Annotated in this window: 185 protein-coding genes, 14 tRNA genes, 4 rRNA genes and 2 pseudogenes (2 of these 205 only partly in view); 79 read left to right on the top strand and 126 right to left on the bottom strand. The window is 43.3% G+C overall.

Annotation, left to right across the window (positions count from 1 at the left end; all coding sequences use genetic code 11):
- Nucleotides 1-70: the 3' portion of a phosphoheptose isomerase gene (locus tag FIV01_RS11720; RefSeq protein ID WP_152431162.1), read on the top strand. 521 nt of this gene lie to the left of the window's left edge; 70 of the gene's 591 nt are visible here — the last part of the coding sequence; the start codon falls outside the window, past its left edge; it ends in the stop codon at nt 68-70.
- Nucleotides 71-73: 3 nt separating this feature from the next.
- Entirely contained in the window at nt 74-643 is a 570-nt protein-coding gene (locus FIV01_RS11725; RefSeq protein WP_152431163.1) for a BON domain-containing protein, read from the top strand.
- Nucleotides 644-670: 27 nt separating this feature from the next.
- Here FIV01_RS11725 and sspB read toward each other — a convergent pair whose 3' ends face one another.
- The 8 genes from sspB to zapE all read right to left on the bottom strand — a co-directional run bounded on the left by sspB (nt 671) and on the right by zapE (nt 6,997).
- The gene (gene sspB, locus FIV01_RS11730; protein ID WP_152431164.1) at nt 671-1,165 is read right to left on the bottom strand and encodes a ClpXP protease specificity-enhancing factor; all 495 of its coding nucleotides are present in this window, start codon (nt 1,163-1,165) and stop codon (nt 671-673) included.
- Nucleotides 1,166-1,178: 13 nt separating this feature from the next.
- Nucleotides 1,179-1,814: a stringent starvation protein SspA gene (sspA, locus tag FIV01_RS11735; protein WP_152431165.1), complete on the bottom strand. Its 636-nt coding sequence runs from the start codon at nt 1,812-1,814 to the stop codon at nt 1,179-1,181.
- A 96-nt stretch (nt 1,815-1,910) separates the two neighbouring features.
- A complete protein-coding gene (locus tag FIV01_RS11740; protein WP_152431166.1) occupies nt 1,911-2,648 on the bottom strand; it encodes a cytochrome c1 in 738 nt (245 codons plus the stop codon).
- Nucleotides 2,645-3,910, bottom strand: a complete 1,266-nt coding sequence (locus FIV01_RS11745) for a cytochrome b (RefSeq protein WP_152431726.1) — start codon at nt 3,908-3,910, stop codon at nt 2,645-2,647. Before FIV01_RS11745 ends, FIV01_RS11740 begins: the two co-directional genes overlap by 4 nt.
- Nucleotides 3,910-4,503 (bottom strand): ubiquinol-cytochrome c reductase iron-sulfur subunit, encoded by a 594-nt coding sequence (petA, locus tag FIV01_RS11750; RefSeq protein ID WP_152431167.1) that lies wholly within the window; start codon nt 4,501-4,503, stop codon nt 3,910-3,912. Before petA ends, FIV01_RS11745 begins: the two co-directional genes overlap by 1 nt.
- A gap of 321 nt (nt 4,504-4,824) precedes the next feature.
- Entirely contained in the window at nt 4,825-5,217 is a 393-nt protein-coding gene (gene rpsI, locus FIV01_RS11755) for a 30S ribosomal protein S9 (protein ID WP_114785086.1), read from the bottom strand.
- Nucleotides 5,218-5,232: 15 nt separating this feature from the next.
- Complete coding sequence (gene rplM, locus FIV01_RS11760) at nt 5,233-5,661, bottom strand: 50S ribosomal protein L13 (RefSeq protein WP_114785084.1); 429 nt, start codon at nt 5,659-5,661, stop codon at nt 5,233-5,235.
- Between the two features lie 232 nt (nt 5,662-5,893).
- Nucleotides 5,894-6,997 carry a cell division protein ZapE gene (zapE, locus tag FIV01_RS11765; RefSeq protein WP_152431168.1) on the bottom strand — a complete coding sequence of 368 codons (1,104 nt, stop codon included), beginning with the start codon at nt 6,995-6,997 and terminating at the stop codon, nt 5,894-5,896.
- Between the two features lie 151 nt (nt 6,998-7,148).
- On the opposite strand from zapE, the gene zapG reads away from it, so the two are divergent.
- The 3 genes from zapG to degS all read left to right on the top strand — a co-directional run bounded on the left by zapG (nt 7,149) and on the right by degS (nt 10,284).
- The gene (zapG, locus tag FIV01_RS11770) at nt 7,149-7,607 is read left to right on the top strand and encodes a Z-ring associated protein ZapG (RefSeq protein WP_152431169.1); all 459 of its coding nucleotides are present in this window, start codon (nt 7,149-7,151) and stop codon (nt 7,605-7,607) included.
- A 126-nt stretch (nt 7,608-7,733) separates the two neighbouring features.
- A complete protein-coding gene (locus FIV01_RS11775) occupies nt 7,734-9,101 on the top strand; it encodes a DegQ family serine endoprotease (protein WP_152431170.1) in 1,368 nt (455 codons plus the stop codon).
- Between the two features lie 115 nt (nt 9,102-9,216).
- Nucleotides 9,217-10,284, top strand: coding sequence for an outer membrane-stress sensor serine endopeptidase DegS (degS, locus tag FIV01_RS11780; protein WP_152431171.1), 1,068 nt, complete (start codon nt 9,217-9,219; stop codon nt 10,282-10,284).
- 38 nt (nt 10,285-10,322) lie between these two features.
- Here degS and parC read toward each other — a convergent pair whose 3' ends face one another.
- The 6 genes from parC to nudF form a co-directional block, all read right to left on the bottom strand.
- Complete coding sequence (parC, locus tag FIV01_RS11785; RefSeq protein WP_152431172.1) at nt 10,323-12,590, bottom strand: DNA topoisomerase IV subunit A; 2,268 nt, start codon at nt 12,588-12,590, stop codon at nt 10,323-10,325.
- 3 nt (nt 12,591-12,593) lie between these two features.
- Entirely contained in the window at nt 12,594-14,474 is a 1,881-nt protein-coding gene (gene parE, locus FIV01_RS11790) for a DNA topoisomerase IV subunit B (RefSeq protein ID WP_152431173.1), read from the bottom strand.
- 211 nt (nt 14,475-14,685) lie between these two features.
- Nucleotides 14,686-15,270, bottom strand: a complete 585-nt coding sequence (yqiA, locus tag FIV01_RS11795; RefSeq protein WP_152431174.1) for an esterase YqiA — start codon at nt 15,268-15,270, stop codon at nt 14,686-14,688.
- Nucleotides 15,271-15,301: 31 nt separating this feature from the next.
- Nucleotides 15,302-16,120 (bottom strand): 3',5'-cyclic-AMP phosphodiesterase, encoded by an 819-nt coding sequence (gene cpdA / locus FIV01_RS11800; protein WP_152431175.1) that lies wholly within the window; start codon nt 16,118-16,120, stop codon nt 15,302-15,304.
- Between the two features lie 9 nt (nt 16,121-16,129).
- Entirely contained in the window at nt 16,130-16,570 is a 441-nt protein-coding gene (locus tag FIV01_RS11805; RefSeq protein WP_152431176.1) for a DUF1249 family protein, read from the bottom strand.
- Nucleotides 16,558-17,187 (bottom strand): ADP-ribose diphosphatase, encoded by a 630-nt coding sequence (nudF, locus tag FIV01_RS11810; RefSeq protein WP_152431177.1) that lies wholly within the window; start codon nt 17,185-17,187, stop codon nt 16,558-16,560. Before nudF ends, FIV01_RS11805 begins: the two co-directional genes overlap by 13 nt.
- A 243-nt stretch (nt 17,188-17,430) precedes the next feature.
- On the opposite strand from nudF, the gene tolC reads away from it, so the two are divergent.
- Nucleotides 17,431-18,783, top strand: coding sequence for an outer membrane channel protein TolC (gene tolC / locus FIV01_RS11815; RefSeq protein ID WP_152431178.1), 1,353 nt, complete (start codon nt 17,431-17,433; stop codon nt 18,781-18,783).
- Nucleotides 18,784-18,834: 51 nt separating this feature from the next.
- Here the strand turns inward: tolC and arcB are convergent, their stop codons facing one another.
- Together arcB and FIV01_RS11825 are read right to left on the bottom strand one after the other, a co-directional pair.
- Entirely contained in the window at nt 18,835-21,180 is a 2,346-nt protein-coding gene (gene arcB, locus FIV01_RS11820) for an aerobic respiration two-component sensor histidine kinase ArcB (RefSeq protein ID WP_152431179.1), read from the bottom strand.
- Nucleotides 21,181-21,260: 80 nt separating this feature from the next.
- Entirely contained in the window at nt 21,261-23,009 is a 1,749-nt protein-coding gene (locus FIV01_RS11825) for a sensor domain-containing diguanylate cyclase (RefSeq protein ID WP_152431180.1), read from the bottom strand.
- Between the two features lie 527 nt (nt 23,010-23,536).
- Between FIV01_RS11825 and gltB the strand changes: the two genes are divergently transcribed.
- The 3 genes from gltB (at nt 23,537) to FIV01_RS11840 (ending at nt 29,953) form a co-directional block, all read left to right on the top strand.
- On the top strand, nt 23,537-28,000 hold the full coding sequence (gltB, locus tag FIV01_RS11830; RefSeq protein WP_152431181.1) for a glutamate synthase large subunit: 4,464 nt from the start codon (nt 23,537-23,539) through the stop codon (nt 27,998-28,000).
- Between the two features lie 20 nt (nt 28,001-28,020).
- Nucleotides 28,021-29,433 (top strand): FAD-dependent oxidoreductase, encoded by a 1,413-nt coding sequence (locus FIV01_RS11835; RefSeq protein ID WP_152431182.1) that lies wholly within the window; start codon nt 28,021-28,023, stop codon nt 29,431-29,433.
- Nucleotides 29,434-29,524: 91 nt separating this feature from the next.
- On the top strand, nt 29,525-29,953 hold the full coding sequence (locus tag FIV01_RS11840) for a DUF1499 domain-containing protein (RefSeq protein WP_152431183.1): 429 nt from the start codon (nt 29,525-29,527) through the stop codon (nt 29,951-29,953).
- Nucleotides 29,954-30,008: 55 nt separating this feature from the next.
- On the opposite strand, the gene truB is transcribed toward FIV01_RS11840, so the two are convergent.
- The 9 genes from truB to FIV01_RS11890 all read right to left on the bottom strand — a co-directional run bounded on the left by truB (nt 30,009) and on the right by FIV01_RS11890 (nt 37,645).
- Nucleotides 30,009-30,956, bottom strand: coding sequence for a tRNA pseudouridine(55) synthase TruB (truB, locus tag FIV01_RS11845; protein WP_152431184.1), 948 nt, complete (start codon nt 30,954-30,956; stop codon nt 30,009-30,011).
- Nucleotides 30,956-31,369: a 30S ribosome-binding factor RbfA gene (gene rbfA, locus FIV01_RS11850; RefSeq protein WP_152431185.1), complete on the bottom strand. Its 414-nt coding sequence runs from the start codon at nt 31,367-31,369 to the stop codon at nt 30,956-30,958. The genes truB and rbfA overlap by 1 nt, the downstream gene beginning before the upstream one ends.
- Nucleotides 31,370-31,471: 102 nt before the next feature.
- Complete coding sequence (gene infB, locus FIV01_RS11855) at nt 31,472-34,165, bottom strand: translation initiation factor IF-2 (protein WP_152431186.1); 2,694 nt, start codon at nt 34,163-34,165, stop codon at nt 31,472-31,474.
- A 20-nt stretch (nt 34,166-34,185) separates the two neighbouring features.
- Complete coding sequence (gene nusA / locus FIV01_RS11860) at nt 34,186-35,673, bottom strand: transcription termination factor NusA (RefSeq protein ID WP_152431187.1); 1,488 nt, start codon at nt 35,671-35,673, stop codon at nt 34,186-34,188.
- Nucleotides 35,674-35,697: 24 nt separating this feature from the next.
- Nucleotides 35,698-36,153, bottom strand: a complete 456-nt coding sequence (gene rimP, locus FIV01_RS11865) for a ribosome maturation factor RimP (RefSeq protein WP_152431188.1) — start codon at nt 36,151-36,153, stop codon at nt 35,698-35,700.
- A 211-nt stretch (nt 36,154-36,364) separates the two neighbouring features.
- A tRNA-Met gene (locus FIV01_RS11870) sits at nt 36,365-36,441 on the bottom strand.
- Nucleotides 36,442-36,495: 54 nt separating this feature from the next.
- Nucleotides 36,496-36,579 (bottom strand) — tRNA-Leu (locus FIV01_RS11875).
- 15 nt (nt 36,580-36,594) lie between these two features.
- Nucleotides 36,595-36,930, bottom strand: a complete 336-nt coding sequence (gene secG / locus FIV01_RS11880) for a preprotein translocase subunit SecG (protein ID WP_152431189.1) — start codon at nt 36,928-36,930, stop codon at nt 36,595-36,597.
- A 211-nt stretch (nt 36,931-37,141) separates the two neighbouring features.
- Nucleotides 37,142-37,645 carry a GNAT family N-acetyltransferase gene (locus FIV01_RS11890; RefSeq protein ID WP_152431190.1) on the bottom strand — a complete coding sequence of 168 codons (504 nt, stop codon included), beginning with the start codon at nt 37,643-37,645 and terminating at the stop codon, nt 37,142-37,144.
- A 458-nt stretch (nt 37,646-38,103) separates the two neighbouring features.
- Between FIV01_RS11890 and FIV01_RS11895 the strand changes: the two are divergent.
- Nucleotides 38,104-39,399, top strand: a pseudogene (locus tag FIV01_RS11895) (putative bifunctional diguanylate cyclase/phosphodiesterase); the annotation flags it as partial.
- Nucleotides 39,400-39,490: 91 nt separating this feature from the next.
- On the opposite strand, the gene lysS reads toward FIV01_RS11895, so the two are convergent.
- From lysS to brnQ, 3 genes are all read right to left on the bottom strand, one after another.
- A complete protein-coding gene (gene lysS, locus FIV01_RS11900) occupies nt 39,491-41,008 on the bottom strand; it encodes a lysine--tRNA ligase (RefSeq protein ID WP_152431192.1) in 1,518 nt (505 codons plus the stop codon).
- 50 nt (nt 41,009-41,058) lie between these two features.
- A protein-coding gene (gene prfB / locus FIV01_RS11905) for a peptide chain release factor 2 (RefSeq protein WP_114785032.1) occupies nt 41,059-42,157 on the bottom strand; the annotation gives its coding sequence in 2 pieces (ribosomal slippage) (nt 41,059-42,081 and nt 42,083-42,157; 1,098 coding nt in all).
- A 161-nt stretch (nt 42,158-42,318) separates the two neighbouring features.
- Nucleotides 42,319-43,635, bottom strand: a complete 1,317-nt coding sequence (gene brnQ, locus FIV01_RS11910; RefSeq protein ID WP_152431193.1) for a branched-chain amino acid transport system II carrier protein — start codon at nt 43,633-43,635, stop codon at nt 42,319-42,321.
- Between the two features lie 292 nt (nt 43,636-43,927).
- Between brnQ and FIV01_RS11915 the strand changes: the two genes are divergently transcribed.
- Nucleotides 43,928-44,647, top strand: a complete 720-nt coding sequence (locus tag FIV01_RS11915; RefSeq protein ID WP_152431194.1) for a tRNA1(Val) (adenine(37)-N6)-methyltransferase — start codon at nt 43,928-43,930, stop codon at nt 44,645-44,647.
- A gap of 89 nt (nt 44,648-44,736) precedes the next feature.
- Entirely contained in the window at nt 44,737-45,969 is a 1,233-nt protein-coding gene (srmB, locus tag FIV01_RS11920; RefSeq protein WP_152431195.1) for an ATP-dependent RNA helicase SrmB, read from the top strand.
- Nucleotides 45,970-46,045: 76 nt separating this feature from the next.
- Here the strand turns inward: srmB and prfC are convergent, their stop codons facing one another.
- On the bottom strand, nt 46,046-47,635 hold the full coding sequence (prfC, locus tag FIV01_RS11925) for a peptide chain release factor 3 (RefSeq protein ID WP_152431196.1): 1,590 nt from the start codon (nt 47,633-47,635) through the stop codon (nt 46,046-46,048).
- Nucleotides 47,636-47,845: 210 nt separating this feature from the next.
- On the opposite strand from prfC, the gene FIV01_RS11930 reads away from it, so the two are divergent.
- Nucleotides 47,846-49,897 (top strand): putative bifunctional diguanylate cyclase/phosphodiesterase, encoded by a 2,052-nt coding sequence (locus FIV01_RS11930; RefSeq protein WP_152431197.1) that lies wholly within the window; start codon nt 47,846-47,848, stop codon nt 49,895-49,897.
- A gap of 3 nt (nt 49,898-49,900) precedes the next feature.
- On the opposite strand, the gene rimI is transcribed toward FIV01_RS11930, so the two are convergent.
- The 6 genes from rimI to rlmE form a co-directional block, all read right to left on the bottom strand.
- Complete coding sequence (gene rimI / locus FIV01_RS11935) at nt 49,901-50,350, bottom strand: ribosomal protein S18-alanine N-acetyltransferase (protein WP_152431198.1); 450 nt, start codon at nt 50,348-50,350, stop codon at nt 49,901-49,903.
- A gap of 5 nt (nt 50,351-50,355) precedes the next feature.
- Nucleotides 50,356-50,754: a DNA polymerase III subunit psi gene (locus tag FIV01_RS11940; protein ID WP_152431199.1), complete on the bottom strand. Its 399-nt coding sequence runs from the start codon at nt 50,752-50,754 to the stop codon at nt 50,356-50,358.
- Between the two features lie 95 nt (nt 50,755-50,849).
- Nucleotides 50,850-52,190 carry a phosphoglucosamine mutase gene (glmM, locus tag FIV01_RS11945; RefSeq protein WP_152431200.1) on the bottom strand — a complete coding sequence of 447 codons (1,341 nt, stop codon included), beginning with the start codon at nt 52,188-52,190 and terminating at the stop codon, nt 50,850-50,852.
- Nucleotides 52,191-52,192: 2 nt separating this feature from the next.
- Nucleotides 52,193-53,044, bottom strand: coding sequence for a dihydropteroate synthase (gene folP, locus FIV01_RS11950; protein WP_152431201.1), 852 nt, complete (start codon nt 53,042-53,044; stop codon nt 52,193-52,195).
- Between the two features lie 50 nt (nt 53,045-53,094).
- Entirely contained in the window at nt 53,095-55,047 is a 1,953-nt protein-coding gene (gene ftsH / locus FIV01_RS11955; protein ID WP_152431202.1) for an ATP-dependent zinc metalloprotease FtsH, read from the bottom strand.
- 107 nt (nt 55,048-55,154) lie between these two features.
- Complete coding sequence (rlmE, locus tag FIV01_RS11960; protein WP_152431203.1) at nt 55,155-55,784, bottom strand: 23S rRNA (uridine(2552)-2'-O)-methyltransferase RlmE; 630 nt, start codon at nt 55,782-55,784, stop codon at nt 55,155-55,157.
- A 113-nt stretch (nt 55,785-55,897) separates the two neighbouring features.
- Between rlmE and yhbY the strand changes: the two genes are divergently transcribed.
- Nucleotides 55,898-56,194, top strand: coding sequence for a ribosome assembly RNA-binding protein YhbY (gene yhbY / locus FIV01_RS11965; protein WP_114785256.1), 297 nt, complete (start codon nt 55,898-55,900; stop codon nt 56,192-56,194).
- 102 nt (nt 56,195-56,296) lie between these two features.
- Here yhbY and greA read toward each other — a convergent pair whose 3' ends face one another.
- A complete protein-coding gene (greA, locus tag FIV01_RS11970; protein WP_152431204.1) occupies nt 56,297-56,770 on the bottom strand; it encodes a transcription elongation factor GreA in 474 nt (157 codons plus the stop codon).
- A 519-nt stretch (nt 56,771-57,289) separates the two neighbouring features.
- Here greA and FIV01_RS11975 point away from each other — a divergent pair.
- Both FIV01_RS11975 and dacB read left to right on the top strand, forming a co-directional pair.
- Nucleotides 57,290-58,348 (top strand): porin, encoded by a 1,059-nt coding sequence (locus FIV01_RS11975; RefSeq protein WP_152431205.1) that lies wholly within the window; start codon nt 57,290-57,292, stop codon nt 58,346-58,348.
- A 102-nt stretch (nt 58,349-58,450) separates the two neighbouring features.
- On the top strand, nt 58,451-59,884 hold the full coding sequence (gene dacB / locus FIV01_RS11980; protein WP_152431206.1) for a serine-type D-Ala-D-Ala carboxypeptidase: 1,434 nt from the start codon (nt 58,451-58,453) through the stop codon (nt 59,882-59,884).
- On the opposite strand, the gene FIV01_RS11985 is transcribed toward dacB, so the two are convergent.
- Nucleotides 59,863-60,708 (bottom strand): magnesium transporter, encoded by an 846-nt coding sequence (locus tag FIV01_RS11985; protein WP_152431207.1) that lies wholly within the window; start codon nt 60,706-60,708, stop codon nt 59,863-59,865. The two genes, dacB and FIV01_RS11985, sit on opposite strands and share 22 nt — an antisense overlap.
- 372 nt (nt 60,709-61,080) lie before the next feature.
- A complete protein-coding gene (gene tyrS, locus FIV01_RS11990) occupies nt 61,081-62,268 on the bottom strand; it encodes a tyrosine--tRNA ligase (RefSeq protein ID WP_152431208.1) in 1,188 nt (395 codons plus the stop codon).
- Nucleotides 62,269-62,397: 129 nt separating this feature from the next.
- On the opposite strand from tyrS, the gene shyC reads away from it, so the two are divergent.
- The gene (gene shyC / locus FIV01_RS11995) at nt 62,398-63,684 is read left to right on the top strand and encodes a peptidoglycan DD-endopeptidase ShyC (RefSeq protein WP_152431209.1); all 1,287 of its coding nucleotides are present in this window, start codon (nt 62,398-62,400) and stop codon (nt 63,682-63,684) included.
- A gap of 21 nt (nt 63,685-63,705) precedes the next feature.
- On the opposite strand, the gene FIV01_RS12000 is transcribed toward shyC, so the two are convergent.
- The 3 genes from FIV01_RS12000 to erpA form a co-directional block, all read right to left on the bottom strand.
- Nucleotides 63,706-66,837 carry an efflux RND transporter permease subunit gene (locus FIV01_RS12000; protein ID WP_152431210.1) on the bottom strand — a complete coding sequence of 1,044 codons (3,132 nt, stop codon included), beginning with the start codon at nt 66,835-66,837 and terminating at the stop codon, nt 63,706-63,708.
- A 9-nt stretch (nt 66,838-66,846) separates the two neighbouring features.
- Nucleotides 66,847-67,929 carry an efflux RND transporter periplasmic adaptor subunit gene (locus tag FIV01_RS12005; RefSeq protein WP_152431211.1) on the bottom strand — a complete coding sequence of 361 codons (1,083 nt, stop codon included), beginning with the start codon at nt 67,927-67,929 and terminating at the stop codon, nt 66,847-66,849.
- A 245-nt stretch (nt 67,930-68,174) separates the two neighbouring features.
- The gene (gene erpA, locus FIV01_RS12010; protein WP_114785255.1) at nt 68,175-68,516 is read right to left on the bottom strand and encodes an iron-sulfur cluster insertion protein ErpA; all 342 of its coding nucleotides are present in this window, start codon (nt 68,514-68,516) and stop codon (nt 68,175-68,177) included.
- A 253-nt stretch (nt 68,517-68,769) separates the two neighbouring features.
- On the opposite strand from erpA, the gene hemL reads away from it, so the two are divergent.
- From hemL to FIV01_RS12070, 12 genes and pseudogenes are all read left to right on the top strand, one after another.
- Complete coding sequence (gene hemL / locus FIV01_RS12015; RefSeq protein WP_152431212.1) at nt 68,770-70,062, top strand: glutamate-1-semialdehyde 2,1-aminomutase; 1,293 nt, start codon at nt 68,770-68,772, stop codon at nt 70,060-70,062.
- A 271-nt stretch (nt 70,063-70,333) separates the two neighbouring features.
- Nucleotides 70,334-71,419, top strand: coding sequence for an AI-2E family transporter (locus FIV01_RS12020; protein WP_152431213.1), 1,086 nt, complete (start codon nt 70,334-70,336; stop codon nt 71,417-71,419).
- Between the two features lie 77 nt (nt 71,420-71,496).
- Nucleotides 71,497-72,519: a 16S rRNA (guanine(1207)-N(2))-methyltransferase RsmC gene (gene rsmC, locus FIV01_RS12025; RefSeq protein WP_152431214.1), complete on the top strand. Its 1,023-nt coding sequence runs from the start codon at nt 71,497-71,499 to the stop codon at nt 72,517-72,519.
- Nucleotides 72,520-72,713: 194 nt separating this feature from the next.
- Nucleotides 72,714-76,100 carry a hybrid sensor histidine kinase/response regulator gene (locus FIV01_RS12030; RefSeq protein WP_152431215.1) on the top strand — a complete coding sequence of 1,129 codons (3,387 nt, stop codon included), beginning with the start codon at nt 72,714-72,716 and terminating at the stop codon, nt 76,098-76,100.
- Nucleotides 76,101-76,685: 585 nt separating this feature from the next.
- Nucleotides 76,686-78,359 carry an ABC transporter substrate-binding protein gene (locus FIV01_RS12035; protein WP_152431216.1) on the top strand — a complete coding sequence of 558 codons (1,674 nt, stop codon included), beginning with the start codon at nt 76,686-76,688 and terminating at the stop codon, nt 78,357-78,359.
- 158 nt (nt 78,360-78,517) lie between these two features.
- Nucleotides 78,518-79,507, top strand: coding sequence for an ABC transporter permease (locus FIV01_RS12040; protein WP_152431217.1), 990 nt, complete (start codon nt 78,518-78,520; stop codon nt 79,505-79,507).
- A complete protein-coding gene (locus tag FIV01_RS12045; protein ID WP_415846706.1) occupies nt 79,504-80,535 on the top strand; it encodes an ABC transporter permease in 1,032 nt (343 codons plus the stop codon). Before FIV01_RS12040 ends, FIV01_RS12045 begins: the two co-directional genes overlap by 4 nt.
- Nucleotides 80,532-81,515: an ABC transporter ATP-binding protein gene (locus FIV01_RS12050; RefSeq protein WP_152431218.1), complete on the top strand. Its 984-nt coding sequence runs from the start codon at nt 80,532-80,534 to the stop codon at nt 81,513-81,515. Before FIV01_RS12045 ends, FIV01_RS12050 begins: the two co-directional genes overlap by 4 nt.
- Before the next feature lie 36 nt (nt 81,516-81,551).
- On the top strand, nt 81,552-82,544 hold the full coding sequence (locus tag FIV01_RS12055) for an ABC transporter ATP-binding protein (protein WP_152431219.1): 993 nt from the start codon (nt 81,552-81,554) through the stop codon (nt 82,542-82,544).
- Nucleotides 82,545-82,593: 49 nt separating this feature from the next.
- Nucleotides 82,594-84,312, top strand: coding sequence for a glycoside hydrolase family 9 protein (locus FIV01_RS12060; RefSeq protein ID WP_152431220.1), 1,719 nt, complete (start codon nt 82,594-82,596; stop codon nt 84,310-84,312).
- Nucleotide 84,313: 1 nt separating this feature from the next.
- A pseudogene (locus FIV01_RS12065) lies at nt 84,314-84,550 on the top strand (BadF/BadG/BcrA/BcrD ATPase family protein); the annotation flags it as partial.
- A gap of 26 nt (nt 84,551-84,576) precedes the next feature.
- A complete protein-coding gene (locus FIV01_RS12070; protein WP_152431222.1) occupies nt 84,577-86,490 on the top strand; it encodes a beta-N-acetylhexosaminidase in 1,914 nt (637 codons plus the stop codon).
- A gap of 21 nt (nt 86,491-86,511) precedes the next feature.
- Here FIV01_RS12070 and FIV01_RS12075 read toward each other — a convergent pair whose 3' ends face one another.
- From FIV01_RS12075 to hrpB, 10 genes are all read right to left on the bottom strand, one after another.
- A complete protein-coding gene (locus FIV01_RS12075; RefSeq protein WP_152431223.1) occupies nt 86,512-87,543 on the bottom strand; it encodes an ABC transporter ATP-binding protein in 1,032 nt (343 codons plus the stop codon).
- Complete coding sequence (locus tag FIV01_RS12080) at nt 87,543-89,168, bottom strand: ABC transporter permease (protein ID WP_152431224.1); 1,626 nt, start codon at nt 89,166-89,168, stop codon at nt 87,543-87,545. The genes FIV01_RS12075 and FIV01_RS12080 overlap by 1 nt, the downstream gene beginning before the upstream one ends.
- A gap of 137 nt (nt 89,169-89,305) precedes the next feature.
- A complete protein-coding gene (locus FIV01_RS12085) occupies nt 89,306-90,319 on the bottom strand; it encodes a Fe(3+) ABC transporter substrate-binding protein (RefSeq protein ID WP_152431225.1) in 1,014 nt (337 codons plus the stop codon).
- Nucleotides 90,320-90,462: 143 nt separating this feature from the next.
- Nucleotides 90,463-91,692 carry an ammonium transporter gene (locus FIV01_RS12090; protein WP_152431226.1) on the bottom strand — a complete coding sequence of 410 codons (1,230 nt, stop codon included), beginning with the start codon at nt 91,690-91,692 and terminating at the stop codon, nt 90,463-90,465.
- 25 nt (nt 91,693-91,717) lie between these two features.
- A complete protein-coding gene (locus FIV01_RS12095) occupies nt 91,718-92,056 on the bottom strand; it encodes a P-II family nitrogen regulator (protein ID WP_114784959.1) in 339 nt (112 codons plus the stop codon).
- 174 nt (nt 92,057-92,230) lie between these two features.
- Nucleotides 92,231-92,602: a YacL family protein gene (locus tag FIV01_RS12100; protein ID WP_152431729.1), complete on the bottom strand. Its 372-nt coding sequence runs from the start codon at nt 92,600-92,602 to the stop codon at nt 92,231-92,233.
- Nucleotides 92,603-92,710: 108 nt separating this feature from the next.
- On the bottom strand, nt 92,711-95,308 hold the full coding sequence (gene acnB, locus FIV01_RS12105) for a bifunctional aconitate hydratase 2/2-methylisocitrate dehydratase (protein WP_152431227.1): 2,598 nt from the start codon (nt 95,306-95,308) through the stop codon (nt 92,711-92,713).
- Nucleotides 95,309-95,595: 287 nt separating this feature from the next.
- Nucleotides 95,596-97,857 (bottom strand): patatin-like phospholipase family protein, encoded by a 2,262-nt coding sequence (locus tag FIV01_RS12110; RefSeq protein ID WP_152431730.1) that lies wholly within the window; start codon nt 97,855-97,857, stop codon nt 95,596-95,598.
- 79 nt (nt 97,858-97,936) lie between these two features.
- Entirely contained in the window at nt 97,937-100,279 is a 2,343-nt protein-coding gene (mrcB, locus tag FIV01_RS12115; protein WP_152431228.1) for a penicillin-binding protein 1B, read from the bottom strand.
- The gene (gene hrpB / locus FIV01_RS12120; RefSeq protein ID WP_246210402.1) at nt 100,276-102,708 is read right to left on the bottom strand and encodes an ATP-dependent helicase HrpB; all 2,433 of its coding nucleotides are present in this window, start codon (nt 102,706-102,708) and stop codon (nt 100,276-100,278) included. The genes mrcB and hrpB overlap by 4 nt, the downstream gene beginning before the upstream one ends.
- Before the next feature lie 81 nt (nt 102,709-102,789).
- Here hrpB and sfsA point away from each other — a divergent pair, with 81 nt between their 5' ends.
- The 7 genes from sfsA to panC all read left to right on the top strand — a co-directional run bounded on the left by sfsA (nt 102,790) and on the right by panC (nt 108,745).
- The gene (gene sfsA, locus FIV01_RS12125) at nt 102,790-103,503 is read left to right on the top strand and encodes a DNA/RNA nuclease SfsA (RefSeq protein WP_152431230.1); all 714 of its coding nucleotides are present in this window, start codon (nt 102,790-102,792) and stop codon (nt 103,501-103,503) included.
- Nucleotides 103,504-103,642: 139 nt separating this feature from the next.
- Nucleotides 103,643-104,089, top strand: coding sequence for an RNA polymerase-binding protein DksA (dksA, locus tag FIV01_RS12130; RefSeq protein ID WP_152431231.1), 447 nt, complete (start codon nt 103,643-103,645; stop codon nt 104,087-104,089).
- Between the two features lie 69 nt (nt 104,090-104,158).
- A complete protein-coding gene (gene gluQRS, locus FIV01_RS12135) occupies nt 104,159-105,049 on the top strand; it encodes a tRNA glutamyl-Q(34) synthetase GluQRS (RefSeq protein ID WP_152431232.1) in 891 nt (296 codons plus the stop codon).
- Between the two features lie 112 nt (nt 105,050-105,161).
- Entirely contained in the window at nt 105,162-106,532 is a 1,371-nt protein-coding gene (gene pcnB / locus FIV01_RS12140; RefSeq protein WP_152431233.1) for a polynucleotide adenylyltransferase PcnB, read from the top strand.
- Complete coding sequence (gene folK / locus FIV01_RS12145) at nt 106,529-107,011, top strand: 2-amino-4-hydroxy-6-hydroxymethyldihydropteridine diphosphokinase (protein WP_152431234.1); 483 nt, start codon at nt 106,529-106,531, stop codon at nt 107,009-107,011. Before pcnB ends, folK (FIV01_RS12145) begins: the two co-directional genes overlap by 4 nt.
- Nucleotides 107,012-107,036: 25 nt before the next feature.
- Nucleotides 107,037-107,831: a 3-methyl-2-oxobutanoate hydroxymethyltransferase gene (gene panB / locus FIV01_RS12150; protein WP_152431235.1), complete on the top strand. Its 795-nt coding sequence runs from the start codon at nt 107,037-107,039 to the stop codon at nt 107,829-107,831.
- Between the two features lie 11 nt (nt 107,832-107,842).
- Nucleotides 107,843-108,745 (top strand): pantoate--beta-alanine ligase, encoded by a 903-nt coding sequence (gene panC, locus FIV01_RS12155; protein WP_152431236.1) that lies wholly within the window; start codon nt 107,843-107,845, stop codon nt 108,743-108,745.
- A 71-nt stretch (nt 108,746-108,816) separates the two neighbouring features.
- Here panC and FIV01_RS12160 read toward each other — a convergent pair whose 3' ends face one another.
- Nucleotides 108,817-109,587, bottom strand: coding sequence for an ABC transporter permease (locus FIV01_RS12160; protein ID WP_152431237.1), 771 nt, complete (start codon nt 109,585-109,587; stop codon nt 108,817-108,819).
- A 1-nt stretch (nt 109,588) separates the two neighbouring features.
- A complete protein-coding gene (locus FIV01_RS12165) occupies nt 109,589-110,503 on the bottom strand; it encodes an ABC transporter ATP-binding protein (RefSeq protein WP_152431238.1) in 915 nt (304 codons plus the stop codon).
- Between the two features lie 330 nt (nt 110,504-110,833).
- Between FIV01_RS12165 and can the strand changes: the two genes are divergently transcribed.
- Nucleotides 110,834-111,493, top strand: coding sequence for a carbonate dehydratase (can, locus tag FIV01_RS12170; RefSeq protein WP_152431239.1), 660 nt, complete (start codon nt 110,834-110,836; stop codon nt 111,491-111,493).
- A gap of 70 nt (nt 111,494-111,563) precedes the next feature.
- Here the strand turns inward: can and hpt are convergent, their stop codons facing one another.
- The gene (hpt, locus tag FIV01_RS12175) at nt 111,564-112,094 is read right to left on the bottom strand and encodes a hypoxanthine phosphoribosyltransferase (protein WP_114785251.1); all 531 of its coding nucleotides are present in this window, start codon (nt 112,092-112,094) and stop codon (nt 111,564-111,566) included.
- Between the two features lie 303 nt (nt 112,095-112,397).
- On the opposite strand from hpt, the gene FIV01_RS12180 reads away from it, so the two are divergent.
- On the top strand, nt 112,398-113,003 hold the full coding sequence (locus tag FIV01_RS12180) for a LuxR/HapR/OpaR family quorum-sensing transcriptional regulator (RefSeq protein WP_114784933.1): 606 nt from the start codon (nt 112,398-112,400) through the stop codon (nt 113,001-113,003).
- A 120-nt stretch (nt 113,004-113,123) separates the two neighbouring features.
- On the opposite strand, the gene lpdA is transcribed toward FIV01_RS12180, so the two are convergent.
- From lpdA to xerD, 7 genes are all read right to left on the bottom strand, one after another.
- A complete protein-coding gene (gene lpdA, locus FIV01_RS12185) occupies nt 113,124-114,554 on the bottom strand; it encodes a dihydrolipoyl dehydrogenase (RefSeq protein WP_152431240.1) in 1,431 nt (476 codons plus the stop codon).
- 253 nt (nt 114,555-114,807) lie between these two features.
- Nucleotides 114,808-116,679 carry a pyruvate dehydrogenase complex dihydrolipoyllysine-residue acetyltransferase gene (gene aceF, locus FIV01_RS12190; RefSeq protein ID WP_152431241.1) on the bottom strand — a complete coding sequence of 624 codons (1,872 nt, stop codon included), beginning with the start codon at nt 116,677-116,679 and terminating at the stop codon, nt 114,808-114,810.
- 19 nt (nt 116,680-116,698) lie between these two features.
- Nucleotides 116,699-119,368, bottom strand: coding sequence for a pyruvate dehydrogenase (acetyl-transferring), homodimeric type (aceE, locus tag FIV01_RS12195; protein WP_152431242.1), 2,670 nt, complete (start codon nt 119,366-119,368; stop codon nt 116,699-116,701).
- A 49-nt stretch (nt 119,369-119,417) separates the two neighbouring features.
- Nucleotides 119,418-120,185: a pyruvate dehydrogenase complex transcriptional repressor PdhR gene (gene pdhR, locus FIV01_RS12200; protein ID WP_114784925.1), complete on the bottom strand. Its 768-nt coding sequence runs from the start codon at nt 120,183-120,185 to the stop codon at nt 119,418-119,420.
- A 403-nt stretch (nt 120,186-120,588) separates the two neighbouring features.
- Entirely contained in the window at nt 120,589-122,325 is a 1,737-nt protein-coding gene (recJ, locus tag FIV01_RS12205) for a single-stranded-DNA-specific exonuclease RecJ (protein WP_152431243.1), read from the bottom strand.
- A gap of 118 nt (nt 122,326-122,443) precedes the next feature.
- Complete coding sequence (locus FIV01_RS12210) at nt 122,444-123,196, bottom strand: thioredoxin fold domain-containing protein (RefSeq protein WP_152431244.1); 753 nt, start codon at nt 123,194-123,196, stop codon at nt 122,444-122,446.
- Nucleotides 123,197-123,234: 38 nt separating this feature from the next.
- Nucleotides 123,235-124,131 (bottom strand): site-specific tyrosine recombinase XerD, encoded by an 897-nt coding sequence (xerD, locus tag FIV01_RS12215; RefSeq protein ID WP_415846709.1) that lies wholly within the window; start codon nt 124,129-124,131, stop codon nt 123,235-123,237.
- Nucleotides 124,132-124,294: 163 nt separating this feature from the next.
- Here xerD and fldB point away from each other — a divergent pair, with 163 nt between their 5' ends.
- On the top strand, nt 124,295-124,816 hold the full coding sequence (gene fldB / locus FIV01_RS12220; RefSeq protein WP_152431246.1) for a flavodoxin FldB: 522 nt from the start codon (nt 124,295-124,297) through the stop codon (nt 124,814-124,816).
- A gap of 84 nt (nt 124,817-124,900) precedes the next feature.
- Here fldB and ampD read toward each other — a convergent pair whose 3' ends face one another.
- Nucleotides 124,901-125,446 (bottom strand): 1,6-anhydro-N-acetylmuramyl-L-alanine amidase AmpD, encoded by a 546-nt coding sequence (gene ampD, locus FIV01_RS12225; RefSeq protein WP_152431247.1) that lies wholly within the window; start codon nt 125,444-125,446, stop codon nt 124,901-124,903.
- A gap of 133 nt (nt 125,447-125,579) precedes the next feature.
- Here ampD and nadC point away from each other — a divergent pair, with 133 nt between their 5' ends.
- The 8 genes from nadC (at nt 125,580) to yacG (ending at nt 132,191) form a co-directional block, all read left to right on the top strand.
- Nucleotides 125,580-126,467 carry a carboxylating nicotinate-nucleotide diphosphorylase gene (nadC, locus tag FIV01_RS12230; protein ID WP_152431248.1) on the top strand — a complete coding sequence of 296 codons (888 nt, stop codon included), beginning with the start codon at nt 125,580-125,582 and terminating at the stop codon, nt 126,465-126,467.
- 208 nt (nt 126,468-126,675) lie between these two features.
- Entirely contained in the window at nt 126,676-127,113 is a 438-nt protein-coding gene (locus FIV01_RS20875) for a pilin (RefSeq protein WP_152431249.1), read from the top strand.
- Nucleotides 127,113-128,435: a GspE/PulE family protein gene (locus FIV01_RS12240; RefSeq protein WP_152431250.1), complete on the top strand. Its 1,323-nt coding sequence runs from the start codon at nt 127,113-127,115 to the stop codon at nt 128,433-128,435. Before FIV01_RS20875 ends, FIV01_RS12240 begins: the two co-directional genes overlap by 1 nt.
- A 14-nt stretch (nt 128,436-128,449) precedes the next feature.
- Entirely contained in the window at nt 128,450-129,667 is a 1,218-nt protein-coding gene (locus FIV01_RS12245; RefSeq protein ID WP_246210403.1) for a type II secretion system F family protein, read from the top strand.
- A 48-nt stretch (nt 129,668-129,715) separates the two neighbouring features.
- Complete coding sequence (locus FIV01_RS12250) at nt 129,716-130,585, top strand: prepilin peptidase (protein ID WP_152431251.1); 870 nt, start codon at nt 129,716-129,718, stop codon at nt 130,583-130,585.
- A 1-nt stretch (nt 130,586) separates the two neighbouring features.
- Nucleotides 130,587-131,201 carry a dephospho-CoA kinase gene (gene coaE / locus FIV01_RS12255; RefSeq protein ID WP_152431252.1) on the top strand — a complete coding sequence of 205 codons (615 nt, stop codon included), beginning with the start codon at nt 130,587-130,589 and terminating at the stop codon, nt 131,199-131,201.
- 27 nt (nt 131,202-131,228) lie between these two features.
- The gene (gene zapD, locus FIV01_RS12260) at nt 131,229-131,969 is read left to right on the top strand and encodes a cell division protein ZapD (protein WP_152431253.1); all 741 of its coding nucleotides are present in this window, start codon (nt 131,229-131,231) and stop codon (nt 131,967-131,969) included.
- A 27-nt stretch (nt 131,970-131,996) separates the two neighbouring features.
- A complete protein-coding gene (yacG, locus tag FIV01_RS12265; RefSeq protein ID WP_152431254.1) occupies nt 131,997-132,191 on the top strand; it encodes a DNA gyrase inhibitor YacG in 195 nt (64 codons plus the stop codon).
- Nucleotides 132,192-132,275: 84 nt separating this feature from the next.
- On the opposite strand, the gene rplS is transcribed toward yacG, so the two are convergent.
- From rplS to ffh, 5 genes are all read right to left on the bottom strand, one after another.
- Nucleotides 132,276-132,629, bottom strand: a complete 354-nt coding sequence (gene rplS / locus FIV01_RS12270; protein ID WP_009602110.1) for a 50S ribosomal protein L19 — start codon at nt 132,627-132,629, stop codon at nt 132,276-132,278.
- Nucleotides 132,630-132,670: 41 nt separating this feature from the next.
- Nucleotides 132,671-133,414: a tRNA (guanosine(37)-N1)-methyltransferase TrmD gene (gene trmD, locus FIV01_RS12275; RefSeq protein WP_152431255.1), complete on the bottom strand. Its 744-nt coding sequence runs from the start codon at nt 133,412-133,414 to the stop codon at nt 132,671-132,673.
- 44 nt (nt 133,415-133,458) lie between these two features.
- Complete coding sequence (rimM, locus tag FIV01_RS12280; RefSeq protein WP_114784894.1) at nt 133,459-134,007, bottom strand: ribosome maturation factor RimM; 549 nt, start codon at nt 134,005-134,007, stop codon at nt 133,459-133,461.
- 29 nt (nt 134,008-134,036) lie between these two features.
- Nucleotides 134,037-134,285 carry a 30S ribosomal protein S16 gene (rpsP, locus tag FIV01_RS12285; RefSeq protein WP_005438039.1) on the bottom strand — a complete coding sequence of 83 codons (249 nt, stop codon included), beginning with the start codon at nt 134,283-134,285 and terminating at the stop codon, nt 134,037-134,039.
- Between the two features lie 225 nt (nt 134,286-134,510).
- Nucleotides 134,511-135,881 (bottom strand): signal recognition particle protein, encoded by a 1,371-nt coding sequence (ffh, locus tag FIV01_RS12290; protein WP_152431256.1) that lies wholly within the window; start codon nt 135,879-135,881, stop codon nt 134,511-134,513.
- Nucleotides 135,882-136,088: 207 nt separating this feature from the next.
- Between ffh and FIV01_RS12295 the strand changes: the two genes are divergently transcribed.
- Nucleotides 136,089-136,883 (top strand): cytochrome C assembly family protein, encoded by a 795-nt coding sequence (locus FIV01_RS12295; RefSeq protein ID WP_152431257.1) that lies wholly within the window; start codon nt 136,089-136,091, stop codon nt 136,881-136,883.
- Between the two features lie 122 nt (nt 136,884-137,005).
- Nucleotides 137,006-138,280: an HlyC/CorC family transporter gene (locus tag FIV01_RS12300; protein WP_152431258.1), complete on the top strand. Its 1,275-nt coding sequence runs from the start codon at nt 137,006-137,008 to the stop codon at nt 138,278-138,280.
- A gap of 55 nt (nt 138,281-138,335) precedes the next feature.
- On the opposite strand, the gene rpoS is transcribed toward FIV01_RS12300, so the two are convergent.
- The 11 genes from rpoS to folB form a co-directional block, all read right to left on the bottom strand.
- The gene (rpoS, locus tag FIV01_RS12305) at nt 138,336-139,319 is read right to left on the bottom strand and encodes an RNA polymerase sigma factor RpoS (protein ID WP_152431259.1); all 984 of its coding nucleotides are present in this window, start codon (nt 139,317-139,319) and stop codon (nt 138,336-138,338) included.
- A 63-nt stretch (nt 139,320-139,382) separates the two neighbouring features.
- Nucleotides 139,383-140,300, bottom strand: coding sequence for a peptidoglycan DD-metalloendopeptidase family protein (locus FIV01_RS12310; RefSeq protein ID WP_152431260.1), 918 nt, complete (start codon nt 140,298-140,300; stop codon nt 139,383-139,385).
- A gap of 2 nt (nt 140,301-140,302) precedes the next feature.
- Nucleotides 140,303-140,929, bottom strand: coding sequence for a protein-L-isoaspartate(D-aspartate) O-methyltransferase (locus FIV01_RS12315; RefSeq protein ID WP_152431261.1), 627 nt, complete (start codon nt 140,927-140,929; stop codon nt 140,303-140,305).
- Nucleotides 140,926-141,690, bottom strand: coding sequence for a 5'/3'-nucleotidase SurE (gene surE / locus FIV01_RS12320; protein ID WP_172971834.1), 765 nt, complete (start codon nt 141,688-141,690; stop codon nt 140,926-140,928). The genes FIV01_RS12315 and surE overlap by 4 nt, the downstream gene beginning before the upstream one ends.
- Complete coding sequence (gene truD / locus FIV01_RS12325) at nt 141,687-142,733, bottom strand: tRNA pseudouridine(13) synthase TruD (RefSeq protein ID WP_152431262.1); 1,047 nt, start codon at nt 142,731-142,733, stop codon at nt 141,687-141,689. The genes surE and truD overlap by 4 nt, the downstream gene beginning before the upstream one ends.
- 51 nt (nt 142,734-142,784) lie before the next feature.
- Nucleotides 142,785-143,261, bottom strand: a complete 477-nt coding sequence (gene ispF, locus FIV01_RS12330; RefSeq protein WP_152431263.1) for a 2-C-methyl-D-erythritol 2,4-cyclodiphosphate synthase — start codon at nt 143,259-143,261, stop codon at nt 142,785-142,787.
- 3 nt (nt 143,262-143,264) lie between these two features.
- On the bottom strand, nt 143,265-143,966 hold the full coding sequence (ispD, locus tag FIV01_RS12335; protein WP_152431264.1) for a 2-C-methyl-D-erythritol 4-phosphate cytidylyltransferase: 702 nt from the start codon (nt 143,964-143,966) through the stop codon (nt 143,265-143,267).
- A 2-nt stretch (nt 143,967-143,968) separates the two neighbouring features.
- Nucleotides 143,969-144,247, bottom strand: coding sequence for a cell division protein FtsB (gene ftsB / locus FIV01_RS12340; RefSeq protein ID WP_152431265.1), 279 nt, complete (start codon nt 144,245-144,247; stop codon nt 143,969-143,971).
- 91 nt (nt 144,248-144,338) lie between these two features.
- Complete coding sequence (locus tag FIV01_RS12345) at nt 144,339-145,142, bottom strand: undecaprenyl-diphosphate phosphatase (protein ID WP_152431266.1); 804 nt, start codon at nt 145,140-145,142, stop codon at nt 144,339-144,341.
- A gap of 7 nt (nt 145,143-145,149) precedes the next feature.
- A complete protein-coding gene (gene folK / locus FIV01_RS12350) occupies nt 145,150-145,647 on the bottom strand; it encodes a 2-amino-4-hydroxy-6-hydroxymethyldihydropteridine diphosphokinase (protein ID WP_152431267.1) in 498 nt (165 codons plus the stop codon).
- Nucleotides 145,644-145,997 carry a bifunctional dihydroneopterin aldolase/7,8-dihydroneopterin epimerase gene (folB, locus tag FIV01_RS12355; RefSeq protein ID WP_152431268.1) on the bottom strand — a complete coding sequence of 118 codons (354 nt, stop codon included), beginning with the start codon at nt 145,995-145,997 and terminating at the stop codon, nt 145,644-145,646. The genes folK (FIV01_RS12350) and folB overlap by 4 nt, the downstream gene beginning before the upstream one ends.
- 160 nt (nt 145,998-146,157) lie before the next feature.
- Here folB and plsY point away from each other — a divergent pair, with 160 nt between their 5' ends.
- Complete coding sequence (gene plsY / locus FIV01_RS12360) at nt 146,158-146,748, top strand: glycerol-3-phosphate 1-O-acyltransferase PlsY (RefSeq protein ID WP_152431269.1); 591 nt, start codon at nt 146,158-146,160, stop codon at nt 146,746-146,748.
- A 29-nt stretch (nt 146,749-146,777) separates the two neighbouring features.
- Here plsY and FIV01_RS12365 read toward each other — a convergent pair whose 3' ends face one another.
- Complete coding sequence (locus FIV01_RS12365; RefSeq protein ID WP_152431270.1) at nt 146,778-147,599, bottom strand: alpha/beta fold hydrolase; 822 nt, start codon at nt 147,597-147,599, stop codon at nt 146,778-146,780.
- A gap of 108 nt (nt 147,600-147,707) precedes the next feature.
- The gene (tsaD, locus tag FIV01_RS12370) at nt 147,708-148,724 is read right to left on the bottom strand and encodes a tRNA (adenosine(37)-N6)-threonylcarbamoyltransferase complex transferase subunit TsaD (RefSeq protein WP_152431271.1); all 1,017 of its coding nucleotides are present in this window, start codon (nt 148,722-148,724) and stop codon (nt 147,708-147,710) included.
- Between the two features lie 233 nt (nt 148,725-148,957).
- Between tsaD and rpsU the strand changes: the two genes are divergently transcribed.
- From rpsU to FIV01_RS12395, 5 genes are all read left to right on the top strand, one after another.
- A complete protein-coding gene (gene rpsU / locus FIV01_RS12375; RefSeq protein ID WP_001145625.1) occupies nt 148,958-149,173 on the top strand; it encodes a 30S ribosomal protein S21 in 216 nt (71 codons plus the stop codon).
- 28 nt (nt 149,174-149,201) lie between these two features.
- On the top strand, nt 149,202-149,645 hold the full coding sequence (locus FIV01_RS12380) for a GatB/YqeY domain-containing protein (protein WP_152431272.1): 444 nt from the start codon (nt 149,202-149,204) through the stop codon (nt 149,643-149,645).
- A gap of 95 nt (nt 149,646-149,740) precedes the next feature.
- On the top strand, nt 149,741-151,510 hold the full coding sequence (gene dnaG / locus FIV01_RS12385) for a DNA primase (protein WP_152431273.1): 1,770 nt from the start codon (nt 149,741-149,743) through the stop codon (nt 151,508-151,510).
- A gap of 97 nt (nt 151,511-151,607) precedes the next feature.
- Nucleotides 151,608-153,461, top strand: a complete 1,854-nt coding sequence (gene rpoD, locus FIV01_RS12390) for an RNA polymerase sigma factor RpoD (RefSeq protein ID WP_152431274.1) — start codon at nt 151,608-151,610, stop codon at nt 153,459-153,461.
- A gap of 141 nt (nt 153,462-153,602) precedes the next feature.
- Nucleotides 153,603-153,678: transfer RNA gene (locus FIV01_RS12395), tRNA-Ile, on the top strand.
- A gap of 61 nt (nt 153,679-153,739) precedes the next feature.
- On the opposite strand, the gene djlA is transcribed toward FIV01_RS12395, so the two are convergent.
- Nucleotides 153,740-154,597: a co-chaperone DjlA gene (gene djlA / locus FIV01_RS12400; protein WP_152431275.1), complete on the bottom strand. Its 858-nt coding sequence runs from the start codon at nt 154,595-154,597 to the stop codon at nt 153,740-153,742.
- A 148-nt stretch (nt 154,598-154,745) separates the two neighbouring features.
- Here djlA and lptD point away from each other — a divergent pair, with 148 nt between their 5' ends.
- From lptD to apaH, 6 genes are all read left to right on the top strand, one after another.
- Nucleotides 154,746-157,124, top strand: coding sequence for an LPS assembly protein LptD (gene lptD, locus FIV01_RS12405; protein WP_152431276.1), 2,379 nt, complete (start codon nt 154,746-154,748; stop codon nt 157,122-157,124).
- A gap of 50 nt (nt 157,125-157,174) precedes the next feature.
- Nucleotides 157,175-158,470 (top strand): peptidylprolyl isomerase SurA, encoded by a 1,296-nt coding sequence (gene surA / locus FIV01_RS12410; protein ID WP_152431277.1) that lies wholly within the window; start codon nt 157,175-157,177, stop codon nt 158,468-158,470.
- Nucleotides 158,460-159,452 carry a 4-hydroxythreonine-4-phosphate dehydrogenase PdxA gene (pdxA, locus tag FIV01_RS12415; protein ID WP_152431278.1) on the top strand — a complete coding sequence of 331 codons (993 nt, stop codon included), beginning with the start codon at nt 158,460-158,462 and terminating at the stop codon, nt 159,450-159,452. The genes surA and pdxA overlap by 11 nt, the downstream gene beginning before the upstream one ends.
- Nucleotides 159,453-159,464: 12 nt before the next feature.
- Nucleotides 159,465-160,271: a 16S rRNA (adenine(1518)-N(6)/adenine(1519)-N(6))-dimethyltransferase RsmA gene (gene rsmA, locus FIV01_RS12420; protein ID WP_152431279.1), complete on the top strand. Its 807-nt coding sequence runs from the start codon at nt 159,465-159,467 to the stop codon at nt 160,269-160,271.
- Nucleotides 160,272-160,334: 63 nt separating this feature from the next.
- Entirely contained in the window at nt 160,335-160,712 is a 378-nt protein-coding gene (gene apaG, locus FIV01_RS12425) for a Co2+/Mg2+ efflux protein ApaG (protein WP_152431280.1), read from the top strand.
- A 19-nt stretch (nt 160,713-160,731) separates the two neighbouring features.
- Complete coding sequence (apaH, locus tag FIV01_RS12430) at nt 160,732-161,538, top strand: bis(5'-nucleosyl)-tetraphosphatase (symmetrical) ApaH (RefSeq protein WP_152431281.1); 807 nt, start codon at nt 160,732-160,734, stop codon at nt 161,536-161,538.
- Nucleotides 161,539-161,617: 79 nt separating this feature from the next.
- Here apaH and FIV01_RS12435 read toward each other — a convergent pair.
- The 7 genes from FIV01_RS12435 to FIV01_RS12465 all read right to left on the bottom strand — a co-directional run bounded on the left by FIV01_RS12435 (nt 161,618) and on the right by FIV01_RS12465 (nt 167,729).
- A tRNA-Asp gene (locus tag FIV01_RS12435) sits at nt 161,618-161,692 on the bottom strand.
- 31 nt (nt 161,693-161,723) lie between these two features.
- A 5S ribosomal RNA gene (gene rrf / locus FIV01_RS12440) occupies nt 161,724-161,839 on the bottom strand.
- 13 nt (nt 161,840-161,852) lie between these two features.
- Nucleotides 161,853-161,928 (bottom strand) — tRNA-Thr (locus FIV01_RS12445).
- A gap of 42 nt (nt 161,929-161,970) precedes the next feature.
- Nucleotides 161,971-162,086, bottom strand: a 5S ribosomal RNA gene (gene rrf, locus FIV01_RS12450).
- A 154-nt stretch (nt 162,087-162,240) separates the two neighbouring features.
- Nucleotides 162,241-165,130 (bottom strand): 23S ribosomal RNA (locus FIV01_RS12455).
- Nucleotides 165,131-165,432: 302 nt separating this feature from the next.
- Nucleotides 165,433-166,984 (bottom strand): 16S ribosomal RNA (locus tag FIV01_RS12460).
- Together the 16S, 23S and 5S rRNA genes with 2 tRNA genes alongside form the textbook arrangement of a ribosomal RNA operon.
- 660 nt (nt 166,985-167,644) lie before the next feature.
- Nucleotides 167,645-167,729: transfer RNA gene (locus FIV01_RS12465), tRNA-Leu, on the bottom strand.
- Nucleotides 167,730-167,958: 229 nt separating this feature from the next.
- Here FIV01_RS12465 and FIV01_RS12470 point away from each other — a divergent pair.
- Nucleotides 167,959-168,399 carry an RDD family protein gene (locus tag FIV01_RS12470; RefSeq protein ID WP_152431733.1) on the top strand — a complete coding sequence of 147 codons (441 nt, stop codon included), beginning with the start codon at nt 167,959-167,961 and terminating at the stop codon, nt 168,397-168,399.
- 35 nt (nt 168,400-168,434) lie between these two features.
- On the opposite strand, the gene luxS is transcribed toward FIV01_RS12470, so the two are convergent.
- From luxS to pncC, 19 genes are all read right to left on the bottom strand, one after another.
- Nucleotides 168,435-168,953: an S-ribosylhomocysteine lyase gene (luxS, locus tag FIV01_RS12475; protein WP_152431282.1), complete on the bottom strand. Its 519-nt coding sequence runs from the start codon at nt 168,951-168,953 to the stop codon at nt 168,435-168,437.
- A gap of 372 nt (nt 168,954-169,325) precedes the next feature.
- Nucleotides 169,326-170,894, bottom strand: a complete 1,569-nt coding sequence (gene gshA / locus FIV01_RS12480; protein ID WP_152431734.1) for a glutamate--cysteine ligase — start codon at nt 170,892-170,894, stop codon at nt 169,326-169,328.
- A 101-nt stretch (nt 170,895-170,995) separates the two neighbouring features.
- Entirely contained in the window at nt 170,996-173,845 is a 2,850-nt protein-coding gene (locus FIV01_RS12485) for a M16 family metallopeptidase (RefSeq protein WP_152431283.1), read from the bottom strand.
- Between the two features lie 9 nt (nt 173,846-173,854).
- Nucleotides 173,855-174,316: a YqaA family protein gene (locus FIV01_RS12490; protein ID WP_152431284.1), complete on the bottom strand. Its 462-nt coding sequence runs from the start codon at nt 174,314-174,316 to the stop codon at nt 173,855-173,857.
- The gene (locus tag FIV01_RS12495) at nt 174,310-175,260 is read right to left on the bottom strand and encodes an NADP-dependent oxidoreductase (RefSeq protein WP_152431285.1); all 951 of its coding nucleotides are present in this window, start codon (nt 175,258-175,260) and stop codon (nt 174,310-174,312) included. The genes FIV01_RS12490 and FIV01_RS12495 overlap by 7 nt, the downstream gene beginning before the upstream one ends.
- Before the next feature lie 465 nt (nt 175,261-175,725).
- A tRNA-Arg gene (locus FIV01_RS12500) sits at nt 175,726-175,804 on the bottom strand.
- Nucleotides 175,805-175,856: 52 nt separating this feature from the next.
- Nucleotides 175,857-175,933, bottom strand: a tRNA-Arg gene (locus FIV01_RS12505).
- Between the two features lie 39 nt (nt 175,934-175,972).
- Nucleotides 175,973-176,049 (bottom strand) — tRNA-Arg (locus tag FIV01_RS12510).
- A 55-nt stretch (nt 176,050-176,104) separates the two neighbouring features.
- Nucleotides 176,105-176,181, bottom strand: a tRNA-Arg gene (locus FIV01_RS12515).
- Nucleotides 176,182-176,220: 39 nt separating this feature from the next.
- Nucleotides 176,221-176,297, bottom strand: a tRNA-Arg gene (locus FIV01_RS12520).
- Between the two features lie 82 nt (nt 176,298-176,379).
- A tRNA-Ser gene (locus FIV01_RS12525) sits at nt 176,380-176,472 on the bottom strand.
- A 21-nt stretch (nt 176,473-176,493) separates the two neighbouring features.
- Nucleotides 176,494-176,570 (bottom strand) — tRNA-Arg (locus tag FIV01_RS12530).
- 47 nt (nt 176,571-176,617) lie between these two features.
- Nucleotides 176,618-176,710: transfer RNA gene (locus FIV01_RS12535), tRNA-Ser, on the bottom strand.
- A gap of 184 nt (nt 176,711-176,894) precedes the next feature.
- Nucleotides 176,895-177,092 (bottom strand): carbon storage regulator CsrA, encoded by a 198-nt coding sequence (gene csrA / locus FIV01_RS12540; protein ID WP_114787819.1) that lies wholly within the window; start codon nt 177,090-177,092, stop codon nt 176,895-176,897.
- Between the two features lie 92 nt (nt 177,093-177,184).
- Entirely contained in the window at nt 177,185-178,372 is a 1,188-nt protein-coding gene (locus FIV01_RS12545; protein ID WP_152431286.1) for an aspartate kinase, read from the bottom strand.
- A gap of 176 nt (nt 178,373-178,548) precedes the next feature.
- Complete coding sequence (alaS, locus tag FIV01_RS12550) at nt 178,549-181,131, bottom strand: alanine--tRNA ligase (protein WP_152431287.1); 2,583 nt, start codon at nt 181,129-181,131, stop codon at nt 178,549-178,551.
- Between the two features lie 228 nt (nt 181,132-181,359).
- Complete coding sequence (recX, locus tag FIV01_RS12555) at nt 181,360-181,824, bottom strand: recombination regulator RecX (protein ID WP_152431288.1); 465 nt, start codon at nt 181,822-181,824, stop codon at nt 181,360-181,362.
- 75 nt (nt 181,825-181,899) lie between these two features.
- A complete protein-coding gene (gene recA, locus FIV01_RS12560) occupies nt 181,900-182,946 on the bottom strand; it encodes a recombinase RecA (RefSeq protein ID WP_152431735.1) in 1,047 nt (348 codons plus the stop codon).
- Nucleotides 182,947-183,123: 177 nt separating this feature from the next.
- Entirely contained in the window at nt 183,124-183,609 is a 486-nt protein-coding gene (gene pncC / locus FIV01_RS12565; protein WP_152431289.1) for a nicotinamide-nucleotide amidase, read from the bottom strand.
- 84 nt (nt 183,610-183,693) lie between these two features.
- Between pncC and mutS the strand changes: the two genes are divergently transcribed.
- A complete protein-coding gene (mutS, locus tag FIV01_RS12570; protein WP_152431290.1) occupies nt 183,694-186,258 on the top strand; it encodes a DNA mismatch repair protein MutS in 2,565 nt (854 codons plus the stop codon).
- A 37-nt stretch (nt 186,259-186,295) separates the two neighbouring features.
- On the opposite strand, the gene lptG is transcribed toward mutS, so the two are convergent.
- Together lptG and lptF are read right to left on the bottom strand one after the other, a co-directional pair.
- Nucleotides 186,296-187,366, bottom strand: a complete 1,071-nt coding sequence (gene lptG, locus FIV01_RS12575) for an LPS export ABC transporter permease LptG (RefSeq protein WP_152431291.1) — start codon at nt 187,364-187,366, stop codon at nt 186,296-186,298.
- A gap of 3 nt (nt 187,367-187,369) precedes the next feature.
- Nucleotides 187,370-188,473, bottom strand: coding sequence for an LPS export ABC transporter permease LptF (lptF, locus tag FIV01_RS12580; RefSeq protein WP_152431292.1), 1,104 nt, complete (start codon nt 188,471-188,473; stop codon nt 187,370-187,372).
- Between the two features lie 192 nt (nt 188,474-188,665).
- On the opposite strand from lptF, the gene pepA reads away from it, so the two are divergent.
- From pepA to FIV01_RS12595, 3 genes are all read left to right on the top strand, one after another.
- Nucleotides 188,666-190,174 carry a leucyl aminopeptidase gene (pepA, locus tag FIV01_RS12585; protein ID WP_152431293.1) on the top strand — a complete coding sequence of 503 codons (1,509 nt, stop codon included), beginning with the start codon at nt 188,666-188,668 and terminating at the stop codon, nt 190,172-190,174.
- Between the two features lie 51 nt (nt 190,175-190,225).
- Nucleotides 190,226-190,678: a DNA polymerase III subunit chi gene (locus tag FIV01_RS12590; RefSeq protein WP_152431294.1), complete on the top strand. Its 453-nt coding sequence runs from the start codon at nt 190,226-190,228 to the stop codon at nt 190,676-190,678.
- A gap of 212 nt (nt 190,679-190,890) precedes the next feature.
- Nucleotides 190,891-193,764 (top strand): valine--tRNA ligase, encoded by a 2,874-nt coding sequence (locus FIV01_RS12595; protein WP_152431295.1) that lies wholly within the window; start codon nt 190,891-190,893, stop codon nt 193,762-193,764.
- 46 nt (nt 193,765-193,810) lie between these two features.
- On the opposite strand, the gene FIV01_RS12600 is transcribed toward FIV01_RS12595, so the two are convergent.
- On the bottom strand, nt 193,811-194,803 hold the full coding sequence (locus FIV01_RS12600; RefSeq protein ID WP_152431296.1) for a M48 family metallopeptidase: 993 nt from the start codon (nt 194,801-194,803) through the stop codon (nt 193,811-193,813).
- On the bottom strand, nt 194,803-195,975 hold the full coding sequence (locus tag FIV01_RS12605) for a YjgN family protein (RefSeq protein ID WP_152431297.1): 1,173 nt from the start codon (nt 195,973-195,975) through the stop codon (nt 194,803-194,805). The genes FIV01_RS12600 and FIV01_RS12605 overlap by 1 nt, the downstream gene beginning before the upstream one ends.
- Nucleotides 195,976-196,221: 246 nt before the next feature.
- On the opposite strand from FIV01_RS12605, the gene FIV01_RS12610 reads away from it, so the two are divergent.
- Nucleotides 196,222-196,437, top strand: a complete 216-nt coding sequence (locus FIV01_RS12610) for a hypothetical protein (protein WP_246210404.1) — start codon at nt 196,222-196,224, stop codon at nt 196,435-196,437.
- A 104-nt stretch (nt 196,438-196,541) separates the two neighbouring features.
- Here the strand turns inward: FIV01_RS12610 and FIV01_RS12615 are convergent, their stop codons facing one another.
- On the bottom strand, nt 196,542-197,519 hold the full coding sequence (locus FIV01_RS12615) for a D-2-hydroxyacid dehydrogenase (RefSeq protein ID WP_152431298.1): 978 nt from the start codon (nt 197,517-197,519) through the stop codon (nt 196,542-196,544).
- 37 nt (nt 197,520-197,556) lie between these two features.
- A complete protein-coding gene (locus tag FIV01_RS12620) occupies nt 197,557-198,294 on the bottom strand; it encodes a pseudouridine synthase (protein ID WP_152431299.1) in 738 nt (245 codons plus the stop codon).
- 176 nt (nt 198,295-198,470) lie between these two features.
- Here FIV01_RS12620 and FIV01_RS12625 point away from each other — a divergent pair, with 176 nt between their 5' ends.
- On the top strand, nt 198,471-199,742 hold the full coding sequence (locus FIV01_RS12625; RefSeq protein ID WP_152431300.1) for an NRAMP family divalent metal transporter: 1,272 nt from the start codon (nt 198,471-198,473) through the stop codon (nt 199,740-199,742).
- A 311-nt stretch (nt 199,743-200,053) separates the two neighbouring features.
- On the top strand, nt 200,054-201,325 hold the full coding sequence (locus tag FIV01_RS12630; RefSeq protein ID WP_152431301.1) for an NRAMP family divalent metal transporter: 1,272 nt from the start codon (nt 200,054-200,056) through the stop codon (nt 201,323-201,325).
- An 88-nt stretch (nt 201,326-201,413) separates the two neighbouring features.
- Here the strand turns inward: FIV01_RS12630 and rapA are convergent, their stop codons facing one another.
- A complete protein-coding gene (rapA, locus tag FIV01_RS12635) occupies nt 201,414-204,323 on the bottom strand; it encodes an RNA polymerase-associated protein RapA (protein WP_152431302.1) in 2,910 nt (969 codons plus the stop codon).
- Nucleotides 204,324-204,795: 472 nt separating this feature from the next.
- On the opposite strand from rapA, the gene FIV01_RS12640 reads away from it, so the two are divergent.
- Together FIV01_RS12640 and argF are read left to right on the top strand one after the other, a co-directional pair.
- A complete protein-coding gene (locus FIV01_RS12640) occupies nt 204,796-206,172 on the top strand; it encodes a PhoH family protein (RefSeq protein WP_152431303.1) in 1,377 nt (458 codons plus the stop codon).
- 102 nt (nt 206,173-206,274) lie between these two features.
- Entirely contained in the window at nt 206,275-207,279 is a 1,005-nt protein-coding gene (argF, locus tag FIV01_RS12645; protein WP_152431304.1) for an ornithine carbamoyltransferase, read from the top strand.
- A gap of 49 nt (nt 207,280-207,328) precedes the next feature.
- Here argF and FIV01_RS20880 read toward each other — a convergent pair whose 3' ends face one another.
- The gene (locus FIV01_RS20880; protein WP_281361306.1) at nt 207,329-207,460 is read right to left on the bottom strand and encodes a hypothetical protein; all 132 of its coding nucleotides are present in this window, start codon (nt 207,458-207,460) and stop codon (nt 207,329-207,331) included.
- 65 nt (nt 207,461-207,525) lie between these two features.
- On the opposite strand from FIV01_RS20880, the gene pyrB reads away from it, so the two are divergent.
- The 3 genes from pyrB to FIV01_RS12660 all read left to right on the top strand — a co-directional run bounded on the left by pyrB (nt 207,526) and on the right by FIV01_RS12660 (nt 209,449).
- Entirely contained in the window at nt 207,526-208,455 is a 930-nt protein-coding gene (gene pyrB / locus FIV01_RS12650) for an aspartate carbamoyltransferase (protein ID WP_152431305.1), read from the top strand.
- 14 nt (nt 208,456-208,469) lie between these two features.
- On the top strand, nt 208,470-208,931 hold the full coding sequence (pyrI, locus tag FIV01_RS12655; RefSeq protein WP_114787800.1) for an aspartate carbamoyltransferase regulatory subunit: 462 nt from the start codon (nt 208,470-208,472) through the stop codon (nt 208,929-208,931).
- A 128-nt stretch (nt 208,932-209,059) separates the two neighbouring features.
- Nucleotides 209,060-209,449 carry a RidA family protein gene (locus tag FIV01_RS12660; protein ID WP_152431306.1) on the top strand — a complete coding sequence of 130 codons (390 nt, stop codon included), beginning with the start codon at nt 209,060-209,062 and terminating at the stop codon, nt 209,447-209,449.
- Nucleotides 209,450-209,486: 37 nt separating this feature from the next.
- Here the strand turns inward: FIV01_RS12660 and FIV01_RS12665 are convergent, their stop codons facing one another.
- Both FIV01_RS12665 and mdh read right to left on the bottom strand, forming a co-directional pair.
- A complete protein-coding gene (locus FIV01_RS12665) occupies nt 209,487-209,678 on the bottom strand; it encodes a hypothetical protein (protein ID WP_152431307.1) in 192 nt (63 codons plus the stop codon).
- A gap of 99 nt (nt 209,679-209,777) precedes the next feature.
- Nucleotides 209,778-210,710 (bottom strand): malate dehydrogenase, encoded by a 933-nt coding sequence (gene mdh, locus FIV01_RS12670; RefSeq protein ID WP_152431308.1) that lies wholly within the window; start codon nt 210,708-210,710, stop codon nt 209,778-209,780.
- Between the two features lie 329 nt (nt 210,711-211,039).
- On the opposite strand from mdh, the gene argR reads away from it, so the two are divergent.
- The 5 genes from argR (at nt 211,040) to FIV01_RS12695 (ending at nt 216,695) form a co-directional block, all read left to right on the top strand.
- Nucleotides 211,040-211,510, top strand: a complete 471-nt coding sequence (gene argR / locus FIV01_RS12675; protein ID WP_114787796.1) for a transcriptional regulator ArgR — start codon at nt 211,040-211,042, stop codon at nt 211,508-211,510.
- 333 nt (nt 211,511-211,843) lie between these two features.
- Nucleotides 211,844-212,812: a TAXI family TRAP transporter solute-binding subunit gene (locus tag FIV01_RS12680; RefSeq protein ID WP_152431309.1), complete on the top strand. Its 969-nt coding sequence runs from the start codon at nt 211,844-211,846 to the stop codon at nt 212,810-212,812.
- Nucleotides 212,813-213,039: 227 nt separating this feature from the next.
- Nucleotides 213,040-215,628, top strand: a complete 2,589-nt coding sequence (locus FIV01_RS12685; RefSeq protein ID WP_152431310.1) for a TRAP transporter permease — start codon at nt 213,040-213,042, stop codon at nt 215,626-215,628.
- Nucleotides 215,629-215,720: 92 nt separating this feature from the next.
- On the top strand, nt 215,721-216,158 hold the full coding sequence (locus FIV01_RS12690) for a universal stress protein (protein ID WP_152431311.1): 438 nt from the start codon (nt 215,721-215,723) through the stop codon (nt 216,156-216,158).
- A 144-nt stretch (nt 216,159-216,302) separates the two neighbouring features.
- Nucleotides 216,303-216,695 carry a DUF2061 domain-containing protein gene (locus tag FIV01_RS12695; protein ID WP_152431312.1) on the top strand — a complete coding sequence of 131 codons (393 nt, stop codon included), beginning with the start codon at nt 216,303-216,305 and terminating at the stop codon, nt 216,693-216,695.
- A 6-nt stretch (nt 216,696-216,701) separates the two neighbouring features.
- Here FIV01_RS12695 and FIV01_RS12700 read toward each other — a convergent pair whose 3' ends face one another.
- The 9 genes from FIV01_RS12700 to FIV01_RS12740 all read right to left on the bottom strand — a co-directional run.
- Entirely contained in the window at nt 216,702-217,502 is an 801-nt protein-coding gene (locus tag FIV01_RS12700) for a glycosyl hydrolase 2 galactose-binding domain-containing protein (RefSeq protein ID WP_152431313.1), read from the bottom strand.
- A 201-nt stretch (nt 217,503-217,703) separates the two neighbouring features.
- Nucleotides 217,704-218,267, bottom strand: a complete 564-nt coding sequence (locus FIV01_RS12705) for a hypothetical protein (protein WP_152431314.1) — start codon at nt 218,265-218,267, stop codon at nt 217,704-217,706.
- Nucleotides 218,268-218,535: 268 nt separating this feature from the next.
- A complete protein-coding gene (locus tag FIV01_RS12710) occupies nt 218,536-219,261 on the bottom strand; it encodes a class I SAM-dependent methyltransferase (protein WP_152431315.1) in 726 nt (241 codons plus the stop codon).
- A 270-nt stretch (nt 219,262-219,531) separates the two neighbouring features.
- The gene (locus tag FIV01_RS12715; protein ID WP_152431316.1) at nt 219,532-219,948 is read right to left on the bottom strand and encodes an ACT domain-containing protein; all 417 of its coding nucleotides are present in this window, start codon (nt 219,946-219,948) and stop codon (nt 219,532-219,534) included.
- 108 nt (nt 219,949-220,056) lie between these two features.
- Nucleotides 220,057-221,109, bottom strand: a complete 1,053-nt coding sequence (gene rsgA / locus FIV01_RS12720) for a ribosome small subunit-dependent GTPase A (RefSeq protein WP_172971835.1) — start codon at nt 221,107-221,109, stop codon at nt 220,057-220,059.
- 90 nt (nt 221,110-221,199) lie between these two features.
- Nucleotides 221,200-222,477, bottom strand: a complete 1,278-nt coding sequence (locus FIV01_RS12725) for an MFS transporter (RefSeq protein ID WP_152431318.1) — start codon at nt 222,475-222,477, stop codon at nt 221,200-221,202.
- Nucleotides 222,470-224,203 (bottom strand): non-ribosomal peptide synthetase, encoded by a 1,734-nt coding sequence (locus tag FIV01_RS12730; RefSeq protein ID WP_152431319.1) that lies wholly within the window; start codon nt 224,201-224,203, stop codon nt 222,470-222,472. Before FIV01_RS12730 ends, FIV01_RS12725 begins: the two co-directional genes overlap by 8 nt.
- An 18-nt stretch (nt 224,204-224,221) precedes the next feature.
- Entirely contained in the window at nt 224,222-227,287 is a 3,066-nt protein-coding gene (locus FIV01_RS12735; RefSeq protein ID WP_152431320.1) for a non-ribosomal peptide synthetase, read from the bottom strand.
- Between the two features lie 8 nt (nt 227,288-227,295).
- A protein-coding gene (locus FIV01_RS12740; protein ID WP_172971836.1) for an amino acid adenylation domain-containing protein crosses the window boundary here: on the bottom strand, nt 227,296-230,686 show its 3' portion. Its footprint extends 926 nt past the window's final position; the window shows 3,391 of its 4,317 coding nt (coding positions 927-4,317); its start codon lies beyond the right edge, outside the window — the gene reads right to left on this strand; its stop codon occupies nt 227,296-227,298.

Consider the following 230,686-nt stretch of genomic DNA (forward strand, 5'->3'; position numbering starts at 1 on the left):
GCATATGGTGACACTTCACTGCTTGTGCGATCTTATCGATCAAGTTCTATTTCCGGCTCACGATGAGTAACTCATGAAATATTTAAGCACATTACTTATAAGCTGCGCTCTATTCGGCACTACAGGTTGTGCTGGTCTTTTTGTTGCTGGTGCAGCAACTACGGCAAACATAGTCACAGATACGCGTACCACACAAGAAATTTGGGATGACAACAATATCGAATTTGAGGTTGCTGGCATAGCGAATAAGGCACCTTTTGTACATCAGGTGAGAATTTCAGCCAGCTCCTACGAAGGCACTGTTGTTTTAATCGGCCAAGCAAGTAACTCTGAACTTCTTGATAACTTCATTTCTAAAGCTCAAAAGATAAAAGGTGTAGAACAAATCCACAATCAAGTTCGGGTCAAAGCACCTCTATCTATTGGCCAAATTAGTCATGACAGCTGGATAACCACTAAAGTCAAATCCGCCTTGCTCACCAATGAAAAGCTTAATGGCGTAAAAGTAAAAGTGATTACTGAAGATAAAGAAGTCTTTTTACTTGGCTATCTGACACCAGAACAAGCGGATATTGCCGTCGATGTTGCCCGAAATGTCTCGGGCGTAAAGCAAGTAATCAAAGCATTTAAAACCAGCAACTAATAAAAAAGCAGCTCAAGCTGCTTTTTATTACTTTACTACTCGAAGACTTGGACGCCCTTTAGGCCTAGGCGGCTCATCATCAGGCGTCGGATCATCATCAGTGACCTCTGTTGCCAATGAAAGGCCAGAACTTTCAGCATCATGTTCTTCTGCAGATGATAAATCATCATCAAGCCCTATCCGTTCTTCGTCGTAAGCATCTTCTGGTTCGAACATAGTCCCAGCACCGTTTTCACGCGCATATATAGCCTGAACTGCATAAAGAGGTACAATTACGCTATGAGGGCGACCAGAAAAACGAGCGTTAAAGATGATAGCTTCATTACCTAACTCTAGATTGCCTACCGCTCGAGGAGCAATATTCAAAATAATTTGTCCATCTTGAATAAATTCCTCTGGTACACGGACTCCCGGTAAGGTGGCAGCAACCACCAGATGAGGGGTTAAGTCATTATCAACTAGCCAATCATAGAATGCTCTCAGCATATATGGCCGACGTGGCGTCATGTTTGCGATGTCCATTTTGCTCCCTAAATTAGCGACTCAGGCGCATTTCGCGCTCAGCCTCTGTTAGAGATGCTAAGAATGAATCACGTTCAAATACACGATTCATATAAACTTTCAATTCTTTTGAGCCGGGGCCGACAAGATCAATACCTAATTGAGGCAAACGCCACAGTAGAGGAGCAAGATAGCAGTCAATCAAACTAAATTCTTCACTCATAAAGTATTCAAACTCGGCAAAAACTGGACCCAATGTTAGTAAATCGTTACGCAACTTATTGCGTGCGCTCTCGGCTTCATCAGCATTACCATTGGCAATTTTTTCTGCCAAGGTGTACCAATTTTTTTCAATACGGTAAATCATCAAACGACTGTTTCCTCTCGCTACGGGGTAAACAGGCATCAAGGGTGGATGAGGGAATCGCTCATCTAAGTATTCCATAATGATTTTTGAGTCGTATAGCGCCAGCTCACGATCAACTAGAGTGGGTACTGATTTATAAGGGTTAAGTTCAATCAACTCAGAAGGAAGGTTTACTTCATCAACTAATTCAACTTCAACACTTACACCTTTTTCAGCCAGGACGATACGGACCTGATGGCTATACATATCAGATGCACTTGAAAATAGAGTCATCACAGAACGTTTATTGGCAGCTACAGCCATGGAGCCCTCCAGCACACATACAGATATAAAAATAATGGAGGCTATGCCTCCATTATCAACAATAAAATTTGGAATTAGCACCGCATATTAGCACAATTAATGGACATCGCGCCAATATTCTTTCTTAAGCAAGACAACAACTATAGTGAAAATAACTAAGAAAGCCATTACCCACCAACCTAAAGCATGGCGTTCTAATTTAACCGGATCGCCCGAGTATTCGAGGAAGTTAACGAGATCACGAACTGCATCATCGTATTCCTCTTGGTTTAGTTCCCCTTTGCCATTACTTTCGGTGCCTACAACCACTTTATGCTCTTGGCCATCGATAACCTTAGTTTCATAAATGGGGCTAGGAATGCCCTGAAGCTCTTCTAGTACATGAGGCATACCCACACTAGGAAAAACGATGTTATTCACACCAAACGGCCTAGAAGGGTCCTCATAGAACGAACGAAGATATGTATATAACCAATCTACACCGCGCACACGAGCAACTAAAGTGAGATCAGGAGGCGTCGCACCAAACCATTTGGCAGCAGCCTTATCTGGGATGGCGTTTTCCATCAGGTCGCCAACTTTAGCATTAGGATCAAAAATCAAATTTTCTTTGAGTAATTCGACTGGAATACCTATATCTCTTGCGACACGTTCATATCGTTGATACTGAGACGAGTGGCAACCAAAACAGTAGTTCATAAACAACTTGGCGCCATTTTGTAACGAAGCTTGGTCACTCAAATCATTATTCGCTTCATCCAAAGGCACGTTCGCTCCTGCTGCCATTGCCAGAGAGGGCAGCATTGCAAATAAAGTTACAATCCATTTTTTCATTTGAAGTTCACCCTTTCTGGTAGTGGCTTAGTTGCCTCATTCTTACTGTAGAAATACAGCAGAACGAAGAACATAAAGTAAGCTACGCTAAAGATCTGCGCTAGCAACGTGTATGTCGGTGTCGCTGGAAGCGCACCAAGCACACCCAAAGCAATGAAGCTGATCGTGAATTGGATGATATTGAACAAATGGAACTTACTGCGATAACGATATGAACGTACTCGACAACGGTCCAACCAGGGTAGAACAAATAGAACAACTATCGATGCACCCATAGCGATAACCCCTAGCAGTTTATCTGGAACCGCACGTAAGATGGCATAAAAAGGTGTAAAGTACCAAACTGGCGCAATATGCTCTGGTGTTTTCAGAGGGTTAGCAGCTTCAAAGTTAGGTGGCTCTAAGAAATAGCCCCCCATTTCAGGATTGAAGAACAACACATAACAGAACAGGAATAAGAATCCAGCGATTCCAATTAAGTCTTTCACTGTGCCATATGGATGAAAAGGTATGCTATCAATGATGTCATATTTCTTCACATAATCATCATGGAATTTGAACTGGGTTTTATAGTCATCACCCATGGCGCCTTTTGGCAACTTAGTTTCAATACCATCAGGATTATTCGAGCCTACTTCATGTAACGCTAGAACATGCAAAACAATAAGAAGCAACAACACAATCGGCAGAGCAATCACATGCAGTGCGAAGAAACGGTTTAGCGTTGCACCAGAAATAACATAGTCACCACGAATCCAAAGCGTCAGATCGTCGCCAATCACAGGAATCGCGCCAAACAAAGAAATGATTACCTGAGCTCCCCAATACGACATCTGCCCCCAAGGTAATAGATATCCCATAAAGGCTTCTGCCATCAATACAAGGAAGATCAACATACCAAAGATCCACAGCAGTTCACGTGGTTTTTGGTAGGAGCCATAGATCAAACCACGGAACATATGCAGGTAAACAACCACAAAGAACGCAGAGGCACCCGTTGAATGCATGTAGCGTAGTAACCATCCATAATCAACATCACGCATGATGTATTCAATAGAGGCAAATGCACCATCGCCCGATGGCTCATAGTTCATCGTTAACCAGATACCTGTCAAAATTTGGTTGACCAGAACCAACATTGCCAATGAACCAAATAGATACCAGAAGTTAAAGTTTTTTGGCATCGGGTATTCAGAGAGGTGCTTTTTATACGCATTCATCGCTGGTATGCGTTTTTCCACCCAATCAAGTAGAGCTTGCATCATGCTTCTCCTTCTTCATCAACACCGATAATAATTCTGGTATCCGTGAGATACATATGTTTTGGAACAACAAGATTCAAAGGCGCTGGCACCCCTTGGAAAACACGTCCAGCCATATCAAATTTAGAGCCATGACATGGACAAAAGAACCCTGATTTCACACCTTGGACTTGTTCACTAAAAGTGTCAGGTAAATAAGTTGGTGAACAGCCTAAGTGCGTACATATGCCCACTGCGACAAAGTACTCAGGTTTAATGGAGCGATAAGCATTCTGTGCATAACCGGGCTGTTGCTCTTCCCCTGAAGATGGGTCACGAAGTTGGCCATCAATATTTTTTAGCCCATCGACAACAGACTGCGCTCGGCGGACAACCCAAACTGGCTTACCACGCCACTCAACGCGAACCATTTGTCCTTCTTCAAGCTTACCGATTTCAACTTCGACAGGGGCACCCGCAGCTTTTGCTTTCTCACTTGGGTTCCAAGATTTAATAAAAGGAACGGCGACAGCAGCAGCTCCGAGCCCCCCTACAACGGCAGTTGTAGCGGTCAAGAAACGTCTGCGACCGTTATTTAAAGGCGCATTGCTCATCCAAACATTCTCCCAGTTGCTCCTTTTGGATTATTATTATTCCTATTACAGAGCATGGCTAAAAAATACGAATCTAGTTGTATGTATTTGACGGCAAATGATAATTAAAACCCTACTTTTTGACAAGATAAAGGTACCTTTTTGCAACAAGCGTCAAGTAAATAGCCCGTTCGCTCACAAAAGAAAGATTAGCAGAAAATATATTATTAAGACGGATATAAAGAGAGGTATTTACGGATAGAAAACAAAAAGCCTGACAAAAAGCCAGGCTTTGGATACCAAGTTCCGATAAATGTACCGGAAATAACCTTTGAAGAAAGATTAACGCTTGGAGAACTGTGGACGACGACGTGCTTTACGTAGACCAACTTTCTTACGCTCAACACAACGAGCATCACGAGTTACGTAACCCGCTGCACGTAGAGTTGGACGTAGAGACTCATCGTACTCCATTAGAGCGCGAGTGATACCGTGACGGATAGCACCTGCTTGACCAGAAATACCGCCACCTTTAACAGTAACATATAGATCTAGCTTTTCAGTAAGTTCAACGAGCTCTAGAGGTTGCTTAACAACCATACGAGAAGTTGGACGACCGAAGTACTCATCAAGACCACGCTTGTTGATTACGATGTTGCCGCTGCCTGGTTTGATGAAAACACGTGCAGCTGAGCTTTTGCGACGGCCAGTGCCGTAGTATTGATTCTCTGCCATTTTCGAAATCCCCGATTAGATGTCTAGTACTTGTGGTTGTTGAGCAACATGGTTGTGCTCAGCACCAGCGTAAACTTTCAGCTTACGGTACATAGCACGGCCTAGAGGACCACGTGGTAGCATACCTTTAACTGCTAGCTCAAGCGCCATCTCTGGCTTACGATCAATAAGCTTCTCAAAGCTGATTGACTTAAGACCACCAGGGAACTCAGTGTGGCGATGGTAAATCTTACCTTTAGCCTTGTTACCAGTTACGGTAACTTTCTCCGCATTCACAACGATGATGTAATCACCAGTGTCAACGTGTGGAGTGTATTCAGCTTTATGTTTGCCACGTAGGCGAGATGCAATTTCACTTGCTAGACGACCAAGAGTTTTACCTTCAGCGTCTACAACGTACCAGTCGCGTTTTACAGTTTCTGGTTTAGCAACGAAAGTTTTCATGCTAATAATAACCCGTTAATTAAAATTTACACTTAAGGAGCATTGCTCCCACTGACTAAGAGCCCAGTCATCACCCCTTCGAGTGGTTGGCACTCTCGACCCTAAATCCGTTAGGACTTGGTCTGCAGTAACGGTGGGTCGCAGGATTATAGAGAAGTCAGTTGAAAAAATCACCTCTTTTTCAGCAAAAAAGTCGATTTTTTTTCTTGTCAGAGCAAATACCTTCACTCCTTTATGCTAAATGCTCTTTGGCTAGATAATCATGACTTTGCATTTCTATCAAACGTGACTGACAACGCTGAAACTCAAACTCCAATTGTCCTTGAGTATATAAGTCTTCCAAAGCCACTTCTGCGGAAATGATTAATTTGACATTACGCTCATAAAATTCATCCACTAAAGCAATAAAACGGCGCGCGGCATCATCAGTTAACCGCCCCATTTGCTTCACATCTGCAAGTAGGACTGTATTGTAGATTCGCGATAGCTCAATATAATCATTCTGACTTCTCGCTGATTGACAAAGTTGCTCGAAGGTTGCATGAAGTACTCCCTCATAAGAGTTAACGATATTTATCTGCCGATGATTGATTTCTATGCATGTCTCTCCCTGTTTGCTCTCTCCTACCAATTGTTCGAAGTAGCGGCCAAGATTAATACTCGCTTGTTCATCGAGAGGGAAATGATAAATTTCGGCTTGCTCCAAGGTTCTAAGTCGATAGTCAATTCCACTATCGACATTGAGTATCTGACAATTTGCTTGAATGAGTTCGATAGCAGGTAAAAAGCGAGCTCGTTGTAACCCATTTCGATAGAGGTCTTGAGGAGGAATATTCGAGGTTGCAACCAAGACTACACCACGTCGAAATAATGCCTGAAAAAGAGTACCAAGAATCATGGCATCGGTAATATCTGAAACAAAGAACTCATCAAAACAAATAATATCCGCTTCAGATTTAAATTTATCAGCAACAAGCTCTAACGGATCATTCACCTCACCTAGAGAGTTTAACTCGTCATGAACGCGGTACATAAAGCGATGGAAATGTACACGCATCTTTTTTTCGCAAGGTAACGCTTCAAAAAATGTATCCATTAAATACGTTTTCCCGCGCCCTACTCCTCCCCAAAAATACAGCCCTTTCGGTGCAACAGGCTGAGCTTGAGTTTTACTAAACCAGCGCTTCCATCCAGTTTTCTTGACGACTGGATTACTCACATATTCTATAAAATCATGATAAAGCTTATCTAGAGATTGAACCGCTTTGAGCTGTGCGTCATCTTGCTGAAAACCGTGTTGTTTAATGTCTCGGGTATAGGTATCTAATGGTGTCATTACTTTACTCAAATGCTTTAAAAGAAGACAAACTGCTATGCAGTGCACACGCATTTTTCTTTATCGTCTCGGCCTCTCATAGTAACATGTCACTAAGCATGTGTAACCGTTCGGTGAAAAACATGTTAAATAACAATGATAAGGAGCGAATATGCTTTGGATTTACGCCCTCGTAGGTTTGCTTATTGGTACGGTTTTAGGCATCATCATCTCGCGCATTACTACTCCGGGATACAAAAGGCAAAAAACCATCCAAAAAGATTTAGAAAGTGCAAAGTTTGAACTTGAACAGCAAAAACAAGATCTCACAGACCACTTTGCTAAAACGGCCGATATGCTGGACTCTTTAGGTAAAGAATACACCAAACTATATCAACATATGGCTAAGACATCTTCTGAGCTACTACCTAGCCTTCCAGAACAGGATAATCCGTTTAGCAAGAAAGTCGCTGAGCAGTCGGATGCTTCAACCAAAGCACCCACTGAAAAAACATCTTCAGTTATAAGTGAAGCGCCAAAGGATTATGCCTCTGGTTCAACGGGCTTACTCAAGGAAGAAAAAAAACAGCAACTCAGCGCCGATCAGGCTATCGCGGCTGAAGCATCATAAGTTCAAACAGCTCATAGTGAACTTTGTAAAGGTTTTTTAGTCATAATTCCCGTAAGTGTCGTTTGATTTCTTATTTTTTACACAAATATTAAGTCTTAGGCCTTAACTAAAACTAGGAGTTATCAGATGAAAAAACCTTTGCTTGCTTTATCCGTTCTTTCCTTAAGCTTAAGTTCAATCATCACACCAATACAAGCAACAGCAGCTCTTCCCCTTGTCGTTTCTGGTCAACAGCTACCCAGCCTTGCCCCTATGCTGGAGGAAGTAACCCCTGCTGTTGTCAGCATTGCAGTTGAAGGAACTCAGGTCTCTAAACAGCGCATTCCAGAGCAGTTTCGTTTCTTTTTCGGGCCAGAGTTCCCATCAGAACAACTGCAAGAACGCCCATTTAGAGGATTGGGTTCAGGGGTAATCATTGATGCAGATAAAGCTTATGTCGTCACCAATTATCATGTCATCAATGGAGCGGAAAAAATTCGAGTCAAACTTCATGACGGCCGAGAATATGGTGCTGAGCTCGTTGGTGGCGATAAGATGTCCGATGTTGCGCTTCTAAAACTCGAAAAAGCGCAAAATTTAACGGAAATTAAGATTGCAGATTCCGACTCTTTACGGGTGGGTGATTTTGCTGTTGCTATAGGTAACCCTTTCGGTTTGGGACAGACTGTCACCTCAGGTATTATTTCTGCTTTAGGACGCAGTGGACTTAATATCGAAAACTTCGAAAACTTTATTCAAACAGACGCTGCCATTAATAGCGGAAACTCAGGTGGAGCCTTGGTGAACTTGCGAGGTGAACTGATTGGTATCAACACGGCTATTTTGGGTCCTAGTGGTGGTAACGTTGGTATTGGTTTTGCGATCCCCTCTAATATGATGACCAACCTGACTGATCAAATTCTAGAATTTGGCGAAGTTAAACGAGGCATGTTGGGTGTTCAAGGAGGAGAAATTACATCTGAGCTCGCGGATGCTTTAGGCTATGAGTCGAGCAAGGGGGCTTTCGTTAGTCAGGTTGTACCAGACAGCGCTGCCGATAAGGCCGGGCTAAAAGCTGGCGATGTGATTGTGTCTGTAAACGGCAAAAACATTAACTCATTCAGCGAATTACGAGCTAAAGTGGCGACTTTAGGTGCTGGAAAAAAAGTCTCACTTGGTATCATTCGTGACGGAAAGAAAGAAAGCTATGACGTTACATTGGGTGAGCAGCAAAACATGAAAGCATCAGCAGATAAACTCCACGAAGGATTATCTGGCGCAGAGTTAACCAACACAACCTCAAGTGATTCTGTTCAAGGCGTTAAAGTGGCTTCTGTAGAAAAAGGCTCACAAGCTGCAACTTACCAGCTTCAAAAAGGCGACATTATCATCGGCGTTAACCGTAAACGCGTTAAGAACTTAGCCGAGTTTAGAAAATTACTTGATAAAAAGCCAAGTGTACTAGCTCTCAATATTCAGCGAGGAGAACGTACTATTTACCTCGTCGTACGCTAAAGACATCCATTCTTTGTGTCAAAGGGTGGTAGTATCTTCTACCATCCTTTTATTATTTTCTCATCTAATGCTATTCTTTCGCCACTTGTCTCAATTTTAAGGTGGTTGCGAGGCTATGCTGCAATTTTTGTTGCGTTCAATTGGGTTAGGCTTGGCAACGGCATTGTTACTGCTGTTAGCAATACCTTCCCTGAGGACCAATATTCTTTCTGACGATTTTGCGGGTGGGAACAATATTACATCAGCACAAGAGATCTCCTTCAACAGTGCCGTTCGCAAAGCAGCTCCGGCAGTCGTCAATATCTATAGTAGGAAGTATGCTGAGGGTAACCGCTCAAAGCTGCAGACCCAAAGCCTTGGCTCTGGGGTAATCGTCAGCCATAAGGGATACATAATTACTAACTATCATGTAGTGGCACAAGCCGATCAAGTGGTTGTTGCACTGCAAGACGGTCGAGTCGCTTTCGCCCAGCTAGTTGGCACCGACAAACGAACAGACATCGCTATCCTGCGTATAGAAGGTAACAACTTACCGGTTATCCCATTAAACCCAGAATATTCTCCGACTGTAGGGGATGTGGTATTAGCGATCGGTAATCCCTACAATTTAGGTCAAACCACAACCTTTGGTATCATTTCCGCGACTGGACGCTCATCAATTAGCGCTGGGGGACGGCATTCATTTATCCAAACCGATGCGGCAATCAATGACGGCAACTCTGGAGGGGCTTTGGTAAATACTCGTGGAGAGTTAGTCGGTATCAATACTGCTTCTTTCCAACAGGCTACCGAACTTGAAACATATGGTATTTCTTTTGCTATTCCCTATGCATTGGCCAACAAAATCATGCAAAAGATCATTGCTGATGGCCGAGTAATTCGAGGCTACATTGGAATTGATGGACAAGATATTACGTCTGTGACTTCTCGCCTTTTAGGCAACGAGCATATGGGAGGGATTGTGGTACTTGGTGTCGATCCTAACGGCCCAGGGGAAGATGCTGGGTTTGAACCACAAGACATTATTCTTAAAATTGACGGCAACAAAATTAATGGTCGCCAAAGTGTCATGGACATTGTAACTGAGCTCCGCCCTGGGACTGTTGTAGATGTGCTCATCCTAAGAAAAGGTGAGGAACAAACAATAAAAGTAACCATTGCCGAAGACACGAGAGAAATCTAATCTACCAAAACCCCCATGTTTCCATGGGGGCTAGCACTCTATTCGCTTTCCTTGGGCTCAGAGGTTACAACCTCGATTCGCGTGACTCTTTGCAAACCTCTTGGCAATAAGCTACCCCTGCGGCCACGTTCTCCTCGGAAATTATCCAAATCAGACGCTTTCAAGCCGAGTTTACGTTTACCTGCATACAGGGTTATCGAAGCCCCTTGAGGTAAGGCCATCAAATGAGACACCAGCTCCTCTCGCTCTTTGGCTTTTGCAGCGGGTATGTTAATGATCTTATTCCCCTTGCCTTTACCTAACTGTGGCAAATCTTTTATTGGGAATAACAACATCCGCCCTTGATTTGTGATCGCAAGAATTTCATCGTGATCTAAGTTACTTATACTATATGGCACCATAACTTCAGAGTTCTGTGGCAAGGTCACCAAGGCTTTCCCGCTGCGATTTTTAGACAGTAAATCACTTCCCTTACAAACAAAGCCATAACCTGCATCTGAGCCAACCAACCACAGCTGCTCTTCTTCTCCCATAACGACATGACGAATGCTTGTACCTGCATTGATATTTAACCGACCTGTAATGGGCTCTCCTTGGCTACGTGCAGAGGGAAGAGAGTGAGATTCAAGCGAGTAACTCCGGCCATCACTACCAAGAAAAACTGATTGCTGACTACTTTTGCCCCTTGCATGAGCAAGGTATTTATCACCAGATTTATAATTCAACCCTTCAGGGTCAACATCATGCCCTTTAGCATGACGGATCCAGCCCTTGTCCGATAGGACAACAGTAATAGGCTCACTTGGCACCAGATCACGCTCTGTCAATGCTTTCGCTTCGGCGCGCTCAACAAGTGGCGAGCGGCGATCATCACCATACTTTTCCGCATCAGCTTTAATTTCTTTTTTGATCAACGTATTTAGACGACGCTCTGAGCCGAGCAGGAGCTCAAGTTTTTCCCTTTCTTTCTCCAGTTCCTCTTGCTCACCACGAATTTTCATTTCTTCCAATTTGGCAAGGTGACGAAGTTTGGTATCCAAAATCGCATCAGCTTGAATGTCAGTGATGCCAAACCTTGCCATCAATACAGCTTTAGGATCGTCTTCAGTACGAATGATCTCTATCACTTCATCCAAATTAAGGTAAGCAACCAACAAACCTTCTAGGATATGTAGGCGAGCAAGAACTTTATCGAGACGATATTGCAAACGGCGACGAACCGTCGTTCGGCGATACTCAATCCACTCGGTAAGAATCTGTACTAACCCTTTTACTTGAGGACGGTTATCAAGACCAATCATGTTAAGGTTCACACGGAAATTTTTCTCTAGATCCGTTGAAGCAAACAAGTGATCCATTAACTGTTCACAATCAATTCGATTAGAGCGAGGAACTATCACAATACGAGTGGGATTTTCATGATCGGACTCGTCTCGCAAATCATCAACCATGGGCAATTTCTTTGCTCTCATTTGATTGGCGATCTGTTCAAGTAACTTTGCACCTGAGACTTGATGAGGCAAAGAAGTAATGACTATCTCTCCACCATCTTTATGCCAAACTGCGCGCATTTTAATACTGCCGCGCCCTGTACGATAGATCTTCTCTAAATCGGCTCTCGGGGAAATAATTTCAGCTTCAGTCGGATAATCAGGCCCCTGAACGAAATTCATTATATCAGCCAGATCCGCTTTAGGGCTGTCGATCAAATGGATCGCTGCATCCGCTACTTCTCTTACATTGTGGGGAGGAATATCGGTCGCCATACCAACGGCAATACCCGTTACTCCGTTGAGAAGGATATGTGGCAGACGTGCTGGCAACATTTGTGGCTCTTTCATTGTGCCATCAAAGTTTGGTTGCCACTCAACTGTTCCTTGCCCTAACTCACCCAATAAAACTTCAGCAAATTTAGATAGCTTTGCTTCTGTATAACGCATGGCGGCAAACGATTTAGGATCATCAGGAGCACCCCAGTTCCCTTGCCCATCAACCAATGGATAACGATACGAGAATGGCTGAGCCATCAAGACCATGGCTTCATAACATGCGGAATCACCATGGGGGTGATATTTACCTAATACATCACCGACAGTGCGAGCAGATTTTTTATACTTTGCAGCAGCAGAAAGTCCAAGCTCAGACATAGCATAAATAATACGTCTCTGAACAGGTTTCAAACCGTCGCCAATATATGGCAAGGCTCTGTCCATGATGACGTACATAGAATAATTTAGATAAGCGTCTTCAGTGAAGGTGCGCATTGGCAACTGTTCAACGCCATCGTATGTAATTTCTGTCGACATTCGTTAAACCTCTGCCAAATCACCGTTGTTTTGTAACCAAGAACGGCGATCATCTGCCCGTTTCTTACCAAGCAACATATCCATCATTTCTATCGTCGCTTCTGAATCATCAATTGTTAATTGAACAAGACGTCGGGTATTTGGATCCATTGTCGTTTCACGCAATTGCAGTGGATTCATTTCACCAAGTCCCTTAAATCGCTGCACGTTAATCTTGGCTTTCTTTTTCGATAGGCGTTCTAAAACTCCCTCTTTTTCATCATCATCCAAGGCATAGAAAACTTCTTTACCACAGTCGATGCGATAAAGTGGCGGCATAGCCACATAGATATGTCCAGCTTCGACTAAGGATCTAAAGTGGCGGGTAAACAAAGCACAGAGCAATGTAGCGATATGCAAACCATCAGAGTCAGCATCCGCTAAAATACAGATTTTGCCATACCGCAAGCCTTCAAGATTTTCACTATCAGGGTCTATTCCCAGAGCAACGGATATATCATGCACCTCCTGAGACGCGAGCACTTGGTCAGCGGAAACTTCCCAAGTATTGAGGATCTTTCCCCTAAGCGGCATTACGGCTTGGAATTCTCTATCTCGAGCCTGCTTAGCTGACCCACCAGCCGAGTCTCCTTCGACAAAGAAAATTTCAGTACGACTTAAATCTTGCAAAGAACAATCGGTCAATTTACCCGGTAACGCAGGCCCCGATGCAACTTTCTTACGTACGACTTTTTTACTCGCGCGCATACGACGGTGAGCGTTGGCAATACACACTTCTGCCAACTGTTCAGCTAATTGAGGCTTTTCGTTTAGCCATAAACTAAACGCATCTTTTACAACACCCGATACAAAAGCAGCGGTCTGACGGGATGAAAGACGTTCTTTCGTTTGACCGGCAAATTGAGGGTCCTGCATCTTAACTGATAATACATAAGAACATCGGTCAAATACATCATCCCCTGTTAACTTGACGCCTCGTGGTAACAAGTTTCGAAATTCACAAAACTCTCGCATGGCATCAAGTAGACCTTGACGCAAACCATTAACATGAGTTCCTCCCTGCGCAGTTGGGATCAAGTTAACATAGCTTTCGGTGATCATTTCGCCGCCTTCTGGCTGCCAAATAACAGCCCAAGTCGCCGCTTCGGTTTCAGCTGAGAATTCGCCAGTAAAAGGCGCTTCAGGCAATACGGTATAACCTTTGACGCCCTCGGCAAGATAATCCTTTAGACCATCTTCATATAACCATTTGTGCTCATTGCCATTTACTTTGTCTGTGAAAGTAATTTCAAGTCCAGGGCATAATACCGCTTTAGCTCGAAGGTTATTCACCAAACGAGCAACCGAGAAATTGGCGGAGTCGAAATACTTTGCATCAGGCCAAAAGTGGACACTTGTACCCTTGTTGCGTCGACCACATGTCCCTGTTACTGTCAGATCGGAAACTTTATCGCCATGTTCAAATGCAATTTCATACACTTGTCCGTCTCGTCTTACAGTGACTTCGACACGCTTTGATAAAGCATTGACTACTGAAATACCGACCCCGTGTAAGCCTCCGGAGAATTGATAGTTTTTGTTTGAGAACTTACCACCAGCATGAAGCTTACACAGTATCAGCTCGACCCCAGATACTTTCTCTTCTGGATGTATATCAACAGGCATACCGCGTCCATCATCGATCACTTCGAGAGATTGGTCGGCATGCAAAATTACTTGAACCTTGGAAGCGTGTCCGGCTAGCGCTTCATCGACACTGTTATCGATGACTTCTTGCCCTAAGTGATTGGGCCGCGCAGTATCCGTATACATCCCGGGTCGGCGTTTTACCGGCTCCAAGCCATTAAGAACCTCAATGGCTCCAGCATTATATTGTTCAGTCATAATACGGAATATCGTTTGTAGAAAATAATGAATAACTGAGCTAATCTGCTTTTATCGTCAATTAGGTTGCATATAGACTGTAAAAACACTCAAACTCTCATCGTTTTGTATCCAGCTCAGTACAGGAGAAACATAGTCTGGAAGAGAAGGAACTATGTCAAGTGAGATAATTAACTAACCACTAAATTTATGACTTTTCCCTCAATGGAAACTATAGCTGAAGGAAGTCGATGATTGGTTCTAGATGACGTTCAAAACTGACAAAACTGTGATTCCCCCCCTCTTCTACAGTCTGTTTAGCCATTGAAAACCTCTCAACAGCTTGACGAAAGTCAAGTACCTCATCATGAGTTTGCTGCAAAAGCCAAAAGTCTTCTGGATTTTGAATACTCGCAACATCGAGAGATTTTAATTCATCGATATGAGCTTCAGATAGAACATAGCGCAGGCCTGTGTATGGGTTTTCTTGTTCTCCTAGATAATCTTGCAGTAATTCATAGGGCTTTACCGCAGGGTTTACAACCACAGCTTTAAAGCCAAAACGAGCATTCAGCCACACAGAGAGGTATCCACCAAGAGAGCTACCGACAAGTCCAATGCGATAATCACTTTTGTATTGCTCAACTATGTCTAGTAGGCAGTCCGCAGCTTGTTGGGGAAAACATGGAAGCTGAGGAACCACAACTTTAATATCAGGCCTGTGTAATGCACAGTATTCGCTCATCAAGGTCGCTTTTTGCGATAATGGAGAGCTATTAAAACCATGGATATATAAGAGTAAAGAAGGTTTCATCATGTATCCTGTGATAATAATGACGCAGTAAAAATTAATACCCAGAAGAGCTAAAATCAGGAATAAAGCTCCCCATAGGCAAACGCTTAACCTCTGTGGTTAGGTTCCCACTTGGATGTAACACAATTTCACGCCAACCAGGAGACTGGTTATCCACTGCAAAGTCATCACTTAGTGGTTTAAATTGTACACATGTCGATGGCGTTGCCATTACTCTAACATCATGTCGATATCTATCCATGTCCTGATGAACGTGGCCACAAAGCACGGCCTTAGCATTGGAGTGCTTTTCTATAACTTTCCAAAAGCTCTCTGAATCCTTGAGGGTATGCTGATCCAACCAAGCACTACCGATAAGTACAGGGTGATGATGCAATAAAATCAACGCATAGCGTTCAGGATAAAGGTTGAGTTTATCTTCAATCAGTGACAGTTGTTCTTCACTAAGACGCCCATGTGGTACACCAACCACTTGAGAATCTAAGACTATCATTTGCCAGTAATCGCCAAGTAAAAGGTGTTCTAGGTATTGGATCTGTTGAGAACAAAGCACAGAATCCATATTGGGCCTAAAGTCATGATTGCCGGGTAACCAAAAACAAGTCTTATTGAGCTTTGAAATGCCTGACTCAAAACGTTGGTAAGATAACGCACTGTGGTCTTGCGAAATATCTCCAGTGGCGACAATAGCTTCGTAATTTGTGTTTTGTTCAGTGATCGCACTCACCACAGCATCAAAGCTGTCACTCGTGTTGACACCAAGAAGACTGCCATCATTAGCTTCAAACAGATGAGTATCTGTAATTTGAAGCAGCCTGATGCTTCCATCCACAGAACTAGATGTTACTTTCAAAATAAAAACCTAAATATTGAGCGGCGTTCGACTAATACCATGCCTTAAACAGAAAGATAACCAATCCCCCAAAAAGCGGTTGCGCTGTAATTTTTCGTCTTGTTGAACCATTTTATCATTGGGGTAATCGTAACGTGCTCTGACTCGTTTCAGATGTGCACACTCGCACACCTCTGCCACTCGAGCATCATGGTAAAGCCTGACAGACATTTTTGGCAAAGGAAATACCGGAACATCATCGCTTTGACAAATATCAACCAAAGTTGTGTACTTTGTGATTTCTGCCACTTGAATTTGGTATGTCATATGGGCAGCTTGGTAACAGCGCACATCACCAACCTTTGCCTTGTTTGGCAACAAAGCATTTAACTTGGCATAATTGGTTTCATATGTTCGCATCAAATCTGCCAAATCTACATGATACGCTTTTTTTACTGCTAAATTTGCCATTGCTCTCTTACGGACTGGTAATTCAACTGCAACCATTGCAACGCAATGATAGAAGCACCATTTTCAAACTTACCTTCGACTACCCATTGATAGGCAGTCTCTCGGTTTACGACATGAACTTTAATGTCCTCTCCTTCATAGTTTAAACCATGAATGCCACTTGCGTTTGATGCATCAACCTTGCCAACATAGACATCTAACCTCTCAGAGCAACCTCCTGAAGAGGGGTAATACGAAGTAACTTTCAAAAGATCGTCAATAGAAACATTGGCTTCCTCTATTGCCTCACGACGAGCAACACTTTCAGCACTTTCCCCTTTATCAATAATCCCAGCCACAATCTCAAATTGCCAAGGACTCGAATGAGTCAAAGCGCCAACACGTATTTGTTCAATTAAAACAACTTTATCAGTAACAGGATCATATGGAAGTACGGCAGCAGCATTACCTCTTTCAAACATTTCTCGTTCAATAACCTCACTCCAGCCACCATTAAACAATCTGTGTCTGAAACGATATTTCACCATATTAAAAAAACCGGAGAACACGGTTTCTTTTGAGAGTATCTCTACATCTTTAGAAGTAAATTCGTGCTGTTGTTCTTCACTGTGTGACATTGGCTACCCCATAAGTTAATTTTATAGTTTACTCAGACAAAAGCTTAACTTCCAAGGGTCTAGATAAACTTTTTATGCAAATTTTATATTCTGAGTTAAATTTAACTGCTTTGGAATGAGTTTTTTTAGATAACCAAGTGTAAAAATTTACAAAAATTTGCGTAAATTTGCGTAAATTTGCATCAAAGTTGAGGTAAACTCTCGACGAGTTACCTTTTTCATATTTTGGCAGGGATAAAACCGATGAGAAAACTGCTTCCACTGGTGATAAGTGCAGCACTAGGCAGCCTTAGCGCGAACGCTTTCGCAGATACACTAACGGAAATTTATAATCAAGCAATCACAAACGATCCTACTCTATTGAGTGCAAAAGCCTCAAAAGACTCTGCTTTTGAAGCGATCAATTCGAGCCGTGCAACCTTACTTCCTCAAATCAACTTAACCGCATCTTATGACATTGATCGTGGTGAGAAAAATCCACCCTTTCTAGGTCAAAATGATAATGGCAACGATTCAGATGCATGGAACGCGACTCTAGGCTTCTCGCAGGAACTGTATAAACGCTCAAGTTGGATAACCCTAGACACAGCAGAAAAAAATGCTCGTAAGGCCGATGCTGCTTATGCCGCAGCTCAGCAATCACTGATTCTTAGAGTGTCGACTGCCTATTTTGATGTGCTAAGAGCTCAAGACAATTTAGAGTTTGTCCAAGCAGAGAAAGCCGCTGTTGGCCGTCAACTAGAACAAACAAAGCAGCGTTTTGAAGTCGGTTTATCAGCAATTACCGATGTTCATGACGCACAAGCTCAGTATGACTCTGTTCTCGCAGATGAAGTTTTAGCTGAAAATGAACTTATCAATAGCTATGAAGGTCTGCGTGAAATTACAGGCGTTGAACACTCAAACCTCTATGTATTGGATATTGAACGTTTTTCAGCGAGTAAAAGTGAAACACCTGTTGACACCCTGCTAAAAGAAGCAGAGCAGAAAAATTTAACCCTACTGTCATCACGAATCACCAAAGATATTGCTAAAGACAATATTTCCCTGCAAAGCTCCGGTCACCTTCCTTCACTTACGTTAGATGGCGGCTATACACTTGCAGAACAAAAGAACAGTGATGTATCTAGCTATGATTTTGACTCTGACAATTTTAATATCGGCCTCAATCTCTCAGTTCCTATCTATAGTGGCGGCGCAACGTCATCGTTAACCAAACAAGCTGAGTTTGATTTTGTGGCGGCAAGCCAAAACCTTGAAGCCTCTTACCGAAGTGTTGTCAAAGATGTTCGAGCTTTTAATAACAACATTAATGCCTCTATCGGTGCACTACGTGCTTATGAGCAGGCCGTGGTTTCGGCTAAATCAGCCTTAGAAGCAACTGAAGCTGGTTTTGATGTCGGGACTCGAACTATTGTTGACGTTTTAGACTCAACAAGAAACCTGTACGACGCAAATAAAAACCTCTCTGATGCTCGCTACAACTACATACTCAGTGTTCTTCAGCTGCGAGAAGCGGTAGGAACCCTGAGTGAGCAAGATATTCTTGATATCAATGCTGGGCTCAAAGTTGCAAGCCAAAAAAACAAAAGTTAATCACTACTAACTTTGAATAAAACAGAAGGATGAAATACATTTCATCCTTCTTTACTCACCTTTTTGTCCAAGCCATTCCTTTAACGTCGCAATATCATTTTGATATTCATTTTTGATTTCTTCGACCCAATCATCAATATTTTTCCACCAAGCAGGTCGTTCTGGCGACTGTGCTTTTTGAGCCACTAGCTGAATATGTTTTAAGCCTATAGAACCTGCAGCTCCTTTAATCTTATGGGCTTCTTCAACAATACCTTGCTGATCTTTTGCCGTCATATTTGAATCAAGCACTTTTATATAATCAGGCATCATATCCTCAAACATACTAATGCTCTCAAGCACTGGCTGAGTACCAACAATATCAACATAAGACTCAAGCATATCTAGGTCTAAGACTTTATTGTACAACTCACTTTTCTCACCTAGGTTTTGAGACTTGGTAGGCTGCAAAGGCTCTTGTATATCATTAGAAGTAAATTGGGCGATGACTTCTTGCATGGCAGTGACAGACAAAGGTTTACTTATTGCTTCATCCATTCCGTTTTGTAAGTATTCATCTTTGTCTTTGAGTACATTAGCCGTTAAAGCTATCAAAGGGGGTAAGTCTTTATAAGTTTGGCGATAAAAACTGGCTACATCAAAGCCTGTCATATCGGGAAGTTGAATGTCGAGAAATACAAGGTCATAAAGATCAGGGTCAAACATCTCAATCGCATCTTGGCCTGTCATTGCCACCGTCACCTCGTGTCCCATACTCTCAAATAAAGAGCGAGCAACAGTAACATTGAGTTCGATATCCTCTACCATGAAGATACTTAAATCTCTTTGAGCAGCCTGAGAAGATTCTGACATTTCCTTAGTAGCTGATAATGGGGCACTGAGTGTAACAGTAAAGGTACTACCAAACCCTTCTTCACTACTAACGCTGATATCTCCTCCCATCATCTTGATTAGCTGCTTAGAAACAGCTAACCCAATACCTGTGCCGACAGCATGAAGATTATCTTTACCCGACTTTACTTGATAATACATAGCAAAAATTTTATCCACTTCAGATTCAGGAATGCCAACTCCACTATCTTCCACTTCAATAGTTATGTACGCCACATCATCCCTGATTTCAGCTTCTACCGTCATGACAACACCACCTTCTTTGGTGAACTTCATGGCGTTACTGATCAAATTCCAAAGTACTTGACGAAGACGAGTCGCATCAACTTCAATAGCATCAGGTAACTCAGTTAGACGCTCTAAGTCAAAACGTAGATTCTTTTGTGAAGCCATTAAAGCTGAGATGCTTTCGATTTCTGCAACAAATTCTTCAAAGTTTAACCTAGCAGGAAACAGCTCAAGCTTACGTCGATCAAACTTATCCATATCAATGATATCGTTAAATATATTCCCCAAAGTAATTGCACTGACATTGATAGTTTGCATTTGGTTGCGCTGCTCATCGGTGAGTTTCGTTTCAAGCAGCATGCGACTTAACCCAACAATCCCATTGAGTGGTGTACGTAATTCATGACTAATCGTTGAGATAAACGTTGTCTTATCTCGGCTGGCTTTTTCTAATGATTCTTGATGTCGTTTACGTTCCGTAATGTCACGTCCAAACCCAACCAAGCCAAGATGTCGACCATCTTTGCTGTAGAAAGGCACCTTACGTAGTTCAAAAAAGCTCTTACGGCCGTCAGGGTACTCTAACCATTGCTCGTAAGTCAGTGCCTTATTATCAGAAAAGACTTTCTGGTCCGTATCAACAATTTGTTGAGCAACTTCTTTTCGATATACATCCCAAGGAGTTAAACCGACCAACTGGTTCTCTTTCTTACCCGTAAGCTCTTCCATGGCACGGTTGCACCCAGAAAATACGCCATCAGCATTACGGTAATATATAAGATCAGGTGAAGCGTCAATAAAAGAGCGTAAAAGTGCTGTTCTTTCAGCCAGCTCTAGCTGAGTTCGCTCTCTTTGATAGACCTCATTTTCGAGATCTTTCATTGCTTCTTCTCTCGCTTCTTCAGCTTTAATTCTCTCTTCTATTTCCAGATTCAGTTTAGAGATATTTTGATGAAGCTTATGATTTAAATCTTGATCTCGTGAACGCATATCTCGCAGTTTAGAAACCAACTTAGAAAGTCTTTGTCTCGACTCTTCAAGCTGATCAACCACAACAGACAAAAAGTAAACAGCCCAAGGTGTAATTAAGAGCCCAAAAAACACTGAGCGGACAATATCAATATCATCGACACGCCCACTAAGAACTAATGTGATGCCAACTTGAACAACCACGGCCAAAGCAACGATGGCTAATGCGAGAAGAATAGAAAAACGTAAAATACCGAGCTTTACCAAAAGATCGACATAATACTGAGCGAGGTTTTTTATAGGTTTCATTAGGCGCTCCGTACAGCAAGATAGTGAAATTTTACCTTTTTTCACCTCACACGGCTAAGAATTCTAATTGCTAAATGAACCTAGTTGTTGGATGTGTGATGAACACAAGTTTGATTTCGTCCGTTAGCTTTGGCCTGATACAAAGCGCTATCAGCAAGTGCTATTAAGTTTTCGCTTGTGTCAGAAGGTTCAGGGACTATGCTTGCAATACCTATGCTGACAGTCAGGATTGGGCACACTTTTGAAGCATTATGTTCAAGTCTAAGCTGTCTCACTTTTGAGTGAATGGTTTCTGCCACTTGATATGCCCCTTCAGCAGTGGAGTTAGGTAAAATAAATGCGAACTCTTCACCACCATAACGGGCAACACAATCACTACTGCGATGCAAGACTGAACTAAAAGCCTCAGCAACCTTTACTAACGCATCATCGCCGGCCTGGTGCCCATAATGATCATTAAACCCTTTAAAATAATCTATATCACATAACATAACAGCTAAAGGGTTTTTCTCGCGACTGTGCAAAGACCACAAAGTAGTGAGCTGCTCATCAAAAAAGCGGCGATTACCGATTTGCGTTAAGCTATCAACTAAGCTCAAGCGTTCCAGCTCCTGATTAGCTTCTTCAAGTTTTTGTGCCGCTAAATAACGTTCTGAAACATCTCTCGCCATGATTAACACGCCATTTGTGCCAGAAGCCGGATCGCGAAAAGGGGACTTCACAACATCGTACCAAGTAAAGTTTCCTTTACTGTCAACCAATTGGTCGATGTAACGAAGAGATTTTCCCTCATACAACACTTTCTGATCTGTCTCTGACAAGCGACGGTACACGTCATTAGGAATGATATCTTGAAGGCGTTTGCCGATTAGTTCATTAACGTCAGAAATTCCTAGCGCTCTGATGAAAGGCTTGTTGCACGCTTGATATACCATATTCTCATTAAAAATACCGATGGCATCTGGGCTGGACTCAAGGATGTTTTGCAAAATGGTATCACGCTGCGCTAACGCTACTTCAGTATCTCGACGTCTATCCATTTCATCACGCAGACTCTTCTGTATATTGTGCCAATCTGTAACGTCGTGACTAATGCCTATTGTGCCGATTCTTTCGCCAGAAGAGGAAATCAGAATATTTTGATAGGTTTCCAATAAACAGCTTCGACCTTCCTCATCCGTCGTCCATCTGCGTTTGTTAGCTCGGCCTTTAACAACACCTTTAATATCAGCACATCCTTCTTGTTGACGCTCTCCCCAAAAGCGGTCAAAAGCTTTATTCGTGGAGATAAGTTCACCTTCGTTATTTTTAACGAACACAAGTTCAGACAAATTGTCCAAAGCACTGCGTACCACAGACAGTGACTCTATTTCACGCTCCATCTCTGCATGTGAGGCTTGATGAGATGATAAATAGAGTAACCAAGCAATACGACCGCGATATATAGTTCTTCGTCCATTTATCTCTACTTTGATTCGGTTGTTTTTGGATACCTTCCACTCAATCGGAAAACACTTGAAACCATCCCCAGCAAAAAGCCCCACTGTCGACATCAAAAAATCTCGCGACACAGAATCAGGGAATAAAAAAGATTTACCGACACGACGAATAGCCAATAACTGCATCGCATTTTTATTGGAAAGTAACAATTTTCCTGTCTTAGCCTCGACCAGAATAAGCGCTGATGGAGCATCCTGCACCAGAAGCTCGATATGTTTTTGAACCCGGGAATAGAGCGCGGCCGACAATAGAACGAAGAATAGAATCACTACGAGGTCAAGACCATGCCCATGAGATGTATCCCACAACCAGTAAAACACCTGCTCCATTCTTACTTCTCTGCCTTTAAATACCACTTATATAAGACTACAAAAAATATCAGTTGACTGCTGATTTTTCTCTACTTAGTTCCCTTTTTTCCCTAAGTGGAAGCGTATTTAGTTAAATAAAAATGAATAATTCTAGCCTTGAGAAGAATAACTACCCAATCCTTCCGAAATTTATCTTTAAGTCAGTATATTGTTCTAATGTTTTTAAATTTCTTTCGAGTCAAATTGTTGCAAAAATGTAACAGTAAAAATAGTAAGCAATTGAAAAATAATAAGTTTAAAGAAAAACATCTCATAAATAGGCATTTAATGCTCTATTTAATCAAAAGCTTGACCTTTAACATCATAAGATTTACGTTGTTGAGATAGATGAAAATGATTTCATCATAATGAGAAAAATAATAAGAGGTTTAATTTACATTATTATGTTGATTTAAACCCTATGAGTGCATAGAAAATCGCCTGCATTCGTTTTCATTATGTAGGCAACACTGTCTGGAAGACAGAGAAGCAAAGGGAGAATTGCAATGGCTTTATATGATCCAAGTCTTGACAAAGACAACTGTGGATTTGGTTTAATCGCACATATGGATGGACATCCAAGCCACAAACTGGTTCGTACCGCAATTTCAGCGCTCGATCGTATGACTCACCGCGGCGGTATTGCAGCGGATGGTAAAACGGGTGATGGATGCGGTTTACTGCTGCAAAAGCCCGATTCTTATCTGCGACTCATCGCAGAAGAAAACAGTTTTAAGCTTGGCAAACAATACGCCATCGGTATGGTGTTCTTCAGCCAAGATCCAATAAAAGCTCAGTCAGCGAAAGACATTATCAATAAAGAGCTAACTCAAGAAACCTTATCTATCGCAGGCTGGAGGGACGTTCCGACCAACCCTGATGTACTTGGACCAATAGCTCATAACTCCCTACCCAACATTCAACAAATCTTTATATCAGCTCCGGCAGGCTGGCGTGAACGTGATATTGAACGCCGTCTTTTTATCGCCCGTAGACGCATAGAAAAACAGATAGTTAACGATCAAGATTTTTATATATGTAGTCTATCTACTCAGGTATTAGTCTACAAAGGTCTCTGCATGCCAGCTGACTTACCACGCTTTTATCTTGATCTTGCTGATTTACGCATGGAATCTGCTATTTGTTTATTCCATCAGCGTTTTTCAACCAATACCCAACCGAGGTGGCCCCTTGCCCAACCTTTCCGTTACCTTGCACATAATGGTGAAATAAATACTATTGAAGGCAACCGTCAATGGGCCCGTGCTCGTGCATATAAATTCGCTTCGCCGTTGCTGCCTGATTTACAAACCGCAGCGCCGTTTGTTAACGAAACAGGATCAGACTCATCCAGTTTAGATAATATGCTCGACCTATTCTTAGCGGGAGGCATGGATGTGTTTCGTGCAATGAGAATGCTGGTTCCGCCCGCTTGGCAGAATCATCCAGATATGGATCCCGACTTACGTGCATTTTACGACTTTAACTCTAAGCATATGGAACCTTGGGATGGTCCTGCAGGTATCGTTTTATCTGATGGCCGTTATGCAGCTTGTAACCTTGATCGAAATGGCTTGCGCCCCGCACGCTATGTGATAACCAAAGATCAACTTATTACTTTGGCATCTGAAGTTGGAATTTGGGATTATGCACCTGATGAGGTTGCTGAAAAAGGCCGAGTCGGCCCTGGGGAGTTACTTGTTGTCGATACACGTCATGGGAAACTCTGGCAATCTAGTGACATCGATAATGATTTAAAAAGCCGCCATCCATATAAAGAGTGGATGGATAATAACGTCCATAAACTCACTCCGTTTTCTCAGTTACCTGATAACCAAATTGGTCAACGCCAATTCGACAACCTTCTTCTCAAAACTTACCAAAAACAATTTGCCGTAAGCAATGAAGAGATCGATCAAGTACTCAGAATTCTCGCAGATACGGGGCAAGAAGCCGTCGGCTCCATGGGGGATGACACCCCAATGGCCGTGCTATCTTCAAAAGAGCGTTTGATCACTGATTATTTCCGTCAAAAATTTGCTCAGGTCACCAATCCACCAATTGATCCATTGCGTGAAAAGCATGTGATGTCTTTGGCAAGCAGTGTTGGCCAAGAGATGAATGTGTTTTGCGAAACAGACGGACATGCTCACAGAGTCACTTTTGAGTCTCCTGTATTACTGCACTCAGATATGCAGCAACTTCTCGAACTTTCCGATGAATACTATCGAAATACCGTAATCGATATTAATTACGACCCTGATAGCAAAGACCTCAAACAAGCAATTAAAGACTTGTGCGAACAAGCCATTGAGTGTGTAAAAGCTGGCACAGTATTGGTTGTACTATCAGACAAAGCGATAGAAAAAGGCAAGCTTCCTATTCCAGCCGCCATGGCGGTAGGAGCCCTTCAGCGTAGATTGATAGAAGAAAACCTTCGCTGCGACGCTAATATACTTGTTGAAACAGCAACCGCGCGAGACCCGCACCAGTTCGCTGTTCTACTCGGTTTTGGCGCAACCGCAATTTATCCATATCTAGCTTATGAATCCTTGGGTAAGTTAATTGATGATGGCGTCTTAGATAAGAATTATCGAGATGTGATGCAAAGTTACCAATACGGGATCAATAAAGGGCTATATAAAATCATGTCGAAAATGGGTATTTCGACCATTGCTTCTTACCGCTGTTCTCAGCTATTCGAAGCAGTTGGCATCAGCTCCGACATCGTAGACCTCTGTTTTCATGGCGTTACAACCCGTATCCAAGGAGCAGGCTTTGAAGACTTCCAACAAGATTTATTCAACTTATCGAAAAAAGCATGGGCGAAAAGAAAAGAGATTGAACATGGGGGCTTACTTAAATATGTTCACGGTGGTGAATATCACGCTTACAACCCAGATGTAGTGAGTACTCTGCAGCAAGCAGTAAAATCGGGGGACGTAAGTGATTACAAGCATTTCTCCCAACAAGTCAATCAAAGACCCGTGGCAACCCTTAGAGACTTAATGACACTGAAAAAGTCCGATACGCCGCTCCCACTTGAGCACATCGAGCCAAGTGAGGATCTCTTCAAGCGCTTTGATTCGGCTGCCATGTCTATTGGAGCTTTAAGCCCTGAAGCTCATGAAGCTTTAGCGACAGCAATGAATCGCCTAGGCGGATACTCAAATTCAGGTGAAGGCGGAGAAGATCCTCGCCGTTTTGGTACAGAACGTAACTCTCGAATTAAACAAATTGCGTCTGGGCGATTTGGAGTAACACCGCACTACCTAACCAATGCTGATGTACTGCAAATAAAAGTAGCTCAGGGAGCAAAGCCAGGAGAAGGCGGACAGCTCCCGGGACATAAAGTGACAGCAGAGATAGCGCAACTTCGATACTCTGTTCAGGGGGTGACGCTGATATCTCCTCCTCCACATCATGATATTTACTCGATTGAAGACCTTGCTCAATTAATCTTTGATTTAAAACAGGTTAACCCTAAAGCACTGGTTTCTGTCAAATTGGTCAGTGAGCCTGGTGTGGGTACCATAGCGACTGGAGTTGCAAAAGCCTATGCCGACCTTATCACCATCTCAGGATACGATGGAGGGACAGCGGCCAGTCCTTTGACTTCAGTGAAATATGCAGGTTGTCCATGGGAGCTTGGACTGGCAGAAACTCAGCAAGCTCTTGTAGCCAATGGACTAAGACATAAAATTCGCCTCCAGGTCGATGGCGGCTTAAAAACAGGATTGGATGTCGTAAAAGCAGCCATATTAGGTGCCGAAAGCTTTGGTTTTGGTACAGCCCCCATGGTCGCTATGGGTTGTAAATTCCTGCGTATTTGTCACCTAAACAATTGTGCAACGGGCGTTGCTACTCAAGATGAAACTCTACGTAAGCAGTTTTTTAAAGGATTGCCAGAGCAAGTCATGAATTACTTTATCGGTCTTGCTGATGAAGTGCGCACACTACTGGCTGAATTAGGCGTCGAGAAACTCACTGACCTTATTGGCCGAACTGATCTCTTGCAAGCGATGGAAGGTTTATCAGCTAAGCAGTCTAAGCTAGATTTAACTCATATTTTAGAGGCACCAGTTTCGCCTGATAAACATCCATTATTTTGGACAGAGCCCAATACACCGTTTGATAAAGGCGATCTCAATCAGAAAATTCTAGATGATGCCGCCACCTCGATTGAAAAGCGTCAACCCGCAAGTTTTTTCTATAACGTCATTAATACTGACCGCTCAATTGGCGCTCGTATTTCTGGTGAAATCGCACAGCGCTATGGTAACCAGGGTATGGCCGCCTCTCCTATTAAGCTTCACCTAGAGGGTACCGCTGGGCAATCTTTTGGAGTATGGAACGCTGGCGGAGTCGAACAATACCTAACTGGAGATGCCAATGACTACGTAGGAAAAGGGATGGCTGGAGGTAAATTAGTTATCAAACCGCATCTTGGTAGTGCATTTCGCTCTAACGAGGCAACCATTATTGGTAACACCTGCCTGTATGGTGCGACGGGAGGTAAACTGTTCGCCGCTGGAAAAGCTGGAGAGCGATTCGGTGTGCGTAATTCAGGAACAATAACTGTAGTTGAAGGCACAGGCGACAACGCTTGTGAATATATGACGGGCGGTATCGTTGCCATATTAGGAGCCACAGGCGTCAACTTTGGTGCAGGGATGACTGGTGGTTTCGCATACGTTTTAGACCAAAACCAAGATTTTACAGGTCGAGTCAACAATGAGTCGGTTGAAGCATTGTCTCTATCAGATCTCTACATACACCAAGAACATCTACGTGGTCTTATCGCAGAACACTTAGAAGAAACAGCCTCTACACACGCTGAAGATATTCTGGCCAACTTTGATGAATGGATCCCCAAGTTTTACTTAGTTAAACCCAAGTCAGCGGATCTTCGCACTTTGCTCGGTCATCAAAGTCGCAGTGCAGCAGAGCTGCGCGTTCAAGCACAGTAATCAAGGAGGATGTCTGAATCATGAGTCAGAACGTATACCAATTTATTGACGTAAACCGTGTAGATCCTGCAAAAAAATCTCTGAAAGTGAGAAAAATAGAGTTCGTAGAAATCTATGAACCTTTCACAAAACAGCAAGCAACAGCACAAGCAGATCGATGCTTAGATTGCGGTAACCCTTACTGCGAATGGAAGTGTCCAGTACACAATTACATACCGCAGTGGTTAAAACTTGCCAATGAAGGGCGATTTATAGAAGCCGCTGAGCTATCACACCAAACCAATAGTTTACCAGAAGTCTGTGGCCGAGTATGCCCACAAGACCGCCTGTGCGAAGGTTCTTGCACCCTAAATGATGACTTTGGCGCGGTCACAATAGGAAATATTGAAAAGTATATTACCGACAAGGCATTTGAAATGGGCTGGAAGCCTGATATGTCACAAGTCGAATGGACAGATAAAAAAGTGGCTATCATTGGCGCTGGTCCTGCTGGACTTGCCGCTGCCGACATTCTCGTTCGTAATGGCGTAAAACCTGTAGTGTTTGACCGCTACCCAGAGATAGGAGGCCTACTCACTTTTGGTATTCCTTCGTTTAAGCTGGAAAAAGGCGTAATGGAAAATCGCCGCCAAATTTTTTCTGACATGGGGGTTGAGTTTCGCCTTAATGTAGAAGTTGGGCAAGATATAAAGATGGAGCAATTACTGGCGGATTATGATGCTGTTTTCCTCGGTGTTGGTACCTATAAAAGTATGCGAGCCGGTCTTGATAATGAAGAAGCTCAAGGCGTATACGACGCTCTACCTTTCCTAATTTCCAACACTTATAAAGTGATGGAGCTTGACAACTGCCCATCTTTTATCGATATGGCAGGGAAGAAAGTAGTCGTGCTAGGCGGTGGTGATACTGCAATGGATTGCGTCCGCACATCCATCAGACAAGGAGCATCGAGTGTCACTTGTGCCTATCGGCGAGATGAGCAAAACATGCCAGGCTCAAGACGCGAAGTTAAAAATGCCAAAGAAGAAGGCGTTAAATTCCAATTTAATCTTCAGCCTCTTGGTATAGAGGTTGATGCTTCTGGTAAGGTTTCTGGGGTTAAAGTGGTTAAAACGCAGCTCGGCATCGCAGATGATGCGGGCCGACGCAGACCAAAACCTATTGAAGGCTCTGAGCATATAATGCCTGCAGACACTGTTATCATGGCCTTTGGTTTTCAGCCACATAAAATGGAGTGGTTAACACCCTTTGAAGTCGAGCTTGATCAATGGGGGCGTATCAAAGCCTCTAAAGACCAAGAATTTCAATATCAAACCACAAATGAAAAAATTTTTGCAGGCGGTGATGCAGTGCGAGGCTCTGATCTTGTAGTCACTGCTATTGATGAAGGCCGCAAAGCAGCACAAGGCATTCTTGATTATCTCGATGTATAACTTGGCATAAACGTATAAAAAGGGTTGACCTATTTGCGTCAACCCTTTTTTATAGTCATGACTAAAACCTTATCTAGTTAGGACAATTCGAATGATAAGAGCCGCCTTTCTTACTTTATCACTACTGATGATTTCGGCTTGTAGCCAAGGAGTTCAAACAATGACGGACAGAACCTTACTACCTTGTGGTGATAAACCTAATTGTGTATCTACGCAAGACTCCAGAGGCGAGCACAACATAGAGCCCTTCATTTTGACAGAGCAAGCAAATATCAATGCGATTGAGCGAGCTGCTCTAGAATTGCCCGGAGCAAAACTTGCTGAAAAGAGAGACGATTATTTACGTATCGAATGTACGTCAAAGATCATGCGTTTTGTCGATGACTTGGAGTTACGAATAGACGGTAATGTTTTGCTCGTGCGCTCAGAGTCACGAATAGGTTATTCAGACTTTGGCGTTAACAGAAAACGAGCAGAACAGCTAAGAAAACAGCTTCAAGCAGAGAAACTCATTCAATAAATAGACGTAAAAAAGCCGAAGCATTTTAGCTTCGGCTTAGATATTCTATGGTGAATTAGTTCACTTCATCACGAAAGACGACCAATCTTTTGGGCGCAACCTTTCCATCATCATTAAGCTCAGCAACACCGATAAAAGTACGTTCTTCACCCGATGTCATTCGCAGAGCTGGAGCGTCAGTTACACCAAAAACCTGAACAGGCATACCGTGCTGGACTAGGTCGGTCAATTCAGCGTTCAAATTGACCTCGGGTAAATCTTCCACTGCCGTATCCATAGGCAAAAGCAAAGGATCAAGAAGCTCTTTTGGAGCCACTTCATCACGATGCGCTTGATCCAGCAGCTCATTAAGCTGCTCTAACGTTACCATTTTATCGTATGGATAATTCGCAACACCTGTACGACGAAGCATAGTAACGTGCGCGCCACAGCCAAGCATCTCACCAAGATCATCCACTATAGTGCGGATATAAGTGCCCTTCGAACAATGCACTTCCATTTCAACTTCACTGCCTTCAAAGCGATGAAGCAAAATTTCGTATACCTTTATTTTACGAGCCTCACGCGGTACTTCTATACCTTGTCGTGCATATTCGTATAATGGCTTACCTTGGTATTTTAATGCTGAAAACATCGAAGGAATTTGATCGGATTCGCCTCGAAACTTATCAATGCAGGCTTCTAATGTCTCGTGAGAAACATTAACAGGGCGAGTTTCGACAACCTCACCGTCTGAATCTGAAGTATCTGTGCGTTGACCAAGCTTGGCAATCACTCGATAACGTTTATCAGAATCGAGCAAAAACTGAGAAAACTTAGTCGCCTCGCCCAGGCAAATAGGTAACATGCCCGTTGCCAGAGGATCCAAAGCTCCCGTATGACCAGCTTTCTCTGCAAAATAGATACGCTTTACTTTCTGCAGTGCGTCATTAGATGAAATGCCAGTAGGTTTATCCAAAAGAACCACACCATTAATTGGCCGGCCTTTACGACGACGACCCATTAAGCCGTCCCCTCTTCTGGATTACTATCTTCGCGACCTGCATCTTTCTGCTTACGTTTATCTTCACTAATGACTTCGCTGACCAAGTTTGACATACGCATACCCTCGACAAGCGTATTGTCATAGTGGAAACGAATTTCTGGGGTTAAGCGCAAGCGAATGCGTTTGCCCAGCATCATACGGATATGAACCTCATGCTCACGCAATGCCGTCAAACATGATTCAGGTGTTTGTTCACCCACGCACAAGAAGGTTACAAATACTTTTGCGTAGGCAAGATCACGTGATACTTCCACATCAGAAATCGTAACCATACCTAAACGTGAGTCACGGACTTCTCTTTGTAAGATCATCGCTAGTTCTTTCTGCAGCTGCTGTGCGACACGCTGCGTACGACTAAATTCTTTTGACATATGTTTTCTCTTATTAGAAAGAATGGGGGGATGGTTATAACCAGCCCCCCATGGCGTATTCAACAACCAATTACCGCTTATTTTTCAAAGCTTCTTAGTCAATTAATCAAGAGTACGTTTTACTTCAACGATTTCGAATACTTCAATTTGATCACCAACGCGAACATCATTATAGTTCTTAACGCCGATACCACACTCGTAGCCGCTCTTAACTTCTTGAACATCATCTTTAAAGCGACGAAGTGATTCAAGCTCGCCCTCATAGATAACAACATTATCACGTAGAACGCGGATTGGGTTGTTACGTTTGATAAGGCCTTCCGTCACCATACAGCCAGCAATCGCACCAAGCTTAGGCGACTTAAACACATCACGTACTTCAGCAAGACCAATGATTTCTTGCTTAAATTCAGGCGCTAACATACCACCCATAGCCTGTTTCACTTCATCAATCAATTGATAAATGATTGAGTAGTAACGCAAGTCTAGGTTTTCAGTTTCCACTGCGCGACGTGCTGTTGCATCGGCACGCACGTTAAAGCCAAGAATAATTGCGTTAGAAGCGGCCGCTAGTACTGCGTCAGTTTCAGTGATTCCACCGACACCAGAACCAACGATGTTTACTTTCACTTCATCAGTCGAAAGTTTCAGCAGTGAGTCAGCAATAGCTTCGACAGAGCCTTGAACGTCCGCTTTAAGTACCACGTTAAGTTCAGCAACTTCACCTGCGGCCATATTAGAGAACATATTCTCAAGTTTAGCTTTCTGCTGGCGAGCGAGTTTAACATCACGGAACTTACCTTGACGGTAGTTTGCAACTTCACGAGCTTTACGCTCATCACGTACAACCGTTGCTTCATCACCTGATGCAGGAACACCAGACAAGCCGATGATCTCGACCGGAATAGAAGGACCTGCTGTGAAGATCTCTTGACCATTTTCATCGCGCATTGCACGAACACGGCCATATTCTTGACCACAAAGAAGGATATCACCTTTGTTTAAAGTACCAGACTGTACAAGAACCGTTGCAACTGGGCCACGTCCTTTATCTAGGCGGGACTCAACAACAACACCAGAAGCCATGCCTTCTTCCACAGCAGTCAGTTCAAGAACTTCTGACTGAAGTAAGATAGTTTCAAGTAAGCCTTCAATATTAGTGCCCTGTTTAGCTGAGATGTGAACAAACATGTTCTCACCACCCCACTCTTCAGGGATCACGTCATACTGAGAAAGCTCATTCTTAACATTGTCTGGGTTAGCGTCTTCTTTATCAATCTTGTTAACAGCAACAATCAAAGGTACACCAGCAGCTTTAGCGTGCTGAATCGCTTCGATAGTTTGCGGCATCACGCCATCATCCGCTGCTACAACAAGTACAACGATATCAGTCGCTTGAGCACCACGAGCACGCATTGCAGTAAACGCTGCATGTCCAGGAGTATCAAGGAAAGTAATCATACCGTTGTCAGTTTCAACGTGGTACGCACCAATATGCTGTGTAATACCACCAGCTTCACCTGAAGCAACGTGGGCCTTACGGATATAGTCAAGTGTGGACGTTTTACCATGGTCTACGTGACCCATAATAGTGACAACAGGAGCACGAGGCACCACTTCTGCATTGCTATCACGATCAGATAGAACGGCCTCTTCAAGTTCATTCTCTTTGCGAAGAATAACTTTATGGCCCATTTCTTCTGCAACAAGCTGTGCAGTTTCTTGGTCAATCACTTGGTTAATCGTTGCCATGGCACCCATCTTCATCATCACTTTGATGACTTCAGTGCCTTTCACTGACATCTTGCTTGCCAGCTCAGAAACAACAATCGTCTCACCGATAACAACATCTGCTTTCGCAACAGTCGCTGTTTTATCAAAGCCCTGCTGCATTGAAGCAGGTTTAGCCAGTTTGCCTTTATTACGACCTTTGCCGCCACGTGGGCTGCGACTATTACGGCTTTGTTCTTCATTACTAGAACCAGAAGCTTTTTTCTTCTTCTTACGACGGCCACCCTCTTCACGACGGTCAGCTGCATCTTCAGCTTCACGTGCGTAAGACGAGGTTGTCACATGGTAATCAGAATTTTCCAGTTCTTTTTTCTTTTGTTCTTCTTCGCTCCAACGTGCTTCATTTTCTTCAGCCAGTTTACGAGCTTCTTCGACTAATTTTGCCGCTTCTTGCTCTGCTTTACGCTGAGCTTCTTCTTCTTGACGACGTTTTAGATCGTCTGCTTCTTTTTTCGCTTGCGCGGTCAATTCGGCACTTTTTGCATTCATGTCTTTTTTAGCCTTATCAGCTTGTACGCGTTTGGCTTTTTCTTCAGCTTCACGTTTTGCATCCGCTTCTCGTTTCGCTTTTTCTTCAGCCTCGCGCTTTGCTTTCTCTGCAGCTTCACGTTTTGCTGCTTCTTCAGCCTCACGCTTCGCAAGCTCTTCGGCTTCACGCTTTGCTGCTTCCTCAGCTTCGCGATTTGCGTCGTCTTCGATAATGCTGCGCTTCACATAAGTTCGTTTCTTGCGAACTTCGATTTGAACATCTTTACTCTTGCCTCCACCGGCATTCACACTAAGAGTGCTGCGAGTTTTTCTTTGTAGAGTCAAACGAGTCGGTTCGGCTTCGCCAGAAGTGTCACCATGCTCTTTTTTAAGGTGGGTAAGAAGCTTTTGTTTCTCTTCTTCACTCACCCGGTCTGCGCTTGCCTTTGCCATACCAGCATCAGCAAGTTGCTCCAATAAGCGATCAACTGGCGTGCCGATCTCTTCACTCAGAGCTTTAACAGTAATTTGTGTCATGCGCTTCCTCCTTGCTGAAATTATTCTTCTTCACCGAACCAACAAATATTACGTGCTGCCATGATAAGCTCACCAGCACGCTCTTCGGTAAGACCTTCTACACCTTCGAGATCGTCAATACCTTGGTCAGCAAGATCTTCAAGTGTCACCACTCCTTTTGCTGCGAGTTTGAAAGCAAGTTCACGCTCTAAACCTTCTAACGCTAGCAAGTCTTCAGCGGGCTCTAAACCATCAAAAGATTCCTCTTGGGCAAGAGCCAAGGTAGTCAAAGCATCTTTAGCTCGATTACGCAGTTCTTCAACCAAGTCTTCATCCAAGCCATCAACTTCCAACAGCTCATTGACTGGAACATAAGCTACTTCTTCCAGTGAAGAGAAACCCTCTTCAACCAGCAATTGAGCAAAGTCTTCTTCAATATCGAGGTACTTCATGAAGTTCTCAATCGCAGCCTGAGACTCTTCTGTGTGTTTCTTATGCAAGTCTTCTACTGTCATCACATTCAGCTCCCAGCCAGTAAGCTGAGATGCCAAACGTACATTCTGACCGTTACGACCAATCGCTTGTGCCAAGTTATCAGCTTCAACGGCAATGTCCATAGCATGAGCGTCTTCATCAACAATGATCGAAGCAACATCTGCAGGTGCCATCGCATTGATAACAAGTTGTGCTGGGTTGTCATCCCAAAGCACGATATCAATACGCTCTCCACCAAGCTCGCCTGATACGGCTTGAACACGAGCACCACGCATACCTACACAGGCTCCCACTGGGTCGATGCGTTTATCATTGGTCTTAACCGCAATCTTTGCACGAGAGCCAGGATCGCGAGCTGCACCTTTAAGCTCGATAATCTCTTCAGCAATTTCCGGCACTTCAACGCGGAAAAGCTCTGCAAGCATTTCTGGTTTTGAGCGAGTGATAAATAGCTGGAAGCCACGGGCATCAGGCGCAACACGGTACAATAACCCACGAACACGGTCGCCTGGACGATGGTTCTCGCGCGGAAGTTGGTCATCACGCAGGATTACCGCTTCAGCATTATTGCCCAAATCAAGAATAATGGTGTCTCGGTTTACCTTTTTAACTACACCAGTTACCAGTTCACCTTCGTTATCGATGAACTGTTCTACAATTTGTGCACGCTCTGCTTCACGTACTTTCTGTACAATAACTTGCTTTGCGGTTTGAGTAGTGATTCGATCAAAAGTAACTGACTCGATCTCATCTTCTACAAAAGCACCAAGTTCAATTGAGTCGTCTTCATACTGAGCCGCTTCTAGAGAAATTTCCTTAGTTGGATTTTCTACTTCTTCAACCACAAGCCAACGGCGGAATGTATCAAATTCGCCTGTTTTACGGTCAATCTCTACACGTACATCAATCTCAATTTCGTGCTTTTTCTTAGTCGATGTCGCTAAAGCGATCTCTAGCGCTTCAAAAATACGTTCACGAGGTACCCCTTTTTCATTCGATACCGCTTCTGCTACCGCTAAAATTTCTTTGCTCATTTTAAATAGCCTCTAAGACCTTGATTAAAATTTAGGGATCAGGTTAGCTTTTGAAATATTGCTCAAAGCAAACTCTTCTTCATTGCCGTCAATATTAACTGCGACTGTTTCACCATCGACAGAATGGATAGTACCTTTCCATTTACGACGATTACCCACAGCCATCTTCAAAACAATGCTGACCTCGTGACCAATAAATTGTTCGTAATGTGCTGCTTTGAAAAGTGGTCTCTCTAAACCTGGAGAAGACACTTCGAGGTTGTAAGCCACTGTGATTGGATCTTCGACGTCCATAACTGCGCTGACCTGACGACTTACTTCTGCACAATCATCCACTGTAATGCCATTTTCATGGTCAATAAAGATACGTAACGTTGAGTGTTCGCCTGCGCGAATAAACTCTAATCCAACTAACTCATAGCCTAATGCCACAACTGGAGCTTCAAGCATTTCAGTAAGTTGTCTTTCTAAACCAGTCATTTAAACCACTCCAGAAACAAAAAAAGGGCTTATAGCCCAATTTAAATTCCAAGCAACTTCTAACTATCCCCAAAATGCAGATATTTAGATAACAAAAAACCCCGATTAGTCGGGGTTTTTTATGCTGGACCCTTATATGTTAGGCAATAAATTTCGCCTAACCACAGCAACTTAGTCGCTACTGTGCAAACTTGCCCACTCCAAAAAGGATTGGTTGCGGGGGCCGGATTTGAACCGACGACCTTCGGGTTATGAGCCCGACGAGCTACCAAGCTGCTCCACCCCGCGTCCGACTTGTCGAGCATTATACGCTCTCTAAGTTGTTTTACAAGTTTGTAAAAATGGTGCCGAGAGAGGGACTCGAACCCTCACACCTAAGGCACTAGCACCTCATGCTAGCGTGTCTACCAATTTCACCATCTCGGCAGCTAAATCTTTAGCTTATTGAGGAATTTCATCACCTGTTGGTGCTGGAACTTCGCTCGCTGCATCATCAACTTGCTGAATAACTTGACCTTGAGTCGGGTCAACCCACTGAGATTCAGTTTTGTGTGTTGACATGTTACCTAGCGTTAAGCTGAGTGCAAAAAATACTGTTGCAAAAATTGCAGTCATTCGGGTTAGAAAGTTTCCTGAGCCGCTTGCGCCAAACACTGTGTTTGATGCGCCAGCACCGAATGAGGCCCCCATATCTGCGCCTTTACCTTGTTGAATCAGCACTAGTCCGATTACTCCAATCGCTGCCAACAGGTAAATCACAAGTAGAACTGTAAACATTGCTTCCACCTATGTTCCAAATTGTTGAGCCAGCGCCGCTCGAAATCACTTTCTGAACAAGGCTAGCGGCCCCCTTATTGAAGGCCGAGCAATACTAACGAAAGGTTATTACGCTGACAAGCAGAATTTAAAAAAAAATCATGCAATAGACGTCAAGCGTTCAAAAAAAGGCCAAAAAGAGTGTTTCTTATTCTTCCGCCCAAGATCTGAACTAAAGTTCTGAAAACTCAGAGCTGTATTCAATCCTTCCTGAGCGATTAGCAAACTCATTGTCGCTAAGCTCTAGTACTTGAAATGCACCACTAGGGACATCCCACTGACACGAAAAACCATATTTTTCGCTTGCTTCAAACCCAAAACGCGAATAATAGTTTGGATCACCAAGTACAACGCACACGGGATAGCCAAACTCTTTAAGAGAAGCTAAGCCTTCTTTAACAAGCTCAGCAGCCAACCCTTGGCATCGGTATTTTTTTTGAATAGCTAATGGAGCAAGCCCTTGCCAATTCAAATCTTCGCCATTTAATGTCACAGGGCTAAACATCACATAACCTATAATTTCGCCCTCATCGTTACTCACGACAAGCGATAATGTTCTACGACCATTTTCTCTGAGCCTCATAACAAGATTTGCTTCAGACTCGGTGTCAAAAGCTGACTTAATCAATGTATCAACGGTCAAGATATCTGCCGGTGCTTCAGTTCGAATAAGCATTAACCACCTCTCTTTACGTATGATTCATTGTACCCGCGAATCCTCACAATGCGCTACACGAATCAAAAAAGTTTGCAACGAGTTAAACATTTTTCATTCGTTCATCTCACTCCAACTGTTCACGAAAAAAATTTGAAACATTATTTAGTCATAAAATAGCAATAACTGGATTGAATATCTCAAAAACGACACACAAGCATACGTCTATAGATGTAAGCTCTTGTTAACCAAGCTAGTAATCCGTTAGTTTGTAAATAAAGGAATATGGTCATGATCTAATTTAGATAGTTTTCCAGTGGGCCGTAATTTTCAATCCTCTTGGTCGAACATTCACCGGGTTATAGTCTGGCACTATGCCTAATCTATAGCCTACATTACTTTAAGGAGAGTCGGTAAAACCCTTGATGCTGTCGCAACAACTGCAATACTGGTTGAAAAAGATAACCTCTAATCCTTTGTTTCCGAATACCACTTTAGAGCATCTACACTGTAATACCCTGACTCGGTTAGAGCTCATCCAAAGTATAAATAAACTTATCAATGAAGAAACTCCCCTGTTACTCCTCTATCTCGATATTGATAATTTCAAAAGCATTAATAACTCTTTGGGTCACAATGTTGGTGACAAGGTATTAGCTGAAGTATCAGCTCGCCTTATTGAATTTTTACCTCATCATGCTTCGGTAGGGCATTTCGGCGGTGATGAGTTTGGCATCCTAATTCCTAACCAGTGTAATACATGCTCTGCTGATGTTTGGGCCAAACGTATTATTTCACTGATGAGCATGCCTTTTGATCTACATCACATAAGTAAAGGGTTATCTTGCTCTATTGGCAGCGTCACCTATCCCAAAGATGGTAATAATGCACAGCTTTTGGTTCAAAATGCTGACATCGCCATGTACGAAGCCAAAGGACGAGGCAGACGCCGCTCAGTCAAGTTTAATCAATCAATGAACAAAGATGCTCGCATGAGACTTTGGTTAGAAATTGAGTTGGAAAAGGCTTTAAAACAAGATGGTCTAGAGGTTTGGTATCAACCAAAAGTTAATGCCCAAAGCCACGATATTAATGGCGCAGAGGCTTTGTTACGTTGGAAGCATCCCATTGAGGGCTACATCAGTCCAAGCTCCTTTATTCCAATAGCGGAACGTTCAGGGTTAATAGAAAGTCTCGGTCAAGTTGTGATGCAAGAAGTCTTCGATACGGTTAAGCAATGGGACCAACGAGGTATCTTACCTGGCCAAATTGCCGTCAATCTATCTGCCGAACAATTTTGTAATCCAAACCTAGTAACCTACATCAACAAGCTTTTGCAACGTACTGGAATCAACCCACGCTCTATCACTTTTGAGTTAACAGAAAGTACCGTTATGGGCAACAGTGAGCACACACTGGAAACGCTTAATGCAATCAAGCAGTTGGGGTTTACTCTGTCTATCGATGACTTTGGTACGGGTTACTCTTCACTATCCTATCTGGCACGCTTTCCTGTTGATGAACTCAAGATAGACCGAACCTTTATAAAAGACATAAAATCTATACCCAAACAAAAGACGGTGATAGAAAACATCATCAAACTGGGTCAATCTCTCGATCTTAATGTTGTTGCTGAAGGGGTCGAGACAAAGCAACAAGCGGCACTAGTCTCAAACTTAAACTGCAACTCTATCCAAGGCTTTCACTTCTTTCACCCTTCACCGAAATATAAAGTAGAGCAAATTTTTACCCAACACAGAAGGATAGGCCGATAAAAGCACTGGTAAGTCGCCTAATTTAAACATCAAAAAAGGCCGACTTGTGGCGGCCTTATGAATATATTCTTCGATATATGGATTAAGTTTGCTACGATTGAGGGCGCATCGCGGGGAACAAAATGACATCGCGAATTGTGTGTGTATTGGTAAACAGCATAGCGAGGCGATCAATGCCAATACCTTGCCCAGCAGTCGGTGGCAAACCGTGCTCTAAAGCGGTAATGTAATCTGCATCATAGTACATCGCCTCATCATCGCCTGCATCTTTGGCATCAACCTGTGCTTTGAAGCGAGCATCTTGATCTTCAGCATCGTTAAGCTCTGAGAAACCATTCGCTACCTCACGCCCACCGATGAAGAACTCAAAACGGTCGGTGAAGAATGGGTTGTCATCGCTGCGGCGAGCAAGAGGAGAAATATCCGCTGGGTAACCAGTGATAAAGGTTGGTTGAATTAGCTGAGGTTCAGCGGTCTCACCAAAGATCTCTTCTAGAAGCTGACCGCATGTCCAAAACGTTTCTACTTCAACGTGTACCGATTTTGCGATAGCAACCATCTTGTCACGGTCAGTAAGGTCTTGTTCTGTTAGTGCTTGGATCTCTGCGTGCTCTGGGTTGTAGTGTTTGATTGCCTCAAACATGCTCATACGAGCGTACTTACCGCCAAACTCAACGGTTTCATCACCATAGGGCATAGACGTTGAACCTAAAACGTCCATTGCAACTGTACTTAGCATCTCTTCGGTCAGATCCATTAGGTCTTTGTAGTCAGAATATGCTTGGTAGAATTCCATCATTGTGAATTCTGGGTTGTGACGTGGTGATAGACCTTCGTTACGGAAGTTACGGTTGATCTCAAACACGCGGTCAAAACCACCGACGACTAGACGCTTCAGGTAAAGCTCCGGAGCAACACGTAGGTACATATCGATGTCAAGTGCGTTGTGGTGAGTAATAAATGGACGAGCCGTTGCACCACCAGGGATCACATGCATCATAGGCGTTTCAACTTCCAGATAGCCTTTTGAACTCATGAAATTACGGATAGATGAGACTAGCTTTGAACGAACAATAAACGCATTACGAGAATCTTCATTAACGATTAAGTCTACATAGCGCTGACGGTAACGCATCTCTTGGTCGGTCAAGCCGTGGAATTTCTCTGGAAGTGGACGAAGTGCCTTCGTTAGCAACTCGTAAGACTCCATGTTCACATATAGATCGCCTTTACCTGACTTGTGAAGTGCACCTTTCACACCTATGATGTCACCAATATCTAGACCTTGATATTTCTCTTTCAGCTCTTTTTGAACATCTTTTGCAGCATAGGCTTGGATACGGCCTGAGGTTTCTTGAATCGCTAGGAATGGACCACGTTTAGCCATGACACGACCAGCGATCGCCACAACATGGTTTAGCTCTTCTAGCTCTTCTTTTGTCTTTTCACCGAATTCCGCTTGCAGATCGCCAGCTAGGTGCTCACGACGAAAGTCATTTGGGTGACCGTTTGCTTTGCAGCTCTGACGGATGTGATCCAGCTTAGCGCGGCGCTCAGCAATCAGCTTATTCTCTTCTTGTGCATTGTCGTTTTGAACAGCATCAGTCATTTTTGATGTATCCTGTCTTTCTTTATGAAAATAGTTTTTCGGTGAAAAGCTTACAGGCCTGATTTCAGGCTAGCTTCGATAAATTTGTCTAGGTCGCCGTCAAGGACCGCTTGAGTGTTGCGGTTTTCAACGCTAGTACGCAAATCTTTGATGCGTGAGTCATCTAGTACGTATGAACGAATCTGACTACCCCAGCCTATATCTGACTTCGCATCTTCATTGGCTTGCTTCTCGGCATTTTGCTTTTGAATCTCTAATTCAAATAACTTGGCACGAAGCTGTTTCATCGCCTGATCTTTGTTCTTGTGCTGAGAACGATCATTCTGACACTGAACCACTGTGTTGGTTGGAACGTGCGTAATACGTACCGCAGATTCCGTCGTGTTGACGTGCTGACCACCCGCCCCTGATGCACGGTATACATCAATACGCAGATCAGAAGGGTTGATGTCGATATCGATATTGTCATCAATCTCTGGGTAGATAAACGCAGAAGCAAACGATGTATGACGACGACCACTAGAGTCAAATGGCGATTTACGAACCAAGCGATGAACACCTGTTTCAGTACGCAGCCAACCGTAAGCATATTCACCGGAGATTTTGACTGTAGCACCTTTAAGACCAGCAACCTCACCTTCAGAGACTTCGATTACTTCAGTCTTAAAGCCTTTAGCTTCAGCCCAACGCAAGTACATACGTAGCATCATCGATGTCCAATCTTGCGCTTCTGTGCCACCAGATCCCGACTGTAAGTCAATATAACAGTCTGATTCATCATGATCGCCAGAGAACATACGACGAAATTCCAGCTTTTCTAGCTTAGCTTCAAGCTCAGCAAGCTCTGGTTCAATTTCATCGAAGGTCTCTTGATCTTCTTCTTCAACCGCAAGCTCGAGAAGACCATCAACGTCCTCCACACCTTGCTCAAGTTGGTCAATCGTTGCAACAACCGCTTCTAGGGCAGAACGCTCTTTACCCAAGGCTTGCGCACGCTCAGGTTCGTTCCACACATCTGGCTGTTCTAGTTCTGCGTTGACTTCTTCTAAACGCTCCTGTTTAGCGTCATAGTCAAAGATACCCCCTCAGGACACTCGTGCGCTCAGACACGTCCTTAAGGCGATTTTTAATTGGATTGATTTCAAACATGTTTGCTCAACATTTATGAGTAGAATTTAACCGAAAGATTGTACTGAAAAGTGTGATGAAGATACAGATTTTTTTTATAAGTGAATCACGAATCTGGATACAAAAATCCCTCTGATGAACTAGGCCAAGCAGAGGGATGTGAACCTGTATAGGTAACGAGGTTATGCTGCTTCTTTGTTTAAGCTTGGCTGCTCATCAGCCTTACCAATAAAGAACATGCATAGCATGGTAGCAAGAGTTGGCAGTAACCAGCCCATACCAATATCAAACATAGGCAGTATGCTCAAAGCAGAGACATCAACACCAGCCACTTTTGCTGCATCAATCAATGCAAAAATAAGCGATACACTAAGCACTAGTCTATAAGCCAACTTAGGGTTTGGTAAAAACTTGCGAATAAATGTAAGCCCTACAAGAGCAATCGCCACCGGATAAAGAGCAAAAAGCACAGGTACTGACAGTGCGATTAATTGTGATAAACCAACATTTGCGACCACAGCACAAGCCACGCCAATTATGATGACCCAATTTTTGTATGATATTGAAGTCAAAGAACTAAAGTAGTCAGAACAGGCAGAAATAAGGCCTATCGCGGTTGTCAAACAGGCAAGCAATACGATAACTGACAACACAGTTTGGCCGTATGAACCAAATAGAGACTGAACATACAAGCTAAGGATCACACCACCATTGTCGGCACCAGATGCAATCGCAGAACTCGTCGCTCCTAAATAGAAAAGCGAAATATAAACAAAAGCGAGTCCGACGGCTGCTATACAAGCCGCGCTAATCAAATATCGAGCTGTTGCTTTTTGTTCTGTAATACCTTTTTTACGAAGTGCATCAACAATCAAAACACCAAACATCAGCGAACCAAAGGTGTCCATGGTGTTGTAACCATCAAGAAAACCTTTTTGCAATGGATGGCTTAGGTATTCATCTTGAGCAAATAGCATTGAACCCTGAGGATCATAAAACACCGCAAATGCCAGAATAATCAACCCGATAAATAAGGCTGGTGTTAAAACCTTACCTATCACATCAATTAATTTACCCTGATACCACGCAAAAAACATTGCGATGGTAAAAAACAGCACAGAAAAGAGCGCAAGGTGCGCATCAGTAGCCTCTACAAAAAATGGCTTAACCGCCATTTCATAAGCAACAAGCCCAGTTCTAGGCGCCGCAAAAGCTGGGCCAATAATAATAAAGATTAATACGGCCATTAAGGTTGCAGAGCGTTTAGGTAAATCTTTAGTAAGGTGCTCCCATGAGCCACCAGATACCGCAATAGCAATGATTGTAATTAGAGGAAGACCTACTGCAGTTACGAGAAAACCTATCATTGCAGGCATGATATTTTCACCGGCTAACTGACCTGCCAGTGGAGGGAAAATAATATTGCCAGCGCCTAAGAAGAATGCGAAAAGCATAAAGCCTAACGCGATAATATCTGTTAATTTTAAAGTCTGATTCACAAGAGACCCTTTAACTATCTGAGATTGATGTTGTGTATGCTGAGCTGTCCAAATAGGCGACTCAGTCTATAAATTTGGAGGCGAATAATGACGAAACACTCTCTTATCCGCAACCCTAGCTTAAAGAACGCCATATAAATTTATAGAAAAGGTCAATTGATAGTATTATTGACTAGAATTTAAATAAAAATAAGATAATAATTTCACTCACATACAAAAACAAACCTAACACAATAAATACAAACTTTAAACAAACCAGAAACAAAACCTCCTTTATTTATGGCTGTAAACAATGAAAAAAAGTGATACCAGAACCAAAAGTTTTTCCTTTAAACAGTTTAAAGTGAACAGTGGGCACGTAGGTATGCCAGTCAGTACAGATGGCGTCCTGTTGGGTGCTTGGAGTGATATACATAGCTCAAAAAGAGTTCTAGACATAGGAACAGGAACTGGATTGTTAGCTTTAATGTGTGCCCAGAGAAACCATCATTGCTTGATTGACGCAATTGAAATTGACGAACAAGCTTGCCTTATCGCCAAAAATAATTTCTTTGCTTCTCCCTGGCATACTCGTATCTGTTTGCAACAAGGTGACGTTCTAACCTTTCCCTTCAAATACAAATATGACACTGTGATATGCAACCCACCCTATTTTAACAATGGAGAAGCAGCCCTGATAAAGGCGAGAGCAATAGCAAGGCACACTTTGACACTTGAGCATGAAGATCTTCTGAACATCGCTTTACGCTTAATCACTGAAGATGGTAAAGCATGTTTTATTCTCCCGGAAGTAGAAGGAATAAAATTCATTGAACAAGCCAAAACACTTGGTTGGCATCTATCGAAACTATGTGAAGTTAAACCTACGGGCAACAAAGCAACGAACAGACTTTTGATACAATTCACCCCGTATGAAGCCGAAGCCGAGTATCAGCAAATTATTATTCAAGAAAATAATACCTACACCGAAGACTTTATCGCTCTAACCAAAGACTTTTACCTCAAGATGTAAAAATTAAGGTGTGATCCTTATCACCAAAGCCTCTATAATACGTATCCTCAATTTATTGTTCTCACTTACCTGTTTGTGGAGATACCAGAGTGATCAAACATTTTGCTGAACTAGAGCTGGACCCAAACCTGCTCATCGCAATAGAAGAAATGGGCTTTAGCCGCCCAACTCAAATTCAGGCTGAATCTATTCCGCAAGCTTTAGATGGCAAAGACATTCTCGCATCAGCCCCTACAGGTACAGGTAAGACGGCCGCTTTTGTTCTTCCAGCACTTCAGTACCTACAAGATTTCCCTCGCCGAAAGCCCGGCCCTGCACGTATATTGATCCTAACACCAACACGCGAATTGGCCATGCAGGTAGCAGACCAAGCGAGAGCTTTGGCCAAACATACCAACTTGAATATTTTTACCATTACTGGTGGCGTCCAATATCAAGAGCATGCGGATATCCTTTCAACAACACAAGACATTGTGGTGGCGACTCCGGGCAGGCTAATGGAATACATCGAGGCTGAACGTTTTGACTGCCGAGCGATAGAATGGCTCATTTTGGACGAAGCAGACCGTATGCTAGACATGGGCTTTGGCCCAACCGTTGATCGTCTATCGTCAGAATGCCGCTGGCGTAAACAAACTCTGCTGTTTTCTGCAACATTAGAAGGAAAAGGTGTAGAAGGCTTCACTGCTGACTTATTGAAAAATCCTGCTCATATCGATGCTGAGCCTTCACGCAGAGAGAGAAAGAAAATATCTCAGTGGTATCACAGAGCGGATGACTTATCTCATAAGCTCGCCCTACTCAAAAACATACTTACAGAACAAGCTGAACGCACCATTATCTTTGTGAAAACTCGCGATCGTCTAGCAGAGCTGCGTTCAGAGTTAGAAAGAGCACAGATTCCATGTTCTTGGATTCAAGGTGAAATGCCACAGGATAGGCGCAACAATGCGATTGCTCGCTTTCGAGATGGGACAGTCAACATACTTATTGCGACAGATGTAGCGGCTCGCGGCATTGACCTACCAGATATAAGCCATGTCATCAACTATGACATGCCTCGCAGTGCAGATGTATACTTGCATCGGATTGGCCGCACTGCTCGCGCAGGGAAAAAAGGCAATGCTATCTCACTGATTGAAGCCCATGATCAACCTATGATGGAACGTGTTGCTCGTTACGTCAAAGAAGAAATTAAAGAGCGGTTTATAAAAGAGCTTCGCCCAAAGCACAAAAAGCCTGTATTCAAGAAAAAGAAAAAGGACGACAAAAAAGCCGTACAGCCCAAAAATAAGAAAAAAACCACTAAGAAGAAAAAATAACTATCATAGATACAATAAAGGGCTAGCCATTAAGAGCTAGCCCTTTATTCTTAATTAAGCTCAAACATTGATATTATTAATGCTCACGAGTCGCTCTGAAATCGACATCAGGGAAGCGCTCTTTTGCTAGGTTGAGGTTAACCATAGTCGGTGCGATGTAAGTAAGGTTATCGCCGCCATCAAGTGCTAAGTTGACTTGGTTCTTACGCTGGAATTCATCAAGCTTTTTACCATCGGCACACTCTACCCAGCGCGCCGTCGCTACATTAACACTCTCATAAATAGCCTCTACGTTATATTCAGCTTTTAATCGAGCAACGACCACATCAAACTGCAGCACACCAACGGCACCAACAATAAGGTCGTTATTTTGCAGCGGACGAAATACTTGTACCGCACCTTCTTCTGAAAGCTGGACTAAGCCTTTCAATAATTGTTTCTGCTTGAGTGGATCTTTAAGACGAATACGACGGAAAAGCTCTGGAGCAAAATTAGGAATACCGGAAAACTTTAGAGCTTCTCCTTGGGTAAAGGTATCACCAATTTGGATAGTTCCGTGGTTGTGCAAGCCTATAATATCTCCAGCGCAAGCATCTTCGGCCCTTGAACGGTCACCAGCCATAAAGGTTACAGCATCGGATATATTGATTTGCTTACCAAGACGGACATGATTCATTTTCATGCCTTGCTTATAAGTTCCCGACACGATGCGCATGAAGGCAATTCTGTCTCTATGCTTGGGATCCATATTCGCTTGGATTTTAAATACAAAACCAGAGAACTTATCCTCATTAGCTTCCACCTGACGCTCATTCGCCTGACGTGGCATCGGGGCTGGAGCCCATTTAGTCAAGCCATCAAGCATATGGTCAACGCCAAAGTTACCAAGTGCTGTACCAAAATAGACAGGTGTGAGTTCTCCGGCCAAGAAAAGCTCTTGATCAAACTCAGGGCACGCACCAATTACCAACTCCAGTTCTTCACGTAATTGCTGGGCTAATTCACTCCCGACAGCCTCATCAAGTTCTGGGTTATCCAAACCTTTAACAGTGCGCATATCTTGAATGGTATGTCCTTGGCCCGTCGCATAAAGAATCGTTTCATTGCGATGTATGTGATAAACACCTTTAAATTCTTTTCCGCAACCAATTGGCCAAGTAATAGGAGCACAAGCAATACTCAACTCGCTTTCGACTTCATCCAGAAGCTCCATAGGATCACGGATATCCCGGTCAAGTTTGTTCATAAAAGTCACAATCGGCGTATCACGAAGACGTGTCACTTCCATCAACTTGCGTGTACGATCTTCGACACCTTTAGCTGCATCGATCACCATTAAGCATGAGTCAACCGCTGTCAAAGTCCGATAAGTATCTTCTGAGAAGTCTTCGTGTCCTGGAGTATCTAAGAGGTTAACAAGGCACTCATTGTAGGGAAACTGCATAACTGAAGTAGTGACAGAAATTCCACGTTCCTTTTCCATCTCCATCCAATCTGACTTGGCATGTTGAGCAGAGCCTCTTCCTTTAACCGTACCAGCAGTTTGAATTGCACGTCCAAACAGCAGAACTTTCTCTGTTATCGTAGTTTTACCCGCGTCGGGGTGGGAAATAATAGCGAACGTCCTACGTTTGGAAACTTCGCCCAAAAAAGCTGAATTTGACATCAAAGATTCTTCTTAAATTCCTTGCGCTAGTGGCCGACAGAGTAAGTCATGATTTCTTCACTAGCTTAATGATTCTATTTGCGTGGTATTTTCGCTTATATTGGCCTTGGGAGCAACCGAGACAAATAATTCTGCTTGAAATGCACTACAAATTAAAATATCAATAAATTTGGTCTATAACTAAAGGAGTAGAAGGAACCAGTTACGATTATGCCTGCGAGCAAAAGAATAAACTCATTAGCATTCCGACAAGCAAAAACCGTTTTCCTAGTATCTGTGATACTGGGGATCATATTTAGCCTGTACCAAATTCTGGTCGATCTCCATCAGGAGCATAAGCGGATAGAAGAACACTACCAGTTCAAGCTGTTGCAAAACTACAGTAACGCCAGCCAAGCCGCGTATCATTTGAACCAGCTGTTGGCCGAGCAGGTCGCCTCAAGCTTATTGATGGATAGTGCGATCTATCAAGTTGCTATTGTCGATGATTTTGGCGACGTATTGACTGAGCAAGAAAGAAACATCGCGATGGAAAGCTCTTTCACCGAAGCACTGTCGCATTATCTTACACCAAACACGCCGGTGTACCAAACAGAGCTTCACCAACCTAACTCACATGTTGTAGTAGGTATGTTGAGTTTTTCCGTCAATGGGGCAAACATAGCTAAGAACTTTATTGCCAAGACCAGCCGGATACTATTATTCGACCTTTTCAGAAATATCCTACTTACCACTATTCTGCTGCTGTTTTTTTATCAGAAACTGTCCAAACCTTTAGTGACACTCATCGAGTGGGTCAGGTCACTACAAAACAAAGAAACAGAAGTTTCAATGCCCAATCTTCATCGAGATGATGAACTAGGACAATTGGCAACCACTTTCCATACTTTATGGAAAGACAGAGAAGCCGCGGAAGCAAAACTAAACCAATTAGCCTATTACGACTCGTTAACAGGGCTGGCTAACCGAAGCTTGTTGCTTCAAACTCTTGACGACGTCATCAAAAAAGCTCAACAAGACAACACGGCTGGTGTTCTGTTTTACCTTGATTTAGACAGATTCAAAACTATTAACGATTCGTTGGGACACACCATTGGTGATCACTTAATAAAAGCCATCGCAAAACGCATACAAGCTTGGCTCGCAGATGATTATACCGCTGCGCGCATTGGTGGTGATGAATTCGCAATTCTTATGCCCTCGATTCATCCAGACAAAGCCCATGAAACAGCTCAGCAGCTGCTCGCATTAATCTCTAATCCCTACTCAATAGATGACCACTTGCTTTACTGCACCACCAGTGTAGGGATATCTGTCTTCCCATCAGTCAACAGCACCAACATTGATGTGTTGCGTCAAGCTGATACCGCTTTATACCGCGCAAAAGTGGCGGGAAGAAACAAGTACATGTTTTATGAACCAGAGATGCAAGCTCAGGTAGAGTCTTTCTTAGAGATAGAGAAAGGGCTTCATGAAGCAATCAATAAAGGCCAGCTAGAGCTTTATTATCAACCACAAGTGAGTGGCAAACAGCAGATCGTGGGTGTCGAGGCTCTTATTCGCTGGAATCACCCAGAAAAAGGCCTACTTCCTCCTGGAGTATTTATGCCCATTGCGGAAGAGACAGGGCAAATATTGCAAATTGGGAACTGGATTATTGAACAAGCTTTACACCAATATTCCGTCTGGCTCAAACAAGGTGTGTTACCGGACACCTTTAAAAGACTCGCTATCAATATTAGTCCACTTCAATTTGCGCAGCATAGCTTTGTAGAATACATACATGATGCACTCGCTCAAGCAGGCGTAAACGGTGATCACATTGAGCTAGAAATTACGGAGAACCTGCTGCTTGAAAATGTAGAAGATGCAATAGAGAAAATGAGCAAGTTGAAAGAATTCAATCTCAAGATCTCGATTGATGACTTTGGTACTGGCTATTCATCACTGAGATACCTAAAACACTTAGCAGCTGATGTACTTAAAATCGATCGCTCGTTTGTTACTCAAGTTCATTTAGATGAAAGCGATCAAGCTATTGTAGACACCATCATCATGACAGCTCAGAGATTGAACTTGGAAGTTATTGCTGAAGGTGTAGAAGAAGTAGCTGAACTTAACATTTTGCGAGAGTTGGGCTGTGACCAGTTCCAAGGTTATATCTTCGACAAACCTCTCCCAGCATCAGAATTGCCTTCTCGATTCGAAGCCAACTTCTATCCTATTGAGGGTTCTTCGATCGACAAAGTAGTACACAAATAAACTTCACAAGAAAAGATAACTCATGATGATGGCATCCTCCTTGCCATCTTCCGTGGGGTAGTAATCTCTTCTTCTGTCTACTTCATTGAATCCTACTGCATCATACAATCTATAGGCTTTATGGTTACTTGATCTAACCTCCAGCCACGCACTCTCTGCTTTATCGCTTACACACATTTCTAGGAATGATTCTATTAGATATTTACCATAGCCATGTCCATGCAATTTCGGCTCTACTGCGATATTGAGAAGGGTAACCTCACCGAGAATATTCTGCGCATAAAAATACCCGACAACTTTTTCATCTTCATTGATCAAAACTTTATGGCAAGCGCCTCGTCCATTTATATTTTCAAGCAGACTAAAAGACCAGGGATGAGTATGAGCCTGTGTTTCAATGGCAAAAACCTCTTCGAGGTATATTTGCTTTAGGGACATAAGCTTAAGCAACATAATAATTATCGATTCTCACAAATTTGTTGCCATAACTCTCGTCTATATTGAGAGTTACCTTTAACGCAAGATAAGCTTGGTGAGCTTAAGACCTTACCTTGAATGCTTGGGTCTATCTGACATCCTGCAAACCAGGTCCAAACCTGAGTGTGGCTTGATACAAAAGGGAGATATTGTGGGTAGATATGCAGAGCTTCAGCTGTGCTAAGATCCATGCTTTTCAAGACTTTTTCAAGTAACTCTGCAGTATCTCCGATAGGATAAGTATCAGCTACAAACAAGAGCTTACATGTTTCTGCTAAACTAATCGGCTTAGCTTTATACCCTTGTAGCAGATTAATATCTTGCACTTCATAAGCCTGAATGCCCATTTCATGCAAATAAATATGTTGATTGCTCAGCATAGACTCGGTACATAACTCTCTTAAAATGGCCAAAGTTTATAATATCAATTTACGACTAACCTGAAAGGTTTAGGCCCTATTAAAGGGCCATTATTCTAAAAACTGGCTTTAACAACTTCCGCTATTTTAAGTGCGGAGGCTTGAACTAAAGCTGTATCTTCTCCCTCAACCATAACTCTAATCAAAGGTTCGGTACCCGATTTACGTAAGAGAACTCTCCCTTTACTACCAAGTTCAGCTTCTACTTCTTCAACCGATGACTTCACTTCTATCGATTCCATAGGATTAGAATCTCCAGAAAAACGCACATTCTCTAGTACTTGGGGGTACAGGGTCATTCCCTGGGTTAGCTGTTCGAGAGAGGTTTCACTATCAACAACTGAAGCCAGCACTTGCAAGGCAGCAACAATAGCGTCTCCTGTTGTGACTTTATCAAGCAGTATAATGTGACCGGAGTTTTCCGCACCAATCTGCCAGCCTTTCTCCAACAGCTGTTCCATGACATACCGATCGCCGACGGCTGCGCGCACAAAAGGAATACCTAGCTCTGTAAGGCCATTTTCCATGCCTAGATTCGTCATTAAGGTGCCAACAACTCCACCTTTTAACTCGCCACGGCGCATCGCATCTTTAGCGATGATATAAGCGATTTGATCGCCATCGACTTTATTGCCCTGATGATCAACCATAATAAGCCGATCACCATCACCATCAAATGCCAAACCCAAATCGGCTTGCTCCTCGACTACTCTTTTTTGAAGAGCCTTCACATCTGTTGCTCCAACCTGATGGTTAATATTGGTACCATTAGGTTCAATACCCATAGCAACAACTTCAGCACCTAACTCAGTAAAGACAGAAGGTGCAATATGATAAGTGGCTCCATGCGCACAATCGACAACCACTTTTAATCTAGAAAGACTTAAGTCTGAAGGAAAAGTGCTCTTACAAAATTCAATATAACGGCCCGCTGCGTCGTTGAGGCGCGCAGCTTTACCTAGTAAAGCAGAGTCTACACAGTCTATTTCTTTGTCTAATTCTGCTTCAATCGCAAGCTCAATATCATCTGGGAGCTTAGTGCCTTCTGAAGAAAAAAACTTAATCCCGTTATCATAATAAGGATTATGAGATGCTGAAATCACTATTCCGGCTTCAGCGCGAAAGGTCTGTGTCAAGTAAGCAACAGCCGGCGTTGGCATGGGCCCAGTTAACGTCGCGTTTAACCCCGCAGCAGCCAGACCTGCCTCAAGAGCAGACTCAAGCATATAACCAGATATTCTCGTATCTTTGCCAATAATAACTTTCTTTGTACCTTGCTTGGCTAAAACTCGTCCAGCTGCCCAACCTAGTTTCAACACAAAATCAGGGGTAATTGGGTACTGCCCCACATGGCCACGAACACCATCAGTACCAAAATAACGTCTTTTCTCAGACATATTTATTCCTTTCCAAGTTTTAAATCAATATTGGCTTTTACCATTTCAACAATCTTCATTGCATCAAGCGTTTGTTCAAAGTCATGAACACGAATGATTTGTACTCCTTTCATCGCCGCTATGGTTGCACAGCTAATACTAGCAGCAACGCATTCCACTGGAGATTTATCAAGAGGTTTAAACAGCATGGATTTACGCGACATACCTGCAAGAATAGGGAAACCAAGCTGATGAAGATTTTCAAGGTGCGCCAATATATGGTAGTTATGCTCCAGAGTCTTGCCAAATCCAAAACCAGGGTCAAGTACTAATTGGTTGCTATCAATTCCCATCTCCTGACACGCTTGCACACGTTGCTGTAAAAACTTAGTAATGTCCTGGAATAAATTGTGGTATTGAGGGTTAGCCTGCATGGTGCGTGGCTGTCCTTGCATATGCATCAAACATATTGCCACTCCAGACTTAGCTGCAACCTCCAATGCTCCTGGTTCTTGTAAAGCACGAACATCATTAATCATATCCGCTCCAGCCTGCACAGCTTGGCGCATAACTTCTGCTTTACTGGTATCAATGGAAATCCACACATCAGACTGTGAGCGGATAGCCTTAATAACCGGAATCACTCTCGCAAGTTCTTCTTCTAACTCAACATCTGGAGCACCTGGTCTAGTGGATTCACCACCAATATCAATAATACTGACACCCGTTTCTACCATTTTCTTTGCTTGCTGAACTGCAAGCTCGAGAGAGTTATATTTCCCACCATCAGAAAACGAGTCAGGTGTGACATTTAGGATACCCATTACATGGGGTGTGGATAAGTCTAGGAGTTTATTATTTGATTTGATTATCATAAAAAATACAAAAACCCCGATAAAACCGGGGTTTAATTGGTTAATCTATCTTATTCTGCGTCTTTTTTTTCCGACACTTGTTCTTCAACAGGGTCTACTGAAGATGACGCTTGTTCTTGTTCAGATTTTGATTTAGGTTCATCTTGAACTGAATCTTTAGCCGCTGGCTTGTCAGAGTTATCCCCCCAACCAGCTGGCTCTCTAATCTCAGTTTTACGCTCCATTAAATCATCAATCTGACCCGCGTCGATAGTTTCATACTTCATCAACGCATCTTTCATGGCATGCATAATATCCATGTTGTCTTCAAGGATCTGCTTAGCACGAGCATAGTTTCGATCGATAATTTTGCGTATTTCATCATCAATGAGTTTTGCTGTGTCATCTGACATATGCTTGGTCTGAGTAACACTACGTCCAAGGAAGACTTCACCTTCTTCTTCTGCATAAAGAAGAGGGCCAAGTTTATCAGAGAATCCCCATTGAGTGACCATCTTACGCGCGATATCCGTTGCACGTTCGATATCATTCGAAGCACCAGTTGAAACTTTTTCTGCCCCGTAAATAAGCTCTTCAGCTAGCCTACCACCGTATAGACTGGAAACCATAGATTCAAGGTGCTGACGAGACATACTCACTCGATCTTGTTCTGGGAGATACATTGTCACCCCAAGAGCTCGACCACGTGGAATAATAGAAACTTTATATACAGGATCATGCTCAGGAACCAGACGACCAACAATGGCATGCCCAGCTTCGTGATATGCTGTCGATTCTTTAGTCTCTTCCGACATCACCATGGAACGACGCTCCGCTCCCATCATGATTTTGTCTTTAGCCAGTTCAAACTCAACCATAGAAACATTACGCTTATTACCGCGAGCGGCGAACAAAGCGGCTTCGTTAACTAAGTTAGCAAGATCGGCACCAGAGAAACCCGGTGTACCACGTGCGATGAGAGAAGGTTCAACATCTCCTGCCAACGGCACTTTACGCATATGCACTTTAAGAATCTGTTCACGGCCACGTACATCTGGTAAACCAACGACAACTTGCCTGTCGAATCGACCTGGGCGAAGTAAAGCTGGATCTAGAACATCTGGCCTGTTTGTTGCCGCAATGACGATAATTCCTTCATTGCCTTCAAAACCATCCATTTCTACCAGCATTTGGTTCAATGTTTGCTCACGCTCATCATGGCCACCACCAACACCTGCACCACGTTGGCGACCAACTGCATCAATTTCATCGATAAAGATAATACATGGGGCTGCTTTCTTTGCCTGTTCGAACATATCACGCACACGCGAAGCACCGACCCCGACGAACATTTCAACGAAATCAGAACCAGAGATAGTGAAAAAAGGCACCTTGGCTTCGCCCGCAATGGCTTTGGCAAGTAACGTTTTACCCGTACCTGGTGGACCAACCATCAATACACCAGTCGGGATCTTTCCGCCTAACTTTTGGAATCGACTCGGGTCGCGAAGATAATCAACCAACTCTTTGACATCTTCTTTCGCTTCATCACACCCCGCCACATCTCCAAATGTGGTTTTAATTTGCTCTTCGCTCATCATTCGAGCTTTACTCTTACCAAATGACATAGCGCCTTTACCGCCGCCACCTTGCATTTGGCGCATGAAGAATATCCACACACCAATCAACAAGATCATTGGGAACCAAGAAATAAAGATCGTTCCTAACAGGCTCTGCTCTTCTGGTGGTGTTCCTTGTACTTTCACATTCTGGTTAATCATGTCATCCAGAAGTTTTTGATCGTACACAGGCATATAGGTCACATAACGAGAACTACCGCCGCGACGAGTGAAAGTAATTTCTTCACCTTTGAAGGTCGCGTCCTGAATCTGGCCTTGACCAACTTCTTTTACAAATGTGGTGTAATCAACTGCTCTGCCACTGCTATCTCCTGGGCCGAAGCTCTGGAAAACCGACATCAAAACGACAGCGATTACAAGCCATAGAATTAAATTTTTTGCCATATCACTCAAGGTGTAAGCCTCGCGATAAATAATTGTAATTAAAGGTAGGGTACTACAGTTTGTAAACTGTAGCTACAGTGTTAACCTGTGCTTCATAAAGCAAATAGTTAACCTTTGTAACCAGTGGCTACAATAAACACTTCTCGGGAACGCGCCCTAGAAGAATCAGGTTTGCGGATTTTCACGACTTTAAACATCTCGCGAACATCTTTAACGTATTGATCGAAACCTTCGCCCTGAAATACTTTCACAACAAAACTACCATTTGGGGCTAGAACTTGTCGACACATATCTAAAGCCAGTTCAACTAAATACATAGCTCTAGGTTGATCAACAGAGTTGTTGCCTGCAATATTAGGAGCCATATCAGACATAACAACATTCACCATAGATGGTTGAATTTTATCTAACAAAGCTTCCAATACAGAGTTTTCTCGAAAGTCTCCTTGAAGGAAACTAACTCCTGCAATCGGATCCATGGGAAGTAAATCACACGCAATGATTTTCCCCTCGTCACCTACTAGCTTAGCAGCATATTGAGACCACCCACCGGGAGCTGCTCCCAAATCAACGACTACCATTCCAGGTTTGAGAAGCTTATCCTTATTTTGAATTTCTTCGATCTTAAAATAAGCACGAGAACGATAGCCCTTTTTGCGAGCTTCATTGGCGAATTTGTCGTCAAAATGCTCTTTCAGCCAACGTCCTGAACTGGCTGAATGTTTCTGTTTGCTCATCCAAATCCTAATTAAACAAAAGGCCACGATAGCCAATAAATTATAGTCTTCAGGGATAGATGGCGTTAAAATGGTATTTTTCAACCCTTAAAGTAAAGAAAATTGGCCGCGTAATGAACTTAAGCACAAAACAAAAGCAGCACCTCAAAGGCCTAGCACATGGTTTGAAACCCGTCGTGCTTATGGGCGCAAATGGACTTACTGAAGCTGTTCTGGCGGAAATCGAGATCGCTCTTAACCATCACGAACTGATAAAAGTTAAGATAGCCAGCGAAGATCGTGAAACAAAAAACCTTATTGTTGAGGCTATTGTACGTGAGACTGGTGCTGAAAATGTACAAGTAATAGGTAAAACCCTTGTTCTGTACAAGCAAAGCGACGATCGTAAAATTGAATTACCACGCAAGTAATAATCATAGCATTATGCGAAATAGCACAAAGGTCGCCTTGCGCGACCTTTTTCACATTCACTGATAACGAATACAGAACAGTGACAAAAAGTAATCGAAAGTCTATCGATACTCGACACTATCAATTTCGAAGTCTCGGTCACCACCAGGAGTGGATATGACTACTTCGTCTCCTTCCATTTTACCGATCAGACCTCGAGCAATGGGTGAACTTACAGAAATGCGTCCAGCTTTGATGTCTGCCTCGTCATCACCAACAATTTGATACGTTTTTTCATCTTCAGTGTCGCAATCGATGACGGTAACTGTCGAACCAAAGATAACCTTTCCAGTGTTATCTAGTTTCGATACATCAATCACCTGTGCGACAGATAATTTGTATTCGATATCTCTAATTTGAGCTTCACAGATCCCCTGCTCTTCACGAGCTGCATGATATTCTGCGTTCTCTTTAAGATCACCAAGTTCACGTGCTTCTGCAATAGCTTCAGATATTTGAGGGCGAAGCTTGAGTAAGCGGTCTAATTCTTCACGCAGCATTTTTTCACCGCGGACTGTCATTGGGACTTTTTCCATGTTTTACCTCATTGCCAAAGCTATCTTTGGACAAAACGAAACCACCCAATCGGACGGATTGGGTAGAGAATATGACTTAACATTATTTCCTCTAGTGTAAACAAAGTTAGCGACTAAATCACCTGAATTCATCTCTAGGGTTCTCAGACTTATAAATAAAATAGTTTTATCAGCTAAATCCATAGCTTAAAACTCTTTAGATGCACTATTCAAGCATAAAAAAAACTAAACAAACCCATGAGTAAAAATAAGACTAAATGGAGGTTTTTTACTATTAAAAACAATATATTGAGTGTTTTTTACCAAAAATAAAACATCGTACAAAATTCATATTTATATCTTTTTACTAACTTAGATTGGAACTTTGGCGTTAAAACAAAAGCCAGCAAGACTTCTATGGCTCTAGTTGCGTGCTTAAGCTTATTGCCAAGCTATGCAGTCAGAGCCGTGGAACGGAAGAAAATAGAAAGGCTAAGCCCTTTTAAAAATATTTATGGACAGTAAATTAGGACCAATAAGATGAACAAAACTCTGATCGCTCTAGCCGTTTCGGCTGCCGCTGTTACAACTGGTGCAAATGCAGCAGAAATATACAACCAAGATGGTAACTCTATCGAGCTTGGTGGTCGTGCAGAAGCACGTCTAGCGCTAAAAGATGGTAAAGCGGAAGACAACTCTCGTGTACGTTTGAATTTCCTAGGTAAAGCACAAATTACCGATAGCCTATACGGCGTCGGTTTCTACGAAGGTGAATTTACCACTAATGACAATGGTGGCGCTACCGACGGTAACAATAGCTCATCAGACCTAACGAACCGCTATCTATACGCTGGTATTGGCGGTACATTTGGTGAAGTGACCTATGGTAAGAATGAAGGCGCACTTGGCGTAATCACTGACTTTACCGATATCATGGCTTACCATGGTAACTCTGCTGCATATAAAATTGCTATCGCAGATCGCTCAGACAACATGGTTTCTTACAAAGGTCAATTCAACAACCTAAGCCTAAAAGGCAGCTACCGTTTTGCTGATGCTGAAGCTGATGGTAATAATGGCTACAAAGACAATGATGCTGATGGCTACTCACTATCTGCAATTTATGCAATCGGCGAAACAGGTATCAAGCTTGGAGCTGGTTACGCCGATGGCAATGAAGCAGAAATCGATTCTGAGACAGGTGAAGCTACTGATAATTATACTGAACGTACTCAATATATGCTAGCGGCATCTTACACTATCAATGACCTTTATTTTGCGGGTACTTTCGTTGATGGCGAAGATCAAATTGTCGGTGAAAGTGATACTACAGATCTCACTGGTTACGAATTTGCAGCGGCTTATACTTTAGGACAAACTGTATTTACAACCAGCTATAACTACCTTGAAAGCGATAAAGCTGGCACGAAGAAGGATGAAGCTGATAACGTAGCTATCGATGCAACATACTACTTCAAGCCTAACTTCCGTGGTTACATCTCATACAACTTCAACCTACTTGATGAAGATGCAGCACAAAATATCACTAAAGCAGATGCCGAAGACGAAGTAGCACTGGGTCTGCGTTACGACTTCTAATTTACGACTAAATTTGACAGTCTGATCACGCCCGCTTCTAGCGGGCGTATTTTTTACTGGTTATACTGGTTTTTCACCTTTTAAGTCGTGTGACCTAATTCTATGCAGACCTTCAAATTATTTGTGGCTTTTGTTATTTATCTTATCTCTTTTCCTACGCTGGCTGACCTCACTATCGAACAACTTCCCAAAGGGGCACAAACTAGTCTTCTGATTGAATCTTTGAACCAACAACAAGTCATCTATGATACACAAAATTCAGATGTCTATTTTCCACCTGCCAGCACTCTAAAACTCGTCACTGCACTGGCGGCAAAATTAGAGCTTGGTGATGACTTTCGCTACGAAACAAAGCTTGAACAAATGGGTAAAGATCTGATTATTCGCTTTTCTGGAGACCCGACACTAACGACAGAAGACTTGAAGCAACTATTGCTGGTTGCCAAAAGAAATGGACTGAAAAATATTGAGGGTAATATTTGGTTAGATAACAGTGCCTTTACAGGATACGATCGCGCAGTAGGCTGGCCTTGGGATATCCTCGGAGTTTGCTATAGCGCTCCCGCAACAGCCATCACGCTTGATGGAAATTGTGTCCAAGCATCGATATACAGTCAGGATGATGGACAGACCAGGGTCTATGTACCTAAACATTTTCCTGTTTACGTCACAACTCAAGCATCAAGTGTGTCAAAAGATCACCAAGAAAGCACCCAATGTAATCTCGAACTGGTCACATCGCCTAATAATCATTATCAACTGCAAGGCTGCTTAATAAAACGCAACAAACCTTTACCGCTTAAGTTCGCGGTCCAAGACCCGGGGTTATATACCCAACGAATGCTAGGTACTTTATTAAGTCAAATGAAGATCTCTTTTTCTGGATCAATAAAAATAGGAACACCTCAAGAGAACTCTGACATCACGTATCTGCTTGCGACTCACCACTCATTACCTCTTCCGCACCTTTTGGGAACAATGATTATAGAGTCGGACAATTTGATTGCAGATAATCTCACCAAGACATTAGGTTCTAAATTTTATATTCAACCCGGTAGTTTTAATAATGGAACTAAAGCTGTCAAACAGATCATTTTTGCGCACACAGGAATAGATTTACGCGATGTACCTATGGCTGATGGCTCTGGACTCTCACGCAACAACCGTTTTTCAAGCAAGACCATGGCCCAAATTCTACGTCACATATGGCTAAACGATGAAAAGCTCAATATGATTGAATTGATGCCAAGTTCTGGAGAGTCTGGAACGCTAAAATACAGGCGTAGCATGCGCAAAGATCCCATTAGGGGACAAATTATAGCCAAAAGCGGCTCTTTGTATGGTAGCCACAACATGGCTGGTTTTGGTCTAGATAGTTCAGGTAAACCTTCCACAATATTTGTTCAGTTTGTCTCTGACTACTTTCCCGAAAAGAAAAAAAGCGACAGTCCTCCAACCGTCGCTCCAATTACCCAATTTGAACAAGCCTTCTATAAGGATGTCGTCAAGTTTAGTCAGGTAATACCTAAAAAATGATTAACGACATTAAAGAAAATCCACATACCTGAGATATCAACAATCGATGCTAATACTGGGCTGACAAGAACGGCTGGGGCCAGTTTGCACATTCTCGCTAATATGGGTAGCAGCCCCCCCAAAACCGTCGATAAAATCACTTGAATAAACAGAGAGATGGCGATTGCAGTAGCAATGCTACTAAGCGTAAAACCTCCTGTCGAAGCATGACCACTAAATAGCATTACACGAGCAACAATCACCATAGCAATTGCAATCGCCAAGCAAACAGCAACACGACTCTCTTTCCAAAAAACCACAAGCCACTGGCGCTTTCTAAGCTCCCCTGTTGCTAGTGCTCTTATCACTAAGGTCGCAGCCTGAGTTCCAGTATTGCCTCCTGCCGCCGCAATCACAGGCATATACACAGCTAATAAAACAAGCTGACTTAAGGTATCTTCATATTGAGCAATAATCAGCCCTGACACGATACCAAGCAAGGCCAAGGATATGATCCAACCAATACGCTGTTTCACATGTCCCAGCACTGAGGTTCTCAAGTAACTGCCCGTGGTTTCTGCTTCGGAATGAATAAAGCCCAATCGATGAGCATAGTGGCGTGCTAATTTATCTTCACCTTTGTTCTCCAGCAGAGCGATTAACTGCTGTACATAACCAAGAGAGCAATGGCGCAAAATGGCTACAGCTTCTTCAATAGGCATAACAGATAGCAGATCCACTTGCTGCTCTTGTTCGTACTGCAAAAAAGCATTGCGAGCCGCACCAATTTCCTGCTCAGAAAAATAAGCGCTGTTTTTAATATATGTATTGTTCATTACCTTCATGGCGAATCTCCCGATTGGCAATAGGTAACGACCATCAAGTCACCAAGCCATAAGACTAAATATCATTAGCTGGTAGGAACTTAAACTCTAGAAAGGAAGGAGAAAAACTTGAGAAGTACTTGGGAAAAGATGTTCTCTACCACATGGCAGAGACGCAAATAGTCAACACCGATGCAGGTTTACTTTTCTCCCTCCATACTAGGGGGATGGTCGATGTTGTTCATAAAAGTCTCCAAATAAACCATCAAAACTGACGGCGGTTGGATGATAACAAAAATTACGATTTACTACAGTTAATTATGCGTAAATCGTCCCAATACTGACAAAGCTTATGAAAAAAGCGCCATTAAGGCGCTTTTTTCATTACATGGCTTAGTTTATCGTGATTCGAGCAAACTTACGCTTGCCGACCTGAAAAACGTAGGTGCCAGTATGTGGAGCAAACTTAGCGTCTGAGACTTTCTCACTGTCTATTTTCGCTGCGCCTTGTTTAACCATTCGCATGGCTTCAGAAGTAGAGGCACACAAACCTGCTTCTTTTAACAAATTACTTACAGGCAATCCCGCATCAAATGTAAATTCTGGCATTTCATCTGGAATTTGATTTTTAGCAAATCGATTAACAAATTCCTGCTCAGCGGCATCCGCCTCTTCCTCGCTGTGGAAGCGCGCAATGATTTCTTTAGCAAGTAACACTTTTATATTACGAGGGTTCTCTCCTTGAGCAATACTTGCCTTGAACTGAGCAATTTGTTCCAGCGGACGGAAAGAAAGTAAGTCATAATAACTCCACATCAGATCATCTGATATCGACATGATCTTACCGAACATTTCACTTGGCGCTTCACTAATACCAATGTAGTTATTAGCAGACTTAGACATTTTCTTCTCACCGTCAAGGCCAACAAGAAGCGGCATCATCAGCACAACCTGCGGTTTTTGCCCATTTGCTTTTTGCAGTTCACGCCCCATCAGCAAATTAAACTTCTGATCGGTCCCGCCAAGTTCAACATCCGTTTCCATTGCAACCGAGTCCCAACCTTGAAGAAGAGGATACATAAACTCGTGAATAGCAATAGGTTGACCACCAGCATAACGCTTTTTGAAATCATCACGTTCAAGCATACGTGCAACAGTCTGATTGGCAGCTAAGCGAATCATACCTTCTGCGCCAAGTTCAGATAACCATTGGGAATTAAACTGAACCTTAGTTTTTGCCGGATCAAGAATTTTAAATACTTGCTCTTTGTAAGTTTCAGCATTACGAATAACATCTTCTCGGCTCAAAGGTGGTCGTGTGGTGTTCTTACCTGTAGGGTCACCTACCATCGCCGTGAAGTCTCCAATAAGGAAAGTAACATCATGACCTAGCTCTTGGAACAAACGCAGCTTATTGAAAATAACCGTATGACCAAGGTGAATATCAGGAGCCGTAGGATCAGCACCTAATTTAATCCGCAAGGGGCGATTCTCTTTTAACTTTGCTATTAGCTCTTCTTCAGGAATAAGCTCTTCAACGCCGCGCTTAATCTCGGCCAGTGCAGATTCAATACTCGCCATTCTTGTTCACTCCCACAGATTTGGCAAAAATTTAATAATTTACCATATTACTTGAATAGCGAGTATTTTTGAAACCAGTTAGACTAAACAGGTAACTATATTTACGGATTTTTTAGAACGAACACTAAGATGCTGCCTATTTTCAACCAGCTACCAGCTATACACAGAACCTTTATTGCGTTATTCGGTGCATTAATTATCATTGCGCTACTGCTACCTTCACCTCGAGAATTAAGCTCGGAGAAGAAGCTCTATCAGCTCGGAGAGTACTACCCAATAGATATAGATGCCCGCTCATTGACGGTGTCAAACTCAGACAGTAAAAGTTCAACCTTACGCTGGGAAAAGCATACGGTTGGATCCGGCGATACCATGGCTCTCCTTTTTCAAAGAGCAGGATTATCTCCTAGGCTTCTACATGAGCTCACAACGACCAACAAGGAAATAAAAAAACAGCTAACTCGAATACGCCCAGGAGATACTTTTTTATTGGGTTTTGACGTCGATGATCAGTTAGTGCAAATTTCTCGAAAGATCAGTGCCTATGAAACCTTTTTGATCACACGATCTGAAATTGGGTTTACCTCCAGACTTGAGAAGAAAGAAGTCCACTATCAATATAATTATGCTGAAGCTGACATTTCCTCAAATTTCTGGAACGCAGGCGTTGGAGCAGGACTTACTGCCAACCAAATTATGGAACTGGCTGGGATATTTGGCTGGGACATCGACTTCGCTCTCGATATCCGAAAAGGCGACCATTTTGAAATTCTTTACCAAGACAAAATTGTTGAAGGTGAAGTGGTTGGCCAAGGCAAAATCATCGCCGCCATTTTTACCAATCAAGGCGATACCTTCAAAGCGATTTTGAATGATAAGGATGGCAATTATTATGATGAAAATGGCCGAGCAATGAGAAAAGCATTTTTGCGCTCCCCTGTCGATTTTCGTCGTGTGTCCTCAAATTTTAACCCTCGCCGCCTTCACCCTGTAACTGGCAGAGTTAAACCACACAGAGGAACAGATTATGTCGCGCCAGTAGGCACCCCAATATGGGCAGCAGGAGATGGCGTCGTACAAAAATCCAGCTACAACAAGTTCAACGGCAACTACGTTTTCATCAGACACAGTAATACTTACGTTACCAAATACCTCCACTTAACCAAGCGTAAAGTGAAAACTGGACAAAGGGTTAAACAGGGTCAAACTATAGGAACACTTGGAGGTACTGGTCGAGTAACTGGCCCACATCTTCATTATGAATTTTTGGTGCATGGTGTTCACAAAAACCCGAGGACGGTAAAATTACCGCAAGCTAAATCCCTCAGAGGAAAAGATAAAACGACTTTTATCGCCAATGCTAAGCTGAGATTAGATAAACTCAACCGCTATAGCCAATTGCTCGCAACTCAATAGCCTAACTTTTCTTCCTCGACGTTACTCGTCTAACTTCGAGGAAGTGGCAAGGCTCTCTTGAACACAAGTATTTATCTTGCTATCTCGACTCAACATCAAGAGGCAAGGCGTTAGAATCAATGTCAGTAATGTTGCAAATGCTAATCCCCCAGCAACAGCAGTTGCAAGCTGCGACCACCACTGAGTACTAGGAGCACCAAACTCTATTTTTTGGTTAATCAGGTCAATGTTCATTTCTAAAACCATGGGGAGTAGACCAAGAATAGTGGTTACCGTTGTCAGCAGCACGGGCCTCAAACGTTGTACTCCAGTGCGCAGAATAGCATCACGTTTTTCGACACCACGTTTAATTAGCTGATTGTAAGTATCAATCAAAACAATATTGTTATTCACGACAATTCCAGCCAGCGCAATGACACCTATCCCAGACATGATGACACCAAAAGGCTTTTGGAAAATTAACAGACCGACCAGAACACCAACCGTGGAAAACAACACCGCACTAAGAATTAAGAATGATTGATAAAAACTGTTGAACTGAGTCAGTAGAATAAGTGCCATTGCAACCAAAGCAATCATAAAAGCTTTTTGTAAAAATGCTGACGAGTTTTCCTGCTCTTCATTCTGGCCACGAATTTTAAACTCGATCCCGTCAGGTAGTGACAACTGGGCTAATGCTTGCTCAATTTTAGGTAATTCAAGTGTTAGGTTATAACCCTCTTTTATATCTGCAAATACATTGATTACTCTGGTGCCGTCAATACGGCGAATGGTATCTTGTTTAGGGCTAGGAATAATACTGGCGAAATTGGTTATTGGTACCATGCCAGCTGCTGTTTTCACTCTAAGCTGGTCAAAGCGGCCAATATCTCTTTTTTCTTGCGGATATCGGACAAGGATATCAACTTCCTCAGTCGCGTCATCAGGTAAATAGTCACCTAATTTAAGCCCATTCGTAACAAATTGAACGGTATTTCCTACCAAAGTGGCGTCTGCAAGAAAACGAGACGCATCATCTCGGCGTATATCTATCTGCCAATCAATTCCCCCTTTACTCGAAGTATCACTGATATTGGTAAACGCTGAATATCCATCCGCCCACTGACGAACTAATTTGGCGCCAACATCAAGTTGGTCATGTGCTCGAGAGGACAATTCAATAACCAAATCATGTTCTACAGGAGGGCCTGCATCAGGAAATTTATATTCAATCTCAACACCAGCATATTGATCTGTCGAGCGCTTCAACTCTTCGATAATTGTTTTTATTTTGCGCCTATATTGCCAATCAACAGGAGTAATTTGAATCTGCCCTATTTCATCATCTCCCCCTGTTTTGGTATATACACTCTCAAACTCCTGATGGCCAAGCATTACGGACTCAATATCACGCATGATCACATCTTTTTCATCCAGTGATAAGTCGCCATGAGAGCGAACTTTGACGGTAAAAAACGGCGGATCAACTTCAGGAAAAAACTCTGCGCCGAGGCCTGATTTTGCATAGGCCCAACCAACTAAAATAGCGAGTACAATAGCGCTAACGAGAATTCTAAATGGGTAATGAAGGGCTGTATCTAAAATCTGGTAGTAATATTGGGTAATCCCCTTGGCTTTGGAAAAGTCCCCGTTATCGAGCGCAAGCATTATTTCACCTTGTCTCTCTGTTGCTTGTTGCGGTTTACCAAACAAGCTCCCCATTACCGGCACAAACAAAAGTGCCATTGCCAATGATGCCGACAAGGTGGCAATCAAAGTTAGGGGGAGGTACTGCATAAACTCGCCAGTGATATTAGGCCAAAAAAGCAATGGTGCAAAAGCTGCCAAAGTCGTCGACGTTGACGCTATAATAGGCCATGCCATACGCTTAGCTGCCTCACGATATGCTTCTTTCCGACCTACGCCTTCTTGCATTCTCCTGTCAGCAAATTCAGTCACTACAATTGCGCCATCAACCAGCATACCGACGGCCATGATCAAAGAGAACAACACAACAATATTAATTGTTAAACCAAACACAGCCAGCACTAATAGACCCGTTAAAAACGAGCCAGGAATTGATATACCGACAAGAAATGCAGTGCGGACGCCAAGAATTGCAATGATAACAACGACCACAAGAATGATGGCGGATAAAATGTTATTCTGCAGATCATTAAGCATCATTTTGACATCGTTAGACTGATCCCAAGTATATTTGACCTGCAAGTTATTGGGCCATTCTTGATGCTTCTGCGCTTCCATAAGTACTTGCTTGATGAGAGCGACTGTTTCAATGATGTTTTCACCCGCACGCTTCTTGACATCGAGAACGATCGCAGATTGCCCATCTAAGCGTGCATAACTTTCAGGGTCTCGAAAAGCTCGCCGAACATTTGCTACATCGCCAAAAGTAATCACTTGCTTACCGTCAACTTTAACTGGTAACTCTAATACGTCTTTGATGGAATCGAATACAGAAGGGACTTTGACCGAGAACCGACCATAACCTGTATCAACAAAACCTGCCGCAACGACCCTATTATTTAGAGCAATCAAATTATAGATATCAGCTTGATCAAGGCCATAGCTTTCCATCAGCAAGGGATCAACGATGATTTCGATAATATCCTCTCTATCTCCAGCAATATCAACTTCAAGAACTTGACGGAAACTTTCGAGCTTATCCCTTAATTGGCGAGCAATTTTTACCACGGTTCTCTCTGGGACGCCGCCATAAAGCACAACCGTTAAGGCTGGTTCTTGAGACGCAAAAGTGACTTCACTAACTGTTGGTTCATCACTATCTTCAGGTAGTCTCGGCTTAGCTAAATCGACGGCTTCGCGAACATCAGACATGGCTTTGTTCAGATCAATCCCAACACTAAATTCAAGCATCACTGAAGCATGTCCCTCAGATGCTGTAGATGTCATTTCTTTCACCCCTTCAATCGAACGTAACTCCTGTTCGATAGGGCGAACAAGCAGTCTCTCTGAGTCAGCTGGAGAAATACCTTGATGACCAACAGACACATAAATGATAGGGATTGTGATATCTGGGCTCGATTCTTTAGGCACAGTAAAATAAGTCGCCCCCCCTGCAACTAAAACAAAAACCAACAGAACCAACATTGTTCTGACCCGAGAGAGTGCCGCATCAATCAAGGAGTACATAACTTACCCTCACTTTTTTTGCTCGACCGCAATCACTGTATCACCATGGCGGACAAAACCCTGGCCGACAGTAATAATACTTACCTGTTCTCCCAATCCTGTAAGCCAGACACCGTCTTGTTCAGCTTTGACTAACTTAATTGGTACAAAGTTAACCTGTTCATTAGTCAGAGTTTTTACCCCCAAATTGCCGGATTCATCCAGTGCAAGAATGGCTGGCGTGACTTTAACTGCCAACTGCTCATAAAGATTTAGTTTCACTTCAGCGCTCACCCCGGCAGGGATTTTTTGTTGAGGGTTAGGCAAGAGGATTTCTATCGGAAAAGTATTAGTCTCAGGGGATGAAACTCTGGAAATATAGCTGACTTTACCTTCAACTTCATTATCATCGATAAAGGACACCTGAGCGGGTTGCTGGAGCGCCAAGTTTTGAATATGCCGTTCGCTCACATCGGCTTCTATTACTATCTGACGAAGATCAATTAATGTTGCAACAGGATCGCCAACACTGACAAAATCACCAAGCTCTATGTATAAACGCTCAATAGCACCACCAAACGGTGCTTTAACTGCTGTATTGGCAAGGGCAAGTTTTGCATTTCTCAGCCCCGCTCTTGCTTCGATTAGGTCTGCCTGAGCCTTACTAAAAGCGACCTCTCCTTGTAGTCCTTTATTTTTTAGAGATTGAACTGCCTTGTATTCCTTTTCCCTAACTTTAAGTAATGCACTAGCTCGTTCTACCTGGATGTCCAAATCACCTTTATCGATACGCGCAATCACTTGCCCTTTAATGACAGCTTCGCCTTTATCCACCGCCAACTCTACAATCTTACCCGCTATTTCCGCGCCCAATTTAGCTTGCTTATCAGGGGCTGTTCTTCCATATAAACTTATCGACTTTTGAACTTTTTGAGCAGTATATGTTTGGAAACCGACCTTTGCTTTAGGGCTATCATTCAAAGTGTTCGATAGCGTATTTTCTTCAGCAATCAGCGTCCCTAGCCCTAACCAAATCGATAAAACAAAAATAATAGCCAGTGACAAAATATAAGGTTTTGAGGAAAGAAATTGGAAGAATGACAATCTGCTCATAACAATCCTTTGCCGAGTATATGCATCAAATCTCAATAACTCAGGATATAAATGAACCCACTAAAAATAAAACACGCTGAACCAGTAATTTAGCCAATGTCTCAGTTATTACATCTAGCAGATGAGAGTTTGTGACATGCAGGGACTAGATCAGATTGATTTCAAAAACATAAGAAGTGAACAGTTAAGGAAATAATTCTGAGGGGCAAAAGCCGCGGTGGTACACGGCTTGTTTAAATCAGTCTTTACACGCTAAACGACGCGCCGCAACCACAAGTTGTTGTTGCATTTGGGTTACTCACGAAAAAGCGTGAACCTTCAAGTCCTTCGGTATAATCAACTTCCCCCCCCACAAGGTACTGTAAACTCATGGGGTCAACGACTAAAGTAACACCACTATTAATTATCGTTGTATCACCGTCATTCACATTCTCATCAAATGTAAAACCGTATTGAAAGCCACTACAACCGCCGCCTGTGATATAGACACGTAGCTTGAGGTTTGGGTTTTCTTCTTCAGCAATTAACACTCCCACTCTGTTGGCGGCAGCATCTGAAAAGGTTAGTGGAATATTGACTTCACTCACAGTGACCTCTCTCACATTTCGATCCAATAAACATGGTTACTATCGAATACATCATTATTTTAGTTCTTCTTATTATCTAATACCTGAGTGCTCCGTTCAAGTATTCACCATCTAAGCTTATTTTTTTTCGTTAAATCACTACTTTAGTGACGAAAAAAACACATACTGGACTGCAAAATGTTTCATGTATAAAGATGACCATGTACAATGTGCGCCTAAATTGGTCCGAAGTAATCAAAATGAGGGTATATCCATGACCAAATCAGCAGAGCTTTACGAAAAAGCCCAACAAACGATTCCTGGAGGAGTTAATTCTCCTGTGCGTGCTTTTAATGGTGTAGGCGGAGCACCTATTTTTGTAGAGCGTGCGGACGGTCCGTTAATTTTTGATGCTGATGCAAAAGCGTATATTGATTACGTTGGATCTTGGGGCCCCATGATCCTTGGGCATAATCATGCAGTTGTGCGTGAAGCCGTGATTGAGGCCGCGCAAAGAGGCCTAAGCTTTGGCGCTCCAACTGAAATGGAAATTAAAATGGCAGAGCTGGTTTCCGAGTTAGTGCCATCTATGGAACAAGTTCGCATGGTAAGCTCAGGCACTGAAGCAACAATGAGTGCCATTCGCCTGGCCCGTGGTTACACAGGACGAGATAAAATTATTAAGTTTGAAGGCTGTTACCATGGCCATGCTGATAGCTTACTCGTAAAAGCTGGATCGGGCGCACTTACTTTAGGTCAGCCAAGCTCACCAGGCGTCCCAGCGGATTTCGCTAAGCACACCCTAACAGCAATATTCAACGATTTAGATTCAGTACGTGAGCTTTTTGCCGCAAACAAAGGCGACATAGCTTGTATTATTGTTGAGCCAGTTGCAGGGAATATGAACTGTATTCCTCCTGTAGAGGGTTTCCATGAAGGACTGCGCGAAATCTGTGATCAAGAAGGCGCCCTACTTATCTTTGATGAGGTTATGACAGGCTTTCGAGTGGCGTTGGGCGGAGCTCAGGGTTACTACAAAATAACTCCTGATATAACAACCTTAGGAAAAGTCATTGGTGGTGGAATGCCTGTGGGCGCCTTTGGTGGTAAAAAAGCAATAATGCAGCACATAGCTCCAACAGGTCCTGTATATCAGGCTGGCACTCTATCAGGTAATCCAATTGCCATGGCCGCTGGGTATGCGTGCCTGAACCTACTAAAAGAAGAGGGTAATGAGCAAAATTTAGCCACTAAGACACAACAGCTCGCCAAGGGCTTTAAATCACTCGCAGAACAACATGGAATCCCACTCGTAGTCAATCAAGTGGGCGGCATGTTTGGCTTTTTCTTCACCGAGCAAACACAAATAACTCGCTATGAAGATGTGGCTAAATGTGATGTCGAGCGATTTAAGCGCTTCTTCCATTTAATGCTTGAGCACGGTGTTTACCTAGCTCCTTCAGCGTTTGAAGCCAGCTTTACATCACTGGCTCATGGAAGCAAAGAAATTGAAGCAACGCTCGAAGCTGCTGACCGCTGTTTTGCTCTTTTAGCGAAAGAAGCCTGATACGTTTCCAACAACTAGGAATCACCCAAAAATCTGGTGATTCCTAGTTGGTATTAATTCCAATACAAAATAACCAATACACTCAGTAAAATCACCATTAACCAAAACCAAGGTATTTTTCGCTTGGCTCGAGTGCCTGTACAGCAAGGTTTTTCCTCATTACAACATCCCATTAAATTTTCCTCTAGACATAACACTTTGGTTTTACGTTGAAGACTCAGCAGATTATGGCCATTATACCTACATCTAACTGAATAATTGGATCGCAAACGTGTCAGGAAAATTTAAAATTACATCCAGCCATTGGGTGATCGTTGTTGCTCTTCTCGCGGCAGGCTTTGCCTGTTTCTTGTTGGTTGAGCCTTATATAAACTCTATTGTCATGGCCTTCATCATATCGCTTTTGATGTTTCCCATACATGATAAAATCGAAACACGCGTGGGCAGTCAAAAGAATCTAGCCTCATTACTTTCTTGCATGCTACTCTCTGTTATCATTGTCTTACCACTTCTATTTGTTTTTGCAGCCATTGTTCAACAAGGCTCTACTTTTTCACAGAATGTGTATCAGTGGGTTACACAAGGCGGCATTCAGGCCTTATTTGAGCATCCATGGATAGTAAAAGCTTTATCTATAATTAATACTTACCTCCCGTTTGACGAAATTAAACCACAAGAAGTTGGTCAAAAAATTGCTCAGTTTGCGACATCATTTGGTACCAATTTAGTAGGAATTAGCGCCAAGATCCTTGGAGATGCCACCAGTTTTCTGCTCAACTTCTTTTTGATGCTATTTGTGTTATTTTTCTTGCTTCGCGACCACGATACGATTATTGCAGCAATACGTCATATCCTCCCACTATCTCGAAGCCAAGAGGACAAACTGCTTGAAGAAGTAGAAAAAGTATCAAAATCAGCAGTAATGGGATCTTTTCTAACCGCGATCGCACAAGGCTTTGCCGGAGGCATAGGTATGTGGTTAGCAGGCTTCCAAGGTCTTTTCTGGGGAACCATGATGGGATTCGCTTCATTTATCCCTGTGGTAGGTACCGCATTAATTTGGATACCTGCGGCTATCTACCTATTTTTAACCGGCGACACAACATGGGGAATATTCCTTACAATATGGAGCATCGCTGTGGTTGGTTCGATCGATAACTTACTCAGACCATTTTTGATGCAAGGCAGTGCGGGAATGAACACATTAATGATTTTCTTCTCCCTGCTCGGAGGACTCCATTTGTTTGGATTAATAGGGCTCATCTACGGACCACTAATCTTCGCTATCACAATGGTGCTGTTTAATATTTATGAGGAAGAATTCAAACACTTCCTCGATGAGCAAGATCAAAACTAAGCTCTGATAGAAAAGCAGGCTTCAAGAATTCGGGGGATTGTGAGAAAATCCCCCATCTTTTTTTTCCAGAGCCTATTATGTCTGCCTATATTGCCCCGAGCCAAATTGCACAGAGACAACTCGACTATTTCGCAGGTAAAAGCCTTATTGTTGCTGGTGAGCTAGAAGATCTGTTTCCAATAGAGCTTACAAAACACTGTGAGTCTGTGACTGTTTTTACCACTAACTACAGTTATTACCGCCAGCTTGAACCTTGTGAGCAGCTATCTACTGTATTTGGCTCAGAGTTCGATAAAGAAACCAAAGCCGATATGATTTTGCTTTACTGGCCAAAAGCCAAAGCAGAGGCTGAGTTTTTATTGACCATGCTACTTTGCAAACTAGGCGTTGATACTGAAGTTGTCATCGTAGGAGAAAATCGCTCTGGCATAAAAAGTGTAGAAAAGATGTTCAAGCCTTTTGGTTCCATTGGCAAATTTGACTCAGCAAGACGTTGTTCTTTCTATTGGGGAAAGTGTACCCAGCAACCAGCATACTTTTCCATCAATGACTGGTTTAAAGAATATACGGTTAACTACAAAAATCAGCAGCTTGTTATAAGAAGTTTGCCCGGCGTATTTAGTCACGGTCAATTTGATGTAGGAAGTCAGTTACTATTAGACAGCCTGCCTGCCCTTCATGGTAAGGTGCTTGATTTTGGCTGCGGAGCAGGCGTTATTGGCTGTGTCATGAAAAGTATAAATCCTGACATAGAGTTAGAAATGTGTGATATCAATGCACTAGCAGTAGAGTCAAGCATAGCAACGTTAGCAGCCAATGACTTGACTGGAAAAGTGTTTGCTTCTGATGTTTACTCCAATACCAGTAAGGATTATCAATTTATCATCAGTAATCCACCTTTTCACTCTGGATTAGAAACGAGTTATGATGCGACAGAGTTTCTTCTTGCCCATGCGCCAAGATACCAAATAGAAGAAGGTCAGTTGTTTATCGTAGCGAATAGTTTTCTCAAATACCCACCGATTATTAGTGATGCCTTTGGTCATTGTGAGACAATAAACAAGACCAACAAATTTGCAATTTATCACGCAAAAAAATAATTAATAAGCTCAATACCAATCGACTATTGAGCTTAAGCCCTTCTTACGACAAAAAATTCAGGTTGATTCCACGCTTTGCATCTAACTTACTTGTCAAAGTAAAAAAACTCGTTAATTTTGTCATTCTAAGTGGTTTACGTTTTTGCTTGAGCATTCTAATGCCAGCCTACACTAGGGAAAGTTAAGCCAAGCTTATGTTTAAGTTATATAGAAAACAGAGATTTAAGCGACTAAAACACACTCTCATGCTCGCCTTTATGATACTGAGCATTACCCCTCTCACCGCTGTCGCATTGTTTTTCCTGCACTCTCACAGTCAAGATCTTGAAAAGCAAAGTACATCCCATTTAGTTTCGGTACGTGACAATAAAAAGCAGCAGCTTTTAGATTACATGACGGCCAAACAATCTGAAGTAATGGGTTTTGTCCGCTCAGAGTTGGCTTACGCCAGTGGGGGGCGTTTTTATGGCTTAGTGAATGCCTTTCGCAGCTTAGGTTTGGACATAGAGCAAGCCCGGGAATACGCACAACAGCGCTATATCAAGGGCTCAGGAGATCAAGTCAAGACCTCTATTCTTCCTCAATCTAATTTATATAACGGTACCGAGAGATACCGTTTGCTTCATAAGCGTTACCATAGAGCCTATGTTGAGCTTTTAAGACGCTCTGATTTTGATGATATTCTGTTAGTCGATTTGGAAGGTAACGTGACTTACTCTACCCTCAAATACGACAATTTTGGTACAAATCTACTCACAGGGCGCTACAAAAACACCCATCTTGGTAATACATTTCAAAAGCTTATAGATGAAGTAACACAAGAGCGTAAAACCAATGAAGAATATACGCCTATCATCACCTCGGATTTCAGGGTAGATGGCAAAAAGCAAGTCGCTTGGCTTGGCGCTCCTATTATTCAGCAGGGCTACCTCCATAGCTATGCTATGTTCCGCTTGCCTAATAATGAAATAACCAAGCTTATTTCTGATCATAAAGACACCGCTGAGATGAGAACTTTACTTGTTGGTCAAGACCATCTCTCCAGAGCATTGAAGATACAACAAGAAGACATTGATAATAGCTATCAAGTGGTTGGCAAAGCTCTTAGTGGCGATACGGCGGTTGGCACCTATATCAATAAGTTAGGTGACGGTATTATTGCCGCCTATAGTCAGGTTTCCTTTAGTGGTATTAATTGGGCGATTATTGTTGAAGTGCCTGAGAAGGTAGCCTTTGCTCGCGTGCACCAACTCGAAACCATCTTTATTTTTGCCATGCTGATTGCCATTGCACTGGTGATCCTTGCCTCTCATTACCTTTCTCAATTTATTACAGCGCCTTTATTAAGGCTAACTTGGACAGCAGAAAAAGTATCTGCGGGAAACCTCGATACAGACATAGTCAATACCCAGCGTAAAGATGAGATTGGCAGGCTCGCACTTAGTTTCGAGCGTATGCAGCGCTCAATACGTGACAAAATACAATTAATTGAAAAGCAAAATATGGAGCTTGAGAAAAACCTTCAAGTGATCCAAAGACAAAATGAAGATCTGCAACTTACCAATCGGCTCAAAGATGAGTTTCTCGCAACTACATCTCATGAGCTCAGAACCCCACTTCATGGCATGGTAGGGATAGCAGAAGCGCTGATATCTGGAGCCAATGGTCCGATGACGGCCGATCATAGGTATCAACTGGATATTATCGTCAAGAGTGGCCAACGCCTAGCAAATTTGGTTGACGACTTACTTGATTATCACAAAATGCGCTACGGAAAGCTGGATATTGAGGCAAGAGCCGTCAATATATCGGGGGCTGCGCGCCTAGTCATGGAACTTTCTTCCCACCTAATTGGTAACAAACCCATTCGAGTGATTAACCAAGTGCCAGAGGAACCTTTATGGGTATGCGCAGATCCACAACGTCTAGAGCAGGTTCTTTATAACCTAATTGGTAACGCTATCAAGTATACAAATGAAGGTAAGATTGTTATATCAGCATGCCAAATAGACGATGATATTCGTGTTCAGGTTGTCGATACGGGACAAGGAATACCTGCGGGTCAGTTAGAACATATATTTGAGCCTCTAACTCAGGCAAACAGTGATAATGGGCGTTATCAGCAAGGTGCTGGTCTTGGCCTCTCAATTTGCCGTCAATTGATCGATTTAATGAAGGGGCACTTGTACGTCAGCAGCCAACCTATGGTAGGAACCACCTTTAGCTTTACGCTTCCGAAAGCATCTGAAACTCAAATAGAGCAAACTCATAGTACTGACAGTTTACATTTCAAAGCTCCAGATGTTATTGATATAGAGCCTTTTGAAAGCTCATCAACTACTGAAGATGAATCAGCGCCTTTACTTCTGGTCGTTGACGATGAGCCTGTAAACTTAAGAATTCTTGACAGCTTCCTGCGCGTAGAAGGATACCGAATAAGAACAGCTCAAAATGGAGAAGAAGCATTAAAGGCACTTAATAACGAAAAGCCAGCTCTCGTGCTGTTAGATATTATGATGCCAGGTGTCAGTGGTTATCAGGTTTGCCAAACCATACGCACGCAATTCGATCATGCCCAGCTACCCATTATTATGTTAACTGCCTTAAATCAGCCTGAGGACAGGGTTAGAGGATTTGACGCTGGCGCCAATGATTACTTATCAAAGCCATTTAATAAACAAGAGCTTGCCGCTAGAATAAAAGCACATCTGACAGCAAGTAAAGCCGAAATGCGTAGAGTTGAGAATCAACAGCTCAAAAGTGAAATACAACAAAGAGCTAGAGTCGAAGCCAGCTTACTTGAAACACAAGGACGTTTATTAGAACAACTAGAATCTGCACCTGAAGCCATCATATGTGTCAGAGATGACAATAGAATACGTTTCACCAATGAAGCGGCTTCCTTACTCTTTAAGCGCACTTCAGAGCAGCTTAAGCGCTCGAAAGCGGATGAGCTTATCTCTCGTAAATTCCTAGAAATCAAAAAACCTCATTACTGTGGCCCTATCGATGTCTACGTTGATGAAGTCCGCCAATCTCTCTCTGCAGATATAATTAGCCTCCCGATCAACTCTGGACTCAAATCAATGTATATTTTTGACCTTGGAGGTGGAGTTAACACCACGCGCTTAAATCATTTAGAAACGGCGGTAGAAGCCCTTTCTAGTTACGCCTTTGAAGGTGATAAAGCAAAACTTCTCGAGCTCAAAGAGCTTGGAGATGAATTTAGCGATCTTATCGAAAGAGGCGCTCATAGTGAAAAATCAAAACAAGAAATCATGCGTGAAATACTGGTTGATTCGATGACCAGCGGGCTTGCCTACTGGGAACATGTGACCGGTCTAAGTAAGTTTGATTTTGCTGAACAAAGTGGCTTATGGCGAGTCTATTTAGATCGCAGTACATTGCAAACGCGAACTCTAGATAAATATTTGAGGGTAGAAACCTTACCTAAAACTCCACGCTGGAGGACTGTATTGAGTTCATTGGAGTTCATTCTAGAGCACTGCAAAGAAATGACTCCAGAGCGAAGCCACATTGAAAATTTGCATGATAAACTTCAGCACTTACTAACAAACTAGGTATTGATAGATACTCAGTGTTCCCGAACCATAAGATCAGCACCAAAATGCTTTAAGAATTGACGAATGTATGAAGCTATAATCCGGCATAACTTGCAATATTAATTGGATAAATTGGCATAAAATCATCAGTTTGAGAACGTAATCACAACAAGACGGCAGAATTTATTCAGGTCAATACCACTGCCAATAATTACACTAGTGACAATGATCTCATAAAGAAGCTCACATTTACAAACTAAAGATTTTTCTGGGAAGAAACGTAAGTAAACACTCACATAAACTTATTTTAACGTGCAAAATTGAGCTTGCAAAGCCCATTGTAAGGCTAGGGATACAAATCGTAATACTTTGCATTTAACGTCATTAACGATAACCGCAGGGCTTTTAACACTTTTAACGAGAAATAGAATTGCCTAATGAAACAATAGAGTGTTTGCTTAGTTGACCTAGTGTCTACAGGCCACTCTTATTAGTCAAATGACATTTCAAAGTCATTAATATTGAGGTAGCTGCTGGGAAATGCTTATCGTTGAAAACACGTGGCTATCTATGTGACATGAAAGCAAAAAGTAAGGAACAGCTATGCTTGCCAATACAACGAAAACAGTGCTAGCTACAGTTATCACAGCTGCGGGGCTAAGTCCCGCAGCTGTGGCAACTGAGCGCAGCGAGCTAACCATTCATCCCAAAGAATTTTCCACATTCGTACGTAACTTTAACCCCTATTTAGGCGCTACTCATCTACATACTACATGGGATTTCATCTATGAGCCCTTGGTTGTATTCAATGAAATGCAGGGGAATAAGCCTGTTTTTCGCTTAGCGAGCAGCTACTCGCTATCAAAAGATCTTACCAATGTCACATTTGACTTACGCCAAGATGTAAATTGGTCTGATGGCCAGAACTTTAACGCAAACGATGTGGTTTACTCCTTTAATCTAGTGAAAAACAACCCAGAGCTTGACCAAAGTGGTATCAATTCATGGGTTTCCAGTGTAAAAAGAATCAACGACTACCGAGTTAGATTCGAGCTTACAGAAGCGAACTCTAATGCTCCTTATGAGATAGTTAAAGTTCCCATTGTGCCAGAACACATCTGGAAAAATGTTAAAAACCCTTCCACCTTTTTAAACAAAAACCCTGTCGGTTCCGGCCCTTTTACAGAAATCGACACTTTCACATCCCAACTCTATATTCAATGTCGCAACCCTAATTATTGGGATTCTAAAAACCTCGAGGTTGATTGCTTGAGGGTTCCACAGATTGCGAACAATGACCAGTTCTTGGGTAAAGTCGTCAATGGTGAGCTCGACTGGACATCCTCATTTATTCCAGATATCGATCGTACCTACGCAGCTTCCAACCCCAATCACCACTACTGGTATCCACCGTCAGGCACTCAAGCTTTCGTTATTAACTTCAAAAACCCTGATCCTGCCAAACGTGAGGCGCTCACCAATGTCGATTTTAGACGGGCATTTTCTATGGCCCTCGATAGGCAGACCATTATTGATATTGCTTTCTATGGCGGCGGTACAGTGAATGATTTTGCTTCTGGTCTAGGTTATGCCTTTGAGTCTTGGTCAGACGAAAGCATCCATAATAAGTACAAGGCCTATAACACTTATAATGTTAAAGGCTCAAAAAACTTACTGGCTCAAGCCGGATTTAAAGATATCAATCAAGATGGCTTTGTTGAGACGCCTTCAGGCCTAGCATTCGAACTATTGATTCAATCCCCTAACGGTTGGACTGACTTTAATAACACAGTTCAGTTAGCGGTTGAGCAGCTCGCGGAGGTTGGCATAAAAGCTAAAGCACGTACACCAGATTTCTCTGTTTATAACCAAGCTATGCTCGAGGCAAAATACGATGTTGCCTACACCAATTATTTCCATGGTGCTGACCCTTATACCTATTGGAATAGTGCTTATAATTCAGCACTTCAATCTGGTGAAGGTATGCCCCGTTTTGCCATGCACTTTTACCAAAATAACAAACTAGATAAACTGCTCAATAGCTTTTACAAAACGGCGAATAGAAAAGAGCAACTGGATATCGCCCACGGTATACAAAAGATCATTGCCACAGATCAGGTAACGATTCCTGTGTTATCTGGTGCCTACATGTATCAATACAATACTACGCGCTTTACGGGCTGGTGGAACGAAGATAATCCAAAAGGTCGTCCCAATATCTGGGCAGGTATTCCTGAGCGCCTTCTTCATGTATTAGATTTAAAGCCCGTTCAATAAAACAACACCATAGCAGCGCCTCAAAATCAGACGCTGCTTTCATTTCTATATAGCTTAAGTTATTGGTATATGGCGTATCTCGCTAGGACAGGTTGCACCTTGAACTTTATCGATAACTCACAAACAGCGTATAGATAAATCGAGCAAGGAGCTAGGTAATGGGTTATTTCTTAAGGCGGTTATCATTTTACTGCGTGGCACTTTTGGTTGCTGCAACCCTAAATTTTATTATACCAAGAGCCATGCCGGGCGATCCTGTCACTATGATGTTTGCCAATGCTTCAGTGCAGGTGACACCTGAGCGAATTGCTGCAATGAAAGAGCTTCTTGGATTTGTCGATGGCGGGCTATTTGTTCAATATATTGCCTACATGAAAAATATCCTAAGTTGGGAACTAGGCACATCAATCCAGTTTTACCCGCTGCCTGTCAGTGAATTACTTGGCGGCGCTTTTGGCTGGTCTCTCTTTCTTGCTGGCAGTGCAGTGGTTCTCTCTTTCTCTCTAGGCTCTATTTTAGGTATCTACGCGGCTTGGAAGCGTGGTAGTAAATACGATGCCTTCATTACTCCTGGCATGCTTGTCATCCAAGCGGTACCACAGGTTGTCATCGCTATGATTGCTATGTTTGTCTTTGCGATTGGTTTGAAGTGGTTTCCCACAGGTTATGCCTATACGGCAGGAACAACGCCCGATTGGACCAACTGGGGTTTTATAAAAGATGTCACCTATCACGCTGTACTTCCCCTATTTTGCGCCTCAATTGTTCAGATTGGCGGCTTCTTGGTCAATATGCGCAATAACATGATCAACTTGCTTGCTGAAGACTATATTACGATGGCCAAAGGTAAAGGCCTCAGTCAGCAGCGAGTGATATTTAACTATGCTGCTCGTAATGCACTGCTTCCAAGTGTCACCGCTTTATCTATGGCTCTTGGTATGGCTATCGGTGGGCAGTTGATCATAGAGATCATTTTTAACTATCCGGGCTTAGGTTCTGTTCTTTTTAACGCAATAAAAGCCCGTGACTATCAGGTGTTGCAAGGACAGCTTCTTATTATGACCTTGTTTATGCTGTTTTTTAATCTCTTGGCTGACATTTTATATGTCGTCCTTGACCCACGCCTGCGTCAAGGAGGTCATTCATGATAAAAGTGCTACTCAGACTTATCTGGGGAAACCGCTTAGCTCTTATCGGTAGCTTAATTATTGGTATCTTTGTTGTCATTGCATTAGCTGCACCAATACTAACCAAACATGCGCCGAACAAACGGACTGGTAACCCGCATGAATACCCTTCAATTATCGTAAAGTCAGCCCAATCTCACCCTGATGGATGGATAGCCAAAAACCTTGCGACAGATAGGCGCACCATGGTCATGTCAAAAAAAGCCGACCATATATTGGGTACAACACGCATGGGACGAGACGTATGGTCTCAATTTGTTCATGGCGCACGAGTTTCCCTAAGCGTTGGATTTGGAGCAGGTTTAAGTGTGTGCTTGTTTGCCACCGTTATCGGTATCTCGGCTGGATATTTCGGTGGTCGTATTGATGATATATTAACCGCAGCAATGAATATCATGCTAGTGATACCTCAATATCCTCTGTTATTTGTTTTAGCCGCATTTATCGGGGAAGCAGGCCCACTCACCATTGCGCTTATCATAGGTCTTACCGCTTGGGCTTGGGGTGCAAGAGTTATTCGCGCTCAAACTTTAGCATTGCGTGAAAAAGAGTTTGTTAAAGCCGCAGAAGTTTTAGGCGAATCTCGATGGCGAATCATTTTCGTCGAAATTTTGCCTAATTTAATCCCTATTGTTGGAGCAAGCTTCATCGGTTCTGTTATGTACGCCATTATGATGGAAGCAACGATTTCTTTTCTTGGTCTTGGCGATCCCAATACTGTCAGTTGGGGAATCATGCTTTATAACGTACAAACTTCCTCTTCCATGCTAATTGGTGCTTGGTGGGAGTTATTGACTCCTTGCGCCGCACTCATTCTTCTTGTTACTGGACTTGCTTTACTAAATTTTGCCGTAGACGAAATAGCAAACCCTCAGTTGCGATCGCATAAAGGCCTAAAACGTTGGCAGAAGTTATCCCGTCAGCAGCAAACGCCCCTGCAAGAATTCAAACCACAAAACCCACTTTGCAGCGGAGAAAAATCACTATGACTAATCCTCTCGTTTCTATCCGCAACCTATGTGTTGATTATATTACCGATGCAGGAGATGTAAGAGCATGCAGCAATGTCAGCTTTGATATTGCTGCGGGAGAAGTATTTGGTTTGGCAGGTGAATCTGGATGCGGAAAATCCACCGTGGCTTTTTCACTCATGCGGCTACACAAGCCGCCCGCTTACATCAGCGCTGGTGAAATCCTGTTTAACGGTAACGACATACTCAAATATAGCGATGAACGTATGCAGACATTCCGCTGGAAGGAAATGTCTATGGTTTTCCAAAGTGCGATGAACGCCTTAAACCCTGTCTTAACCATGGAAGAGCAATTTTGCGATGTGATTATGTGTCATACCAATATGACTCGACATCAAGCGCGAAAAAGAGCTGAGGGACTGCTTGAGATTGTCGATATTCACCCTAGCCGCTTAAATGATTATCCTCATCAATTTTCTGGTGGTATGCGTCAGCGTCTTGTGATTGCCATTGCTTTAGCACTGAATCCCAAAATGATCATTATGGATGAGCCAACAACGGCTTTAGATGTCGTGGTGCAAAGGGAGATCTTGCAAAAGATTTACGCTTTAAAAGAAGAGTTTGGCTTTGCCGTTTTATTTATCACCCATGATCTTTCACTCATGGTTGAGTTTTCTGACCGCATTGGTGTTATGTATTCAGGCGAGTTAGTTGAAGTTGCTCCATCAAACAAGATTCTCAATGCTCCCTACCATCCTTACACAGAAGGCTTAGCTAGCTCTTTTCCTTCACTAACTGGGCCTAAAACGAAACTGACTGGAATTCCGGGTAGCCCTCTCAATCTATTAGATATCCCGTCAGGCTGCAGATTTCAAGCGCGTTGTCAGCACGTTAAAGATATTTGCCGTCAAAAGAGCATAAAATTAACCCAAATAGAGCCGAGCCATTTTTCTAACTGTCACCTCTACGGTGAGCCTATCACTCAAATCAAGTGTTAGATTGAGACAATAAAGATCACTAAACAGGAGGCGATAATGAGCGATGAATATGGGCAGCTACTCGTTGAAGGGAAAAACCTTATCAAAGACTTTCCGATTAATAGTAACGCATTAAAACAGCCAATGATGCGCGCGATTAATGACGTGTCCTTTAAAATGTATAAGAGTCGTGGTCTTTCCGTGGTTGGAGAGTCTGGCTCTGGCAAATCAACCACTGCCAAGATGATCGCCAAAATGTATGCGCCAAACTCAGGCTCGATTCACTATAAAGGCAAAGATCTCGCCTCTTTTCGCTCTCGCTCTGAACTAAAGAGCTATCGAAAAGGGGTACAAATGGTATGGCAAGACCCTTTTAGTTCTCTCAACCCAACACACAACATTTTTCATCATCTAGCCCGCCCTCTATTGATTCATAAAAAAGTCGCAACAAACAACAAAAAAGAATTGCAGGAGCGCGTGTATGCGCTCTTAGAGCAAGTAGGCTTAATTCCTGCAAAAGAAACAGCCAGTAAGTTCCCTCACCAGCTTTCAGGAGGGCAACGTCAAAGAGTGAATCTTGCGCGCAATATAGCAGTAGAAGCAGAAGTGGTATTAGCCGATGAGCCAACTTCAATGCTTGATGTGTCTATTCGCGCAGGAGTGCTAAATCTCATGGAGGAAATGAAGTTTGAGAAAAAAATGTCACTACTTTATATAACCCATGATATAGCAACAGCGCGTTATATAGCTGAAGACATTGCGGTTATGTATGTCGGTCATATGGTCGAATGGGGAGACACTGAAGAAGTTATCCACCAGCCTCAACACCCCTATACACAGTTACTTATCTCTGCCGTACCTGATCCAAGTAAATCTATTCATACCCAATTAGACGGTAAAAAAGGAGAAATCCCCCTTTGGACACCAAGCTCTTCAGGCTGCCCATTTGCAGCTCGATGTCCTCATTCTACTCAAAAATGCAAACAACAACTGCCGGACATCACACAGCTATCAAGCAACCACTTTGTTCGCTGTTACTTACACCAATAATAAACTTTAGCCAAATCATCATATTGAGAATAACTACCAAGAGGTGCGAATGCAGATACTAACCAACCATATTGGTTATGAAAGACTTGGTCCTAAAAAGGCCATTTTGATGCTCGATGAGGATTCTTTGCTGCCAAGCTCTCAGGTGGAACTCATCAATGTCGATAACAAGCAATGTGTCGGCCACTTTCCATTAGGGCTGATTGCGCGAGTGGAAAAATGGCATCAGGGATATTTCAGTCATATCGACTTTTCCGCCCATCAAGTATCTGGCAGCTATTATTTGCGATTTCAGCATTGCCAATCCAAACCATTTACTATTTCAAATAACCAGCTGTGCCAATCAACACTTTCCGATCTGATTCATTATTTCAAATCACAACGTTGTGATGGGCTATTTGATAGGCAAGATAAACATGTTCGTTTACTCAATAGTCAAACCTATGTTGATGTACACGGTGGCTGGTACGATGCATCTGGAGATGTAAGTAAGTACTTATCTCATCTTTCCTATGCGAACTATTTCAACCCGCAGCAAACGCCCATCGTGGTATGGAATACAGTCAAAGGGATTGAAATAACTCAGCGCAGTCTACCCAATTTTACCTATCAAAGGATGTTAGATGAAGCTTTGTTCGGGGCTGATTTTTTGCTCAGAATGCAGCACAGCAGCGGCTATTTCTATACTACTGTATTTGATAAGTGGTCCAAAAATCCTCATGAAAGAGAAATATGTTCCTACTCAACCCAGCAGGGACAAAGGTCAGACGACTACCAAGCAGGCTTTCGTCAAGGCGGCGGCCTTGCTATCGCGGCATTGGCAGCAGCAGCAAGACTCAACAAGGACAGGGACTATACGGCTGAGGAATACCTCAAAGCGGCAGTTTTAGGCTACGCACATCTTAAAGAGCACAACCACTATTATCTAAACGACAATCAAGAAAATATTATTGATGAGTATTGCGCTCTTATTGCTAGCGTCGAGTTATACAAATCAACCCACCAAACTTGTTACTTAGAAGAAGCTCGCACTTGGGCAAAAAGGCTTACAAACCGTCAGCAGTCGGATGCTAATGTCAGTCACTATTGGTCAGCCAATGACGATGGCTCTCGACCTTATTTTCACGCGGCAGAAGCAGGCCTTCCTGCCATCGCACTATGCGAGTATCTCAGCATAGATAAACAAGATAGTCTCAGTGAAGCCGTGTTGAAGACTCTAGTTCAATCCTGTCAATTTGAACTGTCCATCACTCACAAGGTATTCAATCCATTTGGCTATCCACGTCAATACGTTAAAGATCTGCATCATGACAAACGAGAAGCTTTCTTCATCGCGCAAGATAATGAGACAGGTTATTGGTGGCAAGGTGAGAATGCACGCTTATCATCATTGGCTGTGATGGCGTATTTCGCGCAGCCTTATATCAAGGATATCACCCTAAAAAATAGCTTAATTCAATATGCTCAAGGTGCCATAGACTGGATACTAGGCCTTAACCCCTATGACATGTGTATGCTCGATGGACATGGACACAATAACCCTGATTATTTACCTCAACTTGGTTTTTTTAATGCCAAAGGAGGTATTTGCAATGGTATTACTGCGGGAGTAAATAAGCCACATGGCATAGCATTTAACCCCTCATCTCATAAAGACGATATGGCGCAAAATTGGCGATGGGGAGAACAATGGTTACCCCACAGCGCATGGTTCCTTCTGGCGATCATCGCCCAATCACATCATTTTACTAACAGGGAGGAAAGTTAGAATGATTACATGTTATGTCGGCATTGACGGCGGGGGAACCAGTTGCCGAGCAAGAATAAGAGATCATCAAGGAAGATTACTTGGAGAAGCAAACGGCGGCAGCACTAATATTCTACTCGGAGTCGAACTTGCCCTACAGTCTATAAACGAAACCGTATCCATAGCGGCGAAAAGTGCCAGTCTTGATCATTCCCAATTCGCTTTCATGCATCTTGGATTAGCACTTGCTGACGCTGAACATAATCTATTTAAAAGAGAGGAAGCATGAGCTATCAACTCCAACTCGCCGTTATCTCTGAACAGCCTGAGCAGAGCTTGGTCAGCTTAACACTACATAACGTCTCTGAATTCACACTCTCACGCTGGTGTTTACAGTTTATTTTCGAGCGCAATATTAATCTCGACAGCATCACTCATGGCAAAGTCAAACAAGTAGGAAGTTTTTGTACAATCACGCCAGATACCGACAATTTAGCCATAAATAATCAGTATTACTGCGAATTTATTGTTAATTCACCACCTGTTCGCTTCTATGCTCATGGCATAAAAGAGGCAGTCGTTGTTGACCTAGACACAAACCAGAAACTGCCAGTCGCCATTGAGCCAATGATGCTTGCCAAAGTCCATAAAATAGACGCTTGCTTGACACCTCCAGAAGCATCTTGCACCGGGCTTATCCCTCATCCCAACAAAATCGAATATCGAGAGGGAGAGTTCACTCTGACTGACAAAGTCAATATCTCCATCCAAACTTCCATGGCCGAGAAAGCGGCCACATGGCTAGAACAAGAAATGAATACCATGTTTGGCATTCATTTGGGAATAAGTAACAGCGGTATACTCTTTATGCTCAATTCTTCCCTAGAGGAGGGACACTATAATTTAGAGGTGGAGGCGGTGTGTATTAAATTAGAGGCTAACTCCATAAATGGTTTTTCTCATGCCAGTGCTACCTTATTGCAGCTCATTAAAAACTCAGATGGTAAATTCGTCGTTCCTAAGGTTAAGATCGCCGATCATCCTAGATTTACTTATCGTGGGTTGATGCTCGACTGCGCTCGTCATTTTCACTCTGTAAGTACAATCAAAAGATTGATTAATCAATTAGCATATTACAAGTTCAACTATTTTCACTGGCATTTAACCGATGATGAAGGATGGAGAGTGGAGATCGATGCTTTTCCACAACTCACGCAGATAGGTGCAAAACGTGGCAGTCAGTACGATTTAGAGCCACAATTGAGCCATCTTACCTCAAATCATGAAGGTTACTATAGCAAAGCGCAGATACGAGAAATCATAGCTTACGCCGCTGATCGCTCGATTATTGTAATACCAGAGATTGATATCCCTGGGCATTGTAGAGCAGCGATAAAATCTCTCCCTCATCTACTTGCTGATGGCGAAGACTCATCTTACTATCTAAGTGTCCAAAACTATCACGATAACACTCTTTCCCCAGCCCTTGATGGTACTTATGTTTTCATCGATAAGGTGCTAGAAGAAATTGCGGATCTTTTCCCTTCACCTTGGATACATATGGGCGGTGACGAAGTCCCCTCTGGTGTATGGCAAAACAGTCAAGCTTGTCAGACACTCATGAAAGTCAACCACTACCAAAGCACAGATGAGCTTCAAAGTCATATTCTCCGCTATGCAGAGAACAAACTTAAATCACTTGGAAAACGTATGCTTGGCTGGGAAGAAGTCAAAAATGGGAATAAAGTCAGTCCCAATACTGTCATCGTTGCTTGGACCAATGAGAACGCCGCCATAAACAGCGCTGAGCAGGGTTTCAATGTGATTCTCCAACCAGCCCAATATACCTACTTTGATTTGGTACAAGATTATGATCCCCATGAGTCAGGGTCGGACTGGGCAGGAGTACTTACTTTAGAAAAAGCTTACCGTTACCAACCACTTGAAAAAACATCAGCACAGAGCATTATACATCAGAAGATATCAGGGCTTCAGTGCGCTCTATGGTGCGAAAACACCATAGAGCAGACCAAGATAGATTATATGCTTTTCCCTCGGTTGACTGCTTTTGCGGAAGTTTGCTGGACCAACAACTCTCAGCGTAATTGGCAAGATTATTTATCTCGCCTAAAGCAACATCAGAGTCTTATGGATAAGCAAAATATCCAATACCGATACCCATGGAAGACAAAAACTTAATAACGTCAGATCAAGGCGGGATTAGAATGCCAAAACACCGTGTGTTTCTACTTTGACCGAAACTGGCTGACCAATGTTTAATGGTTCCGATGAACTAGCTAATAATCGGCTACCGTTGGCATCAATAACATAGCGGCAATGATCTCCCATAAATTGCTGCTCAAGTACCATGACGCTGCTTTGTTCGGTCGCACTAATCTGGATGTGCTGTGGGCGTAGTAACAATTCACACTTAGCATCAATATGGATATCTTGCTGCGCCTTTGCTTCGACAAGGCCAAGCTCAGTTTCAAACTCTCGCTCCGATACCCGTTTTGCGTTCAGGTAGCTACCGCCACCTAAAAAATCGGCAACAAATTTACTTGATGGTTGATAATACAATTCACTCGCGGTTCCATATTGCTCTATGATGCCGTGATTCATCACCGCCATCTTATCAGCAAAGGCAAAAGCTTCTTCACGACTATGAGTTACAAAGATTGCCGTCACACCCTGCTGCTTAAAGATTTTACGAATTTCACCGATCAATTCGTGGCGAACCTGAGTGTCTATGTTAGAAAAGGGTTCATCTAACAATAATAAGTCAGGGTTGTAGGCCAAAGAACGCGCGATAGCAACGCGTTGCTGTTGCCCGCCTGATAACTGGTGTGGGTAACGCTTCTCGTATCCTGTGAGATGAACCAAAGCCAGCATTTCCGCGATCTTGAGCGATTTATCATGTTTGCTAAATGCTTTTAAACCAAAAGCCACATTTTCTTCCACCGTCAAATGAGGAAAAAGTGCGTAATCTTGAAATATCATGCCAATATTTCGCTGCTCTGGTGGCTGCCAGCAGCTGCCGTTATCTATTAGCTTGCCATTGAGACGCATGGTCCCTGAGCTTAGCGGCAGTAAGCCTGCGATAGCTTTTAACAAGGTTGTTTTTCCACAACCACTCGCACCAAGCAAACACACGATTTCACCTTGACTTACATCCAAAGACAAGGACTCAAGCACGGTTGTTTGCAGATCATATTTACACGTTAAATTAGTGATAGATAGCGCTTTGCTCATCAGTGAGAGTGCTCCAGTGAACGATTAACTAATACAAGCGGAATCAATCCGACTAATACCAAAAGTACTGCGGGTAACGCTGCTAACTCAAGCTGCTCATCGGAGGCAAAGTTATACACATAAGTTGCCAAGGTTTCAAAATTAAACGGCCGAAGCAGCAGAGCGGCATTGAGCTCTTTCATTGATTCGATAAATACCAGTAGCCCCGCAATTAACGCACCTCGTCGAATCAGAGGAAAATGAACACGCCATAGCATCTGATTGGAATTACACCCCATAGTGCGTGAGGCCATATCAAGTGAAGGAGAGACTTTGTTAAGACTGCTCTCAACGCTACCAATAGCCACTGCAGAAAACCTCACCGTTAAGGCAAAGATCAACGCAAACATAGAGCCTGAAAATATCAAGCCTGGCTGAGCAACATTAATCATTTTTGCCACATCATTGACCAAATGATCCATAAAAAGAACCGGGACCATAACCCCAATAGCCAGTACAGTGCCCGGAACAGCATAGCCTAACGAAGATAAACGCATAAAGACTAAACTTTGATTATTTCCGACCAAACGATGATAAAAATTCACCACGACAGCAACAAAAACGCCAATGAAAGCTGCTGAAAATGATACATACAAACTATTCAAAGCGTATTGACGAAATTCTGGGGTCCAACTTTGAGCAAAGTATTGATATGCATAAACAATCAACTGCATTAAAGGAAATGCAAACGCGATGACGACCAAACCCCAGCACCAAAATAAGGCTAACCATTTTTTCCAGCCCTGTAGCTGGTATCTAAAGTCTTCACTGCTATTAAACTGGTTTTGAAACAACTTTTGTCTACGGCGGCTATAACGCTCGGTGCTGAGCAATAAGACAACAAATATCAGCATAATTGCCGATATTTTTGCGGCAGCAGTTAGGCTCGAATAGCCGAGCCAAGTGTCATACACTGCCGTGGTTAAAGTATTTACAGCAAAGTAACTGACTGTGCCAAAATCACCAATGGTTTCCATCGCAACCAAGGAGAGCCCTATGGCAATAGAGGGCCTGGCAAGTGGCAATGATATCCGGAGAAAGCTTTCCCACGGTGAACATTTAAGCAAGCGAGCCGATTGCAATAAAGAGACATTTTGCTCCATAAAGGAGGCGCGGCAGAGTAAATACACATATGGGTATAAAACCAATGCCAACACAAAAATGGCGCCTGGCAAGGTTCGAATGTCAGGAAACCAATAATCTCCTGCTTGCCAACCCATAACGTCACGAAGAAATATTTGGATTGGGCCTGCAAAATCAAGCCAGTCGGTAAAAATATATCCCACAATATAACTTGGCATAGCCAGAGGAAGGACCAATGCCCACTGTAAAAACCTTTCACTTGGGATTTTGCACATTGCCATTACCCAAGCGGAGGGTATACCAAAAACGGCAGACAGCAGCATAGTCCCAGCAGCCAAAGCGACCGTATTGAGAGTATAAGTTGGCATTACGGTCGATAAAAGGTGAGAAAAGAGTTCATCTGTCTCACCAATTGACGTCATAAATATTGCCAAGATCGGCAAAACCAGTAGCAAGGCGAGCATCCCACTACTGGTTTTCCATAGGTATAGTTTTTCTTTCATTGCCTAACAATCATAGATGCATATGAGTCATGCATCTCTATCACACTAAGGGTATTTTATACCCTTATAAAGCAGCAACCTCAAGTCGCTCCAATAACAACAGCAGCTTGAGGCTAAATAATTGCAATGATGAGCAATTACAGGTCGAATTTTACTTCGTCGAGTAGTTTGATTGCTGATGAGTGGTGATCAGCGATTTCATCTAAAGAGATAGTGTCTGCCTTAAATTCTCCCCAAGATGCAACCAGCGCAGAACGCTTCACTCCATTTTTAACAGGATACTCATAATTGACCTCTGCATACATGCTCTGAGCTTTATCACCAGACAAAAACTCCATCAGCTTAAGCGCATTGTCTTTATTCGGTGAGTATTTGGCCATTGCCATACCAGAGATATTAACATGGGTACCCGTAGTCTTCTGATCAGGGAAATTAATGTAAACCGCATCCGCCCATGCTTTCTGCTCTTTATCATTATACATTTTCCCTAGATAGTAACTGTTACCCAGAGATACGTCGCACAGGCCTTCTTTGATTGCTTTCACTTGAGCACGGTCATTGCCTTGGGGCTTTCGTGCTAGATTAGCTTTAACGCCTTCCAGCCACTTCTTCGTTGCTGCCTCACCTTGGTGAGCGATCATTGAAGAAACCAGCGAAACATTGTAGGGGTGTTTACCGCTACGAGTACAAATCTTGCCTTTAAACTCAGGCTTAGCAAGGTCATCGTAAGTAAAGTCATCACCTAGCTTACCAACGCGCTCTCGAGATGAATAAACGCTGCGTGTTCGCGTGGTTAACGCAAACCACTCATTATTCTCATCTTGATACTGAGCTGGAATATTTTTCTCTAGTACATCACTATCAACAGACTGAACCAAACCTTTGTCTGTCAGCTCAGAAAGGCGACTAATATCGACCGTTAGAATAACATCAGCAGGGCTATATTCGCCTTCTTGAGCTAGCTTTTCTGCTAAACCCTTTTTGGCAAACTTTACATTTACTTTAATGCCAGTCTCTTTGGTGAACTCATTAAACATAGGCTCAACTAAAAAAGGTTGACGGTATGAGTAGACGTTTACTTCTTCAGCAGCCATTGCGCTCGGCGCCAAAGTAGCCCATGCCAAAGCCGAAAGAGTCAGCATTTTTTTCATTGGTTCAGTCCTTTTAATTAATCTAAATGATAATTTTTATCACTTGTATTATATTCAAGACGGCCAAGAACTCAATTAATCATGCGCAAAAACCTGCCATAGCTGACAGGTTTTTGAGTATTTTATTTGTAACAGCTTATGACTTATTTAACGGTCACAAACTCTGGATAGGCACCAACACCGCAATCATGCATATCCATCCCTTCTAGCTCCTCTTCTTCAGAAACGCGAATGCCAAGAGTTGCCTTAAGTACCGACCACACGATTAAACTGCTGATAAATACCCAAGAGAATATAGTGACAGCGCCAAATAGCTGTACGCCAACGCTGGCATCACTGTTACTCAAAGGCACCACCATCAAACCAAAAAAGCCACATACGCCATGAACAGAAATGGCACCAACCGGATCATCTATCTTGAGTTTGTCTAGGGCTATGATGCTAAAGACGACCAAAACGCCAGAAACAGCGCCGATCGCTACCGAATAGATCGGAGACGGAGATAAAGGATCGGCAGTAATTGCAACTAAACCAGCCAAAGCGCCATTAAGCACCATGGTCAAGTCGGCTTTGCCCCAAGTCGTTTTGCATACTAAGAGCGAAGCAAATGCTCCTGCTGCTGCAGCGGCATTGGTGTTAAGAAAGATTTTTCCTACTGCGGTGGCATTTTCGAAATCAGACACCATTAGTTGAGAGCCACCATTAAAACCAAACCAACCAAACCACAAAATAAATGTCCCTAAGGTAGCAAGCGGCATATTTGAACCAGGAATTGGGTAGATTTCGCCATTTTTACCATACTTACCACGGCGTGCACCTAGCAGTAATACGCCAGCAAGCGCTGCCGCCGCGCCCGCCAAATGCACTATCCCAGAGCCCGCAAAGTCACTAAAGCCCGCTTGTGCTAAAAAGCCACCACCCCATGTCCAGTAGCCTTCCATTGGGTAAATAAATGAGGTCAACACCGCCGAAAAAATAAGGAATGACCAGAGTTTCATTCGTTCAGCAACCGCGCCTGAGACAACGGACATGGCAGTAGCAACAAACACTACCTGAAAGAAAAAGTCAGACTCTAAAGAGTGATCAGCACCAGCACTTTGCGATCCGATTAGAGCCCCGATTGATGGCAACCAGCCTCCCTCAGTATTATCGACATACATAATGTTGTAGCCGACAACTAGATACGTGGTGCAGGCAATCGCATAAAGACAAACGTTCTTGGTTAATATCTCAGTAGTATTTTTTGAGCGTACTAAACCTGCTTCTAACATAGCGAATCCAGCCGCCATCCACATGACAAGTGCACCTGAAATCAAAAAGAAAAAAGTGTCTAGAGCGTAACGCAGTTCAACAACTGTTGATGTAAGTTCCATTTGGTATTCTCCAATCCTATCGAGCCTAGAGTGCTTCCGCGTCCATTTCACCAGTGCGTATGCGTACTGCTTGATTTAGGTCGTAAACAAAGATTTTTCCGTCGCCTATTTTTCCGGTATGAGCGGCTTTAGAGATTGCTTCTAAAACAGGTTCAACATTATCCGCATGGGTTGCAATTTCGAGCTTCACTTTAGGTAAAAAATCGACTTGATATTCAGCACCACGATAAAGTTCGGTATGACCCTTTTGCCGCCCAAAGCCTTTGACCTCTGATACCGTCATTCCTTCTATACCGACATCTGCTAAAGCTTCTCGCACATCATCCAATTTAAATGGCTTTATAATCGCATTAATGATTTTCATCTTACCCTCTCGAGGCTGACATAATTACATCCATTAATCCAAGCTACGTGCCAACTTATTAAGCATCTGATATATAATAACTTAATGTTTTTAAAAGAATTAGAAACACAAAGGGCGCACCACATCGGTGCGCCCTTTTCACAATAATGATGCGATAAATTTAAATCGCTTTATCTATCTGGACTGTAGAAACGCTGTCCACTGCTCAAACAAAGATACAAAGTCATCCAGTCCACAAGATGCTTTGCTTTCACAGTTGTAGTAATCAAATTCACTATCTTCCGGCATAGATTCTCCATGACTCAATATATTTTCTTCTACGGTCACTTCATCACCTTGAATAATGAGCGATATTTCACACCCTAGGTACTTATGCTCTAACAGTGGAGATTGAATTACAGCTTCTAAAAGCGCTTCCACTTGCTGTATTTTTTGCTTGTCTTTACCAATTTCTTCTTCAAGCCAGCGGCCGAGAACTTCGTGGCCCATACTTGGCTTCACATAGTATTCGCCCATTAGGGTGTTGCGAATAAATTCAAATTCCATCATTAATGCCGTGTGCAAAAAGGAAGGCAAAGTATATAGATACTGTTCGAAAAGCTCAAAAAAAAGCGCCTGTTGCTAACAGGCGCTCTTATTCTCAATGCTATTGATTCACACTGGTTCTTGGAAAATCACGCTATCGGCTTTCTTGGTGTATTCTTCCATCTTATGGAAGTTAAGATAGCGATACGTATCAGCAGCGGTGGAGTCAATTTGCTTAGCATATTCTAAGTACTCATCCTTAGTTGGGATTTTACCGAGAATAGCGCCAACAGCGGCCAATTCAGCAGAGGATAAAAATACATTCGCTCCATTACCAAGACGATTAGGGAAGTTACGCGTAGACGTCGACATCACTGTCGCTTTGTCTGCAACTCGAGCTTGGTTACCCATACACAAGGAACACCCTGGGGTCTCGATACGAACACCAGCACGGCCGTAGATTCCGTAGTATCCTTCTGCAGTGAGCTGATCTCTGTCCATTTTGGTCGGCGGAGCAACCCAAAGACGAGTATCTAGTTGTCCACCATATTGCTCAAGTAGTTTACCTGCCGCTCGGAAGTGGCCAATATTCGTCATACAAGAACCAATAAAGACTTCATCAATTTGCGTACCTTGAACATCAGATAGTAAACGTGCATCGTCTGGATCATTTGGTGCACAAAGGATCGGCTCTGTGATTTCAGCAAGATCAATATCAATCACATGGGCATATTCTGCATCGGCATCCGCTTCCATTAACTCAGGATTTGCAAGCCACTCTTCCATTGCCGCAATACGGCGCTCTATAGTACGACGATCGCCATAACCTTCAGAAATCATCCACTTGAGCATAATAATGTTGGAATTGAGGTACTCTTCGATCGAGGCTTGAGAAAGCTTGACGGTACAGCCAGCAGCAGAGCGCTCCGCCGATGCGTCAGACAGCTCAAATGCTTGTTCCACGGTTAGGTGCTCAACCCCTTCGATTTCCAGCACTCGGCCAGAAAACTCATTAATCTTACCTGCTTTTTCAACTGTTAGAAGGCCTTGCTTAATACCGTAATACGGAATCGCATGAACAAGATCTCTGAGCGTAATACCTGGCTGCATTTTGCCCTTAAAGCGAACCAAAATCGATTCTGGCATATCCAATGGCATTACCCCAGTTGCCGCTGCGAAGGCTACCAAGCCTGAGCCTGCTGGGAAAGAAATGCCAAGAGGGAAACGAGTATGTGAATCACCACCAGTTCCTACAGTGTCAGGAAGAAGCATTCTGTTGAGCCAAGAGTGAATCACACCATCACCTGGACGAAGAGATACCCCACCACGATTCATAATAAAATCAGGCAGTGTGTGGTGAGTATTAACATCAACCGGTTTTGGGTACGCTGAGGTATGACAGAAGGACTGCATAACCAAATCAGCCGAAAAGCCCAGACAAGCTAGATCTTTCAATTCATCCCGAGTCATAGGACCTGTGGTATCTTGAGATCCAACTGTGGTCATTTTAGGCTCGCAGTAAGTGCCAGGACGAATACCTTCTACACCACATGCCTTACCAACCATCTTTTGAGCTAATGTGTAGCCTTTATCTGAATCGGCAACAGCGCCTGGCTTGCGGAAAATATCAGATGACTCCAGACCTAGAGATTGACGTGCCTTGTCTGTTAAACCGCGTCCAATAATCAGCGGAATTCGGCCACCAGCTCGAACTTCATCGATAAGAACCTCGGTTTTCAAGCCAAACTCAGCAAGAGTTTCACCCGTTGTATGGTTACAAACTTTACCCTCATAAGGGTAAACGTCAATCACATCCCCCATGTTGAGCTTGGATACATCCACTTCAATTGGTAAAGCACCCGCATCTTCCATGGTATTGAAGAAGATAGGTGCAATTTTGCCACCAAGGACATAACCACCTGCACGCTTGTTTGGCACATTAGGAATATCATCACCCATAAACCATAACACTGAGTTAGTCGCTGATTTGCGTGATGAGCCTGTTCCGACCACATCGCCTACGTAGACAAGCTGATGACCTTTTTTCTTCAGGTCTTCTATTTGAGCGATAGGGCCGATGCTACCAGGTTGATCTGGGGTAATACCATCACGCTCGTTTTTCAACATAGCAAGAGCATGTACGGGGATATCTGGACGAGACCAAGCATCTGGAGCTGGAGAAAGGTCATCGGTGTTGGTTTCACCCGTCACCTTAAACACAGTAAGAGTGATTTTTTTCTCAAGCTCTGGTTTAGACAAAAACCATTCGGCATCCGCCCAAGACTGCATGACTTTTTGAGCATGAGTGTTGCCCGCTTTGGCTTTTTCTTCTACATCGTAGAAAGCATCAAACATCAATAAAGTATGAGACAAAGCTTCCACGGCGATTGGAGCCAGAGCATCATCCTCAAGAAGATCGACAAGGGGCGCGATATTATATCCACCTTGCATGGTACCAAGCAGCTGCGCTGCTTTTTCACGACTGACTAACGGAGACGTCACTTCACCTTTAGTGACTGCGGTTAAAAAACCAGCTTTTACATAAGCCGCTTCATCAACACCGGGAGGAATACGATTCTCTAATAGGTCAAGAAGTACGGCTTCTTCACCTTTAGGCGGATTTTTTAGAAGTTCTACAAGACCAGCAACTTGTTCAGCGTCTAGTGGTTTCGGAACAACTCCTTCAGCAGCACGCTCTGCGACGTGTTTACGATAGGCTTCAAGCACGACTTTTTCCTCTCATTGCGGTTTCTTCGTTATTATTACTATTATTCAAAATTAACGAAGTAAACATCCTTGGAAACTTGGTTCTCGATAATCATGTTCTTAGCTTAGAACTTATATCAAAAAGACCAAACTTTGGGCGCTAGGATAGCAAATTTAACGATAAATTAAAATCTCATCATCTTGACCAACATAGCAAGTTATAACTAAAGTCCCATGATTTTCTTTACTTTGTTCCCCAATTCACTCACCCTATCTGTTTGTGATTCACATTACTTATTATGGAATAATTATTTAAAACTGGTCCCAATAATAAGGTAGAAAGAGTCATAATTTTGTTCTGTCCTTCCATATCCAACCATAATAGGCCCGACAGGCGAGTCCACTCCAAAGAAAACAGACCCTGCACCATAGAGAGGCGCTTTATCAGCACTAATGCTGGGATCTGACCAAACTCCCCCATATTCCAATGAAGCCCCCAGATAGAATGGCGATGAAAATAAGCCAAAGTTATTATCAAACCAGCGATAACGATAAACTAAACTACCAAAAATTTTATTTTGTCCAATTAGACTGTTACGAGGGATACCAGATAAATTTAAAAAACCGCCCAATTCTTTAGGATCGATGATCAATGCTGAGTTTTTGCTCTCAACTACACCGATATCTAGATTTGCCACCAAAGTGTGACGAGAAAAACTCTGAGCATAGATTGCTTTCGCACCATACTCAAAAGCCGTGTCCTCATCATACCCTTCAAACACACTACCGCTAGTTCCCACACTATCATCATGTGATACCAAATAATCCAGATCCAGATACCAACCTTTATTTGGTAAGCTGTAGTTATCTAAAGTATCGATACGAAAATTGACAAACCCTCCTACTCGTTTGTACGACACGTCTCCTAAAGAAGGAAAAGAGGCCAATTTCCCACTACCATCTGTATACCGAACACCAAGTTTAACTCGACTCCATAGTGTGTTTTGGTAACCGATAGCCCATTCAGCTCCCCATTTATTAAATGCCAGAGGAATATAATCTCGAGTCGCAGCTAATGACGTATCTGTCATTCCTCCTTTAGGAATATTGACTTTTTCACTGCTGTAAGACCCAGTAACCGTGGTGAAGAAATCTGTGTTGAACAAAAGTGGAGTGTACAACTCTCCCAAGACAAGTTTGTCCGAGCCCATCTCGATATTGAGCCTAAATTCAGCCCCCAAAGAATTTAAATCGGTGAAATTGGTTGAAACACCAATGGAGTATTGACTGTCTGTTTCAAAATCATCTTCTAGAAAAAAGCGAAAGTTGACATAATTTGGCCCCCAGGATTTTTCTCGAATATTAAGCACTAGGGTGTTTTGATTATCAATTTCTTCATAGCGATAAGTGATAAGTTCAAATCGATCTAACGCATAAAGACTTTGGACGCTCGCTTCTATCTCAGCCGTTGCATAACGCTGGCCTGGCTTAAGTTTAAGGTACTTTTTTAACGCTTCTTCACTGTAGTGACTGTGATTATGAATAACGATTTCTTCGACCATGATTTCATCACCATAACGAAGCTTTCGCCGAGCATCTTCTTTATGATCAATGTAATCTTGGTACTCAGATGACGACACACTGTATCGCTCAAGCTGAGCTTTGCTAGCAATAGCGGCTTGATAGCCTTGCTGGTAGGCAAACGGCATTTTGCCGAATTCCGCAGTATCCATATCCCCAACCTTAGGTTGAAGAAAAACATCTTTATCTGTCAGAGTGCTAGCTTGGCGGCTAGTGGTGCTCTTAACTAAGTAGTTGGACAGTTGATCAGCTACTGTGAATAAAGTTGTAAATTCCTCTTTTTCTTTATAGTTCGTGCTGATATCCACAGCAATAACAATGTCCGCTCCAAGCTCTCTTGCCACATCAACAGGCATGTTGTTAGTCACACCGCCATCGACTAAAAGTTGGCCATTGAGCTCATAGGGAGGCAAAGCACCAGGCACTGACATACTCGCCATCATGGCGTCAACAAGATACCCGTCACCAATTACTACAGGTTTTAACTCAATAATGTCAGTGGCAACTGAGCGATAAGGTATTGCTAGATCATCAAAAGAAGTAAAACGAGGGAGGTTACCAGAAGTCTCACGCAAAATTTTGAGCATCCCCTGACCTTGCACAATTCCACGAGCTGCATGAATCTCTCCCCAACGAAGGCCCAAATCGGTCGTCAGTTGGTATCTGTCTTCATACTCTTTGTCTCGCACACGACGTTCACTGCGATCCACTCTGTCACGATAGCCGCTATTCCAATCGACAGTAGTAATAAAACTCTCGATTTCATCAGCGCTCATACCTGTTGAATACAAACCGCCAACATAGGCTCCCATGCTGGTTCCAGTGATGTAATCCACCGGAACTTTAAGCTCTTCTAGCGCCTTTAACACACCAATATGCGCAGCACCTTTTGCTCCACCGCCAGCAAGAACGACTGCAATTTTGGGCCGTTCAACTTCTTTCTGTTTGTCTGGCTTTTCCGCAGACATCACGTTTTGAAGCGCAGCCATATAGACAAGTAAAAAGCACAATAACTTCTTCACTACATCGTTCCCTTTTCGCAATACCTTCAATGAGTTCAACACGCCTCTACCAGCTAAATAACTTTTTAATCCACTGAGCTGGCTGACTATCGCACTGACTTTTCAACTGATTATTAACATCCCACATAGGAAGCTTGAAGGCATTACCACAATCCAATTCGAGACTTCCATTATCAGTATAAGCAAAACCTAAAGTACTAATACCTTTAGGCCAAGGTAATGATAATGTTTCCGGAATACGATGGTTTAAATACTCCGCATACACTCTTAGCGCACCACTTGAACCGGTAAGCTTGGTTGGCTGATTATCATCTCTACCAAGCCAGATGGTTGTTACTTCTCGACCGTCTACCCCAACAAACCAACTATCACGAGTGTCATTGCTCGTACCCGTTTTTCCCGCTAATGCTGCCCAGCCAAATTGACTATTGAGATATCGCCCTGTTCCCTCCAAAACACCACGTTTCATAGCATAAGTGGTCAGCCAAGCGGCTTGCTGATCTATGGTCTGAGATGTTCGAGGTAAGGACTGGAATAAAACCTTACCCTCTTTATCAACCACTGAACGCAGTGCTGATAATGGCGAGCGCTTACCAGAATTCGTCAGGGTTTGATACATTTGAGCAACTTGAAAAGGCGTCAAAGTGAAAGAGCCGAGAAACATCGAAGGCACTGGCCTAATCTCATCAGGATCCACGCCGAGTTTTTCCAGAGTATCAATAACTTTAGGTATACCCAATTGCATACCTAATTCTACTGTCGGAACATTGAGTGATTTAGCTAACGCCAAATACAATGGTACATCACCTCTAAATTTTCTGTCATAGTTTCGTGGTGACCAAACGCTCCCTTTTGAGCCTTTTAAACTGATCGGCTTATCATGTAAAGTGGTTGCAAGGTTATACTTCTGGGGCTGCTCTAAGGCTGTCAAATACACAGCAGGCTTAACTAGTGAACCGATTTGTCGGCTAGCATTCAACGCTCGATTAAAGCCATCATAGCCGGTACGTTTTCCTCCAACCATAGCGCGTATTTCACCTGTATGGCGGTCAACGGCAATCGCAGCGCCTTCCAAAGATTTCCCCGCCACTTGGCTTAATTGAGGAATCTTTCTAGCAATCGCTTGTTCTAGCTCTTGCTGTGAGACAGGATCGAGAGAAGTGAATACCCTCAGGCCCAAATCTGACTGAAATACCTCACCCACTTTGTCTTTAAGCTCAATTTTAAGTTGCTGGAAATAAGCAGGCTGGCGACTTGCAATACGGGGGTTGTCTTGTATATCCAATGGACGATTTACTGCCATTTCGTACTGACTTGCACTCAACACATCCTGTTGCATCATCAAGCGTAACACCAGATCTCGTCGCTCTTTCGCTCTTTCCGGATACCGGATAGGATTGTAATAGGAAGGACCTTTTACCATACCGACCAACAGAGCAAGCTGGTCTATTCGCAGTTCCTGAATGGGCTGACCAAAATACAACCGAGAAGCCAAGCCAAATCCGTGAATCGCTTCACCTCGGCTTTGACCTAGGTAAACTTCATTGAGATAACCTTCTAAGATACGATCTTTGCTGTATCTATAATCAATAATCAGAGCCATATAAGCTTCACGCAGCTTGCGCCATAATGTTCGATCGCTAGATAGGAATATATTTTTCGCGAGCTGCTGAGTAAGAGTACTTCCACCCTGCACCGTTCTTCCAGCTTTTAGGTTGGCAACCATAGCTCGAGCGATAGCAAGTGGGGATACTCCATCGTGCTGATAAAAGTCTCTATCTTCGGTTACGAGTAGCGCATCAACCATGATCTCGGGAAACTGGTCTCGCCTGAGAAATAATCGCTGCTCGTCATGACCCTTTTCTAACATCCCCAGCATTTTGGGCTCAATACGCAGATAGCCAAGATCACCCGCTTTCTCTAATGACTCAATCCGCTTTAAGCTTGTAGCGTCGAAATGAAGCATCACATGACGATCAGGTTCAGGGCCATTGGTGAATTCAAAAGGACGACGAAACAATTCAATCTTGGTCGAAGAGGATGAATATTCACCAGGGTAGCGAGGATGCCGCACTTTACGATAATTGAGTACATCTAACTCATTGCGCACCTCTTGTATTGAAATACTGTCCCCAGGAGCAAGATTTAAAATTCGCGCATACACGACTGTAGGTAAATCAAATAACTGACCTTCGAAGCGCTGCCTTACCATGCTATCAAGATACACACCAATAAACACAATCACGACTATGCCAGCAAGACTTGCTTTCCAAGCTACACTCCAAACTATTTTTAGCCAGTTGCGTTGATTCTTTGAGCTCTTCTTCCTAGAAGATAGCTTTTTCGCGGTTTTAGGTTGTTTACTTTTAGAGGTTGTTTTCTTGCTCATGAGTTCAGTTGTCGCTTAGTTTTCGTCGTCGCCACATGATTAGCTGGATCATCAGGCCATACATGCTTGGGGTAACGTCCTTTCATTTCTTTTTGTACTTCTTTGTATGCACTCGCCCAAAAGCTAGCCAAATCGCTTGTTATCTGTAATGGGCGCTGCGCGGGTGAAAGCAATTCCACCAGCAATTTCTTTCTTCCCTGTGCTATCTTAGGCGACGCTTGTTGACCAAACATTTCCTGCATTCGTACAGACAAAATAGGCTCGTAACCTTGTTTATAGCGAATCTTTTTCTTCGTTCCCGTAGGTAACAAATAATAAACGGGTAGCCATTGATCTATGTTCTTGTTAAGTGGCCAAGAAAGATAGGACATTAATACGGGCTCAAGATCAATTTTTTTCATTGCTTGCAATGAGTTGACTCCAATTAAGTATGGCTCCAACCAGTGTTCAAGGTTTTTCAATAATTGTGCATCCGAGGTTTCTGGCCATGGCTGTTCTGGTAGCCAATCAGCAGCGCAGCGAATACGTTCAAGTAATTGCGTGCTATTATCCGACCAGTCTAATACAGCCAGTCCCTTACGTCTTACATAGTTGAGTAAAGCTTGGGTCATTTTTTCAGGAGGAGGTGTCGGCAAAGGCGCTCGCTCGACAACCAAGCGTCCAATACACTGTTGAGATTCGGCGATTAATCGTCCTTTTTCATCATCCCAATCAAGATAATCATTGTTTTTGAGAAGGCCAGGGAACCACTTTTTCACAGATAATAATTCTAGCTCCACAGCCAAAAAGATACGAGAAGAACCTGATTGGGTGCGAATAAGATCTGCAATAACTAGATACTCTGAAATAGATAATTTTTCTTCATCATTCAATTCAGCCCCATGCCCATTGGCAAGCAAAAACTTCCCTACTTTTCCACTACGCAGCTGAGCGACTCGGTCAGGAAAAGCGGTAGCTAACATGACGGCTACCAAAGATTCTTCTATAGATTCAGTAGAAAAGGCGACATTAAGCTTGCGAGCTAAAGCCATACCTCGTTGATGCACCATTTTTTGCTGAGAATGTTTTCCTCGCTTGAAGCTATCAACCGAATGTGTAAAGTTGACAGTGCTGCGCTCAGGTGATTCCAATAACGCTGCCACTGCAGGTGCTGTGGAAAGCCATGCGGGGCTATTTGAATGGGTTAACATAGCTGCAATTCTAGGTTCTACCCCAAGATCACAAGCGGCTTTGCCTCGACTTGTTAATTGATGTTTATCATCCAACAAACCCAGATTCACCAGTAACCGTTTGGATTGTAAAAAGCTTGCTTGTGGAGGAATATCCAGCCACTTTAATTCCGATGGTTCAGAAGCACCCCATTGGGCAAGCTCTATAGCTAGACTGGATAAATCTGAAGACAATATCTCAGCAGGTGGCACATAGGGCTGCTGATTTAACGAACTTTCAGAATATAGCCTTATACAAATACCCGGCTCCAATCGCCCTGCCCGCCCCGCTCTTTGCTCTGCTGATGATTGCGCAATACGAACTTGCTCAAGCTTAGTTACCCCATTTTTAACATCAAATCTCGCAGTGCGCTGTAAACCTGAATCGAGCACTATACGTATGCCTTCGATGGTCAAAGAAGTTTCAGCAATATTGGTCGAAAGCACCACTTTACGCTGCCCTTTAGTAGGCGCTTGAATCGCTGCCTGCTGCTGTCGAAAACCCAATTGTCCATGTAAAGGGAAAACATCGACATTACTGGGCAAACTGGTTAAGCCCTCAGCAACACGCTTAATGGCTGACATACCAGGTAAAAATACCAGTAATGACCCTGTTTCCTTGCCGATTAAACTGTGAATTTGAGCCACGACCACCTGCTCATATCCCTGATTAGGTCTTAAAGGGTGATAACGATATTCAACTGGAAAACTTCGGCCTTGAGATTCAATATACTTAGCATTAGGCATCAACACTTTTATATCATCGAGGTCTATAGTCGCTGACATGATGACTAACTTGAGATCCTCTCGCAGTACATCCTGAATTTCGAGAGAAAACGCAAGAGCAGTATCTGCATGAATGCTACGTTCATGGAATTCGTCAAACATCACCAATGAGATCCCCGTCAGCTCCGGATCCATTTGGATCATGCGGGTTAAGATACCTTCAGTTACAATCTCTAGTTGCGTGTTGACGCTAACCCTAGACTCCCCTCTCACTCGATAACCAACACGCTGACCGATGCTTTCTCCGAGCTGCTGAGCAAGATAGTAGGCGATATTACGTGCAGCTAGACGCCTTGGCTCTAACACAATGATCTTTCCATTAACCACATTTTCGGTTAATAACTTTAATGGAAGGTGGGTCGACTTACCTGCACCTGGTGCGGCTTTAAGAATAACTTGGGAGTGAGTTTTGATGGCAGACAATAAGTCTGGCATCACGCTCTCTATGGGAAGCTGTGACAAGGATGAGGCCTTATGATGTAATAATGTAAATATTGTACATAAATCCAGCCTCAAATGAAGTTTCAACCTCAATTACAACCCGCAGTATTGATTAAACGCTACAAACGTTTCCTTGCTGACATCCGCTTACCCGATAATGAAGAGATTACCATACACTGCGCAAATACTGGTGCTATGACAGGTTGTGCATCAACTGGAGATACCATTTGGTATTCAACTTCTAGCAATACCAAGCGTAAATACCCGCATAGCTGGGAGCTAACCCAAACCAATCAAGGCGACACCATTTGCGTGAATACGGCTAGAGCGAACCAACTCGCAGTAGAAGCGATAGAAACAGGCATAGTCCGCGAGCTAACAGGCTACGAACAACTCAAAACAGAAGTTCGATACGGCGATGAAAATAGTCGAATTGATATTCTTCTCACGTCAAGCAAGCACCCAAGCTGCTATATAGAAGTAAAAAGCGTGACATTACTTGATGAAGCGCATCAAGGCCAAGGATACTTTCCAGATGCGGTAACCACCCGTGGACAGAAGCACCTGAGAGAGCTCACAAAAATGGTTCAAAATGGATACAGAGCAGTACTTTTATTCACAGTTTTGCATTCTGGTATTGAAAAAGTCTCTCCTGCACACCATATAGACCCACAATATTCAAAATTATTGAAAAACGCACAAGAACAAGGCGTTGAAATACTGTGTTATGCGGCACAGCTTTCAAATACTGAGGTAAAACTAGTAAAACCTATTCGTTTCATTGGTTAAGAGAAAAAATGGTGTCATCTTCACATTGACAGCAAGTTTACTCTAGAGTGTTTGCCTCACTTTGTTCTTTTTGCTATAGATAGCCGCCTTAAAATCCAACTGCGAGCGCAGTGGATCAGGTGTAAGTAGGAGATGCTGCATGCCAGAATCAAAGAAAAAAGCGCTAGGCATCCTAGCAATTGCAGGGGTTGAGCCATATACAGAAAAAGCTGGTGAAGAATATATGTCACCAGAGCAGTTGGCTCATTTCACGAAAATTTTGGCCGCATGGCGAAACCAGCTCAGGGAAGAAGTTGATCGCACTGTGCATCACATGCAAGATGAAGCTGCGAATTTTCCAGATCCCGTAGATCGTGCCTCTCAAGAAGAGGAGTTCAGCTTAGAGCTTCGTAATCGAGACAGAGAGCGTCGCCTTATTAAGAAGATTGAAAAAACGCTTAATAAGATCGAAGAAGACGAATTTGGTTTCTGTGAATCTTGTGGAGTCGAAATCGGTATTCGTCGCTTAGAAGCTCGCCCAACCGCTGATTTATGTATTGACTGCAAAACATTAGCAGAAATTAAAGAAAAGCAAATGCAAGGCTAGCAGTGTAAGCAACATGAGTAATAGAGGGAGCAATTGCTCCCTTTTTGATTTGTTAGAAAAGAATATCAGATGACTTATATTGGCCGTTTTGCTCCCTCACCTTCAGGTCCACTGCACTTTGGATCTCTTGTCGCTGCACTAGGAAGCTACTTCCAGGCAAGATCTCAACGAGGTAAATGGCTGGTGCGTATTGAAGACCTAGACCCTCCAAGAGAAGTCAAAGGTGCGGCCGATCTTATTTTACGTACTTTAGAAGCTTACCATCTTGATTGGGATGATGATGTGGTTTACCAAAGTCACCGTCATGCCGTTTATCAAGCACAATTGGATAGCTGGTTAAGTTCTGGACAAGCTTACTACTGTAGATGTACGCGCAAGCAAGTTAAAGCGATGGGCGGGTTTTATACTGGAAATTGCCGTGATAAAAAGTTAATAAACGATGGTAACTGCGCCATTAGATTGCTTATGACACATCCAGTTGAAAGCTTTGATGATAGGAAACATGGCCAATTTTCCGTTCCTCCCGAGCTTGCACGAGAGGACTTTATTGTTAAGCGCAGAGACGGGCTATTTGCCTATAATCTAGCAGTGGTGATTGATGATATTGCTCAAGGCGTGACCGAAGTGGTGCGTGGGGCTGATTTAATTGAGCCGACGGGCAGACAAATAAGTTTGTATCATATTCTTAACCAACCACTCATCAATTACATACATTTACCGCTAGCTTTAGATAAGTCGGGTCAAAAACTGTCCAAACAAAATCACGCACCAGCCATTGACCTAAAGCAACCTAAACCCACTTTAATCGATGCAATGCAATTTTTAGGTTTTGAATTAAATAAGGAAATTAAGCAAAGTAATGTGAGAGAGATCATTGATTGGGGTATAGCAAACTGGAGAATTGAACAACTACCAGATGCAACTGAAATAACACCGCGATTCTCAAATAGCTCGCTGTAGGCTATCATTAGCCGCGAAATTAGTCCGAATAGTGTAAACGGAACCATAAGCCAGACCAAAATAGGCACACTCGAGTACTGGTGATGAGAGCCGCCAGAAATACGAGTAATTGATGCAGATGAATAAAAACGACCAAACACCAAATAAAAACGACGTCTACCCAGAGTTGTCTCTGAACGTCATCACACGCCAAGAACATAACATTTCTCGTAAACACATTAGTGATAACGCGCTTAAGGTGTTGTATCGACTTCATGGCGCTGGTTTTGAGGCCTTTCTGGTCGGCGGCGGTGTAAGAGATTTATTACTGGATCAAAATCCTAAAGATTTTGATATTGCCACCAATGCAACGCCGGAAGAAATACGCCAGCTATTCAAAAACTGCCGCCTGATTGGTCGCCGCTTTCGTTTGGCGCATATTATGTTTGGCAGAGACATTATTGAAGTGGCGACCTTTCGTGGTCACCACCAAGAAACCACAAAAAATGTCTCGCAGCAGTCAAAAGAAGGCATGCTTTTACGCGATAACGTATATGGCACCATAGATGAAGATGCTGAGCGTCGTGATTTTACAATCAACGCTATGTATTACAACATAGGTGATTATTCCATCCATGATTACGCAGGTGGGCATGAAGACCTTGAAGATAGACTGGTTCGTCTGATTGGCGATCCGCAGACTCGCTATCGTGAAGATCCTGTCCGTATGCTGCGTGCGATTCGTTTTGCCGTGAAGTTAGATTTCGATATTGAAGAAGATACAGCGGCACCGATTGAAGACATGTCACACCTATTGCAAGACATACCTGCCGCACGCTTATATGAAGAATCTCTCAAAATGTTGCAGTCTGGCTATGGATTAGAAACTTACCATCTGATGCGTGAGTACAATCTCTTCCAACAATTATTTCCTCTAATTGCCAGTGACTTTACGCAAGACTATTCGTCAAAGACTGAGCAAATGTTGGATTTAGTCTTAGATTCTACTGATATACGCATAGAACAAGGCAAGCGTATAAACCCTGCTTTCATGTTCGCCGCTATGCTTTGGTACCCGCTTCTTGCACGCGCTGACATGCTAATGGCCAAACGTAAGCTATCTGAATACGATGCTATTATGGAAGCGAGCAACTATATTCTCGATGAACAAGTACGTACCATCGCCATACCTCGTCGTCATACGGCAACAATTCGAGAAATTTGGCAATTACAACTTCGCCTACCACGAAGAAATGGTAAGCGAGCTTTTCGATTGATGGAACTCAACAAGTTCAGGGCTGGCTTTGATTTCCTCGAAATGCGAGGAGAAATCGAGACTGGCGAAACCGAACAACTCGCCAAATGGTGGCAGACATTCCAAAATGCGGGACGCGAAATGAGACAAGCTATGGTCTCTGATTTAGAATCAGACACACCAGAGCAAGGTAAAAAGCGTCGTCGTAAGCCATATCGTAACAAAAAAAACAAGGTTTCATCTTCATGACTACGGTCTACATCGCTGTTGGGAGCAATTTATCTGACCCAGTAGCGCAAGCAAACAATGCAATTGACGCGCTTAAAGAGTTACCGGAATCTGAGTTTATCAGTAGCTCTTTGCTATATACGAGCACGCCTATGGGGCCACAAGATCAACCTGATTACATTAATGCCGTCGTCAAAATCCAGACACGATTAACGCCAATACAATTGCTCGACTGCACACAAGCCATTGAGCTAGAGCAAGGACGTGTTCGTAAAGATGAGCGTTGGGGACCTCGCACTTTGGATTTAGACATTATTCTTTACGGCAATGAGGTGATTGATTCTGAGCGCCTAACCATCCCTCATTATGGGATGAAAGAGCGCGAGTTTGTACTCTACCCACTGGCTGAAATTGCCCCAAGTATCACTCTCCCGTGTGGGACCAGACTAGATGACTTGCTATCAGTTGTCGCGAAAAACGGTCTGCGTGTTTGGCAATAATAGCCAACCCCTGAAAGGAAAAATCATGAAAAAAGTTACCATATCTGATCTGATGAAATGGAAGCAGGAAGGTCGTAAATTTGCTACTTCCACCGCCTATGATGCGAGCTTCGCCCAGCTGTTTGAAAGTGAAGAGATGCCCGTTCTTCTTGTCGGCGATTCACTAGGCATGGTGTTACATGGCGCTCCTGATACATTACCAGTTACAATCGAAGATATCGCCTATCATACCCGTTGTGTAAGAGCAGGTAGCCCAAATTGCCTATTAATGGCTGATATGCCCTTCATGAGCTACGCAACACCTGAACAAGCCTGTGATAGTGCAGCTAAGCTAATGCGAGCCGGAGCCAATATGGTCAAAATTGAAGGGGGAGATTGGCTAGTCGATACAGTAAAAGTATTAACACAACGTGCGGTACCTGTGTGTGCTCATCTGGGGTTAACACCACAATCAGTCCATATTTTTGGTGGATTTAAAGTACAAGGGCGTGAGCAAGACAAAGCGGAACGAATCGTCCGTGATGCGATTGCGCTACAAGAAGCAGGGGCTCAAATAATTCTATTGGAATGCGTCCCTAGAGAGCTAGCGGCTCGTATCACAGATATCTGTGATGTTCCTGTTATCGGTATAGGTGCAGGTAATGCCACAGACGGACAAATCCTAGTTATGCATGATATGTTCGGTATATCGGCAAACTACATGCCTAAGTTTTCAAAGAACTTCCTTGCTGAAACTGGAGATCTGCGTAAAGCGGTCGCCATGTACAAAGACGAAGTTGAACGTGGTACTTTCCCAAGTCAAGCCCACACCATTGCGTAAGGAGCGAACTAATGCAAACTTTTGCTGAGATTGCCACACTTCGTGAGCAAATCAAGCAGTACAAACGTGATGGCCGTAGCATTGCCTTTGTGCCAACCATGGGTAATTTGCATGAGGGCCACTTAACTCTAATGCGTAAGGCTCGCGAGCATGCTGACATTGTTGTCGCGAGTATTTTTGTGAACCCTATGCAGTTTGAGCGTAGTGACGACTTAAACAACTATCCTAGAACACTCGAAGATGATTTAAGCAAGTTAGCTAATGAAGGCATAGAAATTGTCTTTACGCCGACACCCGATGTCATTTACCCAAACGGAACAGACAAACAATCTTTTGTCGAAGTGCCTGGGCTGTCAAACATCCTCGAAGGTGTTTCTCGACCGGGGCATTTTCGCGGTGTTGCAACCGTAGTGACCAAGTTGTTCAACATTGTTCAGCCTGAAGTTGCATGTTTTGGTGAAAAAGACTTCCAACAGCTCGCTGTTATTCAAAAGATGACTGAAGATTTGGCACTGGATATAAAGATCGTCAACGTGCCGACCGTTCGCGAAATGGATGGCCTTGCCATGAGCTCTCGCAATAATCTATTAACCATGGATGAGCGCCAGCGCGCACCTGTTTTGGCTCGTACCATGCGTTGGATAAGCAGCGCGATACGCGGAGGGCGTGACGACTATGCCTCAATTATCGAAGATGCAAGCGATCAGCTTCGCGCCGCAGGTCTCCAACCTGACGAAATATTTATTCGCGATGCAAACAGTCTAGGCGTGGTAAGTACAGAGACCACTCAAGTCGTTATTTTAATGTCAGCATTTTTAGGGCAAGCTCGCCTAATCGATAATCAAGTTGTCGATCTAACAACGGATACGAAAGAAGAAGCGAATGTAGAATCGTCCTCCGAAAGCGCCGAATAACTTGAATAAAACGGACTAAATTCTTTAAAAGGCTGGGCAACTATCCCAGCCTTTCCTTTTGCTATAAAACACTAACTTCTTAGTCCAATTCCCTTGGTAATTAGGTAGTGTGCAACAGAGTATAGTATAATCACAAATACAGCTAATACGCTGAATGACTCTACAATTCCGACATCGGAAATACCCAAAAATCCATAACGAAATGCATTGACCATGTATACGATGGGATTAATTTTCGACACTCCCTGCCAAAACTCAGGCAACAAGCTGATTGAGTAAAACACACCACCTAAATAAGTAAGTGGAGTCAACACAAAAGTTGGGATAATCGAGATATCATCAAATGTTTTTGCATATACAGCATTGATTAGGCCGCCAAGCGCAAAAACAATTGACGTCATAAATACGGTTAGAAAAATAATACCCCAATGATCGACTTGTAAATCCACAAACAGCAGCGAAACCAAGGTGACAATAAAGCCAACCAATAGCCCCCTAGTAACCCCTCCCATCACATAGCCAAATATAATCACATAATTGGGCACAGGCGCGACCAAAAGCTCTTCAATATTTTTTTGAAGCTTGGCGCTAAAAAATGACGAAGCGACATTGGAATATGAATTGGTGATCACTGACATCATAATAAGGCCTGGAACAATATACTCCATATAACTAAAGCCATTCATTTCACCAATTCGCGAGCCGATTAAACGACCAAAAATAATGAAATACAAACTCATAGTGATAGCAGGAGGCACTAGTGTCTGAACCCAGATTCGAGTAAATCTATGTACCTCTTTACCCAAAAGACTACAAAAAGCGGTCCAATATAGACGATACATATTACAGCTCTCCCTGCTGAACAATATTGACAAAAAGTTCTTCCAGGCGATTGGCTTTATTTCGCATCGATAAGACCTTGATATCCTGATCTGTTAACTGACTAAAAATTCTGTTTAAACCCTGCGTTTTTTCGATTTCAATTTCTAGCGAACCATTTTGTAAACGGTGACTAACCACCCCTTCTAACCTCGGCTCTGCCGTGCCTTCCTCTAAATCCAAAATAAAAGTTTCAACATCAAGCTTACTCAATAAGTCTTTCATCGTGGTGTTTTCAATCAGTTCGCCTTTATTGATAATGCCAATATTTCGACATAGCATTTCCGCCTCTTCGAGGTAGTGCGTGGTGAGAATAATAGTGATACCTTGTTGATTAATTTTCTTAAGGAACTCCCACATAGAGCGGCGAAGCTCGATATCTACACCAGCAGTAGGCTCATCTAAAATCAACAACTTAGGCTCGTGAATTAACGCTCTTGCAATCATCAACCGCCTTTTCATGCCTCCCGATAAGTGGCGAGCACGTTCATTTCGCTTATCCCATAATTCAAGCTGAGTTAGGTATTTCTGTGCTCTTTCTTTAGCAAGTGCACGAGGAACACCGTAATACCCTGCTTGCTGGAGGAGAATCTGTTCTACGGTTTCATACGGATTGAAATTAAACTCTTGAGGGACCAAGCCCAAATGCTGTTTGGCCAATTCAAGGCTTTGGTCAATGTCATAGCCAAATACTTTTACCTTGCCAGATGTTTTATTTACTAGAGATGAAATCACACCAATAGTGGTTGATTTTCCGGCGCCATTAGGTCCAAGAAGAGCATAAAAGTCTCCCTCAGTCACATTGAGACTGATACCTTTCAGCGCCTCTAACCCACCCGAATATGTTTTACGAAGCTGTTCTATTTCTAATGCGTACATAGTATTCACTGCTAATAAAAGGTCGTATGTCTTGTGGTAGAAGTATTGGAAAAGTCAACCGACAAAAAAAGTGACCAAAAACTTCCTAATCACCACAGCTGCCACTGAGTTTATCGCCGAACATCTATATACACAACTATTATTTCGAATAAATTAGAAATATGGAATATATTTGAAAAATAACCCTAAAAGATAGAAAAAAGCCCTTAAACCCTTTATTTAAAAGGGTTAAGGAGACATCAGATGAGTGGATGATGAGTACAATTTAGCAGGAATGGCGACCGAACATTGTGTATAGTGGAGCAAGGTTCGTTAAGGATAAATTGTAAAATGCCGGAAATAAAACAGCTTTTTGAAAACAACTCAAAGTGGTCTGAATCCATTAAGGCTGAACGACCAGAGTACTTTGCAAAACTAAAAGAGGGACAGAATCCCGATTTTCTCTGGATTGGCTGTGCTGATAGCCGAGTTCCAGCCGAGCGCCTTACTGGCTTATATTCAGGTGAGCTCTTCGTACATAGGAATGTAGCTAACCAAGTCATTCACACTGATCTTAACTGTTTATCCGTGGTGCAATATGCAGTTGAAGTGCTTAAGGTCAAGCATATTATTGTATGTGGTCACTATGGTTGTGGTGGCGTCAACGCTGCAATCGACAATCCTCAGCTAGGACTTATCAATAACTGGCTACTTCATATTCGCGATAACTACCATAAATACAAACACCATATCGAATCTCTACCACGTGATCAGTGGGGGGACAAACTGTGTGAAATTAATGTTGCTGAACAAGTCTATAACCTAGGGAACTCGACCATATTGCAAGGAGCTTGGGAACGTGGTCAAGAGATCGAAATCCATGGCGTTGTGTATGGTATAGGTAATGGTAAATTACAAGACCTAGGCGTTCGTTGCTCTAGTCGCGAGTCTCTCGAGTCTGGACACCAAGAAGCATTGAATAAGATTTTAGCTTCACCTGTGCTTGGTTAAGCTTGCTTTGGCCGATATTTAGCCCTGCCTATTGAAGTCAGGGCTGTTAACTGACTTAAAATCAGTCTATTTATTCTTGGGGAACCACTTTCCCTATATATGGCAAATGGCGGTAATTTTGTGCATAATCAATACCAACCCCTACGACAAACTCATCAGGAATAGCAAAACCCACCCAATCCACAGGAACTTCAACTTCACGACGTGAAGGCTTGTCTAAAAGAGTACAAATAGAAATAGACTTAGGTTCACGCAAGGACAATATCTCACGTATTTTATTGAGCGTGTTTCCTGTATCGATAATGTCTTCGATAATTAGTACATCTTTGCCTTTGATATCATCATCAAGATCTTTAAGGATTCTTACATCGCGAGAGCTTTCCATACTATTGCCATAGCTAGAAGCCGTCATAAAGTCGACTTGATGCGTTAATTCGATTTTTCTCGCCAAATCGGCCATAAACACAAATGAGCCTCGTAGCAAACCGATAAGTACTAGATTTTCACTCCCTTGATAATGCGCCGTGATCTCTCTTCCTAATTCATTTACCCGATGTTGAACCTCTTGTTCAGAAATCATTACTTCTACTGTATGCTTCATATCAATCTCATTTTTCATTTAAAGGAAATTCATTAGGCAGGAATTCGGCACTAACCCAAGATTCAGGCACATATTTTATCATCACTATGTCACAGGTAAAACGTTTGCTTGATTAAAGGCTGCAATAAATATATGCAACTACATGATCTCAAGCACGGTATTAATAAAAATGATTATTAAATAAACTGAAATCGTTGACCTAATTGATATGCACCATTACACTCATACCTGCGAAAGCAATAATAATATTCTAATTAGGGCATAAGCCCATATATACAACTCAATTGGCAAGGAAATATAACTATGGATTCTATAGCTAAAAGACCGCGTACGCGCCTTTCTCCACAAAAACGCAAGCAACAACTAATGGAAATTTCACTAGAGGTGTTCGCTCGTCGTGGTATCGGCCGTGGTGGTCACGCAGACATCGCAGAAATTGCTCAAGTTTCTGTCGCAACCGTATTTAACTACTTCCCGACCCGTGAAGACTTGGTCGATGATGTGTTAAATTATGTTGTACGTCAGTTCTCTAACTTCCTATCAGACAACATCGATTTGGACATTCATGCGAAAGAAAACCTTCGTAACCTAACTTCTGCTATGGTCGATCTCGTGGTTAATGACTGCCACTGGCTAAAAGTATGGTTCGAGTGGAGCGCTTCAACGCGTGATGAAGTTTGGCCACTGTTCGTGTCAACAAACCGTACTAACCAGCTGTTAGTTCAAAATATGTTTGTTAAAGCAATCGAAAGAGGCGAAGTCTGCGATACTCATGATCCTGCGGATCTAGCAACGCTATTCCATGGCATTTGTTACTCACTGTTTGTACAGGCAAATCGTACACAGGATGATGACTCAGTAAACCGCTTAACACAAAGCTACCTAGATATGCTTTGTATCTATAAATAAGCGTTAACTGAAGTCCAAGCCGAGTCCTGTTAGAGACTCGGCTTTTTTGTATCTGTGATTCATACGATACAAAAAAGCCGCTGATACTTCAGCGGCTATATTGTTGAGGCTAGAAGAAAATTATTTCTTCTTTTTCACTGCTTTTTTATTTGGCAGATCAGTGATTGACCCTTCAAATACTTCAGCTGCTAGACCAACAGACTCATGTAGCGTAGGGTGAGCGTGAATAGTAAGAGCAATATCTTCAGCATCACAGCCCATTTCAATCGCTAGCCCAATCTCACCAAGAAGTTCTCCACCGTTGGTACCTACAATTGCGCCACCAATCACACGGTGAGTTTCTTTATCAAAGATAAGCTTAGTCATACCATCCGAGCAATCAGAAGCAATCGCACGGCCAGAAGCCGCCCATGGGAAAGTAGCAACTTCGTACTTGATACCTTCTTCCTTCGCTTCTTTCTCTGTCTTACCAACCCAAGCAACTTCAGGCTCAGTGTAAGCAATTGAAGGAATAACTTTAGGATCAAAGTAATGTTTCTTACCAGCAATAACTTCTGCCGCTACGTGGCCTTCATGCACACCTTTGTGAGCCAGCATTGGTTGGCCAACAATATCGCCAATAGCAAAAATATGAGGCACATTAGTACGAAGCTGCTTATCGACATTAATAAAACCACGCTCATCAACTTCAACGCCTGCTTTCTCAGCATCAAGTGACAAACCGTTTGGTACACGACCGATTGCAACTAGAACAGCATCGTAGCGCTCAGCATCCGCTGGAGCTTTCTTACCTTCCATCGACACATAGATGCCATCGTCTTTCGCTTCAACGGCTGTCACTTTAGTTTCAAGCATCAGGTTGAATTTATCTTTAACACGCTTGGTGTAGACTTTTACTATGTCTTTATCTGCTGCAGGAATAACCTGATCAAACATCTCGACAACATCGACTTTCGAACCAAGAGATTGATAAACAGTTCCCATCTCTAGGCCTATGATACCGCCGCCCATAATAAGCAGTTTCTCTGGTACTTCTTTTAACTCTAATGCGTCTGTAGAGTCCCAAATTCTTTGATCTTCATGTGGGATAAACGGCAATTTGATTGGGCGAGAGCCCGCTGCAATAATTGCATTGTCAAAATTAACAATCGTTGATTCACCCTCACCCTCAACCTGAATTGAGTTCGGGCCAGTAAATTTACCGTAGCCGCTAACAACCGTTACATTACGCATCTTAGCCATACCACTAAGACCACCAGTTAACTGGTTAACGACTTTTTCTTTCCAAATACGGATTTTATTGATGTCAGTTTGTGGCTCACCAAATACAACGCCGTGATCTGCCATCGCTTTTGCTTCTTCAATCACTTTAGAAACGTGAAGAAGTGCTTTCGATGGGATACAACCCACGTTTAAACATACACCGCCAAGAGTGCTGTAACGCTCGATAAGTACGGTTTCTAGACCTAAATCTGCACAACGGAATGCAGCGGAGTAACCAGCAGGACCAGAACCAAGTACAACAACTTGGGCTTTAATTTCTTTGCTCATTTTGACCTCTTGTAGTCATTATCCCTAACAGGCGAGTGGGTATTGATTCTTATGTTTAAGAGTGGTTAGTTTTAAACAGTTATTTTCAGACCGCCAACAGTTTACAGAGATGTTAATGGTGTGAAAAGCAATTCCATTTAGCCTGTGAGCTAGCCGACAATTCAGCGAGGAAAACCTATTGCCTCACTTACCTGCCAGATGTTTTAAGTAACAGAGGCGGCTTAAACAGCCGCCTCTAGGTAACAAATTTTGGTTAAAGAACCAAACGACGAATGTCTGACAGACAAGCGTTCAAGTAAGTGATAAAGCGAGCGCCCTCTGCACCGTCAATGACGCGGTGATCGTACGATAGTGACAAAGGTAACTGCAGGCGCGGTGCAAAGTCTTTACCGTTCCATACAGGCTTCATCTCAGACTTAGACACACCTAAGATACCCACTTCTGGCGCGTTTACGATTGGGGTAAACGCAGTACCACCGATACCACCAAGGCTAGAGATGGTGAAACACCCGCCTTGCATGTCACCTGCAGTCAACTTACCTGCACGTGCTTTCTTAGACACCACCATTAGCTCTTCAGACAGCTCGTAAATGCCCTTCTTGTTCACGTCTTTAAACACAGGAACAACCAGACCATTTGGCGTATCGACCGCAATGCCTATGTTGACATACTTCTTCAGAATGATGCTTTCGCCATCCTCAGACAGTGAAGAGTTGAACGCAGGGAAAGCTTCTAGAGCTTTCGCTGCAGCTTTCATGATAAAGACTAGAGGAGTGATCTTCATTCCCGAGTCTTTCTTCGCTTCGATCGCATTTTGTTCTTTACGGAAGGCTTCTAGCTCGGTGATATCAGCATTGTCCCACTGTGTAACATGAGGAATCATTACCCAGTTACGATGCAGGTTTGCGCCTGAGATCTTCTTAATCTTAGAAAGCTTCTGAACTTCAGTTTCACCAAACTTGCTAAAGTCGACTTTTGGCCATGGTAGTAGGCCAAGTGCAGAGCCATCACCTTGGCCTGATGCAGCGCCTGCACCGGACTCAAGACGCTTGAGCGCTTCTTTCACGTATGACTGCACATCTTCTTTAAGGATGCGACTCTTACGACCAGTGCCCTTAACCTTAGCCAGATTAACGCCAAACTCACGAGCAAGACGACGAACGACAGGAGATGCATGCGCATACTCATTATTTTCTTGGAAATCGCCTGTTGCGGCTGGAGCTGCAGCCGGAGCCTCTACTTTTGGAGCAGGTGCTACCACTGGAGCTGGGGCTGAAGTAGCAGCTACAGGCGTCGCGCCAGCAACCTCAAACACCATGATCAGAGAACCAGTCGATACTTTATCACCGGTTGAGATTTTGATTTCTTTGATGGTCCCCGCAAATGGAGCAGGCACTTCCATAGAAGCTTTATCGCCCTCAACAGTGATAAGAGATTGCTCTTCTTCCACTGTATCACCAACTGCAACCATGATTTCAGTGACTTCAACTTCATCGTCACCAATATCTGGAACATTCACTTCTTTTAATGCAGAAGCTGTCGGTGCTGCAGCAACTGGCGCATCTGCCACGACTGGCGCTGATACGGCACCAGAACCTGCGACCTCAAACACCATGATCAGAGAACCCGTTGTAACCTTATCACCGGTTGCAACCTTGATCTCTTTTAGAGTACCAGCACATGGTGCAGGTACTTCCATCGAAGCTTTGTCACCTTCAACAGTCAGAAGAGATTGCTCTTCTTCAATGCTATCACCAACGGCAACCATGATTTCAGTTACTTCAACTTCATCACCGCCAATATCAGGAACATGAACTTCTTTCAGTTCAGATGATGCTGGCACAGCCGCAGGCGCTTCGGCAACAGCTGCAGGGGCAACGTCTGCTGCACCGTCTTCAGAATCAAATACCATGATCAGCGAGCCAGTTGATACCTTGTCACCCTCAACGACTTTAATTTCTTTAACAATACCCGCTGCCGATGCTGGAACTTCCATAGAAGCTTTGTCACCTTCAACAGTAATTAGAGACTGTTCTTCTTCAACCTTGTCGCCAACGCTTACAAGAATTTCAGTAACTTCAACCTCATCCGCACCGATATCTGGTACATTAATTTCGATTGCCATTTCTTATCTACCTTTCTAATTAAGCGTACAACGGGTTAGTTTTCTCAGTATCGATATCGAACTTTTTGATCGCTTCAGTGATCGCTGACTTATCAACTTTACCCTGCTTTTCAAGTTCTGTTAGCGCTGCCACAACAACGTAGCCTGCATTCACTTCAAAGTGACGACGAAGGTTTTCACGGCTATCCGAACGACCGAAACCATCAGTACCAAGAACTTTGAATGATTCAGAAGGCATAAATGCTCGAACTTGCTCTGCGTAGTTCTTCATGTAGTCAGTTGCAGCAATTGCAGGCTCTTTACCCATTAGCTTGGTAATGTAAGGTACTTGAGCTTTTGCTTCAGGATGCAGCATGTTAAAGCGCTCTGCCGCTTGACCATCACGAGTCACTTCATTGAAAGATGTTACCGAGTAAACATCAGATGCAATACCGTAATCATCGCTCAAGATTTGCGCCGCTTTGCGCACTTCATTCATTATGGTACCAGAGCTCATTAATTGAACTTTACCTTTACCACGCTTACCTGAATAGCTTTCAAGTTTGTAGATACCCTTACGGATACCTTCTTCCGCACCTTCTGGCATTGCTGGCATTGCGTAGTTTTCATTCATCAGCGTCAGGTAATAGAACACGTTTTCTTGCTCTGGACCGTACATGCGGCGAATACCATCTTGCATGATGACTGCAACTTCGTAAGCGAAAGTTGGGTCGTAAGAAATACAGTTAGGTACCGTATTTGCCATAATGTGTGAGTGACCATCTTCGTGCTGTAAGCCTTCACCGTTAAGTGTTGTACGACCGGCAGTCGCACCAAGCAAGAAGCCACGTGATTGTTGGTCACCAGCCATCCATGCCATATCACCTACTCGTTGGAAACCAAACATTGAGTAGTAAATATAAAATGGGATCATTGGCAGATCGTTAGTGCTGTATGAGGTCGCTGCAGCAACCCAAGAAGCCATAGAACCTAGCTCATTAATACCTTCTTGCAGTACTTGGCCCGAGGTTGCTTCTTTATAGTAAGAAACAACACCACGGTCTTCAGGTGTGTATTCCTGACCGTGCGGGTTATAAATACCGATTTGACGGAATAGACCTTCCATACCAAAGGTACGAGCTTCATCACATATGATTGGAACAATGTTTTTACCAATGCCCTTATTCTTCAATAGAATATTTAAGGTACGAACGTAGGCCATTGTAGTAGAGATTTCACGCTTTTGTTCACTCAACAAAGGACCAAACTCTTCGAGTTCAGGTAGCGCGAGTTCTTGAGTAAATTTAGGCAGACGCTGAGGTGTATAACCTTTAAGTTCTTTACGGCGAGCATGCAGATATTCGTACTCTTTTGAGCCTTCATCTAGCTTCAGATATGGCAAATCTTTAACAGCTTCGTCAGTCAATAGATCTTGTAGGCCTAAACGGTCACGCATATGCAGAACATGAGTCATGTCCATTTTCTTAACCTGATGAGCAATGTTCTTACCTTCAGCTGCATCACCCATACCATAGCCTTTAACTGTTTTAGCTAAAATAACAGTTGGACGACCTTTGGTCTGCTCAGCATTTTTGTATGCCGCGTAAAGCTTAGATGATTCATGACCACCTCGCTTAAGCGCAAAGATTTCATCATCTGTCATGTCAGCAACAAGTGCCGCTGTCTCTGGGTACTTGCCGAAGAAGTGCTCACGAACGTACGCACCATCTTTAGCTTTGAACGTTTGGTAATCACCATCAATTGTTTCGTTCATTAGTTGAAGTAACTTGCCTGTGGTATCTTTAGCCAGTAGAGAATCCCAGTTGTTACCCCAAATAACTTTGACCACGTTCCAGCCAGCACCTTTGAATAGGCCTTCAAGCTCTTGAATGATCTTACCGTTACCCATTACAGGGCCATCTAAACGCTGTAAGTTACAGTTGATAAGGAAACAAAGGTTGTCCAACTTTTCACGAGCTGCGAAAGAGATAGCACCACGTGACTCTGGCTCATCCATCTCACCATCACCTAGGAAGGCATAAACGCGCTGCTCAGAAGTATCTTTAAGACCACGACCATCTAGGTATTTAAGGAAACGAGCTTGATAGATAGCAGAGATAGGGCCAAGTCCCATAGAAACCGTTGGGAATTGCCAGAACTCAGGCATAAGTTTAGGGTGTGGGTAAGAAGGAATGCCTTTCCCATCCACTTCCTGACGGAAGTTATCAAGTTGCTCTTCCGTTAAGCGGCCTTCAACAAAAGCACGCGCATAGATCCCCGGAGAGATATGACCTTGGTAATAAACTAGGTCACCACCATCTTTTTCGTTAGGTGCACGGAAAAAGTGGTTGAAACATGTTTCGTAGAATGCAGCAGAAGACTGGAAAGACGCCATATGACCACCTAGGTCAAGGTCTTTCTTCGATGCACGTAAAACGATCATGATTGCATTCCAACGAATGATGGAACGAATACGACGCTCAATGGTTATGTCACCTGGGTAAGCGGGTTCTTGATCTGCTGGAATCGTATTGATGTAATTCGTTGTGACTCCAGTTGGCATGTCAACACCGTCTATACGGGCTTTGTCTAGAACTTGCTCTAGTAGGAACTGAGCACGCTCTACACCTTCTTCACGTACCACTGACTCAAGGGCCTGTAACCATTCTTGAGTTTCGAGTGCATCTACGTCATGCTTCATATCAGACATGGCGATCTATCCTTCTGTTGGTTGGATCTACTTATTATAAGTAACGATGTTATGAATCGTTACCCTGCTGAATTCGACGTAAAGAACGCTCTCGACGAGACTCTTCACGACTCAAATCCAACAATGTTTCTTCAATATAAGCTAAATGTGAATGTGACATTTCACGTGCTTTCTCAGGCTGACCTGAAACAATCGCATCTACAATATTAGCTCGGTGTTTACTTACTTTTTCAACCACATCATCGCGGCGATGTAAGAGTTTGAGGTTTTGCAGGACATTTTGCTCTAATAGCGGCGCCAAACTGCGTACAATATGCAATAAAACCACATTGTGAGCAGCTTCAGTTAAAGCGATGAGAAACTGCATAACCGCCGTTGCTTCCGCCTCAACATTCTTCTTGGTTTGTTCTTCGCTAATATGTTTCAAGCAAGCTTGAATACGCGTAAAGTCCTGTTCGGTTCCACGAACTGCTGCAAAGTAAGCGGAGATACCTTCCATCGCATGACGCGTTTCAAGCAAATCCAACTGTGTTTCCGAGTGGCTAGACAATAAATTTAGCAGAGGATCGGAAAAACTCGTCCAAATTTTCTCGCTAACAAAAGTCCCACCACCTTGGCGACGTGTGAGAAGACGTTTGGCTTCTAGACGCTGAATGGCTTCTCGGATTGAGGGGCGAGAAACATCAAACTGCTTTGCTAGTTCTCTCTCCGGGGGCAACTGCTGCCCCGGAGATAAGGTTCCTTCCACAATCAGCCTCTCTAACTCTTGTTCAATAACATCGGAAAGTTTCGGCTGACGAATCCTTTGATAAGCCATATTTTTGTTCTTCTACTCTTTGCAGTCAATTGGTATTACCAATTTTATATTGGCGACGAAATTAACATAATTAAAACGCAAGTTCCAGTCATAAATTGACCCATATCATTGAACTGGATAACCATCAACACTTTGATAACAATAGCTGATTAAAACAGCAACCCAATTGGTCAGACCAATTACAATAAATATACATGCGTATTTTGAATGACGCTGCAACTCAATTTTAGAACAAGATACCAGAGCTAAGTTTCAATAAATCAGCAGAGTTTGTTTATCAAAAGTGACAACTCATTGTGAAGAAATGGAAAGGTAAATTACTGAACTGACTTGACTAAAACCAGTTCAGTTATGATAGGAAGATCTAATTCAGCCAGTCATGATGGAAGTATTGATGTAACCTTTACTTTGCTTCAAGATGGTCAATCATTAATTGCAATGACTGGTTACCCCGAAATTCATTGATATCAAGTTTAAATGCTAAACGAACCGTTTTAACGGATGCATCTGGCCAGCGGCGTAAATCAACATTAAAAGCAATCCCATCCAACATAATATTGGTTGGATGACCTTTATGCAGCGGCTCCAACATAAGCTTTAGATGCTTTTCTCCCACCAGCTTTTGATGGAGCAGTTTAAACTCTCCATCAAACACTGGTTCTGGGAAAGCTTGTCCCCAAGGTCCAGCAGAGCGAAGTAATTCAGCGGTATGCATTGAAAACTCTTCTGGTTTAAGTTCTCCGTCAGAGAGAATAACGCCCTTTAACGCTGCTTCATCAAGTTCTGTTTTTACTCCTGCATCAAACAATTGCGAAAAACGCTCAAAATCCTGTTCTAAAATGGTTAAGCCAGCTGCCATCGCATGACCGCCAAATTTAATGATCAAACCTGGATTCTGTGTATCTATACGATCGAGTGCATCACGCATATGCAAACCGGGAACGGAACGACATGAACCTTTCAACGTACCTTCACCGCCATCGGCAAAAGCGATCACTGGACGATGAAACTTTTCTTTGATTCGAGATGCCAAAATACCGATAACACCTTGATGCCAATCGCGTTGAAATAACACTAATCCATAGGGCATCGCATCATCACTAAACTGTAAACGCTCGCAAAATGCCATCGCCTCCTGCTTCATCCCTTCTTCAATTTCTTTACGGGTTTGATTGAGGCCGTCTAATTCACTCGCCATTCGCCGCGCGGCATGTATGTTATCAGTGAGCAAAAGTTCAACACCAAATGACATGTCATCCAAACGTCCTGCTGCATTAATTCTCGGACCGAGTGCAAAACCAAAGTCGGCAGCGACCAACCTTCTTGCATCGCGCTTTGCTACTTCTATTAACGCCTGAATTCCTGGTCTGGCCTTACCCGCCCGTATACGTTGCAATCCCTGATGAACTAAAATTCGATTGTTCTCATCCAAAGGGACAACATCAGCCACAGTACCAAGCGCAACCAGATCAAGTAACTCCATTAATTTTGGCTCTGACATGCCTTGTTGGGAAAACCAGCCTAATTTGCGCATGTGGACACACAAAGCCATCATCAGATAAAACGCAACCCCTACTCCAGCCAAAGCTTTTGATGGAAAAGCGCAAGATTCAAGATTCGGGTTAACCATGGCATCAGCGATAGGAAGTTCGTTTCCAGGCAGGTGATGATCGGTCACCAGCACAGTCAAGCCTTGTGATTTGGCGTACCGCACGCCTTCGATAGAGGACACACCATTATCTACCGTCATGATAACTTCAGCGCCGATTTCAATCGCTTGGTCGACCACCTCTGGACTCAGGCCATAGCCATCTTCAAAACGATTGGGAACTAAATAATCCACATTGGTTGAACCAAGCATTCGAAGCGCAAGCACAGATAAAGCCGAACTGGTTGCCCCATCCGCATCAAAGTCGCCGACCACAATAATACGTTTATTGTCTAAGATTGCTTGATACAAGATAGCTACCGCCGCCTCAATACCATCTAACTTTTGATAGGAGTGCAGAGCGCGAGCAGCGGTGTCTAGTTGCTGTGGACAAGTGATACCACGCGAAATATAGATACGTTTGAGAAGAGGCGCAATATCAGCCTCAAGCATAGTAAGATCCATTTCTGGACGACGTTGGATTTCTATCATAAATGTTTCGTTGAGCAGGTATTTTATGGCGAGGCAAAGAGAAATCGGAAAATAACCACCTCAATCAATGCATCCATCATTGAGGTGATTCGCTGCTTTTTAGTAAGACCACAGTAGGTTATGACTTTTCAGTCTGTTGCAAACGTTTTAGCATTTGATCAGGCGGAAGGTAACCACCAACCATTTCTCCACCAGGTAAGAAGATCGCTGGTGTTCCACTGATGCCTAATTCTCGACCCAAAGCATAATGCTTCTTGATGATCTCTTGGTTTTTAGCAAAGTCTTTACTCTTTTCGGGGAATTCACGCTTCACTTTTCCGTCATGCATTGCCTCTTGAGGATTCTTCGCTCCCCAAATACTTGCCATTTGGTCGGCAACTGAACCTGTTCCACCTTGGCGCGGATAGGCCATATAGCGAATCGTGATACCTAAATTGTTGTAGTCCTTCATCTGATTATGCAGACGAACACAGTAACCACAGGTAATATCGGTAAATACAGTGACAACATATTTCTCATCCTTAGCTTTGAATTCAATCATGCTATCTTTGAATTTGTTGATCTTAGCTGCATTGATAGGAGCCTGACGCTTAGCAAGTACATCTTCATACTGGCCGTCTTTGTCTAACTTGTACAAAGTGCCAGCTAAAAAGTATTCACCATCTGGCGAAGCAAACAGAACCCCACCACTGGTTTGTACCTCAACCAAACCTTTGATATCAGCGGGTACTACCTTATTGATTTCTAGCCCTAATTTAGAGAATCGCTTTTCAAGCTGGGCTTTATCTACTTTAGTCTCTGCCGCAGTCACTGCCTGAGCAGCGACTAATAATGGAAGGCTAAGCAGAGTCATTCGGCGTAATACGCTCATTGAATTCACCTTATAATTTACTGCAAAAGGGTGTTCCCTCATGCTCTTGGATGATGCTCACTGTGTAACTGTTTTAGTCGCTCGGTTGCCACGTGAGTATAAATTTGTGTTGTCGAAAGATCGCTATGTCCTAATAACATTTGTACAACCCTAAGATCTGCGCCGTAATTAAGCAAATGAGTCGCAAATGCATGACGCAGTACATGTGGTGACAACAACTCGGTATCAATTCCGGCCATAATGGCATAATGCTTGATCCGATGCCAAAATGTTTGGCGTGTCATTTGACGCGCTCTTTTACTGGGAAACACCACATCAGACGTTGTTTCTCCTAGCAACTCAGACCGCCCATGTTGCATAAAAGTTTCAATCCATTCAACCGCATTTTCTCCCATCGGGACCAAACGCTCTTTTCCACCTTTACCCGTGACACGCACAACACCCTGTCTCAGACTAATATTTTCCATGGTAAGGCTCACCAGCTCTGTCACTCGAAGGCCAGTTGCATACAACAACTCAAGCATGGCTTTATCTCTTAATTCCATCGCATTATTAGGATCAGGAGCATTCAATAACGCTTCAACTTGTTCTTCACTCAAGTCCTTAGGTAAACGTTTGGGTAGTTTGGGACTGACCAGAAGTGCACTAGGATCATCACTGCGCACTTTCTCACGATGAAGATACTGAAATAAACGCCGAATCGCGGACAACATTCTTGCACGAGACGTCTGTTTATACCCCTGCTCCATTAACCAACTCTGGTACTCTTGGAGCCCTGACAAGCTAATAAAATCAAGCCGGTAGTTATTATCTAACATCCATTTCACTAGCTTAGACAAATCGTTACGATAAGAGGCCAAGGTATTTTCAGACAGTCCTCTTTCCATCCACATCGTATCAAGAAACTGTTCGATTATACCCTGTTCAAAAGAAATATTGTCTGACACATTAATCCTTATTGATGAGATATGTGCTCAATGTAAGTGGCGTGAGATAATAAAGCCATAAAAATTACTTTTTCTTCGGCATATTCGCTGCAAAGCTCGCCATTTTATGGTTAGAATTCGCTATTAGTCGTAATAAGTGAAAAAGAAAGTAATGAAGATTGGTCTGTTTTACGGTTCAACTACCTGCTATACAGAAATGGCCGCAGAAAAAATGCGAGCTATTTTAGGTGAGGACTTAGTCGATATTTTCAATGTCAAACAAACTCCTCTTACTGAAATGGCAAACTATGATTTGCTCATTCTTGGTATATCTACATGGGATTTTGGAGAAATTCAAGAAGATTGGAATGAAGTTTGGAATGATATTGCTAGCTTATCGCTTAGTGGCAAAACCGTTGCCTTATTCGGCTTAGGTGATCAAGAAGGATACGGTGAGTGGTATCTAGATGCGATGGGTATGCTTCACGAACAATTGGAAAAAGTAGGCGCTAATTTTATTGGTTACTGGCCAAATGATGAAAGTTACCAATTCGACGCATCTAAGGCACTTACCGCAGATAAAAAGCAATTTGTTGGCCTAGCCTTGGATGAAGATTCACAATATGAACTCAGTGATGAACGCATTGCCACATGGATTGAGCAAGTTCTGGTAGAGTATCAACAAACTCTCTGACGGCATAATAAAACTTGTATAAAGACGTCAACCTCTCTTGCAATGAAGGGTTATCTCATGTCTCACTCATCCCTTGGACTAGAGCTAGCTCTTCAATTCATTACGATAACGTTGCCAATCAAAAACCAAACCCGGATCCGTTTTACGCATTGGCGCGATATATTGATGCCCTGTAATTCTCGGCAAAATAATTTTGGGGAAGCGAGCCAGTATACTGTTAGTTAAAATGCTCAATGCCTGATATTGTTGATCGGTATAAGAAACAAAATCGCTGCCTTCAAGTTCAATACCAATCGAATAATCATTGCACTTGTCTCGTCCAGCAAAACTTGAAATACCAGCATGCCAAGCCCTAGCGGTAAATGGAACAAATTGGACAACTTCACCGTCTCGCCTAATCAAACAATGAGCCGAAACCCTACTATGGTATATGGCAGCAAAAAAAGGATGCGCTGTGGGCTGCAGTTGACCTGTGAACAGCTGTTCTATATATGGCCCACCAAACTGACCAGGTGGCAAACTAATATTGTGGATCACCAACAAGGAGATATCTTCAACATCTGGCCTAGAATCAGAAAACGGAGAGGGAACATGCCTCGCTCCTTTATACCAACCATTGCCATCTATCATCTCTATCACCTAGTTTATTTTTAAGTTATTGATTTTATATTGTCGAACATTAAATACCAGAATAATGGCTGAATTTCCCTGCTAGTCATCGTATTATGCATCCACTCATGTAAAACTGCCTATTAAATTTGTGATGAAAAACACCCACAACAGCAACGAACGCCTCGAGTATTTGAAACAACAGCTACCAAAAGAAATTTCTCGCTCAGTGACTGAAGCAATCAAAGAAGATTTAGGTGGCACACTTAACCCAGCCGCAGATATAACCGCAAGTTTAATTCCGGTAGATGCGCATAATGAAGCAAGTATCATTACTCGGGAACATGGAATATTTTGCGGTAGCGAATGGGCCAATGAAGTGTTCAAACAGTTGGGCGGCGATGTAAACATTGAATGGCATGTTAAAGACGGCGATAGAGTCGAGCCAAACCAAGTCCTTTGCGACCTCTCTGGCCCATCACGAGCTCTTCTTACTGGTGAACGCAATGCCATGAACTTTATACAAACGTTGTCAGGCTGCGCAACCACCACCGCTCAGTACGCCAAGCAATTAGAAGGCACCAACTGTCGTCTTCTCGATACTAGAAAAACCATTCCAGGTTTGCGAAGCGCTCTGAAATATGCGGTTGCATGTGGAGGGGGTTTTAACCACCGTATTGGTGTATTCGATGCCTATCTGATCAAAGAAAACCATATTATTGCCAATGGTGGCATTACTCAGACCATACTCACTGCAAAACAGCTTCACCCAGGCAAACCTATTGAAGTTGAAACAGAAAACCTACAAGAGCTCACCGAAGCGATTGAAGCTGGTGCTGATATTATTATGTTGGACAACTTTACCACAGACATGATGCGTGAAGCGGTCAAAATTAACGCAGGTCGCGCAGCACTAGAAAACTCAGGTAACGTGACGCTTGAGACATTGCGAGAATATGCAGAAACAGGCGTAGATTATATTTCAGTAGGCGCTCTCACCAAGCATATCAAAGCACTTGATCTATCAATGCGCTTTAAATAACAATCAGCAAGAGAGATGACCAATCTCTCTTACTCCTTACCTTGATAGAAAGCCTCAACTAACACCATTTCCTTGTCTTGTGTAACATGCGTGTAACTAACAAACTAATTCCGCGAATAAACTTCAATTATCTACTTTATTATCAAGGATAAAATAGGCTTACTTTCATATAATGAATGTCATTTCCTCTTCAATTAAATGATTAATGATGGCACCAGAAAGGAAGCAATCACTAGGTTTTACTCTCATAGAATTGATGATAGTTGTCGCTATCATAGGAATTTTATCATCATTCGCTATTCCAAGTTACCAAAACTACACCAAGCGTGCTCACGCCAGTGAAATTTTAGCAACCATGTCAGCGATGAAAATGGCAGTCGGTATTTGCATCTCAACCACTGATTCGTCTGCTAGCTGTATTTCAGGGCAAAACGGAATACCCTCTAAGCAGATCTTTAATGGCTATTCTATAGAAGCTCTATCGGGTAACGGCGATTCAATAATCGAGGCCATCACTATAGGTTCAAAAGGCTCTCTACCCTCAGATTCGGTCCTCTCTCTGACAAGCCAAGAATCCAGCAATGGTTTGGTTTGGAGCCTTAATTGCGCAGGAACCGACAGTGAATATTGGTGCCCCGGGAGCTAATGATGAGCCGACTTCCAAGATTATTTTTTAATGCCAATGTTATTAATGAACAACAAGCCAGTTCATTGTATGCCACAGAAAAGACTCACCTCTCCTCCAACCACCAAGAGATAGATTTTCACGAACTCGATAATTTAATTAGCAATCAGGTAAAAGTAACAGATGAGGCGCAGCGAGATGAATCGCATACTAGTTGCTACATCCATCAGATCATCTCTAAAGCCGTTCGCCAAAAAGCATCTGATATTCACTTTGAACCCTATAAACACTGGTTTAGAATCCGGTTTCGCTGCGATGGGATATTAGTTGAGGTCCACCAATCACCACATCAAATTTGCAAAAGGCTTGTCGCCAGAGTCAAAATTTTATCGCAACTGGATATTTCTGAACGTCGCTTACCTCAAGATGGTCGTCTTACTCATAGATTAAACAAATCAAATGATGTACACATCCGTGTTTCCACTCTACCCACCATGTGGGGCGAAAAGTTAGTATTAAGAATTTTAGATAACCAAGTCACTAGCTTAGATCTTAAAATGCTTGGCTATAGCACAGCACAACGCCAAATTTATGAGCAAGCATTAAAGAAACCTCAAGGTCTTATTCTTATTACTGGACCAACAGGGAGTGGTAAAACCTTATCTTTATACAGCGGTTTATCTACACTCGATAGTGAACGTCTCAATATTTCTGCTGCGGAAGATCCAATTGAAATAAGCTTCTCAGGTATCAATCAAGTTCAGATCCAGCCTCAAATTGGTTTTGGCTTCGCTGAAGCTTTACGGGCTTTTCTTCGTCAGGATCCGGACGTCATCATGCTAGGGGAAATACGAGATAAAGAAACAGCAGATATAGCAACTAAAGCCGCTCAAACTGGCCATCTGGTTCTGGCGACATTGCACACCAACTCAAGCACTGAAGCAATCACTCGCCTAAAAAATATTGGCATAGAACCACATAACATCGCAGCCTCGCTTTGCCTAGTGATTGCCCAAAGATTACTCCGTCGTCTGTGCCCTTTGTGTAAGACTCCTGCACCAATACCCGAATGTTTATCGAAAGACAATTACTCCATGTTTTATCAAGCCAGCACCCATGGATGCAGTGCCTGCAATAATGGATATTTAGGCCGGATCGGTATCTATGAAATGTTTAGTATCACTCCAGAGATAAGCGATTCGATCTTAAAAAAAGACGCCCAACACCAATTGGATAAACTAGCTAAAAAGCAAGGTATAAAAACGCTTTATCAGTCTGGATTAGAGAGAGTTAACCAAGGAATAACTAGCTATGCCGAACTGCGACGTATACTAGCTCCATGAGGTCTACCCCCCGTATGTCAGCTCCCAAATTAAGCCGTTACTATTGGTGTGGTTTTGGTTCAAATGCTCAAAAACAGCAAGGAACAATGCTCGCGATCAGTCGCTCTCAAGTTCTAGCTTATCTTGATGATAAAAGCATTGATGTAAGCTTTATTTTAAAGCGCAGACTACCTGCTTACCGTCGAATGCGAGAGAGGGTCAACGCAAAGGAGATCACACTACTAACACGCCAATGGGCTAGTATGATCGACGCCGGACTACCAATCACAACGTCACTCAAACTTATTGCAAACAATCTTACCAAGGCAGGAGTTAGCTCCGTCATATGGCTGATACGTCAAAAGCTCGAATCGGGATTATCCGTAACCCAAACACTGAAAGAGTCCTCCACTCATTTTGATTCCTTATATCTCGCAATTATTCATGCGGGTGAGAGTTCTGGACAATTAGCAGGCTCTTTACGACGCATAGCAACTCATAGAGAAAAGATAGAATATATTCGCTCAAAAGCTGTGGGGGCCAGTATATATCCCTGCTTAATTTTTGGGACAGCGTGGCTTGTCACTCTCCTCATGCTCACTCAAGTTATTCCTGAACTTGAGCGCATGTTTGAAAGCTATAACGCTCCCTTGCCATGGTTTACTCAACAAGTCATTAACCTTTCACAAACGACGATAAATTACGGACTTCATACTACTCTTGGTTTTATACTCCTCATAGTATCGATACGACTTGGATACAGATACTCAATCTCTTGGAAAAAAAAGCTAGACAGAATGAAGCTCCTGGTTCCTGTGTTCGGCAAATTGTATCGTTTGGCTTGTCTTAGCCAATTTATTAGAACACTAGCAACCTGTTTTGATTCCGGCCTTCCAATTACGCCGAGTTTACACGCAGCAGCCCAGACATTTGATAATACATTTTATCAAACAGCAATGTATACGGTTACCCAAGAAGTGGATTCTGGCGTGCCAATACACCAAGCAATGCGCAGCAGTGGCGCCTTTGACGAATTTATTATGCAAATGGTTATGCTAGGTGAAGAATCTGGGCGCCTTGCTGAGATGTTAAATCGCGTCGCAGATGACTATGAAAATGAGATTGAAAAAATTATCGACTATCTCAGTCGGGCAATTGAACCTATTGTGATTGTGGTACTAGGTACAATTGTCGCAAGTTTGGTGACCGCTATGTACTTGCCCATCTTTAACTTGGTTAACGTAATGAGCTAATATAGTCTCCTTAAGTCCCCTCTACTTCCTAAATCGGTTGAGTTACATATGGATCTGTTTTTTTATCACCCTTGGTTATTCCCAACCTTAGCCACTTTATTTGGCCTAATCATAGGAAGCTTTATTAATGTTGTCATTCATCGTTTGCCTAAGATCATGGAACATGAATGGCGCAAAGAATGCGCAGATTGCTTTCCCGAATACAAAATAAAGCCGCCTTCAGGTGAGTTTAACCTGAGCACCCCGAATTCCCATTGCCCAAAATGCCAAACGCCGATTCGTGTTCGTGACAACATTCCACTAGTAAGTTGGCTAGTATTGAGAGGGAAATGTCATTATTGCCAAGCCAAGATAAGCACTCGTTATCCCTTTGTTGAACTGCTGTCTGCGATACTCAGCTTGACCATAGCGTATCAGTTCGAGTTCAGTTATTTCGCTATTGCTTTACTCTTTTTTACCTTTGTCCTCATCGCTGCAACATTCATTGATTTGGATACTATGCTATTGCCTGATCAACTGACTCTGCCTTTGGTCTGGTCGGGCATCACTTTATCTCTCCTCGAGATAAGCCCTGTATCATTGCAAGATTCAGTGATTGGAGCTATCGCAGGTTACTTATGCCTATGGTCTGTATACTGGGCTTTCAAACTCATCACAGGCAAAGAAGGCATGGGTTATGGTGATTTCAAGCTACTATCCGCATTAGGAGCTTGGCTTGGTTGGCAGTACCTACCCATTGTTGTTTTACTTTCGTCTCTAGTTGGGCTCATATTTGGGCTCATCCAATTAGGTTTAAAAAAGCAAGGCATAGACAAAGCATTTCCTTTTGGGCCCTACCTCGCCATAGCAGGCTGGGTAAGTGCTATCTGGGGAGAAAGTATTATAAACTGGTACTTCACTACAATTATTGGAGTCTAAGATGCCTTTTGTTGTCGGGCTTACTGGGGGGATCTCAAGTGGAAAAACCACAGTGGCAAACCTGTTTAATTCTCACTTTGATATAGAGATTATTGATGCTGATATCATAGCGAGGCAAGTCGTTGAAAAAGATTCCTTAGGATTGAAAGCGATAAAATCTCGTTTTGGTTCTAATATCTTATTGAGTGACGGAACATTAAACCGAGCTAAGCTAAGAAATAAGGTCTTCGAGTGTGAAGAGGACAAAACATGGCTCAATGCGCTACTTCACCCTATGATTAGGGAAAAAATGCAGTTAGATGTTTCCGAGGCTTCATCACAATATGTGTTGCTCGTGGTACCATTGCTAGTTGAGAACAAGCTGCAAAACTTGACTGACAGAGTTTTGGTAATTGATGTTGATGAACAAACCCAGTTGCTAAGGACAATGGAAAGGGACAAGGTGGGACTTGAACAAGCTCAAGCCATCATTGCAGCTCAAGCAAGTCGCAGTGATAGGCTCAGTGTTGCAGATGATATAATCAAAAATGATACGACAAACAAGGATCTTTTGCCTGAAATCACAGAATTACATAAAAAGTATCTAGAATTAAGTATGGGAAATCGGTCAGAATAAGGGAAGAATAATCAAAGGCTACATGGAATGACAACGCACTACTTTGAACATCCATTGAATGAGAAAACTCGGATATATCTACGAGTTGAAGCCTTGCTCACTCAACTAAATATGTCATCCCAATTTAGCGATGACATGCAACACCTGCTGTTTTTTCGCTCACTTTTTGACTTACTTGAAATCTTTGAACAAATACAGCTGAAAAGTGAGTTGGCTAAAGACATAGAGAAACAGCGTATTTCCTATCGTTCATGGCTACACGTGGAAGGTGTAGATCAAAAAATGCTCAACAACGTGTTAGCCGAAGTTGATGAGGTCCACAGTAAACTAATGGCAGCAGAGCGTTTTGGTCAAAGCCTTAAAGAAGACCGCTTCCTTAGTACGATTAGGCAAAGATTTAATTTACCTGGGGGCTCGTGTTGCTTCGATTTACCAGCACTCCACCATTGGTTGCACCTTCCCATCGAGCAGAAAATTGAAGACAGCCGTAAATGGATAGAAAACTTACAACCTCTCACTGATGCGCTCAAGCTTTGGCTGCGTCTGACACGTGAGACCGGACATCTCCATCCGCAAGAAGCACGTTCTGGTTTTTATCAAAGCGATGCAGAAGATGCCAATATACTCCGCCTTGAAATCCCAATGGAATATGGGGTGTACCCCATGATTTCAGGTCACAAGAATCGTTTCGCAATCAAATTTATCTTTTTTGCTTCAGGCCAAGCTTCCTGCGATAATATCGAGTTCCAATTAGCTGTGTGTAGCTAAGATAAATCTTTCTCTAGAGAAGTCATTATGTCCAAAGTCTTTACGGTTGCTTGCCCAAAGTGCGGCACAGATGTTAAGTGGGGAGCAACCAGCCCTCACCGTCCCTTCTGCAGTAAGCAGTGTCAAATGATAGATTTTGGTGGGTGGGCAGATGAGGAAAATTCCATTCCCGGCGCACCGGACATGTCTGATGCTGACGGTTGGTCAGAAGAGCAGTACTAACCTAGCTCGAACTATTATGTTAAAGAATAAAAAAGCGGAGGCCACTTGGCCTCCGCTGATACGATGAGAACGCTAGTTAAAGCATTACTTCTTAGCAAGTTTCTCTTTAATACGAGCAGACTTACCAGAGCGCTCACGTAGGTAGTACAACTTGGCACGACGTACTGCACCACGGCGCTTAACTTCAATGCTATCAACCATTGGAGAGTGAGTTTGGAACGTACGCTCTACACCTTCACCGTTCGAGATCTTACGTACAGTGAATGCAGAATGTAGACCACGGTTACGGATACCGATTACAACGCCTTCAAAAGCCTGTAAACGCTCACGTTCACCTTCTTTAACCTTAACTTGAACAACAACTGTGTCACCAGGTGCAAAGTTAGGCAGATCTTTTTTCATTTGCTCTTCTTCAAGAGCCTTGATGATGTTACTCATTTTCAATATTCCTAGAATAAACTGATACTAAATTTAATAGGTTACTGCTTTTGATGTTCTTTTATGAACTCAGCCAGTAATTGTTCCTGTTCGTCAGTCAGAGCTAGGTTTTCCAGGAGCTCTGGTCTTCTTAGCCAAGTACGGCCCAACGACTGTTTCTGTCGCCAGCGACGAATGTTTTTATGGTTGCCAGATGTCAGTACTTCAGGTACTGGTTGACCATCTAACACCTCTGGTCGCGTGTAATGAGGGCAATCTAACAAACCGTTAGCAAAAGAGTCTTCTTCTGCCGACGCAAAATCTCCTAACACTCCCGGTATAAACCGTGAAACAGAATCAATTAACGTCATGGCTGGTATTTCACCACCCGTCATCACAAAATCTCCAATTGACCATTCTTGATCAACTTCAGCTTGGATGACACGCTCATCTACCCCTTCATAGCGGCCACAAATCAGAAGTAAATTCTCATTTTTTGCCAGCTCTTCCACTCCTTTTTGGTCAAGTCTACGACCTTGAGGAGATAGGTAGATAACTTTCGTCTTACCTGGTGAGGCGTTTCTAGCTGCATGGATAGCATCGCGCAAAGGCTGAACCATCATCAACATACCAGGGCCACCACCGTAAGGCCTATCATCGACGGTACGATGTTTGTCATGAGTGAAATCGCGAGGATTCCATGTCTCAACTGACAAAAGACCTTTTTTAACCGCTTGACCTGTTACCCCATAGTCAGTAACGCTGCGGAACATTTCTGGAAAAAGGCTAATTATGCCAACCCACATGTTTTCACCAATATAAACTTGGTTCAATGCTCCGTTACTTGGAGTTAGAATCCAGGATCCCAGTCAACTTCGATCCGTTGAGCTTGGCGATCAATAAGTTTGATCACTTGCTCTTCAAGGAACGGAATTAGTCGTTCCTTTTGACCAAAAGCATCTTTTAGATTTGCTTTTACCACCAAAACATCGTTGGAACCCGTTTCAAGCATGTCAGAGACTATACCCAAATCGTAACCTTTATCAGTTACTACTTGCATTCCAATCAGATCACGCCAGTAGAATTCATCTTCTGGCAATTCCGGCAATACAGCAGGGTCAATAGCAATTTCAAAGTTAGTCAACAACTGTGCATCTTCACGCACGTTTAGACCCTCAAGTTTTACCACCAAACCTTTGTTATGGCGCTTCCAACTTTCAACTTTTTGCTCAACCCACTCACCCTTTTGGTTTATAAACCATGGTGAGTAATCAAATATACTTTCAGTATTGTCTGTGTAGGAAAAAACCTTAAGCCAGCCACGAATGCCGTAAGAAGCACCAAGCTTACCTACTACAATCTTATCACTGCTCGTTGTTTCTTTACCTTTCATCGACATAAGCTAATTACTTCTTCTTGAATTAAGAATTAAGCCGCTTTTTGAGCGTCTTTTACTAGCTTAGCTACACGGTCAGATAGAGATGCGCCTTGACCAACCCAGTGGTTTACGCGATCTAGGTCTAGACGTAGACCTTCTTCTTGACCTTTAGCCGTTGGGTTAAAGAAACCCACTTTCTCAATGAAACGGCCAGTTGCAGCATTGCGGCTGTCCGCTACTACGATTTGATAAAATGGACGCTTCTTCGCGCCGTGACGTGCCAAACGAATGGTTACCATGTCGTCCTCTTTGCTTTCTCAAAAATAAAATTAACCCCAAAGACTGCTCATATGAAACAGCTTGGGGTCTCGTGCCAAAATAAAGCTCCGGAATTTTACTCTTATTCCGCAGTATTGCAAGGTATTTAGCTATTTTTTCACCAATCTAGTGCCACTTTATCATTAGATAAAGCAGTAACCATTTTGTGAGCTATCTAACACCTTGAATGTTTAATGGGTTATCGACTATCGACCAAATGGATTGAAGCCACCTCCACCCATCATACCTTGCATGTTACGCATCATGCCTTTCATGCCGCCTTTTTGCATTTTCTTCATCATCTTCTGCATTTGAGTAAATTGCTTGAGTAGGCGGTTAACATCTTGAACTTGCGTTCCTGAACCAGTGGCAATGCGTTTTTTACGAGAACCTTTAATAAGTTCAGGACGTTGACGCTCCTTCATTGTCATTGAGTTGATAATGGCTTCCATCTGTTTGAACATTTTATCATCAACTTTATCTTTCACATCCGTGGGCAACTGAGACATACCAGGCAGTTTGTCTAGCATTCCCATCATGCCACCCATATTCTGCATCTGTCCCAATTGCTCACGGAAATCTTCAAGGTCGAAGCCTTTCTTTTCTTTGAACTTTTTAGCCAGTTTTTCTGCTTTTTCGGTATCAACGTTGCGTTGTAGATCCTCAATAAGAGAAAGTACATCTCCCATGCCAAGAATGCGAGAGGCAACACGCTCAGGATGAAAGGGCTCTAGAGCATCCGTTTTCTCACCAACGCCCAAAAATTTGATGGGTTTACCCGTGATATGGCGTACAGATAAGGCTGCACCACCGCGAGCGTCACCATCTACCTTGGTCAAAACAACCCCTGTTAATGGCAATGCATCACCAAACGCTTTTGCTGTGTTCGCTGCATCTTGTCCTGTCATTGCATCAACAACAAATAACGTTTCAACAGGAGTAATTGCCGTATGAAGCTCCTGAATCTCAGCCATCATTTGCTCATCGACAGCTAGGCGGCCTGCCGTATCAACAAGCAGTACATCATAAAACTTCTTCTTGGCGTGCTCTATCGCAGCATTAGCAATATCTAATGGTTTTTGCTCTGCTGAAGATGGGAAAAAATCAACACCTACATCTGATGCAAGTGTTTCTAACTGCTTGATCGCAGCAGGTCGATATACGTCGGCAGAAACAACAAGAACTTTCTTCTTATCACGCTCTGTTAATAGTTTAGACAGTTTACCAACAGAGGTCGTTTTGCCCGCACCTTGTAAACCGGCCATCAAAATAACAGCTGGCGGTTGAGCTGCTAGGTTGAGTGCCTCATTAGATTCACCCATGACAGCTTCAAGTTCGGCTTGAACAATCTTAATAAATTCTTGACCAGGAGTTAGAGACTTTGAAACCTCAACGCCAACCGCCCCCTCTTTGACCCGTTTTACGAAATCACGCACGACAGGAAGGGCAACATCCGCCTCCAACAAAGCCATACGTACTTCACGCAATGTGTCTTTTATGTTGTCTTCGGTCAAGCGACCTTTACCACTGATATTCTTCAGGGTTTTGGATAATCGATCCGTTAAATTATCAAACATCTTAGTCTCTTTATCTGAGCGACCCTAAATGCCACCGCCTGTTAATTGGCGACAAAATTATTATGAGTATACCTTAGCCAGGCACTGCTTTGCACTGCTGTAGTAACTTTTGATCTCTCATAACACGCAAATCAGCTATATAAGTCATAGCCCAAGCTTTTGATGCAAGGTATAATTTATCAAAAATTCACCAAATAACAGAGAAGCATGGACAACATCATCGCCGTTGCTGCTGCAATACTTTATGTTTTGGCAATCGCAACCATAGTTCCAGGCCTAGTACATCAGGTCGGCATTCGAACCAAAACGGTATCAGCCAGTGCATTTTTAGCCCTAGCCTTTCATGCTTGGTTGTTGGGCGATCTTATCATTGAAGGTTCAGGGCAAAACCTCAGCATTCTCAACGTTGCCTCATTGATAAGTTTCATTATTTCTTTGGTATTAAGTTTGGCAATGCTAAAAACGCGTTTATGGTTTCTGCTTCCTGTAGTTTACTGTTTTGCAGCGATTAACCTATCTGCAGCGGCCTTCTTACCCAGTACCTTCATTACTCATTTAGAACAAGACCCAAAACTGCTCATCCATATTTCCTTGGCACTTTTTTCATACTCAACCTTAACTATCGGTGCGCTTTATGCTCTGCAACTGGCTTGGCTTGATCACAAACTCAAATCAAAAAAAGCATTGAGTATCAACCCAAATTTACCGCCGCTACTAATGGTCGAAAGGCAATTGTTTAAAATTATCCTGATCGGTAACCTTCTGCTTACAGGGACTCTTTTAACAGGGTTTATTTTTGTTGAGGATATGTTCGCGCAAGGCAAAGCACATAAAGGTGTTCTGTCTTTTATCGCGTGGATCGTATATTCAATTTTACTTTGGGGTCATTACCAAAAGGGTTGGCGAGGTCGTAAGGTAACTTGGTTTGCCGTTGCTGGCGCAACTTTGTTGACCTTAGCCTACTTCGGAAGTCGATTTGTTCGTGAAATTATTCTTAACTAATTGATATTTAAGAGTGCACATAATACGCCTTTCTTTTACAATGTTTTACTTATAACCTGAGATTGACTTCACGCTTGGCTTAGGTCATAAATTAACCAAACCTCAAAAGGAAACATTCAGCTTTGGACGACATATCAACGGGTGCATTATTTGCCCTACTCGCGTGTCTTATCGTTATTTCAGGATATTTTTCAGGTTCAGAGACAGGCATGATGGCTTTGAACCGATACCGACTTAAACACCTAGCTAATCATGGTCATAAAGGCGCTAAACGTGTAGAAAAACTACTGGCTCGCCCTGATCGACTCATTGGTCTGATTTTAATCGGCAACAACCTAGTTAACATTCTGGCTTCCGCCATCGCAACCATCTTAGGTATGCGTCTGTACGGCGATATCGGTGTAGCGATAGCAACAGGCGCATTAACCATGGTTATCCTCGTATTTGCTGAGGTTACGCCTAAAACTCTTGCAGCCCTCTACCCTGAGCGAGTGTCATACGCGAGCAGTATCCTTCTCACCATATTAATGAAATTGCTGTCGCCATTAGTCATGTTGGTTAACTTCATCACTAACGGTTTTATTCGGCTATTAGGGATCAGAGCCAAGCATGGCGGTGACGATCATTTAAGCTCTGAAGAGTTACGTACTGTGGTTAACGAAGCTGGTAGTCTCATTCCGAGGCGACATCAAGATATGTTGATTTCAATTCTCGACCTAGAGAATGTAACTGTTAACGACATTATGATTCCAAGAAATGAAATTACTGGTATCGACATAAATGATGACTGGAAGTCCATAGTAAGACAATTAACTCACTCCCCACATGGCCGTGTTGTTCTGTATCGAGATCAAATCGACGAAGTGGTCGGCATGCTAAGACTGCGAGAGTCTTATCGTCTGATGCTGGAGAAGAATGAGTTCAACAAAAAAACCTTACTGCGTGCTGCTGACGAAGTGTACTTTATTCCAGAAGGCACGCCTCTCAATATTCAGTTGCTTAAATTTCAGCGCAACAAAGAACGTATTGGCCTAATTGTTAATGAGTATGGCGATATCATTGGTCTTATTACTCTTGAGGATATTTTGGAAGAGATCGTTGGTGAATTCACTACTTCAATCACTCCAAGTCTGTCTGATGAAATTACACCTCAAGGCGATGGAAGCTTTTTGATAGAAGGGAGTGCAAACATCCGAGACATCAACAAAGGGCTAATGTGGACATTACCGACAGATGGTCCTAGAACATTAAATGGGCTCATATTGGAACATTTGGAAGACATACCAGAAAGCCATATCAGTGTTCAAGTTTCCGGCCATCCAATGGAAATCGTTGACCTAGAAGAAAACCGCATCAAATTAGTTAAAGTGTATCCTTGCAAGGATAAAGATAAATAACGACCAATAAAAAAGGCCTTGAACACATCAAGGCCTTTTCTAAACTTAAGCTCACCTACTCTTCATTAATACTGAATAGACTCTCCATGTTGAGGCCCTGCTTAATCAGGATTTCTCTTAGGCGACGCAAACCTTCAACCTGTATTTGTCTTACCCTTTCTCGAGTAAGGTTAATCTCACGCCCAACTTCCTCTAAAGTTGAAGGCTCATACCCCAATAGTCCAAACCGACGTGCGAGGACCTCTTTTTGTTTTGGGTTTAACTCGTCAAGCCAATCAATCAATGAAGACTTGATATCATCATCCTGAGTAGAAACTTCGGGGTCTGAATTGTTTACATCAGGAATGATATCAAGCAGTGCTTTCTCACCATCTCCACCAATTGGAGTGTCGACTGAACTGATGCGCTCATTAAGACGCAGCATCTTACTGACATCATCGACTGGCTTATCTAGTTGAAGTGCGATCTCTTCTGCTGTTGGCTCATGATCAAGTTTTTGAGAAAGCTCTCTGGCTGTACGTAAATAGATGTTAAGCTCTTTCACGACGTGAATAGGCAAACGTATAGTCCGAGTCTGATTCATCAAAGCACGCTCAATGGTTTGTCTTATCCACCATGTTGCGTAAGTTGAAAAGCGAAAACCTCTCTCTGGGTCAAATTTTTCGACCGCTCGGATCAAACCTAGGTTGCCTTCTTCAATAAGATCAAGTAACGCGAGACCACGGTTACCGTATCGACGGGATATTTTCACCACTAAACGAAGATTACTTTCAATCATACGTTTACGAGCTGCTTCGTCTCCTCTCAGAGCACGACGAGCATATAGTACCTCTTCTTCTGCGGTGAGCAGAGGTGAAAAACCTATTTCTCCTAAATAAAGTTGGGTCGCATCCAAGCTTTTGGTAGATACATCAAAGTCTTCTTTTGCATCCTCGGCTCGGGCACTGCCCGTGGTTGTGGAATCATCAGCCTGAATCGCTTCCATTTCTGCTTCAAGCTCAAACTCTTCGACTTTCGTTGCTGTGTTACTGATACTCATAGCGCCTCCCCCTGGCGATCTAGCGAAGCATTCCTTTTAATGCCGCTATAAATCTATAAAGTATTAGGGTAAGTAGCGTTTAGGATTCACTGACTTACCTTGGTAACGAATTTCAAAGTGTAGTCGAACACTGTTAGTTCCAGAACTGCCCATCGTTGCGATCTTCTGGCCTGCTGTTACACTTTGTCCTTCGTGTACGAGCAACCGTTCATTATGCGCATAAGCACTGAGATAGTTATCGTTGTGTTTAATAATCACCAGATTCCCATAACCCTTGAGTGCATTACCCGAATATACAACGGTTCCATTAGCTGTCGACGATATCGGTTGACCTCGCTGCCCTGCAATGTCTATACCTTTGTTGCCTTGGTCTCCAGCTGAGAAATTTTTAATTACCCTCCCTTTGGCTGGCCATAACCATTTAGAAATTTTCTCACTGATTGGATTCGCATAACTGACGGGTTTATTAACATTTATTTTACTTTTAGCTCCAACATACTCCTTTGCTGAAGATTGATCAACCTTGTTCACAGTAGCTTTTGTGGGAGATATGGGGGCAACTTTCGCCTTGTTGCTGCTAACTGCTTGATTAGAGTCTTTACTTGATTTTGTATTAATCGCAGATGTCGATGCTAGTGTAACGGGTACGGATCCGCCTACAGCCCCCGCCCCACCGTAAGCTGGTGCTTTATAGACAGGCTGCCAAAGTTTCAATTTTTGACCGGGATAGATGGTGTAAGGCTTTTTTAAATCATTGTAACGAATAATGTCATTTACATTCTTATCTGTGATGTATGCAACAAAATACAGCGTATCACCCTTCTCCACTTGATAGTAACTCCCCCTGTAACTGCCACGAGAGATATTTGTGTAATCTTTATTTAATCCAGAAACAGGGGCTGGGAAATGAGCAGTACATCCAATAAGCATTGCGCTTACAAATGGAATAACAAAAAGAATGGACTCAGTCTTGCGGATCATAGTTAAGCAAGTTCACCTGCAATAAGGGGAACAAAACGCACATCTTCTATAATTTCAGAAGGGAAATCATCTCCACAGCGTGTAATTTTAAGCAAACTTTGATCCTCTTCACCCACAGGAATAACCAAAACACCGCCGTCGTCCAACTGTTCAAGTAAGGTTGGCGGGATTGATGCAGCTGCGGCGGTAACGATAATAGCGTTAAAGGGGCCTTTAGTTGACCATCCTTGCCAACCATCACCATGCTTGGTGGAAACATTATATATATCCAGGTACTTGAGCCGACGCTTCGCTTCCCACTGCAACAGTTTTATTCTTTCTATAGAATAAACATGCTCGACTAATCGAGCCAAGACAGCCGTCTGATAGCCTGACCCTGTACCGACTTCTAAAACTTTACTCTCCGGTGTCAGTTCCAATAGCTCAGTCATCCTTGCGACCATATAGGGCTGAGAGATACTTTGCCCCTGCCCAATCGGCAAAGCATTGTTATCATAGGCTTGATGTTGCATTGCTTGAGATACAAATTGCTCACGAGGAATAGAATGGATTGCATTGATGACAAATCTATCTTGGATGCCACTCTCAATCAGAAAATCAACTAACTTATCAGCCTTGGGGTTTGTCATTGGTACGTGTCCTGTAACCAGCGGTTCATCGTAGGCAGTGATTCATGTGCAGTTAGATCAACCTGAATTGGAGTAACGGAAACAAACCCCTGCTCAATGGCATAAAAATCCGTCCCCTCTCCCGCATCTTGCTCTTTACCAGGAGGCCCTAACCAATATATATCACACCCTCTCGGATCTTGCTGTTTAAGCATGGGTTCTGCATGATGACGAGCACCCAGACGAGTCGTACATATCCCTTTTATCTCATCCAAGGATAAATCCGGAATATTCACATTAAGTAGCTTGTTGGTTGGGATAGGCGCTTTAAGGTGTTGTTCCACCATTTGTTTTGCAACAATAGCGGCTGTTTGAAAATTCACCTTTCCGGCCAAAGAAAATGCTATCGACTGAACACCTAGAAAATGGCCTTCCATCGCCGCCGCTACTGTGCCTGAATACAACACATCGTCACCTAAATTGGCACCATGATTGATACCAGATAAGACCAAATCTGGAAGTTCATCTTTCATTAATTCATTTAGCGCAAAATGGACACAGTCCGTAGGCGTTCCTTGGACTGAGTATATGCGCTCAGATAAAGCCTTTACTCTCAAGGGCTGCTCCAAGGTAAGCGAGTTTGATGCTCCAGAGCGATTTCTATCGGGAGCGACGATAGTCACGTGCGCCAAATTACCCAGCGCGTCCGCCATGGCGTGTATGCCTTCAGCATGCACTCCATCGTCGTTACTGAGCAATATTTTCAAAACTTTATCAGTCATTGGTAATTGCGCTCCACTTTTATTTCTTGGATCAGCTCTCGAATCAGCGCCGTCGCAAAGCAACCTGCATCTAAAGAAAAGTCTAACTTAACTGAATCCCTATCGATGCTCCATGTTAAGTCTTGCGGTTTAAGGACTATGCTTCGTCTCTCATGCCGCATTCGGTTGCCTCGAATTAACGCCATCAAATCAGGTTCAACATCCAGCTGAGGCTGCTCGATTAAGAGGCCATCGGAAACCGTAGGTAACTCATTGTCACCGGCCAGAGCCGCAGTAATAGACACACTCCCTTCGCGGATGCTTTCATTTAAGGCGACCAGTTTTTGTGCTTCAGCTAAAACGATGCCTTCATCTGTCAAAAGGCAGTCCCCCTCAACCGCTCGATCGAACGAGTTGTTTTCAATGCGTTTTGAGACAATTGTATTAAAAATCCATGAGCGAGCAGCGGAAAGATAAAGGCTGCGTTTATTCTGATTACGAGTGCGAACATTTTCCCTTCCCCAACGTCTAGCCTCTTCAAGGTTATTACCCTGATTACCAAAACGCTGACTACCAAAATAATTAGGCACACCATGCAAACTAATCGCTTGCAAACGCTGGATAACATCTTCAACATCACTCACTTCCGTCAGTGTGATGCTAAAATGGTTTCCGACTAAATCACCAGGCCTAAGCTTCTTATTGTGACGCCTAGTTTCTACCACTTCTATACTAGGATACTGGGTCAGGAAAGAGCGCAAGTCTGGATCTCCGCCCTTGGGCAAATGCACACTAAGCCATTGCTCCGTAACGGCATGGCGATCTTTTAATCCTGCCCAGCTGACATCTTTTGGCTTAACTCCACAAGCTTTGGCTAATTCATTCGCGACAAAGCTTGTATTTTCCCCTGTTTTTCGAATTCGAACCATAAGGTGTTCGCCTTCACCGGAGAAATCAAAGCCTAGATCTTCACTTACCTGAAAATGTTCTGGCTCAACTTTTAATTTTCCGGTTGAATTGGGGCGGCCATATAAATAAGCCAAAGAAGACAAAATATCGGTCATACCATTACCACTGTACAAACCCGTGAGCTTTCCTCAGGGCAGAATCATTTGTTATTTCTTTACAAGTACGACAACCGCTTCAGTTGCAATACCTTCTTTACGTCCAGTAAATCCAAGACGCTCAGTTGTTGTCGCTTTCACGTTCACATTGCCAATGTCGGTTTCAAGATCGTCGGCGATAACTCGACACATAGCTTCAATATGAGGCGCCATTTTAGGAGCCTGCGCAATAATGGTTACATCCGCATTACCAAGTACGTATCCCATTTGCTTAACTTTCTTATAAACATCACGAAGTAGCCCTCGACTATCGGCGCCTTTCCATTTGTCGTCTGTGTCTGGGAAGTGTCGGCCAATATCGCCTGCCGCTATAGCGCCTAGTAACGCATCACTTAGAGCGTGCAAAGCAACATCACCATCCGAGTGAGCTAACAAACCATACTCATATGGAACAGTAACACCACCAATAATAACTGGGCCATCACCACCAAATTTGTGCACATCAAAACCATGGCCAATTCGAATCATAAGTTATCCTTTATTCTTGGTAAGGTAGAACTCAGCCAGAGCCAAATCTTCAGGTTGAGTGATTTTTATATTTTCTGCCGAACCCGGAACAAGCGCGGGTGACTTTCCTGAGCATTCCATGGCAGACGCTTCATCCGTGATATGAACACCTTTAGATAAAGCCTCTTCCAAAGCTGTCGCTAGTTGCTCAGTACGAAACATTTGCGGGGTTAATGCGTGCCATAGGTTTTCTCTATCGACCGTACTTTCAATATCACCGGAACGATTGGCTCTTTTCATCGTATCTCTCACAGGAGCGGCAAGTATGCCCCCAACTGGATGGTTTAATGACGTCTTAATCAAGTTGTCTATGTCCTGATTGTTAATACAAGGCCGAGCCGCATCATGAACCATAACCCAGCCTGATTCCTCATTATTGCGTACAAAATTGACACCAGCTAGAACAGAGTCCGCTCGTTCATTACCGCCAATAACGGCGGCAACTCTGTCATCTTGGGCTAAAGATAAACGTGAAAAATAAGGATCGTTTTTCCCTACCACGATAACAACTTTGGCGATATTTGGATGGCTTAACAATTTATATACTGTATGCTCGAGTACCGTTGCTTCATTTATTTGAAGGTATTGCTTGGGGCGCTCTGCCCCCATACGGCGCCCCACACCAGCGGCTGGAACAATCGCAATAATGGAAGATACTTGCGTCATACTCAGTTATTCTCTTCAACAATTCGATAAAAGGTTTCACCATCTTTAACCATGCCCAGCTCATGACGAGCTCGCTCTTCTATCGCATCTAACCCTTGGCGTAAATCATCAATTTCAGCAAACATCTCGCTATTTCTATTTTGTAGGTTACCGTTAACCTGATGCTGTACTTCAATCTCTGCTTGGACAGATTTAAACTCAGAAATGCCATTTTTCCCCAGCCACAATGTGTACTGCAGCCAGCCTAATAATAGTAATAAAACAAGGGCAAAAATTCGCATAACTAGTTATAACAATGACAGTAATTTGAAGCTCATGTATACCATAATACCACTTGTATAGCGATATAATGGTATAGAGGGCTCAATAAGGTCAGCGCTGTAACAAAAACAAGAGTAACCCTAAACCTAATACCAATCGATAAATTACAAATGGCGTCATTCCCATACGCGATATAAGTTTAAGAAACAGGTGAATACATAAATAAGCACTCACAAAGGAAGTAACGATGCCAGTGAGGAGCATATTTGTATCAATGGCCACACCACTACCGATAAGTTTTAGACCTAAATAACCACCAGCTAGCAAAATAATAGGGATTGACATTAGGAATGAAAACCTAGCCGCTGCTTGACGGGTAAATCCCAAATACAACGCAGCTGTAATCGTGATCCCAGAGCGAGAGGTTCCAGGTATCATAGCTATTGCTTGCGCAATACCAATCAATATCGCTTTGTTTCGGTCTACCTGATACTCGTCTTTAACAAGGCCCGCATTTTTGTCAACGTACCAAAGCAACAAGCCGAAAATAATGGTTGTGGTAGCGATAACCCAAGCACTGCGCAAATACAGCTCTATGATATCCTTCATTAATAGGCCAAAGACACAGGCAGGGATGGTTGCAATAATAATCATCCAAGCCAGCTTGGCTTCTTTACTGCGATCGCCTTTAAGGATAGAAGCTACAAAGGCACCAAATAAGGCAACAACTTCATGGCGAAAATAAATCACTACTGCTGCCAAGGTACCCACATGAACAGCTACATCAAAGGCTAACCCTTGATCTTCCCATCCAAGCACTGCAGAAGGCAAAATTAAATGTGCAGAACTAGAAATGGGTAAAAATTCAGTAAAGCCCTGTATAAAGGCTAGAATAAAGGCTTCAAAATAACTCATTAGATTCTCAGTTAGAAGGGTGATTAAACCAAAGTTTTATTTCACTTAGGTGTTCTGGGTAAGAAAGTTCTGACCAAATTTGATCGATAGTTCGGCCATCATTGGGCACGCGAAGTTCAGCGCATAATTCACGAAGTGGCTCTATAACAAAGCCATATTTATAGATATCACTGCGAGGTAGCTCTGGTGACTGTTTAGATACCTGTTGGCCGAACAAAATAATATCCAAATCAACTGTGCGAGACTGAAGCTTTTCACAATCACGTTCACGCCCCCATTGAAGCTCTATGTCACGCAGCTGGTGCACAAATTCTTCTAAACTTTGTGAGGTTTCCATTTCAACAACCAAATTGTAAAAAGCGTCACCATCAAAGCCTACAGCTGGGCATTCATAGATAGTCGACAAACGAATATTCTGACCAATCTCATGTAATGCACCAATCGCAAGCTCGATATGTTTGCGCGGCTCTATATTGGAGCCAACACCAATGTATACTTTTGTCATGGGTTGCCTCGCTCAATCATGACCCCCACACCTGATGCCTGAACAACAGCTCCAGGTTTTGTTAATCGAATTTTCACCCAAGGAACAGCAAACTGGCTCATAATTAATTCAGCGACTTCTTCTGCCACTCTTTCGACCAGTAAAAAACGACCAGATTCTATATGAGAAAGAACCGCCGAGCTTACTTTAGCGTAATCAAGAGCATCAACGACATTATCACTTTTACCTGCTAACCGATTGTCGTGGGCCATTTCAATGTCCAGAATCAGCTTTTGCTTAATGCTCTGTTCCCAATCGTACACGCCTATCGTCGTGATCACTTCTAACTGCTCGATAAACACTTTATCCATGCATTTTGATTCCTAATTAGAGGTCGGATACCCAAATATGATAAAAAGTCGTACTATTTTTGTCCCAAACACCAAAATCTGAGTAGTTTAAGCCTTGTAAGCGCTATATGATATCAATTACTTGCTCAGCTAACACCTTTTTATAATGAGTAACGACACTATGACCACTATCGCTATTGTCATGATCATCTCAGCTTATTTATTGGGTTCGGTCTCGAGCGCTATTCTTATTTGTCGATTACTCAGATTACCCGACCCACGTGATGTAGGCTCTCATAACCCAGGGGCGACAAATGTACTAAGGCTAGGAGGCAAAAAAGCCGCACTCGCAGTACTATTATGTGACATGCTAAAAGGAACCATTCCTGTTTGGACTGGCTACTTTTTTGATATTGGCCCAATTCTCCTTGGTGTAATTGCGATTGCCGCTTGCTTGGGGCATATGTACCCTATCTTCTTTCACTTTCGAGGAGGAAAAGGAGTCGCTACTGCATTAGGAGCCATTGCTCCAATAGGTCTGACGCTAACATCGTTGCTCATCGTTACTTGGCTAATGGTCATCATATTATTTCGCTATTCTTCGCTCGCAGCGATTACCACTGTGTTATTAGCACCATTCTATACATGGATGATTAAACCACAGTACACCTTGCCCGTTGCCATGCTATCTTGCTTAATTATCTTTCGACACCATAAAAACATTCGCCGTCTGTTAGAAGGGACCGAGCCCAAAATCAGTCAAAAAAACTAACTCTAACAAGGCATTCCCCCAAGTTCAGCCTACTTACTTGATAAAACTTTGGCGAAGAAAGTTAACAGCATTTTTGAGACAAATTCAGGCTGTTCTAGGTTTGATATATGTCCAGCATGAGGAATTTGAACCAGTTCAGAGCCTGCAATACTGTCATGCATAAGAAAAGACTCCAAAACTGGCCGAGCCACATCTTCTTGACCAACGGCGATTAACACTGGTAAATCAAATTGTTCAATATCGTTAAACTGATCACGACGACCAAATACCATCTGCCCTATTCGCGCAATTTCAGTAGCTCTATCACCTCCGACATTCGACAAACTCCGACGTAAATAAGCGACCAGTTCAGGAGTGTTTTGTTCGGCATTCCTTGCAAAAAATATCGGAATAAGTGCCTCTATGATGGCCTGAGAGACTCGCTGCGCCGATAAAATGCTTTCCAATATTGCAGAACATTTTTTATAAGTCACTTCTGGCTCTAAACCAACAAAAGTATCCATCAACACCAAAGATTGAACACGCGCAGGAACCAGACTCACCATTTCTGCCCCCCACATTCCACCAAGTGATAAGCCAACAATGGAAAATTGGTCAACCTTTATTTTATCCATCAAAGCGATAATTTGCTTAGCATAATCTTTCAGCGTTTTTGTTGAGGGGGGAGCGTTTTGGGACTCACCATGAGCCCAGAAATCAGGCACAATACATCGATATTGCTGGCTCAACATCTCGACTTGTGGCCACCACATCTGACTATCCATTAGAAAGCTATGACCAAAGATGATCACTGGCCCTTGCCCAACATCCAGATAGGTCATTTGGTAATCATCTATCAGAAATTTATTCATACTTAATTCTCTTCGCTACACCTAATAGAGATATTCCAGCCATCTCCCATGATAAGGGAGCATGAGGAAAGGACAATTTTGACAAATGGCCTATTGGAAATGATCAACTTAGCCTATCGGGTTAAGTTGATCGATTGGCCAACGGGGGACGGCTTGTACTGATAGATCGGATACTTCACCATTTTTTAGCCGCTGCATACCTGCATAGGCAATCATTGCTCCATTGTCGGTACAAAACTCGGTTCGTGGGTAATAAACCTCACCGCCAATTTTATCGGCCAGCTGAGCTAAATCAGAACGCAATCGACGGTTAGCACTCACACCACCAGCAATGACAATCCGTGTCAATCCAGTTTGTTCAAGCGCCCGCTTGCATTTTATGGTTAACGTTGCGCAAACTGCCTCTTCAAATGCTAACGCGATATCCGCTCGCGTTTGCTCATCATCGCCATTGGCAGTAATAGTATTGGCTGTGAATGTTTTCAATCCCGAGAAGCTCATATCTAAACCCGGCCTATCTGTCATTGGGCGAGGAAACTTAAAGCGTCCAGGCGTGCCTTTTTCTGCCAATTTAGACAAAAGAGGACCTCCCGGATAATCAAGCCCCATCAATTTAGCCGTTTTATCAAAGGCTTCACCAGCAGCATCATCAATCGACTCGCCGAGAATTGTGTATTCACCAATTCCTCGGACTTCAACCATCATAGAATGTCCTCCAGACACCAGCACCGCAACAAATGGAAAAGGCGGCGGGTTATCTTCTAACATAGGCGCTAATAAGTGTCCTTCCATATGGTGTACAGGAACCGCAGGCACCCCCCAAGCATAAGCAAGGCTGCGGCCTATGGTCGCCCCTACCAGCAAGGCTCCAACCAGACCAGGTCCTGCCGTATACGCAACTCCATCGATATCCTTAGATGTCAAACCTGCTTCTATCATTGCCGATTTAATTAACGGAATGGTCTTTTTAACGTGATCACGAGAAGCAAGCTCTGGAACGACACCACCATAATCGGCGTGTAGTTTAACTTGACTGTATAATTTGTGAGAAAGCAGTCCTTTCTCGTCATCATATATCGCGATGCCTGTTTCATCACATGAGGTTTCAATACCAATAATGCGCATGGTTTAACCTAGATAGCTTGTTCTACGATTCAAAATTGGCGCAATCTTACCTTGGCTTGGCTTGGCTTAGCAAACAAATTTTGTATACTGATTAAACGACAAAGGACTTTACAAAGCCTATATGATCGGATTAAAATTCCGCACCATTTTTGATCAAGCTGATAATAGAGCCGGCAGTAAAGCTAGGTACTTTAAAATCAGCACTAATGAATAACCCCTGAGGTGAAAGGCATATGCCAGTAGTTAAAGTACGTGAAAACGAACCGTTCGACGTTGCTCTACGTCGTTTCAAACGCTCTTGCGAAAAAGCAGGTATCCTTTCTGAAGTGCGTCGTCGTGAGCACTACGAAAAGCCAACTACAGTTCGCAAACGCGCTAAAGCAGCGGCTCAAAAGCGTCACGCTAAGAAGCTAGCTCGCGAAAACGCTCGTCGCGTTCGCCTGTACTAATAACTAAGTCCAATAAAGGAATTTAGTTATGGCTCTGATTGACACTCTCAAAGATGAGCAAAAAATAGCGATGAAAGCCAAGGACAAATTGCGCCTTGGCACTATACGTTTAGCTCTATCTGCGATTAAACAGCGCGAAGTTGACGAACAGATAACTCTGACTGACAACGATATTCTTGCTGTATTAACTAAGATGGTTAAACAACGTCGCGACTCTGTCGCTCAATATGAATCTGCAGGTCGACAAGATCTTGCCGATACCGAGCAAGCTGAAATTACTGTACTTGAGGAATTTATGCCTCAACCGCTAAGTGAAACTGAAGTATCCGCATTGATCACCAATGCCATTACTGAATCAGGTGCAGCGGGCATGCAAGACATGGGTAAAGTAATGGCTGTGCTTAAGCCAAAGATTCAAGGGCGGGCAGATATGGGTAAAGTCAGCGGTTTAGTACGCGCTAAACTCGGATAATTACTCAATACACATTACAACAGGCCGTGCTAACCTTGGGAAAGCGCGGCTTGTTTGTATCTAGCCTATTATTCTTTTTCATACTCTAGAGGTTTATGGCGGGACAGATACCAAGAAGCTTTATCGATGACCTACTCGCTCGGCTGGATATTGTCGACATCATCGACTCTCGTGTAAAGCTAAAGAAAAAAGGCAAAAACTACGGCGCATGCTGTCCATTCCACAATGAGAAAACACCGTCATTTAGTGTAAGCCAAGAAAAGCAGTTCTATCATTGCTTTGGCTGCGGTGCCCATGGCAACGCTATCGACTTTATGATGGAGTATGAAAGATTAGAATTCCCAGAAGCGATTGATGAACTTGCCTCTTATCTAGGGTTAGATGTACCAAGAGAACAACGCCAAGCTGGAAGGTTCCCCTCAAGTGCCCCTCAAGCCAATAATGAGCAAAAACGTAACCTCTATGATTTGATGACAGGTATTGCTCAGTTTTACCGAGACCAATTAAAGCACTCTGGAAGCAAAGTCGCTATTGACTACCTAAAAGATCGGGGCCTCACAGGAGAGATAGTCAAAAAATTCGGTATTGGTTATGTGGCTGATGAGTGGGATTTAGTCCGTAAGAATTTTGGGCACACAGAACAAACCCAAGCTATGCTCGTCTCCGGCGGAATGCTAATCGAAAATGAGAAAGGTAGCCGTTATGATCGTTTTCGTGGCCGAGTCATGTTCCCTATTCATGATAGGCGCGGAAGAGTCATTGGCTTTGGTGGCCGCATCCTAGGCGATGGCACCCCAAAATACCTTAACTCACCAGAAACACCCATTTTCCATAAAGGCAAAGAGTTATACGGTCTATATGAAGTCATGCAGGCCTACCGTGAACCACCACAAATATTGGTTGTTGAAGGTTATATGGATGTGGTGGCACTGGCTCAATATGGTGTCGACTATGCGGTAGCGTCTCTTGGAACCTCGACGACAGACGATCACATACGCCAATTATTTAGACAAACAGATACTATCGTTTGCTGCTACGATGGTGACCGAGCAGGCCGAGAAGCAGCAAGAAGAGCGATGGAAAATGCCCTGCAATTTCTAAATGCCAACAAAGTGCTTAAAGTCTTGTTTTTGCCTGATGGAGAAGATCCAGATAGCTTTGTTCGAAAATTTGGCAAAGAAGCAATTGAGCGAGAAATAGATAAAGCAGATTCATTGATTGACTTCTTACTCGCCGAAATTAAAAAAGATGCTCCAGATTCGGACCCTAAACGCTGGGGGACCTATGTGGCGACAAATGCAGCCCCACTGCTTAACAAAGCAACGGATCCCTCGCTGCAAGCATATTTATGGAAAGAGCTAACACTGGGTACTGGTTGGAGTGACTTCCAACTTCAGAAGTTTCTCAATTCACTGATAACTACAACAACTGATACAAAACCTACCCCTCATAAAGACATCAAAAGAACGCCAATGCGTGAGGTGATAGCGTTACTTATTCAAAATCCGAACTATGCTCAAATGGTGCCAGATTTGACCCCAGTTAGAGAACTATCGGTTCCTGGATTAAGATTATTCATTGAGGTGCTTGAATACTGCCATCAGCACCCCAATATAAACACAGGCCAGTTAATTGAATACTGGCGTAATACGAGCCATGAAGCTCTGCTGTCTCGTTTAGCTGGATGGGAAATCCCGCTAGATGAAGATAATGAACAAGATATTTTTTTAGATTCGCTGGATAAAATATTGGCCCAGTGTGTCGAAAAGCAAATTGAAGATTTGCAGGCCAAAGAAAGAAGTGTCGGTTTATCAACCGAAGAAAGAAGGGAGCTACTAGCTTTAATGCTAGATTTAAAAGCGTAACCCTGTTCGAATAGTCAGCAATGAATTAATGTGTTATTATGGGTGGTTTGCACTCGCATACTAATTCCTTCACCAGATACTAAGTTGGATACCGTCTATGGATCAAAATCCGCAGTCACAGCTAAAACAACTTGTCATTAAAGGCAAGGAACAAGGCTATCTGACCTACGCAGAAGTAAATGATCACCTGCCAGCAGAAATCGTAGATTCTGAGCAGGTTGAAGATATCATTCAAATGATTAACGACATGGGCATCCGAGTTGTTGAAACTGCGCCTGATGCCGATGACCTTGCTCTGAATGACGATGACACTATTACCGATGAAGATGCCGCTGAAGCAGCTGCTGCCGCATTATCTAGCGTAGAAAATGAAATTGGCCGTACCACGGACCCAGTGCGTATGTACATGCGCGAAATGGGAACAGTAGAACTACTGACTCGTGAAGGCGAAATCGATATTGCAAAACGCATTGAAGATGGTATTAACCAAGTTCAAAATGCTGTAGCCGAGTACCCAGGAACCATTCCTTATATTCTTGAGCAATTCGATAAAGTTCAAGCTGAGGAACTGCGCCTTACTGACCTCATTACCGGCTTCGTCGACCCTGATGCTGATGAAACAGCAGCGCCAACTGCAACCCACATAGGTTCAGAGCTGGCTGAGTCAGACTTAGAAGACGAAGATAAGGAAGACGTCGATGAAGATAGTGAAGATAGTGACGAAGATGAGGAAGAAACAGGCATTGACCCTGAACTCGCCCTTGAGAAGTTCACTTCACTGCGCAACACCTTCCAAAACTTTCAATTGGCGTGTAATGAATACGGCAATGAAAGTCCAAAAGCTCAGATTGCTCACGAGCTTGTTCTGGATGTGTTCAAAGAATTCCGTCTGACTCCTAAACAGTTTGATTATTTAGTTGACGAGTTACGCACCTCAATGGAGCGCGTCCGTACTCAAGAGCGCTTGATCATGAAGGCGTCCGTTGAATACGGTAAAATGCCGAAAAAATCCTTCATTACTCTCTTCACTGGTAATGAATCAAGCGAAGCATGGCTAGACGAAATTTTATCTTCCGATAAGCCTTATGCAGAAAAAATTCAACGCAGCGAAGAAGACATACGTCGCTCAATCATGAAACTTAAAATGATTGAGGAAGAGACTTCTCTAACGGTACAAAATATCAAAGATATTAGCCGCCGTATGTCTATCGGTGAGGCAAAAGCCCGCCGAGCTAAGAAAGAAATGGTCGAGGCTAACTTACGTCTGGTTATTTCTATCGCGAAAAAATACACCAATCGTGGTTTGCAGTTCTTGGATTTGATTCAAGAAGGTAACATCGGCTTGATGAAAGCAGTTGATAAATTTGAATATCGCCGTGGCTATAAGTTCTCGACTTACGCAACTTGGTGGATTCGACAGGCAATCACTCGCTCTATTGCTGATCAAGCTCGAACAATACGTATTCCAGTACACATGATCGAAACGATCAACAAACTGAATCGTATCTCTCGCCAAATGCTTCAGGAGATGGGCCGTGAACCACTTCCAGAAGAATTGGCAGAGCGCATGCAAATGCCGGAAGATAAGATTCGCAAAGTACTAAAAATTGCTAAAGAGCCAATCTCAATGGAAACGCCGATAGGCGACGATGAAGATTCGCATCTTGGCGACTTTATTGAAGATACAACCTTGGAGCTTCCTTTAGACTCAGCAACTTCTACAAGTTTAAAAGTTGCGACAAAAGATGTTCTAGCAGGTCTTACACCTCGCGAAGCTAAGGTTCTTCGTATGCGTTTTGGTATAGATATGAATACTGACCACACTCTTGAAGAGGTTGGTAAGCAGTTTGATGTCACTCGAGAGCGTATTCGTCAGATCGAAGCAAAAGCATTACGTAAGCTTCGTCACCCTAGCCGCTCAGAAACACTGCGCAGCTTCTTAGATGAATAATTAAACATCACGGTCAAAAGGCGAGCAAAGGCTCGCCTTTTTTATAACCAAATGGTTTAAGTGGATAAAATATAGGCTGATTTACCCTATTTTGTGTCTAGACAGCCCTATCATCATCCCCTATAATCGTTGACCTACAAAGGCCCCTTAGCTCAGTGGTTAGAGCAGTCGACTCATAATCGATTGGTCCGCAGTTCAAATCTGCGAGGGGCCACCAAACACAAAAAAACCTGATGAGTCTCATCAGGTTTTTTGCTTTCGATATCAAGGTGTTTCGCCTAAAAACCTTTTTCTTTTTTAATTAAATCATAAGCACTTTGAATCTCCTGAGCCTTTTCTTTAGCAACATTCATCATCTCAGGAGGTAATCCTTTTGCCATAAGCTTATCTGGGTGATGCTCATTCATTAGTTTTCTATGAGCACGTTTGACAGTTTTAGCATCCGCACTACTATCTATACCCAAGAGTTTGTATGCATCACTAAGCTGGTTGGAAGATGAATTTTGTTGCCAACTGCCGCCAGAACCTCGAGACTGTCCGCCAGCAGAGTGCCCACCAAAGCCTCCTCCTTGCTGAAAGCGAAATGCGGCTTCCTGCATTTTTAAACGTTGTTCAAGCTGCTGAGATGAAAAGCCAAGACCTTGAGCGATTTTATGCAGCACACTCCTTTCACTAGGATGTATATCTCCATCAGCAAATGCTGCTGAAATCTGCAATTCTAGAAAAAACTGCATCAAGTCAAATCTTTCACCAGCAGAGATACGTACTCGCTCTAAAACTGTTTCTAAAGGAAAGTCACGCTCTTTACCTTCACGGAAAGCCTCTTGCGCAGCCCTACGCTGCTCACCGTGTAAACTCATTCGCTCCATCATGGTTGTCGCTAACTGGATTTCTTCCCGCGTGACCTGGCCCTTAGCTTTTGCCACATGCCCCATAACCGCAAATGCAGATTTAAAGAACTCCGCCTGCCTCTCGCTTTGACTCGGGCCAGAACCAAAATCTGAACTAAAACCTGCCAGTTTTAAGCGACGAGCCTTATCGAACTGATGACCTAGAAATAAGCCGAAAATAGCACCAAATGGCCCTCCCATAAGAAAGCCAAAAAAAGTACCCAGTATTTTGCCGAAAATATGCATTGTTTACTCTCAATCTCTGAATTTTTTCTTCATAAAGCAGTCTGATAGTGCTGTAAGCTATAAATTCCTTTATCATAGGGACCGTTTAATTTTACATTCGGTCATCTATTCACCGGATATATCAAGTTCAACAGGATAGTCAAACTCGATGTCACGTTTTCCTCGTACCTTGTTAGCCAGCTCAATTAGCGCCGCTTTTCTTATACCTCAAGCAAATGCTGAAGAATCAGCGGCAGCATCTTCACAATCAATGCCATTTATTGGTCAGTGCCAGACATTAGACCCTATCGACCAATGTGTGGTCAATAATGAAGAGCCTGAAAGTAAACAACAACCCGTCAATGTTGATGCTGACCACTTAGAGGCAATAAACGGTAACAAGGCAACATACTCAGGTAATGTTACCGTAGTTCAAGGCAACAAACGTATGAAAGCAGATAACGTCACCGTACATCAGAAAGATAATATCGTTGTAGCAGAAGGAAACGTTATATTTAGCGATGGGCAGATAAAAACCATCTCAGATAAGGCCATACATAATATTAGCTCTGAAGAAGTCACTCTAGAAAATACTAACTATCGGTTTTTGTGTGAGCCAGGGCGCGGTGAGGCTGTCTATGTGGCCAAAACAGGAAAAGCAGTCTACGAAGTAGAGGATGGCACTATTACTTCATGTCCTGAGGGAGACAGCTCATGGCGCATGCGAGCATCGAGCATCGATATTGACCAAAACGAAGAAGAAGCCACTTTTTATAACCCTCGCTTTGAAATTCAAAACGTACCCGTTTTTTACCTACCATTTCTAACGGTTCCAATTGGCGACACTCGTAAGACCGGTTTTCTTTACCCTATGGTTTCCTATGGGTCAAGCGATGGCTTCGAAATGGAAGTGCCTATATATTGGAACTTAGCGCCAGACTACGACTTGAAAACAACTCTTAAGTCGATGCAAAATCGTGGCACCCAGTTAAACAGTGAATTCCGCTACCTGTCAGATTTAGGCTATAGTACGATTAAATCTGAATATTTACCTGACGATAAGAAGTACCCAGAACAAGGCGATCGCTGGGGTATTCAATGGCAACATTCAGGTATCTATAACAAGAATTGGAAACTAGGGGTTGACTATTCAAAAGTGAGTGATATCCGGTACTTTTCAGATACAGGCTCAAGTTTAGGCAATCAATCTGACGGACAGCTGATCCAAGAAGCCGTTGTTACCTACCGTTCGGCCAGTTGGGATACGTCCATTTTAAGCCGCGACTTTCAACTTTTAACAGAAAGCGATAACACGCCATATCGATTGTTACCTCAGCTTAGCTTTAATTACTACTCCCCAGAAGTAATGCGTTACCTTGATTTAGACCTTAAAAGTCATATATCCAAATTTGATACCGATAACCCTGAAAAACCATCCGCTACTCGAATTCATATTGAACCTGGAATAAAAATTCCCGTAGCGTCCTCATGGGGTAGCTGGACAACCGAGGCTAGATTACTTGGAACTTATTACCAACAAGATTTAAGCGGTTTGGATCTCACCGAGTTATCGAGCGAGGGATATAATTTAAAAGAGTCAACATCACGCGTCATACCTGAATTTAGAACACATGCTGGCATTACTCTTGAGCGTGATACCGTTATTTTTGATAACTACACACAGACTCTAGAACCACAAGTCCAATACTTATATGTACCAGAAAAAGATCAAAGTGATATCTACTTATATGATACTACCTTACTGCAAACCGACTATTACGGTCTGTTTCGCAGCCGCAAGTATAGCGGGGTCGATCGGATAGCTGCTGCAAATCAGTTCAGCTATGGCGCTTCTACTCGATTTTTTGATAACCATTATAAAGAAAGGCTTAACATCTCCTTTGGACAAATTTTCTATATTGACAAAGACACCAAAAACTCAGATTTAAGTAATGAAAACAATAAATCCAACTTCTCAGCTTGGGCTGTTGAGATGGATTTTAACTATGACGACTACTTATTCTATCATGGTGGGATACAGTATGATGTTGATACTAGCGATCTACAGTTAGCTAACAGCACCCTCGAATATCGCTTTGACAAAGGTTATGTGCAAGGCAATTACCGGTACGTAACTCGTGAATATATTGAGAACACACTCGACAGTATTAATGATTTAGATTCGATAACAGAAAATGGCATATCTCAAGCTGGTTTACTCGCTAGCTATCAACTAACACCCAAGTGGAGCGCGAGCGGCCAGTACTTCTACGACCTAACTACCAGTAATGCTCTAGAATGGTTAGCTGGAATAAACTATCGTTCAGATTGTTGGTATATTGGCTTTAGTTATAGTAATCAGCTCAAAAGCTGGGACCCAAATTTTTCAAGTTACCCAAATTCTACGCCAACTTATGAAAACAACTTTAGCTTCAACTTTGGCATTATAGGGTTCGGAACGAGTGTAGGCTCTAACTCAGGTGAACTAGGTGCAAACAGTGACAACAACTCACTTGGTTATGGACGCCCATTTTTCCTAAATAACTAATTTAAAACCTGATATTTAAAAAACAGGCAGAACTATTTACAGGTAATTACATGAAACTTTGGAATAAAATTCTCCTTGGGCTTTTTGTTGCTAGCCAACTAAAAGCTGTGCAAGCAGCACCTTCAGAGCTTGATGGTGTTGCTGTCATTGTTAACACTGGAGTTGTACTGCAAAGTGATATTGAAACATCATTAAAAACTATCCGTGCAAATGCTAAGGATAATCAACAAACTCTCCCTGATGATGTAACACTTCGCGCACAAGTAATAGAAAAGTTAATTGTCGACACCATACAACAACAAGAAGCAGATAGGATTGGGGTGCGTGTCGATGACAATCGTCTAAATAAAGCGATCGAAGATATTGCTAAGAATAACAAACAAACGCTTGAAGAGCTGAACTCTTCTTTAACGAAAGAAGGCCTAAATTACGTTCAATTTAGAGAGCAAGTACGCAAGGAAATAGCTGCGAGTGAAGCGCGTAATGCATTAGTTCGTCGTCGCATCAATATATTACCAGCCGAAGTAGATAACCTTGCTGACATTTTAGCTAAAGAAACTAACGCGACAGTACAATACAAAGTCGGACATATTCAACTCAGAGTTAACGAGGATAACGACAAAGTCACAGTCGAAGCGCAGGCGAACAAAATTGTAAATGAGCTAAATGCAGGTGCAGATTTCCAAACTATGGCATACACATACTCTAAAGGCCCTAAAGCTCTGCAAGGAGGTGACTGGGGCTGGATGAGGAAAGAGGAAATGCCGACCATCTTCGCTGATCAAATCAAACTGCAAGGCAAAGGGAGTATAATTGGTCCATTTCGCAGTGGCGTAGGTTTTCATATCTTAAAGATTGAAGACATCAAAGGTCTCGAAACAGTCGCAGTCACAGAAGTAAAGGCGCGGCATATCCTTATAAAACCTACCGTTATTCTGAGTGATGAAGGCGTAAAAAGAGAGCTGCTCGAAATCACTCGTAAAATTGAAGCTGGCGAGGCAACATTTGGCGAAATGGCTCAGCAATATAGTCAGGATCCCGGCTCTGCTGCCCAAAAAGGTGAATTGGGCTATCAAACCTCTGACATCTATGTTCCTGAATTTAAACATCAGGTAGATTCACTTCGTATCGGAGAAATCAGTGAACCATTTAAGACTGTTCACGGCTGGCATATTCTTGAAGTTATGGATAGAAGAGAAGTAGACCGTACCGATTCGGCTTTAAAGAACAAAGCTTATCGAATTATCTTTAACCGCAAATTCAATGAAGAAGCAAGTGCTTGGTTACAGGAAATACGAGCGAGCGCTTTCGTAGAAATCGTCAAGGATGACCAAGATGACAACTAGACGAGTTATAGTTACCGCAGGTGAACCGGCAGGTATAGGGCCGGACCTCGCGCTTTCTCTCGCACAAAAGGACTGGTCACACCAAGTGATCATATGTGCAGACAAAAACATGTTGATGCAACGTGCCAAACTGCTAAATATAGAGGTGGAACTTATTGACTATGACTCGTCAGCATCGCCACTGCCTCAAAAAGCAGGAACTTTGATCGTTGAACATGTCCCATTGGTCTCACAAGTTACCCCTGGAAACCTAGATCCGAGCAACAGTCATTATGTATTAGAAACCTTAAAACGTGCTTCTCTTGGCTGTTTAAGTGGCGAATTTGACGCTCTGATAACGGGTCCCGTCCACAAGGGGATTATCAACCATTCAGGAGTCCCTTTTAGTGGGCATACAGAATATTTAGCAGAAATGTCAAACACGCCTCTGGTTGTTATGATGCTCGCCACTAAAGGACTCAAAGTTGCGCTAGTAACCACTCACATCCCACTATCTGCAGTGTCGCAAGCCATTACCGCTGATCGCTTACGTAATGTTATCCGTATTCTTCACCAAGATTTGATCAGTAAATTTTCCATCTCGTCACCCAAGATATATGTCTGTGGCCTCAATCCACACGCAGGTGAAGATGGTTGTTTGGGTAGTGAAGAAATAGATACCATAAGCCCTACACTTGATGACATCCGAGCAGAGGAAGGTATTAACCTAGCAGGCCCTCTTCCTGCAGACACCATATTTAGTCCTAAATATCTAGATGAGGCGGATGCTATATTAGGAATGTATCACGATCAAGTTCTGCCCGTGTTAAAATATAAGGGGTTTGGTAAGTCCGTGAATATCACCTTAGGCTTACCTTTTATAAGGACATCCGTTGATCACGGTACAGCGATAGAACTGGCCGGAACAGGCAAAGCTGATACAGGAAGTTTTACAACGGCACTGACTCAAGCAATAGAGCTAGTCGAGAATAAAATAAGTTAACTTGAGAAAAATATGAGAAACGATGTCCATTTAGGACACAAAGCAAGAAAGCGCTTTGGTCAAAACTTTTTGAACGACCCATATATCATTGATGGAATCGTATCTGCAATCAACCCAAAACCAGGGCAAAACTTAGTTGAAATTGGTCCAGGATTGGGGGCGATCACCGAACCTGTTGGTCGAGAAGTCGACAAGTTTACAGTTATCGAGCTTGATCGAGATCTTGCTGAACGATTAAGACAACACCCAGATCTTGCCGATAAGCTGACTATACATGAAGGCGATGCAATGCGCTTCGACTTCACACAACTAGTGAAACCTAATAACAGGCTACGCATTTTTGGTAACCTGCCGTATAACATTTCCACCCCCCTGATGTTCCATCTATTTGAATATCACAAAGATATTCACGATATGCATTTTATGCTGCAGAAAGAAGTCGTGAACAGGTTAGCAGCAGGGCCAGGAACAAAAGCCTATGGTCGCTTGACGGTAATGGCTCAATACTATTGTAAGGTTGTTCCTGTACTAGAAGTTCCCCCAACCGCTTTTGTTCCACCACCTAAAGTTGATTCAGCCGTAGTTCGCCTCGTTCCGTATGAGACAATCCCATATCCTGCAACTAGTCTTAACTGGTTAGATCGAGTGTGTAGGGAAGGGTTTAATCAAAGACGTAAGACCGTAAGAAACTGCTATAAGTCATTGGTAAGTGCAGATGTATTAGAGGAGCTTGGTATCAATCCAAGTATGCGTCCGGAAAACTTAGCTCTAGAGCAATTTGTTGATCTAGCGAATTGGTTAGACGCAAATCATAAATAACACTCGTATAATTAGAGTTGTAGTAAGGCAACTCTAATTTTTGACTAATACGCAGGAGTCCCAATGGAAGCCACCCCTTGTATTAAAGTCCAAGTCCACACAAAATACATATCAGAGCAGTCTCAGCCAGATGAGAAACACTATGTCTTCGCTTATGTCATTACAATAAAGAATTTAAGTAACCAAACTGTCCAACTTATTAGCCGTCGCTGGCTCATTACTGATGCTAATGGAAAGCAAATGACTATCGAAGGTGATGGCGTAGTTGGCCAACAACCTTTTATTTCCGGTAATGATGAATACACATACAGTAGTGGTACTGCCATTGAAACACCGGTAGGTGTTATGCAAGGTCAATACATTTTACTAGATGAGAAAGGTAAAGAATTCATCACAGAAATCGAGCCATTTCGGTTAGCATTACCAAACATTCTTAATTAATTACAACATAGGATTGGTTGTGTCCAACTACATTATCGGTGACATTCAAGGTTGTTTTGATGAGCTTCAATTACTGCTCAAAAAAGTCAAATTTAACGCGAATAATGATGTACTTTGGGTAGCAGGAGATTTAGTTGCAAGGGGCCCTAAATCTTTAGAGACACTCCGCTTTATAAAAAGTTTGGGGAGCAGTGCTAGAGTTGTTTTAGGTAATCATGATTTACACCTCCTTGCCGTATCTCTCGGCATCCATCAAGCCAAGAAGAAAGACAACACAGGAGAAATTTTTGACTCCAATGACCGCGATGAGTTACTAAACTGGCTGCGCCACCAATCTCTTCTTGCCGAGCATGAGGAGTTTATTGTCTGTCACGCAGGGATCACTCCTCAATGGACTTTATCAACCGCGAAAAAGTGCGCAAAAGAGGTGGAGGTTATACTAAAAAGTGATAAATGGCCTTGGCTTATCGAAAATATGTATAACAACACGCCTAATCTATGGTGTCCCACACTGGAAGGTATTGAGAGATACCGCTTTATCATTAACGCTTTCACTCGAATGAGATACTGCTTTCCAGATGCCAGTTTAGATATGGAGTGTAAACGCCCCCCTAAAGATTTGATCGGAAGTAATTTACAGCCTTGGTTCGAACTCAAACGACAAAAGAAAATCAAGAAAACTATTCTTTTTGGCCATTGGGCTGCGCTTGAAGGTTATAAAGGAAAAAGAGTTATAGGCTTAGATACAGGGTGTGTATGGGGAGGTAGCTTAACCATGATCCGTTGGGAGGACAAACAATACTACTCTCAAAAAAGTATTTCTTAGTAAGAACGAGTTAATAAACAATAGAATCTATGCTTTTAAAGCAGAAACTCCTAACATGCCTGCTAGGGTTTAGAAGAAGTGGCGGAGCGGACGGGACTTGAACCCGAGCCCCCGGCGTGACAGGCCGGTATCTAACCAACTGAACTACCGCTCCACACTGGTTAGACTCTAGAATCTAAATAAGAACCTGGCAATGTCCTACTCTCACATGGGGAAGCCCCACACTACCATCGGCGCTACTTCGTTTCACTTCTGAGTTCGACATGGAATCAGGTGGGTCCAAAGCGCTATGGTTGCCAAGCAAAATTCTTCTCTGGTGCTGATACCCAGACTCGAACTGGGGACCTCATCCTTACCAAGGATGCGCTCTACCACCTGAGCTATATCAGCATAATATTGCTCAAGATTTATATCTCAAGCAAGGTATTTAAAGCCTGGCGATGTCCTACTCTCGCATGGGGAAGCCCCACACTACCATCGGCGCTATTGCGTTTCACTACTGAGTTCGGCATGGAGTCAGGTGGGTCCACAATGCTATGGTCGCCAAGCAAATTCTTTCTCTCTATCTCTAGAGAATAACTTGGAAAGCTGTTTTCGTTCTTAACACATTCAATGTTCTAGTTGAGTCCACGCCCTACATGGATGTAGGAAGTGCAGGAAATTGTCTGGAACAATTTCTGCGCAAAACCCTTTGGGTGTTGTATGGTTAAGCCTCACGGGCAATTAGTACAGGTTAGCTCAACGCCTCACAACGCTTACACACCCTGCCTATCAACGTTCTAGTCTCGAACAACCCTTTAGGACCCTCAAGGGGTCAGGGAAGACTCATCTTAGGGCTCGCTTCCCGCTTAGATGCTTTCAGCGGTTATCGATTCCGAACTTAGCTACCGGGCAATGCGTCTGGCGACACAACCCGAACACCAGAGGTTCGTCCACTCCGGTCCTCTCGTACTAGGAGCAGCCCCCTTCAATCTTCCAACGCCCACGGCAGATAGGGACCGAACTGTCTCACGACGTTCTAAACCCAGCTCGCGTACCACTTTAAATGGCGAACAGCCATACCCTTGGGACCGACTTCAGCCCCAGGATGTGATGAGCCGACATCGAGGTGCCAAACACCGCCGTCGATATGAACTCTTGGGCGGTATCAGCCTGTTATCCCCGGAGTACCTTTTATCCGTTGAGCGATGGCCCTTCCATACAGAACCACCGGATCACTATGACCTGCTTTCGCACCTGCTCGAATTGTCATTCTCGCAGTCAAGCGGGCTTATGCCATTGCACTAACCTCACGATGTCCAACCGTGATTAGCCCACCTTCGTGCTCCTCCGTTACTCTTTGGGAGGAGACCGCCCCAGTCAAACTACCCACCAGGCACTGTCCTCAACCCAGATAATGGGTCTAAGTTAGAACATCAAACATACAAGGGTGGTATTTCAAGGATGGCTCCATGCACACTGGCGTGCACACTTCAAAGCCTCCCACCTATCCTACACATGTAGGCTCAATGTTCAGTGCCAAGCTGTAGTAAAGGTTCACGGGGTCTTTCCGTCTAGCCGCGGGTACACTGCATCTTCACAGCGATTTCAATTTCACTGAGTCTCGGGTGGAGACAGCGTGGCCATCATTACGCCATTCGTGCAGGTCGGAACTTACCCGACAAGGAATTTCGCTACCTTAGGACCGTTATAGTTACGGCCGCCGTTTACCGGGGCTTCGATCAAGAGCGTCGACTTACGTCTAACCCCATCAATTAACCTTCCGGCACCGGGCAGGCGTCACACCGTATACGTCATCTTACGATTTTGCACAGTGCTGTGTTTTTAATAAACAGTTGCAGCCACCTGGTATCTGCGACTCTCATTAGCTCCATCCGCGAGGGACTTCACCGACAAGAGCGTACCTTCTCCCGAAGTTACGGTACCATTTTGCCTAGTTCCTTCACCCGAGTTCTCTCAAGCGCCTTGGTATTCTCTACCCGACCACCTGTGTCGGTTTGGGGTACGATTCCTTACAATCTGAAGCTTAGAGGCTTTTCCTGGAAGCATGGCATCAATGACTTCACTACCGTAGTAGCTCGACATCGTGTCTCAGCCTTGTAGAGAGCCGGATTTACCTAACTCTCAAGCCTACGCACTTGAACCTGGACGACCGTCGCCAGGCCCACCTAGCCTTCTCCGTCCCCCCATCGCAATTGTAAGAAGTACGGGAATATTAACCCGTTTCCCATCGACTACGCCTTTCGGCCTCGCCTTAGGGGTCGACTTACCCTGCCCCGATTAACGTTGGACAGGAACCCTTGGTCTTCCGGCGAGGGGGTTTTTCACCCCCTTTATCGTTACTCATGTCAGCATTCGCACTTCTGATACCTCCAGCATGCTTTACAACACACCTTCAACGGCTTACAGAACGCTCCCCTACCCAATACGATAAATCGTATTGCCGCAGCTTCGGTTTACAGCTTAGCCCCGTTACATCTTCCGCGCAGGCCGACTCGACTAGTGAGCTATTACGCTTTCTTTAAATGATGGCTGCTTCTAAGCCAACATCCTAGCTGTCTAAGCCTTCCCACATCGTTTCCCACTTAGCTGTAATTTGGGACCTTAGCTGGCGGTCTGGGTTGTTTCCCTCTCCACGACGGACGTTAGCACCCGCCGTGTGTCTCCCGGATAGTACTTACTGGTATTCGGAGTTTGCAAAGGGTTGGTAAGTCGGGATGACCCCCTAGCCTTAACAGTGCTCTACCCCCAGTAGTATTCGTCCGAGGCTCTACCTAAATAGATTTCGGGGAGAACCAGCTATCTCCAGGTTTGATTGGCCTTTCACCCCTAGCCACAAGTCATCCGCTAATTTTTCAACATTAGTCGGTTCGGTCCTCCAGTTGATGTTACTCAACCTTCAACCTGCCCATGGCTAGATCACCTGGTTTCGGGTCTATATCCAGCAACTCGACGCCCAGTTAAGACTCGATTTCTCTACGGCTCCCCTAGATGGTTAACCTTGCTACTGAATATAAGTCGCTGACCCATTATACAAAAGGTACGCAGTCACAGGACAAGCCTGCTCCTACTGCTTGTACGTACACGGTTTCAGGTTCTATTTCACTCCCCTCACAGGGGTTCTTTTCGCCTTTCCCTCACGGTACTGGTTCACTATCGGTCAGTCAGTAGTATTTAGCCTTGGAGGATGGTCCCCCCATATTCAGACAGGATATCACGTGTCCCGCCCTACTCGATTTCACTGAACACGCGTCGTCAACTACGGGACTATCACCCTGTATCGTCGGACTTTCCAGACCGTTCGTCTAACGCGTGTAAAGCTTAAGGGCTAATCCAATTTCGCTCGCCGCTACTTTCGGAATCTCGGTTGATTTCTTTTCCTCGGGGTACTTAGATGTTTCAGTTCCCCCGGTTCGCTCTGTTAACCTATGAATTCAGTTAACAGTAACTGCTTATGCAGTTGGGTTTCCCCATTCGGAAATCCCAGACTCAAATGGTTTTTACTACCTAATCTGGGCTTATCGCAAGTTAATACGTCCTTCATCGCCTCTGACTGCCAAGGCATCCACCGTGTACGCTTAGTCACTTAACCATACAACCCCAAAGGGTCTTAGATTAAACAACCAAAGTGTCTGCAATTATTTAAACATGATGCAGACTCGATTTTGCCGGACTCAAATATAAACAACACACTAAGGTGTTGTTTCCAAGAACACTTGAATGTGTTTATTGGTGTTTATCTTTCGATAAACATTGAGAACTTTACAAACAATCTTATTCACAAAGAATCAAGATTGCTTTGTCAGCTTTCCAAATTGTTAAAGAGCAAATAGCTCGAAGCTTTCGCTTCAAAACCATCAATCTGTGTGGACACTTGTCTTAATAATCATCGTATAAGGAGGTGATCCAGCGCCAGGTTCCCCTAGCGCTACCTTGTTACGACTTCACCCCAGTCATGAACCACAAAGTGGTGAGCGTCCCCCCGAAGGTTAAACTACCCACTTCTTTTGCAGCCCACTCCCATGGTGTGACGGGCGGTGTGTACAAGGCCCGGGAACGTATTCACCGTGGCATTCTGATCCACGATTACTAGCGATTCCGACTTCATGGAGTCGAGTTGCAGACTCCAATCCGGACTACGACGCACTTTTTGGGATTCGCTCACTTTCGCAAGTTGGCCGCCCTCTGTATGCGCCATTGTAGCACGTGTGTAGCCCTACTCGTAAGGGCCATGATGACTTGACGTCGTCCCCACCTTCCTCCGGTTTATCACCGGCAGTCTCCCTGGAGTTCCCACCCGAAGTGCTGGCAAACAAGGATAAGGGTTGCGCTCGTTGCGGGACTTAACCCAACATTTCACAACACGAGCTGACGACAGCCATGCAGCACCTGTCTCATAGTTCCCGAAGGCACCAATCCATCTCTGGAAAGTTCTATGGATGTCAAGAGTAGGTAAGGTTCTTCGCGTTGCATCGAATTAAACCACATGCTCCACCGCTTGTGCGGGCCCCCGTCAATTCATTTGAGTTTTAATCTTGCGACCGTACTCCCCAGGCGGTCTACTTAACGCGTTAGCTCCGAAAGCCACGGCTCAAGGCCACAACCTCCAAGTAGACATCGTTTACGGCGTGGACTACCAGGGTATCTAATCCTGTTTGCTCCCCACGCTTTCGCATCTGAGTGTCAGTATCTGTCCAGGGGGCCGCCTTCGCCACCGGTATTCCTTCAGATCTCTACGCATTTCACCGCTACACCTGAAATTCTACCCCCCTCTACAGTACTCTAGATGACCAGTTTCAAATGCTATTCCGAGGTTGAGCCCCGGGCTTTCACATCTGACTTAATCATCCACCTGCATGCGCTTTACGCCCAGTAATTCCGATTAACGCTCGCACCCTCCGTATTACCGCGGCTGCTGGCACGGAGTTAGCCGGTGCTTCTTCTGCAGCTAACGTCAAATGAGTATGCTATTAACATACCCACCTTCCTCACTGCTGAAAGTACTTTACAACCCGAAGGCCTTCTTCATACACGCGGCATGGCTGCATCAGGCTTGCGCCCATTGTGCAATATTCCCCACTGCTGCCTCCCGTAGGAGTCTGGACCGTGTCTCAGTTCCAGTGTGGCTGATCATCCTCTCAGACCAGCTAGGGATCGTCGCCTTGGTGAGCCCTTACCTCACCAACTAGCTAATCCCACCTGGGCATATCCTGACGCGAGAGGCCCGAAGGTCCCCCTCTTTGAGCCGAAGCTATTATGCGGTATTAGCCATCGTTTCCAATGGTTATCCCCCACATCAGGGCAATTTCCCAGGCATTACTCACCCGTCCGCCGCTCGACGCCGTTATCGTCACCCGAAGGGTCAGATAACTCGTTTCCGCTCGACTTGCATGTGTTAGGCCTGCCGCCAGCGTTCAATCTGAGCCATGATCAAACTCTTCAATTTAAAGTTTTGATTCCCTAAATAAATAGGGGAGGCTCAATGAATACTGAACATTACATAACGTAATGTTTGAATTGACTGTGCTCTTATTGGTGTTCACTTTTGAAAAAGTAAAACAAAACAGCTCAAGGCTGCTTCCCAATTCGAATGGTCACTTCGTATCATTGAAACCTAAATTGTTTCTAAAGAAACTATTTGGATTATCATCAACGAGTGCCCACACAGATTGATAGGTTTAGTTTGTTAAAGAGCGTTGCTTTGGACTGTTTATCTCTCAAAGCGGAGGTGAATTCTAGCGATATAATTTAAAGAGTCAAACACTTTTTTAAAATTATTTTTAATGGCTATTTCGACCTCACTAACACGCTTCAGACATATGCCTTACCCCGTGTCAGTGGGAGCGCATTATAGGGATACTCACTAATAAAACAAGTAGAAAATGTGTTTTTTCTATTAAAGAGAATTAACCGTTCAAAAAACGCTCTACCTTCATTCTCTATACTAATTTCTACTAGGAAACTCACTTGTACTGTATCTATAACAAATGACGCCTTAATAGAGAATTTGATCTTTACAACACAATCTAAAAGTTACCTAACTAAATTTTTGACTCCATGAAAACAACAAAGCCCCGACTTTCGTCGAGGCTTTGTTGTTTAAATATGGTACCGGTGGGCGGACTTGAACCGCCACGCCCGAAGGCAACGGATTTTGAATCCGTCGTGTATACCAATTTCACCACACCGGCATCTTGGGGCTATCGCCCTTCGATGGTTAGCATTATACGTACGCATTAATAAGGTGCAAGAGCAAAAGACTGAATTCGCTATCGTTTGCTGATAAATTCACCACAATTAGCTAGGTTGAGTATAAAATGCCTTTTCAGTCTTAATCTATCGCTATATTCTGATCACCAGCTACAACTGAGGTACGCAAATTTTATGTTAACAACAGCGGAAGCACAGCCAGCAGGACTCATGCGTCGTTTAGGAGCTTTGTTTTACGATGGGCTTATTGTTATTGCAATTGAAATGATAGCGGCAGGGGTCGTTATAGCCATTCTCCATGCTCTGATGGCTCTTAGTATTTTTGATCCAGCACCATATATGGATGTCAGTGACTACCTTACACGCCACCCTATTTGGGGTCCTACCTATACATTTTATCTCGCAACAGTTTGGGTGTACTTCTTTGTCTTCTTTTGGACCAAAGCCGGTCAAACATTAGGCATGAGGGCCTGGAAACTGCAGATACGCAATCAAGACGGAGGTGCGATTTCTGTCACTCAAGCATTGATAAGAATTGTTACATCAGGGTTTGGGTTGGCGAATTTAACGGTACCTATTGACCCAAAGAAACGCGGTTTTCATGATATATGGGCAAAAACACAAGTTATCCTGTTAGACAAAGCACAGTAAATAATAGAGGAAGGGATACCCCTTCCTCTAGCTATCTAGCAAACCGCTAACTCTTTCAACATTGACTCTGGGAGAGCCAATTCGTCATTTTTATTAACTTCTACACCACTGTTAATTATGTCTTGTGCTATTTGCTTTGCCTCAGACAAAGAGTGCATAGCAGCCGTCCCACACTGATATTCATTTAATTCAGGAATATGATTTTGTTTTTCAACTTTGAGCACATCATACATGGCTGCAAGCCAAGCTTTTGCAACTCGGCCTTCTGAAGGTGTTCCGACTAAACTCATATAAAAACCTGTTCTGCACCCCATGGGAGAAATGTCTATAATTTCTACCTCATTTCCATTGAGATGATTACGCATAAAGCCTGCGTATAAGTGTTCTAATGTGTGAATACCTTTCTCAGAGAGAATAGCTTTGTTAGGGGCAGTAAAGCGTAAATCAAATACGGTGATCGTATCGCCGTTTGGTGTACTCATGGTCTTTGCGACTCTAACTGCTGGAGCATTCATTTTAGTGTGATCAACAGTAAAGCTATCAAGCAATGGCATTATAATTATCTCCTATTTGCAATAATCTTACAGGCGTAAGTTATTGCTTTATGTGCCTTGACGTCCTGCAAACCCTAATGATTCATATGCAACTCTTCAACAACTTTGTTTAATAACAATAAAAATTAATGACAGAGTCACGTATAGGCAATGTGAATAAAAGATAATTTAATCAACAGTGTGAGAAAAGCGTATAGTTTGCAACCAGATTAAACGCCAAATAAATATTAGAAGCGCAGCTCGATAACCGAGCCGCACTGATAAGAAGATTGAGATTATGTTTCTAAATGGAAGCTGAAATGTAACTTTAGTAGCGGGATATGTTACGAATTTGAGCAAACTACACTAGCTGCTTTAACCCCATGGCTCCACTTACTGATCTAAGTATGCAAAATAGCCTTGCAAAAAATCATCAAAGTTTAGCGTATCAGATTGTTCTACTTGACGCTGAGCTTCAAGGGATCGTTGAACTTCTTGTTCCATAATCTCTTGGCTATAAGTTGTATATTTGTGCCTCTCGTGCTGCTCACTGTATCTTTGACCAAACTCACAACCCACTTTGCCTAACCCACCAAGTCGTTTGGTATCGGCAAGTAGCTGACCAGAAAACGTAAGTTCTGGATTATCGATCCAAGTGCGAAGTTTATTACATACGGACTGATAAGCTTCTCCGCCATGGACACTATCCATGCGCTGCGCTATCAGAAGAAGTTCATCAAAGACTCGATGAGCCCAATCTTGCAATGATAGAACTTCACCTTTGCAACCTATTTGTAACTGCAAGCCAATTTTGCGCCCAGATGCGATAACTTTATCCCAGTTTTCACGCCAACATTCTTGTTCACAAAAATCCATAGGCTCAGAGTCAGAAAGTGCAGACCAAGTCAGAAAAAGATCGAGAAAGCGGATTTGATCTTGATCGATCCCAACAGAACTGTATGGATTAACATCAAGAGCACGAACTTCAATATATTCAACGCCACCGCGCGATAGCGCCTCTGATGGTTTCTCACCATTTTTAGCCACTCTCTTAGGGCGAATGGGAGCATACAATTCATTTTCTATTTGCAAGACATTAGTATTAAGTTGGCGATATTCACCCTCTACCTTGACACCAATGTCAGCAAACTCGGTGGATGGTGTTCTAATTGCGGTATTTAAACCATCCAAATATTCATTCAAACTGTTAAAACCAATCCTAAGCGAGCTCTGTGCACTATTAGTGTAGCCAAGGTCACTCATACGCAAAGAGGTTGCAAAAGGGAGATAAAGTGTTTGACCAATGTTTTCGAACGGTAACTTTGTTTCTCGGTCTTTGATAAAAGACGAGCAAAGTGCAGGAGAAGCACCAAAAAAGAAAGGGATCAACCATCCAAATCTATAGTAATTTCTGATTAAGCCAAAATACGCCTCTGACTTAGATTCACGGCGCTCTGCTTCGCTTTGTTCGCCGTATAAAGCATCCCAAAAGGATTCTGGAAAAGAGAAGTTGAAATGAACGCCAGAAATAATTTGCATCAAACTGCCATAGCGACGCTTTAGCCCTTCTCGGTAGAGCGTTTTCATTTTCCCTGAATTAGATTCACCGTATTGGGCAAGATGAATATCATCTTGGTGACTAACATAACATGGCATAGAAAGTGGCCACATTCTCTCCTCACCAAGCTTAGATTGAGTAAAATGGTGGATATCTTCTAACTGTTGAATAAGCGTATTGATATCGGTAGAGACTGGTGTAATAAATTCCAGTAACGATTCTGAGAAGTCTGTCGTGATCCAATCATTCGCGTAAGCGGAACCAAGGTCTTTAGGGTGAGGGGTTGTCGCAAGTCGACCATCCTTTTGGTAACGTAATGTTTCTCTCTCAACCCCCCGAGAGAGGGATTTAAATGACTCTGGTTTGAGAGTAATTTTCTCAAGTCGCTTAGCAAAATCAGTCACAATGAAGTTCACTTCTAGTCCTGATCCAAACATTATGGACCGTTGATATAAAGAGAGACGGAGAAAGTCCGTCTCTCTGTCTTGGTATAGTTATGTGTACTCTAACGAACGATTTCAAGCTCTTCTAGTGGGATTTGTAAACTTTCTAGCTGAGGCTTCAAAGCTTGAACATCACCAACAACTATTATTTGGTAATCATCCGGTGTAAACCACTTAGCTGCCATCTTGTTCAAAGTGCTTTTGCTGACTGTCTCGACAATCTCGTTACGCTGCTGCAGATAATCCTCATCTAGGCTATACGCAAGAATACTGCTAATTAACTGAGCTTTCTGCGATGGTGTTTCGTATTTCAGCGCATCCTGCTGACCCACTGCCAAGCGAAGAAACTCCATTTCTTCATCCGTTATACCTTGCTTACTATACTTACCCAGCTCACTCTGTATCTCTTTGATGGACGCCGCGGTAGTGTCTGCTCGCACTTGAGCAGAGAAAACAATAGCGCCCACTTCCCTATTAGCCGCAAAGTAGCCACTAGCTCCATAGGTATAGCCTTTATCTTCCCTTAAATTTTGATTAATGCGACTATTAAAATTACCCGCGAGATTAAAGTTCGCCAATTGAGTGAGATAAACTTCTCCTGTTGCATCAAACGGTAAGCCTTGACGAACAAACCTTACAATACTCTGTGGAGACCCAGGCTTATCAACTAAATATACTTTTTGTTTGCCTGTATTATTTACAACCTGAGGGTGTAAAAGTGGTGCCTCTTCACCATTCCAGCTCTCAATAAAGGCCAACTCTTTTTTGATTTGACGTTTATTGATATCTCCAACCACCACTATCTGAGCTCCTTGAGGAGTATAGTGTTTACGGTAAAAGGCTTTGACATCATCAAGAGTTAGACTTGAAATCGAGTCTTTTGTACCGTCATTAGGTCGCTGGTAGATAGAACCAGAGAAAAGAACTTGTCGAGTCGCTTGTGAAGCCAACCAACTTGGTTTCTGATGTTGATAAACAATACCTTCCAACATCTGTTGTTTATTACGCTCAAAATCTGAGTCCTTGAAAGCAGGCTTTGATAGTACTTCCTGCACAATTTCTAGAGTTTGATGAAGATTCGCTTCGAGGGTGGAGATTGAAATGCTCGTGGTATAATTAGCCGCACTGATAGAGACTGTGCTACCCAGTTTATCTAGCCTTGCTTGTAATTCCTCTTTGGTAGACTTAATCGTCCCCTCTTCCATCATAGTCGCCGTCAGATTTGCTAAGCCTTCTTTACCCTCTTCTACATAACGCTCGCCGGCTGGAAAACTAATATCAATTTCAACGGTTGGTGTTTCACTACTTTGAGTGCCAAGCAGTTCTGCACCATTGTCAAAGTAAATATGATAAAGCTTTGGCATATGTGCTTTAACCGCATTTGCAACTTCAGGCATTACCGAACGGTCAAAGCTGTCTACCGGGCGACGATAATTTAATTCTTTATCACTAACCTTTGCATATTCAGGTAATACCCGTTGCGGTGTTTGAAAAGTGGCTGGTGTGACTGCGTAACTCAATTTACGTTTTGGCACTACGCTGAGAGTAACCTTAGGATGACCATTCACATAACCGTGGTAAGCATCCATCACAGCTTCGGGTGACACTGCGCGGATTTGCTCAAGCTGAGATTGAATCCTGTCTGGCTGGCCAAAGAAAGTTTGATTAGAGGCCAATTGAGACACTTTACCTTTAACACTTTGCAACGCAAAAACTGCATCGGCTTCAGCCATACCAGTTATTTGATCTAGTCGTTGCTGGCTCACTCCTTGCTTTTCAAATCGAGCTAAAGATTGCATTAATGACTGATAAAGTGGTTTCAATTTGCCATCAGGCCCTGATGGTGCCATCGCATAAACATAAAAAACACATGAAAGCTCAGAACAATCCTGAAAGGCACCCGCATCAACCGCTTTTTGCGTTTTTACTAGGTCTTGGTATAGCAAGCTATTGGTGCCCTGTCCTAACACATTGGCTAAAGCACTCAACGAAGCTTCCGCTTTATCACCTTGATAAGTCGTCGGCCAACCAATAAGCACCATAGGTTGCTGAATGCGATCTTCTAATGTTATGAACTTATCTTCGGTCAATATAGCAGGTTGCTTAGGCGCACTTTCTACTTCAGGTCCTTTAGGGATAGAACCAAAATACTTATTCACCCAAGCCAATGTCTGCGCCACATCAATGTCCCCTCCGATGGTTAGGACTGCATTGTTAGGGCCGTACCAACGTAGGAAAAACGCTTTGAGATCGTTGACATCAACACGATCGAGATCTTCAACATAGCCAATTGTCTGCCATGAATAGGGATGACCTTCTGGGTAGAGTGCCTCTCCCATTTTCTCCCACATCAACCCATAAGGGCGGTTGTCATAATTCTGAGCACGTTCATTTTTCACTGTATCACGTTGAATTTCAAACTTACGCTGCGAAACTGCATCAAGCAAAAAACCCATTCGATCCGACTCTAGCCAGAGCACTTTTTCGAGTTGATTAGCGGGGACAGATTCAAAATAGTTAGTTCGATCTCGGTTGGTAGTACCATTGAGCGAGCCACCCGCTTCGGTGATCAATTTAAAATGCTCTTGATCTGCTACGTGTTCGCTTCCCTGAAACATCATATGCTCAAAAAAATGTGCAAAACCCGACTTACCAACCTCTTCTCTCGCAGAACCAACATGATAGGTAACATCAACATGAACTAAAGGATCAGAATCATCCGGAGATAAAATAACCGTGAGTCCATTATCAAGCTGATACTTTGAGTAAGGAATAGTTGTCTTATCCGGCTGTTCGAGCTGCTCTTCAATAAAAGTCACACCGGGAGGAAGAGTAGATTTAGAGGAGAATGGGCCACTTGCACAGCCGTAAATAGTTAAGAGAGAAAAGACACCTAACCAGATTTTTCTCATGACATATCCTTAGAAAAAACCGTAATACAAGGCTGCTATAAGGCTGTATCGTAATGCTTTGCCAATCAGTATTAACCATAAACATGGCCAAAAGTGCATTCGTAACCAACCTGCAGCGAAACAAAGAGGATCACCAATTACAGGTAACCAACTAAATAAAAGCGACCAGTAGCCGTATTTACTCAACCAATACTGAGCTTTATGACCATATTTTTCATTTTGAGTTCGGTTGGGCAGCAAGAAACCCAGCCAATAGTTCGTTAAACCACCAAGAGTATTCCCAACAGTGGCAGTAGATACCACTAAAAAAACAGAGTATTGATGAAGAGAAAACGTTGCAACGAGTCCGGCCTCTGACCCTCCAGGCAAGATAGTTGCGCTCAAAAAACCTGTAATAAATAGCACCCAAAGTGCTGAATCGGAAAACCAAAGTGCGATACTTTCAAAAGCAGCGTTAAACGCTTCTAGCACTGCATATCAAGTAAAATCTTGCCTCGCGTGTGTCCCGTTTCAATTTGTTGATGAGCTTTGTCCACTTCGCTCATTGGGTAGATATGTTGGATTTCAGTTTTCAATAAGCCGACACTGACCATATAGAGTAAGGCGTCAAGCTGCTCAGGATCTGGACTAACCAACATACCTGTGGCATCAAAACCTAGCATCTTGGCTTTCTCACAAATTAAGTCCGCCGTTATGGTCGGAACCGTGACAACTTTCGCACCATCACTTAAACAATGCAAAGCATCAAGAGCCGCATCCCCACCGACAAGATCAATTAAAACATCAGCTTCCTCGACTCGCTCAGAAACAGGAGAAAACTCATAGTTGATCGCGTGAGCGCCAAGCGTTGCCATATAATCGAGATTTGCGGCGCTGCATGTGGTAAACACTTCGGCTTTCGCTGCAATAGCGATTTGAATAGCTAGATGACCAACACCACCCGCACCGGCCAGTATCAACACTCTTTGCCCTTCATGAACGCCAGCTTTATCGAGCGCTTGAACCGCAGTTTGACTGGCCAAAGGTATTGCCGCAGCCGCTTCTAAGGTTGTCGCTTCTGGCACTAAGCTAAGCTCTGTTTCAGGAACACAAATATATTGGCTGTAACCTCCCCCTTGTAAAGGGAAGCCCACAAACCCAGCCACTTTATCGCCTACTGAGAATCGTTCAGCTTGTTCACCACAGGTTAGTATTTCTCCTGAAATATCATACCCGGCTACCCAAGGGAGATTATCTTTCTTTTGTGATGCTACCCACCCTAGTCCTGCACGCGTTTTCGCATCGAGCGGGTTAATGCCGGCAAAAGCGACTTTTACCAACACTTCCCCTTTCTGGGGACTCGGCACTGGACTAGACTGAATGGTCAAGACTTCTGGGCCACCAAATTGAGTAATCGCGATTTGTTTGTTTTCCATTTGTTCATATCCATAACGACAACAAAAAAGATGCAAAGCATCCTTTTGAATATATACCATTTATTACTAACGAGTTAACTGCTAAAACTAAAATTAGCCAATAACCTCATCGTGGACTCATAAAATGAGCGCTGAATCAATCAAGAAATCTGTCCAATACGCACAGGTCACCTATTGATATGCTTTTCAAGCCAAGTTCGAGTGAACACATTGTTTACTTCCCTTTTTTTACCATGAAATAATAGGAACGTTTGGGTTAGCTTAGATTTCCTAGCCCAAATAGTAATAAGTCAAACTCGGTGCATTTTAGTTTGATTTTTATTTTTCGACGTAAAAATCAAGTAATATGGAGTAAATATAATGAAAAATAACATTATCATTACACTGGGAATAGTAGGACTTGGGTGTGTTTTCTGCTAATGCTCTTGCAGGGTAAGCATTTACTTAGTGACGAGTTTTGAGGTATGGCGCGCTCGGAAGGATTCGAACCTTCGACCGCCTGGTTCGTAGCCAGGTACTCTATCCAGCTGAGCTACGAGAGCGCAATATTTAGATTTTGAACTTTCAGTATCAGAACCTAAGTCCCTTTGAATAAGTGGCGCGTCCTGGAGGATTCGAACCTCCGACCGCCTGGTTCGTAGCCAGGTACTCTATCCAGCTGAGCTAAGGACGCACGGAAGTCTAATAAAATGCTTTATTAAACTCTAATAGATGGCGCGCTCGGAAGGATTCGAACCTTCGACCGCCTGGTTCGTAGCCAGGTACTCTATCCAGCTGAGCTACGAGCGCGCAATGTTTTGATATTGAATATCCAGTATCAGGGATATCAATTCCTAAAAATAAGTGGCGCGTCCTGAAGGATTCGAACCTCCGACCGCCTGGTTCGTAGCCAGGTACTCTATCCAGCTGAGCTAAGGACGCACGGAAGTCTAATAAAATGCTTTATTAGACTCTAATAGATGGCGCGCTCGGAAGGATTCGAACCTTCGACCGCCTGGTTCGTAGCCAGGTACTCTATCCAGCTGAGCTACGAGCGCGCTAATATTCCCGCAGGAACTTTGTGAAGTATATCACGTAAAGTTTTGTTTAAAACAAAAAAATTGACTCGAGGCCAATTAATGGCGGTGAGGGAGGGATTCGAACCCTCGATGCGGCTACAAACCGCATACTCCCTTAGCAGGGGAGCGCCTTCAGCCTCTCGGCCACCTCACCGATTTATTCCTTAGTAAGGAATGGCGCGCTCGGAAGGATTCGAACCTTCGACCGCCTGGTTCGTAGCCAGGTACTCTATCCAGCTGAGCTACGAGCGCGCAATAATCAGTGTTTTAAACTTGCTCTAATAAGAGCAAAGCAAGAATGGCGGTGAGGGAGGGATTCGAACCCTCGATGCGGCTACAAACCGCATACTCCCTTAGCAGGGGAGCGCCTTCAGCCTCTCGGCCACCTCACCATCTTGCGGAGGCTCATATTACGATTTACCAAAAATATGTCAAACATTTTCTTGGTAAAAATCCTAAAAACCTTTCCAAACGTCGGCAATTTAATCAAAGCGATGCTAATTCACTCTTTTATCTAAAAATGAATTTTATTAATTGTATAAAAAAGACCAACATAAGTCGGCCTTTTTTATCTCACTAGTAATTACCTGAAGTCGTATTACCATTGCCTTTTTCAGCTTGAATACGCATATAAATTTCTTCACGGTGAACAGACACTTCTTTAGGTGCATTGACACCAATACGAACCTGATTACCTTTTACGCCCAGTACAGTGACTGTGACTTCATCGCCGATCATGAGAGTTTCGCCTACGCGGCGAGTTAAAATTAGCATTCTGTGCTCCTTGAGTAATCTCTGATTTTTCTTGCTACGAGGCTATTATCCAACAAAAGTTATATTTTCGTAAACTTTATTCTCAAATCTGATTAACTAGAACATACCCGTTTGGGACGATGGTTAATCGCTTGCGCTGAGACAAAGTACGCATGATGCAATATGTTTGCGGCTTTGTCGATGCTTTCTGAGGACAACACCCATGTCAATGAGCCTTGGTTAACACTAGAGTGAATAACTTTAATACCTTGTTCAGCCAGTAACGCATCAGATAACTCGAGCAATCCATGAAGTTGTTGACCAACGAGTGTCAGCAAACTAACCTCTTCACTTATAATGATTTTATCACCAAAAATCAGTTCCAGTTTTGCATAAGCTTCATGTTTTATGATTATAGTCACCCCATCTTTGTGCTCAAACACGCTCCAGATGTGGACCCCCAACATTTTACACTGTCTTTCAAAACTGAGGTAATCGTCATTGGCTAGATTAATGCAAATCATTTGACGCTGAATAGCAATACCACACAGAGGTTGCTCAGGTTCATTTCCTTTTAACAAACTTCCTTCTGAGAGGCTAAATGTCGATAAAACACGCAGTGGAACACAATTTTTCCTAGCATACTGCACAGAAGGCAAATGAAGTATTTTTGCCCCTCGATAAGCCATTTCCTCCATTGATATACAATCAATGACGTCAATTTTTTTCGCTTCTGGCACGACATTGGGGTCACAGGTGTATATACCATCCACATCGGTAAAAATTTGGCACTCATCGGATTGTAGTGCACCGGCTAATGTCACAGCACTGGTATCTGAACCGCCGCGACCCAAGGTGGTGATATCCCCATATTGGTTAACCCCTTGAAATCCAGCCACTATGACTATCACATCTTGTGATAATAGTGCCTCAATAGCAGAGGTATCAATGCTCAAGATCGAGGCGTTGTTATGCTGATGATCAGTAATAATATTTGCCTGTACACCAGTCAAAGAACGTGATGAATAACCTTGTTTATTTAAAGCCATCGCTAATAGAGCCATTGATACCTGTTCACCAGTAGAAAGCAGGACGTCAAGCTCTCGAGCTGTGGGCACACTATCAATTTGCTTGGCTAAATCCATTAACCGATTGGTTTCTCCTGACATTGCTGACACAACGACAACAATTTGATTACCTTGATTTTTTGCCTTGATGATGTGCTCGGCTACTCTATGGATATTTTCAATTGTTCCAACAGAAGTTCCTCCAAACTTTTGCACGATAAGGGGATGTTTCACCAGTCTTCACCTTCCCAAGACCATAGTCTTATTCGCACCACGAACTATTACCATATAACTGCTTGTGGTAGTAACAACAAAAGCCAAGAACTTTAAGGCATCTGGGGGAGTGCCTGATTATTCACTTGGCTAGCTCAAAAAATTACGCTCAACCAAATTGGGTTGAGCGTAAAAGTTTATAGACGTTCTTCTAGCCAAGGCTGGACTGTCTTTATAGCTTGTGGGAGTGCAGTAATATCACTGCCTCCTGCTTGAGCCATATCTGGACGTCCACCACCTTTGCCACCGACCTGTTCAGCAACCATTTTAACCAAATCTCCAGCCTTGACTTTACCGACTAGGTCCTTGGTTACTCCAGCGATTAAGCCTATTTTGCCATCATTAACATTAGCTAACATGACAACACCACTGCCCAACTGATTTTTGATATCATCTACCATGGTACGTAAATTTTTACTATCCGCACCTTCCATTTCAGCAATGAGAACTTTAATACCGTTGATTTCTTGAGCTTTGCCCATAATGTTGGCACTTTCTGCTGCCGCCATTTTGTCCTTCAGCTTTTGGATCTCTTTCTCTAGTGCTTTGGCCTTATTCGCCGACTCCGCCAACTTCTCTTCGTATTTAGCTTGCTGCATTTCAATGGTATCCAGCGCCGCTTCACCTGTTACTGCTTCTATACGGCGAATGCCTGCCGCTATCCCACCTTCAGAAGTGATCTTAAATAAGCCGATATCACCAGTGTTTGATGCGTGAATACCACCACAGAGCTCAGTAGAGAAATCCCCCATTGAAAGTACACGAACCTCATCATCGTACTTCTCGCCAAACAAGGCCATTGCACCTTTTTGTTTGGCCGATTCTATATCCATGATTTGCGTTTCAATGATGTGGTTACGGCGGATTTGAGCATTAACCAGTCGTTCCACCTGTTTAAGTTCAGCAGGTGTTACCGCTTCTAAGTGAGAAAAGTCAAAGCGTAAGTTTTCTGGCTTAACCAAGGAGCCTTTTTGCGTAACATGCTCTCCCAAAACTTGACGAAGTGCAGCATGCAGCAGGTGGGTGGCGGAATGGTTTAGCGAGATTGCAGCACGTCGCTTTGCATCAACCAAGGTTTCTACTTTGTCATCTTTGGCTAACACACCTTCTGCTAATACACCATAATGAGCAATGGCATTACCTAGCTTCTGTGTATCTTCTACTTTAAAAACACCCGATTGAGTTTTAAGCACACCTGTGTCACCACACTGACCACCAGACTCTGCGTAAAAAGGCGTCTCATCTAGGATAACTATTGCTTTATCACCCGCTGATAATGACTCAGCCACTTCACCATCAACAAACATTTCGGTCACAGTGCTACTTCCTTGAGTGGCGAGGTAACCGCAAAAGTCAGAATGTGTTTGGGTTTTGATTGTCGCGTTGTAATCAGTACCGAACTGACCTGCTTCACGAGCGCGCTGACGCTGAGCTTCCATAGCCTCTTCGAAGCCTTGCTCATCAATCGAAAATTCACGCTCACGCGCAACATCGTTGGTTAAGTCTGCCGGGAAGCCATAGGTATCATAAAGCTTAAATACGGTTTCCCCATCAAGAACCTTACCCTCTAGGTTATCCAGAGCCTCATTGAGGATAGCCATGCCACGCTCTAGGGTACGACCAAAGTTTTCTTCCTCAATTCTCAGCACTTTTTCTACAACCGCTTGCTGTTTCTTGAGCTCTTCACCAGCAGAGCCCATCACATCAGCCAAAACTCCAACAAGCTTATGGAAAAACACGCCCTGAGCACCGAGTTTATTACCGTGGCGAACCGCACGACGTATAATACGACGCAAAACATACCCACGGCCTTCATTGGAAGGCATAACACCATCGACAATCAAAAATGCACACGAGCGAATGTGATCAGCAATTACTCGCAACGATTGGTTCGACAGGTCTTGATAGCCAATCGTCTGTGCGGCTGCTTTAATAAGCTTTTGGAATACATCGATTTCATAGTTTGAGTGAACGCCTTGCATGATAGCTGAAATGCGCTCGATGCCCATTCCTGTATCGACCGCAGGCTTAGGCAAAGGCTCCATCGTACCATCAGCATGACGGTTAAACTGCATAAATACGTTATTCCAGATCTCGATAAAACGATCACCGTCTTCTTCCGGAGTACCAGGGCGTCCGCCCCAAATGTGCTCGCCGTGATCATAGAAGATCTCGGTACATGGTCCACAAGGGCCTGTATCTCCCATTGTCCAGAAATTGTCTGACTCGTATTGTTTACCGCCCTTTTTATCACCGATACGCACAATACGATCAGCAGGAACACCGACTTGTTTGTTCCAAATTTCAAAAGCTTCATCGTCTGTTTCATAGACGGTGACCAAAAGACGATCTTTAGGCAGCTTTAGAGTCTCAGTTAAGAATTCCCAAGCATAAGCAATCGCATCTTGTTTAAAGTAGTCACCAAAACTGAAGTTACCCAGCATTTCGAAGAAGGTATGATGACGAGCAGTAAAACCAACGTTTTCTAGATCGTTATGTTTACCACCAGCACGTACACAACGCTGAGCGGTCGTTGCTCGAGTGTAGGCTCGTTTCTCTGCACCTAAAAAGCAATCTTTAAATTGGTTCATACCTGCGTTTGTAAATAGCAGGGTTGGATCGTTGTGTGGGACCAAAGATGAACTATCTACTATTTGGTGTCCCTTGCTTTCAAAGAATTTGAGGAACGCATTACGAACCTCGTCAGTGCTCATGTACATGCAGCGCTTCCTAGAAATAATCGAGTTAGAATTTTGCGCTATTGTAGATCATGCCAAGCTCCACGACTAGGCCCTGTTGATCTTTCACGCACTATTTTTCCAAAGCTTGGCAAATATTAGGATCTAAGTTATCTGTTAATCGCAAATGCACGAGTTTGTCGTTAGTCAGGTATACGAAGTGGAAAGAGAGTGCGAGCTTATAATTAATTAGCAAAACCATTGTTAGGCTTAATCATATTCATTTTTGCCTAACGCATATTCTATCTGTTCAAAGGTAAAACCTCGATATTGAAAAAAACGAACTTGCTTGGCATATTGCTTTGGATCTTCAGCCTTTTGGCCATGAAATTTTTTTTCACCAACTTGTTTAGCCAATTCAAACCAATCTTGTGATTCTTCCTCCATCGCCAGATCGATTGTCGCCTCTACTACTCTTTTCTGCTTTAGTTCTTGGCGAATACGTCTCTCTCCATGTCCTTTATAAACATGCTGTCGTATTTGACTTTTAGCATAACGAAGATCGTCGAGATAGTTATGATCAAGGCAAAATTTTATCGCTTCATAAACTGTATTTTCATCGAAACCTTTGTAAATAAGTTTTTGACTAAGTTCATACTCACCATGATCTCGTCGACTCAAGAGTTGCATCGCAACCTCTTTGGCAGATAAAGATGGCAAGGCTCTTTTAAACATAAGCTTCCTAAAGTTGGGTATAAAAAAGCCCCGCTCAGTAGGCAGGGCTCATAATCATTATAACGGTATAATAACTTACAACTCTTCTTTCTCTGGCATTTGCTCTAACTCAGCGTCATCAGCTTGAATTTCAGCGGGAGAAAGCAGCATATCGCGCAGCGTAGCATCAATAGTTTGCGAAACATTCACATTTTCACGCAAGAACTTGGCTGCATTCGCTTTACCTTGGCCAATTTTATCACCATTGTAGCTATACCAAGCACCAGCTTTCTCAATCAGTTTGTGTTTCACACCCAAATCAATCAGCTCACCTTCACGGTTAAACCCTTGACCATACATAATCTGAGTTTCCGCTTGTTTAAATGGCGCTGCGATCTTGTTCTTAACCACTTTGATACGAGTTTCGTTACCGACAACTTCATCGCCTTCTTTGATTGAACCTGTACGACGAATATCAAGGCGAACTGAAGCATAGAATTTAAGTGCATTACCACCTGTTGTGGTTTCAGGGTTGCCAAACATCACACCTATTTTCATACGAATTTGGTTAATGAAGATACACATACAGTTTGACTGCTTAAGGTTACCCGTTAGTTTACGCATAGCTTGCGACAGCATACGAGCCTGAAGACCCATGTGGCTATCACCCATCTCACCTTCAATTTCTGCTTTTGGCGTTAACGCAGCAACAGAGTCAACCACCATAACGTCAATCGCACCAGAGCGAGCTAATGCATCACAAATTTCAAGTGCTTGCTCACCAGTATCTGGCTGAGACACTAATAAGGCATCTATATCGACGCCCAATTTTTTCGCATAAACAGGGTCAAGTGCATGTTCTGCATCAATAAAAGCACAGGTTTTGCCTTCACGTTGAGCAGCGGCAATAAGTTCAAGAGTGAGTGTCGTTTTACCCGATGATTCAGGACCATAGATTTCGACAATGCGCCCCATAGGAAGGCCACCAGCACCTAACGCAATATCAAGAGAAAGTGAACCAGTAGAGATGGTTTCTACATCCATGGCACGGTTATCGCCAAGACGCATGATAGAACCTTTACCGAATTGCTTTTCAATCTGACCAAGCGCTGCCGCGAGCGCTTTCTGTTTGTTATCGTCCATCATTTTCTCCACTTCACTCATCACGTTGATTGATGATATTTGAATGCTTATTACTGCGTCAGAGCTATTCTGAGCCATCGATACAAATTATTATACTGTTGATTCATACAGTGTCCATAGCTATAGAGATTTTTTTTGTATCTCATCTGCATCTTGTTAATTTTTGTGAGTTTAATTTTAACTCTTCAGTTTTTCATACAATACTTGCAACGCAAAGGTTACTGCTTGCTGTCGTACTTCTGCTCTACCACCAGAAAAACATTGGGTATCAACTTTTAGCCACCCTTGGTCATCGGCCCATGCAAAACATACTGTCCCGACGGGCTTTTCTGCACTGCCTCCACCAGGTCCAGCCACACCACTAATGGAAACACCAATGTTGGCATTAGAATACTTAAGCGCTCCTTGCACCATTTCCACCGCCGTCATCTCACTAACCGCACCATGCGATTGAATGGTGTCTTCGGCAACCCCTAGCATCTCAATTTTGGCGGCATTGCTATAGGTAACAAAAGCGCGATCAAACCAAGCAGAGCTTCCCGGTATATCCGTAATCGCCGCTGATACACCACCTCCAGTACAGGACTCTGCCGTTGTGAGGAGTAATTGATGGTATTTTAGACACTCCCCCAAGTTTGCCGATAAAATTTGCTGTGATTCCATATCTAAAAACCTCATTGTGACTTTTCGCCAAATCATGATTAACGTATCCTAAGCCGCAATAGACACAAACGAAAGAAATTACCCGTGAAAGCTGAACAAAAACACACTCCCATGATGCAGCAATATCTCAAGCTTAAGGCTGAGAATCCGGACATCTTGTTATTTTATCGGATGGGGGATTTCTATGAACTTTTTTATGATGATGCCAAGCGTGCCTCTCAATTACTTGAGATCTCACTGACAAAACGGGGGGCATCAGCTGGCGAACCTATTCCAATGGCGGGGGTGCCATTTCATGCTGTGGAAGGCTATCTTGCAAAGTTAGTTCAACTGGGAGAGTCTGTCGCTATCTGTGAACAGATTGGCGATCCTGCTACAAGTAAAGGACCTGTAGAGCGAAAGGTGGTGCGAATTGTCACCCCCGGAACCGTGACCGATGAGGCGCTACTTTCTGAGCGTGTTGATAACCTCATCGCAGCTATCTATCACCAAGACGGTAAATTTGGTTATGCGACTCTAGATGTCACATCAGGGCGCTTCCAACTAACAGAACCCCAAACAGAAGAAGCGATGGCTGCAGAGCTTCAACGCACCTCACCAAAAGAGTTGCTGTTTCCTGAAGATTTCGCACCTGTTGAACTTATGGCCTCGCGTAATGGTAATCGCCGCCGACCAATTTGGGAGTTTGAGCTCGATACCGCTAAGCAGCAACTTAACCAGCAATTTGGCACCAGAGATTTAATTGGATTTGGGGTCGAAAATGCGACGCTCGGGCTATGCGCTGCTGGATGTTTGATCCAATACGTCAAAGATACCCAGCGCACCGCACTACCCCATATCCGTTCTCTTACCTATGATCAGCAAGATAGTTCGGTGATCCTCGATGCCGCCACTCGGCGTAATTTAGAAATCACCCAAAACCTTTCTGGTGGTTCAGAAAACACGCTGGCAGAAGTGTTGGATCGCAGCGCAACAGCAATGGGAAGCAGAATGTTAAAGCGCTGGTTGCACCAACCAATGCGAGACATCAAAACATTAAATCATCGCCTTGATGCAATTAGCGAGCTCAAAGAGCTGGCTTTGTTCTCAGAACTTGAGCCAATCCTCAAACAAATTGGTGATATCGAGCGTATCTTAGCGCGTCTTGCTCTTCGCAGTGCTCGCCCTAGAGATCTGGCGCGTCTACGCCACGCGATGCAGCAATTACCTAATTTAGCTGACACCATGGGAGCCTTGGCTCATCCATACCTGGCTAAGCTTGCCAATTATGCCGCGCCGCAGCAAACCGTTTGTGAACTACTTGAACGAGCCATAAAGGAGAACCCTCCTGTTGTAATCAGAGATGGTGGTGTAATTGCAGAGGGTTATAACCAAGAGCTTGATGAATGGCGTAAATTGGCCGAAGGAGCAACCGAATATCTCGACAAGCTTGAACAAGATGAAAGAGAGCGACATGGCATCGATAGTTTAAAAGTCGGTTACAACAACGTTCATGGCTTCTTTATCCAAGTCAGCCGGGGACAAAGTCATCTAGTGCCTCCTCATTACGTTCGTCGCCAAACATTAAAAAACGCTGAGCGCTATATTATTCCCGAGCTCAAAGAACATGAAGATAAAGTACTCAATTCGAAATCCAAAGCATTGTCGCTTGAAAAACAGTTATGGGAAGGGCTGTTTGACCTATTGCTGCCTAATCTAGAAAAACTGCAAAATCTGGCTTCAGCAGTATCACAAATCGATGTTCTGCAAAATCTTGCTGAGCGAGCAGATAGCCTTGATTATTGCCGTCCGATCTTAACAGATGATACTGGCATCCATATTCAAGCCGGTCGCCACCCAGTGGTTGAGCAGGTATTGGATGAGCCTTTCATCGCCAATCCAATAGAACTCAATTCGAAGCGAAAAATGTTGATTATTACTGGTCCCAATATGGGCGGTAAATCGACTTATATGCGCCAGACAGCCCTCATTGCCTTAATGGCTCATATTGGCTCATACGTTCCTGCTGAATCCGCTCAAATTGGCTCCATTGATCGAATATTTACCCGTATTGGCGCGTCAGACGACCTAGCGTCTGGGCGCTCTACATTCATGGTTGAAATGACAGAAACTGCCAATATTTTACATAATGCGACGACCAAAAGTTTAGTACTTATGGATGAAATTGGACGAGGCACAAGTACTTATGACGGCTTGTCTCTTGCGTGGGCGAGCGCGGAGTGGTTAGCAAAACAATTAGGAGCAATGACCTTATTTGCAACTCACTACTTTGAGTTAACTGAGTTGCCAAATAAGATACCACACTTAGCTAACGTACACTTAGATGCCGTTGAACACGGTGACAGTATTGCTTTCATGCATTCAGTACAAGAAGGGGCTGCAAGTAAGTCCTATGGTCTTGCTGTCGCTGCGCTTGCGGGTGTACCAAAAAGCGTGATTAAAAATGCACGAGTCAAGCTATCCCAATTGGAACTGCTCAGCAAGGCTGAAAGCAAGCCTAACCCCAGCTTAGGTGATAGTGCAAACCAACTCAGTCTTATACCAGAGCCAAGTGAAGTTGAAGAGAAGCTAGCCAATATTAACCCAGACGACCTTACTCCACGCCAAGCTCTAGAAGAGCTTTATAGGCTGAAAAAACTTTTATGTTAGTTATAAAAATGGGCTGCAGTAGCAGCCCATTTTTTAGCTACAACTTTCTTCGAAGCAAAAGTAAAGCGATGGTCAAGAAAACAATACTTGGCATCACGGCGCCAAAGACTGGAGGGATACTGTATACCAAACTCAATGGACCAAAAAACTCACTGGATATATAAAAGGTAAATCCAGCCACAACACCTGAGAGAATGCGAGCTCCCATCGTCACACTGCGTAATGGTCCAAAAATAAACGATAGTGCCATCAACATCATCACTGCGATGGAAAAAGGTTGAGTCACTTTTCTCCATAAGGCCAATTCATACCGCGAAGAATCTTGCTCTGAGTCCTTAAGATAGTGAACATAATCATACAATCCACCCAGAGAAAGCTCTTCAGGCTTTACCGTAACTACCGCAAGCTTGTCTGGAGCAAGTGAGGTCGTCCAGCGGTATTCTGGAAGATTGGTCTTGGATATTTCAACTTCATCGCCCATTTCAGTCACCTGGACATTCTTCATTAACCAATTGTTATCGGATAGATAATCGACTTGCTCAGCATAGACAACCGTTTCCAACTGCTTATCCGAATTAAATCGCCACATGTTCAGCCCATACAACTTGTCATCATCAATTTTGCCTATGAAGATAAAGTCATTAGCATCTCGGGCCCACACCCCCGTCCGTACCGACATAATTGCGCCGCCAGATGTACTAAATGCACGTAGATCTCGCGCCATTTTTTGTGCTTGTGGTGCGCCCCACTGACCCAGTAACGTCACCAATACCATTAGGGGAACAGCCGTTTTAAGTACTGACAAACCAATATCGAGTTTAGAATAACCTGCCGCCTGCATAACCACTAACTCAGAACTGGATGCCAGCATACCAAGCCCAATCAGAGCTCCTAGCAAAGCTGCCATAGGGAAAAACATTTCAATATCACGAGGAATGCTCAGAATCACATAGAACAGAGCTTGCAGTAAATCGTAGCTCCCCTGACCAACCTTACGTAACTGCTCTACGTATTTAATGATCGAAGAAAGGCCAACAAAGGTTGCAAGTACCAATGATGTAGTGGCAATAATCGTTTTGCCGATATAGAGATCAAGAATTTTAAACACGGCTTAGGCTGCCTTCTTTCTTTGTCTGATGTTGTCTTTTAGTCGCCGAACAAAAATGCTATCGAGCGAGTTGATTCCGATCGCGGTCAATAACAGGGCCGCATTAATTGGCCACATGCCGATAAAAGCCGGAATAGAACCATCTTCCAATGCTGATTTGGTCGCACTTATGGACAAGAAATAAGCCAAGTAAATCAAAATGGCAGGCCCCATTTTAGCAAAACGACCTTGACGGGGGTTCACTGCAGATAAAGGCACAACCAACATGGTTAAGAGCGGTATACATACCACGAGTGAAATCCGCCATTGTAATTCAGCTTGAGCACGAGGATCAGGGTTAGAAATAAGTTGCAAAGTTGGAATCGCTTCCCAATCACGACTCTGAGGCTTAACGTCACGTTGGCCAATTAAACCCTCATATTGTTTAAAATCAGTGACCATATAGTCAAGGCGAGTCGGTACCCCTTCATAACGAACACCGTCGTACATGCGGATGACTTGTCTTCCGTCACTAAGCTCATTAACTTCCCCTGACTGTGAAAAAGACACACTTGGTAAGATAGAGCCACGTGGACGCATTTGAGCAACAAAAACATTCTTGAGTTTTTTGTCCTCAATGTCATCGATAAAGACGACTGAAGAGCCATCCGGTGTTCCTTGGAACTGACCTTTTTGGAGCATATCAACATTGTTTTCGGCAGCGACTTCTTCTTCGAGCTGGATGAGTCGTTCTTGACTCATCGGCGAGAAAACAAACGCATTGGCACCGGCTAGTAAACCAGTAATCACTGCCAAATAAAGCGCAGCCCGAATAAGGAATTTATTGCCAATCCCCGTAGCGTTCATAACGGTAATTTCACTTTCCGCGTACAAACGACCAAAGGTCAGCAAAATTCCGAGGAACAAACTCAGTGGCAGCATTAACAGTCCCATCGAGGGCATGCTCAGACCGACATAGTGCATTACCAACGAGGCTGGGATATCTCCATCTGAAGCCTCAGCTAATACCTTGATCAGTTTTTGACTTAAAAAGACCAAGAATAGAATGAAAAATATCGCCAATTGGCTTTTGAGTGTCTCGCGGATCAAATATCTAACAATAATCACGCTGAAATTACCTATACAAAACTTGTTTTTTTAACTGAATCACTATAATTTCCCGTTGAACCTTTTATTATTTGAAATTTTGGCTAACTGTTAACGCGCTTATTTACAAAGTCATTCCAAACATGGAATCAACAAGTAAGACGCCATTATCTAACATTTAGTTCGATTTGTCTTCAGGATGTAGGAGTACGCATGGAGTTCAGTGTAAAAAGTGGTAGCCCAGAGAAGCAACGTAGTGCTTGTATTGTTGTGGGTGTATTCGAGCCACGCCGTCTCTCTCCAGTTGCTGAACAGCTAGATAAGATCAGCGACGGCTATATCAGTTCACTACTTCGCCGTGGTGATCTGGAAGGAAAACCTGGACAGATGCTACTGCTGCATCAAGTGCCTGGTGTGCTGTCAGAACGTGTTTTGCTTGTCGGCTGTGGTAAAGAGCGTGAACTGGGTGAACGCCAGTATAAAGAAATCATTCAAAAAACAATCAACACGCTCAATGAAACAGGGTCAATGGAAGCCGTTTGTTTCCTAACTGAGTTGCATGTTAAGGGACGCGATACCTATTGGAAAGTACGGCAAGCCGTTGAAGCAACCAAAGACAGCTTGTATACCTTTGATCAATTCAAAAGTATCAAGCCAGAGACTCGTCGGCCACTACGTAAACTCGTGTTCAATGTACCCACTCGACGCGAGCTCAATTTAGGCGAAAAAGCCATCACGCATGGACTCGCCATTGCTTCAGGTGTCAAAGCGGCCAAAAATCTTGGTAATATGCCACCCAATATTGCCAACCCAGCTTACTTGGCTTCTCAAGCACGCCGTCTTGCTGATGACTATGAGACCATCACAACCAAGATCATTGGCGAGCAAGAAATGGAAAAGCTAGGTATGACTTCTTATCTAGCGGTAGGCCGAGGCTCAAAAAATGAGTCTATGATGTCTATAATGGAGTACAAAGGAAGCACTGATCCAGAAACCAAACCTATTGTTCTGGTCGGTAAAGGTCTAACATTTGACTCTGGCGGTATTTCGCTCAAACCCGGCGAAGGCATGGATGAAATGAAGTATGACATGTGTGGTGCCGCTTCCGTGTTTGGTGCCATGAAATCACTAGCCAAGCTTAACCTGCCTATCAATGTTATCGGTGTACTTGCTGGCTGTGAAAACATGCCCGGCAGTAACGCTTATCGCCCAGGCGATATCCTGACAACAATGTCAGGCCAAACCGTTGAAGTACTCAACACAGATGCTGAAGGTCGCTTGGTATTATGTGACGCCCTTACCTATGTGGAGCGATTCGACCCAGACTGTGTTGTCGATGTTGCGACTCTGACCGGAGCATGTGTGATTGCGCTAGGTCACCATATCAGTGGTGTACTTTCTAATCACAACCCACTGTCCCATGAGTTGATCAATGCTTCTGAACAATCAAGCGACCGCGCTTGGCGTCTGCCCATGGCAGATGAATATCATGAGCAACTAAAAAGCCCATTTGCGGATATGGCCAATATTGGTGGCCGCCCTGGCGGTACCATTACCGCAGGGTGCTTCCTGTCTAAATTTGCTAAAAAATACCACTGGGCGCATGTCGATATTGCTGGAACGGCTTGGAAGTCAGGCGCAGCTAAAGGAGCGACAGGTCGCCCTGTCTCAATGCTTGTCCAATTTGTACTAAACCGAAGTGGCCAAGAGACGGAAGAATAATTTCCAAACGTAAAAGGGCCGCAAGGCCCTTTTTTAATTCAGTAGTATGATATGTCTAATGCAACTTTTTACATTATTGATCCCGACTCTCCACAAGCAGACTCTAGTGGCTTTTTGCAATATGTTGTTTTCCTTGCTAGTCACTTTGCCGCCCAAGGAGCAAAGGTATATCTTAATTGCGAGGACAAACACCAAGCCGAACAACTGGCAGAGAATTTTTGGCAAGTCGATGCTAAGCACTATATCGCACATAACTTAGTCGGAGAGGGTCCGAAATACGGCACCAATATCGAGATCGGATACCAAGAGGTAAAACCTTCTTGGAATCGCCAGCTAGTGATAAATTTGGCTAAAAATAAGACAACCTTTGCGAATAAGTTTGCAGAGGTGGTAGACTTCGTTCCTTGCGATGAAAAAGCCAAGCAACTCGCACGAGAAAGGTATAAAATCTATCGCCAAGCTGGCTTCCAGCTACAAACGATCGAAATAGATCATAACCCGTAATTCAATCCTTATAGTTAAGTCGATCTTGCTTGAGATCACTCACTTATAAAGATTGATAACGATTAAATTTAACCAGAACCAATCTTCGAATGGTTGGACTCGATACGAGAAGTGTTTTATCCCAATCTGAACAATACCAAACTGTATTTATTGAGATTCTAACACCTTCAAACCGTGAGATGGTCCAGCGATAACGAGGAAATACGAGCGCTATGGAAAAGACATATAACCCAACTTCAATTGAACAAGCTCTATACCAAGCTTGGGAAGAAAAAGGCTACTTTAAGCCACACGGTGACACAACAAAAGACGCATACAGCATAATGATCCCGCCACCAAACGTCACTGGTAGCCTACACATGGGTCACGCGTTTCAAGATACCATTATGGATACGCTTATCCGCGCAGAGCGTATGAAAGGCAAAAATACCCTTTGGCAGGTAGGTACAGACCATGCTGGTATCGCTACGCAGATGGTGGTTGAGCGTAAAATTGCGGCAGAAGAAGGCAAAACTAAGCACGACTATGGCCGTGATGCTTTCATCGATAAAATTTGGCAGTGGAAAGCTCAATCTGGCGGCACGATTACTAAACAGCTCCGCCGTCTTGGTGCTTCTGTTGACTGGGAGCGTGAGCGCTTTACTATGGATGACGGCCTATCGAATGCAGTTCAAGAAGTATTCGTACGCCTGTATGAAGAAGATCTGATTTACCGTGGTAAACGTCTGGTTAACTGGGATCCTAAATTACACACTGCGATCTCTGATCTTGAAGTAGAGAACAAAGATAAAAAAGGCCACATGTGGCACTTCCGTTATCCACTTGCCGATGGTGCTAAAACCGCTCAAGGCAAAGATTACATCGTGGTAGCAACAACTCGTCCAGAAACCATGCTTGGCGACACTGGCGTTGCGGTAAATCCACAAGATCCTCGCTATAAAGATCTGATAGGAAAAGAAATTCTTCTTCCTGTTGTCAATCGCCGAATCCCTATCTTGGCTGACGAACACGCAGACATGGAAAAAGGGACTGGCTGTGTAAAAATCACACCAGCGCACGATTTCAATGACTATGAAGTAGGTAAGCGTCATCAACTTCCGATGATCAACATCCTAACCTTCAATGGTGATATTCGCGACTCAGCTGAAGTATTCACCACCAATGGTGAAGCCAGCGATGCATACTCAAGCGAACTACCTGCTAAATATCAAGGTATGGAGCGTTTCTCTGCACGCAAAGCCATAGTGGCAGAATTCGAAGAGCTTGGTCTGTTAGACGAAATTAAAGATCATGATCTTACTGTGCCATACGGCGATCGTGGCGGGGTTGTGATTGAACCAATGCTGACCGATCAATGGTATGTTCGCGCAGCACCACTTGCAGAAACGGCGACTAAAGCGGTTGAAGACGGTGAGATTCAGTTCGTTCCTAAACAATACGAAAACATGTATTTCTCTTGGATGCGTGACATTCAAGACTGGTGTATCTCTCGCCAGCTGTGGTGGGGACATCGCATCCCTGCGTGGTACGACAATGACGGAAATGTCTACGTTGGCCGAACGGAAGAAGAAGTTCGTGAGAAAAATGGGCTTGCGCCTGTGGTCGTGCTTCGCCAAGACGACGACGTACTGGATACCTGGTTCTCCTCTGCTCTTTGGACATTTGGTACACAAGGCTGGCCTGAAAACACGCCAGATCTTAAAACCTTCCATCCTTCAGATGTGCTTGTAACCGGTTTTGACATCATCTTCTTCTGGGTTGCTCGCATGATTATGATGACGATGCATTTCTGTAAAGATGAGAATGGAAAACCACAAGTACCCTTTAAGACGGTTTACGTAACGGGACTCATCCGTGACGAAAACGGTGACAAAATGTCTAAGTCGAAAGGTAACGTGCTTGATCCAATCGACATGATTGATGGTATCGACCTTGAGTCTCTGGTTGAAAAGCGTACTGGCAACATGATGCAGCCTCAGCTTGCCGCCAAGATTGAGAAAAACACACGTAAGACGTTTGAAAATGGCATCGAACCCTATGGTACTGACGCTCTGCGTTTCACCTTAGCCGCCATGGCGTCAACTGGTCGTGATATCAACTGGGATATGAAACGTCTCGAAGGCTACCGTAACTTCTGTAACAAGCTTTGGAACGCCAGCCGTTACGTGTTGATGAATACCGAAGAGCAAGATTGTGGCTTTGGTGCAGGTGAGCTTGAATACTCATTGGCCGACAAATGGATCGAGTCACAATTTGAGTTAGCGGCTAAGGATTTCAACGCACACCTAGACAACTATCGTCTAGATATGGCGGCTAATACGATTTACGAGTTTATCTGGAATCAGTTCTGTGACTGGTACCTAGAGCTTACTAAGCCAGTGCTATGGAAAGGCAGTGAAGCACAGCAACGAGCCACTCGAAAAACACTGATTACCGTGTTGGAGAAAACGCTTCGCCTTGCTCATCCGGTTATCCCGTATATTACCGAAACCATTTGGCAAAGCGTCAAACCACTGGTAGGCAATATTGAAGGTTCTAATTCAGCAGAAAGCACCATCATGCTGCAAGCTCTTCCACAGTATGATGAAGCAAACTTCAACCAAGAAGCACTTGATGATATCGAATGGGTGAAATCCTTTATAACCAGCATACGTAACTTGCGAGCTGAGTACGATATTAATCCAGGAAAGCCTCTTGAGGTGATGCTAAAAGCTGCCAGCGACAAAGATGCCGCGCGCCTAGAAGCAAACAAACAAGTGCTTGTTTCTCTGGCTAAACTTGAGTCAGTACGCGTGCTTGAGTCTAATGAGACAACGCCAGCATGCGCGAGCGCTCTTGTGGCTAAGTCTGAGTTAATGATCCCTATGGCAGGGCTTATCGATAAAGATGCCGAGCTCATTCGTTTAGATGGTGAAATTAACAAAACGCTTGGCGAGATCAAGCGCCTTGAAGGTAAGCTAGGTAACCAAGGTTTTGTCGCTAAAGCGCCAGAAGCGGTCGTGGCTAAAGAGCGTGAAAAACTGGCAGGTTATCAAGAAACACTCATTAAACTTGAAGAGCAAAAAACCACTATTGCGGCTTTATAAGCGCGAGTTTGAAAGTAAAAAGGCAGCTTCTTCGCTGCCTTTTTTATCACTCACTTACAGCTTGGATCCGCTGCTCAAAGTCAGGGTGAGTGCTCAGCCACTCTGGCACATCATGGTTATATTGCTCTTGAAGCCGTTCAAACATCTCAGCCAAAGGTTGGCTAGTGCCATACAAGCTCAGCATCGCTTGCTTTGAGAAAACATCAGCTTCTAGTTCAGCTTCTCTAGAGTGACCATTAGAGAGGAAAAACACTCCTAGACCTGCCAAGTTATCAACCACTCCTGAACTTTCGCCAGTTAACAAAGCCACACCAACCGACAAAAGACTTGAATGAACAAGTTTCTTTAACATATGGCGATGATAGATATGACCAATTTCATGCAAAATAATACTGTCGAGCTGCTGCTGATCCTCAGCAAGTGCCACCATATCATCCAGTAAGATGATTTTCCCGCCAGGCAAAGCAAACGCATTTGCGCCCATGTCTGATGCTCGAAACTCCAATTTAATCGGATAAGGCAGGGCTTCTAGCTGGGTAAGATGCTGAGAAACTCGCTTTTGAATCTTTTGTTGCTTCTCAGCGCTTAGTTTGCTCTCTTGCCAACTCTTATCTAGGCTTTGTAAAATTTTATCCCCCAGCGACACAGCAATATGCGAAGGGACGGCCTTGGCAACTTTATCGCTTGTCCATGGCAAGACATAGAAGTAAAGGCTTAATACCACCCCAACACAAACCAAAGCGGATAACAACCAAGCCAACCCGTTGGCTTCCATCTTATCGACCAAACTGCTGCGTTTGTTGGATGCTAACCATTGGTTAACGCTCACAGTTCTTTCAACGGTAAACACCCAGCCATTGGGAAAGGTGAATTTTACCGGAAGCTTACCAAGTGGCGCGCTAATATCTGCGTATTGTAGATCGCAGCTAATGATATCTCCGTCAACTCGCAAACTTAACTGGTTGGCTTGAGAGACATCGAGCTGAGCGATGTAGCGTTGTGAGCTGCGCGGCGCAAATGCCGTCCCATCAAATAGCATTAGCCAATGCCCATCCCAACATCAAATGCTTGAGCCATCTCATCTGAAATAGCCGATTTTACATTGGCTGATTGAGAGCTGGCCTTCAACAAGCTCATGTCACCAAATACTGAGGTATGATCTGCAATATAGCGCGTGGTTCTCACCATAACCCAAGGTCTTGCGATACCTAGAGTGAAGACCTGCAGTAAGAAGTTAGAAATAACCAGCCAAGTATAGCCTCGCGCCGTCATACTAGAATTGAACTGATAATGCTCACCATCGCTTTGCTGCGTTTTAGCCACTAGCTTGGAGAAAATATAGTTACGAACCCGTGTGGTTGTATAAGCGGTTAACGCAATCGTTAGGACGATAAACCCGAAGTAGCTAATAAAAAACACGCCATAGGATGAATCGCCCATTAAAGAGGAAAAATCACCCGCCTGAATCGCCTCAAAATCTGCACCTGAAAACAGGGTGGAAAACACCCCAATCGTTAACACTATGCTCACACCAACAGCAAATGCTAGGGCTTTTAAATAGGTTTTGATAAAAAAGTGGGTTTCTATCTCGGCGCTAAACTTCCATTCACCAAACTGGAAGCCATTTGAGAAATACTTATGTAAACCAGAGACAACCCAAGCGTAGATGACAGCCAGCAAAACCAATGAGCCAAAGCCGAGCAATACAGCAAAGATAACCGACGTTTGGGCGACAAAAATTACAGCGGCGAAATAAAGGCTAGCTGCCAAAAATGCACCAAAACCTCGGCCTAATATCACTTTATACGCCTCTTTCAGTGACGAATTGAAAGAAAAGTGAACATTGCGATAGCTGGTCATAGCGGCGTCAAAACGGGCGTTACTCCATAACAGCCAAGGAAGGGCGAGATAAAACAGTATCAGCAGCACTATGCTGGCGTTTGGTGAAAAGGAGTTGGCGATACCCCAGACAAATAATGCCACCAAAGCAACAAGACGACCTTTTAAAATTTGCATGGGTTGCGCGTGGTACTCAAAACTGTCACCAGCAAGATAAGTGTTACCATAAAAATAACGCTTGGTGCGCACTTTAGCCCAAGCAGAATACACGCCTAATGTAATGATTGAGAGTAAAATATTGACAATCCAAATACCGAAAAACTCCCTACCCTCGCCTTTAAATTCGACAGGGTTAGTGATGTGCTGATCCATGGTTTCAATGTCCAAAAATGGTTAATGAAAAGAGTATCCGCACAATTTCTTACATTTTTGTTATTGAGTCTAATGATTAATTAAACACAAAGATTAGCCTTTGATATACATCACAAGTAACTCTTGATATACGCCATTAACCCAAGCTCCCTATTTCTCAAGAGCTGCAACTAAATCACAAAACCTGCTGCCGTATTGTTCATGCTCTAAACTAAAACAAAGCATAAAAGTTAGGAGGTAGATAGTTTGCTCAAGTCGATAGCCACGATCGCTTTAGCACAGGTCCTACTTTCATCTTTTGCCTTCTCAGCCGAGAAAACCGTTAAGATCGCGGTCGGTAACTGGCCTCCATTTATCGGAAAAGACATCGAAGGTTATGGAAGCGTCGCCCAAACCATCAAACAAGCTTTTGCTATAGAAGGATACCAAGTCACATCACCTATCACCCGACCCCATTTCTGAGCAATTTTGGTTATGTCATGTTTTCTAAACAAAATAACACCAGCAAAGAGTTGCTAACGGTATTTAATCAAGGCCTGATTAAAATACGTCAGCAACAATAGAAGCTACACAATTCGGTTTTGCTGTCTGCCCTGTGCAAAAGCTGAAATGTTGCCAATCAATATCTTGGCAATCTTAGGGAAAGAAGATTCGCTGCCCCAAGCCACATGGGGCGTGAGAAGCAAGTTTGGCAAAGTCATATTGGCAATCAAAGGGTTTGAAGTATCAGGCGGCTCTTTGGTAAGCACATCTACGCCTGCGCCAGCGATATCACCTTGTTTGAGCGCATCGACTAAGGCTGCTTCATCAACCAAGCCTCCCCTACCCGTATTGATCAATATGGCGCTGCGCTTCATTGCCATCAGTTCTTCACGGCCAATAATGTTGCGAGTCTGCTCATTTAAAGGGCAATGTAGAGTCAAAACATCGGATATCTCAATCACCTGCTCAAAGGGTAAATAACCAGCTCGACAATCCTTTTGGCCTTGACGCTCAGCAAACACAATATTCATGCCCAGCGCATTAGCAATATTCGCCGTTGCCTGGCCAATTTCTCCGGCGCCAATCACCCCAAGCGTGCTGCCAGCAACATCACTGATTGGGTGCGTGAAAAAACAAAAATTATCCGTACGCTGCCACTCTCCCGCGGCAATATCATTGTGGTAGCCTTTTAGGTTACGTTTGAGTGCAAACATCATGGCAATTACATGTTCTGGTACTGAAGGGGTCGAATATCCTTGAACATTGGTTACCGCTATGCCTCGATCCTTACAAAAGCTCACATCAATATTATTAAAACCAGTCGCGGCGACCACAATCAATTTCAAGTCAGGCAGTTGGCTTAAACTCTCTCTATCAAGCACAACCTTATTGGTGATCGCAATCGTGGCGCCTTGAAGACGCTCAACCACTTGGTCTTTGGTCGTCTTTGGGTAATCCGTCCACTGGTGATTAAATGAAAGTGCTGGAAACGTCATATTGGTTGGAAGTGTCGCACGGTCCAAAAATACAATCCTGGGTGCAGGGCCAACAGACTCTATCATAAGATCCCTCTTCAAAAGTTCTCAAATATAAAACACGCTAAGGGCGTGGTAAGGTTTTATAATCAGGCAAGGTATCGACAGGCTCAAAGATGCTTTGAATAACAGGGCTGGCCTGCGGGTAAAAATCACAAGCTGTGAAAATGCAGCGCAATTTATTATCCTTAGGATGATAAAAACTTAACTCAGCTGCATGTAATCCCAAACGTTCAAAGTTTTCAAAGGCTTCGCCTTGAGCGTAAAATTCATCGCCGACAATAGGATAACCTAATGCTTGCATATGAACACGCAATTGATGTGAGCGCCCAGTAATAGGCAACAAACGCACAATCGTGGTGCCTTTTTCACGCTTAACCACTTCAAATTCAGTTTGTGAGACTTTACCCTGCTCAAAACACACTTTTTGTCTTGGTCTATTTGGCCAGTCACAGATAAGAGGTAAGTCTATCAAGCCTTGTTGCTGCTCTAGCTCGCCCCAGACTCGCGCGTAATAGACTTTATGGGTAAGACGAAATTGGAATTGCTTTTTGAGTGCCGATTCCGCTGCTTTATTCTTGGCAAACAACATAATGCCGGATGTACACATATCTAAACGATGGACTGGCTGACAATCAGGGTGGCTGTCTATTAAGCGGCTCCACATACTATCATAATGCGCTTTGTCACGCCCAGGCACTGACAATAACCCTGAAGGCTTATGTACTATGACGATATCTTGGTCTTCAAATACACAATCTATCCAAGGCTTGGTCGGCGGACAATAGTGCTGCATCGCCATAAACACCCTCATTTAAATAACAAATAAAACACCATAACAAAGCATCTATGTGATGAATTAAACATATTAAAGTCTTATTTTATTTTTTCAATGTAAACAAGTTTTAACCTACCTACAAGATGTGATATTCGTACGCCCCAATATAGGCAATACAAGGTTTTTACCCTAGGAATTTTATGGATACTATCTCCACATCTGAGAGTCACAGCAAATTCTCAATGTCGCGACTTACCCGCTCGATGGGCCCTGGCATTATGATGGCTACAATCGCTGTCGGAGCTTCTCACTTAGTGGCCTCAACGAAAGCTGGCGCCATCTATGGCTGGCAACTTATTGCATTAATTCTACTGGTAAACCTGCTAAAATACCCTTTTTTTCGTGCCAGTGTTCAATATACGGTCGGTACAGGTGAAAGTATTGTAGAAGGCTACGCCAAGCTTGGTCATGCCTATGTGTGGCTCTTTAGTGGTTTGTGTGTAATCGCAAGCATTATTAGTACCGCCGCACTGCTTCTCTTTAGTGCCAGCTTATTGGCTTATTTTGTTCCTCTTGGGCTACCAATAACCGTGTTATGTGTTGCAGTTTTGGCCGCATGTATTTTAATTTTGCTTTTGGGTCATTACAGAGCGCTCAACACTATTTCAAAAGCCATTATGCTTCTGCTATCGGTGACGACTATTACAGCGGTGCTCATTGCAGCAAATAACCCCGTCGAAGTTTCCTCCACCTTCGTAGAACCTTCACCTTGGGCAATTGCTGCGATCGGTTTTTTGGTTGTCACTATGGGCTGGATGCCTGCCCCAATTGAACTCACAAGTATGAATTCAATGTGGTTAAAGAGTCAGCAACGCCAAAGTAAAGTTACCGCTCAATCGGCTCTATTTGATTTTAATGTCGGCTATATAGGTACCGCGCTATTGGCGATTGTTTTTCTCGCCCTTGGGGCTTTAGTTCTGCATGGCACCAATACTGAGTTTTCACAATCAGGCCTTGGCTTTACCCATCAATTAGTCAATTTATATACCTCAACCATTGGTGAGTGGTCACGCTATCTTATCGCAACGATTGCTTTTCTTTGTATCTTTGGCAGCACAATTACTGTGATTGATGGCTACAGCCGCGCGATTTCTGAGTCGCAGCGCCTATTGCAAGACAAAACAGAAATCAATCCAAAAGTAACCATAATATGGACGATAGCCATTTCACTGGCAGCGCTTGCTATTATCTTCTTTTGGGCTTCAACATTGCTATCCATGCTTGATTTCGCGATGGCTTTAGCATTTATTACCACGCCATTTTTTGCCTTACTAAATTACATCCTTGTGTCGAAAACAGACCTACCCAAGCCTTTGGCTTTAAGCAAGCCAATGAAATGGCTATCGATAATAGGGCTTGTCTATTTATTTAGCTTTTTAGCTGCCTTCTTCTGGTGGAAATGGTTACTGTAGATTAGCAAGAACATAAGGCAAGTAATGAGTACGCACTACTACTGCGCCCATCTAAATCCAATCATGCCGCACTTAACCATCTTAAACCCAGTTTACGATGTTTTTTTGTTTGAAGCACATAGTATACGTACTCAACAAAGCGACATATTAGTAATAATAACAACAGCATATTTCAGATAGATATGTGATAATACTTACATATTAAACTCTTATTTGTTTTTTTTCATGTAAATGAGTTTTAACACACCAGTGGAATATGATATTCGTACAGCAATTTATTGAAGTAACACAAGGTTTACCCTAGGTTTTATATGGATACTATCTCCACACCAGACAGTCAAAGCAAATTGTCTTTGCTGCAACTGGCGCGCTCAACAGGTCCAGGTATTATGATGGCAACCGCCGCGGTAGGTGGCTCTCATCTGGTCGCGTCTACCCAAGCTGGCGCCACCTATGGCTGGCAAATCGCGATAGTTATCTTGCTGGTCAATATTCTAAAATACCCCTTTTTTCGCGCCAGCATCCAATATACCGCAGCAACTGGTGAAAGTTTAGTCGAAGGCTACGCCAAGCTTGGACAAGCATTTCTTTGGTTATTTTTAAGCGTATGCACTATCTCTGGCATAGTGACTGCCTCTGCTTTACTGTTATTTAGTGCCAATCTACTCGGTCACTTTTTACCTTTTGCATTATCATTAAAAAGCTTATCCATACTCATAGTGGCCGTGTGCTTATTTGCGCTGTTTTCTCGTCGCTATCGTGTGCTTCATAGTATTTCAAAGGTGATTATGCTGATTCTAATAGTGACGCTGATCGCCGCGCTCGCTTTAGCCGCATCTCAAACTCTAGAGAGTCATGTTCCTACACAAGAAACAACGCCTTGGTCTAGCGCAGCGGTCGGTTTTATTATCGCTGCCATGGTATGGATGCCTGCGCCAATAGAAATATCCAGCGTAACTTCACTATGGCTAAAAGAGCAACAATCTAAGTATAAGGTTAGCGCTAAATCAGTATTGTTTGATTTTAATGCGCACTATATAGCTACTGTGCTGTTGGCGCTGGCCTTTGTCGCGCTTGGCGTTTTGGTGTTTTATGGTAGCGGACTGGAATTTTCTCAATCCGGCGTTGAGTTTTCTAATCAATTAATAGATGGTTATACATCCAAAGTTGGGCAATGGGCCTACTATCTTATTACAGCAGTGGCCTTTTTTTGTATCTTTGGTAGCACAATTACTGTAATAGATGGTTATTCACGGACAATTGCTGAAGCTCAGCGTTTATTGCAAGAGCGCGAAGAAATTAGCCATAAGGCGTCAGTAATATGGATGATGCTGATTGCATTTGCGGCGCTGGCTCTAATTTTATTCTGGTTTTCTTCGGTTTTATCGGCGCTTTATGTCAGCTTAACCTTAGCCTTTATTACCACCCCCTTCTTTGCCTTACTGAACTTTATTCTTGTCTCCCACACTAAATTGCCCAAACCACTTGCGCTCACTAAACCAATGAAATGGCTCTCTATCTTAGGGCTTATCTATTTGTTTGGCTTTTTGGCGGTCTTCTTCTGGTGGAACTGGTTGGTATAACAGGATCAAATAAAAAAGGCCTGACTGCGATTAAGCATCGACATCAGGCCTTTTCTTTTTCTACTTGTCTTTATTACACAAAGAACGCTTAGTTATGAGAGACGACAATTAAGCGCAATGAGTCCAGCTGATATTGAGCTTTAGCAATGTAGCTATCTAATTGGCTTATCTGCTGCTCAATTGCACTTAATTCCTCATCACGGATATTTGGGTTGACCGCTTTGAGTGCTTGTAAGCGCTCTAGCTCTGTATTTAGACTGGCTTTCATATCACGCTGCGCCTGCTCGCGCACAGCAGCGACTTTATCCATGACAAGTTCTTCGCCCGCCGTGATCATTTGGTGCACTTGTGGCTGAACTGATGAGACCAATTTGGTCGCCATATGGCGCCCTACAGGGCTGAGCTGTCGGTTAAAGCTTTCAAACTCAACCTGCTCCGACAAATCGCTGCCTTTACCGTCTAACATAAGGCGAATTGGGGTGGCAGGCAAAAATCGGCTAATACCACTGCGCTTTGGCGCTTGTGCATCCACTTTGTAAACCAGCTCAAGCAGCATGGTGCCAACCGGCAATGCCTTGTTCTTGAGCAAAGATACCGCAGCTGTGCCTACACCTTCACTCATCAGAAGATCGATGCCTCCTTGAATCATTGGGTGTTCCCAACTGATGAAGTTCATATCTTCGCGAGATAAAGCCGTATTGCGGTCAAAAGTGATGGTCGCCCCTTCGTAAGGCAGTCCTGGATAACTTGGCACCATCATATGTTCCGATGGTGTGACCACTATGGCGTTCTCGCCTTTATCGTCCTGATTCAGACCGATAGTATCGAACAGACTTAAAGCAAAGGTGACCAGATTAGTATCGCCATCGGTTGCCGCAATACTTTCAACGATTTCCTGCGCCTTCTCACCACCATTTGAGTGCATTTCAAGCAAGCGATCTCGACCTTGCTCAAGCTGCGCTTTCAGAGTTTGATTCATGGCTGCCGATTGGGCAATCACGTCGTCGAGCTCTGTGGTATCGCCTGTGGCCAACATTTCAATTAAACGGCCAGAGAACTCATCATATACCGCTCGACCGGTTGGGCAGGTATCAGCAAATGCATTCAAACCTTCGTTAAACCAGCGGGCTAAAATAGCCTGTGAGGTTTGCTCTAGATAGGGAACATGAATATCAATGTCCCGGTTTTGACCAATACGGTCAAGACGACCAATCCGCTGCTCTAGAAGATCAGGGTTGAATGGCAAGTCGAACATTACCAGTTGATTTGCAAACTGGAAGTTGCGCCCTTCAGAGCCAATTTCACTACAAATCAGCACCTGAGCGCCACCTTCTTCCTGCGCAAAATAAGCCGCCGCTTTATCTCGCTCAAGAATAGACATGCCCTCATGAAACACAGTGGCACGAATGCCTTCACGCTCGCGCAGAGCTTGCTCTAATTGCAATGCGGTTGTAGAGCGCGACGCAATCACCAAGATCTTTTCACTGCGCTTTTGCTTAATTTTTTCGATCAGCCAATTCACGCGTGAATCAAACTGCCACCAGCTGGCTTCCTCACCCTCAAATTCTTGAAAAATTTCTTCAGGGTAGAGGTTTTTTAACGCGCGGGCTTCTTGACTAATCTTGCCACCGATTAAACCTGAAACACGCATCGACGTTGCGTACTGAGAAGGGATCGGCATAGGTAACATATGAAGGTTACGAACCGGAAAGCCTTTAATCGCCGCGCGAGTATTACGAAATAAAATACGCCCCGTTCCGTGACGATCCATCAGATTATCAATCAATTCCTGACGAGCTTTGGCTTTTTCCGCTTCCTGAGAATCATTTTCTATAATGCGAAATAAGGGTTCAACATCTTGCTCTGTCAGTAGCTCAGTGATTTGGTTTTTGGCATCGTTCGATAAAGACTCACCGGAAAACAAGGCGCTGACTGAATCTGCGACTGGGGCATATTGCTCTTCTTCTTCAACAAAGGCTTGGTAGTCATAAAAGCGATCAGAATCGAGCAAACGTAGACGAGCAAAATGGCTTTCTCGGCCAAGTTGCTCTGGTGTTGCGGTCAACAGAAGCACACCTGGGGTATTTTCAGCCAAACCTTCAATGATTTGATATTCCCGACTTGGTTTTTCCGGACTCCACTCAAGATGGTGCGCTTCATCCACCACCAATAAATCCCACTCCCCTTCCAAAGCTTGCTCAAAACGTTTGCGGCTTTTACGCAGAAAATCCAAAGAACACAACACATATTGCTGGGTATCAAACGGGTTATCGGCATCGGCAAAGGCTTCTATACAGCGTTCTTCATCAAAAATAGAAAAGTGCAGATTAAAGCGGCGCATCATTTCCACTAACCATTGATGCTGCAAGGTTTCTGGAACCACAATCAAAATACGCTCAGCACGACCGGCCAGCACCTGCTGGTGGATGATCATGCCCGCTTCGATGGTTTTACCTAGACCGACTTCATCAGCGAGGAGTACGCGCGGAGCGTGTCGGCGGCCAACTTCATGAGCAATGTAAAGTTGATGCGGAATCAAACCTGCTCGCATACCACACAGACCACGCATCGGACTCTTATGTTGCTGGTACTGATTCACTAGCGCTCGATAGCGCAGTACGAAATTGTCCATACGATCGATTTGGCCGGCGAACAATTTATCTTGCGGTTTATTAAATCGAATCTGGTTGCTAAGCATAATCTCACGTAAAGTGACATCATGTTCATCGGTATCTTCACGGGTTCCTATGTAGGTAAAAAGGCCCTGCTCTTCCACAACCTGCTCAACTTTAAGTGACCATCCTTCCTGACTATCTACAAGATCACCCGTGTTGAAAGTGACACGAGTAACAGGCGCATCGTTACGAGAGTAAACTCGGTTTTCTTCGGACGCTGCAAACATTAGTGTCACAGTACGATTGTCCAATGCAACTACAGTTCCTAAACCTAAATCGCTTTCCGTATCGCTTATCCAGCGCTGGCCCAAAGCAAATGTCATGAATCGACTACCTCACCTGTTGAATTCAAAAATGGGTCTAATTATCTTAGTTATTCTTGCGCAACATGACAGCCTGATGGCAGGAGAATCATATAATCAGAAAGTACGCAAAAAAGGTCGCTAATATTACTGCAAGCTGTGATGTTGGTCACGTACAAACACCTCAAAAAACAACAATTTTTTCTCCATCTTTTGCATGACATCAAACTGTAAGAAAAGAGTGGCAGTTCTGGAAGGGAGAGCCGCAGATCTCACTTATACTCATAGTTGGGAGTGCAAATTTTGGCGTCAATTTTCCGACTGGCACAAGAGATGCATTACTGACATGACGATCAACACGGGTTTGTAGCATAACAGCTAACCGACAGCGATCCACAAGCGACTTAGCGTCATGCTACAAGCCAAGGCAAGTAAGCCAATACACAAGCGATTGTGATTGGCAAATCAGCCGTATCTCGGCAAGGAGACGCTTATGGGTGACACGGATCGGAAACTTTTTGTCCTAGACACCAACATCCTTCTTCACGAACCTTTAGCTATTTATTCCTTTCAAGAGCATGATGTTGTCATACCTATGACAGTCCTCGAAGAACTCGACCGAATCAAAGACAGCAAACGCGACGTTGCTCGCGATGCTCGTGTCGCGATTCGAGCTATGGAAGCCATGTTCAAAGACGCAACCCCTGATGAAATTTCAGAGGGCATTCCAATCAATCGAGATAAAGAACATACAGGACATATCTCAATTCTTGCCGATTTCGAGTTGCAAGAAACGGTAAAAGCGTTTGCCGACAAGGCAGGCGACAACCGCATTCTCAATGCGGTTTTGTACTTACAGAACAAACGTGCGCCGCGCGAAGTGATTCTCATCACGAAAGATATCAACATGCGCTTGCGTGCCAAAGGCGCTGGGGTACGTTTTGTTGAAGACTACCGCACCGATCAACTGATTGATGATGTTCAATATCTCACTAAAGGGTTCCAAAAAATCGAGGGAGAGTTCTGGCATAACGTTGACCAAGTCGAAAGTAAAACCTATGCAGGTAATACTTATCACATTCTTGATCGTGAACCTTTTGAGCCTACTTATATCAATCAGTATGTCATCGACGAAGGCAGTGACTTTGCGGGGCGAGTCGAAGATATCAAGCCAGATAAGATCACCTTAAAAGATCTTAGCCGAGAGCGAATGATGAATCGCCGTGCTTGGGACATCACACCCAAGAATATTTATCAAGGTATGGCGTTAGATGCCCTTTTGGATCCTGAAATTGATCTTGTTATTATGACTGGAGCTGCTGGTAGTGGTAAAACCTTGCTCGCAATGGCTTCCGCTCTCGAGCAAACCATAGAAAATGGTATGTTTGATAAAATCATTGTCACTCGAAATACACCCGATATTGGCGAATCGATTGGCTTTTTACCAGGCTCAGAAGAAGAGAAAATGTTGCCTTGGCTTGCCGCCGTAACCGACACTCTTGAAGCCTTGCACAAAAATGATCACTGCACTGAAGGCTCTTTGAAGTACATCTGCGATAAAGCTAACATTCAGTTTAAATCGATCAACTTTATGCGCGGGCGATCGATCCAAAACGCTTTCGTACTGCTTGATGAGTGTCAGAACTTAACGGCCTCTCAAATTAAAACCATCATCACCCGTTGCGGTGAAGGAACAAAAATTGTCTGCTCGGGTAACTTAGCGCAGATCGATTCTCACTACTTAACCCCTGTCACTTCAGGACTGACCTACATGGTTGAGCGCTTCAAGAACTTTGAAGGCAGCGCTAATGTTCACCTTAATGGTGTGGTTCGAAGTCGCTTGGCCGAGTTTGCAGAAGAGAATTTATAACCTCATATCGCGGGATATTTACCATATCCCGCAAATAAATATTCACAAATAAAACATATTTAGTTATAAATAACCCTAACAACACAAGACTCTGGGGTTATCATGGCTTTCAATTTACGCAACAGGAATTTTCTTAAACTACTCGACTTCTCGCCTAAAGAGATCCAATTCTTAATCGATTTGGCTGCGGACCTAAAAAAAGCTAAGTATTCAGGTACTGAACAGAAAAAACTGTGCGGAAAAAATATCGCTTTGATCTTTGAAAAAGCATCGACTCGAACCCGCTGTGCATTTGAAGTCGCGGCTTTTGATCAAGGCGCACAAGTGTCTTACATTGGCCCCTCAGGTTCTCAAATTGGTCATAAAGAGTCGATGAAAGATACCGCAAGAGTGCTAGGACGAATGTACGACGGCATTGAATATCGTGGATTTGAACAAAGCATTGTTGAAGAATTAGGACAATACGCCGGTGTCCCTGTGTGGAATGGTTTGACTAATGAATTTCACCCAACCCAAATTCTCGCCGACTTGTTGACCATGATAGAACATGGTAACGGCAAACAACTGCATGAAATTACCTTTGCGTATCTAGGCGATGCGCGCAATAACATGGGCAACTCTTTACTTGTCGGCGCGGCGAAAATGGGGATGAATATTAGACTTGTTGCGCCTAAAGATTATTGGCCAGAAAAAGAACTGGTGGAAACCTGCCAGCATATCGCCAAGCAAACGGGTGCAACTATCACGCTGACAGAAAGTGTTGATGAAGGCGTCAAAGACTGTGATTTTCTCTATACCGATGTTTGGGTATCTATGGGAGAATCCCCTGACGCTTGGGATGCTCGGGTAGCGCAAATGAAACCTTACCAAGTCAACATGACAACAATCGAGAAAACAGGTAACCCAGATGTGAAATTTATGCATTGTCTACCGGCTTTTCATAACGATGAAACCAAGATAGGTAAAGAAGTGGCAGACAAGTATGGCATGAGTGGACTTGAGGTCACTGAAGACGTGTTTGAGTCTGAGTATTCAATCGTCTTTGATGAGGCTGAAAATCGCATGCACACCATCAAGGCTGTGATGGTCGCCACACTAGGCGCTTAGTTTCAACAAAGTTTGCACCATCAAGGTTCGACGTAAACGCTTGCGTTGGTCAATCTTCAGCGTATAATGCTGTGCAATTTGTCTGGAGGTAGTGACCAAATGCCACGTAAAGGTGCTCAACAAAGCGATTTGCACAGGGTAAGCCCCAATGCTTACTGGCTTGGTTTTTTACTATTTCCATCGATTTTTAAAGCCTCCTTTATAGGGGGCTTTTTTATTGCCTAACATACAGATGGGACGATGATTATGACCAATACGCTTTACAACAAGCACATTATCTCAATTCCAGAACTGTCTCGAAACGAGCTGGAACTGATTGTCAAAACCGCAGGTCAACTCAAAGCAGAGCCAAATCCAACACTGATTAAAGATAAGGTGGTCGCAAGCTGTTTTTTTGAGCCATCAACACGAACTCGCCTCTCTTTTGAAACAGCAATTCAACGTATAGGCGGCAGTGTAATAGGCTTCGACAACGGCGGGAATACCTCCTTAGCCAAAAAGGGCGAAACACTATCGGACTCGGTACAAGTCATTTCGTCTTATGTGGATGCATTTGTCATGCGCCATCCACAAGAGGGGGCGGCTCGCTTGGCTTCAGAGTTTTCCAATCGCGTGCCCGTCATTAACGCAGGCGACGGCGCAAACCAGCACCCAACTCAAACCTTACTGGATTTATTCACGATAGCAGAAACTCAAGGCAAACTAGACAACCTTAATGTTGCCTTTGTGGGCGATCTTAAATACGGTCGCACTGTTCACTCTCTCACTCAAGCTTTAGCAAAATTCAACCATATTCGATTCTACTTCATTGCACCTGAAGCTTTAGCAATGCCAGATTATATCTGCGAAGAACTCGACGAGGCGGGGATTCAGTACAGTATGCATACTGATATGGAAAGCGTGATCCCTGAGTTGGATATTTTATATATGACTCGAGTGCAAAAAGAGCGCTTTGATGAATCAGAATACGCGCATATCAAATCTGCGTATATTCTGACAGCTGCATTACTTGAAGGCGCACGGAGTAACCTTAAAGTCCTACATCCACTGCCACGGGTTGATGAAATTACAGTGGATGTCGATAAGACGCCTCACGCTTACTATTTCGAACAAGCGGAAAATGGCGTTTATGCTCGTGAAGCACTGCTCGCTCTTGTCCTTAACCAACAACTGTAATCGGGAGAACTATCATGGCAAAAGAAACTCAATTGCAGGTTGAAGCAATTAAAAATGGTACGGTAATTGACCATATTCCAGCTCAAATAGGAATTAAGGTCCTCAAACTTTTTTCTATGCATAAGTCAGAGCAACGCGTCACCATAGGGCTTAACTTACCTTCCTCAGCGCTTGGTCACAAAGACCTACTTAAGATAGAAAACGTTTTTATCAGCGAAGAGCAAGCCAGTAAACTGGCACTGTATGCGCCGCACGCAACAGTGAACCAAATTGAAAACTATGAGGTGGTTAAGAAATTGGCGCTCGATTTACCCGAGCAAATAAACAATGTCTTCGAATGTCCAAACAGTAACTGCATTACTCATAATGAGCCTGTGGAAAGCAGCTTTAAGGTTTTTGAAAAGAAACAAGATATTCGTCTTAAATGTAAGTATTGCGAGAAAGTCTTTGCTCGAGAGATAGTCACTGAACGATAATTGGGTGACTTTGTCATCATCTCACATCCCTGCTTGTTTTAGCGGGGATTTTTCTTTACCCCACTCAAGTTTCGCGGCAGACTGAGTTTTTCTAATAACAAAACACTCTTCACAGGTGGAATGCAATAATGACTAAAGTACTACATACAGATTCAGCTCCTGCTGCAATAGGCCCATATGTCCAAGGGGTTGATTTAGGTAACATGGTTCTTACTTCCGGCCAAATCCCTGTAAACCCTGAGACTGGCGACGTCCCATCAAATATCGCTGAGCAAGCTCTGCAATCACTCAACAATGTCAAAGCAGTGGTACAAGCGTCCGGTTTGTCTGTTTCAGATATTGTGAAAATGACGGTATTTGTTAAAGACCTTAATGATTTTGCGACGGTAAACGAAGTCTACGGGAAATTTTTCGACGACCATGACGTCGCTAACTACCCAGCTCGTTCATGCGTTGAAGTGGCTCGCTTGCCAAAAGATGTCGGTATCGAAATTGAAGCTATTGCCGTGCGCAAATAGTTAGATTGGTAAAAAGCGAGCTGACTAGCTCGCTTTTTTAGTAGTACTTATCACAGCCTATGTGAAGTTGTGGATCATCCATCAGCTCGCTAACCTCTGCTGAGAATTGATGGCGAGACACCCTCTCTTCTAACAATACAGTGCTATTTTGTACATCAATCGCTAGAATTTTACCAACCCCTTGCTCAAACCCTACCAGCATACCTTTCTCGATTTCCTTTATATCCATTCTTTCACTCCTCAGCTACTGGAATTTATACATTCCTATCAACAAAAAGGATCAAAAAAGCCGACAAATTGTCGGCTTTTAATCTAAAACAGGTTTTTCTTATTGGGCAAAGTCAACGCCGATTTTAATATCGCCGTTTAGGGTATCAAGCATTCCATCAAGTGCGTCTTTTTCGAATGCACTTAGCTCACCATAGCTCAATACTTCTTCTACACCGTTTTTACCTAGTTTTACAGGTTGAGCAAAGAATGGCGCATGCTCACCATTGCCTTCAACGTAAGCATAATCAATCACTTCTTCACCCTGAAGCGCTTTAACAAGAGAAAGACCAAATCGACATGCTGCTTGTCCCATTGAAAGAGTCGCTGAGCCGCCACCGGCTTTAGCTTCAACTACTTCTGTACCCGCATTCTGAATACGTTTTGTTAACGCTGCGACTTCATCAGAACTGAATTCAACACCTTTCACCTGTGAAAGAAGAGGCAAAATGGTAACACCTGAATGTCCACCAATCACAGGCACTTGAATATCTGCCGGAGATTTACCTTTAAGCTCAGCAACAAATGTTTCAGAGCGAATAACATCAAGTGTTGTCACACCAAACAAACGACGCTTGTCATAAACGCCAGCTTTTTTCAAAACTTCCGCAGCAATTGGCACAGTAGTGTTAACCGGGTTAGTAATAATACCAACCATAGCTTTAGGACAAACTTTGGCAATTTTTTCAGCAAGTGATTTAACAATACCTGCATTGACATTAAACAGGTCAGCACGATCCATTCCTGGTTTACGAGCCACACCAGCAGAGATCAACACAATATCCGCACTTTCAAGCGCTGGAGTTGGATCTTCACCTGCATACCCTTTAATAGATACAGGTGTTGGGATATGGCTTAAGTCCGCTGCTACGCCAGGCGTTACAGGAGCAATATCATACAGAGCAAGATCTGAACCAGCAGGTAGGTGATTTTTCAGTAATAGGGCTAGGGCTTGACCGATGCCACCAGCGGCACCAATTACGGCTACTTTCATCGTAGTTCTCCTTGAGATGGTATCTCTTTTTATTTCTTGAGATGCTTTAAATCAACGCTGTCCAAAGCTATAGCAATCACATACTGATTACAATCAATTAACGCCAGCTTTGCGACCTTGCGCAACACACTTATAGCCTGCTAGCACAAGCGTTCGCAAGTCATTAGTCATTGAAAAACTCTGCGCCGTTTTATCAACGACTATAGACTGTAAACCATCTAAGTTTACAGTGATAGATCAGGCAGAATTGAGCCTCATGATTGGCAGGGTGTGAATACCTATGCGAGAATATGCACTCAATGTTAATAATAACTATGGCTGGAAAAAACATGCGCCACTCAGAAAAACAAGATAATCTCGTTCGAGCCTTTAAAGCCCTACTAAAGGAAGAACGTTTTGGTTCACAAGGAGATATTGTAGAAGCACTCAAAAATGAGGGTTTTGAAAATATAAATCAGTCTAAAGTGTCTCGTATGTTAACCAAGTTTGGAGCAGTACGTACGCGAAATGCAAAAATGGAAATGGTTTACTGTTTGCCAGCGGAGCTCGGAGTCCCAACGGTTTCTAGTTCATTGCGTGAACTGGTTTTAGATATAGATCACAACGCGGCATTAGTGGTGATACACACTGGGCCAGGGGCTGCTCAATTAATCGCTCGCCTGCTCGATTCTCTCGGTAAGTCTGAAGGTATCTTAGGTGTCGTCGCCGGAGATGACACGATTTTTATTACTCCAACACTCAATATTACAACTGAACAACTATTTCAGTCTGTTTGTGAGCTATTTGAATATGCCGGGTGACGCTAAGTATACCTCAGTGTTATGAGTCACAAAGCCACATCACTGGCGTGACTCGAATCACATCTTTAAAAAATCTTCCAACGCCATATAAGGCAAAATAAATATATGATTTACATGGATAAAAAATAAAAAACAAAACCAAAAACACAAGGTGATAAAAATATAAACACATCATAAATTTTAACAATTGTGTAATTGTGGACAAATTATTTGGTATTATTCAGCCACTTTTTCAACATACGGATTGAAAAAGATGCCGTTTTCGTGACTCGAAAACTTCCACGGCAAGTCACACTGCCGTAGGACAAATAATGTATAAAGGAAGGGAAATTCATGGCATTAAGCAAGTTGATTAAAGTTGGTGCAATTGCAGCAGCAGTAATCGGTACAGGCACAGTTAGCGCTCAAGAGTTTATTACTATCGGGACAGGTTCTGTTACAGGGGTTTACTATCCCACAGGCGGTGCAATTTGTAAGCTAGTTAACAAAGGGCGTAAAGAGCACAACATTCGATGTTCCGTCGAGTCTACTGGTGGTTCAATCTATAATGTAAACACCATCAGAGCTGGTGAACTTGACTTTGGTATTGTGCAGTCTGACTGGCAGTATCATGGATACAACGGAACAAGTAAGTTCTCTGAACAGGGTCCCTACAAGAAACTGCGCGCAGTGTTCTCTTTACACACAGAACCTTTTAACATCATTGCACGTTCAGACTCCAAAATTGAGAACATTTCAGACCTTAAAGGCAAACGCGTCAATATCGGCAACCCAGGTTCTGGTGACCGAGCCACCATGGGTGTGGTAATGGGTGCTATGGGCTGGACTAATGACAGCTTTAAGCTTGCATCTGAACTAAAAGGCTCTGAGCGCTCACAAGCGCTTTGTGATAACAAGATCGATGCGTTTGTCTACGTAGTCGGACATCCAAACGGATCAATCAAAGAAGCAACGACATCTTGTGATGCAAAACTCATCTCTGTAACAGGGCCAAAGATTGATAAAATCGTTGCCGATAATCCTTACTACGCATTCAGTACAGTTCCTGCAGGCATGTATCGTGGAACAGATAAAGATGTAAATAGCTTCGGTGTTGCTGCAACTATGGTGACAACTTCTGATGTATCGGATGATGTTGCATACAATGTTGCAAAGTCGGTATTTGAAAACTTTGACACATTCAAGCGCTTACACCCTGCATTTGCAAACCTGAAAAAAGAGCAAATGGTCAAAGCTGGTCTATCAATTCCTCTTCATCCAGGTGCTGAAAAGTACTACAAAGAAGTTGGCTTATTGAAGTAATCACTTCATTCAGCTAAGAGGCTAGTCAAGCTTTGACTGCGTTTTTATTTGTTCTTAGCACTGGCCTCATTAAAGGGGAGTTTCATAGTATTGAAGCTCCTCTTTATTATTATCTAACTGCATGGCACTGAGCATGTGTGGTGTTGTTTAACACGTTTTCTAAACAATACCGATTAAAACTCTAATAATCATAAAAAGACAGGCCATATATAATAAGGATTTAGTACATGTCGAAGACCACTTCTCCGACTCAAGATGTGCAAGAAATGGTGGCTCAAGCCGACACTGGAGCCCGTTCTCCTGATGGAATTTCGGCGCGCATCCTGTGGTTTACACCTTTGTGTTGGTCATTATTCCAACTTTGGTATGCATCTCCCCTCCCCTTCATTTTCAATTTTGGCGTACTCAATGATACTGAAGCACGCTCCATACACTTGATGTTTGCCATATTTTTGGCCTTTACAGCATACCCAGCACTAAAGAGTTCGCCACGTAATAAAATTCCACTTACCGATTGGATTCTAGCTTTAGCTAGCAGTTTTTCTGCTGGATATATTTACATTTTTTATACGGAGCTGGCTGGCCGTTCAGGCGCTCCAACCACAGCGGATGTTGTTGTGGCTGTGATCGGCATGGTTCTGCTGCTTGAGGCAACTCGCCGAGCTCTAGGCCCACCACTCATGGTTGTAGCAGCCGTGTTTTTGTTGTACACCTTTGGTGGACCTTATATGCCGGATGTCATCGCACACAAAGGAGCAAGCCTTAACAAAGCCATGTCACACCTTTGGTTAACGACAGAAGGTGTGTTCGGTGTAGCTCTGGGAGTTTCTTCTTCCTTCGTGTTTCTATTTGTGCTATTCGGCGCCATGTTAGAGCGCGCGGGGGCAGGCGCTTACTTCATCAAGGTTGCCTTTTCTTTACTTGGTCACATGCGGGGAGGTCCTGCTAAAGCCGCCGTCGTTGCATCCGGTTTATCAGGTATCGTCTCTGGCTCTTCTATTGCCAACGTGGTTACAACGGGCACATTCACCATCCCTCTAATGAAAAGAGTTGGGTTTCCTGGCACAAAAGCAGGCGCAGTTGAAGTCGCGGCTTCAACCAACGGACAATTAACTCCTCCAATAATGGGTGCTGCTGCCTTTCTTATGGTGGAGTATGTCGGTATTTCCTACGTTGAGGTGATCAAAGCGGCTATCCTGCCAGCGTTAATTTCCTATATCGCTTTGATTTATATTGTTCACCTAGAAGCATGTAAAGCAGGTATGCAGGGATTACCACGTCGACACACACCAACTATTGTGCAAAGCTTACTCTCTTTCACTGGTACCATCTTAGGTCTATGTATTACAAGTGCAGCCGTATACTACGGTGTGGGCTGGACTAAGGATGTCTTTGGCGCTGCTGCAACCCCTATTGTGGTGTCAGCTTTGGTGATCTCTTATATTGCGCTGATTAGTGTTTCAGCAAGAAACGCTCATGAGGGAACGCTCGATGTCAATGCCGAACTTACCGAAGTTCCTGATCCTTCGCCAACCATCAAGTCTGGATTGCATTATCTATTGCCTATTGTCGTTTTGGTGTGGTGTCTTACCGTAGAGCGCTTCTCTCCTGGGCTATCAGCATTTTGGGCAACCGTATTTATGATATTCATCATCATTACTCAGCGCCCTCTTATTTCCTTCTTATCCAAACAAGGTAATATTGTCGAAGAGGCAACCGCGGGGTTTGTTGATCTACTTGAAAGTCTGGTGTCTGGCGCTCGTAATATGATTGGCATCAGTGTTGCTACTGCCGCTGCGGGGACCGTCGTTGGTGCGGTAACGCTAACCGGAATTGGCTTGGTGATGACAGACTTTGTCGAATTTATTTCAGGTGGCAATATCATTATGATGCTGCTGTTTACTGCAGTAATTAGCTTAATCCTTGGAATGGGGCTCCCCACAACAGCCAACTACATCGTAGTATCAACGCTTATGGCTCCTGTTATTGTCACATTAGGAGCACAAAGCGGGTTAATCATCCCACTGATTGCAGTACACCTATTTGTGTTTTATTTCGGTATATTGGCTGACGATACCCCACCCGTTGGACTGGCTGCATTCGCCGCTGCTGCCATCGCCAAGTCAGATCCAATTAGGACAGGTATCCAAGGGTTCACTTATGATATCCGGACTGCGATATTACCATTTATGTTCATTTTCAACACGCAGCTGCTCTTAATTGGCATTGATACATGGTGGCACTTATCACTCACCGTTTTATCGTCTATCGTTGCTATGCTGATCTTCTCTGCTGCGACACAAGGGTGGTGGTTCACCAAGAATAAATGGTGGGAGACCCTGCTATTACTGCTACTTACCTTTACTTTCTTCCGTCCGGGTTATTGGTGGGATCAAATATACCCATCCAAACAACTCCATCCAGGTTCAGACATCCAACAAATTGCTGGAAGTCTGCCGATAGGACAAGATATCGAACTCATGGTGGCAGGCGAAAATATTGAGGGCGATTTCATTAGTAAGACAGTACGCTTACCTTTTGATGAAAAAGCAAAGTCTGCCATCGAACGCATTAGCTCTATGGGGCTGGTTTTAAAACAGGTCGATGATAAAGTACTCATCGATATGGTCGAGTTTGGCAGCCCAGCAGAAGCAGCGGGCATTGACTTTGATTGGGAAGTACGTTCAGTCATCACTGCAGCTGATCGACCAATGAAAGAGTGGGTATTTATCCCTGCTCTGTTACTCCTTATTGGCTTGGGACTCAACCAAAAACGGCGAGTGAGAAATGATCAACTTAATCAACAAATAGGTTAGTCACGCCTACCATAACAGCAATAAATAAAACTAAACTTAATACCGAGCCAAGCAAATTGTTTGTTGGCTCGGTATATATAAGAGAGCACCCAATGTATAAACATGTTCTTATTCCAGTCGACTTAAACGACGGTGGCTTTTCTGATAAAGCGCTCGAAGCAGCAATTTGGCATGCCGAACACTCTCAGGCAAAGCTTCATCTACTTAATGTCCTGCCTGGGATACATATGTCAATGGTAGCCACTTATTTTCCCAAAGATGCGGCTGCGAAAATGAAACAAGATGTTGAAAAACAACTTGAGTCATTTGCTCAAAAACATATACCTCAAAGTATTTCATACCAAACATACGTCGTTGAAGGTAAGCCGTATACGTCTATTTTAGATTGTGCAAAGAGGGTCAATGCCGATCTTATCGTCATGCCTAGTCACAAACGTTCAAAATTAGACAAAGTAATGCTGGGATCAGTCGCCAGTAAAGTGGTAGAAAACTCTCCCATTAATGTTTTAGTCATTAAACCTCAAGGTTAAATTCACCGCAGAGCGGAAACTAAGGCGCACCTCGTGCGCCTAATTGATAGTTAATAGCTATTGAAAATATAGTTTCAATCCAATTTAAATATTGAGAATAATTATCAATAATGATCCTATCAAAGCCTATGACTGGATCATCTCATGAAAAAGACATTAACTTTTGCCTCAATTCACTTCACCATTGCGTTCAGCGTCGCTTACATTCTTACTGGTGATATTCTAATCGGCAGTTTAATTGCGATGATAGAGCCTATGGTCAATACGGTTGCCTTTTACTTCCACGAGCGTCTATGGCAAAGCGTTACATATTTGAAAAAACATAATGATGCCACCGGAATAAAGACCACTAGCTTTGCATTTGTTCACTTTAGTGTTGCATTCGGTGTTGCCTATTTACTATCCGGCAGTTGGTTGGTCGGTGGAATGATGGCCGCTATCGAACCGAGTATTAATACTTTTGCTTACTATTTCCACGAAAGAGTTTGGCAGCGTAGACAAACTCCTGTAAGCATCAAGCAAGCCACACAAGCATAATTCAAATTAGATAGGAAAGTGTGTCACGCAAAGATCTTTACTTAATCCGATGGAAAACTTTTGCGTCTGGCCATCCAATTCCACTTCAAGGGAATAAAGATCATTTGGATCAGGATGACAGACGTCAAAGTATATTGGAGCATCGACTTGAAAAAGAGCACTAACATGGTTATTTCGCACATCAATTGGCAGTTGATAAGTCATCCCATTGAATTTAACCAAAGCAGAAATTAAGCCTGGCGAGTAGGTTTTGTAGTGTAAGTCGACCATAAATTCACATCCCCCACCATGGTGCCAAATTTGCTCTGTGACCACATGTTTTAGACGCACATAGCGTATAAACTGCAAGTATGGCTCTTTCCAAACCCCTACTCTTGAATCAAACTTTGGGCTCATATGCTCACCAAGAGGGCAAAGGTCTAATTTATCCTCTTCGAGTAATAAATCATCGTCTTCTTCAATCAATAGGATCTCAAATCGGTTGCGACCAAGTTGGAGGTGAGGTCTAACATCCTTTTTATACTCAGGCTGTGAACCATCACAATCAAATAAAGCAATACCATTGAGCCGAACCTCTGCATGACGGTCTACACCACCGAGTACCAGATCAACAGTTGGGTAGGCAAGCATGGCCTCATCTACCTCGATATCATGCATCAAATGCCACTCATGCTGCGCAATTTGACTTTCAGAAAGTGAATCTGGAAGTTTGTCACTCAGAGGCGCTGGAAAAGAGATATCATCTTGAGGAATAGAGAGATCTGTCAGTGGTGATAGCTGCCAAAGACCGGCAAGTGATAATTGCATAAAGCACTAAAACTGATTAACAAAAAGTTGCTAAAAATTATACAGGATTTAGGGCTTGATAGATACTTAACACCTCGAAACTCGAGTCTTTGTGGCTAAGTGCAAGCAAATATAGCTCATGATAAACGCAACTAGAGTTTCTACAGGAATCAGGAACCAGAAGGGACCATTAAACCAGCCTGTCGGCTTTTCATTATATGCTTATCCGAGCCTTCTAATCTGCTTCATATTTAAACTGAACAGCGCAAACATTACTAACAGCTGCAAACAAAAAATCCATATCGACTTTTTACCCAATGGCAGAAGTAATAGAGTTGAAGCTAATTCTAATGATGCAAGGGCAATTATCATGTGATGAACAACTTTCTTGCTGGCTTTAAAGCAAACCCAAGCACCTATCGGAGCACCAAAAATCACTACAGGGGCGGCAACATACCAATATTCGAATATAACTTCAGAAGGCTGCGCACCTTGAGAGAATAAGATTAACACTCCCAAAATAGATGTTATAGCCATGATTATTACACTAGCTTGCGTAGACAGTATGATATTCAACCGAAAAAAAATAGTGAATGACGTAGACAGTAGTTTCGTCATCACTGGGAAAGCAACTGAACCACCGCCAAGTGGAGTTGAGCCTGCCACAAAAGAACCGACAATCATCATGACCACAATCACGATATGTCCTGAGAATAATTCAAACCATCCTGGTTCCACAAAAATAGCAGACCATACAATTAAAAGGGTAAAACAAACCAACAGCATTTTAGAGAATTGAACCTTTTGATTCTGTTGGCGAGGAAAAAACTTTCTTTGAAAACACTTTTAAACAAACTCACCTGAGCACCTCGGAAAAAGATGAATACAATAATTCACGACTAAATCAACACAATAATCTAAAGAAGAAAGAGAAATATACAATAAAATCAAAATTTAACTTACTAAGACTCTTGCAGATAGTCTTGAATGCCAGACTAAAAAACAATATTGCAGTGCATCCAAGGAATATGAGAAATTGCTGCTGAACCAATAATTAGGTGCTTTGGGTTGTAGAGTTAATGAACAGGTACAGAGCAAAGCCCATTGTTTCGCGCCCCCACTTCAGGTACGCATCTTTCCAGTTCCGTCTTGTATTTACTTTGTCCAATAACTCTACATTATCAGGATCTAGCAGTAACTCTCGTTCAGATGCCATCCAAAACGAGCTTTCAAAAGTATCCCAATCCTGATAGGAAGAATGAACGACATAGATGCATTCGAGATCCAACTGTTTTCCCGCTTCTATATTTTGAAGGTTTGACCGTAATTCAAACGGATCAATACCTGTTGCTAGTAAGTACTCTTTATCTGGTTCTTTTCGCCAATATCCTTCTCCAAGTAGAATTACGCCATTGGCAACTATAAGAGATTTCATTTCAGACAGTGCATTATCTATAGCTTCACTACCATCGCCAAAAGCTTGAGTAGATCCTAAACTAAAGCATGCATCAAATACTCCTTTCGGTAGCTCTACATCTTTGAATGCAGAGGTATGGAAAGTAATATTGTCTAAATATGATTCCAAATTTTCCTTTGCTTTAGCTATTTCCAATTCGTCAATTTCAATGACTACAGCCTGACAGTTAAATTTTTCTAAAACCTTTTTAATTAACTCTCCGTTACCACAACCAACATCTAAGATTAAAGAGTCCTCATTTAGCCATAGATTATCCAGCAAGTTATCTATACAACTTGGCTTAATAGGGTTGTTATATTTCATAGTTACTTTCCAATTTTAATTCAATGATTTAACAGATTTTTTGGATTATCGAGTACCCAACATCTTGTTCTTGCGAATTTCCTTATAATTCGGCATACACTAATTAAGGTAAACGCCCTTAATCTAATGAATATTGTTGAGCGCTGATTCCGAACAAAGTGGCATAGCAAGACGCGTATTCAATATCTACAAGTCCAATAAAACTCGTCTCTGGGAATACAGTCATTAGCCTGATGCTTTCTTTTGATTGCTCGTGGTTCAACCCCTCAATTACACAAGATCACTATCAGCACATTGATAACCCACTGTCTTTAAGTAAGTTATTACTTTATCTCGCTGAGTATTCGGTACCAGAACATAATCCCGATCATGTGTACAAATAGCGAACTGACTTATCCCTATTGAAGCTATGTGACTGGTTAAAGTAGCGATCACGCCGACAATATCGAAAGGCAAATCCCCATCTACCCGCAGGCAGGACCAGTTTTTGCTGAAAGAGATTGCTTTACAGTCTAACCACTCTATGTGTCCGGAGGACAAACGCTCGACATCACACATTAACGAGATTTCATCATCAGTTACGGATAAATTAAAAAATCCACAATTTTCCGGAAAAAAAAAGCCTGAGAGATCAGATAGGCGATAAACGGCAATGTCATTGCTGTAAATTTTTATAGTAAACTCCATGATTCAACTCGATAGGCAAAGAAAATTTTATCAATATAAGCTTTCCTCTGTACCATAGGTTTTAAAAGGCCAGCCGATAAACATAAGAAAAGACTGCTCAGAGAATGATTAAAACTCTTTATACCGCCCCAGAACTTTCTCTTTTTCTTTTCGGTTCTTAGTCACCTGACGCCATTGCCTGTGTCGTTCGCGCTGAAATGCTTCAGGGTCATCGGCATAACGTGCCTCAGTAATTAGCTTAAGATAAGACTTATAACGTCTAGGAGACAAATTGCCGTTAGCTAATGCTTCTTGAATGGCGCAGCCCCCTTCTTTATCATGCTTACAATTGTGGTAACGGCAATTATTTACCAACGATTCAACATCAGAAAAGGTTTCCTCAACATTTTTCGTTGATGCGCCAATACCAACCTGACGCAACCCAGGTGAATCGATGATCAGTCCGCCAGTCGGCAACATAAAAAGAAATCGATTCGACGTTGTATGGCTGCCTCTTGCCCCTTCATCACTAACGGCAAGCGTCTCAAGAACCTCCTCACCTAATAAATAATTGATCAGTGAGCTTTTTCCGACTCCTGAAGAGCCAATCAGCACACAAGTATCAGTTTTCTGAATTAAAGACAGCAACTCTTCAAGACCCTCACCCGTTTGGGTGCTAACTGGTAATACTAATAAACTGGAATCAAGCTGGGTAATTTGATCAATATATTCGGACGGGTCATCCACCAAGTCACGTTTTGTTAGGATGATTGTTGGCTGTATGCCAGACGATTTAGCAAGAACCAGATAACGCTCCAAACGGTTCAAATTGAACTCTGCGTTCATCGAGGTCGTAATAAAAATATGAGAGATATTTGCTGCAATTGCCTGCTGAGCTCCGCTGGAGCGTGTCCGAGCAAGCTGAGTTTCACGAGGCAAAAGCTCGGTAATCACATGCTCTCCATTCAGTTCCTGACAAATCACCCAGTCACCTATCACAGGGCGTTCATCCGAATCCAGCTTTAGACGCGTAACCTCCCTTTCAGTCAGCTCTCCACCTATAGCACCGAGCACTGTATACTTTTTTCCATAGTCTTTGGAGACACGAAATAACTCTTCAATACTGTGTTCGCCAATGTGCTGAAATATCGACTGTTTCAGCCCTAAGTTATGATGATTCAATTGACTTCCTCTCGAACAAATATCGGTAATAAAATTGATAGTAAGCACCATCCTTCAAGAAAAAAATGTTGCTTGTAGCGTTAAAGTCACTTATAGCGCAACAGATTCAGCTAAAGAGGCCTCATCCTTTTTAACCTTAAAGAACTCCCTATAATTACGGCTAAACATAAATGAAACGGCGATCAGCGTCAGCGCTATACCTGAACCAGCAATATAATCAGCCAAACGATCCTGCGCTAAATCAACCAATACACCACCAAGCGCCATACCTATAGGAGTAAAGACCCCCATAACCATACCTAGCAATCCAAAGATTCGGCCATGGTATTTTGATTCAACGTTACTTTGAATAATCACTTCTGCACGAATAGAGAAAATTACGGCTGTGGCGGTTTCCATTAAAATACAGACAAAAACTAACCAGGGACTCCCTGACAGCCCCATAAATAACCGCGATAAACCAGTACCAACCAGAAATGCAGGAATCAATATTGGAGCAATGTGATCCGCAATTTTAATCAATCCACTCAAAAAGCTGCCCAACACTGCGCCGACAGACAGCGCAGCAAACATAATTCCGAACCAATAAGTGCTTAGACCCAGAGAGTTTTCAACAAAAAAAGGTAAAAAGGTCATTAAGGGTGCCAAAAATAAATCCATTAAGCCCAGTGCGATTATCACAGCTAATAGACCAGGCACCTTGGCAGCGATAGAAAAGCCTTCTTTTATTTGCGCTCCAAGGCTCTGCTTACTTTCCACTTCATCCTTAGTGTTATCGGGTGATGCAACTTTAATCCTTGATTCAGAAGCAGCAGAGGACAAATACGTAATTCCGTTGATAAAGAATAGCATTGCTGGGCCCAGTAAGGCATAAAGAACCCCAGCACAAGACTGACCTAGGATCTCACTCGTGTTCTTCAACGTCCTGAACAACGAGTTAGCTTTCAACAACTGGTTTTTATCCACCAACATCGGCATCATTGCTCGGCTAGCTGGGTTAAAGAAGCACATAACAATGTTTAGTGTAATTCCGGTCAGAATAACTGACGGAACCACTAGGAAATCGATATCAAGGAAGATCGCAAAAGCAAGGCTTAATACAGCCAATGCTGAAACAACATCACACCATACAATAATACTTTTTCTGTTATGGCTATCAGCAAAGGCACCACCTATCGTCCCAAAGATAAGGTAAGGAATAGCAGACAGTGCCAATGTAATTCCAACCATTACACCGGACTCCGTATGATGCTTTACAATCAGAGATTCAGCCACAAAATAACATTGTGCACCAAAGACACTAATAAACATTCCTTGTATCAGCAAAAAGAAGTTTTTATTCTTGCTGATTGTATTTTCGTTACTCATGTATTTCCTTAGACTTATCGTTTATTAATTCATCCAAATAGGATATTTGTTCCTGAAGTGTTAATTTTTCCAATAATTGTGACAAATCAATACTGACATTAAACCCTTTTGATATTTCCATGATTAAATCGATAAATAGGAGAGAATTTCCACCAATATCAAAGAAATTATCTGTCAACTCACAAGATTGAACATTCAATGTCTTTTTCCAGTATTGCATCACTATATGTTCAACCCGAGCATCAGCTATATCAATTTGTCTGTCCTGTTGTGAAAATATATCCGCTATCTGATGGTAATCTTTCTTACCATTTTGGCTGATTGGCAAAGATTTCGATAATTTAATGACCGAAGGGATCATATAATTCGGAACTTTCTCAGACAACGCTTGACGAATCGATTCTACTGTTCGATCTGCCACGCACAGTGCTTTTAACCGCTCTCCATGAAAAACAACCGCAGATTGAGAAATGTCTTGTAACTGATTTATAGCTATTTCCACTTCAATCAAATTGACCCTGTTTCCAGCAACCTTTACTGTACGCTCTTTCCGACCGGCAAAGACAAGCTCACCAGCAGAATTCACATATCCAAGATCTCCCGTACAGTAATATGCAGCACCTGTGTCTGGGTTATGCCGGAACTTCAGACATGTTTCAGGCTTTCTGCCTAAATAACCGTTTCCAACACAAATCCCTGCAATACAAATTTCCCCAGTACGTCGTCCGGCCTTATCCAAAAATGTGTCGAAGAGAAACACATCTGTATTGTCAATAGCACAACCGATAGGCGGCGGTTCCGAACCTACATGATGCGTGACATCAGAAGCAAGGACACCTATCGTACACTCACATGGGCCATATTCATTTACTACCCTAACAGATGGGAATTGACGCCTATGCTCCGCCAGCACATCTGCGGTGACTTCCTCCCCTGCTAGGGTAATTGTCTCCAATGAATGTACTAGTTTACCGGAAAAACATAACAATCGTTTATACAAACTCGGAACAATAGCAAAAGATGTAATAGGGTAACGGCCAATTACATCAATGATATAATCGCAATTTGCTCGTTTGTCTGCTGAAACTAGATACAAAGCACCACCACAGCACAGCATCGATAAAATGTCAGATATTGCACTGTCAAATGAAAAAGGAGCAAATTGTAGCTTCACACTTCTAGAATGAAACTGGTAATAAGCTAGCTTCCAGGTAATGTAATTTTCAATCGATTCATGACGAATTTCGACTGAACTAGGTTGCCCTGTTGATCCAGATGTCGAGACTACATAAGCCACCTCTTCAGGATTAATAAACACATCCCGCCCCATACGTACATGCGAAAGATCCTCAGAAAGAGCAATCACCGGATAGTGTCTGGCATAACAGCATGTACTGTCGGTATGGACAATAAGCTTTGGCTTAACATCCGACAAAATTCGATGATTGCGCTCTGGTGGCGCTTCAAAACTCAGTGGATGATAAACTGCTCCAGCTTTCATCACTCCAAGCATGGCTGCCACAGCATCTACTGATTTGGGCAGACAAACACTTACAACCTCTCCCTGAACAACCCCTTCCTGAGATAGGAGATCGCGAACAGCATTTGCCCGGCACTCTAATTCACGATATGACATCACCTCACTATCGGTATAAATTGCGGGCTGTTCACTGAGAAAACTTGGTGAGCGACGATATAGCTCTAGCACACTTTTAAAAACAGACATTCGTAAATCCTAAATTCTCTAGTTAAATCGCTCTTGTAAAAATGTCTTTCTGTTGGAAAGCATCAAGCTGTCAGATAATGTCGAAAAACTGGTTTCTGGGTCTTTAAGGAAACATGTAGCTATCGATTCAAATCGATCTAATAATTCGTCGATTTTGACTTCGGAGTACAAATCTCCAGCAAACACTAATTTCAAATAAATATCGTTGTTCTCGAGCTCAAAAATAAAACTCAAATCAAACAGATTTGTTTCTTCTTCAAGAGGCAGCTTCTCCCATTGGATTGAGGTATCTTCATGAAAGGGTTCAAATTCGGCTTCAACGACAGTCACCCAGTAGTGGATGGCGGCAGACGGAAACTGAGAAACCAGCTCAAGATACGAAATGCTGTCGTATCTTGTGGATTCAATCAAGCTCCGTTCACACCCATCGACTATATGACTCAGGCAACTTTTTTCATTGATAGTGTTATTAATTAAAAATGTCTCAGCGTACAAACCAATCTGATCAAGCCGCGTCTTCTGTTCGCGATTTGCCCTAACCGTCCCTAAACGAACCTGCTCATTGTCGCTGTAACTCCGGATTACTAATTGCACCAAAGATGCAAGTACTACAAAAAGGGTCTGTTTATTGTCCAAAGCAAACTTACGCAGTAATGAAGCTAACCTGTCGTCAAGTTTACGGACACTTTGACCACCATCGCCGCTTGGGACTAAATTTCTCTCAGCACAGACGGGCACAGTTGCCACCGCATCATGGCTTAACATTTGACGCCAATAGAGCCAAGAAGCCTGTCTTTCATTATTCGTGACTACCTTCGGTTGATAGATATCCTTAATAGGCAACGCTTCTTCAATATCTGTTGATGTATATCCATAACAATAACCAAAGTAAATAGACTCCAGATCCTTCAGAAAAACGTCGTGTGACCAACCGTCATAGACAGTGTGATGCACTTTCAGAATAAGGAAAATCTCGCTGCCAGCGTCAAACACATCAACCGCAGAAAAGGTGCCGCTTTCAATATCAAGCGGTTGACTTAGAGCTTCTCCGACTCGCTGCTGCACAATTTCAGGAGTTTCAAGAGACAGATCGTGCTGTCGAATAATTTTATCCGCATTACCGACTTCGAGGAGGATCTGTTCCCTCTCAAGCCGTAAGGAAGTTCTCAAAGACTCATGCTTATGTAATAGAGTTGTCAGGGTTTTCATCAGGAGCGCGCAATCGATATTGCCGCTAATCTGGTAAGCGTATCTGAGATCATAAATATCGCTACGTTCGCTACTCAAGCTGGCAAACCAGATGCTTGTCTGTGTATGGGTCGCTTTGGTCTTTCCGTTTTGCACATTCACCACCGCTGCTTCCTCAGTAACTGAGGTAACGGGTGTCATTTTCGCCGCCACTTTGACCAAGGTGCGCAGTTCTAAAATGTCTGAAAACTTCAGAGCATAATCGGCAAGTTCCGCAACCAACCGAATGGCTAATGCACTGGTACCTCCCAGCAGAAAGAAATCATCCTCCTGACCAACGGCGTCAATCTTCAGCAGTTTCTTCCAGTATTCCGCCAATTTGGCTTCGTGTTCAGTCAGTTCTTCTGAACTAGGGGCAGAGTGATTATTCAGCGATTCACTAGCCTGTTCTTTGAGTAGCTTTCTGTCAATCTTGCCGTTCTGATTTTTAGGCAGACAGTCGATCAACCTAATATGATCGGGGATCATATATCCGGGCAATGATGCTCTTAATGAATCCAGTAGCCAAGCTTCATTCACGTCTGAGCTCGGTAACGATGAAACATAGGCGAACAGCTGTTTAGACTGTGCTAACTCAACAACAACAACACAGCACGATTCCACACCCTGTTGGCGGAGAATGGTATTTTCAATTTCACCGATTTCGACCCGATAACCGTTTATTTTGATCTGCCTGTCTTTTCTCCCATAGAAATCGAGTTCACCATCCGGACGTCTTTTGACCAAATCACCCGTCAGATAAATCACGCCAGCCTGATGATCCTGAACAAATTTCTCTTTCGTCAATGTTTTTCGGTTCAAATAGCCGTATCCGACTCCAATCCCCGAGATCCCTAGCTCGAATACATCTCCCTCGCTCCCGACAACCTCGTATAGATGAAAATGCATGTTGGCAATAGGATGACCAACCGTAGGTACAGCAGGAACATTTTTCTCGCATGGCACAATAGACTGGAAAATGGCACATTCAGTGGGGCCATACACGTAGTACAGCGCCTTACCGTCTGCCCACTGCGCCACAATCTTTTCACCAAACATTTCTCCGCCAGTCACCACCGTTTTAATCGTTGGAAATTGCCTAGGCTGTAGATGAGTTAAGAAAGTCGACATGAAAAAGGCCGTATCCACCGCCTCATCATGAATCAGAATTTGGAGGGCATCCAAATCATAACGCTGAGCATTGGTCGCAATCACAAGGGTACTGCCACTCAGCAGTGACGTGAAAATCTCCCATAACGATACATCAAATCCAATCGAGGAGAACTGCAGAATCTTACTATCGCTCGATATCGCCATTTCAGAAATCGACTGCTCAATCACATTCAGTAATGCCTGATGAGAGATAATCGCCCCTTTGGGACGGCCAGTACTGCCTGACGTATAAATGGCATAACAACTTGAACGGTCTGTTACAAATTTACCCGGTAGAGATGTATGTTTTCCTCCTGTTGCCTCATCAAGACAGTCATAAGGGATCTTACTATCAATATTAGATGCCAAGTGTTTTTCAGTCAGTACACAAGCACACGCAACATCATCCAGAATCTGATTCAGCCTACGCGGTGGTGTATTAGCGTCCACTGGGATAAATGTCCGGCCTGATTGAATCACAGCGAGGATTGCAGCAATCAGTTCAATGCCTTTATCCAGATACAGATAGACATAATCACAACTGGGAGAGCAGCGATGAATCCGTTGTTGATATACTTCTGCCAGAGCATACAATTCAGCATACGTCACCTCTTGATCCTGGTAAATGAGCGCTGTTTTCTGACAATGCCTGACCGCCATACTTTTCAGAGATTGAAGTAGACGACTTTGATGAACTGAGGACATAACTACACCTAGACCTGATTAAAGCTGACGATTTCATGAAGCTTCCGAGAAAACACCTTAACGAAATGAGCGATACTTTCTTCACGATACAGTGAGGTATCAAACAAAACATCCAGCACGATATCGTCTTGTTCAAGATTGATATAGAACCAGAAGTCATTTTGGGAAAACACCCGAGTCGGGGTAAACGACTGTTTCATCATATACCTTGAACTAGGCATTTCGGGCGTATCCAGCGACTCTAACGTCAGGCCGACATCAAACAGCGGAAAGCGCCCCTTTGGCCACTTAATTCCTTTACTCGAGACTATACGTTCGAACGGATAAGCGCCATACGCCATGCTGTCGGCTAGAGTTTCAGAAACAGCTTGAATGACTTGATCGGTCGATGTATAAGCCGCGATATCCATCGCGACTGGGATCGGATTTAAAAAACAACCAACTTCCTCGCTGCTAAGCAAGCGGCGGATGTTATATGGAAAGCCAAAAGACACTTGAGAGGACTGAGTGATGTCGCTTAACATCATAGCCAAAGCTGATGACAACACGGAAAATTCAGTGGTCCGATAGTGCTGAGCAGCAGAAGCGACATCGCCTCTAAAGTCGGACAGGACATGATGACAGACACTCCCCTCACCATTTTTTTGTTCTCTGGGAAAGTCTGTAGGCAACTTCAACAGATAAGCTTCTCCTCCCGTAGGACTCTGGGTCCAGTACTGCTCAGCTTCACGGAGAGATCTTGCACCAACTACATGTTGTTCACTACGTGTCTCTGAGTACCTGCTTTCAGGTGTACCTGAGGCAAAAGAATGCCTTTCGATATCCGCCATGATTCTATCAATGCTGAAAACATCCGCGATAGCATGATGAATAAGCATGACGAAGTATCGCTCTGTACCATGTTGCAATAAATAAAACTGAAACAGCTGGGTTGTCAGAGATAAGCTTCTTCTGAATATTCGGTTGAGCATCTCTTCCAACGTACTATCCTGAATTTCCAGTTCCTGATAAACTTGGTCTATGTCAACAGCAACAGACTTTCTGGTGATCCTTCCTTTTTCAAGCAAGAATGTAGAAGACAGTACATCATGCTGACGAATAACCGCCTGACAAGCCTGGCGCAAGTCAGCCACAGGAAATTCTCTATCGAGCTTCCAATAATCCAGAATGTTAAAGATTGATTTATCCTGCTGGAGTAAGCTCGTCACCAGAAAGCGGCAAGCCGAAGAGGAAGCGCTCCATATATCACTGTCAGTTAAGTGCAATTGATTAACTTCTGTTGCCGTCTCGTAAAGTGACAACCATTCCTTAAAGGTTGAACTCTTCATCAACTCTTTCAATGGAATTGGATTTGTCAGCGTATCATTCAGATCTTTTGAAAGCTGAATGAAATCCATACTGGACGCACCTAACTCGTAGAGACAGGTGGTATCACAGATTTCCAAATTGCCAAGTGTTTTACGCCAAATTTTCTGAATCTTATCTGCTGGCGTGATTACTGTCGCTTGATTCAACGTACTCAGATAAACCTGTGCGATGCGTTTCAAACCTTTCCTGTCGACTTTTCCGTTCACCGATAATGGAATCTCAGCAACATCATGATAATGTGCGGGAACCATTCGGGCAGGCAAAAATGTCAGTAGGCGATCACGATTCAATAATCCGGTGTTTGTTCCCTGCTCATAAAGACACAGCAAGCTTCCAATATTGTCGCCTTCCTCAACATACACCAAATGAAAACGGTTCACGGAAAGTGTTTCAGCGATGATCCGCTCGACTTCTTCTAATTCAACGCCTGCCCCAGCTATTTTCACCAAGTTGTCCCCCCGTCCGACAAAGCGCAGTTCACCTGCCGCATTCCGGGACGCCAGATCGCCGGTTCGGTACATTCTTTTGCCATGAATTGGATGGGCGACAAATTTTTCATCCGTGACAACCGGATTTCTCAGATACCCTTGTGCGAGACCTGGCCCACTTACACAAATTTCGCCGACTTCATTGTCAAAACAAAGCCCCCACTTTGGATGAATAATATCCACTAGGTGGTGAGCAATACCTTTGCCAATCAGTACCTCATCATCTTCAGGACCAAACTGATAAACGGTACTCCAAACTGACGTTTCAGCAGGACCGTATTCGTTATAAACCTCAGTATCCGGTAGACTCTTCTGGTGAAACTGAATTAAAGACATGCTAAGAGTATCGCCACATAAAACGACCTGCCTGACCCCCTTCAAGCTACCGGAGTGGCTTTCTAACAAAGCTAAATAAATCGCGGGCACCATCATGAAATGAGTGACTTTGTGACTTTTGATCAACCGAGCCAATGCCACCACATCATTTCTGTCACTATCACTGAACAGCACTAGCGACGCACCGGACAGTAAGGTCGAAAAATAGTCGTTAACGGCAGAGTCGTAAAAAACGGATGGATACTGAAGAATAACGTCACTGGCATCTAATCCGTAGTAATGCTGACGGTAGAGCACGGTATGCGTTATGCCCTGATGAGGAACCACCACACCTTTCGGCAACCCCGTTGAGCCAGAGGTGAAAATTGTATATGCAATGTCCTCCGGAGAGTATGCTAGCACCAGATTCGCAGAACTTTCATCAGACTCAAATAATGCTCGGTCCGTGACAGTTCTTTCTGCACAAAGTCCATACAGCATCCCTTCAAATACTGGGCTAGTTATCACCAGATCCGGCTGCGTGAGTTCAAGCTGACTGCACAGCCGCGCTTCCCCATCATACGGGGACAACGGTACATACTGGGCACGGGTTTTGAGGATCCCTATAATGATCGGTAGCAAAAACACACTGCGTTCCATCAGAATACAGATAGTTGCCTGTGGCTGAATCTCAAAGGTATTGATGAGAGTTCTCGCAATTGTATTGGCTTTTTTATTTAACCAATCAAACGTATAGACTTCATGTTCAAACCGGATTGCCGGACATTGGCTGTGCTTTTCTACGACTTTTTCAAATTCACGGATCAGGTGACTGGGCTGGCTGCGAAATGACAGCTGTTCTTCCGTCTTTTGATAAATGTCATCATTTACTCGATTGATCGCGACATTTACATTCGGGTGTGACAGTGTTTTTTCAATCAGTTGTTGTAAGGCCAGACACATTCCATGAAATGTTGATTCATGCTGGTAGTGGTCAGCCCGCCCCATAACTTTGATATTCAATGAGGAAGCCGTTCGACAGACCGAAATGACCAACGGAAAATCAATTTTCTCATTGAAAGAGCACAGATACTCCAAAGTCCCATGTACCCCAGTACTTTCCGTAAATTCCAGTAGTACAGAGGCCCTTGTCACATCAACACCGGACTCAACAATCAGATCATACAGTGAGACCTTTCCGTTGATCAGCCCCTCATAGAAATCATCC

Source organism: Vibrio aquimaris (assembly GCF_009363415.1).
Classification (GTDB): Bacteria; Pseudomonadota; Gammaproteobacteria; order Enterobacterales; family Vibrionaceae; genus Vibrio; species Vibrio aquimaris.

Bases quoted from the DNA above. Each gene is read 5' to 3' on its own strand.
- FIV01_RS11975 (WP_152431205.1), top strand. From the start codon at position 57,290: ATGAACAAAACTCTGATCGCTCTAGCCGTTTCGGCTGCCGCTGTTACA.
- panC (WP_152431236.1), top strand. From the start codon at position 107,843: ATGCAAACTTTTGCTGAGATTGCCACACTTCGTGAGCAAATCAAGCAG.
- FIV01_RS12315 (WP_152431261.1), bottom strand. From the start codon at position 140,929: ATGACAAACCCCAAGGCTGATAAGTTAGTTGATTTTCTGATTGAGAGT.
- zapE (WP_152431168.1), bottom strand. From the start codon at position 6,997: ATGACACCATTAGATACCTATACCCGAGACATTAAACAACACGGTTTT.
- truD (WP_152431262.1), bottom strand. From the start codon at position 142,733: ATGACCGATATTTTGTCTTCTTTGGCTTATTTATATGGCCGCCCCAAT.
- surE (WP_172971834.1), bottom strand. From the start codon at position 141,690: ATGACTGATAAAGTTTTGAAAATATTGCTCAGTAACGACGATGGAGTG.
- ampD (WP_152431247.1), bottom strand. From the start codon at position 125,446: ATGATAGATGGCAATGGTTGGTATAAAGGAGCGAGGCATGTTCCCTCT.
- FIV01_RS12095 (WP_114784959.1), bottom strand. From the start codon at position 92,056: ATGAAAATCATTAATGCGATTATAAAGCCATTTAAATTGGATGATGTG.
- sspA (WP_152431165.1), bottom strand. From the start codon at position 1,814: ATGGCTGTAGCTGCCAATAAACGTTCTGTGATGACTCTATTTTCAAGT.
- FIV01_RS12210 (WP_152431244.1), bottom strand. From the start codon at position 123,196: ATGAGCGTATTACGCCGAATGACTCTGCTTAGCCTTCCATTATTAGTC.
- FIV01_RS12605 (WP_152431297.1), bottom strand. From the start codon at position 195,975: ATGGATCAGCACATCACTAACCCTGTCGAATTTAAAGGCGAGGGTAGG.
- parE (WP_152431173.1), bottom strand. From the start codon at position 14,474: ATGACTGAACAATATAATGCTGGAGCCATTGAGGTTCTTAATGGCTTG.
- FIV01_RS12660 (WP_152431306.1), top strand. From the start codon at position 209,060: ATGACTAAAGTACTACATACAGATTCAGCTCCTGCTGCAATAGGCCCA.
- djlA (WP_152431275.1), bottom strand. From the start codon at position 154,597: ATGCATATTTTCGGCAAAATACTGGGTACTTTTTTTGGCTTTCTTATG.
- tyrS (WP_152431208.1), bottom strand. From the start codon at position 62,268: ATGGCGAGTATTGAATCTGCACTGGCCGAGATTAAGCGCGGCGTTGAA.
- FIV01_RS12075 (WP_152431223.1), bottom strand. From the start codon at position 87,543: ATGAGCAAAGCGCTATCTATCACTAATTTAACGTGTAAATATGATCTG.
- parC (WP_152431172.1), bottom strand. From the start codon at position 12,590: ATGTCGACAGAAATTACATACGATGGCGTTGAACAGTTGCCAATGCGC.
- FIV01_RS12640 (WP_152431303.1), top strand. From the start codon at position 204,796: ATGGGTGACACGGATCGGAAACTTTTTGTCCTAGACACCAACATCCTT.
- rpoD (WP_152431274.1), top strand. From the start codon at position 151,608: ATGGATCAAAATCCGCAGTCACAGCTAAAACAACTTGTCATTAAAGGC.
- FIV01_RS11775 (WP_152431170.1), top strand. From the start codon at position 7,734: ATGAAAAAACCTTTGCTTGCTTTATCCGTTCTTTCCTTAAGCTTAAGT.
- nudF (WP_152431177.1), bottom strand. From the start codon at position 17,187: ATGTCACACAGTGAAGAACAACAGCACGAATTTACTTCTAAAGATGTA.
- FIV01_RS12180 (WP_114784933.1), top strand. From the start codon at position 112,398: ATGGATTCTATAGCTAAAAGACCGCGTACGCGCCTTTCTCCACAAAAA.
- nusA (WP_152431187.1), bottom strand. From the start codon at position 35,673: ATGAGCAAAGAAATTTTAGCGGTAGCAGAAGCGGTATCGAATGAAAAA.
- dnaG (WP_152431273.1), top strand. From the start codon at position 149,741: ATGGCGGGACAGATACCAAGAAGCTTTATCGATGACCTACTCGCTCGG.
- hemL (WP_152431212.1), top strand. From the start codon at position 68,770: ATGACCAAATCAGCAGAGCTTTACGAAAAAGCCCAACAAACGATTCCT.
- pyrI (WP_114787800.1), top strand. From the start codon at position 208,470: ATGGCAAAAGAAACTCAATTGCAGGTTGAAGCAATTAAAAATGGTACG.
- pcnB (WP_152431233.1), top strand. From the start codon at position 105,162: ATGCAGATGAATAAAAACGACCAAACACCAAATAAAAACGACGTCTAC.
- FIV01_RS12005 (WP_152431211.1), bottom strand. From the start codon at position 67,929: ATGAGCAGATTGTCATTCTTCCAATTTCTTTCCTCAAAACCTTATATT.
- arcB (WP_152431179.1), bottom strand. From the start codon at position 21,180: ATGAAACCTATAAAAAACCTCGCTCAGTATTATGTCGATCTTTTGGTA.
- ftsH (WP_152431202.1), bottom strand. From the start codon at position 55,047: ATGGCAAAAAATTTAATTCTATGGCTTGTAATCGCTGTCGTTTTGATG.
- rplS (WP_009602110.1), bottom strand. From the start codon at position 132,629: ATGAGTAACATCATCAAGGCTCTTGAAGAAGAGCAAATGAAAAAAGAT.
- lptD (WP_152431276.1), top strand. From the start codon at position 154,746: ATGTCACGTTTTCCTCGTACCTTGTTAGCCAGCTCAATTAGCGCCGCT.
- ftsB (WP_152431265.1), bottom strand. From the start codon at position 144,247: ATGCGAATTTTTGCCCTTGTTTTATTACTATTATTAGGCTGGCTGCAG.
- FIV01_RS12735 (WP_152431320.1), bottom strand. From the start codon at position 227,287: ATGTCCTCAGTTCATCAAAGTCGTCTACTTCAATCTCTGAAAAGTATG.
- FIV01_RS12110 (WP_152431730.1), bottom strand. From the start codon at position 97,857: ATGGCTGCGCTTCAAAACGTGATGTCTGCGGAAAAGCCAGACAAACAG.
- trmD (WP_152431255.1), bottom strand. From the start codon at position 133,414: ATGTGGGTTGGCATAATTAGCCTTTTTCCAGAAATGTTCCGCAGCGTT.
- dksA (WP_152431231.1), top strand. From the start codon at position 103,643: ATGCCAGAATCAAAGAAAAAAGCGCTAGGCATCCTAGCAATTGCAGGG.
- rapA (WP_152431302.1), bottom strand. From the start codon at position 204,323: ATGACATTTGCTTTGGGCCAGCGCTGGATAAGCGATACGGAAAGCGAT.
- lysS (WP_152431192.1), bottom strand. From the start codon at position 41,008: ATGACTGATGCTGTTCAAAACGACAATGCACAAGAAGAGAATAAGCTG.
- zapG (WP_152431169.1), top strand. From the start codon at position 7,149: ATGCTTTGGATTTACGCCCTCGTAGGTTTGCTTATTGGTACGGTTTTA.
- gluQRS (WP_152431232.1), top strand. From the start codon at position 104,159: ATGACTTATATTGGCCGTTTTGCTCCCTCACCTTCAGGTCCACTGCAC.
- FIV01_RS12040 (WP_152431217.1), top strand. From the start codon at position 78,518: ATGGGTTATTTCTTAAGGCGGTTATCATTTTACTGCGTGGCACTTTTG.
- glmM (WP_152431200.1), bottom strand. From the start codon at position 52,190: ATGTCTGAGAAAAGACGTTATTTTGGTACTGATGGTGTTCGTGGCCAT.
- ffh (WP_152431256.1), bottom strand. From the start codon at position 135,881: ATGTTTGATAATTTAACGGATCGATTATCCAAAACCCTGAAGAATATC.
- gltB (WP_152431181.1), top strand. From the start codon at position 23,537: ATGGCTTTATATGATCCAAGTCTTGACAAAGACAACTGTGGATTTGGT.
- hpt (WP_114785251.1), bottom strand. From the start codon at position 112,094: ATGAAGCATACAGTAGAAGTAATGATTTCTGAACAAGAGGTTCAACAT.
- coaE (WP_152431252.1), top strand. From the start codon at position 130,587: ATGCCTTTTGTTGTCGGGCTTACTGGGGGGATCTCAAGTGGAAAAACC.
- rplM (WP_114785084.1), bottom strand. From the start codon at position 5,661: ATGAAAACTTTCGTTGCTAAACCAGAAACTGTAAAACGCGACTGGTAC.
- FIV01_RS12680 (WP_152431309.1), top strand. From the start codon at position 211,844: ATGGCATTAAGCAAGTTGATTAAAGTTGGTGCAATTGCAGCAGCAGTA.
- FIV01_RS11940 (WP_152431199.1), bottom strand. From the start codon at position 50,754: ATGCTGAGCAATCAACATATTTATTTGCATGAAATGGGCATTCAGGCT.
- ispD (WP_152431264.1), bottom strand. From the start codon at position 143,966: ATGACGCAAGTATCTTCCATTATTGCGATTGTTCCAGCCGCTGGTGTG.
- rpoS (WP_152431259.1), bottom strand. From the start codon at position 139,319: ATGAGTATCAGTAACACAGCAACGAAAGTCGAAGAGTTTGAGCTTGAA.
- prfC (WP_152431196.1), bottom strand. From the start codon at position 47,635: ATGTCAAATTCAGCTTTTTTGGGCGAAGTTTCCAAACGTAGGACGTTC.
- greA (WP_152431204.1), bottom strand. From the start codon at position 56,770: ATGGAAAAAGTCCCAATGACAGTCCGCGGTGAAAAAATGCTGCGTGAA.
- argR (WP_114787796.1), top strand. From the start codon at position 211,040: ATGCGCCACTCAGAAAAACAAGATAATCTCGTTCGAGCCTTTAAAGCC.
- tolC (WP_152431178.1), top strand. From the start codon at position 17,431: ATGAGAAAACTGCTTCCACTGGTGATAAGTGCAGCACTAGGCAGCCTT.
- luxS (WP_152431282.1), bottom strand. From the start codon at position 168,953: ATGCCATTGCTTGATAGCTTTACTGTTGATCACACTAAAATGAATGCT.
- fldB (WP_152431246.1), top strand. From the start codon at position 124,295: ATGAAGATTGGTCTGTTTTACGGTTCAACTACCTGCTATACAGAAATG.
- FIV01_RS12695 (WP_152431312.1), top strand. From the start codon at position 216,303: ATGAAAAAGACATTAACTTTTGCCTCAATTCACTTCACCATTGCGTTC.
- yacG (WP_152431254.1), top strand. From the start codon at position 131,997: ATGTCCAAAGTCTTTACGGTTGCTTGCCCAAAGTGCGGCACAGATGTT.
- FIV01_RS12690 (WP_152431311.1), top strand. From the start codon at position 215,721: ATGTATAAACATGTTCTTATTCCAGTCGACTTAAACGACGGTGGCTTT.
- folB (WP_152431268.1), bottom strand. From the start codon at position 145,997: ATGGATAAAGTGTTTATCGAGCAGTTAGAAGTGATCACGACGATAGGC.
- pyrB (WP_152431305.1), top strand. From the start codon at position 207,526: ATGACCAATACGCTTTACAACAAGCACATTATCTCAATTCCAGAACTG.
- FIV01_RS12035 (WP_152431216.1), top strand. From the start codon at position 76,686: ATGCTTGCCAATACAACGAAAACAGTGCTAGCTACAGTTATCACAGCT.
- rlmE (WP_152431203.1), bottom strand. From the start codon at position 55,784: ATGAGCAAACAGAAACATTCAGCCAGTTCAGGACGTTGGCTGAAAGAG.
- rimM (WP_114784894.1), bottom strand. From the start codon at position 134,007: ATGTCGATGAAAGGTAAAGAAACAACGAGCAGTGATAAGATTGTAGTA.
- FIV01_RS11835 (WP_152431182.1), top strand. From the start codon at position 28,021: ATGAGTCAGAACGTATACCAATTTATTGACGTAAACCGTGTAGATCCT.
- FIV01_RS12685 (WP_152431310.1), top strand. From the start codon at position 213,040: ATGTCGAAGACCACTTCTCCGACTCAAGATGTGCAAGAAATGGTGGCT.
- recJ (WP_152431243.1), bottom strand. From the start codon at position 122,325: ATGATAGAAATCCAACGTCGTCCAGAAATGGATCTTACTATGCTTGAG.
- FIV01_RS12715 (WP_152431316.1), bottom strand. From the start codon at position 219,948: ATGGAGTTTACTATAAAAATTTACAGCAATGACATTGCCGTTTATCGC.
- FIV01_RS11740 (WP_152431166.1), bottom strand. From the start codon at position 2,648: ATGAAAAAATGGATTGTAACTTTATTTGCAATGCTGCCCTCTCTGGCA.
- petA (WP_152431167.1), bottom strand. From the start codon at position 4,503: ATGAGCAATGCGCCTTTAAATAACGGTCGCAGACGTTTCTTGACCGCT.
- rbfA (WP_152431185.1), bottom strand. From the start codon at position 31,369: ATGTCAAAAGAATTTAGTCGTACGCAGCGTGTCGCACAGCAGCTGCAG.
- FIV01_RS11725 (WP_152431163.1), top strand. From the start codon at position 74: ATGAAATATTTAAGCACATTACTTATAAGCTGCGCTCTATTCGGCACT.
- secG (WP_152431189.1), bottom strand. From the start codon at position 36,930: ATGTTTACAGTTCTACTTGTGATTTACCTGTTGGCAGCGATTGGAGTA.
- hrpB (WP_246210402.1), bottom strand. From the start codon at position 102,708: ATGCCAGACTTATTGTCTGCCATCAAAACTCACTCCCAAGTTATTCTT.
- FIV01_RS12030 (WP_152431215.1), top strand. From the start codon at position 72,714: ATGTTTAAGTTATATAGAAAACAGAGATTTAAGCGACTAAAACACACT.
- FIV01_RS12600 (WP_152431296.1), bottom strand. From the start codon at position 194,803: ATGCTATTTGATGGGACGGCATTTGCGCCGCGCAGCTCACAACGCTAC.
- FIV01_RS12665 (WP_152431307.1), bottom strand. From the start codon at position 209,678: ATGGATATAAAGGAAATCGAGAAAGGTATGCTGGTAGGGTTTGAGCAA.
- FIV01_RS11985 (WP_152431207.1), bottom strand. From the start codon at position 60,708: ATGAAGGTAATGAACAATACATATATTAAAAACAGCGCTTATTTTTCT.
- pncC (WP_152431289.1), bottom strand. From the start codon at position 183,609: ATGGAATCACAGCAAATTTTATCGGCAAACTTGGGGGAGTGTCTAAAA.
- infB (WP_152431186.1), bottom strand. From the start codon at position 34,165: ATGACACAAATTACTGTTAAAGCTCTGAGTGAAGAGATCGGCACGCCA.
- apaG (WP_152431280.1), top strand. From the start codon at position 160,335: ATGGAAGCCACCCCTTGTATTAAAGTCCAAGTCCACACAAAATACATA.
- FIV01_RS12380 (WP_152431272.1), top strand. From the start codon at position 149,202: ATGGCTCTGATTGACACTCTCAAAGATGAGCAAAAAATAGCGATGAAA.
- rsmC (WP_152431214.1), top strand. From the start codon at position 71,497: ATGTCTGCCTATATTGCCCCGAGCCAAATTGCACAGAGACAACTCGAC.
- mrcB (WP_152431228.1), bottom strand. From the start codon at position 100,279: ATGAGCAAGAAAACAACCTCTAAAAGTAAACAACCTAAAACCGCGAAA.
- zapD (WP_152431253.1), top strand. From the start codon at position 131,229: ATGACAACGCACTACTTTGAACATCCATTGAATGAGAAAACTCGGATA.
- FIV01_RS12160 (WP_152431237.1), bottom strand. From the start codon at position 109,587: ATGTATCGTCTATATTGGACCGCTTTTTGTAGTCTTTTGGGTAAAGAG.
- recX (WP_152431288.1), bottom strand. From the start codon at position 181,824: ATGTTTAAAAGAGCCTTGCCATCTTTATCTGCCAAAGAGGTTGCGATG.
- pdhR (WP_114784925.1), bottom strand. From the start codon at position 120,185: ATGGCTTATCAAAGGATTCGTCAGCCGAAACTTTCCGATGTTATTGAA.
- yhbY (WP_114785256.1), top strand. From the start codon at position 55,898: ATGAACTTAAGCACAAAACAAAAGCAGCACCTCAAAGGCCTAGCACAT.
- tsaD (WP_152431271.1), bottom strand. From the start codon at position 148,724: ATGCGCATTATTGGTATTGAAACCTCATGTGATGAAACAGGCATCGCG.
- truB (WP_152431184.1), bottom strand. From the start codon at position 30,956: ATGGGTCGTCGTCGTAAAGGCCGGCCAATTAATGGTGTGGTTCTTTTG.
- folK (WP_152431234.1), top strand. From the start codon at position 106,529: ATGACTACGGTCTACATCGCTGTTGGGAGCAATTTATCTGACCCAGTA.
- FIV01_RS11930 (WP_152431197.1), top strand. From the start codon at position 47,846: ATGCCTGCGAGCAAAAGAATAAACTCATTAGCATTCCGACAAGCAAAA.
- FIV01_RS12070 (WP_152431222.1), top strand. From the start codon at position 84,577: ATGAGCTATCAACTCCAACTCGCCGTTATCTCTGAACAGCCTGAGCAG.
- FIV01_RS12240 (WP_152431250.1), top strand. From the start codon at position 127,113: ATGATGAGCCGACTTCCAAGATTATTTTTTAATGCCAATGTTATTAAT.
- ispF (WP_152431263.1), bottom strand. From the start codon at position 143,261: ATGATTCGAATTGGCCATGGTTTTGATGTGCACAAATTTGGTGGTGAT.
- alaS (WP_152431287.1), bottom strand. From the start codon at position 181,131: ATGTACATGAGCACTGACGAGGTTCGTAATGCGTTCCTCAAATTCTTT.
- FIV01_RS12000 (WP_152431210.1), bottom strand. From the start codon at position 66,837: ATGTACTCCTTGATTGATGCGGCACTCTCTCGGGTCAGAACAATGTTG.
- FIV01_RS11840 (WP_152431183.1), top strand. From the start codon at position 29,525: ATGATAAGAGCCGCCTTTCTTACTTTATCACTACTGATGATTTCGGCT.
- FIV01_RS20875 (WP_152431249.1), top strand. From the start codon at position 126,676: ATGGCACCAGAAAGGAAGCAATCACTAGGTTTTACTCTCATAGAATTG.
- FIV01_RS12615 (WP_152431298.1), bottom strand. From the start codon at position 197,519: ATGATAGAGTCTGTTGGCCCTGCACCCAGGATTGTATTTTTGGACCGT.
- rpsU (WP_001145625.1), top strand. From the start codon at position 148,958: ATGCCAGTAGTTAAAGTACGTGAAAACGAACCGTTCGACGTTGCTCTA.
- FIV01_RS12470 (WP_152431733.1), top strand. From the start codon at position 167,959: ATGCGTCGTTTAGGAGCTTTGTTTTACGATGGGCTTATTGTTATTGCA.
- FIV01_RS12365 (WP_152431270.1), bottom strand. From the start codon at position 147,599: ATGAATAAATTTCTGATAGATGATTACCAAATGACCTATCTGGATGTT.
- aceF (WP_152431241.1), bottom strand. From the start codon at position 116,679: ATGGCAATCGAAATTAATGTACCAGATATCGGTGCGGATGAGGTTGAA.
- FIV01_RS11915 (WP_152431194.1), top strand. From the start codon at position 43,928: ATGAAAAAAAGTGATACCAGAACCAAAAGTTTTTCCTTTAAACAGTTT.
- dacB (WP_152431206.1), top strand. From the start codon at position 58,451: ATGCAGACCTTCAAATTATTTGTGGCTTTTGTTATTTATCTTATCTCT.
- FIV01_RS12730 (WP_152431319.1), bottom strand. From the start codon at position 224,203: ATGTCTGTTTTTAAAAGTGTGCTAGAGCTATATCGTCGCTCACCAAGT.
- folP (WP_152431201.1), bottom strand. From the start codon at position 53,044: ATGATAATCAAATCAAATAATAAACTCCTAGACTTATCCACACCCCAT.
- FIV01_RS12080 (WP_152431224.1), bottom strand. From the start codon at position 89,168: ATGAAAGAAAAACTATACCTATGGAAAACCAGTAGTGGGATGCTCGCC.
- plsY (WP_152431269.1), top strand. From the start codon at position 146,158: ATGACCACTATCGCTATTGTCATGATCATCTCAGCTTATTTATTGGGT.
- FIV01_RS12060 (WP_152431220.1), top strand. From the start codon at position 82,594: ATGCAGATACTAACCAACCATATTGGTTATGAAAGACTTGGTCCTAAA.
- lpdA (WP_152431240.1), bottom strand. From the start codon at position 114,554: ATGAGCAAAGAAATTAAAGCCCAAGTTGTTGTACTTGGTTCTGGTCCT.
- sfsA (WP_152431230.1), top strand. From the start codon at position 102,790: ATGAAGTTTCAACCTCAATTACAACCCGCAGTATTGATTAAACGCTAC.
- FIV01_RS12100 (WP_152431729.1), bottom strand. From the start codon at position 92,602: ATGGAATTTGAATTTATTCGCAACACCCTAATGGGCGAATACTATGTG.
- rsmA (WP_152431279.1), top strand. From the start codon at position 159,465: ATGAGAAACGATGTCCATTTAGGACACAAAGCAAGAAAGCGCTTTGGT.
- FIV01_RS12245 (WP_246210403.1), top strand. From the start codon at position 128,450: ATGTCAGCTCCCAAATTAAGCCGTTACTATTGGTGTGGTTTTGGTTCA.
- FIV01_RS12725 (WP_152431318.1), bottom strand. From the start codon at position 222,477: ATGAGTAACGAAAATACAATCAGCAAGAATAAAAACTTCTTTTTGCTG.
- FIV01_RS12295 (WP_152431257.1), top strand. From the start codon at position 136,089: ATGGACAACATCATCGCCGTTGCTGCTGCAATACTTTATGTTTTGGCA.
- FIV01_RS12485 (WP_152431283.1), bottom strand. From the start codon at position 173,845: ATGAGAAAAATCTGGTTAGGTGTCTTTTCTCTCTTAACTATTTACGGC.
- degS (WP_152431171.1), top strand. From the start codon at position 9,217: ATGCTGCAATTTTTGTTGCGTTCAATTGGGTTAGGCTTGGCAACGGCA.
- rimI (WP_152431198.1), bottom strand. From the start codon at position 50,350: ATGTTGCTTAAGCTTATGTCCCTAAAGCAAATATACCTCGAAGAGGTT.
- FIV01_RS12620 (WP_152431299.1), bottom strand. From the start codon at position 198,294: ATGGCGATGCAGCACTATTGTCCGCCGACCAAGCCTTGGATAGATTGT.
- argF (WP_152431304.1), top strand. From the start codon at position 206,275: ATGGCTTTCAATTTACGCAACAGGAATTTTCTTAAACTACTCGACTTC.
- panB (WP_152431235.1), top strand. From the start codon at position 107,037: ATGAAAAAAGTTACCATATCTGATCTGATGAAATGGAAGCAGGAAGGT.
- pdxA (WP_152431278.1), top strand. From the start codon at position 158,460: ATGACAACTAGACGAGTTATAGTTACCGCAGGTGAACCGGCAGGTATA.
- FIV01_RS12495 (WP_152431285.1), bottom strand. From the start codon at position 175,260: ATGGAAAACAAACAAATCGCGATTACTCAATTTGGTGGCCCAGAAGTC.
- rpsI (WP_114785086.1), bottom strand. From the start codon at position 5,217: ATGGCAGAGAATCAATACTACGGCACTGGCCGTCGCAAAAGCTCAGCT.
- csrA (WP_114787819.1), bottom strand. From the start codon at position 177,092: ATGCTAATTTTAACTCGCCGCGTAGGCGAAACTCTCATGATCGGCGAT.
- FIV01_RS12590 (WP_152431294.1), top strand. From the start codon at position 190,226: ATGTCTAATGCAACTTTTTACATTATTGATCCCGACTCTCCACAAGCA.
- FIV01_RS11805 (WP_152431176.1), bottom strand. From the start codon at position 16,570: ATGGCAAATTTAGCAGTAAAAAAAGCGTATCATGTAGATTTGGCAGAT.
- aceE (WP_152431242.1), bottom strand. From the start codon at position 119,368: ATGTCTGATATGAAGCATGACGTAGATGCACTCGAAACTCAAGAATGG.
- rimP (WP_152431188.1), bottom strand. From the start codon at position 36,153: ATGACTGGTTTAGAAAGACAACTTACTGAAATGCTTGAAGCTCCAGTT.
- pepA (WP_152431293.1), top strand. From the start codon at position 188,666: ATGGAGTTCAGTGTAAAAAGTGGTAGCCCAGAGAAGCAACGTAGTGCT.
- recA (WP_152431735.1), bottom strand. From the start codon at position 182,946: ATGGACGATAACAAACAGAAAGCGCTCGCGGCAGCGCTTGGTCAGATT.
- FIV01_RS20880 (WP_281361306.1), bottom strand. From the start codon at position 207,460: ATGGAAATAGTAAAAAACCAAGCCAGTAAGCATTGGGGCTTACCCTGT.
- FIV01_RS12165 (WP_152431238.1), bottom strand. From the start codon at position 110,503: ATGTACGCATTAGAAATAGAACAGCTTCGTAAAACATATTCGGGTGGG.
- FIV01_RS12085 (WP_152431225.1), bottom strand. From the start codon at position 90,319: ATGAAAAAAATGCTGACTCTTTCGGCTTTGGCATGGGCTACTTTGGCG.
- can (WP_152431239.1), top strand. From the start codon at position 110,834: ATGCCGGAAATAAAACAGCTTTTTGAAAACAACTCAAAGTGGTCTGAA.
- nadC (WP_152431248.1), top strand. From the start codon at position 125,580: ATGAAAAACACCCACAACAGCAACGAACGCCTCGAGTATTTGAAACAA.
- FIV01_RS12710 (WP_152431315.1), bottom strand. From the start codon at position 219,261: ATGAAATATAACAACCCTATTAAGCCAAGTTGTATAGATAACTTGCTG.
- yqiA (WP_152431174.1), bottom strand. From the start codon at position 15,270: ATGATGAAACCTTCTTTACTCTTATATATCCATGGTTTTAATAGCTCT.
- FIV01_RS12700 (WP_152431313.1), bottom strand. From the start codon at position 217,502: ATGCAATTATCACTTGCCGGTCTTTGGCAGCTATCACCACTGACAGAT.
- FIV01_RS12055 (WP_152431219.1), top strand. From the start codon at position 81,552: ATGAGCGATGAATATGGGCAGCTACTCGTTGAAGGGAAAAACCTTATC.
- shyC (WP_152431209.1), top strand. From the start codon at position 62,398: ATGCTGCCTATTTTCAACCAGCTACCAGCTATACACAGAACCTTTATT.
- FIV01_RS11745 (WP_152431726.1), bottom strand. From the start codon at position 3,910: ATGCAAGCTCTACTTGATTGGGTGGAAAAACGCATACCAGCGATGAAT.
- FIV01_RS12705 (WP_152431314.1), bottom strand. From the start codon at position 218,267: ATGCTGTTGGTTTGTTTTACCCTTTTAATTGTATGGTCTGCTATTTTT.
- FIV01_RS12630 (WP_152431301.1), top strand. From the start codon at position 200,054: ATGGATACTATCTCCACACCAGACAGTCAAAGCAAATTGTCTTTGCTG.
- folK (WP_152431267.1), bottom strand. From the start codon at position 145,647: ATGACAAAAGTATACATTGGTGTTGGCTCCAATATAGAGCCGCGCAAA.
- mdh (WP_152431308.1), bottom strand. From the start codon at position 210,710: ATGAAAGTAGCCGTAATTGGTGCCGCTGGTGGCATCGGTCAAGCCCTA.
- surA (WP_152431277.1), top strand. From the start codon at position 157,175: ATGAAACTTTGGAATAAAATTCTCCTTGGGCTTTTTGTTGCTAGCCAA.
- FIV01_RS12625 (WP_152431300.1), top strand. From the start codon at position 198,471: ATGGATACTATCTCCACATCTGAGAGTCACAGCAAATTCTCAATGTCG.
- FIV01_RS12310 (WP_152431260.1), bottom strand. From the start codon at position 140,300: ATGATCCGCAAGACTGAGTCCATTCTTTTTGTTATTCCATTTGTAAGC.
- FIV01_RS12345 (WP_152431266.1), bottom strand. From the start codon at position 145,142: ATGAGTTATTTTGAAGCCTTTATTCTAGCCTTTATACAGGGCTTTACT.
- rpsP (WP_005438039.1), bottom strand. From the start codon at position 134,285: ATGGTAACCATTCGTTTGGCACGTCACGGCGCGAAGAAGCGTCCATTT.
- FIV01_RS11890 (WP_152431190.1), bottom strand. From the start codon at position 37,645: ATGCTTATTCGAACTGAAGCACCGGCAGATATCTTGACCGTTGATACA.
- FIV01_RS12595 (WP_152431295.1), top strand. From the start codon at position 190,891: ATGGAAAAGACATATAACCCAACTTCAATTGAACAAGCTCTATACCAA.
- FIV01_RS12050 (WP_152431218.1), top strand. From the start codon at position 80,532: ATGACTAATCCTCTCGTTTCTATCCGCAACCTATGTGTTGATTATATT.
- sspB (WP_152431164.1), bottom strand. From the start codon at position 1,165: ATGGACATCGCAAACATGACGCCACGTCGGCCATATATGCTGAGAGCA.
- FIV01_RS12045 (WP_415846706.1), top strand. From the start codon at position 79,504: ATGATAAAAGTGCTACTCAGACTTATCTGGGGAAACCGCTTAGCTCTT.
- FIV01_RS12090 (WP_152431226.1), bottom strand. From the start codon at position 91,692: ATGGAACTTACATCAACAGTTGTTGAACTGCGTTACGCTCTAGACACT.
- FIV01_RS12250 (WP_152431251.1), top strand. From the start codon at position 129,716: ATGGATCTGTTTTTTTATCACCCTTGGTTATTCCCAACCTTAGCCACT.
- FIV01_RS11825 (WP_152431180.1), bottom strand. From the start codon at position 23,009: ATGGAGCAGGTGTTTTACTGGTTGTGGGATACATCTCATGGGCATGGT.